Annotated in this window: 206 protein-coding genes, 1 tRNA gene, 6 rRNA genes and 1 riboswitch (1 of these 214 running past the window's edge); of the genes, 133 read left to right on the top strand and 80 right to left on the bottom strand. The window is 72.3% G+C overall.

All coding sequences use genetic code 11. From position 1 onward, the window contains the following. From OH807_RS19660 to OH807_RS19625, 8 genes are all read right to left on the bottom strand, one after another. Positions 1–431 carry the 5' portion of a type 1 glutamine amidotransferase domain-containing protein gene (locus tag OH807_RS19660; RefSeq protein ID WP_406200520.1) on the bottom strand. Its footprint begins 310 nt before the window's first position, so 431 of the gene's 741 nt are visible here — the first part of the coding sequence; its start codon is at positions 429–431; the stop codon falls past the left edge of the window. A gap of 86 nt (positions 432–517) precedes the next feature. Further along, the gene (gene zwf / locus OH807_RS19655) at positions 518–2,050 is read right to left on the bottom strand and encodes a glucose-6-phosphate dehydrogenase (protein ID WP_406200518.1); all 1,533 of its coding nucleotides are present in this window, start codon (positions 2,048–2,050) and stop codon (positions 518–520) included. Between the two features lie 23 nt (positions 2,051–2,073). Beyond that, positions 2,074–3,036 (bottom strand): hypothetical protein, encoded by a 963-nt coding sequence (locus OH807_RS19650; protein WP_406200516.1) that lies wholly within the window; start codon positions 3,034–3,036, stop codon positions 2,074–2,076. Between the two features lie 141 nt (positions 3,037–3,177). Next, on the bottom strand, positions 3,178–4,398 hold the full coding sequence (locus OH807_RS19645; RefSeq protein WP_406200513.1) for an MFS transporter: 1,221 nt from the start codon (positions 4,396–4,398) through the stop codon (positions 3,178–3,180). Between the two features lie 218 nt (positions 4,399–4,616). After that, positions 4,617–5,366 (bottom strand): HAD family hydrolase, encoded by a 750-nt coding sequence (locus OH807_RS19640; protein ID WP_406200511.1) that lies wholly within the window; start codon positions 5,364–5,366, stop codon positions 4,617–4,619. Beyond that, positions 5,366–5,920 (bottom strand): DJ-1/PfpI family protein, encoded by a 555-nt coding sequence (locus OH807_RS19635; RefSeq protein WP_406200509.1) that lies wholly within the window; start codon positions 5,918–5,920, stop codon positions 5,366–5,368. Before OH807_RS19635 ends, OH807_RS19640 begins: the two co-directional genes overlap by 1 nt. A 52-nt stretch (positions 5,921–5,972) precedes the next feature. Beyond that, the gene (locus tag OH807_RS19630; RefSeq protein WP_406200507.1) at positions 5,973–6,767 is read right to left on the bottom strand and encodes a cupin domain-containing protein; all 795 of its coding nucleotides are present in this window, start codon (positions 6,765–6,767) and stop codon (positions 5,973–5,975) included. A gap of 372 nt (positions 6,768–7,139) precedes the next feature. Continuing rightward, complete coding sequence (locus OH807_RS19625) at positions 7,140–8,567, bottom strand: MFS transporter (RefSeq protein ID WP_406200505.1); 1,428 nt, start codon at positions 8,565–8,567, stop codon at positions 7,140–7,142. Positions 8,568–9,276: 709 nt separating this feature from the next. Here OH807_RS19625 and OH807_RS19620 point away from each other — a divergent pair. The 3 genes from OH807_RS19620 to OH807_RS19610 all read left to right on the top strand — a co-directional run bounded on the left by OH807_RS19620 (position 9,277) and on the right by OH807_RS19610 (position 13,059). Then, on the top strand, positions 9,277–11,439 hold the full coding sequence (locus OH807_RS19620; protein ID WP_406200503.1) for an asparagine synthase-related protein: 2,163 nt from the start codon (positions 9,277–9,279) through the stop codon (positions 11,437–11,439). Positions 11,440–11,734: 295 nt separating this feature from the next. After that, the gene (locus OH807_RS19615) at positions 11,735–12,256 is read left to right on the top strand and encodes a universal stress protein (protein ID WP_406200501.1); all 522 of its coding nucleotides are present in this window, start codon (positions 11,735–11,737) and stop codon (positions 12,254–12,256) included. 98 nt (positions 12,257–12,354) lie between these two features. After that, positions 12,355–13,059, top strand: coding sequence for a DsbA family oxidoreductase (locus OH807_RS19610; protein WP_406200500.1), 705 nt, complete (start codon positions 12,355–12,357; stop codon positions 13,057–13,059). Between the two features lie 103 nt (positions 13,060–13,162). Here OH807_RS19610 and OH807_RS19605 read toward each other — a convergent pair whose 3' ends face one another. Both OH807_RS19605 and OH807_RS19600 read right to left on the bottom strand, forming a co-directional pair. Then, positions 13,163–15,526, bottom strand: coding sequence for a sigma-70 family RNA polymerase sigma factor (locus OH807_RS19605; RefSeq protein WP_406200498.1), 2,364 nt, complete (start codon positions 15,524–15,526; stop codon positions 13,163–13,165). 337 nt (positions 15,527–15,863) lie between these two features. Next, positions 15,864–16,793, bottom strand: coding sequence for a helix-turn-helix domain-containing protein (locus OH807_RS19600; protein ID WP_406200496.1), 930 nt, complete (start codon positions 16,791–16,793; stop codon positions 15,864–15,866). A 593-nt stretch (positions 16,794–17,386) separates the two neighbouring features. Between OH807_RS19600 and OH807_RS19595 the strand changes: the two genes are divergently transcribed. The 5 genes from OH807_RS19595 (at position 17,387) to rrf (OH807_RS19575) (ending at position 26,133) form a co-directional block, all read left to right on the top strand. Then, positions 17,387–18,784: an NAD(P)/FAD-dependent oxidoreductase gene (locus tag OH807_RS19595; RefSeq protein WP_406200494.1), complete on the top strand. Its 1,398-nt coding sequence runs from the start codon at positions 17,387–17,389 to the stop codon at positions 18,782–18,784. Between the two features lie 174 nt (positions 18,785–18,958). Next, complete coding sequence (locus OH807_RS19590) at positions 18,959–20,434, top strand: PP2C family protein-serine/threonine phosphatase (RefSeq protein WP_406200492.1); 1,476 nt, start codon at positions 18,959–18,961, stop codon at positions 20,432–20,434. Positions 20,435–21,004: 570 nt separating this feature from the next. Continuing rightward, positions 21,005–22,528, top strand: a 16S ribosomal RNA gene (locus tag OH807_RS19585). A 281-nt stretch (positions 22,529–22,809) separates the two neighbouring features. Further along, positions 22,810–25,931 (top strand): 23S ribosomal RNA (locus OH807_RS19580). Positions 25,932–26,016: 85 nt separating this feature from the next. Then, positions 26,017–26,133, top strand: a 5S ribosomal RNA gene (rrf, locus tag OH807_RS19575). The 16S, 23S and 5S rRNA genes sit together here, the layout of an rRNA operon. 117 nt (positions 26,134–26,250) lie before the next feature. On the opposite strand, the gene OH807_RS19570 is transcribed toward rrf (OH807_RS19575), so the two are convergent. After that, positions 26,251–26,718, bottom strand: coding sequence for a hypothetical protein (locus OH807_RS19570; protein ID WP_406200490.1), 468 nt, complete (start codon positions 26,716–26,718; stop codon positions 26,251–26,253). Between the two features lie 268 nt (positions 26,719–26,986). Here OH807_RS19570 and OH807_RS19565 point away from each other — a divergent pair, with 268 nt between their 5' ends. The 12 genes from OH807_RS19565 (at position 26,987) to pstB (ending at position 45,869) form a co-directional block, all read left to right on the top strand. Further along, positions 26,987–30,106, top strand: coding sequence for an AAA domain-containing protein (locus OH807_RS19565; RefSeq protein WP_406200489.1), 3,120 nt, complete (start codon positions 26,987–26,989; stop codon positions 30,104–30,106). Between the two features lie 750 nt (positions 30,107–30,856). Beyond that, a 16S ribosomal RNA gene (locus OH807_RS19560) occupies positions 30,857–32,379 on the top strand. Positions 32,380–32,660: 281 nt separating this feature from the next. Next, positions 32,661–35,783: ribosomal RNA gene (locus OH807_RS19555) — 23S ribosomal RNA — on the top strand. Positions 35,784–35,868: 85 nt separating this feature from the next. Beyond that, a 5S ribosomal RNA gene (rrf, locus tag OH807_RS19550) occupies positions 35,869–35,985 on the top strand. Between the two features lie 85 nt (positions 35,986–36,070). Then, on the top strand, positions 36,071–37,114 hold the full coding sequence (mshD, locus tag OH807_RS19545) for a mycothiol synthase (RefSeq protein ID WP_406200487.1): 1,044 nt from the start codon (positions 36,071–36,073) through the stop codon (positions 37,112–37,114). Between the two features lie 296 nt (positions 37,115–37,410). Then, on the top strand, positions 37,411–39,588 hold the full coding sequence (locus OH807_RS19540) for an RNA degradosome polyphosphate kinase (protein ID WP_406211083.1): 2,178 nt from the start codon (positions 37,411–37,413) through the stop codon (positions 39,586–39,588). A gap of 207 nt (positions 39,589–39,795) precedes the next feature. After that, complete coding sequence (locus OH807_RS19535) at positions 39,796–40,908, top strand: CHAD domain-containing protein (protein ID WP_406200484.1); 1,113 nt, start codon at positions 39,796–39,798, stop codon at positions 40,906–40,908. 82 nt (positions 40,909–40,990) lie between these two features. Next, entirely contained in the window at positions 40,991–41,410 is a 420-nt protein-coding gene (locus tag OH807_RS19530; RefSeq protein ID WP_406211081.1) for an NUDIX hydrolase, read from the top strand. 274 nt (positions 41,411–41,684) lie between these two features. Next, a complete protein-coding gene (gene pstS / locus OH807_RS19525; RefSeq protein WP_406200482.1) occupies positions 41,685–42,818 on the top strand; it encodes a phosphate ABC transporter substrate-binding protein PstS in 1,134 nt (377 codons plus the stop codon). A 150-nt stretch (positions 42,819–42,968) separates the two neighbouring features. Next, positions 42,969–43,949 (top strand): phosphate ABC transporter permease subunit PstC, encoded by a 981-nt coding sequence (pstC, locus tag OH807_RS19520; protein WP_406200479.1) that lies wholly within the window; start codon positions 42,969–42,971, stop codon positions 43,947–43,949. Next, positions 43,946–45,022 carry a phosphate ABC transporter permease PstA gene (gene pstA / locus OH807_RS19515; protein ID WP_406200477.1) on the top strand — a complete coding sequence of 359 codons (1,077 nt, stop codon included), beginning with the start codon at positions 43,946–43,948 and terminating at the stop codon, positions 45,020–45,022. Before pstC ends, pstA begins: the two co-directional genes overlap by 4 nt. A 70-nt stretch (positions 45,023–45,092) precedes the next feature. Then, complete coding sequence (pstB, locus tag OH807_RS19510; RefSeq protein ID WP_406200475.1) at positions 45,093–45,869, top strand: phosphate ABC transporter ATP-binding protein PstB; 777 nt, start codon at positions 45,093–45,095, stop codon at positions 45,867–45,869. A gap of 243 nt (positions 45,870–46,112) precedes the next feature. On the opposite strand, the gene OH807_RS19505 is transcribed toward pstB, so the two are convergent. Both OH807_RS19505 and OH807_RS19500 read right to left on the bottom strand, forming a co-directional pair. Beyond that, complete coding sequence (locus OH807_RS19505; RefSeq protein ID WP_406200473.1) at positions 46,113–47,108, bottom strand: anion permease; 996 nt, start codon at positions 47,106–47,108, stop codon at positions 46,113–46,115. Between the two features lie 5 nt (positions 47,109–47,113). Then, positions 47,114–47,734 carry a DUF47 domain-containing protein gene (locus tag OH807_RS19500; RefSeq protein ID WP_063348282.1) on the bottom strand — a complete coding sequence of 207 codons (621 nt, stop codon included), beginning with the start codon at positions 47,732–47,734 and terminating at the stop codon, positions 47,114–47,116. Positions 47,735–48,150: 416 nt separating this feature from the next. On the opposite strand from OH807_RS19500, the gene OH807_RS19495 reads away from it, so the two are divergent. Continuing rightward, entirely contained in the window at positions 48,151–48,543 is a 393-nt protein-coding gene (locus tag OH807_RS19495) for a metal-sensitive transcriptional regulator (protein ID WP_406200471.1), read from the top strand. 144 nt (positions 48,544–48,687) lie between these two features. Here the strand turns inward: OH807_RS19495 and OH807_RS19490 are convergent, their stop codons facing one another. Together OH807_RS19490 and OH807_RS19485 are read right to left on the bottom strand one after the other, a co-directional pair. Further along, positions 48,688–48,891 (bottom strand): hypothetical protein, encoded by a 204-nt coding sequence (locus tag OH807_RS19490; protein ID WP_406200468.1) that lies wholly within the window; start codon positions 48,889–48,891, stop codon positions 48,688–48,690. Between the two features lie 171 nt (positions 48,892–49,062). Further along, the gene (locus OH807_RS19485) at positions 49,063–49,968 is read right to left on the bottom strand and encodes a hypothetical protein (protein WP_406200466.1); all 906 of its coding nucleotides are present in this window, start codon (positions 49,966–49,968) and stop codon (positions 49,063–49,065) included. 167 nt (positions 49,969–50,135) lie between these two features. Here OH807_RS19485 and OH807_RS19480 point away from each other — a divergent pair, with 167 nt between their 5' ends. Then, positions 50,136–50,324, top strand: coding sequence for a hypothetical protein (locus tag OH807_RS19480; RefSeq protein WP_406200464.1), 189 nt, complete (start codon positions 50,136–50,138; stop codon positions 50,322–50,324). A gap of 106 nt (positions 50,325–50,430) precedes the next feature. Here OH807_RS19480 and OH807_RS19475 read toward each other — a convergent pair whose 3' ends face one another. Both OH807_RS19475 and OH807_RS19470 read right to left on the bottom strand, forming a co-directional pair. After that, on the bottom strand, positions 50,431–51,138 hold the full coding sequence (locus tag OH807_RS19475) for a phosphatase PAP2 family protein (protein WP_406200461.1): 708 nt from the start codon (positions 51,136–51,138) through the stop codon (positions 50,431–50,433). 266 nt (positions 51,139–51,404) lie between these two features. After that, on the bottom strand, positions 51,405–52,586 hold the full coding sequence (locus tag OH807_RS19470) for an NlpC/P60 family protein (RefSeq protein WP_406211080.1): 1,182 nt from the start codon (positions 52,584–52,586) through the stop codon (positions 51,405–51,407). Positions 52,587–52,834: 248 nt separating this feature from the next. Between OH807_RS19470 and OH807_RS19465 the strand changes: the two genes are divergently transcribed. The 6 genes from OH807_RS19465 to OH807_RS19440 all read left to right on the top strand — a co-directional run bounded on the left by OH807_RS19465 (position 52,835) and on the right by OH807_RS19440 (position 60,471). After that, a complete protein-coding gene (locus OH807_RS19465; protein ID WP_363612876.1) occupies positions 52,835–53,185 on the top strand; it encodes a hypothetical protein in 351 nt (116 codons plus the stop codon). A 171-nt stretch (positions 53,186–53,356) separates the two neighbouring features. Continuing rightward, complete coding sequence (locus OH807_RS19460) at positions 53,357–54,175, top strand: hypothetical protein (protein WP_406200458.1); 819 nt, start codon at positions 53,357–53,359, stop codon at positions 54,173–54,175. Positions 54,176–54,254: 79 nt separating this feature from the next. Then, positions 54,255–55,484, top strand: a complete 1,230-nt coding sequence (locus tag OH807_RS19455; protein WP_406200455.1) for a hypothetical protein — start codon at positions 54,255–54,257, stop codon at positions 55,482–55,484. A gap of 7 nt (positions 55,485–55,491) precedes the next feature. Further along, entirely contained in the window at positions 55,492–57,066 is a 1,575-nt protein-coding gene (locus OH807_RS19450) for an SCO6880 family protein (RefSeq protein WP_406200453.1), read from the top strand. Between the two features lie 18 nt (positions 57,067–57,084). Next, entirely contained in the window at positions 57,085–58,434 is a 1,350-nt protein-coding gene (locus OH807_RS19445; RefSeq protein ID WP_406200450.1) for an ATP-binding protein, read from the top strand. A 243-nt stretch (positions 58,435–58,677) separates the two neighbouring features. Then, positions 58,678–60,471 carry a bifunctional metallophosphatase/5'-nucleotidase gene (locus tag OH807_RS19440; RefSeq protein WP_406200448.1) on the top strand — a complete coding sequence of 598 codons (1,794 nt, stop codon included), beginning with the start codon at positions 58,678–58,680 and terminating at the stop codon, positions 60,469–60,471. Positions 60,472–60,561: 90 nt separating this feature from the next. Here OH807_RS19440 and OH807_RS19435 read toward each other — a convergent pair whose 3' ends face one another. From OH807_RS19435 to OH807_RS19415, 5 genes are all read right to left on the bottom strand, one after another. After that, positions 60,562–62,079, bottom strand: a complete 1,518-nt coding sequence (locus OH807_RS19435; protein WP_406200446.1) for a sensor histidine kinase — start codon at positions 62,077–62,079, stop codon at positions 60,562–60,564. Next, on the bottom strand, positions 62,076–62,849 hold the full coding sequence (locus tag OH807_RS19430) for a response regulator transcription factor (protein WP_406200443.1): 774 nt from the start codon (positions 62,847–62,849) through the stop codon (positions 62,076–62,078). The genes OH807_RS19435 and OH807_RS19430 overlap by 4 nt, the downstream gene beginning before the upstream one ends. 53 nt (positions 62,850–62,902) lie before the next feature. Further along, complete coding sequence (locus tag OH807_RS19425; protein ID WP_406200441.1) at positions 62,903–64,177, bottom strand: S1C family serine protease; 1,275 nt, start codon at positions 64,175–64,177, stop codon at positions 62,903–62,905. A gap of 89 nt (positions 64,178–64,266) precedes the next feature. After that, the gene (locus OH807_RS19420; RefSeq protein WP_406200439.1) at positions 64,267–65,319 is read right to left on the bottom strand and encodes a LacI family DNA-binding transcriptional regulator; all 1,053 of its coding nucleotides are present in this window, start codon (positions 65,317–65,319) and stop codon (positions 64,267–64,269) included. A 123-nt stretch (positions 65,320–65,442) separates the two neighbouring features. Next, positions 65,443–66,174: a response regulator transcription factor gene (locus OH807_RS19415; RefSeq protein ID WP_406200436.1), complete on the bottom strand. Its 732-nt coding sequence runs from the start codon at positions 66,172–66,174 to the stop codon at positions 65,443–65,445. 678 nt (positions 66,175–66,852) lie between these two features. Between OH807_RS19415 and OH807_RS19410 the strand changes: the two genes are divergently transcribed. The 7 genes from OH807_RS19410 (at position 66,853) to OH807_RS19380 (ending at position 71,650) form a co-directional block, all read left to right on the top strand. Further along, positions 66,853–67,146, top strand: a complete 294-nt coding sequence (locus OH807_RS19410) for a MoaD/ThiS family protein (protein ID WP_406200433.1) — start codon at positions 66,853–66,855, stop codon at positions 67,144–67,146. A gap of 5 nt (positions 67,147–67,151) precedes the next feature. Next, the gene (locus tag OH807_RS19405) at positions 67,152–68,519 is read left to right on the top strand and encodes a hypothetical protein (RefSeq protein ID WP_406200431.1); all 1,368 of its coding nucleotides are present in this window, start codon (positions 67,152–67,154) and stop codon (positions 68,517–68,519) included. Positions 68,520–68,726: 207 nt separating this feature from the next. After that, positions 68,727–69,443 carry a DUF2993 domain-containing protein gene (locus tag OH807_RS19400; RefSeq protein WP_406200429.1) on the top strand — a complete coding sequence of 239 codons (717 nt, stop codon included), beginning with the start codon at positions 68,727–68,729 and terminating at the stop codon, positions 69,441–69,443. Positions 69,444–69,741: 298 nt separating this feature from the next. Next, positions 69,742–69,822 (top strand): Ms5788A family Cys-rich leader peptide, encoded by an 81-nt coding sequence (locus OH807_RS19395; RefSeq protein WP_350517234.1) that lies wholly within the window; start codon positions 69,742–69,744, stop codon positions 69,820–69,822. A gap of 234 nt (positions 69,823–70,056) precedes the next feature. Then, a complete protein-coding gene (locus OH807_RS19390) occupies positions 70,057–70,890 on the top strand; it encodes a sulfurtransferase (protein ID WP_406200427.1) in 834 nt (277 codons plus the stop codon). Positions 70,891–70,928: 38 nt separating this feature from the next. Then, positions 70,929–71,219 carry a DUF1416 domain-containing protein gene (locus OH807_RS19385; protein WP_093861460.1) on the top strand — a complete coding sequence of 97 codons (291 nt, stop codon included), beginning with the start codon at positions 70,929–70,931 and terminating at the stop codon, positions 71,217–71,219. 170 nt (positions 71,220–71,389) lie between these two features. Continuing rightward, on the top strand, positions 71,390–71,650 hold the full coding sequence (locus OH807_RS19380; protein WP_406211078.1) for a hypothetical protein: 261 nt from the start codon (positions 71,390–71,392) through the stop codon (positions 71,648–71,650). Here OH807_RS19380 and OH807_RS19375 read toward each other — a convergent pair. Next, positions 71,644–72,009 (bottom strand): DsrE family protein, encoded by a 366-nt coding sequence (locus OH807_RS19375; RefSeq protein ID WP_406200425.1) that lies wholly within the window; start codon positions 72,007–72,009, stop codon positions 71,644–71,646. The genes OH807_RS19380 and OH807_RS19375 overlap by 7 nt on opposite strands. Before the next feature lie 283 nt (positions 72,010–72,292). On the opposite strand from OH807_RS19375, the gene OH807_RS19370 reads away from it, so the two are divergent. The 3 genes from OH807_RS19370 (at position 72,293) to OH807_RS19360 (ending at position 74,418) form a co-directional block, all read left to right on the top strand. Then, positions 72,293–72,895, top strand: coding sequence for an FABP family protein (locus OH807_RS19370; RefSeq protein ID WP_406200423.1), 603 nt, complete (start codon positions 72,293–72,295; stop codon positions 72,893–72,895). A gap of 85 nt (positions 72,896–72,980) precedes the next feature. Next, complete coding sequence (locus tag OH807_RS19365; protein WP_406200420.1) at positions 72,981–73,445, top strand: Fur family transcriptional regulator; 465 nt, start codon at positions 72,981–72,983, stop codon at positions 73,443–73,445. Between the two features lie 10 nt (positions 73,446–73,455). Further along, positions 73,456–74,418 carry a YgfZ/GcvT domain-containing protein gene (locus OH807_RS19360; protein ID WP_406200417.1) on the top strand — a complete coding sequence of 321 codons (963 nt, stop codon included), beginning with the start codon at positions 73,456–73,458 and terminating at the stop codon, positions 74,416–74,418. A gap of 78 nt (positions 74,419–74,496) precedes the next feature. Here the strand turns inward: OH807_RS19360 and dtd are convergent, their stop codons facing one another. Continuing rightward, positions 74,497–74,937, bottom strand: a complete 441-nt coding sequence (dtd, locus tag OH807_RS19355) for a D-aminoacyl-tRNA deacylase (protein ID WP_406200415.1) — start codon at positions 74,935–74,937, stop codon at positions 74,497–74,499. A 567-nt stretch (positions 74,938–75,504) separates the two neighbouring features. Between dtd and OH807_RS19350 the strand changes: the two genes are divergently transcribed. The 3 genes from OH807_RS19350 (at position 75,505) to OH807_RS19340 (ending at position 77,578) form a co-directional block, all read left to right on the top strand. Then, positions 75,505–76,158, top strand: coding sequence for an ABC transporter substrate-binding protein (locus OH807_RS19350; protein WP_406200413.1), 654 nt, complete (start codon positions 75,505–75,507; stop codon positions 76,156–76,158). Between the two features lie 75 nt (positions 76,159–76,233). Continuing rightward, complete coding sequence (locus tag OH807_RS19345; RefSeq protein WP_406200411.1) at positions 76,234–77,193, top strand: asparaginase; 960 nt, start codon at positions 76,234–76,236, stop codon at positions 77,191–77,193. A gap of 169 nt (positions 77,194–77,362) precedes the next feature. After that, positions 77,363–77,578: a dodecin gene (locus tag OH807_RS19340; RefSeq protein ID WP_406200409.1), complete on the top strand. Its 216-nt coding sequence runs from the start codon at positions 77,363–77,365 to the stop codon at positions 77,576–77,578. 22 nt (positions 77,579–77,600) lie between these two features. Here the strand turns inward: OH807_RS19340 and OH807_RS19335 are convergent, their stop codons facing one another. The 3 genes from OH807_RS19335 to OH807_RS19325 are packed head-to-tail and all read right to left on the bottom strand — an operon-like array spanning position 77,601 to position 80,532. Further along, entirely contained in the window at positions 77,601–78,443 is an 843-nt protein-coding gene (locus OH807_RS19335; RefSeq protein WP_406200406.1) for a heme ABC transporter ATP-binding protein, read from the bottom strand. Beyond that, on the bottom strand, positions 78,440–79,474 hold the full coding sequence (locus OH807_RS19330) for a FecCD family ABC transporter permease (RefSeq protein WP_406211077.1): 1,035 nt from the start codon (positions 79,472–79,474) through the stop codon (positions 78,440–78,442). The genes OH807_RS19335 and OH807_RS19330 overlap by 4 nt, the downstream gene beginning before the upstream one ends. Before the next feature lie 29 nt (positions 79,475–79,503). Then, on the bottom strand, positions 79,504–80,532 hold the full coding sequence (locus OH807_RS19325) for a hemin ABC transporter substrate-binding protein (RefSeq protein ID WP_406200403.1): 1,029 nt from the start codon (positions 80,530–80,532) through the stop codon (positions 79,504–79,506). A gap of 173 nt (positions 80,533–80,705) precedes the next feature. Here OH807_RS19325 and OH807_RS19320 point away from each other — a divergent pair, with 173 nt between their 5' ends. Then, positions 80,706–82,265, top strand: a complete 1,560-nt coding sequence (locus OH807_RS19320) for an HtaA domain-containing protein (protein WP_406200400.1) — start codon at positions 80,706–80,708, stop codon at positions 82,263–82,265. A 38-nt stretch (positions 82,266–82,303) separates the two neighbouring features. Beyond that, positions 82,304–83,926, top strand: a complete 1,623-nt coding sequence (locus OH807_RS19315) for an HtaA domain-containing protein (protein WP_406200398.1) — start codon at positions 82,304–82,306, stop codon at positions 83,924–83,926. Between the two features lie 203 nt (positions 83,927–84,129). On the opposite strand, the gene OH807_RS19310 is transcribed toward OH807_RS19315, so the two are convergent. Together OH807_RS19310 and OH807_RS19305 are read right to left on the bottom strand one after the other, a co-directional pair. After that, entirely contained in the window at positions 84,130–84,801 is a 672-nt protein-coding gene (locus OH807_RS19310) for a heme oxygenase (biliverdin-producing) (protein WP_406200396.1), read from the bottom strand. 197 nt (positions 84,802–84,998) lie between these two features. Beyond that, complete coding sequence (locus OH807_RS19305; protein ID WP_406200394.1) at positions 84,999–85,490, bottom strand: inorganic diphosphatase; 492 nt, start codon at positions 85,488–85,490, stop codon at positions 84,999–85,001. 76 nt (positions 85,491–85,566) lie between these two features. On the opposite strand from OH807_RS19305, the gene dacB reads away from it, so the two are divergent. From dacB to folE, 6 genes are all read left to right on the top strand, one after another. Continuing rightward, entirely contained in the window at positions 85,567–87,267 is a 1,701-nt protein-coding gene (gene dacB, locus OH807_RS19300) for a D-alanyl-D-alanine carboxypeptidase/D-alanyl-D-alanine-endopeptidase (RefSeq protein WP_406200392.1), read from the top strand. A 142-nt stretch (positions 87,268–87,409) separates the two neighbouring features. Then, entirely contained in the window at positions 87,410–88,591 is a 1,182-nt protein-coding gene (locus tag OH807_RS19295) for a zinc-dependent metalloprotease (protein WP_406200390.1), read from the top strand. Positions 88,592–88,830: 239 nt separating this feature from the next. Continuing rightward, positions 88,831–89,958: a tRNA lysidine(34) synthetase TilS gene (gene tilS / locus OH807_RS19290; RefSeq protein WP_406200387.1), complete on the top strand. Its 1,128-nt coding sequence runs from the start codon at positions 88,831–88,833 to the stop codon at positions 89,956–89,958. A gap of 70 nt (positions 89,959–90,028) precedes the next feature. Continuing rightward, positions 90,029–90,583, top strand: coding sequence for a hypoxanthine phosphoribosyltransferase (gene hpt / locus OH807_RS19285; RefSeq protein WP_030059589.1), 555 nt, complete (start codon positions 90,029–90,031; stop codon positions 90,581–90,583). A 233-nt stretch (positions 90,584–90,816) separates the two neighbouring features. Then, positions 90,817–92,868, top strand: a complete 2,052-nt coding sequence (gene ftsH, locus OH807_RS19280) for an ATP-dependent zinc metalloprotease FtsH (protein ID WP_406200383.1) — start codon at positions 90,817–90,819, stop codon at positions 92,866–92,868. A gap of 109 nt (positions 92,869–92,977) precedes the next feature. Further along, the gene (gene folE, locus OH807_RS19275; RefSeq protein WP_406200380.1) at positions 92,978–93,583 is read left to right on the top strand and encodes a GTP cyclohydrolase I FolE; all 606 of its coding nucleotides are present in this window, start codon (positions 92,978–92,980) and stop codon (positions 93,581–93,583) included. A 36-nt stretch (positions 93,584–93,619) separates the two neighbouring features. On the opposite strand, the gene OH807_RS19270 is transcribed toward folE, so the two are convergent. Together OH807_RS19270 and OH807_RS19265 are read right to left on the bottom strand one after the other, a co-directional pair. Beyond that, positions 93,620–94,408: a ferritin-like domain-containing protein gene (locus tag OH807_RS19270; protein ID WP_406200377.1), complete on the bottom strand. Its 789-nt coding sequence runs from the start codon at positions 94,406–94,408 to the stop codon at positions 93,620–93,622. 137 nt (positions 94,409–94,545) lie between these two features. Then, a complete protein-coding gene (locus OH807_RS19265) occupies positions 94,546–95,703 on the bottom strand; it encodes an alpha/beta hydrolase (RefSeq protein WP_406200375.1) in 1,158 nt (385 codons plus the stop codon). A gap of 377 nt (positions 95,704–96,080) precedes the next feature. On the opposite strand from OH807_RS19265, the gene OH807_RS19260 reads away from it, so the two are divergent. The 7 genes from OH807_RS19260 (at position 96,081) to OH807_RS19230 (ending at position 102,802) form a co-directional block, all read left to right on the top strand. Further along, a complete protein-coding gene (locus tag OH807_RS19260; RefSeq protein ID WP_406200373.1) occupies positions 96,081–97,916 on the top strand; it encodes a phosphatidylglycerol lysyltransferase domain-containing protein in 1,836 nt (611 codons plus the stop codon). A gap of 97 nt (positions 97,917–98,013) precedes the next feature. Further along, positions 98,014–98,919, top strand: coding sequence for a dihydropteroate synthase (gene folP, locus OH807_RS19255; protein ID WP_406200371.1), 906 nt, complete (start codon positions 98,014–98,016; stop codon positions 98,917–98,919). 31 nt (positions 98,920–98,950) lie between these two features. Continuing rightward, positions 98,951–99,433, top strand: a complete 483-nt coding sequence (locus OH807_RS19250) for a nuclear transport factor 2 family protein (RefSeq protein ID WP_406200368.1) — start codon at positions 98,951–98,953, stop codon at positions 99,431–99,433. A gap of 245 nt (positions 99,434–99,678) precedes the next feature. Further along, positions 99,679–100,038 carry a dihydroneopterin aldolase gene (folB, locus tag OH807_RS19245; RefSeq protein WP_406211075.1) on the top strand — a complete coding sequence of 120 codons (360 nt, stop codon included), beginning with the start codon at positions 99,679–99,681 and terminating at the stop codon, positions 100,036–100,038. Between the two features lie 107 nt (positions 100,039–100,145). Then, complete coding sequence (gene folK, locus OH807_RS19240) at positions 100,146–100,745, top strand: 2-amino-4-hydroxy-6-hydroxymethyldihydropteridine diphosphokinase (protein ID WP_406200366.1); 600 nt, start codon at positions 100,146–100,148, stop codon at positions 100,743–100,745. Between the two features lie 195 nt (positions 100,746–100,940). Beyond that, the gene (locus tag OH807_RS19235) at positions 100,941–101,429 is read left to right on the top strand and encodes a DUF3180 domain-containing protein (protein WP_406200363.1); all 489 of its coding nucleotides are present in this window, start codon (positions 100,941–100,943) and stop codon (positions 101,427–101,429) included. Positions 101,430–101,647: 218 nt separating this feature from the next. Beyond that, a complete protein-coding gene (locus OH807_RS19230; protein WP_406200360.1) occupies positions 101,648–102,802 on the top strand; it encodes a hypothetical protein in 1,155 nt (384 codons plus the stop codon). Positions 102,803–102,967: 165 nt separating this feature from the next. Here the strand turns inward: OH807_RS19230 and OH807_RS19225 are convergent, their stop codons facing one another. Together OH807_RS19225 and OH807_RS19220 are read right to left on the bottom strand one after the other, a co-directional pair. Next, entirely contained in the window at positions 102,968–103,543 is a 576-nt protein-coding gene (locus tag OH807_RS19225; protein ID WP_329489133.1) for a TerD family protein, read from the bottom strand. A gap of 126 nt (positions 103,544–103,669) precedes the next feature. Next, entirely contained in the window at positions 103,670–104,167 is a 498-nt protein-coding gene (locus tag OH807_RS19220; protein ID WP_406200356.1) for a hypothetical protein, read from the bottom strand. Positions 104,168–104,220: 53 nt separating this feature from the next. On the opposite strand from OH807_RS19220, the gene arfB reads away from it, so the two are divergent. Continuing rightward, complete coding sequence (gene arfB, locus OH807_RS19215; protein ID WP_406200353.1) at positions 104,221–104,652, top strand: alternative ribosome rescue aminoacyl-tRNA hydrolase ArfB; 432 nt, start codon at positions 104,221–104,223, stop codon at positions 104,650–104,652. A 10-nt stretch (positions 104,653–104,662) separates the two neighbouring features. Here arfB and OH807_RS19210 read toward each other — a convergent pair whose 3' ends face one another. Beyond that, complete coding sequence (locus OH807_RS19210) at positions 104,663–105,199, bottom strand: flavin reductase family protein (protein ID WP_406200351.1); 537 nt, start codon at positions 105,197–105,199, stop codon at positions 104,663–104,665. A gap of 359 nt (positions 105,200–105,558) precedes the next feature. Here OH807_RS19210 and OH807_RS19205 point away from each other — a divergent pair, with 359 nt between their 5' ends. Together OH807_RS19205 and OH807_RS19200 are read left to right on the top strand one after the other, a co-directional pair. Further along, positions 105,559–107,376 carry a diguanylate cyclase domain-containing protein gene (locus tag OH807_RS19205; protein WP_406200348.1) on the top strand — a complete coding sequence of 606 codons (1,818 nt, stop codon included), beginning with the start codon at positions 105,559–105,561 and terminating at the stop codon, positions 107,374–107,376. A gap of 143 nt (positions 107,377–107,519) precedes the next feature. Then, positions 107,520–108,503, top strand: a complete 984-nt coding sequence (locus OH807_RS19200) for a hypothetical protein (RefSeq protein WP_406200346.1) — start codon at positions 107,520–107,522, stop codon at positions 108,501–108,503. A gap of 78 nt (positions 108,504–108,581) precedes the next feature. On the opposite strand, the gene nagA is transcribed toward OH807_RS19200, so the two are convergent. Together nagA and OH807_RS19190 are read right to left on the bottom strand one after the other, a co-directional pair. Further along, the gene (gene nagA, locus OH807_RS19195; protein ID WP_406200344.1) at positions 108,582–109,862 is read right to left on the bottom strand and encodes an N-acetylglucosamine-6-phosphate deacetylase; all 1,281 of its coding nucleotides are present in this window, start codon (positions 109,860–109,862) and stop codon (positions 108,582–108,584) included. Beyond that, positions 109,859–110,806, bottom strand: coding sequence for an ROK family protein (locus OH807_RS19190; RefSeq protein ID WP_406200342.1), 948 nt, complete (start codon positions 110,804–110,806; stop codon positions 109,859–109,861). The genes nagA and OH807_RS19190 overlap by 4 nt, the downstream gene beginning before the upstream one ends. A 353-nt stretch (positions 110,807–111,159) precedes the next feature. Between OH807_RS19190 and OH807_RS19185 the strand changes: the two genes are divergently transcribed. After that, positions 111,160–112,431: an extracellular solute-binding protein gene (locus tag OH807_RS19185; protein ID WP_406200339.1), complete on the top strand. Its 1,272-nt coding sequence runs from the start codon at positions 111,160–111,162 to the stop codon at positions 112,429–112,431. Positions 112,432–112,455: 24 nt separating this feature from the next. On the opposite strand, the gene OH807_RS19180 is transcribed toward OH807_RS19185, so the two are convergent. After that, a complete protein-coding gene (locus OH807_RS19180) occupies positions 112,456–112,800 on the bottom strand; it encodes a cupin domain-containing protein (RefSeq protein WP_406200336.1) in 345 nt (114 codons plus the stop codon). A gap of 107 nt (positions 112,801–112,907) precedes the next feature. Between OH807_RS19180 and OH807_RS19175 the strand changes: the two genes are divergently transcribed. After that, entirely contained in the window at positions 112,908–113,135 is a 228-nt protein-coding gene (locus tag OH807_RS19175) for a DUF3263 domain-containing protein (RefSeq protein ID WP_406200334.1), read from the top strand. Positions 113,136–113,231: 96 nt separating this feature from the next. Next, positions 113,232–114,074, top strand: coding sequence for a trehalose-phosphatase (gene otsB, locus OH807_RS19170; protein WP_406200331.1), 843 nt, complete (start codon positions 113,232–113,234; stop codon positions 114,072–114,074). Here otsB and OH807_RS19165 read toward each other — a convergent pair. Together OH807_RS19165 and OH807_RS19160 are read right to left on the bottom strand one after the other, a co-directional pair. Continuing rightward, a complete protein-coding gene (locus OH807_RS19165; protein ID WP_406200329.1) occupies positions 114,058–115,527 on the bottom strand; it encodes a trehalose-6-phosphate synthase in 1,470 nt (489 codons plus the stop codon). The two genes, otsB and OH807_RS19165, sit on opposite strands and share 17 nt — an antisense overlap. Before the next feature lie 38 nt (positions 115,528–115,565). Then, a complete protein-coding gene (locus OH807_RS19160; RefSeq protein ID WP_406200326.1) occupies positions 115,566–116,603 on the bottom strand; it encodes a glucosyl-3-phosphoglycerate synthase in 1,038 nt (345 codons plus the stop codon). 148 nt (positions 116,604–116,751) lie between these two features. Continuing rightward, positions 116,752–116,887: riboswitch (SAM riboswitch) on the top strand. 17 nt (positions 116,888–116,904) lie between these two features. On the opposite strand from OH807_RS19160, the gene thrC reads away from it, so the two are divergent. From thrC to OH807_RS19130, 6 genes are all read left to right on the top strand, one after another. Next, on the top strand, positions 116,905–118,185 hold the full coding sequence (gene thrC / locus OH807_RS19155) for a threonine synthase (protein ID WP_406200324.1): 1,281 nt from the start codon (positions 116,905–116,907) through the stop codon (positions 118,183–118,185). Positions 118,186–118,238: 53 nt separating this feature from the next. Next, positions 118,239–118,517 carry a ubiquitin-like small modifier protein 1 gene (locus OH807_RS19150; protein ID WP_406200321.1) on the top strand — a complete coding sequence of 93 codons (279 nt, stop codon included), beginning with the start codon at positions 118,239–118,241 and terminating at the stop codon, positions 118,515–118,517. 581 nt (positions 118,518–119,098) lie between these two features. Then, the gene (locus OH807_RS19145) at positions 119,099–119,302 is read left to right on the top strand and encodes a cold-shock protein (protein WP_030289665.1); all 204 of its coding nucleotides are present in this window, start codon (positions 119,099–119,101) and stop codon (positions 119,300–119,302) included. Positions 119,303–119,615: 313 nt separating this feature from the next. Further along, positions 119,616–121,238 carry a chaperonin GroEL gene (gene groL, locus OH807_RS19140; protein WP_406200319.1) on the top strand — a complete coding sequence of 541 codons (1,623 nt, stop codon included), beginning with the start codon at positions 119,616–119,618 and terminating at the stop codon, positions 121,236–121,238. A gap of 96 nt (positions 121,239–121,334) precedes the next feature. Next, positions 121,335–121,694 carry a hypothetical protein gene (locus OH807_RS19135; RefSeq protein ID WP_406200317.1) on the top strand — a complete coding sequence of 120 codons (360 nt, stop codon included), beginning with the start codon at positions 121,335–121,337 and terminating at the stop codon, positions 121,692–121,694. Further along, a complete protein-coding gene (locus OH807_RS19130; RefSeq protein ID WP_406200315.1) occupies positions 121,691–121,960 on the top strand; it encodes a DUF4031 domain-containing protein in 270 nt (89 codons plus the stop codon). The genes OH807_RS19135 and OH807_RS19130 overlap by 4 nt, the downstream gene beginning before the upstream one ends. Here OH807_RS19130 and OH807_RS19125 read toward each other — a convergent pair. After that, positions 121,941–122,609 (bottom strand): hypothetical protein, encoded by a 669-nt coding sequence (locus OH807_RS19125; RefSeq protein WP_406200312.1) that lies wholly within the window; start codon positions 122,607–122,609, stop codon positions 121,941–121,943. The genes OH807_RS19130 and OH807_RS19125 overlap by 20 nt on opposite strands. Before the next feature lie 81 nt (positions 122,610–122,690). Here OH807_RS19125 and OH807_RS19120 point away from each other — a divergent pair, with 81 nt between their 5' ends. The 3 genes from OH807_RS19120 to OH807_RS19110 are packed head-to-tail and all read left to right on the top strand — an operon-like array spanning position 122,691 to position 124,787. After that, positions 122,691–123,071, top strand: a complete 381-nt coding sequence (locus OH807_RS19120; protein WP_406200309.1) for a PadR family transcriptional regulator — start codon at positions 122,691–122,693, stop codon at positions 123,069–123,071. Beyond that, a complete protein-coding gene (locus OH807_RS19115; RefSeq protein ID WP_406200306.1) occupies positions 123,068–124,045 on the top strand; it encodes a hypothetical protein in 978 nt (325 codons plus the stop codon). Before OH807_RS19120 ends, OH807_RS19115 begins: the two co-directional genes overlap by 4 nt. Before the next feature lie 55 nt (positions 124,046–124,100). Then, positions 124,101–124,787, top strand: a complete 687-nt coding sequence (locus OH807_RS19110; RefSeq protein WP_406200303.1) for a copper homeostasis protein CutC — start codon at positions 124,101–124,103, stop codon at positions 124,785–124,787. Between the two features lie 93 nt (positions 124,788–124,880). Here OH807_RS19110 and OH807_RS19105 read toward each other — a convergent pair whose 3' ends face one another. After that, positions 124,881–126,932 carry a HelD family protein gene (locus tag OH807_RS19105; protein WP_406200301.1) on the bottom strand — a complete coding sequence of 684 codons (2,052 nt, stop codon included), beginning with the start codon at positions 126,930–126,932 and terminating at the stop codon, positions 124,881–124,883. Positions 126,933–127,231: 299 nt separating this feature from the next. On the opposite strand from OH807_RS19105, the gene OH807_RS19100 reads away from it, so the two are divergent. Continuing rightward, on the top strand, positions 127,232–127,447 hold the full coding sequence (locus tag OH807_RS19100) for a hypothetical protein (protein WP_406200298.1): 216 nt from the start codon (positions 127,232–127,234) through the stop codon (positions 127,445–127,447). A gap of 35 nt (positions 127,448–127,482) precedes the next feature. Here OH807_RS19100 and OH807_RS19095 read toward each other — a convergent pair whose 3' ends face one another. Both OH807_RS19095 and OH807_RS19090 read right to left on the bottom strand, forming a co-directional pair. Then, positions 127,483–129,120, bottom strand: coding sequence for a DNA repair helicase XPB (locus OH807_RS19095; RefSeq protein ID WP_406200296.1), 1,638 nt, complete (start codon positions 129,118–129,120; stop codon positions 127,483–127,485). 94 nt (positions 129,121–129,214) lie between these two features. Continuing rightward, positions 129,215–129,625: a hypothetical protein gene (locus OH807_RS19090; protein WP_406200293.1), complete on the bottom strand. Its 411-nt coding sequence runs from the start codon at positions 129,623–129,625 to the stop codon at positions 129,215–129,217. Between the two features lie 112 nt (positions 129,626–129,737). Between OH807_RS19090 and OH807_RS19085 the strand changes: the two genes are divergently transcribed. Continuing rightward, complete coding sequence (locus OH807_RS19085) at positions 129,738–129,989, top strand: hypothetical protein (protein ID WP_406200291.1); 252 nt, start codon at positions 129,738–129,740, stop codon at positions 129,987–129,989. Between the two features lie 46 nt (positions 129,990–130,035). Here OH807_RS19085 and OH807_RS19080 read toward each other — a convergent pair whose 3' ends face one another. Next, the gene (locus tag OH807_RS19080) at positions 130,036–132,552 is read right to left on the bottom strand and encodes a helicase-associated domain-containing protein (protein ID WP_406200290.1); all 2,517 of its coding nucleotides are present in this window, start codon (positions 132,550–132,552) and stop codon (positions 130,036–130,038) included. 114 nt (positions 132,553–132,666) lie between these two features. Here OH807_RS19080 and OH807_RS19075 point away from each other — a divergent pair, with 114 nt between their 5' ends. Next, positions 132,667–133,668, top strand: coding sequence for a hypothetical protein (locus OH807_RS19075; RefSeq protein WP_406200288.1), 1,002 nt, complete (start codon positions 132,667–132,669; stop codon positions 133,666–133,668). Between the two features lie 79 nt (positions 133,669–133,747). On the opposite strand, the gene OH807_RS19070 is transcribed toward OH807_RS19075, so the two are convergent. Continuing rightward, the gene (locus OH807_RS19070) at positions 133,748–134,434 is read right to left on the bottom strand and encodes an NAD(P)-dependent oxidoreductase (RefSeq protein WP_406200285.1); all 687 of its coding nucleotides are present in this window, start codon (positions 134,432–134,434) and stop codon (positions 133,748–133,750) included. Positions 134,435–134,497: 63 nt separating this feature from the next. On the opposite strand from OH807_RS19070, the gene OH807_RS19065 reads away from it, so the two are divergent. From OH807_RS19065 to OH807_RS19045, 5 genes are all read left to right on the top strand, one after another. Next, complete coding sequence (locus OH807_RS19065; RefSeq protein ID WP_406200282.1) at positions 134,498–135,262, top strand: SDR family NAD(P)-dependent oxidoreductase; 765 nt, start codon at positions 134,498–134,500, stop codon at positions 135,260–135,262. A 155-nt stretch (positions 135,263–135,417) separates the two neighbouring features. Further along, a complete protein-coding gene (locus OH807_RS19060) occupies positions 135,418–136,020 on the top strand; it encodes a TetR/AcrR family transcriptional regulator (RefSeq protein WP_406200279.1) in 603 nt (200 codons plus the stop codon). 191 nt (positions 136,021–136,211) lie between these two features. Then, positions 136,212–136,856: an RNA polymerase sigma factor gene (locus OH807_RS19055; protein WP_406200278.1), complete on the top strand. Its 645-nt coding sequence runs from the start codon at positions 136,212–136,214 to the stop codon at positions 136,854–136,856. Beyond that, complete coding sequence (locus OH807_RS19050; protein WP_406200275.1) at positions 136,853–137,665, top strand: hypothetical protein; 813 nt, start codon at positions 136,853–136,855, stop codon at positions 137,663–137,665. Before OH807_RS19055 ends, OH807_RS19050 begins: the two co-directional genes overlap by 4 nt. Positions 137,666–137,906: 241 nt before the next feature. After that, positions 137,907–138,320: a VOC family protein gene (locus OH807_RS19045; protein ID WP_406200273.1), complete on the top strand. Its 414-nt coding sequence runs from the start codon at positions 137,907–137,909 to the stop codon at positions 138,318–138,320. A 166-nt stretch (positions 138,321–138,486) separates the two neighbouring features. Here the strand turns inward: OH807_RS19045 and OH807_RS19040 are convergent, their stop codons facing one another. Next, positions 138,487–138,840, bottom strand: a complete 354-nt coding sequence (locus OH807_RS19040; protein WP_406200270.1) for a hypothetical protein — start codon at positions 138,838–138,840, stop codon at positions 138,487–138,489. Positions 138,841–139,033: 193 nt separating this feature from the next. Here OH807_RS19040 and OH807_RS19035 point away from each other — a divergent pair, with 193 nt between their 5' ends. Next, entirely contained in the window at positions 139,034–139,336 is a 303-nt protein-coding gene (locus tag OH807_RS19035) for a GntR family transcriptional regulator (RefSeq protein WP_406200268.1), read from the top strand. A 5-nt stretch (positions 139,337–139,341) separates the two neighbouring features. On the opposite strand, the gene OH807_RS19030 is transcribed toward OH807_RS19035, so the two are convergent. The 3 genes from OH807_RS19030 to OH807_RS19020 all read right to left on the bottom strand — a co-directional run bounded on the left by OH807_RS19030 (position 139,342) and on the right by OH807_RS19020 (position 140,610). Beyond that, positions 139,342–139,584, bottom strand: coding sequence for a hypothetical protein (locus tag OH807_RS19030; protein ID WP_406200266.1), 243 nt, complete (start codon positions 139,582–139,584; stop codon positions 139,342–139,344). A gap of 327 nt (positions 139,585–139,911) precedes the next feature. Continuing rightward, the gene (locus tag OH807_RS19025; RefSeq protein ID WP_406200264.1) at positions 139,912–140,334 is read right to left on the bottom strand and encodes a hypothetical protein; all 423 of its coding nucleotides are present in this window, start codon (positions 140,332–140,334) and stop codon (positions 139,912–139,914) included. Between the two features lie 54 nt (positions 140,335–140,388). Then, positions 140,389–140,610, bottom strand: a complete 222-nt coding sequence (locus OH807_RS19020) for a hypothetical protein (protein WP_406200262.1) — start codon at positions 140,608–140,610, stop codon at positions 140,389–140,391. Between the two features lie 127 nt (positions 140,611–140,737). Here OH807_RS19020 and OH807_RS19015 point away from each other — a divergent pair, with 127 nt between their 5' ends. Further along, on the top strand, positions 140,738–141,826 hold the full coding sequence (locus OH807_RS19015; protein WP_406200260.1) for a Scr1 family TA system antitoxin-like transcriptional regulator: 1,089 nt from the start codon (positions 140,738–140,740) through the stop codon (positions 141,824–141,826). Between the two features lie 718 nt (positions 141,827–142,544). Here OH807_RS19015 and OH807_RS19010 read toward each other — a convergent pair. The 5 genes from OH807_RS19010 to tatA all read right to left on the bottom strand — a co-directional run bounded on the left by OH807_RS19010 (position 142,545) and on the right by tatA (position 149,375). Continuing rightward, positions 142,545–144,185: an HK97 family phage prohead protease gene (locus OH807_RS19010; protein ID WP_406200258.1), complete on the bottom strand. Its 1,641-nt coding sequence runs from the start codon at positions 144,183–144,185 to the stop codon at positions 142,545–142,547. A gap of 764 nt (positions 144,186–144,949) precedes the next feature. Beyond that, positions 144,950–146,671, bottom strand: a complete 1,722-nt coding sequence (locus OH807_RS19005) for a recombinase family protein (protein ID WP_406113269.1) — start codon at positions 146,669–146,671, stop codon at positions 144,950–144,952. Positions 146,672–146,887: 216 nt separating this feature from the next. Continuing rightward, the gene (locus tag OH807_RS19000) at positions 146,888–147,424 is read right to left on the bottom strand and encodes a potassium channel family protein (protein WP_406200256.1); all 537 of its coding nucleotides are present in this window, start codon (positions 147,422–147,424) and stop codon (positions 146,888–146,890) included. 102 nt (positions 147,425–147,526) lie between these two features. Continuing rightward, positions 147,527–148,945 carry a hypothetical protein gene (locus OH807_RS18995; protein WP_406200255.1) on the bottom strand — a complete coding sequence of 473 codons (1,419 nt, stop codon included), beginning with the start codon at positions 148,943–148,945 and terminating at the stop codon, positions 147,527–147,529. Between the two features lie 130 nt (positions 148,946–149,075). Then, on the bottom strand, positions 149,076–149,375 hold the full coding sequence (gene tatA, locus OH807_RS18990) for a Sec-independent protein translocase subunit TatA (RefSeq protein ID WP_406200253.1): 300 nt from the start codon (positions 149,373–149,375) through the stop codon (positions 149,076–149,078). A gap of 179 nt (positions 149,376–149,554) precedes the next feature. Here tatA and OH807_RS18985 point away from each other — a divergent pair, with 179 nt between their 5' ends. Continuing rightward, the gene (locus OH807_RS18985; RefSeq protein ID WP_406200251.1) at positions 149,555–150,394 is read left to right on the top strand and encodes a DUF3626 domain-containing protein; all 840 of its coding nucleotides are present in this window, start codon (positions 149,555–149,557) and stop codon (positions 150,392–150,394) included. Here the strand turns inward: OH807_RS18985 and OH807_RS18980 are convergent. Further along, on the bottom strand, positions 150,348–151,052 hold the full coding sequence (locus OH807_RS18980) for a class I SAM-dependent methyltransferase (RefSeq protein ID WP_406200249.1): 705 nt from the start codon (positions 151,050–151,052) through the stop codon (positions 150,348–150,350). The two genes, OH807_RS18985 and OH807_RS18980, sit on opposite strands and share 47 nt — an antisense overlap. Positions 151,053–151,266: 214 nt before the next feature. Then, the gene (locus OH807_RS18975; RefSeq protein ID WP_406200247.1) at positions 151,267–152,823 is read right to left on the bottom strand and encodes an MFS transporter; all 1,557 of its coding nucleotides are present in this window, start codon (positions 152,821–152,823) and stop codon (positions 151,267–151,269) included. A gap of 110 nt (positions 152,824–152,933) precedes the next feature. On the opposite strand from OH807_RS18975, the gene OH807_RS18970 reads away from it, so the two are divergent. Continuing rightward, positions 152,934–153,524 carry a TetR/AcrR family transcriptional regulator gene (locus tag OH807_RS18970; RefSeq protein ID WP_406200245.1) on the top strand — a complete coding sequence of 197 codons (591 nt, stop codon included), beginning with the start codon at positions 152,934–152,936 and terminating at the stop codon, positions 153,522–153,524. A 51-nt stretch (positions 153,525–153,575) separates the two neighbouring features. Here the strand turns inward: OH807_RS18970 and OH807_RS18965 are convergent, their stop codons facing one another. Next, on the bottom strand, positions 153,576–153,893 hold the full coding sequence (locus OH807_RS18965) for a cupin (RefSeq protein ID WP_406200243.1): 318 nt from the start codon (positions 153,891–153,893) through the stop codon (positions 153,576–153,578). A gap of 181 nt (positions 153,894–154,074) precedes the next feature. On the opposite strand from OH807_RS18965, the gene OH807_RS18960 reads away from it, so the two are divergent. After that, complete coding sequence (locus OH807_RS18960; protein ID WP_406200240.1) at positions 154,075–154,341, top strand: hypothetical protein; 267 nt, start codon at positions 154,075–154,077, stop codon at positions 154,339–154,341. Positions 154,342–154,488: 147 nt separating this feature from the next. Here the strand turns inward: OH807_RS18960 and OH807_RS18955 are convergent, their stop codons facing one another. Next, complete coding sequence (locus OH807_RS18955; RefSeq protein ID WP_406200238.1) at positions 154,489–155,646, bottom strand: acyl-CoA dehydrogenase family protein; 1,158 nt, start codon at positions 155,644–155,646, stop codon at positions 154,489–154,491. Between the two features lie 193 nt (positions 155,647–155,839). Between OH807_RS18955 and OH807_RS18950 the strand changes: the two genes are divergently transcribed. Then, positions 155,840–157,003, top strand: coding sequence for a TetR/AcrR family transcriptional regulator (locus tag OH807_RS18950; RefSeq protein ID WP_406200235.1), 1,164 nt, complete (start codon positions 155,840–155,842; stop codon positions 157,001–157,003). A 153-nt stretch (positions 157,004–157,156) separates the two neighbouring features. On the opposite strand, the gene OH807_RS18945 is transcribed toward OH807_RS18950, so the two are convergent. After that, a complete protein-coding gene (locus OH807_RS18945) occupies positions 157,157–157,480 on the bottom strand; it encodes a hypothetical protein (RefSeq protein ID WP_406200232.1) in 324 nt (107 codons plus the stop codon). A gap of 356 nt (positions 157,481–157,836) precedes the next feature. Here OH807_RS18945 and OH807_RS18940 point away from each other — a divergent pair, with 356 nt between their 5' ends. From OH807_RS18940 to OH807_RS18910, 7 genes are all read left to right on the top strand, one after another. Beyond that, positions 157,837–159,786 carry an ATP-binding protein gene (locus OH807_RS18940; RefSeq protein ID WP_406200230.1) on the top strand — a complete coding sequence of 650 codons (1,950 nt, stop codon included), beginning with the start codon at positions 157,837–157,839 and terminating at the stop codon, positions 159,784–159,786. 99 nt (positions 159,787–159,885) lie between these two features. Next, a complete protein-coding gene (locus OH807_RS18935; RefSeq protein ID WP_406200228.1) occupies positions 159,886–162,243 on the top strand; it encodes a hypothetical protein in 2,358 nt (785 codons plus the stop codon). Positions 162,244–162,371: 128 nt separating this feature from the next. Further along, positions 162,372–163,016, top strand: a complete 645-nt coding sequence (locus OH807_RS18930; protein ID WP_406200227.1) for a DedA family protein — start codon at positions 162,372–162,374, stop codon at positions 163,014–163,016. 171 nt (positions 163,017–163,187) lie between these two features. Then, on the top strand, positions 163,188–165,005 hold the full coding sequence (locus OH807_RS18925; RefSeq protein ID WP_406200224.1) for a threonine/serine exporter family protein: 1,818 nt from the start codon (positions 163,188–163,190) through the stop codon (positions 165,003–165,005). A 190-nt stretch (positions 165,006–165,195) separates the two neighbouring features. Next, on the top strand, positions 165,196–166,251 hold the full coding sequence (locus OH807_RS18920; RefSeq protein ID WP_406200222.1) for a hypothetical protein: 1,056 nt from the start codon (positions 165,196–165,198) through the stop codon (positions 166,249–166,251). 269 nt (positions 166,252–166,520) lie between these two features. Then, positions 166,521–167,864 carry a C40 family peptidase gene (locus OH807_RS18915; protein ID WP_406200219.1) on the top strand — a complete coding sequence of 448 codons (1,344 nt, stop codon included), beginning with the start codon at positions 166,521–166,523 and terminating at the stop codon, positions 167,862–167,864. A 154-nt stretch (positions 167,865–168,018) separates the two neighbouring features. Beyond that, positions 168,019–169,323, top strand: coding sequence for a GNAT family N-acetyltransferase (locus OH807_RS18910; RefSeq protein WP_406200217.1), 1,305 nt, complete (start codon positions 168,019–168,021; stop codon positions 169,321–169,323). Between the two features lie 56 nt (positions 169,324–169,379). On the opposite strand, the gene OH807_RS18905 is transcribed toward OH807_RS18910, so the two are convergent. Then, positions 169,380–170,198, bottom strand: a complete 819-nt coding sequence (locus tag OH807_RS18905; RefSeq protein ID WP_406200215.1) for a TetR family transcriptional regulator — start codon at positions 170,196–170,198, stop codon at positions 169,380–169,382. 241 nt (positions 170,199–170,439) lie between these two features. Here OH807_RS18905 and OH807_RS18900 point away from each other — a divergent pair, with 241 nt between their 5' ends. Further along, complete coding sequence (locus OH807_RS18900; RefSeq protein ID WP_406200213.1) at positions 170,440–170,985, top strand: GNAT family N-acetyltransferase; 546 nt, start codon at positions 170,440–170,442, stop codon at positions 170,983–170,985. Here OH807_RS18900 and OH807_RS18895 read toward each other — a convergent pair. Both OH807_RS18895 and OH807_RS18890 read right to left on the bottom strand, forming a co-directional pair. After that, a complete protein-coding gene (locus OH807_RS18895) occupies positions 170,970–171,449 on the bottom strand; it encodes a macro domain-containing protein (RefSeq protein WP_406200211.1) in 480 nt (159 codons plus the stop codon). The genes OH807_RS18900 and OH807_RS18895 overlap by 16 nt on opposite strands. Before the next feature lie 9 nt (positions 171,450–171,458). Next, positions 171,459–172,778, bottom strand: coding sequence for an MFS transporter (locus OH807_RS18890; protein ID WP_406200209.1), 1,320 nt, complete (start codon positions 172,776–172,778; stop codon positions 171,459–171,461). A gap of 120 nt (positions 172,779–172,898) precedes the next feature. On the opposite strand from OH807_RS18890, the gene OH807_RS18885 reads away from it, so the two are divergent. After that, the gene (locus OH807_RS18885; RefSeq protein ID WP_406200206.1) at positions 172,899–173,864 is read left to right on the top strand and encodes a LysR family transcriptional regulator; all 966 of its coding nucleotides are present in this window, start codon (positions 172,899–172,901) and stop codon (positions 173,862–173,864) included. Positions 173,865–174,049: 185 nt separating this feature from the next. Here OH807_RS18885 and OH807_RS18880 read toward each other — a convergent pair whose 3' ends face one another. After that, positions 174,050–174,691 (bottom strand): YceI family protein, encoded by a 642-nt coding sequence (locus tag OH807_RS18880; protein ID WP_406200204.1) that lies wholly within the window; start codon positions 174,689–174,691, stop codon positions 174,050–174,052. Between the two features lie 210 nt (positions 174,692–174,901). Between OH807_RS18880 and OH807_RS18875 the strand changes: the two genes are divergently transcribed. Both OH807_RS18875 and OH807_RS18870 read left to right on the top strand, forming a co-directional pair. Next, positions 174,902–176,017 (top strand): MerR family transcriptional regulator, encoded by a 1,116-nt coding sequence (locus OH807_RS18875; RefSeq protein WP_406200202.1) that lies wholly within the window; start codon positions 174,902–174,904, stop codon positions 176,015–176,017. A 137-nt stretch (positions 176,018–176,154) separates the two neighbouring features. Beyond that, on the top strand, positions 176,155–176,565 hold the full coding sequence (locus OH807_RS18870; RefSeq protein WP_406200200.1) for a deaminase: 411 nt from the start codon (positions 176,155–176,157) through the stop codon (positions 176,563–176,565). On the opposite strand, the gene OH807_RS18865 is transcribed toward OH807_RS18870, so the two are convergent. Continuing rightward, a complete protein-coding gene (locus OH807_RS18865; protein WP_406200198.1) occupies positions 176,519–176,887 on the bottom strand; it encodes a hypothetical protein in 369 nt (122 codons plus the stop codon). The genes OH807_RS18870 and OH807_RS18865 overlap by 47 nt on opposite strands. Positions 176,888–177,087: 200 nt before the next feature. Here OH807_RS18865 and OH807_RS18860 point away from each other — a divergent pair, with 200 nt between their 5' ends. The 3 genes from OH807_RS18860 (at position 177,088) to OH807_RS18850 (ending at position 178,634) form a co-directional block, all read left to right on the top strand. After that, positions 177,088–177,504: a helix-turn-helix domain-containing protein gene (locus OH807_RS18860; RefSeq protein WP_406200196.1), complete on the top strand. Its 417-nt coding sequence runs from the start codon at positions 177,088–177,090 to the stop codon at positions 177,502–177,504. Between the two features lie 18 nt (positions 177,505–177,522). Continuing rightward, positions 177,523–178,089 (top strand): hypothetical protein, encoded by a 567-nt coding sequence (locus OH807_RS18855; RefSeq protein WP_406200194.1) that lies wholly within the window; start codon positions 177,523–177,525, stop codon positions 178,087–178,089. Between the two features lie 203 nt (positions 178,090–178,292). After that, positions 178,293–178,634: a DUF2516 family protein gene (locus tag OH807_RS18850; RefSeq protein ID WP_406200192.1), complete on the top strand. Its 342-nt coding sequence runs from the start codon at positions 178,293–178,295 to the stop codon at positions 178,632–178,634. A 136-nt stretch (positions 178,635–178,770) separates the two neighbouring features. Here OH807_RS18850 and OH807_RS18845 read toward each other — a convergent pair whose 3' ends face one another. Continuing rightward, entirely contained in the window at positions 178,771–180,252 is a 1,482-nt protein-coding gene (locus OH807_RS18845; RefSeq protein ID WP_406200190.1) for a PP2C family protein-serine/threonine phosphatase, read from the bottom strand. A gap of 238 nt (positions 180,253–180,490) precedes the next feature. On the opposite strand from OH807_RS18845, the gene OH807_RS18840 reads away from it, so the two are divergent. Further along, positions 180,491–181,042: an O-acetyl-ADP-ribose deacetylase gene (locus OH807_RS18840; RefSeq protein ID WP_406200188.1), complete on the top strand. Its 552-nt coding sequence runs from the start codon at positions 180,491–180,493 to the stop codon at positions 181,040–181,042. Here the strand turns inward: OH807_RS18840 and OH807_RS18835 are convergent. Continuing rightward, positions 180,985–181,179 (bottom strand): hypothetical protein, encoded by a 195-nt coding sequence (locus OH807_RS18835; RefSeq protein WP_406200185.1) that lies wholly within the window; start codon positions 181,177–181,179, stop codon positions 180,985–180,987. The two genes, OH807_RS18840 and OH807_RS18835, sit on opposite strands and share 58 nt — an antisense overlap. A gap of 155 nt (positions 181,180–181,334) precedes the next feature. Continuing rightward, positions 181,335–182,183 (bottom strand): class I SAM-dependent methyltransferase, encoded by an 849-nt coding sequence (locus OH807_RS18830; protein WP_406200182.1) that lies wholly within the window; start codon positions 182,181–182,183, stop codon positions 181,335–181,337. Positions 182,184–182,504: 321 nt separating this feature from the next. Between OH807_RS18830 and mshA the strand changes: the two genes are divergently transcribed. Together mshA and OH807_RS18820 are read left to right on the top strand one after the other, a co-directional pair. Next, complete coding sequence (gene mshA, locus OH807_RS18825) at positions 182,505–183,878, top strand: D-inositol-3-phosphate glycosyltransferase (RefSeq protein ID WP_406211074.1); 1,374 nt, start codon at positions 182,505–182,507, stop codon at positions 183,876–183,878. A gap of 139 nt (positions 183,879–184,017) precedes the next feature. Continuing rightward, on the top strand, positions 184,018–184,590 hold the full coding sequence (locus tag OH807_RS18820) for a YbjN domain-containing protein (RefSeq protein WP_406200178.1): 573 nt from the start codon (positions 184,018–184,020) through the stop codon (positions 184,588–184,590). Positions 184,591–184,609: 19 nt separating this feature from the next. Here the strand turns inward: OH807_RS18820 and OH807_RS18815 are convergent, their stop codons facing one another. After that, entirely contained in the window at positions 184,610–185,971 is a 1,362-nt protein-coding gene (locus OH807_RS18815; RefSeq protein WP_406200175.1) for an MDR family MFS transporter, read from the bottom strand. Between the two features lie 149 nt (positions 185,972–186,120). Between OH807_RS18815 and OH807_RS18810 the strand changes: the two genes are divergently transcribed. Together OH807_RS18810 and OH807_RS18805 are read left to right on the top strand one after the other, a co-directional pair. Further along, positions 186,121–186,879: a phosphoglyceromutase gene (locus tag OH807_RS18810; protein ID WP_406200173.1), complete on the top strand. Its 759-nt coding sequence runs from the start codon at positions 186,121–186,123 to the stop codon at positions 186,877–186,879. A gap of 267 nt (positions 186,880–187,146) precedes the next feature. Further along, positions 187,147–187,734, top strand: a complete 588-nt coding sequence (locus OH807_RS18805) for a lytic polysaccharide monooxygenase (RefSeq protein WP_406200170.1) — start codon at positions 187,147–187,149, stop codon at positions 187,732–187,734. 544 nt (positions 187,735–188,278) lie between these two features. On the opposite strand, the gene phoU is transcribed toward OH807_RS18805, so the two are convergent. Beyond that, positions 188,279–188,965 carry a phosphate signaling complex protein PhoU gene (gene phoU / locus OH807_RS18800; protein WP_406200167.1) on the bottom strand — a complete coding sequence of 229 codons (687 nt, stop codon included), beginning with the start codon at positions 188,963–188,965 and terminating at the stop codon, positions 188,279–188,281. Positions 188,966–189,271: 306 nt separating this feature from the next. On the opposite strand from phoU, the gene OH807_RS18795 reads away from it, so the two are divergent. After that, a complete protein-coding gene (locus tag OH807_RS18795; protein WP_406200165.1) occupies positions 189,272–190,558 on the top strand; it encodes a sensor histidine kinase in 1,287 nt (428 codons plus the stop codon). Between the two features lie 2 nt (positions 190,559–190,560). Continuing rightward, entirely contained in the window at positions 190,561–191,253 is a 693-nt protein-coding gene (locus OH807_RS18790; protein ID WP_395295605.1) for a response regulator, read from the top strand. 156 nt (positions 191,254–191,409) lie between these two features. Here the strand turns inward: OH807_RS18790 and OH807_RS18785 are convergent, their stop codons facing one another. Next, positions 191,410–192,111, bottom strand: a complete 702-nt coding sequence (locus OH807_RS18785; protein WP_406200163.1) for a DUF461 domain-containing protein — start codon at positions 192,109–192,111, stop codon at positions 191,410–191,412. Positions 192,112–192,526: 415 nt separating this feature from the next. Here OH807_RS18785 and OH807_RS18780 point away from each other — a divergent pair, with 415 nt between their 5' ends. The 7 genes from OH807_RS18780 to OH807_RS18750 all read left to right on the top strand — a co-directional run bounded on the left by OH807_RS18780 (position 192,527) and on the right by OH807_RS18750 (position 200,159). After that, positions 192,527–193,009, top strand: coding sequence for a CarD family transcriptional regulator (locus OH807_RS18780; RefSeq protein ID WP_030244332.1), 483 nt, complete (start codon positions 192,527–192,529; stop codon positions 193,007–193,009). 367 nt (positions 193,010–193,376) lie between these two features. After that, positions 193,377–194,126 (top strand): 2-C-methyl-D-erythritol 4-phosphate cytidylyltransferase, encoded by a 750-nt coding sequence (gene ispD, locus OH807_RS18775; protein WP_406211073.1) that lies wholly within the window; start codon positions 193,377–193,379, stop codon positions 194,124–194,126. A 115-nt stretch (positions 194,127–194,241) separates the two neighbouring features. Continuing rightward, positions 194,242–194,718: a 2-C-methyl-D-erythritol 2,4-cyclodiphosphate synthase gene (gene ispF / locus OH807_RS18770; protein WP_406211071.1), complete on the top strand. Its 477-nt coding sequence runs from the start codon at positions 194,242–194,244 to the stop codon at positions 194,716–194,718. A 422-nt stretch (positions 194,719–195,140) separates the two neighbouring features. Next, a complete protein-coding gene (locus tag OH807_RS18765; protein ID WP_406200160.1) occupies positions 195,141–195,536 on the top strand; it encodes a PPOX class F420-dependent oxidoreductase in 396 nt (131 codons plus the stop codon). 129 nt (positions 195,537–195,665) lie between these two features. Further along, on the top strand, positions 195,666–197,060 hold the full coding sequence (gene cysS / locus OH807_RS18760) for a cysteine--tRNA ligase (RefSeq protein ID WP_406200158.1): 1,395 nt from the start codon (positions 195,666–195,668) through the stop codon (positions 197,058–197,060). Between the two features lie 136 nt (positions 197,061–197,196). Next, positions 197,197–198,192 carry a 23S rRNA (guanosine(2251)-2'-O)-methyltransferase RlmB gene (gene rlmB / locus OH807_RS18755; RefSeq protein ID WP_406200156.1) on the top strand — a complete coding sequence of 332 codons (996 nt, stop codon included), beginning with the start codon at positions 197,197–197,199 and terminating at the stop codon, positions 198,190–198,192. 341 nt (positions 198,193–198,533) lie between these two features. Then, on the top strand, positions 198,534–200,159 hold the full coding sequence (locus OH807_RS18750) for a DoxX family membrane protein (RefSeq protein WP_406200154.1): 1,626 nt from the start codon (positions 198,534–198,536) through the stop codon (positions 200,157–200,159). 220 nt (positions 200,160–200,379) lie between these two features. On the opposite strand, the gene OH807_RS18745 is transcribed toward OH807_RS18750, so the two are convergent. The 3 genes from OH807_RS18745 to OH807_RS18735 form a co-directional block, all read right to left on the bottom strand. Beyond that, complete coding sequence (locus tag OH807_RS18745) at positions 200,380–201,153, bottom strand: NDP-sugar synthase (RefSeq protein WP_406200151.1); 774 nt, start codon at positions 201,151–201,153, stop codon at positions 200,380–200,382. A 121-nt stretch (positions 201,154–201,274) separates the two neighbouring features. Then, positions 201,275–201,715, bottom strand: coding sequence for a hypothetical protein (locus OH807_RS18740; protein WP_406200149.1), 441 nt, complete (start codon positions 201,713–201,715; stop codon positions 201,275–201,277). A gap of 239 nt (positions 201,716–201,954) precedes the next feature. Beyond that, positions 201,955–203,046: an ABC transporter ATP-binding protein gene (locus OH807_RS18735; protein ID WP_406200147.1), complete on the bottom strand. Its 1,092-nt coding sequence runs from the start codon at positions 203,044–203,046 to the stop codon at positions 201,955–201,957. 293 nt (positions 203,047–203,339) lie between these two features. Here OH807_RS18735 and OH807_RS18730 point away from each other — a divergent pair. Next, positions 203,340–203,413, top strand: a tRNA-Thr gene (locus tag OH807_RS18730). Between the two features lie 117 nt (positions 203,414–203,530). On the opposite strand, the gene OH807_RS18725 is transcribed toward OH807_RS18730, so the two are convergent. Then, positions 203,531–205,261, bottom strand: coding sequence for a tyrosine-type recombinase/integrase (locus OH807_RS18725; protein ID WP_406200145.1), 1,731 nt, complete (start codon positions 205,259–205,261; stop codon positions 203,531–203,533). Between the two features lie 163 nt (positions 205,262–205,424). Here OH807_RS18725 and OH807_RS18720 point away from each other — a divergent pair, with 163 nt between their 5' ends. Both OH807_RS18720 and OH807_RS18715 read left to right on the top strand, forming a co-directional pair. Next, positions 205,425–205,700 carry a helix-turn-helix domain-containing protein gene (locus OH807_RS18720; protein WP_406200142.1) on the top strand — a complete coding sequence of 92 codons (276 nt, stop codon included), beginning with the start codon at positions 205,425–205,427 and terminating at the stop codon, positions 205,698–205,700. Positions 205,701–205,810: 110 nt separating this feature from the next. Further along, the gene (locus OH807_RS18715; RefSeq protein WP_406200139.1) at positions 205,811–206,839 is read left to right on the top strand and encodes a hypothetical protein; all 1,029 of its coding nucleotides are present in this window, start codon (positions 205,811–205,813) and stop codon (positions 206,837–206,839) included. Positions 206,840–206,860: 21 nt separating this feature from the next. Here the strand turns inward: OH807_RS18715 and OH807_RS18710 are convergent, their stop codons facing one another. Together OH807_RS18710 and OH807_RS18705 are read right to left on the bottom strand one after the other, a co-directional pair. Beyond that, positions 206,861–207,616 carry a hypothetical protein gene (locus OH807_RS18710; protein WP_406200136.1) on the bottom strand — a complete coding sequence of 252 codons (756 nt, stop codon included), beginning with the start codon at positions 207,614–207,616 and terminating at the stop codon, positions 206,861–206,863. Between the two features lie 4 nt (positions 207,617–207,620). Next, positions 207,621–208,157 carry a hypothetical protein gene (locus OH807_RS18705; protein WP_406200133.1) on the bottom strand — a complete coding sequence of 179 codons (537 nt, stop codon included), beginning with the start codon at positions 208,155–208,157 and terminating at the stop codon, positions 207,621–207,623. A 1,140-nt stretch (positions 208,158–209,297) separates the two neighbouring features. Here OH807_RS18705 and OH807_RS18700 point away from each other — a divergent pair. The 7 genes from OH807_RS18700 (at position 209,298) to OH807_RS18670 (ending at position 215,715) form a co-directional block, all read left to right on the top strand. Further along, positions 209,298–210,335: a ParB/RepB/Spo0J family partition protein gene (locus OH807_RS18700; RefSeq protein ID WP_406200130.1), complete on the top strand. Its 1,038-nt coding sequence runs from the start codon at positions 209,298–209,300 to the stop codon at positions 210,333–210,335. Between the two features lie 155 nt (positions 210,336–210,490). Then, positions 210,491–210,916 (top strand): hypothetical protein, encoded by a 426-nt coding sequence (locus OH807_RS18695; RefSeq protein ID WP_406200128.1) that lies wholly within the window; start codon positions 210,491–210,493, stop codon positions 210,914–210,916. A gap of 256 nt (positions 210,917–211,172) precedes the next feature. Further along, positions 211,173–212,513 (top strand): hypothetical protein, encoded by a 1,341-nt coding sequence (locus OH807_RS18690; RefSeq protein ID WP_406200127.1) that lies wholly within the window; start codon positions 211,173–211,175, stop codon positions 212,511–212,513. Then, a complete protein-coding gene (locus tag OH807_RS18685) occupies positions 212,510–212,734 on the top strand; it encodes a hypothetical protein (RefSeq protein WP_406200126.1) in 225 nt (74 codons plus the stop codon). Before OH807_RS18690 ends, OH807_RS18685 begins: the two co-directional genes overlap by 4 nt. Further along, on the top strand, positions 212,731–213,639 hold the full coding sequence (locus OH807_RS18680) for a hypothetical protein (RefSeq protein WP_406200123.1): 909 nt from the start codon (positions 212,731–212,733) through the stop codon (positions 213,637–213,639). The genes OH807_RS18685 and OH807_RS18680 overlap by 4 nt, the downstream gene beginning before the upstream one ends. 142 nt (positions 213,640–213,781) lie before the next feature. Then, positions 213,782–214,198, top strand: a complete 417-nt coding sequence (locus tag OH807_RS18675; RefSeq protein WP_406200121.1) for a hypothetical protein — start codon at positions 213,782–213,784, stop codon at positions 214,196–214,198. Then, positions 214,195–215,715, top strand: a complete 1,521-nt coding sequence (locus tag OH807_RS18670; protein ID WP_406200118.1) for a terminase large subunit domain-containing protein — start codon at positions 214,195–214,197, stop codon at positions 215,713–215,715. The genes OH807_RS18675 and OH807_RS18670 overlap by 4 nt, the downstream gene beginning before the upstream one ends. 18 nt (positions 215,716–215,733) lie before the next feature. On the opposite strand, the gene OH807_RS18665 is transcribed toward OH807_RS18670, so the two are convergent. Both OH807_RS18665 and OH807_RS18660 read right to left on the bottom strand, forming a co-directional pair. Continuing rightward, a complete protein-coding gene (locus OH807_RS18665) occupies positions 215,734–216,189 on the bottom strand; it encodes a hypothetical protein (protein WP_406200115.1) in 456 nt (151 codons plus the stop codon). A gap of 284 nt (positions 216,190–216,473) precedes the next feature. Further along, positions 216,474–216,626 (bottom strand): hypothetical protein, encoded by a 153-nt coding sequence (locus tag OH807_RS18660; RefSeq protein WP_406200112.1) that lies wholly within the window; start codon positions 216,624–216,626, stop codon positions 216,474–216,476. Between the two features lie 215 nt (positions 216,627–216,841). On the opposite strand from OH807_RS18660, the gene OH807_RS18655 reads away from it, so the two are divergent. From OH807_RS18655 to OH807_RS18615, 9 genes are all read left to right on the top strand, one after another. Further along, on the top strand, positions 216,842–217,159 hold the full coding sequence (locus OH807_RS18655; RefSeq protein WP_406200110.1) for a hypothetical protein: 318 nt from the start codon (positions 216,842–216,844) through the stop codon (positions 217,157–217,159). Between the two features lie 63 nt (positions 217,160–217,222). After that, entirely contained in the window at positions 217,223–218,986 is a 1,764-nt protein-coding gene (locus OH807_RS18650; RefSeq protein ID WP_406200108.1) for a hypothetical protein, read from the top strand. A gap of 77 nt (positions 218,987–219,063) precedes the next feature. Continuing rightward, a complete protein-coding gene (locus OH807_RS18645; RefSeq protein ID WP_406200105.1) occupies positions 219,064–219,876 on the top strand; it encodes a hypothetical protein in 813 nt (270 codons plus the stop codon). An 80-nt stretch (positions 219,877–219,956) separates the two neighbouring features. Further along, positions 219,957–220,577, top strand: coding sequence for a hypothetical protein (locus OH807_RS18640; RefSeq protein ID WP_406200103.1), 621 nt, complete (start codon positions 219,957–219,959; stop codon positions 220,575–220,577). Positions 220,578–220,692: 115 nt separating this feature from the next. Beyond that, positions 220,693–221,112 carry a head decoration protein gene (locus tag OH807_RS18635; protein WP_406200101.1) on the top strand — a complete coding sequence of 140 codons (420 nt, stop codon included), beginning with the start codon at positions 220,693–220,695 and terminating at the stop codon, positions 221,110–221,112. 12 nt (positions 221,113–221,124) lie between these two features. Further along, positions 221,125–222,171 (top strand): major capsid protein, encoded by a 1,047-nt coding sequence (locus OH807_RS18630; protein ID WP_406200099.1) that lies wholly within the window; start codon positions 221,125–221,127, stop codon positions 222,169–222,171. After that, positions 222,171–222,461, top strand: coding sequence for a hypothetical protein (locus tag OH807_RS18625; protein ID WP_406200097.1), 291 nt, complete (start codon positions 222,171–222,173; stop codon positions 222,459–222,461). The genes OH807_RS18630 and OH807_RS18625 overlap by 1 nt, the downstream gene beginning before the upstream one ends. 161 nt (positions 222,462–222,622) lie before the next feature. After that, positions 222,623–222,838: a hypothetical protein gene (locus OH807_RS18620; protein WP_406200095.1), complete on the top strand. Its 216-nt coding sequence runs from the start codon at positions 222,623–222,625 to the stop codon at positions 222,836–222,838. A 4-nt stretch (positions 222,839–222,842) separates the two neighbouring features. Next, positions 222,843–223,655, top strand: coding sequence for a hypothetical protein (locus OH807_RS18615; protein ID WP_406200093.1), 813 nt, complete (start codon positions 222,843–222,845; stop codon positions 223,653–223,655). A 163-nt stretch (positions 223,656–223,818) separates the two neighbouring features. Here OH807_RS18615 and OH807_RS18610 read toward each other — a convergent pair whose 3' ends face one another. Further along, positions 223,819–224,052: a DUF397 domain-containing protein gene (locus OH807_RS18610; RefSeq protein WP_406200091.1), complete on the bottom strand. Its 234-nt coding sequence runs from the start codon at positions 224,050–224,052 to the stop codon at positions 223,819–223,821. Further along, complete coding sequence (locus OH807_RS18605; RefSeq protein WP_406200088.1) at positions 224,049–224,939, bottom strand: helix-turn-helix domain-containing protein; 891 nt, start codon at positions 224,937–224,939, stop codon at positions 224,049–224,051. The genes OH807_RS18610 and OH807_RS18605 overlap by 4 nt, the downstream gene beginning before the upstream one ends. A 315-nt stretch (positions 224,940–225,254) precedes the next feature. Here OH807_RS18605 and OH807_RS18600 point away from each other — a divergent pair, with 315 nt between their 5' ends. Then, the gene (locus OH807_RS18600) at positions 225,255–225,845 is read left to right on the top strand and encodes an ATP-binding protein (RefSeq protein ID WP_406200086.1); all 591 of its coding nucleotides are present in this window, start codon (positions 225,255–225,257) and stop codon (positions 225,843–225,845) included. The last annotated feature ends 179 nt before the right edge of the window (positions 225,846–226,024 follow it).

The following is a 226,024-nucleotide window of genomic DNA, read 5'->3' as shown; positions in this document are numbered from 1 at the left end:
TCGTACACCGTCCGGGCGATCGACCCGATGGCCGGGTGGTCCCGGAAGTCCCACATGGTGCCGTGCCCGCCGACGAAGTAGACGGCGTCGTAGGCCTTCGCGTCCACGTCCTCGGGGCGGCCGGCGCCGGCGATCAGCGCGCCGCCGTCCGCGGCGGCCAGGAAGTCGCGGTGCGTGGCGTCCGCCGGGTCGTGGCCGATCATCGGCGGCATGCCGCCGCGGACCGAGACGAAGTCGACGGTGTGACCGGCCTCGCGCAGGATCTGCCAGGGCTCGACCGTCTCGCCGAGGTGGAAGCCGGTCGGCTCGCCGGAGTCGCCGAGCTCGCCGTGGCTGGTCAGGACGAACAGGACCTTCTTGCCGCTCGGCGGGGTCGTCGAGGCCGTCGGGGCGGGCGGGGTCGACGGCTTCAGCGGGGTCGGCGGGTTCATACGGGCTCCAGGGTCGTGGATGGTCCGGGGATCGGGGGCGGGGCGGGCGGCGCGGGCCGCGTCGGTGGTGCCGGCCGGGCCCGGTCTCACGGCCGCCGCCAGCTCCGGCCGTCCCGGGCGAGCAGCTCGTCCGCCTCGGCCGGGCCCCAGCTGCCGGCCGGGTACCGGGCGGGCCGGCCGTGGTTCTCCCAGTACGCCTCGACCGGGTCGAGGATCTGCCAGGAGAGCTCGACCTCCTCGTGGCGCGGGAACAGGTTGGCGTCGCCGAGCAGGACGTCGAGGATCAGCCGCTCGTACGCCTCCGGGCTGGACTCGGTGAAGGACGCGCCGTACGCGAAGTCCATCGTGACGTCCCGGACCTCGAAGGAGCTGCCGGGCACCTTGGAGCCGAACCGCAGGGTCGCGCCCTCGTCCGGCTGGACGCGGACGACCAGGGCGTTCTGCCCGAGCTCGGTGGTCGCCCCGGCGTCGAAGGGCAGGTACGGGGCACGCTGGAAGACCACCGCGATCTCGGTGACCCGGCGGGCCAGCCGCTTGCCGGCGCGCAGGTAGAACGGCACGCCCGCCCAGCGGCGGTTGTCGATGCCCAGCTTGAGCGCGGCATAGGTGTCGGTCCTGGAGCCGGGGGCGATGCCGTCCTCGTCCAGGTAGCCGACGGCCGGTGCGTCGCCCTGCCGGCCGGCCGTGTACTGGCCGCGGACGGTGTCCCGGCCGAAGTCCTCGGGCAGCCGGACGGAGGCCAGCACCTTGGCCTTCTCGGCGGCGAGCGCCTCGGCGTCGAAGGAGGCGGGCTCCTCCATGGCGGTGAGCGCCAGCAGTTGGAGCAGGTGGTTCTGGACGACGTCGCGGGCGGCGCCGATGCCGTCGTAGTAGCCGGCCCGGTTGCCGATGCCGATGTCCTCGGCCATGGTGATCTGCACATGGTCGACGTAGGTGCGGTTCCAGAGCGGCTCGAACAGCGTGTTGGCGAAGCGCAGCGCCAGGATGTTCTGGACGGTCTCCTTGCCGAGGTAGTGGTCGATCCGGAAGACCTCCCCGGGCGGGAAGACCTCCTGCAGGATCCGGTTCAGCTCGCGGGCGGAGGAGAGGTCGCGGCCGAAGGGCTTCTCGACCACCGCCCGCCGCCAGGAGCCGGGCGCCGGCGTGGCCAGGCCGTGCTGGCCGAGCTGGAGGACCACCTTGGGGAAGTACCTGGGCGGTACGGAGAGGTAGAAGGCGAAGTTGCCCCCGGTGCCCCGGGTGCTCGCCGCCGCGACCTCCTCGGCCAGCCGCCGGTAGGAGTTCTCGTCCTCGAAGTCCCCCTCCACGAACCGTATGCACCCGGCCAGTTGCTGCCAGACGTGCTCGCGGAAGGGAGTGCGGGCGTTGGCGCGGACGGCGTCGCGCACCTGCTGGGCGAAGTCGTCGCCGGGCGACTGGCGGTGGGCGAACCCGATCAGGGCGAAGCCCGGCGGGAGCAGGCCTCGGTTGGCGAGGTCGTAGACGGCCGGAAGCAGCTTCCGGCGGGACAGGTCCCCGGTGATGCCGAAGATGACCAGGCCCGACGGCCCCGCGATGCGCGGGAGCCGCCGGTCCTCGAAGCCGTGCACCGGCCCTGCCCAGACTGCCGTGGGTGACATCGTGTACGGCTCCTGCCATGTGGTCAGCGGGCGAGTTTGAGACTGATGACGTTCGGGTCGGACTGCGTGAAGTAGGCGGCGCTGGTGACCGTCACCCGGTCGTCCTGGACGGCGACGGCGGTGGGGTTGGAGAGCCCGTTCGCGGCGCTGAGCACCGTCGAGACGGCGTTGCCCGAGCGGCCCGGGCGGACCTTCAGGAGGCGGTTGCCCTTGATGTCGGTGACCAGCAGCTCGTCGCCGCGGCCGGTGAACGCGAAGTCGTCGACCGCGCCCAGCCCGGTGGCGACCGTCTCGGCCCGGCCCGCGGCACCGCGCCGGCCCACCGGGATCCGCAGCAGGGAGCCGGTGTCCAGGTTGGAGACCCAGACGTCGCCGTCGTGCAGGCGCAGGCCGTTCGCCCCCAGGAAGCCGGCCGACGGTGCGAGGGCGTCCGAGCGGTACCACGCCGTCGCCTCGCCGCCCTTGAGCGGGGCGCGCCAGACGGTGGAGCCCACGGAGTCGGCCACGTAGAGCCAGCCGCCCCGCTCGTCCACGGCGAGGCCGTTGAGCAGCGCGGTGGCCGGCAGCGCGACGATGCGCTGCGGCTTGCGGCCGGGCGCGATCCGCCAGATGCCGGTGGCGTCGGCGGTGCCGGTGCTGAGCGCGACGTACAGCGAGCCGTCGCGGGTCCGGTCGATGCCGGCCGCGAACGCCTTGCTGTGCAGCACGGGGGTGTCGCCGTTGGCCGGCGTCGGCAGCTGGGCGATCACCCGCACCTCGCCGCGACGGGTGAGCTCGGCGACCTGGCCGGTCAGCGCGAAGGTGAGCACCGGCGTGCCGTCGGGGCGCAGCACGAAGTTCTCCGGCTGCTGGCCGGCGGCGAGGCCGAGGTGGGTCACCGAGGTCCGGGCCGGCTGCGGGGAGTTGGCCAGCGCCTGGGGCGCGAGGGCGGCGCTGACGGCCAGTGCGGCGGTGAGCGAGAGGGCGAGCCGATGACGGGTGAGCATGGTAGTCAACCTCTTCTGTGGCAAGGGGAGTCGGCGAACGGGGGCGGTACGGGGAGTCGGTGGTGCGGGGAGTCGGCGGGCGGGGGCTGCCGAACGAGCGGCCGCACGGCGCGGGGCGAGGGGGGAGGCGCCCGGAGCGGGTCAGCCGGCGTTGGTCCGGCGCCCGGTGGAGTACACCGAGGCGGCCGCCAGCAGCAGGGCGGCGCAGAGCACGGTCAGCATCGTCCGGTAGCCGGTGTGCGCGGCGGCGATCTCGCCCACCGACGCGCCGACGAACAGGACGAAGGTGTTGAAGGAGACCGCGGCCCCGCCGGACTGCGGCGCGATCCGGTGCAGCAGCCCGACCAGGGCGGGGACGACCAGGCTGATCCCCGCGACGTACACCACCGTGCCGAGGACGAGCAGCGGCAGCGGTTCGGCCTGCGCGAGGGCGAGCCCGGTGGCGGCGGTCAGGAAGCCGGCCACGCCCAGGCGGCTCGGCCCCTGGCCACCGGCCAGCCGGTTGACCAGGGGGGAGGCGGCCAGGCCGATCGCGCCGAGGGCCTGGACGGCGAGGATCCCGGAGGTGCCGAAGCCGCGGTCGTCCGTCAGGTGCTGGTTGAGCACCGCGTACAGGGCGACGAAGCTGCCGAACACGGTGAGCGCCGCGGCGAACACCGCGAGGGCGGCCGGGTCGCGCAGCAGTCGCCCGGCCGCGCGGAGCACGCCGGGCAGGGTGGCGGCCGGGTTGGGCCGCGGTGGTGCGAGCAGGCGCCACAGGCCGAGCGCACCCAGGGCGTAGACGATCGCGGCCGGCCAGAACGCGGCGCGCCAGGAGGCGTGGTCCACGACGGCCTGGCCGAAGACCTGCCCGACGAGGCCGGAGCCGAGCAGCCCGGTCGTCACGAAGGACAGCATCACGGGCCGGCGGGCCGCCGGGGCGTTCTCCGCGACGTAGGCGAGGGCCACCGGTGCGAAGGTGGACGCGGCCAGCCCCTGGAGCACCCGGAGGGCGAGCAGCCAGCCGAAGTCCGGTGCCAGCGAGACGGCGGCGGTGGTGGCGGCCGTCGCGAGCGCGCCGAGCACCAGCACGGGCCGGCGTCCGAACCGGTCGGAGAGCGGGCCGAACAGCAGGAAGCCCACCGCGTAGGCGAAGGAGAAGGCGCTGCCGGTCCAGGCGGCGGCCGCGGTGCCGGTGCCGAAGTCCTGCCGGACGGACTCGGCGACCGGGATGGCGAGGTAGAGCTGGGCCGGGACGGTCGCGGCCAGGAGCACCAGCAGCGCCAGCTGGCGGGGCAACGGGGTGGACGGCCGCGCTGCCCGGGGCCGGCGGGGGTTCTCCGCGCCGTCGGCCTGGGCCGGCAGCTGCTCTGCCGTGGTCATGGGGTCGCCCTCCGGATCTCTGGGACCGGTGGATCTCCGGGGCCGGGGATCTCCGGGTTCGGTGATGACGTGTCGGTGGTGACGTGTCGGTGCCGAGCGGGTCGGCCGGCCGGCCGCGGGGCGCGGCCGGCCGACGGGGAACCTGCGTGGTGGGGCGGTCCGGGGCCGTCGGGGGCGCCGGTCCCGGACCGCCCCACCACGCGTCCTGGGGTGGCGGGTCAGACCGCCACAGGGGCGAGCTGCGCCAGGTCCGCGATCTGCAGCGGTACCAGGGCGAGGCGTTCGGCCTCGGCCCGGTGCTCGGGCGTCTGGTAGCCCCACTGGGCCCAGCGCGACCGGGCTCCGGTCTCGGCGACCCGCAGCGCGTTGGTCAGGTTGTCGTCGACGAAGGTGACGTCCGTCAGCGGGACGCCCCAGCGTGCGGAGACCTCCTGGACCACCTCGGCCTTGCGGCCGCACTCGCCGAACACCTCGGCCACCGTGTCGTCCAGGCCGTGCCGGCCCAGGATGGCGTGCACGGAGTCGGCGTCCTTCGCGGTGACGATGACGACGGATCCGCTGTAGCGGCGGAGGAGCTCGGGGATGCCCGGGTACAGGGTGTGCAGGTCCAGCCAGAACTCGCCCTCCTGCGTGCGCAGCCAGTCCCGGGCGGCCGTGGCCGCTTCGGTGAACCGGCGCACGTAGTCGGGGGAGAGCGCCTCGAAGAGCCGGTCGTAGTCGGCCTGCGAGGCGATGTTGGCGGCCTCCGGCAGGTGGGCCACCACGAAGTGGTCCAGCAGCCGGGAGTAGTCGCGCACCTTGCGGAACCGCTCGACGAAGTCCGCCGGGAGGCGGCGCAGCTGCTCCGGACCGGTGACGGTGCGGTCGTGGTGGTTGACGCCGAGCCAGGTGACCAGGGCGCACTCCTCCAGGGCGTCGCAGATCACCCCGTCGAAGTCGAGCGCCAGCAGTTCGGCGGGGCGGCCCATCAGACGGCCTGCTTCTCGGCGGCGAGCTTCTCGGCGGTCTCGAAGACGGCCCGCATGAAGGTGCCCATGTAGCCGTAGTAGGAGCAGGTGATGATGTTGCCGTCGACGATGACGTCGCTGTCCACCACGTCGGCGCCGGCGTTGATGACGTCGTCGCGCAGACCGATGTAGGCACAGGCCTTGCGGCCGCGCAGGACGCCCGCGCTGACCATGATCCAGGGGCCGTGGCAGAGGCCGGCGACGACCTTGCCGGCCTTGTCCATGCCGGCGACGAAGTCCAGGACGTTGCGGTCCTGGCGGACCCGGTCCGGCGCCTCGTGGCCGCCGGTGAGGATCACGACGTCGTACTGGTCGACGGAGAGGTCCTCGAAGGAGATGAGCGGGCGGGCGGTCTTGTCCATGGGCAGCGGAATGCCGTACTTGCCGGTGACCGCGGCGGCGTTCTTCGTCGCCACGTCGACGTTCCAGCCCTCCTCCATGAGGCGGTAGTACGTGAAGACGACGTCGTGGTCCTGGAAGCCGGGGCCGGTGATGATGACAGCGTTGCGGGACATTTCTTTTTCTCCTGTTTCGATGTGGACGGCCGGGTGGATTCCTGCTGCCAGGTCAGAAATTCTTGCTGATGGAGAGGTACTGCTGGTCGGTCTTCGGCCGGCGGTTGTCCTCGGGGTGCCCGGTGAGGATTTCGACGTCACTGGTGACGACGCCCGCGATGTGCAGCGGAATGTAGAAGATGTCCTCGGCGCGGGGGCGGTAGAAGATGTCCATACCGGTGCGGAGCTCGAAGCGGAAACGCCGGTCCGGGGTCTGCGCGCGCATCCGGGTGTTCGGGTAAGCGGGGACCTTCCGCATCGGGTGCTGGGGCTCCTCCAGCGAGCTGGTCTCGTACGCGGTGCCGGCGCGGTTGTAGTCGTCCTGCAGGCGGACCAGGTCGAACTTGTTGCGCGGCACCTCGACCTCGATGAGTTCGAGCGGCTCGTCGCCGGTGCTGCGGGTGCCGTGGAACGCGCCCGGGGCGATGCGCAGGATCGTTCCCTCGCTGACCGGGACGTCCTCGCGGTTCAGGCCGGTGGTGACGCCGGTGCCGCCGAGGCAGAGCAGGTAGGTCAGCTTCCGGGGGTGTACGTGCACGGAGGTGCTGTGCCGGCCGTCGATGTGGAGCGACCAGAGGTCGAAGTAGTCGTCGACGAAGGCGCGGTACTCGTAGCCCCAGGGCTTCGGGATGACCTCGTCGAGGTGGGCGTCGTCGTCGAAGTCCTCGTTGAAGGCGCGGGCGCCCTCCCGGATGAGCTTTTCCAGCTTCACGATGTCCGCGCGGCCGGCCTCCAGCCGGATCGGCTCGAATACGGCCGGTGCGGCGAGGCCCGAATCCGGGCGCGCGAATTCCTGGACAGTTGTCATAATTCCCCCCCTGTGGAATACAACTGGTCTGTGGCAGCCTCGGGCGGTCACTCGGACCGCGGCGCCGGGCAACACTTAACCAGCCGCACAAACCCGGTCTCAAATAAGAAGACCTTGCGGGGGCATAAGAACTTGAGCCGGGAATCGCGGGGCCGGGATGTTTGGGGCGCCGCGGAACGGGTTCGGGGGATTTGTCGCGCTGGGGCGCACTGGGGCGCACTTGAGGGGCAACGCACCATGCTATGGCATGGACATGATTGTGTCAGCACCGCGATGACGTGGGCGTCTCCGGGCCCGCATCCGCGCGGGTGCGCACACGCCGACGGCCGGGCCCGCCGGGCCCGGCCGTCCGCGGGGTGCCCGGGGGCGGAGCTACGCCGGGGCGACCAGGATCGAGCGGGCCCGCTCGGTCAGTTCCCGGACCCGGCGCTCGCCCTGGAAGGGCTCCAGGCGGCGGAGCATCTCCACCACGTACTCGCGGCTGCGCTGGGAGGAGATCCGCCCGGCCACCTCGACCGCCCGCTCGCCGGCCGCGACCGCCGCGTCCAGGTTGCCCGCCTCGGCCTCGGCCATGGCGGAGACCACCAGGCGCAGCCCGTGCGAGCGGACGAAGCCCTCGGTCGGCCGGGCCAGCGCCTCCCGGGTGAACTGCCGGACCTTGGAGGGCACTCCGAGGTCGCGGAAGCACTCGGCGGCGTCGGCGGCCAGCCGGTCGTAGGCGTAGAAGTCGATCCAGGCCGGGTCGGGATCCCCGGCGCGCGCCCGTTCGAGCGCGTTCTCGGCGGCGCCGAGCGCCGTTGCGCACGCCGCCGCGTTGCGCGCCTTGGCCTGGGCCCGCGCCTCGACCAGGTGGAAGAAGCTCATGGTGCGGGCGGTGGCCAGCCCGCGGTTGCGCTCCAGCGCGGCCTGGGCGAGGTCGACCGCCTCCTCCGCGAAGCCCCGGTAGCCGGCCTGCAGGCTCATCGAGGCCAGCACGTAGCCGCCGAGCGGCACGTCGGCGGCGGCCCGGGCGAGCCGCAGGGCCTGGATGTAGTAGCGCTGGGCGGCCTCGTGCTGGCCGGTGTCGAAGGCCATCCACCCGGCCAGCCTGGTGAGTTCGGCCGTCGCCCCGAACAGCGCCCGGCCGACCGCGTCGCTGTACGAGGCGAGCAGCAGCGGCGCCGCCTCGACCCGCAGGCACTCCGGCACCATCGAGGAACGCCAGTCCCCGCCACCGTACTTGGAGTCCCACCGGCGGGCCTCCTGGGCCGCCTCGCGGAGCTTGGCGGCGTCCGAGTGGCCCACCCGGTACGAGCCCGGCTCGGCAGGCGTCCGGGCCACCTCGCGGGCCACCGAGCCGTCCGCCGGGGTGATCAGCCAGCGGGAGACCGGAGTCGCGTAGGCGGCGACCGAGAAGGTGCCGGCCAGGCTGTCGCTCCAGCGGCCGCCGCCGGGGCCGCGGCGCAGGTCGAGGTCGACCCGCCACAGGTCGGTGGCCGAGCGGACCGCCTCGGACACCTCGCGCGGGAAGGCCAGGCCGAGTTCGGGCGCCGGGTCGGTGTCGCCGAGGCCGATCTCCTCCAGCGGCACCGGCCGTCCGAGCTTGCCGCCGATCGCGGTGGCGATCAGGTGCGGGACGGGGCCCTGCGGGACCATGCCCTTGCTGACCCAGCGGGCCACCGAGGTCTTGTCGTAGCGCAGCGTCAGCCCGCGCTGGGCGCCGAGGTCGTTGACCCTGCGGGCCAGGCCGGCGTTGCTGATCTGGGCGAGGGTCAGGAGCGTGCCGAGCCGTTCGTTCGGTCCGCGTGGGCTGACGGTCATGGTGGCGGCGGCACCTCCTGCGGCCTTGTGCGCGGGGCCCGGGCGGCACCGGGCCGTAGCTGCTGTACCTAGAGTAGTCGGACGCGTTCCGAGGGTTAAGAGGCCGCATTCCGGATGGCGGGATCGCGCACCCGGTGCGGGCGGGCCGGTCACCCGGCGGGCGGTCCGGCGGAGTTGGCCGGACCGCCCGGAACCGGCCGCGCGGGGGCGGTCCGGCCGCGCGCCGGAGCGTTGTGCTCCGGTCCTGTGTCGATGTGCGCCCGGCCGTGCCCCCTGGCCCGACCGGCCGGTCGGCGATTCGCTGGTGGTCGTGGGTCGGCCTGCCGTCGAGGACCCGGCGGGCCGGGGGATGCCGCCGTCTCAATCCCCGCGGACGGTGGCGGAGTCCGGGAGGGCATGCGGATGCCCTCCCGGGCCGAACGACGCCTTTCGGCCATGTAGCGATGGCCATGACAAGGCGGACGTCCGGGCGGTCCGGGCCGGGGAGGGGAAGGCCCGGCCCGCCCGGCCGCGGAGCCGCCGGGAGCCGCCCCCGAACGGACCGGAAACACCAACTCCGGTCACGGGAGCGCCGACCGGTGGCACGATGTCTCCTGACGGCGCGCCGGAATCGAGGTGGGCGGCCGCCGCGGCGCGCCACGGGCCGGCCGGGGCTGCCCCGGTGACGGACGCGCCGTACGGCGGCAGGTCCTCGTCCGGTGGAGGCGCGATGCGGTGGCTGACGGGCTGGAGCACGGGCACACCCCGGGCGGGCGCCCCGGCGCACGAAGCGCCCGGCGTGGTGGTGCCGATCGCCGCGCGCCCCCTCTGGCAGGGGCCCAACCCGCTCTGGGCGGTCGGCGACTGGCGCCCCGAGGAGATCCGGCTCGCCGTCCTGCGCCCCGGCACCCCCGCCACGGTCACCACCGGCCCCGCGGAGCCCGACCCCGTCGAGGACACCCCCGCCACCACCCGGCTCGCCGTGCTCGGCCACTGCGGCGCCTCCGACGCCGAGCTGGCCGCCGGCCTGGCCGCCGCCCGCGGCGGCGCCGTCCGCCACCTGACCGCCTGGCCCGGCAGCTACACCGTCGTCCTGCGCACCGGCACCCGGTCCACCGTGCTGCTCACCGACCTGGCCGGCGCCCGGCCCGTCTTCCACACCCCCTGGGCCGGCGGCACCGCGTACGCCACCGCCGCCCTCCCGCTCGCCGACCTGGTCGGCGCCCCCCTCGACACCGGCCACCTGGCCGCCCGGCTCGCCTGCCCGGAATCCCCCGAGGCGCTCGGCACCGGCACCCCGTACCTCGGGGTGCAGCAGGTGCCGCCCGGCCACGCGCTGGCCATCCGCGGCGGCCGCCCGTACCTCTCGGCGTACGACGAACCCGCCACCGCGGCGCAGCAGCGCGGCGAGGCGCCGGCCGTCCGCGAACTCACCCGAGCCCTGCTGGAGTCGGTCCGCTCCCGGGTCCGCACCCCCGGGCCCGGCACCGGGGGCGGCGGCGAGCGGCCCCGGCTGGGCGTCGACCTCTCGTACGGGACGGCCTCCGCCACCGTCGCCCTGCTCGCCGCCGCGGTGCCGCTCGGCCCGGCGCCGGGCCCGGGCGGCACCGCCCGGGCGACCCCGGAGGCCGCGGGAGCGGCGGCCAGGACCGGTGCGGTGAAGGGCTCCTGGGCCCGGCCGGCGGGCCGCGCCCGCCCCGCCCCCGAACAACTGGCCGCCGTCACCCTCGACGAGACCGGGACGCCGGCCGCCACCGTGCTCGCCCCCGACCTCCCCCGGCTGCGGCACACCGTGCTCGCCCCCGGCCCCGACACCCTCCCGTACGCGGACCTGCGGGCCGATCCGCAGGCCGGCCGGCTCACCGACGAGCCGGGCCCCGAACTCGTCGCCGCCGCCCGCGCCGAGGCCCGCTTCGACGCCGGCGGCACCGACCACCTCACCGGTTACGGCGCCCGCCAGGTGCTGGACGGGCACCCCGCCCGGCTGGCCGACCTGGTCCGGGCCGGCCGCCCGCGCGAACTGCTCTCCCCGGTCGCGGCCCTGGCCGGTGCCGACCGGGCCACCGCCGGCGTGCTGGCCGGCGCGCTGCGCACCCCGCTCACGGTGATCCGGGCCGCCCACCGGTTCTCCCGGATCCGCTACGCCGACGCGCTCGACGACGCCGCCGTGCGACTGACGCTGCGGCACGGGCCGGACGGCGGCGGTACGGCCGGGGCGCGGTCGGCGGACGACCTGGCCTGGTGCGTGCCCGGTCCGGCGGCGCGCTGGCTCTCCGACGAGGCGCTCTCCGCGGTCGCCCTGCGGTTGCGGCTGGCGGCGCGCGAGCCGGCGCCCGCGGAACCACCGGGCGCGCGCCGGGCCCGCTACGCCCTCCACCGGCACGCGCGCGGGTTCCGCACCCTGGTGCACGCCGCCGAACAGCCGGGGCAGCGGCTGCACGCGCCGTTCCTGGACAACCAGGTGGTCCGTGCCGCCCGCCTGCTCCCGGACGACGTCCGGCTCCAGCCCGGGGCCCGGCCCGCCCTGCTGCACGCCGTCCTGACCGGCGCCGGCCGCACCGACCTGCCGCCCGACTGGGGCCGCGGCCCGCGCCCCGATCGCACGGCCCCCGCCCGGGCCGGCCTGCGGCGCGCCGCCGACGGGCTCGCCGAACTGTTCGACGCCCCGCTGCTGGCCGAGGCGGGCCTGATCGACCTCGCCGCCGTCCGGGCCGGGCTGGCCCGCTCCGCCGATCCGGGCGCCGACCTGCCGCCCGGTGACCTCGCGGGCCTCGCCGAACTCGTCTCCGCCGAGCTCTGGCTCCGCCGCGTCCGGGCCCGCCGGCACGGCGCCTGCTGGACCGGCCTGCCCGTCGCCGAACGCCCCGCGCTGGCCCCGGCCCGCTTCGCCTGAGCACGGCGCGCCCCGGCCGGAGGGCGCCGCGGGTGGCGCGTGGGGCGGTGGCGGACGCGCCGTGCGGCGCGGCTGGCCCGCCCGGACGGGCCGGGCGGGCGATTATGGCCCGAGCCTTCGTCCGCCCCGTCCCGGACGCCCGAGTCCCGGATGCGCCGTCCGTTCCTGCCTGCCCCTGCCTGTTCCTGTGCCTGCCTGTCCCTGCCCCTGCCCCTGCCTGTGCCAGCCCGTGCCCGTGCCCGTCCTGCCCGTGCCCGTCCGTCCCCCTACCCGTCCGCTTCCCGTGGAGGCCGTGGTGACCAGCGCCAGTCCGGATCCGTCCGTCCCCGTCGTCCTGTCGGTGCTCGGCCGGCCGCCGACGGGCCGTGCGCCCGGGGTGTTGGCGGCCTGCGACGGTTCGGACGGCTCGCTCTGGGCGCTGGACCGGGCGATGACCGAGGCGGAGCGGTTCGGCCTGCCGCTGTACGTGCTCGCGGTGGTGAACCCGGCGCCGGCCGGCTACCCGCCGGGGATGGCCGAGCTGGTGCAGGAGAGCGTCGAGACGCTGGTCGAGAGCATGGCCGACGGCCTGCGCCGGGCGGTGGAGGCGGTGCAGCAGGCCCGGCCCCGGACGTACCGGGGGGAGCTGTCGCTGCACGTGGTGCTCGGGAACGTGATCGAGGTGCTGCTGGCGGCCTCGACCCGGCAGCACACCCTGGTGCTGGGCACCCGGGGCAACGGCGGGTTCGCCCGGCTGCTGCTGGGCTCGGTGAGCTCGGCCGCCGTCCACCACGCGGCCTGCCCGGTGCTGGTCGTCCCCGCGCCCGCGGGCCCCTGACCCCGGGGCGGGGCCGCCGGCGCCGGGAATGTCCCGAGATGGTTCACCGTTCATCCATCTCGGAAGACATCCTCCCCACCCCCTGGAGAACCCGCGTCATGAAGGTCGAGATCTACTCCGACATCGCCTGCCCCTGGTGCTACATCGGCAAGCGCCGCTTCGAGGAGGCGCTCGACGGCTTCGCGGGCAAGGAGGACGTCGAGGTGGTCTACCGGCCGTACCAGCTGGTGCCGGACGCGCCGGCCACGGCGAGCCCGCACCGCGCCTGGCTGGCCGAGCGCTACGGCCCGCAGTCCGTCGCGATGGACGCCCGGGTGGCCGAGCTGGGCCGCGCCGAGGGCATCACGTACGACTTCGACGCGGCGCTGCACGCCAACACCTTCCTCGGCCACCGGCTGCTCCACCTCGCCGAGGCCGAGTACGGCGCCGCCGTCCAGGGCCGGCTGAAGGAGGCGCTGCTCAAGGCGCACTTCACCGACGGTGTGGACGTCGGCGACCGCGCCGCGCTGACCGGGGTGGCCGTCGCGGCCGGCCTGGACGGCGACCGGGTGGCGGCCTACCTGGCCGGGGACGAGGGGGTGGCCGAGGTCCGCGCCCAGCTGGCCGAGGCGCGTGAGCTGGGCATCACCGCCGTGCCGACCTTCGTCTTCGAGGGCAAGTGGGCCGTCCAGGGCGGCCAGGAGGCCGAGACCTTCCGCAAGGTGCTGGAGCAGGTCGCCGAGGAGACCGGCGGGCGCCGCCCGGCGCCGGTGCAGGTCGCCCCGGCCGGCGAGGCCTGCGCGGACGGCTCCTGCGCGGTCTGAGTCGCCGGCCGGACCACGTCCGGCCCACCTGACGCGCCGTGACGGCCGGCCCGCGGGCCGGCCGTCGTGCGGCCCGCTCCACCGCGTCGGGCGCCGGGCCGCGTCAGTCGCAGCGGAAGCGGGCCGCGGCCCAGTCGGCGGCGTTCAGCGCCGACCAGACGCCGTGCGCGGGCGTGACCACCAGCCGGATCGCCTTCTGCCCCTTGAGCGGGACGTGCACCGGCACCGCGTCGTCCCCGGTGGCCAGCACCGGTGACCTCCACAGGGTGGTGCCGTCGCCGCCCTGGACGGAGAAGACCACCCCGCCCGGCGAGGCGGTGATGTCGTCCACCCCGGCCAGTCCGTCGAAGGACGTGCAGCTGCGGTTGAGGTCGATCACGGTGGCCGCGGGCGCGTGCACGGTGATGCCGTGCGCGTGCCGGGTACCGCCGATCGAGACGCCGGCGCGCTGCCAGAACCAGTCGCTGCCCTTCTGCCGGATGCTCGGCCCGGGCGGCGGCACCCGGTTGTTGCCCGGCTTCACCACCGGGAGGTCGTCGGCCCAGAAGTCGGTCGGGGCCGGTGGGGTGGGCGTCGGCACCGGTACCGGCGGGCGCGTCGGGGTGGGCACCACGGGCACCTCGGGCACCTCCGGCACGGGCACCGGCGGCACGGTCGGCGTCGGCACCACCGGGACGGGGGGCAGCGGCTTCGGCATGACGACCGGCGTCGGGGTGGGCGTCGGCGTGGGCCTGGGGGCCGGCGGACGGCTGGTCGGCGCGGGCGGCGGTACGGCCTTGGGCGCCGGGCTCGGCGGCGGGGCGGAGGGGCTCGGCCGGGGTGGCGGCGGCGCGGCCGACGGCGTCGGCGCGGGGCTGCTCGGGGCCGGGCTCGGCGGGGCCGGTGCGACGGGCGGCGGCGCGGGCAGGGCGGGCGCGGAGACCGGGGGAGCGGCCTGCGGGGGCGCCGGCTCGGGCCCGCCGGTCAGCGCGTACGCGGCAACGGCGGCCGCGGCCACGGCGACGGCGGCGGCGATCCCGGCCTTGGCCGCGGCGCCCAGGCCCTCACCGGCCAGTGCACCGGCGCTACCGCCCCCGGACCCGGCCGCGCCACCGGCGGCTCCGGCGGCCGTCCCGGCGGCGGCGCCGCCCGAGGTGGCCGCGGAGGTGGCCGCCACCGTTCCCGCGGCCGCACCTCCGACCGCCGCCGCCCCGCCCACGGCGGCCGCGGCGGCGCTGAAGCCGCCGACCCCGACCCAGATCAGCACGCCACCGGGCAGCAGCGCCCGCAGGCCGTGGTTGATCTCGGACAGCTCAAGGCAGGCGGCCGTGCACCGGTCGCACTCCTTCAGGTGCCGACCGACCTCCGCCGAAGCCCGCTTGCGCAGCGAGCCGCGCGCGTACGCACCGAGCCGGTTGGCGTACGCCTCGCAGTCCCGGTCCTGGCTGCCCGACACGTGGGCCTGCAGGAAGCCGGCCGCCAGCCGGTCGCGTGCCCGGTGGGCCTGGACGGCAGTGGCGTTGGCGGTCTTGCCGAGCATCACCGCGACGGTCTTGGGGGACTCCCGTTCGACCTCGGTGTGCCAGAGCACCACCCGGTCGTCCTCGGGCAGTTCGGCGTAGGCCTGCATCACCATGCGCTGGTCGGCGAGTGCCATCGCCCAGGCGTCGGCTCCCGGATCGGCCAGGTCGAGGTCGACGGTGGCGGCCGAGGTCTGCGCGAACACGCTGAAGTCGTCGACGAGTTGTTCGCGCCGCTCGCTGCGGGTCCAGGCGGCGGCGACGTTGCGCACCGCGGTCAGCAGGTAGGCGCGGACGGCGAACTCCGGGCCCTTGCCGGCCCGCAGCGCCTGCAGCGTGCGGGCGAACACCTCGCCGGCCAGGTCCTCGGCGGTGAAGCTGTCCCGGCAGCAGGTGCGCGCGTAGCGGCGCACCGAGTCGGCGTGCCGGCGGTAGATCTCCTCGTACGCGGAGTCGTCCCCGGCCCGCACCCGGGCGGTCAACTCGGCGTCGGAGGGCGGGCGCTCGCCGTCCACCGGGTCGGCGGGGGCGGGCACGGTCGGCCGGGCGGGGATGCCGTCGCCGACGAAGGCCTCGGGTGCCACCCCGCCCCGGCCGGCCGTGGCCTGGCCGGGGACGCGGGTGGAGGGGAGCGCGGCGGCGGAGGCGGAGAGCGATTCGCGGCTGGGCATGCCCGCCTGGTCCGGGACCTGGCCCGAGTGGCCGGGGCGCCCGTCCGGTCCGGAGCGGGCCTGCGGACCGGGGTGTCCGTCCGGTCCGGAACGCCCGTGCGGACCGGCGTGTCCCACCGGCCCGCCCTGCCCGGACCCGGCACCGGCCGGGTACCCCGGCGTGCGGCCGGCCGGGCCGGCACCCGGCTCCTCAGCCGCGCGCTCCGGGCCGGCGTCCGGCCCGCGCTCGGGCCCGCCCGTGCCGGAGCGGCCGAAGCCGAGGCCGTAGCCGTAGTCGTTCTGTTCCTCGGCGCTCACAACGGACCCCAGATTCCACGACAGCTCCCGCAGTGTGGCAGGGCGTGCGGGAGTGCGTGGGCGCACGGGTCTCCGCTGTACGGCGCCGAGTACGCGCGAACGGCGCGCATCGGGACATTGGCTCCAACCACGGGCAAAGGATGGCATAGCGCAGAGTTGGGCGGTAGCCGGACCGCCGGGGCCCACTCTTCCGTGGGGCCGTCGCGGATGTGTTCGGCCCGGGCCCGCCGCCGGACGCGGGCGGGCCCGTACAGGGCGCATGCCCGGGTCGCGCACGCCGGGGCGAACCCCAACTCATGCGCCCGGGGCGGACGGAGAGCGCCCGGCCCGTCCGGGATCAGCGCGCCCGCAGCCCGTCCAGCAGGATCTGCAGCAGGCGGTCGCCCGGTCCCGCGGGCTGCTGACCGTCCGTCGGCCCACCGTCCCCGCCGGGGAACTGACCCACGGCCGCGGCGGCCGCCGACGCGTGCACCGGTTCGACAACCGCACCGCGTGCGGCGTGCACCGGCACCGAGGCGGTCAGCACCAGCACCACGTCCGCCACCGTCACCCCTGGCCGCAGCTCGCCGGCCGCACCCGCGCGCGCCACCAGCGCGGCCAGCAGCTGCAACAGCAGCCGCGGGTCCGCGTCGGCCGCCACGGGCTCGTCGCCGGCCTGCGGCGCCCCGCCGGCACGCACCCCGGCGACCCGTGGCTCGAACCGGCCCCCGGGGAACGTGCCCGCACCGGCCGGATCGCCGGCCCGCTGCCCGGGCACCCGGCCCAGCTCCTCCGCGTACCGGAACGCCTCCGGCGGCAGCAGCCGCCCGGCCCCGGTGGACACCGCCCGCGCCAGGTACCCGGCCAGCGACTCCCAGGCGCCGTCGCCGCCGTACAGCGACTCCCGCGCCTGTGTGGTCAGCCAGGCCACCTCCTCGGCGGCGATCCGCTGGACCAGCACCTCCTTGCTCGGGAAGCGCCGGTACACGGTGCCGACCCCGACCCCGGCCCGGCGCGCGACCTCCTCCATCGGCGCGCCGTAGCCGAACTCGCCGAACACCTCACGGGCCGCCCGCAGCACGCTCTCCAGATTGCGCCGGGCGTCCACCCGCAGCCGCGCCCCGGGCGCCGGACCGCCACCGCCCTGCGGCGGCTCGGCCCGGTAGGGGACTCCTGCGTACGCCACTCCGGCCTGCGCCGGCTGGTCCGCGGGGCCGCGTTGCTCCGGCACCACACCCTGGACGGTCCGCGGTGCGTTCCGCCCCAACAGTCGCTCCTGCTCCATCATCCCAACTCTCCCCCGCAGGCGTCCGCTCCCGGACCCTGTCGTCGCCCGCCCCTGCACCCCCCGGTGCAGCCACGTCTGCCGGAAATGATCCGATGACCCATCGCCTGTGCCGGTTGTGCCGCTGGTTGTGCCGCTGGTCCTGCCCGGGTGATGCCCGGCCTCGGACGCCGGACCGCACAGGCAGGACCGCACACGCAGGAAGCCCACGCGCCAGGGCCCCCGTCCGGGACTACCCTTCCCCGGATCACGGTGCCCCAGTCGGGCTCTCCCGCCAACGCTGGAACTGGCCGTAATGGCAGCTCCACGGTGCGTCGCCGCCGATTGACATGGCGATGGCGCTCCGCCGCACAATCCGACCATAGTTCACCGTCGTTCGAAGCCGAAAGTGCGTCAGAAACTCACCCCGGCAGCACATCCCGTCCCGGAAGTCCACTCCCGTCCCGTCCACCTCGGCACGGACTGTGGACAAGAGGCCCTCCGGCGGTCCTTCATTGAGGCGTGGTGGGGGGTACCCCGGCCGACGGCCGGTGGAAGGTCACTTCGGCAGGAGGTGCGCTATCAGGATCCTGATCGTCGGGGGCGGCTGCGCCGGGATGTCCGCCGCGCTGCATCTCCAGCGCGGACTGCGCGAGCGGCTGCGCCGCGGCGACGCGGAGATCACGGTGGTCGAACCGCAGTCCTACTTGACGTACCACCCGCTGCTCGCCGAGGTCGCGGCCGGCTCGATCGACCCCCGCCACGTGGTCGTCCCGCTGCGCCGCGCGCTGCCGGACTGCCGGGTGCTCACCGCGCGGGTCACCCGGATCGAGCACGCGGGCCGCCGGGTCTGGGCCGACGCCGCCGGGCACGGCGAACCGCCTGCCCCCGTCGAGCTCGACTACGACGTCCTGGTGGTGGCCCCGGGCTCGGTGTCCCGGACGGCGGCCGTTCCCGGCCTGGCCGAACACGGCCTCGGCTTCTCCACCGTCGGCGAGGCGGTGAGCCTGCGCAACCACGTCCTGGAACAGCTCGACCTGGCCTCCGCCACCCGGGACCCGGCCCTGCGTCAGGCCGCGCTCACCTTCGTCTTCGTCGGGGCGGGGTACGCCGGCGTCGGCGCGCTGGCCGAGCTGGAGGACATGGCCCGCTCCGCGGTCCGCGGCTACCACAACATCAGCCCCGAGGACCTGCGCTGGGTGCTGGTCGAGGCCACCGGGCGGATCCTCGCCGAGGAGTCCCCCGACCTGGCCGCGCACACCCTGGCCCAGCTCCGCGAGCGCAGCGTCGACGTCCGGCTGGACACCACGCTGGAGTCGGCCGTCGGGCGGGTCGTGGCCCTCTCCGACGGCAGCCGTTTCGCCGCCCGCACCCTGGTCTGGACGGCCGGCGTCCGCCCGTCCCCGCTGCTGCGCGACACCGACCTGCCGCTGGACACCGCGGGCCGGATCCGCTGTCTGGCCACCCTGCAGGTGCTCGGCCCGGACGGCCGCGCGCTGCCCGGGGTCTGGGCCGCGGGGGACGGCGCCGCCGTGCCCGACCCGCACGCCGACGGGGCGCCCTGCGCGCCCAACGCCCAGCACGCCTTCGCCCAGGCCGAACTGCTCGCCGCCAACGTCGTGGTCGCCCTGGACGGCGGCCCCAGGGCGGCGGGCATCGCGGAGTACCGGCCGGAGCCGGCGGCCTGCTCCACCTCGCTCGGCCCGGGCCGAGCCGTCGCGCACACCCGCCGGGGCGGGCGGCTGACCGGCCGGCGCGCCTGGTGGCTGCACCGGGCCCGGCACCTGCGCCGGCTGCCGAGCGGCGACCGCCGGGTGCGGGTGCTGGTGGACTGGCTGCTGGGCGGGGTGTTCTCCCGGGAGGAGGTCTCGCTGGGGGCGGTGGAGCACCCGCGTTCGGAGTTCGAGGCCGGGTTCGGCCCGGCCCCGGGCCCGCACCCGGACCCCGGCCCGGCGTCGGGCGGGCCGTTCGGCACGGGCTCCGGCCGGGGCATCGCCGACGACCGGCCGACCTGACGGACGGAGCCGCCGGCGCCCCGCGGTGACTGACACGACGGCCGCGCCTGAGCGCGCGACTTCCGGAATCGGGCCTTCGCCTGACAGGATCTGCCCAACCAAGTCATTACCCCATGTGTCAGTGCGCACACAAAAAGTGATGATATGCCTGGAAACCGAGGAAGCGGCCGTCGTTTGAACCTCATGCGCTGGAGCGCCCGGCTCACCGGAGTCCCTTGGCGTGCCGCCCCGCCGAACGGCGTCGGCACCGACCAGGGCGCGCCGTCCGGCGACGTCGTGGTCCCCAGCCCACGCGACCCCACCAGCCTCGTCAGCCCGACCGAAGTGCTCGACCCGCAGCGGCCCCAGGACCTGCGCGAGGTGCTCAACCGCATCCCCGCCCCGGTCGCCGTCACCTACGGCCCGCTGCACCAGCTCGGCTACGCCAACCGCGCCTACCGCGAACTCTTCGGCGACCGCCCGGCCGGCCTGCCCGCCTGCGACGCCCTGCCGGAGCTCGGCACCATGGGCGTCCTGCCCCTGATGGACCAGGTGATCCGCGGCGGCCGCCCCCGCAGCGTCAAGGCCCGCTGCATCCTCGGCCTCACCGGCAACCGCTACTACAACGTCTCCTGCGTCCCGCTCAGCCGCCACGAGCACCGCACCGAACCGGGCGACACCGAGGAACCCAAGGAGGGCCCACCGGCCGGCGTGCTCATCTACGCCGCCGAGGTCACCGACCAGGTCCTCGCCGCAGCCCGCCTCCGCGAGTCCGAACGCCGCCAGCGCGAAGCGGCCGTCACCCTCCAGCGCAGCCTGCTGCCGCAGAAACTCGACCAGCCCGCCGACCTCCGGGTCGCCGCCACCTACCAGCCCGGCGGCGCGGAGGCCGCGGTCGGCGGCGACTGGTACGACGTGATCGCCATCGACGGCGGCCGCACCGCCCTCGTCATCGGTGACGTCATGGGCCGTGGCCTGCGCGCCGCCGCCGTCATGGGACAGCTGCGCACCGCCGTCCGCGCCTACGCCCGCCTCGACCTGCCCCCGCACGAGGTGATGCGCCTGCTCGACGGCCTCGCCATGGAGATCGACGCCAACCAGATCGCCACCTGCACCTACGCCGTCTGGGACCCGCAGCGCCGCACCCTCACCTACGCCTCCGCCGGCCACCTCCCGATCCTGCTGCGCTGCCCCGACGGCACCGTCCTGCGGAGCGAGGAACAGAACGGCCCTCCCCTGGGCACCGGCGGGGGCGTCCACCTCTCGCATACCCTGCGGCTGCTCCCCGGCACCACCGGCGTCCTCTATACCGACGGCCTGGTCGAGCGCCGGGACGAGGACATCGACCAGGGGCTCGACCTGCTGGCCCGCACCCTCGCCGGCGCGGTCGGCGCGCCCGAGGTCATCTGCGCACGACTGCTGCGGGCGATGGGTGTGACCGCCGAGCACGACGACGACGTCGCCGTGCTCGCCTTCCAGCTGCCGGCCGAGGAGGCCCGCCCGGAACCGGAACCACCTGCGGAATCAGGCGCGGAATCGGGCGCCGACCCGGAGCAGGGGGCGGGCCCGGCGGCCGGTGCGGACGCGTTGCCGGGCGCAGAGCCTGGGCCGGTTGAGGAGTCCGGATCCGAGGCGAACCCAGGGGTTGACTCGACCTCGCCAGAGGTCTAGTGTTCTCCGAGTTGCCTGACAGGGAGCACCGGACACGCATCGGCGCGGACGGTCCCGGGGCGGCCAATCCCTAGAAACACCACTTCCCGGTTCGGGCTGGGTCGCGTTCTGCCTTTTCGGCGTCGCGGCTCGGGCCTTGTTCGGTATGCGTGCTTTTAAATGGGTTGCGGTCGGATTCGCCTTGCGGGGCGGGGATCGGCTAGAGTTTGAAACGTCGGACGGGGCGTCAAGCCGCAGAAGACAGTAGCGAGTTGGATGAACGAAGCGCCGGAAACGGCACGGAAAACATCTGATAAGCTGGAAACACGAAAGAACGAAGCGCCCAGAGGGCCGGTGTGAAAGCCGCCTGAAGGAAGTGTCCGTTCCTTGAGAACTCAACAGCGTGCCAAAAGTCAACGCCAGATATGTTGACATCCCCGGCCTCGATCGTTTGATCGGGGTTGGAGATTCCTTTTGAAGTAAAACACTAGCGAGGACGCAGTGCGCGGGGCCGCCCTATTCCGGTGGTTGCCGTGCCGCTCGACGCGAGTGCAGCTCGACTGCTTTTCATTAAGCACTGTCGAGAAGACATTCACGGAGAGTTTGATCCTGGCTCAGGACGAACGCTGGCGGCGTGCTTAACACATGCAAGTCGAACGGTGAAGCCCTTCGGGGTGGATCAGTGGCGAACGGGTGAGTAACACGTGGGCAATCTGCCCTGCACTCTGGGACAAGCCCTGGAAACGGGGTCTAATACCGGATATGACCACGGTCCGCATGGACTGTGGTGTAAAGCTCCGGCGGTGCAGGATGAGCCCGCGGCCTATCAGCTTGTTGGTGGGGTAATGGCCTACCAAGGCGACGACGGGTAGCCGGCCTGAGAGGGCGACCGGCCACACTGGGACTGAGACACGGCCCAGACTCCTACGGGAGGCAGCAGTGGGGAATATTGCACAATGGGCGAAAGCCTGATGCAGCGACGCCGCGTGAGGGATGACGGCCTTCGGGTTGTAAACCTCTTTCAGCAGGGAAGAAGCGCAAGTGACGGTACCTGCAGAAGAAGCACCGGCTAACTACGTGCCAGCAGCCGCGGTAATACGTAGGGTGCGAGCGTTGTCCGGAATTATTGGGCGTAAAGAGCTCGTAGGCGGCCTGTCGCGTCGGATGTGAAAGCCCGGGGCTTAACCCCGGGTCTGCATTCGATACGGGCAGGCTAGAGTGTGGTAGGGGAGATCGGAATTCCTGGTGTAGCGGTGAAATGCGCAGATATCAGGAGGAACACCGGTGGCGAAGGCGGATCTCTGGGCCATTACTGACGCTGAGGAGCGAAAGCGTGGGGAGCGAACAGGATTAGATACCCTGGTAGTCCACGCCGTAAACGTTGGGAACTAGGTGTTGGCGACATTCCACGTCGTCGGTGCCGCAGCTAACGCATTAAGTTCCCCGCCTGGGGAGTACGGCCGCAAGGCTAAAACTCAAAGGAATTGACGGGGGCCCGCACAAGCAGCGGAGCATGTGGCTTAATTCGACGCAACGCGAAGAACCTTACCAAGGCTTGACATATGCCGGAAACGGCCAGAGATGGTCGCCCCCTTGTGGTCGGTATACAGGTGGTGCATGGTTGTCGTCAGCTCGTGTCGTGAGATGTTGGGTTAAGTCCCGCAACGAGCGCAACCCTTGTTCTGTGTTGCCAGCATGCCTTTCGGGGTGATGGGGACTCACAGGAGACTGCCGGGGTCAACTCGGAGGAAGGTGGGGACGACGTCAAATCATCATGCCCCTTATGTCTTGGGCTGCACACGTGCTACAATGGTCGGTACAAAGGGCTGCGATGCCGCGAGGCGGAGCGAATCCCAAAAAGCCGGCCTCAGTTCGGATTGGGGTCTGCAACTCGACCCCATGAAGTTGGAGTTGCTAGTAATCGCAGATCAGCATGCTGCGGTGAATACGTTCCCGGGCCTTGTACACACCGCCCGTCACGTCACGAAAGTCGGTAACACCCGAAGCCGGTGGCCTAACCCGTAAGGGGAGGAGCCGTCGAAGGTGGGACCAGCGATTGGGACGAAGTCGTAACAAGGTAGCCGTACCGGAAGGTGCGGCTGGATCACCTCCTTTCTAAGGAGCACATGGCCGCTTGCAGGCGAATGTTCTGCACGGTCGCTCATGGGTGGAACGTTGACTATTCGGCACAGGAAGAGATCGGTTCACAAGTACTGCCTTCGGGCGTGGAACGTGGGTTCGGGATTGACTGTGTCGGGCACGTTGTTGGGTCCTGAGGGAACGGCCGTATGGTCGTTGCTTCAGAGATGCCGGTCTCATGCGAGGCGGTCTTCGGATCGTTGAGTGTGGGTGACTGGTCGTTGTTTGAGAACTGCACAGTGGACGCGAGCATCTGTGGCCAAGTTTTTAAGGGCGCACGGTGGATGCCTTGGCACCAGGAACCGATGAAGGACGTGGGAGGCCACGATAGTCCCCGGGGAGCCGTCAACCAGGCTTTGATCCGGGGGTTTCCGAATGGGGAAACCCGGCAGTCGTCATGGGCTGTCACCCATACCTGAACACATAGGGTATGTGGAGGGAACGCGGGGAAGTGAAACATCTCAGTACCCGCAGGAAGAGAAAACAACCGTGATTCCGGGAGTAGTGGCGAGCGAAACCGGATGAGGCTAAACCATCAGCGTGTGAGACCCGGCAGGGGTTGCGCTGGTGGGGTCGTGGGATTTTTCTTGATCGGTCTGCCGGCCGGTCGACGAGTCAGAAACCGTATGGGTAGTCGAAGGACATGCGAAAGGTCCGGCGTAGAGGGTAAGACCCCCGTAGACGAAATCTGTACGGCTCGTTTGAGAAACTCCCAAGTAGCACGGGGCCCGAGAAATCCCGTGTGAATCTGGCGGGACCACCCGCTAAGCCTAAATATTCCCTGGTGACCGATAGCGGATAGTACCGTGAGGGAATGGTGAAAAGTACCGCGGGAGCGGAGTGAAATAGTACCTGAAACCGTGTGCCTACAAGCCGTGGGAGCGTCGGACATGCAGCTTGCTGTGTGTCTCGTGACTGCGTGCCTTTTGAAGAATGAGCCTGCGAGTTTGCGGTGTGTAGCGAGGTTAACCCGTGTGGGGTAGCCGTAGCGAAAGCGAGTCCGAATAGGGCGTTTCAGTTGCATGCCCAAGACCCGAAGCGGAGTGATCTAGCCATGGGCAGGTTGAAGCGGAGGTAAGACTTCGTGGAGGACCGAACCCACCAGGGTTGAAAACCTGGGGGATGACCTGTGGTTAGGGGTGAAAGGCCAATCAAACTCCGTGATAGCTGGTTCTCCCCGAAATGCATTTAGGTGCAGCGTCACGTGTTTCTTGCCGGAGGTAGAGCACTGGATAGGCGATGGGCCTCACCGGGTTACTGACCTTAGCCAAACTCCGAATGCCGGTAAGTGAGAGCGTGGCAGTGAGACTGTGGGGGATAAGCTCCATGGTCGAGAGGGAAACAGCCCAGAACACCGACTAAGGTCCCTAAGCGTGTGCTAAGTGGGAAAGGATGTGGAGTCGCAGAGACAACCAGGAGGTTGGCTTAGAAGCAGCCACCCTTGAAAGAGTGCGTAATAGCTCACTGGTCAAGTGATTCCGCGCCGACAATGTAGCGGGGCTCAAGCACATCACCGAAGTCGTGTCATTGCAGCATATAGGGCCAACGCCTGCTGTGATGGGTAGGGGAGCGTCGTGTGCCGGGTGAAGCGGCGGTGGAAACCAGTCGTGGACGGTACACGAGTGAGAATGCAGGCATGAGTAGCGATACAAGAGTGAGAAACTCTTGCGCCGATTGACCAAGGGTTCCTGGGTCAAGCTGATCTGCCCAGGGTAAGTCGGGACCTAAGGCGAGGCCGACAGGCGTAGTCGATGGACAACGGGTTGATATTCCCGTACCCGCTTTGAAGCGCCAACGCTGAACCAGGTGATGCTAAGGCCGTGAAGCCGGCCCGGAGTCTTCGGACAAAGGGACGTGGTGGAGCCGCCGGACCAAGTCTGTATTAGGTGAGCGATGGGGTGACGCAGGAAGGTAGTCCAGCCCGGGCGGTGGTTGTCCCGGGGTAAGGGTGTAGGGCGTTGTGTAGGCAAATCCGCACAACAATAGCCTGAGACCTGATGCCGAGCCGATTGTGGTGAAGTGGATGATCCTATGCTGTCGAGAAAAGCCTCTAGCGAGTTTCATGGCGGCCCGTACCCCAAACCGACTCAGGTGGTCAGGTAGAGAATACCGAGGCGTTCGGGTGAACTATGGTTAAGGAACTCGGCAAAATGCCCCCGTAACTTCGGGAGAAGGGGGGCCATTCCTGGTGACGAGTCTTGCACTCCGAGCTGGGGGTGGCCGCAGAGACCAGCGAGAAGCGACTGTTTACTAAAAACACAGGTCCGTGCGAAGCCGTAAGGCGATGTATACGGACTGACGCCTGCCCGGTGCTGGAACGTTAAGGGGACCGGTTAGCTCTGATTCGTCGGGGCGAAGCTGAGAACTTAAGCGCCAGTAAACGGCGGTGGTAACTATAACCATCCTAAGGTAGCGAAATTCCTTGTCGGGTAAGTTCCGACCTGCACGAATGGCGTAACGACTTCTCGACTGTCTCAACCATAGGCCCGGTGAAATTGCATTACGAGTAAAGATGCTCGTTTCGCGCAGCAGGACGGAAAGACCCCGGGACCTTTACTATAGCTTGATATTGGTGTTCGGTTCGGCTTGTGTAGGATAGGTGGGAGACTTTGAAGCAGCAACGCCAGTTGTTGTGGAGTCGTCGTTGAAATACCACTCTGGTCGTGCTGGATGTCTAACCTGGGTCCGTGATCCGGATCAGGGACAGTGTCTGGTGGGTAGTTTAACTGGGGCGGTTGCCTCCTAAAGAGTAACGGAGGCGCCCAAAGGTTCCCTCAGCCTGGTTGGCAATCAGGTGTTGAGTGTAAGTGCACAAGGGAGCTTGACTGTGAGACTGACGGGTCGAGCAGGGACGAAAGTCGGGACTAGTGATCCGGCGGTGGCTTGTGGAAGCGCCGTCGCTCAACGGATAAAAGGTACCCCGGGGATAACAGGCTGATCTTCCCCAAGAGTCCATATCGACGGGATGGTTTGGCACCTCGATGTCGGCTCGTCGCATCCTGGGGCTGGAGTAGGTCCCAAGGGTTGGGCTGTTCGCCCATTAAAGCGGTACGCGAGCTGGGTTTAGAACGTCGTGAGACAGTTCGGTCCCTATCCGCTGTGCGCGTAGGAGTGTTGAGAAGGGCTGTCCCTAGTACGAGAGGACCGGGACGGACGAACCTCTGGTGTGCCAGTTGTCCTGCCAAGGGCATGGCTGGTTGGCTACGTTCGGGAGGGATAACCGCTGAAAGCATCTAAGCGGGAAGCCTGCTTCGAGATGAGCACTCCCACCTCCTTGAGAGGGTAAGGCTCCCAGTAGACGACTGGGTTGATAGGCCGGATATGGAAGCCCTGTAAGGGGTGGAGTTGACCGGTACTAATAGGCCGAGGGCTTGTCCTCAGTTGCTCGCGTCCACTGTGTTGTTCTGAAACAACGACCCCCATGCCAGGTCACGGTATGGGTGCGGTTGACAGTTTCATAGTGTTTCGGTGGTCATAGCGTGAGGGAAACGCCCGGTTACATTCCGAACCCGGAAGCTAAGCCTCACAGCGCCGATGGTACTGCAGGGGGGACCCTGTGGGAGAGTAGGACGCCGCCGAACAATCATTCCAGAAAGACCCCCTCCGGATTCCGGAGGGGGTCTTTCTGCGTTTACGGGGCTATTCGCCTCCGCTGCACGCCGTCGATGTGGGAGGACGGGCGCGCAGCGCACGCACTGTCAGCTTTTCCCGGCCTCCGTAGCGAGGAAGTCCCGTACCGCGGACTCGATCCGCTCGCGCAGGTGCTGGTCCGGAGGCTGCTCGTCCAGCAGGACGATCTCCTGCGCGAGATCGGCGAGGGGTTGCAGCGCGTCGGGGTAGCCGAGTTCGGCGGCAGCCGCCTCATGGATGAGCGTGGCTCCCTCCACGGGATCGAGGCGGCGCGCCACGATCAGGCCGGCCCACCATCGCGCCGCGGTCCAGCGTGCCTCGGCAAGATCCTCCGCGGTCAGGGGCAGCAGACCCAGCTCGTCCAGCACGAGGGCGAACAGCTCGCGGGCCTGGGAGTACTCACCGCGCGCCAGCCCGGCGAGCAGGGCCAGCGAGGGCGCCTCGACATCGGCCATCAGGGCGTCGAGGCCCAACTGGACCAGCTCGGCGTCCGACGGGCGTTGCCAGGGCGCCATGGTCAGACTTACGGCATCCATGCGGATCAGGCTGATCGCCACTACTGCGTCCATGTGTTGCCCCACCCCTCGGTTGACTTGCCGTCAGGCAATTCCTACCACCGTGCGCCGGCAGCCGATCGGCGGGCGGCCGGGCGCGCCTGCGCAGCAGTGATTCCGAGCGCCGGCCCGTGCCGGCCCGTGCCGGCCCGCGAGCTCCCGGCGGCTTGCCGGAAGCCGCTCCCGGTGTCGGCCGTGCTCCGTACAGTGGACGGAGCATTCTGCAGACGTCACGGGGGAGCGCAGACGTATGACGCAGACCGAGCAGCCCTATCCGGTCTCGGAACTCCTGGCCGCCGTTCGGGCGGAGATCCGCGCGGAGCGGCGCAATGACGCCAAGGACGCGGAGAAGGCGGAGCTTACGGAGGGGCGGACCGTCTCGGCTGCGGAGGGAAGGTACGAGTACCTCTTCGGGTGCCGCCGGTGGCCGGGCGCGTTCGACGGCAGCCCCGTCCTGGTGCGGGCCTCCCACACGCGCGGTCCGTGGATCCCGGGTGAGGCCTCCCCGCTCCCGGACGGGAAGGTGCGGCTCGTCGTTGCCGAGAGCCTCGGCAACGGGGCGCGCAACGTCCAGGCCCGCAAGGACGATTCGGCCGGGTTGGCGGTTCTGGCCGAGCGCCTGGAGGCGGCGGGCTCGACGGAGGGGAACGTCCGGGTCGAGAGCGCCGGGTGGATCGTTGGGCAGGGAACGCCGGAGGTCGGGCACGCACCGGATCCGGAGCGGTGGGTGGCCGGTTGGCACGGGCTGAAGCTCAATCCGCGCCAACGGACCGCGGTCGTCCAGGCGTTGGCGAGCGAGGCGACGTTCCTCTGGGGCCCGCCCGGGACGGGGAAGACCGATGTCGTCGGCCACATCGTCGAGGGCAACTTCCGCCAGGGCCACAACGTCCTGTTCCTCGCGCCGACCAAGGTCGCCGTCGACCAGGCGCTGGAGCGGATCTGCGATCTGCTGAACGCCGAACCGGCCTTCGGGGAGGGCATCGTCCAGCGGGCCGGTGACATCGAACTGCCGTCACTGCGCGAGCGCTACGGCGAGTACGTCGACACCGGCCGGATCGCGGCGCGGGTCTCGGCGCAGCTGGCCGAGGCGGCGCGGGTGGCGCGGGAGGGACTGGAACGGGCCCGCGCCGGCGTCGCCCTGCACGACGAGGCCCTGGAGCTGCAGGAGCGGCTCACCGCCGACCGGGAGGCCCACAAGGAGGCCGGTACCACGGCCGCGGCCGCGGAGCGGGACGCACTGCGGGCGGAGGCGGGGGCCGCCCGCCTGCGGCTGGACATCGGTGAGGCGGCGGAGCCCAAGGGCTTCCGTGCCGCACGGAAGGAGAGCCGGCTCGCGGCGATGCGGGAGGAGCTCGCCCTGGCCACCGCGGCGGCGGAGTCCGCGCGGTACGTCGAGGCGGCGGCCCGGACGCAGGCCGAGCACCTGGCGGCCCGGATCAGCGGGACGAGCGGGCGCCTCGCGGGTGTCCGGCCCCGGCTGGTGGGCCTGCCGGAGCGGGCGGGCCTGGCCCGCGAGGCGGAGTCCCTGCTCCGGCAGGTCCAGGACGTGGACCGGCAGTTGAGCCGGATCCAGCAGACCGTGCGCTCCCGGTGTCGGGTGATGGGGGCCACCGTCGCCAAGGCCGTGCAGTCGCGGAAGCTGCTCGACCGGGTGGACGTGGTCGTCATCGACGAGGCCGGCATGGTGGACCTGCCGTCGGCCTGGCTGGCCGCCGGCCTGGCGGGCAAGCGGATCGTCGTGGCGGGCGACTTCCGGCAACTGCCGGCGGTCACCAAGGGCGACGGCGACCGCCGGGCCTCGGAGGAGGAGCGCGTCCACTCCCGGTACTGGGCGGCCCGGGACGCCTTCCACGCGGCCGGGCTGGTCACCGAAGCCGGCTCCGTCCGCCAGGACGCGCGCCTCGTGGCGCTGGACACCCAGTACCGCATGCGTGCGCCGATCTGCGGTCTCGTCAACGCGGTGGCCTACCCCGATGCCCCGCTCGCGACGGGCCGTGCGGACGGCAGCCGGATCCCGCCCAACCCGCTGGTCGACGTCCCGGTGATCCTGATCGACACCTCGAAGCAGCGGATACCCGGGCCCGACTACCGGGCCAACACCGTGAACGAGGCGGTCGTGCACGAACTCGTGCGCGGTCTGCAGTACGAAGGGGTGCTTCCCGGCCGCAGATGGGGGAGCGGCGAGCTCGGGGCCGGCGGCCGCGCGACGGACCGGCTGGCCGTCATCGCGCCCTACCGCGCGCAGGTCAAGGCCCTGAAGGGGAGTCTGACGTACCGGTTCGGGGAGGAGTACGAGGGCCTGGTCGACACCATCCACCGGTTCCAGGGCAGCCAGCGCCCGATCGTCGTCTTCGACACCGCCGTCGGCGCGGGCAAGGACCCGGGCATCTTCTACGCCGGGACCGGGCTGTCCTCGCAGACCTGCCGGCTGCTGAACGTCGCCCTCAGCAGGGCGCAGGACCATCTGATCGTCGTCGCCGACGTCGAGCACCTGCGCCGGCACCTCGCCCCCCACAGCGAGGCGCGGGTCATGCTCGACCACCTGGAGCGCCACGCCCAGGTGATCTCGGCGGACCAGCTGATCCCGACGCGCGAGGCGGCGCAGCTGTCCGTCCTCTCCGAGGAGGAACTGGCCCGGCCGGCTTTCTTCCCCGCCGACGAGGTCCAGAAGGCCGTGGAGTGGGACATCGCGCGGGCCCGGACGAGCATCGAGGTCCACTGCGCGTTCCTCGACCCGCAGCCGGTCCAGCGGTGGTCGGACCTGCTCGGGGCACGTGTGGCGGACGGCGTACGGGTCGTCGTTCACACCCGGGCCCCCGGGGAGCAGCGGGAGGCGGCCGGGGCTGCCCGGCACCAGAAGCAGATCGACGTGCTCAGGGCGGCCGGCTGCGAGGTGGTGTTCCGCGACCGGATGCACGAGAAGGTGCTGATCCTCGACAGTGCCGTGCTCTGGCACGGCTCCCTCAACCTGCTGGCGAGCACCGGACCGACCGATCTGATGATGCGCTTCACCGACCCCGCGTCCTGCGAACGGGTCAGCAGGGTCATCCAGCGGGCCCGGAAGGAGCGCGCGGCCTGGAACCCGAGGACCGCCGGCGCGGCCGGCCCCGCCGCTGTCACGGCGGCACCCGGCACCCCGTCCCCGACCGGGTCCACGCCCGCGACCTCGCCTGCGACCCCTGACGCGGGCGGAAGCCGGAAGCCCCGCCCCGGCGAGGTCGTCGACGGGCGGCTCTACCTGGACGTGCCGTTCGGGGAGAAGGACGAGGCGAAGGCAGAGCTCAAGGCCCGCTGGGACGGTCGGAACCGCCTCTGGTACGTCGACGCCGGCCGTGTCACGAGGGAGGCCGCCGCCCGGTGGCTGCCGTGACAGCCGCCGGGCGAACCCGTGAAGCCGGCCGCGCGACAGGTACGCCTGATACCGGTGGAGGCCGGCGCCGGTTGCGCCGGCACGGGGTGAGGGGAGCCGACGCCGGCTGCCGGTCCGCTCGGCCGGAGGCGGTGGAGCTCGGTCCGGTGGTCGATTTTGCTTCCTGCCCGGATGGGCGTAGTGTTGACTGGTCGCTCGGCAGGGAGCACCGGACACGCATCGGCGCGGACGGTCCCGGGGCGGCCAATCTCTGGAAACACCACTTCCCGGTTCGGGCTGGGTCGCGTTCTGCCTTTTCGGCGTCGCGGCTCGGGCCTTGTTCGGTATGCGTGCGTTTAAATGGGTTGCGGTCGGATTCGCCTTTCGGGGCGGGGATCGGCTAGAGTTTGAAACGTCGGACGGGGCGTCAAGCCGCAGAAGACAGCAGCGAGTTGGATGAAGGAAGCGCCGGAAACGGCACGGAAAACGTCTGATAAGCTGGAAACACGAAAGAACGAAGCGCCCGGAGGGCCGGTGTGAAAGCCGCCTGAAGGAAGTGTCCGTTCCTTGAGAACTCAACAGCGTGCCAAAAGTCAACGCCAGATATGTTGACATCCCCGGCCTCGATCGTTTGATCGGGGTTGGAGATTCCTTTTGAAGTAAAACACTAGCGAGGACGCAGTGCGCGGGGCCGCCCTATTCCGGTGGTTGCCGTGCCGCTCGACGCGAGTGCAGCTCGACCGCTTTTCATTAAGCACTGTCGAGAAGACATTCACGGAGAGTTTGATCCTGGCTCAGGACGAACGCTGGCGGCGTGCTTAACACATGCAAGTCGAACGGTGAAGCCCTTCGGGGTGGATCAGTGGCGAACGGGTGAGTAACACGTGGGCAATCTGCCCTGCACTCTGGGACAAGCCCTGGAAACGGGGTCTAATACCGGATATGACCACGGTCCGCATGGACTGTGGTGTAAAGCTCCGGCGGTGCAGGATGAGCCCGCGGCCTATCAGCTTGTTGGTGGGGTAATGGCCTACCAAGGCGACGACGGGTAGCCGGCCTGAGAGGGCGACCGGCCACACTGGGACTGAGACACGGCCCAGACTCCTACGGGAGGCAGCAGTGGGGAATATTGCACAATGGGCGAAAGCCTGATGCAGCGACGCCGCGTGAGGGATGACGGCCTTCGGGTTGTAAACCTCTTTCAGCAGGGAAGAAGCGCAAGTGACGGTACCTGCAGAAGAAGCACCGGCTAACTACGTGCCAGCAGCCGCGGTAATACGTAGGGTGCGAGCGTTGTCCGGAATTATTGGGCGTAAAGAGCTCGTAGGCGGCCTGTCGCGTCGGATGTGAAAGCCCGGGGCTTAACCCCGGGTCTGCATTCGATACGGGCAGGCTAGAGTGTGGTAGGGGAGATCGGAATTCCTGGTGTAGCGGTGAAATGCGCAGATATCAGGAGGAACACCGGTGGCGAAGGCGGATCTCTGGGCCATTACTGACGCTGAGGAGCGAAAGCGTGGGGAGCGAACAGGATTAGATACCCTGGTAGTCCACGCCGTAAACGTTGGGAACTAGGTGTTGGCGACATTCCACGTCGTCGGTGCCGCAGCTAACGCATTAAGTTCCCCGCCTGGGGAGTACGGCCGCAAGGCTAAAACTCAAAGGAATTGACGGGGGCCCGCACAAGCAGCGGAGCATGTGGCTTAATTCGACGCAACGCGAAGAACCTTACCAAGGCTTGACATATGCCGGAAACGGCCAGAGATGGTCGCCCCCTTGTGGTCGGTATACAGGTGGTGCATGGTTGTCGTCAGCTCGTGTCGTGAGATGTTGGGTTAAGTCCCGCAACGAGCGCAACCCTTGTTCTGTGTTGCCAGCATGCCTTTCGGGGTGATGGGGACTCACAGGAGACTGCCGGGGTCAACTCGGAGGAAGGTGGGGACGACGTCAAATCATCATGCCCCTTATGTCTTGGGCTGCACACGTGCTACAATGGTCGGTACAAAGGGCTGCGATGCCGCGAGGCGGAGCGAATCCCAAAAGCCGGCCTCAGTTCGGATTGGGGTCTGCAACTCGACCCCATGAAGTTGGAGTTGCTAGTAATCGCAGATCAGCATGCTGCGGTGAATACGTTCCCGGGCCTTGTACACACCGCCCGTCACGTCACGAAAGTCGGTAACACCCGAAGCCGGTGGCCTAACCCGTAAGGGGAGGAGCCGTCGAAGGTGGGACCAGCGATTGGGACGAAGTCGTAACAAGGTAGCCGTACCGGAAGGTGCGGCTGGATCACCTCCTTTCTAAGGAGCACATGGCCGCTTGCAGGCGAATGTTCTGCACGGTCGCTCATGGGTGGAACGTTGACTATTCGGCACACTGGGTTGGCATCCGTTAGTACTGCTTCGGCGTGGAAGACGGATTGTTGATCGGGTGTGTCGGGCACGTTGTTGGGTCCTGAGGGAACGGCCGTATGGTCGTTGCTTCAGTGATGCCGGTCTCACTTGAGGCAGCCCGTTCGGGGTTGTTGATGGTGGGTGACTGGTCGTTGTTTGAGAACTGCACAGTGGACGCGAGCATCTGTGGCCAAGTTTTTAAGGGCGCACGGTGGATGCCTTGGCACCAGGAACCGATGAAGGACGTGGGAGGCCACGATAGTCCCCGGGGAGCCGTCAACCAGGCTTTGATCCGGGGGTTTCCGAATGGGGAAACCCGGCAGTCGTCATGGGCTGTCACCCATACCTGAACACATAGGGTATGTGGAGGGAACGCGGGGAAGTGAAACATCTCAGTACCCGCAGGAAGAGAAAACAACCGTGATTCCGGGAGTAGTGGCGAGCGAAACCGGATGAGGCTAAACCATCAGCGTGTGAGACCCGGCAGGGGTTGCGCTGGTGGGGTCGTGGGATTTTTCTTGATCGGTCTGCCGGCCGGTCGACGAGTCAGAAACCGTATGGGTAGTCGAAGGACATGCGAAAGGTCCGGCGTAGAGGGTAAGACCCCCGTAGACGAAATCTGTACGGCTCGTTTGAAGAACTCCCAAGTAGCACGGGGCCCGAGAAATCCCGTGTGAATCTGGCGGGACCACCCGCTAAGCCTAAATATTCCCTGGTGACCGATAGCGGATAGTACCGTGAGGGAATGGTGAAAAGTACCGCGGGAGCGGAGTGAAATAGTACCTGAAACCGTGTGCCTACAAGCCGTGGGAGCGTCGGACATGCAGCTTGCTGTGTGTCTCGTGACTGCGTGCCTTTTGAAGAATGAGCCTGCGAGTTTGCGGTGTGTAGCGAGGTTAACCCGTGTGGGGTAGCCGTAGCGAAAGCGAGTCCGAATAGGGCGTTTCAGTTGCATGCCCAAGACCCGAAGCGGAGTGATCTAGCCATGGGCAGGTTGAAGCGGAGGTAAGACTTCGTGGAGGACCGAACCCACCAGGGTTGAAAACCTGGGGGATGACCTGTGGTTAGGGGTGAAAGGCCAATCAAACTCCGTGATAGCTGGTTCTCCCCGAAATGCATTTAGGTGCAGCGTCACGTGTTTCTTGCCGGAGGTAGAGCACTGGATAGGCGATGGGCCTCACCGGGTTACTGACCTTAGCCAAACTCCGAATGCCGGTAAGTGAGAGCGTGGCAGTGAGACTGTGGGGGATAAGCTCCATGGTCGAGAGGGAAACAGCCCAGAACACCGACTAAGGTCCCTAAGCGTGTGCTAAGTGGGAAAGGATGTGGAGTCGCAGAGACAACCAGGAGGTTGGCTTAGAAGCAGCCACCCTTGAAAGAGTGCGTAATAGCTCACTGGTCAAGTGATTCCGCGCCGACAATGTAGCGGGGCTCAAGCACATCACCGAAGTCGTGTCATTGCAGCATATAGGGCCAACGCCTGCTGTGATGGGTAGGGGAGCGTCGTGTGCCGGGTGAAGCGGCGGTGGAAACCAGTCGTGGACGGTACACGAGTGAGAATGCAGGCATGAGTAGCGATACAAGAGTGAGAAACTCTTGCGCCGATTGACCAAGGGTTCCTGGGTCAAGCTGATCTGCCCAGGGTAAGTCGGGACCTAAGGCGAGGCCGACAGGCGTAGTCGATGGACAACGGGTTGATATTCCCGTACCCGCTTTGAAGCGCCAACGCTGAACCAGGTGATGCTAAGGCCGTGAAGCCGGCCCGGAGTCTTCGGACAAAGGGACGTGGTGGAGCCGCCGGACCAAGTCTGTATTAGGTGAGCGATGGGGTGACGCAGGAAGGTAGTCCAGCCCGGGCGGTGGTTGTCCCGGGGTAAGGGTGTAGGCCGAGTGATAGGCAAATCCGTCACTCATTGAGGCTGAGACCTGATGCCGAGCCGATTGTGGTGAAGTGGATGATCCTATGCTGTCGAGAAAAGCCTCTAGCGAGTTTCATGGCGGCCCGTACCCCAAACCGACTCAGGTGGTCAGGTAGAGAATACCGAGGCGTTCGGGTGAACTATGGTTAAGGAACTCGGCAAAATGCCCCCGTAACTTCGGGAGAAGGGGGGCCATTCCTGGTGACGAGTCTTGCACTCCGAGCTGGGGGTGGCCGCAGAGACCAGCGAGAAGCGACTGTTTACTAAAAACACAGGTCCGTGCGAAGCCGTAAGGCGATGTATACGGACTGACGCCTGCCCGGTGCTGGAACGTTAAGGGGACCGGTTAGCTCTGATTCGTCGGGGCGAAGCTGAGAACTTAAGCGCCAGTAAACGGCGGTGGTAACTATAACCATCCTAAGGTAGCGAAATTCCTTGTCGGGTAAGTTCCGACCTGCACGAATGGCGTAACGACTTCTCGACTGTCTCAACCATAGGCCCGGTGAAATTGCATTACGAGTAAAGATGCTCGTTTCGCGCAGCAGGACGGAAAGACCCCGGGACCTTTACTATAGCTTGATATTGGTGTTCGGTTCGGCTTGTGTAGGATAGGTGGGAGACTTTGAAGCAGCAACGCCAGTTGTTGTGGAGTCGTCGTTGAAATACCACTCTGGTCGTGCTGGATGTCTAACCTGGGTCCGTGATCCGGATCAGGGACAGTGTCTGGTGGGTAGTTTAACTGGGGCGGTTGCCTCCTAAAGAGTAACGGAGGCGCCCAAAGGTTCCCTCAGCCTGGTTGGCAATCAGGTGTTGAGTGTAAGTGCACAAGGGAGCTTGACTGTGAGACTGACGGGTCGAGCAGGGACGAAAGTCGGGACTAGTGATCCGGCGGTGGCTTGTGGAAGCGCCGTCGCTCAACGGATAAAAGGTACCCCGGGGATAACAGGCTGATCTTCCCCAAGAGTCCATATCGACGGGATGGTTTGGCACCTCGATGTCGGCTCGTCGCATCCTGGGGCTGGAGTAGGTCCCAAGGGTTGGGCTGTTCGCCCATTAAAGCGGTACGCGAGCTGGGTTTAGAACGTCGTGAGACAGTTCGGTCCCTATCCGCTGTGCGCGTAGGAGTGTTGAGAAGGGCTGTCCCTAGTACGAGAGGACCGGGACGGACGAACCTCTGGTGTGCCAGTTGTCCTGCCAAGGGCATGGCTGGTTGGCTACGTTCGGGAGGGATAACCGCTGAAAGCATCTAAGCGGGAAGCCTGCTTCGAGATGAGCACTCCCACCTCCTTGAGAGGGTAAGGCTCCCAGTAGACGACTGGGTTGATAGGCCGGATATGGAAGCCCTGTAAGGGGTGGAGTTGACCGGTACTAATAGGCCGAGGGCTTGTCCTCAGTTGCTCGCGTCCACTGTGTTGTTCTGAAACAACGACCCCCATGACATGGCCTGTCGTGGGTGCGGTGACAAGTTTCATAGTGTTTCGGTGGTCATAGCGTGAGGGAAACGCCCGGTTACATTCCGAACCCGGAAGCTAAGCCTCACAGCGCCGATGGTACTGCAGGGGGGACCCTGTGGGAGAGTAGGACGCCGCCGAACAATCATTCACAAAGAACCCCTGATCCCTAGCGGATCAGGGGTTCTTTGCGTTTCCCTGCGTTTCCGGTTGACGTATCGTCAGTGCATGGACGATCACCAGGAGCGGTTCTACAAGGGCACGCCGGCGGCCGGCGACGGAGCGGTTCTCGCCCACGAGGTGCTGCGGCCGGAGCAGCGTGACGGCGCGCTGCGGGTCCTCGCCGAGGCGCAGGACGCCGACGGCCGGGCAGCCGTGTCCGAGCAGGGGCGGATCCGTCTGCGGTCCGCCGGGACCGCCCGCCCGGGCGTCGTCCACCTCGTCCAGAGCCAGGACCAGGGGCAGAACCCGGAGCGGCACCAGGACCAGGCCCAGGACACGATTGTCGGGTACGGCCAGCTGGAGGTGCCGGAGGCCGGCACCGCGAACCCGTCCGCCGAGCTGGTGGTCGCCCCGTCCGCCCGCGGGCGTGGCCACGGCCGGCCGCTGGTGGACGCCGTGCTCGCCGAGGCACACCGCGCCGGCCGGGACCACGTCGACTTCTGGGTGCACGGCGGTCACCCGGCCGCCCGCCATCTGGCGGACGCGTACGGTGCCGAGCTCGTCCGCGAGCTGCGGCAGATGCGCCGGAGCGGGCCGCAGACCGAGGAGGCCGCCCTGCCGGACGGCGTCGAGCTGAGGACCTTCCGCCCGGGCGAGGACGACGCCGCGTGGCTGCGGCTGAACGCGCTCGCCTTCGCCCACCACCCGGAGCAGGGTGCCTGGACGGAGCAGGACCTCGCCGACCGGATGGCCGAGCCGTGGTTCGACCCGGCGGGGTTCTTCCTCGCCACCCGTGCGGGCGAGGTGGTGGGCTTCCACTGGACCAAGGTGCACCCGGCGACGGCCACCGAGCCGGCGCTCGGCGAGGTGTACGTGGTCGGGGTGGACCCTGCGGAGCAGGGCAACGGTCTGGGCCGGGCACTCACCGCGGCCGGCCTGCGGCACCTGACCGGTGGTGGCCCGGGCGAGCGCGGGCTGGACACCGTTTTGCTGTACGTCGATGCCGACAATCCGGCCGCTGTGCGGGTATATGAACGATTGGGGTTCACCGTCCACGAGGTGGACCTGATGTACCGCGCCGGGTACCGCGGTGGCCGGGACGTCCGGTGAGACCGGACAGGGCATAGCGGAGAGCGGGCTGCGGGGCAACGGCCGGGGCGTTCCCGGCCCGGCCCCGACCGACTCAGCTTTCCTCCTGGCCATGCGGTGTTTACCGTGGATTCAATTGCTGCCGCGAAGATCACAGGATGAAGTCCGTAGTGTCTCGCTCGTGCAGCGTCGGCCGACACCCGACGGCCGGTGCTGTACAGACCGTGCCGGGCGGGTGGGCGCTGGTGCTGGGCGAGGACGACGGCCCGCAGAGCCTGTCGCGTCCGGACGCCGTCCTGCTGGAGGAGCTGGAGCCCATGAGCATCCCCCGCCCCGTCTCTGCCCCGCTGTCCCCGCCGGCCCGGATGTCCAGTGCGCTGGGGATACCGCCGGAGTTGCCGGCCGCGGACGAGCAGGAGCTCGACGAGCTGCCGCAGGGCCGCTTCCTGGACCGCGAACGCAGTTGGCTCGCGTTCAACGAGCGCGTCCTCGAACTGGCCGAGGACCCGGCGATCCCGCTGCTGGAGCGGACCAAGTTCCTGGCGATCTTCGCGAGCAACCTGGACGAGTTCTTCATGGTCCGGGTGGCGGGCCTGAAGCGCCGGATCGCCACCGGAGTGGCCCAGCGCAGCGCGAGCGGCCTGCAGCCGCGCGAGGTGCTGGACCTGATCTGGACCCGCTCGCGCGAGCTGATGGCGCGGCACGCCGCCGCCTGCCAGCAGGAGGTCCTGCCGGATCTCGCCGCCGAGGGGATCGAGCTGGTCCGCTGGCCGGAGCTGGCCGAGAAGGAGCAGGCCCGGCTGCACACGCTCTTCCGGCAGAAGATCTTCCCCGTCCTGACGCCGCTGGCGGTGGACCCGGCGCACCCGTTCCCGTACATATCGGGGCTCTCCCTCAACCTCGCCGTCGTCGTGCGCAACCCCGTGTCGGGGCACAAGCACTTCGCCCGGGTGAAGGTGCCGCAGTCCCTCGCCCGCTTCCTGGAGGCGTCGCCGCAGCGGTACGTGCCGCTGGAGGACGTGATGGGGGCGCACCTGGAGGAGCTCTTCCCGGGGATGGAGGTGCTGGCGCACCACGCCTTCCGGGTGACCCGGAACGAGGACCTCGAGGTCGAGGAGGACGACACCGAGAACATCCTCAAGGCCCTGGAGAAGGAGCTGATGCGGCGGCGCTTCGGCCCGCCGGTGCGGCTGGAGGTCGAGGAGTCGATCGACCCGTACATCCTGGACCTGCTGGTGCGGGAGCTGAACATCACCGAGGCGGAGGTCTTCCCGCTGCCCGGTCCGCTCGACCTCACCGGTCTGTTCGGCATCGCCGACCTGGACCGGCCGGAGCTGAAGTACCCGAAGTTCGTGGCGGGCACCGCCCGCGGGCTGACCGACGTCGAGTCGGCCTCGCAGCCGGACATCTTCGCCGCGATGCGCGAGCGGGACGTGCTGCTGCACCACCCGTACGACAGCTTCTCCACCTCGGTGCAGGCCTTCCTGGAGCAGGCCGGCGGCGACCCGGACGTGCTGGCGATCAAGCAGACGCTGTACCGCACCTCCGGCGACTCGCCGATCGTGGACGCGCTGATCGACGCGGCGGAGTCCGGCAAGCAGGTGCTCGTCCTGGTCGAGATCAAGGCGCGCTTCGACGAGCAGGCCAACATCAAGTGGGCCCGCAAGCTGGAGGAGGCCGGCTGCCACGTCGTCTACGGCCTGGTCGGGCTGAAGACGCACTGCAAGCTGTCGCTGGTGGTCCGCCAGGAGGGCGACACCCTGCGCCGCTACTCGCACGTGGGCACCGGCAACTACCACCCGAAGACGGCCCGGCTGTACGAGGACATCGGTCTGCTGACCTCCGACCCGCAGGTCGGGGCGGACCTCTCGGACCTCTTCAACCGGCTCTCCGGCTACTCGCGCCGTGAGTCCTACCGCCGCCTGCTGACCGCGCCGCGCGGCCTGCGGGACGGGCTGATCTCGCGGATCCACAACGAGATCGCCCACCACCGCGCGGGCCGTCCGGCGTACGTGAAGATCAAGGTCAACTCGATCGTCGACGAGGCCGTGATCGACGCGCTGTACCGGGCGTCCCAGGCCGGGGTGCCGGTGGACGTCTGGGTGCGCGGGATCTGCGCGATCCGGCCGGGGGTGCCGGGGCTGAGCGAGAACATCCGGGTGCGGAGCATCCTCGGGCGCTTCCTGGAGCACTCGCGGATCTTCGTGTTCGGCAACAACGGCGATCCGGAGGTGTGGATCGGCAGCGCCGACATGATGCACCGCAACCTGGACCGCCGGATCGAGGCGCTGCTGCGGATCACCGACCCGGCCCACCGCGCGGAGCTGTCCGGGCTGATCGACCTCGGCGTGTCCGACGAGACCGAGTCCTGGCACCTCGGGGCGGACGGGGCGTGGGCCCGGCACGCGCAGGACTCCGAAGGCAAGCCGCTGCGGCACGTCCAGGACCTGCTGATCGACTCGCGCCAGCGCCGCCGGGCCGCCGCCGCCCGCTGACCGCGTGCCGCCGCCACGGCGCACGGTCCCGATCGACCGACCTGAACCACCGGGGAGACCCCGGCGTGAGCCGCCGAGGCTGACGCCGGGCCCCGGGCGGTCCACGGTCGCGAGCCACTGATGCAGCCGCTGAGCGGTCGGGGACCCGCAGCGGTCGGCCACCAGCCCCGGGGGACGGCCCCGGGGGAAACGGGGATCTACCAAGTCATGACCGATGCGCCGATGACGGCCCAGGCGGCCTCCACCACGACCGCCGGGGACATCCTCTCCAGCCATCTCACCGCCCAGGCCGGCGCGTTCCTGCGCGCGCTGCCGTTGGCGGTGGGCGAGGTCGGCGCCAGACCGGGGGCGGTCGCGGTCCCGTCCGCCGGGACGGCCGACCTGCTGCGGGCGGTGCGGCGGGTCGGCGGACTGCTGCACACCTTCGGCGCGACGTTCGAACAGGGCTGGGCGCAGGAGTCGCGCACCGAGCTGCGCTGGCTGCTCAACCTGCTGGCGCTGGAGCCCGGGTACGTCCGCCGGTCGGCCCGGCTGCTGGGTGCGCTGGACTCGCTGAGCGGCAGCGAGCCGAACGGCCCGGGGATGCTGGCCGGTCACGCCGGGGCGCCGAAGGCGCGGGCGCTGCTCGACCGCCAGCTGACCCTGGCCCGGACCAGGGCGCACACGACGGTGCTGCAGGAGCTGCGCTCGGCCCGGCTGCACGCGCTGGCGGACCGGATGACCCTGCTGGTCGGCGAGGCCCCGCTGCTGGACACGGCGCAGGGCCGGGCGGCCACGGTGCTGCTGCCGCAGGCCGCGGCGGCATTCACCGCGCTGGCCGCGGGCGCCCAGCAGCTGCCCCTGCACCGGGCCGCCACCCCCTACGGCGGCGACGGCCTGCGCAGGCTCGGCGCGGTGCCCGCGCCCGCCGTCGGCCAGGACGTGCCGCCGGCCCGGGGCGCGGTGGACGCGGACGCGGCGCTGGCGGCGGACGACGCCCCGTGGCACCGGGTGCGGATCCTGGTGAAGCGGGCCCGGTACGCGCTGGAGGTGTGCGGCGGGCCGGCCGCCGAGCTGGACGAACTGGACGGCGTGCTGGGCCGGCACCAGGAGGCGGCGGACGCGGCCGTCACCGCGGCGACCGCGGCGCGGACGCCGAGGATCACACCCGCGACGGCGTACGTGCTCGGCGTGGTGCATGCTGATCAGCGACTGGAGGTGGAGGCGGCGAGGTACGCCTTCGGCCGCCGGTGGCCCGAACTCCCGCCGGGCCTGGACACCTGGCTGGAGATCCCCCCGGCGGAGGGCTGGGGGCAGACCCCCGCACCCCGGACGGCATGAGTTGCGCAACCGCCTGAGCACCGAGCAGGCCAACGGTCCCGTCACGAGCGGTGGCGGTGGTGCCGCGCGCTCCGCGGTCGTCCTGGCGGCGGGCGCGGTGCTCTGGCTGCCGGGCCGGCCGAAGAAGAGCGGCCGGCTGGGGCGGCCGCGGCTCGCGGTGATCCACCGGCCCAAGTACGACGACTGGAGCCTGCCGAAGGGCAAGCTCGACCCGGGCGAGGGCGTGGTCGAGGCGGCGCTGCGCGAGGTGCGGGAGGAGACGGGGTACGCCTGCGTGTTCGGGGCGGAGCTGCCGGCCCAGCACTACCTGGCGCAGGGGCGGCCGAAGGAGGTCCGGTACTGGGCGGCGGTGCCGTCGGCCGGGGCGTTCCGGCCGAGCCGTGAGGTGGACCGGCTGGAGTGGCTGCCGGCCGGCAAGGCCCGGGCCCGGCTGACCCACCAGCGCGACCGGCTGCTGGTGGACGCGCTGCTGGAGCTCCTGGGAGCCCGGCCGGTCCGGTAGCGCGTGCGTTCCGCGTGGCTCGCCCGCGTGGAGGAACGGTGGAAGTGATCTCCCCGCGCCCTTGCCGTGACGCAACCGTTACTACCTGGCGTAGTTTCCTGCCATCCGTTCGAGGTTCACTCTCCGTTCACTTCCGACCGGCTGACGTGTCACTTACCCGGCCTAACTTCGGGGTTACCGGAGGGCCGAACGGGCCCCGGACCACAGCAAAACCCGCGCTCCGCCGTCCCGTACGGCCCGCGCGCCGGGCAATGCCACAGAAAGGGACACCCCTGTGAAGCTCCAGCGGAACGGCCGCTCCAAGGCCCTCGCCATCGGTGCCATGGCGCTCGTCAGCTCGCTGTCGCTCGCCGCCTGCGGTTCGGACGAGAACAACAACACCACTGCGGGCAGCTCCTCCAGCGGCTCCGCCGCGGCTGCGATCAACTGTGGCAGCAAGCCCGCCGCCCTGCTGTCCGCGGGCTCCACCGCGCAGGGCACCGCGATCGACGTCCTGAAGACCAACTTCGGCGCGGCCTGCAAGGACTCCTCCGTCAACTACGGCGGCGGCGGTTCGGGCGCGGGTGTCCAGCAGTTCAACCAGGGCAAGATCCAGTTCGCGGGCTCCGACTCGGCGCTCAAGCCGGCCGAGGTCGAGGACAGCAAGAAGGTCTGCACCGGCGGCCAGGGCATCAACCTGCCGCTCGTCGCGGGCCTGGTCTCGATCGTCTACAACGTGGACGGCGTCGACAACCTCGTCCTGGACGGCCCGACCATCGCGAAGATCTTCGACTCGCAGATCCTCAAGTGGAACGACCCGGCGATCGCCGCCCTGAACCCGGGCGCCAAGCTGCCGGACGCCGACATCCAGGCCGTCCACCGCACGGACGACTCGGGCACCACCGAGAACCTGACCAAGTACTTCGCCAAGGTCTCGGGCGGCGCCTGGACCTACGCGCCGGCCAAGGCGTGGGCGGGCAAGGGCGGCCAGGGCGCCAACGGCTCCGCCGGTGTCGCGGCCCAGGTGAAGCAGGTCAAGAACTCGATCAGCTACGCCGAGCTGTCGTACGCCCAGACCAACAACCTGAAGAGCGCCGCGATCAGCACCGGCGCCTCCAAGCCGGTCGAGGCCACCGCCGCCAACGCCGCCACCACCTTCGCCAAGGCGAAGATCGCCGGCACCGGCAGCGACCTGGCGCTGACCCTCGACTACGCGACCAAGGACGAGGGCTCCTACCCGCTCGTCCTGGTCACCTACGAGATCGTCTGCGACAAGGGCAACAAGGCCGAGACCCTCGACTCCCTGAAGGCCTTCCTCTCGTACGGCATCAGCGACGCCGGCCAGAAGGCGATCGGCGAGAAGGGCTACGTGCCGCTCCCCAAGGAGCTGACCGACAAGGTCAACGCCGTCATCCCGACGCTGGCCTGATCCCGTAGCACCCCCGGTAGGGGGCGGCCCCGTGAACGAGGGGGGCCGGGGCCGCCCCCTACCGGGAAGCACGTCCGAAGAAGCACGTCCGGGGCACCGCCGCCAGGGTGCCGCCCCCTCGGGGCAGCACCACCAGACCGGAGTAGACCAATGACTTCATCCTCCCCTGCCGCCCCGCGAGGCAGGGAACGCCGCAAGCGTGACAGCCGGCTCGGCGACAAGATCTTCATGAATGCCGCCCGCGGCTCGGGCATCCTGCTGCTGGTGGTCATGGCCGCCATCGCAGGGTTCCTGACCTGGCGGTCCGGCATCGCCCTCGGCAAGAACGAGGGCAACTTCCTCACCACCTTCGAGTGGACGCCGGACGCCCCGAAGCCGGTCTTCGGCATCGCCGTCCTCGCGTTCGGCACCATCGTCAGCGCGATCATCGCGATGGCGATCGCCGTACCGGTGGCCATCGGGATCGCGCTGTTCATCTCGCACTACGCGCCGCGCCGGATCGCCCAGCCGTTCGCCTACCTGGTGGACCTGCTGGCGGCCGTGCCCAGCATCATCTACGGCCTCTGGGGCGCGCTCTTCCTGGTGCCCCACCTGTACGGGCTGACCAGCTGGATGGACGAGTACCTCGGCTGGACGTACGTCTTCGACCAGTCCCGGACCGGCACCGTGCCGCGCACGCTGTTCACCGTCGGCATCCTGCTGGCCATCATGATCCTGCCGATCATCACGGCGGTCAGCCGTGAGGTCTTCCGGCAGGCCCCGCGGATGCACGAGGAGGCGGCGCTCGCGCTCGGCGCGACCCGCTGGGAGATGATCCGCACCGCGGTGCTGCCGTTCGGCCGCCCGGGCATCATCTCGGCCTCGATGCTCGGCCTCGGCCGCGCACTCGGTGAGACCATCGCGGTCGCGGTGGTGCTCTCCTCGAACAACGTCCTCTCGCTGCACCTGCTGGACCCGGGCGGCGGCACCTTCGCGCAGAACATCGCGCTGAAGTTCAACGAGGCCCAGCCCTTCGGCCGGGACGCGCTGATGGCCTCCGGCCTCGTCCTGTTCGTGATCACCCTGCTGGTGAACGGTGCCGCGCGGCTGATCGTCGCCCGCCGCAAGGAGTACTCGGGGGCCAACGCATGAGCGCCGCTACGACAACGGTTCCCGCGGACGCCCGTCCGACCGGCCGCCCGCTGACCGCGAACCGGCTGCCCAAGTGGGCCCCGGCCGCCATCGCCGCCGGCTCGATCGCCCTCGGCTGCGCGATCGGCGCGCTCGGCGGCCTGGAGAGCCACCTGCAGTGGGGCCTGATCTCCGCGCTGCTGTTCCTGGTGATCAGCTACGGGCTCGCGGCCCGGGTCGAGGGCCGCCGCCAGGCCAAGGACCGGTTCGCCACCTCGGTGGTCTGGGTCGCCTTCATCCTGGCCGTGATCCCGCTCGTCGCGCTGACGGTCTACACCGTCCAGCAGGGCGCGGGCGTGGTGGACGGCTACTTCCTCTCGCACTCGATGAAGGGCGTCCTCCAGGCGGGCCCCGGCGGTGGTATCTACCACGCGCTGATCGGCACCCTGGAGCAGGTCCTGCTGGCCACCGCGATCGCCGCGCCGATCGGTCTGCTGACCGCCGTCTACCTGGTCGAGTACGGCCGCGGCCGGCTCGCCAAGGCGGTCACCTTCTTTGTCGACGTCATGACGGGCGTCCCGTCGATCGTCGCCGGCCTGTTCATCCTCTCCCTGTGGAACATCGCCCTCGGCTTCAACTACTCCGGCTTCTCGGGCGCCCTCGCACTGGCGATCCTGATGATGCCGGTCGTGGTCCGCTCGACCGAGGAGATGCTGAAGCTGGTCCCGAACGAGCTGCGCGAGGCCTCGTACGCGCTCGGTGTGCCGAAGTGGAAGACCATCCTGCGGATCGTCCTCCCCACCGCGATCGGCGGCATCACCACCGGTCTGATGCTGGCGGTCGCCCGCATCACGGGTGAGACCGCCCCGGTGCTGATGCTGGTGTTCGGTGCCGATTACATCAACAGCAACCCGTTCGACGGGCCGCAGCAGTCGCTGCCGATGTACATCTGGCAGCAGTACGCCGTGGTGAACAACGACTACGGCTACGCCCGTGCCTGGGGTGCCGCGCTGGTGCTGATCGCCTTCGTGATGGGGCTCAACCTCATCGCCCGGGGCATCGCACGCTGGCGCTCGCCCAAGGGCGGACACTGAGCCTCCGACTGACGTACGACACAGCATTCATCAGCGGCCCCCGGCCGCGGGCGAGAGAAGACGAAAGATCATGGCCAAGCGCATCGACGTCAGCGGACTGTCCGCCTTCTACGGCACCACCAAGGCCATCGAGGACATCTCGATGAGCATCGAGCCCCGCTCGGTGACGGCCTTCATCGGCCCCTCCGGGTGCGGCAAGTCCACCTTCCTGCGCACCCTCAACCGGATGCACGAAGTGATCCCCGGCGCCCGCGTCGAGGGCAAGGTGCTCCTGGACGACGAGAACCTCTACGGCTCCTCGGTCGACCCGGTGGCCGTCCGCCGCTCGGTCGGCATGGTCTTCCAGCGCCCGAACCCGTTCCCGACCATGTCGATCTACGACAACGTGGTCGCCGGGCTGAAGCTCGCGGGTGTCCGCAAGAAGTCCGTCCTGGACGGCGTGGTGGAGAAGTCCCTCAAGGGCGCCAACCTCTGGAAGGAGGTCAAGGACCGGCTGAACAAGCCCGGTGCCGGCCTCTCCGGTGGCCAGCAGCAGCGCCTCTGCATCGCCCGCGCCATCGCGGTCGAGCCGCAGGTCCTGCTGATGGACGAGCCCTGCTCGGCCCTGGACCCGATCTCCACCCTGGCCATCGAGGACCTGATCGGCGAGCTGAAGTCCCAGTTCACCATCGTCATCGTGACCCACAACATGCAGCAGGCGGCCCGCGTCAGCGACCGCACCGCCTTCTTCAACCTGGCCGGGGTCGGCCAGCCGGGCAAGCTGGTCGAGCTGGACGACACCCAGCGGATCTTCTCCAACCCGTCCGTACAGGCGACCGAGGACTACATCTCCGGCCGCTTCGGCTGAGGAGTTACCCCGTCACCCGGTCGAGAGGCGCGTCGGCACCGGTCCGGCGGCGCCCGGCGTCGGGTGACGGGGCCACCGACTGCTTCGCGGTGCTGCATGGCGGTGCCGCCGCGGAGTATGAAAAAGGGCCCGCCCCCGAGATGTGGGGGCGGGCCCTGTTCTGTTCTGTTCGGTTCGGCCGGTCCGGCCGGTTCTGTTCGCTTCGGCCGGACCCGAGCAGGTCCGGCCGGGGCCGTGCGGGCCTCAGCCCCAGAACAGGTGGACCACCCAGTACACCAGCGCCGCGACGAGGGCCGCGGCCGGCATCGTGATGAACCAGCCGAGCACGATGTTCTTCGCGACGCCCCAGCGGACGGCGCGGATCCGCTTGGTGGCGCCCACGCCCATGATCGCCGAGGTGATCACGTGGGTGGTGGAGATCGGCGCCTTGAAGACGAACGACGTGATGTACATGACGGTCGAGGCGGTGGCCTCGGCCGCGAAGCCCTGCGGCGGGTCCAGCTCGATGATCTTGCGGCCGAGGGTCCGCATGATCCGCCAGCCACCCGCGTAGGTGCCCAGCGAGAGCATCGTGGCGCAGGAGATCTTCACCCAGACCGGGATGGCGTCGCCGCTCTGGTGGCCGGAGATGGTGAGGGCCATCACCACGATGCCCATGGTCTTCTGGGCGTCCTGCAGGCCGTGCGCGAGGGCCATGGCGGCGGCCGAGGCGGTCTGGGCGACCCGGAAGTTGCGCTTGGCGCGGTGCGGGTTGGCCCGTCGGAAGATCCAGAGGATCGCCAGCATCACGAGGAAGCCGCCGACCAGGCCGACGATCGGCGAGACGATCATCGGAATGACGATCTTGTCCAGGACGCCGCTCCAGATCACCTCGGTGCCACCGGCCAGCGCCGCGCCCACCATGCCGCCGAACAGCGCGTGCGAGGAGGAGGACGGCAGGCCGAAGTACCAGGTGACCAGGTTCCAGGTGATCGCTCCGACCAGTGCGGCGAACAGGATCACCATGCCCTGGCTGCCGGTCGGGGTCGCGATGATGCCGCTGGACACGGTGTGCGCCACGCCGCTGCCGAGGAAGGCGCCGGCCAGGTTCATCACGGCGGCCATCGCGAGCGCGGCCCGCGGCGTCAGCGCCCGGGTGGAGACCGAGGTGGCGATGGCGTTCGCCGAGTCGTGGAAGCCGTTGGTGTACGTGAAGAAGAACGCCACCCCGAGGACGGCGATGAGTGCAGCCATGTCCACGAGGGTCAGGACTCCTTGACGGCGATGGTCTCCACCGTGTTGGCGACGTGCTCGAACGCGTCGGCCGCCTCCTCAAGGACGTCCACGACCTGCTTCAGCTTGAGCACCTCGATGGCGTCGTACTGGCCGGAGAAGAGGTGGGCGAGCAGCTTGCGGTGGATCTGGTCGGCCTGGTTCTCCAGCCGGTTGACCTCGATCCAGTACTCGGTGAGGTTGGACATGCTGCGCAGGTTCGGCATCGCCTCGGCGGTGAGCTCGGCGGCGCGCGCCAGCACCTCGATCTGCTGCTCGATCCCCTTGGGCAGGGTCTGGATGTCGTAGAGGACGACCAGGTCGACGGCCTCCTCCATGAAGTCCATGATGTCGTCCAGCGACGACGCGAGGTTGTAGATGTCCTCGCGGTCGAAGGGCGTGATGAAGGAGGAGTTCAGCTGGTGGAACACCGCATGGGTGGTGTCGTCACCCGCGTGTTCGGCGGCGCGCATGCGCTCGACGATCTCCGCGCGGGCCGACACGTCTGAACCCAGCAGTTCCAGCAGGAGCTTCGATCCGACGACCAGGTTCTCCGCGGCGGCGGAGAACATGTCGTAGAAGCTCGTCTCCTTCGGGGTCAGGCTAAAACGCACGGAAATCTCCGATGTGCGGGGTAGGGACTGAACGATGCTAGGTGCAACCAAGCGCAATTGCGCAAACGGGGTGCCGCGGGAGGAACGGGAACCTCCCCTTCCGATTGGCTGCTGCAGCAGTGGACCCGGCCCGCACACCCATGTGCGGACGTGAGCCCCCAGTCTGACGGAACCTCGCTCGGATTGCCCCCGTCGTGCGCGCGGGAGACCACGGTGTCTGCCTGGACGGGGTACTTCTCCGGGGCCCGCGGCGGCGCCGTCCGGCAACCGGCCCGCACCGGACGCGGGACCTCGCCGGGCCGGTGCGGGGCGGGGCACGGGGCCGGGAAGTGCGGCGGAGGAACACCACGACCGGCCCCGGTGTTGGACACTGGAGGCCGACGCAGCCACCCAGGCACCCAGACGAAGGCGGGCCGATGACCACGACGGAAGCGCGCACCGAGCCGGACGACGCACCCGGGACCGGGCCCGACGGCGCCCAGGCAGTGCCGGCCGCCGCCGGCCATCACGACCACGCCGCGCACGGGCCGCACGGGTACAGCGCGCAGAAGGACGCCCACCTCAAGCGGCTCCGCCGGATCGAGGGCCAGATCCGCGGCCTCCAGCGGATGGTCGACGAGGACGTCTACTGCATCGACGTGCTGACCCAGGTCTCGGCCGGCACCAAGGCCCTGCAGTCCTTCGCGCTGTCGCTGCTGGAGGAGCACCTGCGGCACTGCGTCGCCGCGGCCGCCGAGGAGGGCGGCACCGAGCTGGACGCCAAGGTCGCGGAGGCCACCGCCGCGATCGGGCGGCTGCTCCGCAGCTGACGCCCCCCGGCCGTGCGGCCGGTTCGGTCCGAGGGGGCCGGGCCTCGGCATCGCAGGGGTGGACGGCGGGCTTCGCGGGCCCGGGCGGTCGGGCCGGTCGCCCGGCACTGTCGGACACTCCGGTCCGTCGGACACCCCGGTCCGTCAGACGCGCCCCGGTCCGCCCGCCGTCCCGTCGGCGGGCGCACCGCCGTCGGGCCGGTCCAGCAGCACCTCGTCGATCCGCTCGGTCGGCAACCGGTCGCCGGTAGTGGCCGTGGCGGCGATCATCAGCTCACCGGCCAGGTCGATCTCGTCGAGGGCCGCGTCGTCGTGGCCGCCGCTGCGGTCGCCCGTGGACGACACCACCTGCACCACCCCTTCAGTGCCTCGCCAGCCCGGGCGGCAGCCACCCGACGTCCAGCCTAGGCACTTCGGGGCCCGTCCACATGGCACGGACGGGCCATCTCGAAGCCGCCGAAACGGGTGGGCCCGGTCGCCCGGGTGGTCCACCGGTGCCGGCGGCGCCCCTCCGACCGGTTACTTCGGGCTCTCCGTGGGCTTCATCGCGTAGATGTCGGCAGCGGCCGGTTCGACCGCCTCGACCGGCTTGCCGAAGTCGGCCAGCGCCGTGGTCGAGGTCACCTTCACCTGGTCCTTCGCCTCCTTGGAGCCGGCCACCCCGGCGAAGGTGAACACCTCGACCACCTTGTGCAGCCGGCCCTGCTCGTCCAGCCAGGCGTCGTACGGGACGTCCTTGACCGTGAAGGTCTGCGCGGCCATCCGCAGACCGTCCCCGCCCCGGCCGCCGGTGGCCTCGGCGGCCTTGGTCAGGTCGAGGGTCCCGCGGTAGTGCTTCAGCGGCACCCCGCCGACCGTCTCGGTGCCGACCAGCTCCGCCTTCTGGGCCCCGCGCAGCGCTCCGGTGGCGGAAGCCGGGTCGGTGGCGCCGCTGCTGACCAGGTTGCCGTCCGGGAGCTGGCGCACGTCCAGCTTGACCCACTTGCCCTCGGGGACCTTCGCGCCGCTGTTCTGCAGGTAGACGGTGCCCGGCAGGACCACCTCGACGATCTTCCCGGTGGTCGCCGCGCCCGGCGGCACCGTGACCTCCAGCCGCCCGATCCGCTTCACGTAGTCGTAGCCGCCGGTGCCGGTGAAGACGGCCTTCTTGTCGGCGGACTCGGTGACCAGCTCGGTGGTGGTGTGCGCGGAGCCCGTCCGGCCCGTGATGTCCGCGGAGTTGCGGACCGCCGTCACCGGGTCCGCGGCGAGCTGGTCGGGTGCACCCGACCTCCCGTCCGCCGCATCGGCGCCCGCGCCCGCGGCACCGCCCGAGCAGCCGGTCAGCCCGGCCAGGGCGGCGGCGAGGGCGACGGCCCCGGCCGCGGAACGCAGCTGTGGCAGCGCGCGGCGGGACCGCCGGCCGCTGCGCTGCTCGTCGGTCATCTTCATCCTCGCGACAACCCCCTCGGGCCCGACTGCCCCACCGACCACCACGCACCGGGTGGGCAGAGCTCTTGCCGGGCAAACGAGTTGGGAATCGAGGGGTTACGCGGCACCCGGCGCGCACCGGGCGTCGCGCGCCGGGTGCCCGGCGCGTTACGGTGAAGCCCGTGCACAGTGAGCTGCCGGCTGCCCCCGGCACCACCCCGATGCCCGAGCACCGCGTCGAGATCAGCGAGCGCGGTTCCTTCTGCTTCGCGATCTGCAGCTGCGGTTGGTTCTCACCGGCCCGACGCTCCCGCGACCTGACCAGACGCGAGGCCGCCGACCACCTGGCCGCGACCGACGACCGGACCTAGTGCGACGGGACCCAGCGCGACAGGACCTAGCGCTAGGGGCCCCAGCGCGAGGGAGCGACACCCGGGACGGGCGGGACGGACGGCGGGCGTGCGGCCCGGTCGGCGCTCAGGCCGCGAGATCGGACTCCGGCGGCTGTTCGTCCGCCCGGACGGCGCCGCGGCCCCCACCACGCCGCCGGCCCCCGCGTGGGCCGCTCTGCGGTGCCCGGATCAGCGGGGCGACGGCCGTGCGGCTCAGCGCGTGGCAGAGCGGGACGAGCACGGCCATCGCGATCGGTGCCAGCAGCAGGACGACCGCGGTGGCGAGCGCGAAGCCGCCGATCACGTCCGTGGGGTAGTGGACGCCCATGTACATCCGGCAGAAGCCCTGCAGCAGGGCGAGCCCGCCGGCGATCCAGCCGAGCCGCCGGTTCACCAGGAACAGCGCCACCGCGATGCCCATCGACATGGTCGAGTGGTCGCTGACGAAGGAGTGCGTGCCGGCCTTGCCCTCGACCAGCACGTCCAGCCCGGGGTGGTCGACGAACGGGCGGGGGCGGTTCACGATGGCGGCGATCGGCAGGTTGGCCAGTTCGGCGACGGCGACCGAGAGCGGTGCCCAGAGCAGGCCGGCGACGGCGACCGGGGCGTCCGGACGGCGTCTCGCCTGCAGCCAGCCGGCCAGGCCCAGCAGGGCCAGGCCGATCAGGATGCCGTACTCGCCGATCCAGGACACCAGGTGGTCCAGCCACTCCGGGGAACGCTTGGCCAGGCCGTTGACGGCGTAGAGCAGGCCGAGATCGGGGTTGGTCGTGTCGGCAAGCGGCGTCGACACGCCGCACCTCCTTCTGGTCTGGAGCACCTGTTCGTGCCGCCCTGGTGCCCGCCCGGCCCCTCCCGCCCGGACCGGTCCGGAGGGATGACGCGCCACCATCGGACACAACGTCATAACCGAGGCACAGCGTTCCACGGAAACACGCGGTTATGGAAACTTGACTCAGCGTCCACACCGCACTCACACCTGGCGGCGCGGGGCGGCCGGGCGGGACGGGCCGGCGTCGGGACGGCGTCGTGGTCGTCGGGTCGGGTGCGGCAGGTGGGTCAGGTCCGGCGAGTGGGCCCCGGGCCGGTCGGGGCGGGGCCGGCCGCGACGGCGGCCCGGGACGCCGGGGCGGCGGGCGCAGCGGCGGCGGGGGCGGGGCCGGCCGGTGCGGCGGGGGCGGGTGATTCGGGCGCGGGCTCGCCCGGGCGGCTCGGCGCGGTGATGCTGCCGTCCGCGTTGCGCCCCGGCAGCGCCTGGGCGCCGTCCGAGGTGACCCGGGTGGCGCCGATGTACTCCTTGGTGTCGATCTTGTCGTAGCGGATCACCGCGCCCGTGTGCGGCGCGTCGATCATGTAGCCGCCGCCGACGTAGATGCCGACGTGGTGAATGCTGCGCGGGTCCGTCAGGTCGGTCGCCCAGAACACCAGGTCCCCCGGCCGCAGCTGGTCCCGCGAGGGGTGCGGTCCGGCGTACCACTGGTCGTTGGCCACCCGGGGGAGCGTGATGCCCACGCTCTCGTACGCGGCCCGGGTGAGCCCGGAACAGTCGAACCGCCCGTTCTGCGAGGGCAGGCCCTCGCCGCCCCACAGGTACGCGGTGCCGAGCTTGGTCTGCGCGTAGTAGATCGCGCCGGACGACTGCTGGGAGACCTCAACCGGCGCCGTCGGCGCGGTGAAGCTGCGCGCCATCGCCTGGATGTTCTTCACGTAGCCCTGGGTCTCCTTGTACGGAGGCACCCCGTTGTACTTGGTCACCGCGTACGGGCCGGCGTTGTAGGCGGCCAGCAGGTTGGCCTGGCGGTCGCCCGGCACCTTCGCGACGTCCTGGGCGAGCGCACAGTCGAACGTGGCCGCGGAGGCGATCGCGTCCAGAGGGTCCCAGACGTCCTTCTTGCCGTCATTGTTGCCGTCCGTGCCGTATGTTCCCCACGTCGCCGGCATGAACTGCGCCATTCCCTGCGCACCCACGCCGGACTTGGCCCGCGGGTCGAAACCGCTTTCCTGGTACAGCTGCGCCGCGAGCATCGGCGGGGAGATCTCCGGGCAGAGTGCGCCCCACTGCTGGATCGGCCCCTGGTACGCCGCCGGAACAGTGCCCGGGGAGAGCGTGAGAGAGGCCCGATTGGCCGACTGCTGCGGCGTACCGCTCGCCGCATACGTCGCCACCGTGACCAGACAGACGAAGCCCACCGCCACAACTCCCGCAGAGGCGGCGGCCGTACCGGCCTTCCGGAGTACCATCAGCACCATCCCGACGAATCGTCAGTCGAAGTGTCCCGGAAGGCGTTGCTCACCGCAATCATCAGAGATACAAAGAGTGAGCGCTATCCTTCGTACGGTGGACATCCTCGCGTACGTGTCCCATGCCTCACGACCAATCCGCGAGAAGCAGCCAAGTCGACATCAGATCTGGCCAAGAATAGGTACCGGCCCTTCGCGCGGACGGGGTCGGGGCTCTTGAATTTGCCTGATCGGGCGGTGAGATGGAAATGAACCTGAGCAGCGTGGACAGCATCGCGATCGGCCACCTGGCCGAAGACCCTCCTAAGAAGCCGAATATCGACACCATCATCGGTGGGATCGCCCCCGACTGGGGGCCGTTCGCGAGCCTCGGGTCGGAGGCCCGGGTGATGGTGGAGGTCGTCATGGCCGTGGCGATCCTGGCCTGCCTCGGCCTCGCCGTCTGGGGCGCGGCCAAGCAGCGCATCGGTGCGACCGCGATGCGCGACAGCTTCGGCGCCGAACAGGGCAAGGGGCTGATCATCGCCGGTCTGACCGGCGTGTTCATCATTGGATCACTCGGCACTCTGTTCACCATTGTGTACGGCATGGCCATCTGACGATCGGACAGTCCGGACGAGCACGGGCGGTCCGACCGTCCGACGGTCCGGCCGTCGGGATCCACCGGAGTCCCCGCCGGGAGCCAGTCCACCCATCACCCCGCCCTCCAGACCCGCCACGGGCGGAGGGGCCCCGGAGCCGCCCCGGCTCCCCGCACCAGGAGGGCCGCCGTGCCGTTGTCCGACGACCAGCCGCACACTCGTACGCGGCTGCCGGTCGGCGAACAGCCCTCCTCCCAGCCGAGCGTCCGTCAGTCCCGGCCGATGCGAACGCTGCTGACCGTCCTGGCGGTCGTCACCCTGCTCGTCGTCGCGATCTCGATCGCCAACCGCGGCAAGGCCGACCCCGGCAGCAGCACCGGCCGCTCCGCCGACGCCGCCGCGTCCACCGCGGCCTCCGGCGCCGGGCCGGCCCCCAGCGGCGACCAGCCCGTCGGTACCACCAGCAACGGCATCGCGAGCGGCTACCCGCACACCGACCAGGGCGCACAGTCGGCCGCCGCCAACTACGCCGTGGCGATCGGCTCCGCGGACATGTTCCGCACCGACAGCCGCCACACCATCGTCGCCACCATCACCGACCCGTCCGCCACCGCCGCCCTCCAGACCCGGCTGGACCAGGGCTTCGGCGGCGACACCGCGGCCCGCTACGGTCTCGACGCCCAGGGCCGCGCGCCCAAGGGCCTCACCTTCGTCAGCCGGACCGTCCCGGTCGGCACCAAGTCGACGGGCTACAGCGACAGCGACGCCAGGGTGGAGGTCTGGTGCACCGGCCTCACCGGCCTCGCCGGGGAACGCTCCGTCCAGCCCGTCACCGAGAACTGGTACACCCTCACCCTGACCCTCCGCTGGACCGGCGCCGACTGGAAGCTCGCCGACTACGCAAGCCGGCAGGGCCCGGCCCCCATGCCGGGTGACCAACAGGCCGCCACCGCCGAGGAGATCACCGGCGCCGTCCAGCAATTCGGGGGTTTCCGTTATGCGCGTTGAGCACACACAGCGATCGCGCGGAGCAGCTGTCCGTGCCGTGCACCCTGCCGTTCGCCGTGTCGGCACCCTGGCGGGTGCGATGACGGCGGTGCAGCTGGCTGCGCTGCTGACGGCACAGCGGGTCTTCGCGGAGCCGTCACCGACTCCGTCCGCGAGTCCGACCTGTCAGAAGGTCGACCTCCCCATTCCCGGTAGTGACGCCGCTTGTGCCCCCGGCGGCGCAGTTGTCATCCCCGGCACCGGGGCGGTCGGCAGTGTCACCGACCCGCTCGGGTCGCTCGCCAAGGGGTGTGCGCAGGCGGCGGCGTGGGTGGTGCGGAGTCTGTCGGGGGCGATCGACGGGACGACGCAGGTGGACTTCACCAACGCGTCGTTCCTGCAGCAGTACGCGGTGGTGTTCGCCGCGTCGACGATCATCACGCTGGTGCTGTGGCTGCTGGCGGTGACGAAGCGGGCGGTGCGCGGGGCGACGCTGACGACGGCGATCTCGGAGGCGATCGGCTTCCTCTGGCTGACCGTGGTGGCGTCGGCGTTCACGCCGTTGATCCTGTACACCGTGGTGAGCGCGACGGACGGGCTGACCAAGGCGATCGCGGTGGGGACGAAGTCGGACACCGGGACGTACCTGGGCGGGTTCGCGGACACGTTGGAGAAGGGCAACATGGGCGGCGGCCCGCTGATCCTGATCATCGTGTCGCTGGTGGCCGTGCTGGCGGCGGCGGTGCTCTGGGTGGAGCTGCTGATCCGGGCGGCGATGCTGTACGTGGGAGCGCTGCTGGGGACGGCGGTGTACGCGGGGCTGGTGGACAAGCAGCTGTGGAAGCACGTGCGCCGCTGGGCGGGGGTGATGCTGGCGGTGGACCTGGCGAAGCCGATCATCGTGATCATCCTCGGGCTGGCCGGTGCGGTGGCGACCGGTGCCGGGGCCGGTGAGGACTTCGCCCGGGTGCTGTCGGGGCTGGCGATCCTGTTCCTGTCGATCTTCGCGAGTGCGTCCGTCTACCGCTTCGTGCCGGGCTTCGGCGACGAGATCATGAGCATGCGCAATGCCCGGGCGAACGCGGTGTCGGCCGGGTCGGCGATGATCAACGGGACGGCGAACCTGGTGAAGCAGGGCATCAGCACCCACGGTGACCGCGGCGGGCAGGGGGCCGGCGGCGGCGGGGGTGCGGGTGGCGGTTCGGTCGCACCGGGCATCGCCGCCCACGCCGCGCGCACGCCGGCGCCGCCGCAGCAGGCCTCGGCGCCGCCCTCGGGGCCGATGCGTGACGTTCCGATCCGCGACAGCAATCCAGCGAAGGGAGGGTGACGGGTAAGTGAGCAGCGAACCGCTCGGCCAGTACGGTGCCCAGTACGCCCAGCCGTACGTGCACCAGCGCCGCACCTACCTGATCGGCAAGGCCCGCCCGAACGCGCCGATCGGCCGCAACCGGGAGTCCGGCGAGATCGTCCTGATCATCTTCGGGGCGTTCCTCGGCATGCTCTGGGGCCTGATGATGCCGATCCTGCCGCTGCGCATCGCGGGCCTGGTGGGCCTGCCGTTGCTGGCCATCGCGGCGGTCTACGTGCCCTACCGGCGTCGCACGTTCTACAAGTGGGTGGAGATCAACCGCACCTACCGCCGGACGGTCCGCAGTGGCCGGGCGGTGTGGAAGTCGGACGCGATGGACGCGGGGACCAGGCTGGACGGCCGGGAGGTCGAGGTCGGTCCGCCGCCCGGTGTCGGGCGGCTGCGCTGGCTGGCGGCGCCGTTCGGGCCGGACGAGGTCGGGGTGCTGATGCACCTGGAGCGGCGTACGGTGACGGCGGCGATCGAGATCGAGGGCCCGGGCGTCGGGCTGCGCGACTCGGAGGACCAGGAGGCGCTTGTCGACCGGTTCGGCACGCTGCTGAAGCACGTCGCCAACGGCGACGGCTTCGTGACCCGGCTGCAGATCCTGGCCCGGACGCTGCCGGCCGACCCGGACGCGCACGCCAAGGACGTGGAGCGGCGCGGCGACCACGACGCGCCGCGCTGGCTGCAGGAGTCGTACGACCAGCTGCAGTCGATGGTGTCGACCTCCTCCGAGCAGCACCGGGCGTACCTGGTGGCCTGCATGCACTACACCCGTGACCTGGCTGCCGAGGCGCACGCGATGGGCCGGACGGCGACCGGACGGCGGGCCCGGGACGACGAGGGCCTGGCGGCGGTGATGGCCCGTGAGCTGACGGACATCTGCGCGCGGCTGGCGGAGGCGGACATCCGGGTGCGCCAGCCGCTCGGGCAGGCCCGGCTCTCCTCGCTGCTGCACTCGATGTACGACCCGGACCACCCGATCGACCACATCCAGGCGATGTCCCGGCGCAACGCCTGGCCGGCCGAGCTGGACGCGACCAACCCGCAGTACCTGGAGGCGAAGACCCGCGAGTCGGCGACCCGCGCGCCGTGGTGCCACGCCACCGCCTGGATCAAGGAGTGGCCGCTGACCCCGGTGGGCGTCAACTTCCTGGCTCCGCTGCTGGTGCACACCCCGGACGTGATCCGGACGGTCGCGGTGACGATGGACCTGGAGCCCACCGACGTCGCGATCGAGCGGATGCTCACCGAGAAGACCAACGACGAGGCGGAGGCCAGCCGGGCCGCCAAGATGAACCGCACCGTCGACCCGCGCGACCTGGCCCACACCGGCCGGGTCGACCAGCGCGGTGACGACCTGGCCTCCGGCGCGGCCGGGGTGAACCTGGTCGGTTACATCACCGTCTCCTCGCGCAACCCGGAGGCGCTGGCCCGGGACAAGCGGACCATCCGCGCCTCGGCCGGCAAGAGCTACCTCAAGCTGGAGTGGTGCGACCGCGAGCACCACCGGGCGTTCGTCAACACCCTGCCGTTCGCCACCGGCATCCGCCGCTGATCCACCTGGAGGCCCTGCATGGCGATCGGCAACCTCTCCGACGCGTTCACCAGCCTGATGTTCGGCAAGGTGGAGACCACCCGACTGCCGGTGCGCACCTCCACTGGTCAGGCGCAGGCGGTCTACCTGCCGACCGCGGCCCCGGGGCTGGGCGACTCCGGCGTGATCATCGGCCGCGAGGTGTACAGCGGCAAGGGGTACGTCTACGACCCCTTCCAGCTGTACGGGCAGCAGCTGCCGGCCCCGCACTGGCTGGTGCTGGGCGAGTCCGGCAACGGCAAGTCGGCGCTGGAGAAGACGTACGTGCTGCGCCAGTTGCGGTTCCGGGACCGCCAGGTGGTGGTGCTGGACGCGCAGGGCGAGGACGGCGTCGGCGAGTGGAACCTGATCGCCAACGCGCTCGGCATAAAGTCGATCCGGCTCGACCCGATGGCGGCCCGGGACGGCGGGGTGAAGCTCAACCCGCTGGATCCGGCGATCACCCAGACCGGCCAGCTGTCGCTGCTGCGCACCATCGTCGAGGTGGCGATGGGGCGCGGCCTGGAGGAGCGGGCCGGGTTCGCGCTGAAGGCGGCGCACGCCCACGTCGTCGCCTCGGTGACCGACCGGCAGCCGGTGCTGGACGACATCATCGACACCCTGCGCAGCCCCGAGCTGGCCTCGGTGGAGTCGCTGGGCGTGGCGGTGGACGAGGTGCAGTCCTGGGGTCTGGACGTGGCGCTGGTGCTGGACCGGCTGGTCGACGGTGACCTGCGGGGCATGTTCGACGGTCCGACCAGTGACGGCATCGACCTGGACGCGCCGCTGATCGTCTTCGACCTGTCGCACATCGACCGCAACTCGATCGCGATGCCGATCCTGATGGCGATCGTCGGTGTCTGGCTGGAGCACACCTGGATCAGGCCGGACCGGAAGAAGCGGATCTTCCTGGTCGAGGAGGCCTGGCACATCATCAACAGCCCGTTCGTGGCGCAGCTGTTCCAGCGGCTGCTGAAGTTCGGGCGCCGGCTCGGGCTCTCCTTCGTGGCGGTCGTCCACCACCTCTCGGACGTGATGGACGGCGCGGCGGCCAAGGAGGCGTCGGCGATCCTGAAGATGGCCTCCACCCGGACGATCTACATGCAGAAGGCCGAGGAGGCCAGGTCGACCGGCCGGGTGCTGGGCCTGCCGCGCTGGGCGGTGGAGATCATCCCCACACTTTCGCCGGGCATCGCGGTCTGGGACGTCAACGGCAACGTCCAGGTGGTGAAGCACATCATCACCGAGGCCGAGCGGCCACTGGTCTACACCGACCGCGCGATGACCGAGGACGCCGTGGCCGAGCGGGTGCGCGCGGAGCGGCAGTTGGCGTCCGAGCCGGGCGTCTGACCGGTCGGCCCGGGGCGCCGGGAGGCCCTCGGCGGCGGGCTCCGGGCCTGGTGGTCCGGGGTGTCGGCATGGGCGCGCGGGGCCTGATGTGCGGCGACGATTCGTCAGTAGGTAACCCTGTCGTTACGTTCAGGGTCCTGACAGCTACGCGCGTTGACTCTAGGCTGCACTCGCGCAGAACATCGTCGCCCGCCCGGAACTGACCACAGCTGGGCGCTCTCTCAAAGGTGCAGGGGACCCCTCATGCTCACTGCCAGATCCCGACGTACGGTGCTGGCCGCCGTCGCCGCGGCCGGCCTGATCGGCACGGTGGCCATGCCGACGGCCGCCCAGGCCGCGGACGCCAAGCGTCAGAAGACCGTCAACCTCCAGCTGCTGGCGATCAATGATCTGCACGGCAACCTGGAGCCCCCGGCCGGTTCCTCCGGCACCATCCGCGAGGTCGACCCGGCGACCGGCCAGGTGGTCTCCACCCCGGCGGGCGGCATCGAGTACCTGGCCACCGCGCTGCGGCAGGCCCGGATCCCGGCCGACGACTCGATCACCGTCGCCGCCGGTGACATCGTCGGCGCCTCCCCGCTGACCTCGGCGCTCTTCCACGACGAGCCGACCATCGAGGCGATGGACAAGCTCGGCCTGGACGTCACGGCGGTCGGCAACCACGAGTTCGACGAGGGTGCCAAGGAGCTCGTCCGCCTCCAGGAGGGCGGCTGCCACCCGGTGGACGGCTGCTACGAGGAGGGGCGCACGTTCAAGGGCGCCAACTTCAACTACCTGGCCGCCAACGTCACCAACGAGAAGACCGGCAAGCCGATCCTGGCCCCGTACTGGGTGACCAAGTCGCAGGGCGTGAAGGTCGGCTTCATCGGCGTCACCCTGGAGGGCACGCCGAACATCGTGACCGCCGAGGGCGTCAAGGGCCTGAAGTTCGGCAACGAGGTCACCACGATCAACAAGTACGCCGCCGAGCTGAAGAAGCAGGGCGTCAACTCGATCGTCGCGCTGATCCACGAGGGCGGCTTCCCGGCGAGCAGCACCTACAACTACGACTGCGGCGCCGCCGGCCAGGGCATCTCGGGCCCGATCGTCGACATCGCCAAGAAGCTGGACCCGGCGATCGGCGCCATCGTCACCGGCCACACCCACAACGCGTACGCCTGCACCATCCCCGACCCGCAGGGCGTGCCGCGCTCGGTGACCAGCGCCGCCTCCTTCGGCCGGCTCTACACCGAGATCGACCTGCAGCTCGACAAGAGCACGGGCAGCATCGTCCGCCCGACGGTCAAGGCCGAGAACCACGTCGTGCGCCGGACGGTCGCGAAGGCCCCGGACATGACGGCGCTGATCGACCGCTACTCCAAGCTGGCCGCGCCGATCGCCAACCGTCCGCTGGGCTACATCGCCTCGGACATCAACGGCCGTGGCAACAACGACCTGGAGAAGCCGCTCGGTGACGTGATCGCCGACGCGCAGCTGGAGGGCCTGGCCCCCGCCGACAAGGGCGGCGCGCAGATCGCGTTCATGAACCCCGGCGGCATCCGCTCCGACCTGGTCTACAAGGCGAGCGGCGCCGAGGGCGACGGCGTGGTGACCTACGGCGAGGCGTTCACCGTCCAGCCGTTCACCAACATGATGCAGGTCAAGACGCTGACCGGTGCGCAGCTGGTCCAGCTGCTCCAGCAGCAGGTCGGCGGTGTCAACGCGGCCGCGCCGAAGGTCCTCCAGTCGTCCAAGGGCCTGACCTACACCCTGGACATGCGCAAGGCCGGTGCCGACCGGCTGCTGGCGGACTCCGTCCGCCTCAACGGTGCGCCGATCGATCCGGCCGGCAAGTACCGGGTCGCGGCCAACGAGTTCCTGGCCGGTGGCGGCGACGGCTTCCCGGCCTTCGCGGCCGGCACCGACAAGCTGGTCGGCGCCTCGGACCTGGACGTCTTCGCGGCCTACCTCGGCGCCCACAGCACGGCGGCCGCGCCGTTGCAGGCCCCGGCGCAGGACCGCATCAAGGTCCTCGGCCCGGGCAGCGACATCGACTGACCGTGTGCCGGACATGAGACGGGCGGGGCGCTGTCGGGGCGCCCCGCCCGTTCGGCTTTCCCGGGCTCTCCCGGCCCGGCCGGCCAGGGGCTACGCGGACGCGGTGGGTGGACCGCCCGGCAGCCGGACGGTGGCCAGCGTGCCCGGCCCGCCGTCCGGGGCGGGGCCGAGCGCCACCTCGCCGCCGGCATCCCGGACGCTCTGCGCCACGATCGACAACCCGAGCCCCGAGCCGGGGAGCTGGCGCGAGGACGGCGAGCGCCAGAACCGGTCGAAGACGTACGGCAGCTCGTCGGCCGGGATGCCCGGCCCGTGGTCGCGGACGGTCAGCACGCCCTCCTGGAGCCGGACCTCGACCGTCCCGCCGGGTGGGCTGTACTTCACCGCGTTGTCCAGCAGGTTGATCACCGCCCGCTCCAGGGAGGCGGCGTCGCCCTGGACGGACCACGGTTCGACCGCCGTTTCGAAGACCAGCCCCGGCCCGCGCAACTTCGCCCGCTCGACAGCACGTTCGGCGATCTCGTGCAGGGCGACGACGGCCGTGCTGCGGACCTGCTTGGGCGAGTCCGGGCGGGAGAGCTGGAGCAGGTCGCCGATCAGGAGGGTGAGTTCCTGCATCTGCGCCTTCATGTTGCCCAGCAGCTTGGTCCTGGTCGCGGGTGGCAGCGGGCGCCCGGTGTCGTCACTGCGGATCATCAGGTCGACGTTGGTGCGCAGTGAGGTCAGCGGCGTCCGGAGCTCGTGCCCGGCGTCGGCGATCAGACGGGTCTGGCGGTCGCGCGAGTTGGCGAGCGCGGTGGACATGGAGTTGAACGAGGCGGAGAGCCGGGCGATCTCGTCGCTGCCGTGCACCGGGATGGTGCTGCCGACCTCCTCGGTCCGGGCGATGTGCTCGACCACGTCGGTGAGTTGGTCGACGGGCTTGAGCGCGGAGCGGGCGACGAGCCGGCCGGCTATCCCGGCGAGGATGATGCCGCCGAGGGCGACGCCGCCGAGGATGAACGCGAGCTTCTGCAGGGACTCCTCGACCGGCTGGGTCGGGGTGGCCACCATGACCAGTACCGGCGGCAGATTGGGGACGCTGTTGGGGTACCAGGCCACCCGGACCATTGCGGGCGTGCCGTCCGTGTAGTGCCCGCTCCGGATGATCGGCTGCCTGGGGTTCAGGTTGAACACCTGGACATCACCGGGCTGGATCGAGATCGCACGCTTCGCGCCGGGCGGCAGGCAGACGACGGACAGGTCGGCCGACACGTTCTGGGTGTCCCGCAACGGCGAGGTGAATTCGTCCCCGGCGTGACTGGCCCGCTGGCCTGCCTGGGCCACGGCGAGAGCCGCCTGCGGGGTGGCCGCGCAAGGAGAGTTGGCCCCTCTCGGCGATGGCTGCGGCTCGGCGCTGCGCAGGTCGTTGCGCACCTGGCCGTACAACTGCTTCTCCACGACGAACCAGCACGCCAGCGCCGAGAGCGCGATGGCCACCGCGACCGCCGCCGCCGTCAGGAAGGTGAGCCGGCTGCGCAGCGAGCGGGCGCGGTACCAGCCGAGGAGCCGGTTGCGGCGCGGGACGTGCGGCGGTACCAGCGGCGGCGGCGGGAAGGTGTGGGTCACGCCGGGGTGCCGACGGCCGGGCGGAGGGCGTAGCCGACGCCGCGTACGGTCTGGATGAGCCGGGGCATGCCGCCCTGCTCGGTCTTGCGGCGCAGGTACATCACGTAGACGTCCAGGGAGTTGGAGGAGGGCTCGAAGTCGAAGCCCCAGACCGCCTTGAGGATCTGCTCGCGGGTGAGGACCTGCCGGGGGTGCGAGAGGAACATCTCCAGCAGCATGAACTCGGTGCGGGTCAGTTCGACCGGCTTGGCGGCGCGGGTGACCTCGCGGGTGGCGGTGTTCATCCGCAGGTCGGCGAAGGCGAGCACCTCGGTGTCGTCCTCGACGGCCGCGGCGCGGGCGGCGGCCTCGCCGGCGAGGGCGTTGCGCCGGAGCAGGGCGCGGACCCGGGCGAGGAGTTCGTCGAGTTCGAAGGGCTTGGCGAGGTAGTCGTCGGCGCCGACGTCGAGGCCGGTGACGCGGTCGCCGACGGCGTCGCGGGCGGTGAGCATCAGGACCGGGACGGTGTCGCCGCGGGAGCGCATCCGCCGGACGGCGGTGAGGCCGTCCATCCGGGGCATCATGATGTCGAGCAGGACGAGGTCGGGCTTGTCGCGTTCGACGGACTCCAGCGCCTCGTAGCCGTCGGTGGCGGTGGTGACCTCGTAGCCCTCGAAGGCGAGGCTGCTCTCCAGGGCGTCCCGGAGGGCGGGTTCGTCGTCGACCACGAGGAGCCGGGCGGACGGCTGTCCGGGGTCGGCGGAGGTGCGGTCGTCGGCGGACGCGGTCATGGGCGGTTGCCCTTTCTCGGTGGTCGGAGGGCCTGCTCGGAGTAATTGTCCGGCTAGATGCTCTGGCCGGCCTGCAGCTTCGGCAGCACCTGCTTGATGTCGTTGATCGGGATGGCGAAGCCGAGGCCGACGCTGCCGGCGCTGCTGCTGTCGGCGGTGGAGTTGGAGCCGCTCGCCGAGTACATGGCCGAGTTGATGCCGATGACCTGCCCGTTGGCGTTGATCAGCGGGCCGCCGGAGTTGCCGGGGTTGAGTGCGGCGTCGGTCTGGAAGGCCTTGTAGGTCGTGGTCTCGCCGCTGTTCTGCGGGGTGTTGCCGCGCAGGCCGGGGAGGTTGGGGAAGCCGAAGCCGCCGTTGCCGCTGGTGGCGCCCTCGTCGACCTGGACGCTGACCTCGCGGTTCTCGGCGCTGATGATGCCGGAGGTGACGGTGCCGGTGAGGCCCTCCGGGTTGCCGATGGCGACGACCGGGTCGCCGACCCCGACGCCGGCGGAGTCGCCGAGGGTGGCGGGGGTGAGGTCCTTGCCGCCGGTCGCGGTGATCACGGCGACGTCCAGGGCCTTGTCGGTGCCGGTGACGGTGGCCTTGGCGGTGGAGCCGTCCTTGAAGGTGACGGTGACCTGGCCGCCGGCGGCCGCGCCGGAGACGACGTGGTAGTTGGTGAGGATCTGGCCCTCCTTGGTGAGGACCACACCGGTGCCGGTGGAGGTGCCGTTGGCGGCCTTCACGGTGATCTGGACGACGCTCGGCGAGACGGCGGAGGCGATGGCGGCCACGTCGGCGCTGCCGTCGGAGCGGGCGGAGACGGGGCTGGCGATCGTCGTGGTGCGGCTGCCGGAGCCGTGCTGCTCGGCGGCGACCACGCCGCCGGTCACGCCGCCGAGTACGGCGGCGACCGCGGCGACGGCGGTGACCAGGGCGATCCGGCCGCGGAGGAAGCCGCGCCGGGCGGGGCCGCCGTGGGGGGCCGGGCCGTCGGCCCCGGGAGATGCGGGCGGCGCCGGCGGCATCGGGGGCGCGGCCGGCGGCGGGGGCGGGGTGCCGACGGGGGGTGTCCCGGCGGCCGCGTGGCCGGGGTGTCCGGTGGTGCTGCTGCTGAGGACGGTGCCGGGGACGACCTGGCCGTCGCCGGCGTGCGGGTACGCCTGGGGGTACCCGCCGCCGGTGCTCTCCGGGGCGCCGTGGCTGCTCTGCGCGCCGTACGCGTACGGGTCCGGCGTGCTGGACGGGTACCGGCCGTCGTACTGCCCGTACTGCCCGTACTGCCCGCTCTGCCCGTACTGTCCGCTCTGGCCGAGGTGCTCGCTGCCGTGCTGCTGATCGCTCATGCCGACCAACGTCCGCCCGCCGGATGAGAATCCGGTGAGAGTGGGATCAGAAGGCTCCGAGAAGCCCGTTGACTTCTCATAAAGCCTGGTCAGGCCGGGGACGGCGCCTCGGTCGGCCGGCAGCCGCAGGAACGGCGGATGACCAGGCGCGACGGGAATTTCCGGACGCGTTCGGTGTCCGATCCGGGCACCATCAGCGAGTCGTCGAGCACCAGGTCGACGGCGGCCCGGGCCATCGCGTCGCGGTCGGAGGCGACGGTGGTCAGCGGCGGGTCGGCGAGGGCGGCCTCGGGCACGTCGTCGAAGCCGGCCACGGCGAGGTCCTCCGGCACCCGGAGGCCGACCTCCCGGGCGGCCCGCAGCACGCCGATCGCCTGGTCGTCGGTGGAGCAGAAGATCGCCGGGGGCCGCTGCTCCGAGCGCAGCACGCCGAGCGCCACCTCGTAGGCCCCGTAGCGGTGGAAGGGCGCGTCGATCAGGTGGGGTTCGGTGGGCAGGCCGTGCGCGTCCATCGCGCGCTGCCAGCCCTCGACGTGGTCGATGACGGGGTCGCCGGGGGCGGGGGACTCGACGGGGCCGCCGAAGCAGGCCACGTACGGGTGCCCGTGCTCCTCCAGCAGGTGGCGGACGACGGCCTCGGCGCCGCCCACGTCGTCGGTGACCACCGCGACGTCGTCGATCGCCTCGGGGCGGCGGTGCAGCAGCACCACCTTGGCGCCCTCCATCGCGGCGAACTCCTCGGCGGCGCGCTGCGAGGGGCCCTGGCTGACCAGGATCAGACCGGAGACCCGCATGCCGAGGAACGCGCGGACGTAGTGCACCTCGCGGTCGTCCACGTAGTCGGAGTTGCCGATCAGCACCAGCTTGCCGCGCTCGGAGGCGGCGCGTTCCACGGCGTGCGCCATCTCCGCGAAGAACGGCTGGCGGGCGTCGGGGACGACCATGCCGATCAGGTTGGTGCGGCGGGAGGCCATCGCCTGCGCGACGCTGTTCGGCCGGTAGCCGAGCTGCTCGATCGCCGCGAGCACCTTCTCCTTGGTGGCGGGCGCGACCGGGCGCGGCCCGTTGTTGATGACGTAGCTGACGACCGCGGTCGAGGTCCCAGCCAGTCGGGCTACATCGTCGCGCGTCACTTTGGCCACGGGGGGAGTCTACGCGGGTGGCGTCCGCCGGGGCAGTGCCAGCTCGACGGGTGGGCGGAATCCCCTGGACAGCCCCGGGCGAATGCGGACAGGCCGGGCGGGTGGTGCCCGCCCGGCCGGCGGTCAGGCCTCCAGCGGGGCCGAGGTGCGCTGGGCGAGGTCCGGCCGTTCGCCCTTGTCCGGCTTCTCCGGGACGACGAAGCGGTAGCCGACGTTGCGGACGGTGCCGATCAGCTGCTCGTTCTCGACCCCGAGCTTGGCGCGCAGCCGGCGGACGTGGACGTCGACCGTCCGGGTGCCGCCGAAGTAGTCGTAGCCCCAGACCTCCTGCAGCAGCTGCGCCCGGGTGAAGACCCGGCCGGGGTGCTGGGCGAGGTACTTGAGCAGCTCGAACTCCTTGAAGGTGAGGTCGAGCACCCGGCCCTTGAGCTTGGCGGAGTAGGTGGCCTCGTCGACCGAGAGGTCGCCGTTGCGGATCTCCATCGGGCTGTCGTCGGGGGTCGCCTGGAGCCGGCCGAGCGCGAGCCGCAGCCGGGCCTCGACCTCGGCGGGGCCGGAGGTGTCCAGCAGGACGTCGTCGATGCCCCACTCGGCGGTGACGGCGGCGAGGCCGCCCTCGGTGACCACCAGGATCAGCGGGCAGCCGATGCCGGTGGAGCGGAGCAGCTGGCAGAGGCTGCGGATCTGCGGCAGGTCGCGCCTGCCGTCGACCAGGATGACGTCGGCGCTGGGGGTGTCGACCAGGGCGGAGCCCTCGGCCGGAGCCACCCGGACGTTGTGCAGCAGCAGGCCGAGGGCGGGCAGCACCTCCGCTGAGGGCTGCAGTGCGTTGGTGAGGAGGAGCAGAGAACTCATACCCGGTTAGTCCCCTTTCCGGGTCGTCGCGGTCGCGTTACGGCTGCCGCCACAGCCGGATGGCGCTCGTGCTGAGGTGGGGGTGAGGCCGGACGCCGGGTGCCGACCGGAGGACTCGCCGGCGTGCACGGCGCAACGGTTCGCGCGCCGGAGGTCCCGCAACCCCTGAAGCACCGTTTCTGCCCTGCTCATCCCGCGAACCTTCCGGTCTGTCCCGTGCCGGGCGGCGGCCCGGCGCCGGGTCTCCGAACACCCCGACCGGGCCCGGGCACGTCGTTGTGCCGCGAATGGCGGGGCGGCCCCTGCGGCGCGCCGGGGGTGGACCGACGAATCGCAAGGACGTCCGTATTGGCGTCCTGAAAGCACAAAAGGACCCGGGGGCGACTCTGCCCGGATCCCTCAGGGGTCGAGAATAGCCGACCGGCTCCCGTACCGGGAGGGCTCGAAAGCGGCGGTTCGGCCATTTCGGGTGCACCGGGGGTGAGACCGGCCACAGCTTCGCCGTGCCGCCGGCACCCTCCGGGCCAGGGCGATTGCCGGTCGCGGCGGCGGACACGCCATCATGGAGCGCACATCGGCGGTGCTGTGCGCGTACACCTTTCGGGTGAAGCGTGGGCGCCCCGGAGGCGACCCGACCGGGGTACCGGGCCCGGGCGAGGACGACGAGAAGGGGTTGCCATGGGTGCGACCACGGAGCCGGCGGGCGCCGCTCGGGTGAGCGGGACGATCCGCTACTGGGCGGCGGCGAAGTCGGAGGCCGGGCTGGCCGAGGAGCCGTACGAGGCGGCGACCCTGGCGGAGGCACTGGCCGCGGCCAGGCAGCGGCACGCCGACCGGCCCAAGCTCGTCCGGCTGCTCGGGCACTGCTCCTACCTGGTGGACGGCTCGCCGGTCGGCGGGCGTGACCACGCGACCGTGGCGCTCACCGAGGGCGGCTCGGTCGAGGTGCTCCCGCCGTTCGCGGGAGGGTGAGCGGCGTGACGGATCCGAACCACGTGAACGCCGGCCCGGACGGCCGGCCGCAGCACCCGTACCCGCACCCGCAGGCACAGCCCGGGCACCCACAGGCCGCGCCGGGCCCGTACGGGCCGTCCGGGTCGGGGCCGTACGGCCCCGGCGCCCAGCAGGGGCCCCCGGCGCAGCCCTACGAGCAGCGGCAGCCCTACGGACAGCAGCCGCAGCACGGGCAACAGCCCTACGAACAGCAGCCGCTGTACGGGCAGCAGCCGCAGCCCGGACAGCCGCCGTACGGGCAGCAGCCCGGGTACGGCCGGCAGGCCCCGTACGGGCAGCCGTCCTACCCGCAGCCGCCCGTGGACGACGCCGCCACGGCACTGCTGCCGCCCGTCCCGCCGATGGACGACGCGGCCACCGCGTTGCTCCCGCCGGTGGTCGTGTCGGGCGCGATGCCCACCGCGGCCCCCGTGCCCGGCCCGGCACCCGCCGGCCCTGCCGGACCCGCCGGACCCGCCGCACCTCCCGCGCCGGCCCGGCACGCGGGCCGTCCCGCGGCGCAGGCACCCGTCCAGGACTTCGACCCGCCGACCATGACGCTCAAGCGCCCCGTCCCGCCCCGGCCCGGCGTTCCCGCGCAGTCCGCACCGTCGGCCGCCTCCGCGGCCCCGGCCGCGCCGCGGACCGGCTCGCCGATCATCGACCCGGGCCTGCAGCCCGCCCTGATCACCGCCGGTGCCGCGGCCCTGCTGGCCGGCGGCGCGGCGCTCGGGCAGGTCGCGCTGGCCCTGGTCGTCGTGCTGCTCCAGGGGCTGACGGCGGCCGGCTGGTTCCGCCTCAACGGCATGTGGCCGGCCCGCCAGGGCATCGCGCTGGCCGCGCTGGCCGGGTTCACCGCCGACGCGGCGGTGCTGCTGGCCGACTCGGACGGTGGCGCGGCGGCCGTGGTGGGCACGCTCGGCGGCTTCTTCCTGCTGGTCCTGGTGCTCCAGACGTTCCGGCCCTCGGACCCGAAGGAGCGGTTCTACGCGCTGACGGTGCTCGGCTCGGCGACGGTGGTGACGGTGCTCTGCACCGCGCTGCTGCTGGCCGACTGGGTGCCGGCGGCGGTCGGCGCGGTCGCGCTGGCCACCGTGCTGGCCGCCGCGCCGCTGCCCGGCCCCAAGCTGCTGGGCCCGGTGCTCGGCCTGGCCGCGGCTGTGGTGTTCGGCCTGGTGGTGGGTGCGCCGCTCGCGCTGGGCGCACTTGCTGGCCTCGGTGCGCTGGTCGGCCGGCGGGTCGCCGGGTACGACTTCCCGTCCCGCTTCGTGCACATGACGGCAGGCGTGGCGCTGCCGCTGGCCGTGGCCTCGCCGCTGATCTGGATCGCCACCCGCCTGCTGGCGGGCTGACCTCCGGCGCACCCCTGCGACGCCCCGTCCCGGAACCAAGCTCCGGGGCGGGGCGTCGTACCGTCGTGCGGGTGGCCGCCCCGCGACGGGGACGGGCGACCGCCACGACGAGTGACGAGCGACGGGCAGTACGGTCGGCAGTGAGCCAGTGCGAAGAGCAGCCGGTACGAAGAGCAGGACGACAGCGGACGACGACGGGGGAGAGCGATGCGGGGTTGGCTGAAGGCGACCATCGGGCTGACGGTGCTCGGGGGTCTGCTGCTGGGCGCCGACCGCATCGCCGTCGGGGTGGCCGAGGACGAGGCGGCCGACCAGATGGTCAAGTCCGGCCGGATGAGCCAGCGGCCCGACGTGACCATCGAGGGCTTCCCGTTCCTCACCCAGGTGCTGTCGATGAAGCTGGACGACGTCCGGATCACGGCGGACGGGCTGACCGTCGGCGACGGGACGCACCAGGTGGCGCTGCACTCCTTCAAGGCCAGGCTGGCCGGCGTCGCGGTGAGCGACAGCATGACCAGCGCCACCGTGGACAGCGGCACCGGCACCGGCCTGATCTCCTACGCGGACCTCGCCCAGCTGCTGCCGCCGGCCTCGCAGATGGTGCCCGCCGCGGCCAAGCTCCCGGTGGGTTCCGGCACCAGGCTGAGCCTCTCCTACGGGGGCCCGGGCAAGATCAAGGCCGCACTGGGCCAGGTCCCGATCGGTGAGGGCACGGTGCACAGCCAGGGCAACACCGTCACCGCGGACGGCTTCAAGCTCAACGGCATGGCCGCGATGCTGGCGGGGCTGACCAACCAGCAGGTCGAGCCGGTGAGCTTCACCCTCTCGGCGCTGCCGGCCGGGCTCAAGCTGGCCTCGGTGTCCCCGCAGGAGGAGGGCCTCCAGCTGACCTTCGACGGCAACCACGTCAAGGTCATCGGCTGACCGCAGGGCCCGGCCGCGCCGCCCGCAGGCCCCGACCCGCGCACGCGCACCCTCCGGCCCCCGCGCCTCCGCGCCCTTCTGCCCCACCGTTCCGCCCCGTTCCGTTCCGCTCCGCGAGACGCGCTGTCCAGCGCCGACCGCGGAGCGGTGTCGTTCCCCCGTCCGCACGGGGTGCCGCACGGGCCGTGGCCGGTTCCCACCGCCCATGAAATGGTCAAATCTCATCATGCGAATCATTTGGTCTCACCATTCGATACGCTGATGACAGCGGGCGGCCGATGTCCCTAGCATCGACCGCATGAAGCGACAGACGGACCTCACGAAGCGGCGGGCGGTAGACCTGTGCCGCGTGGCCGCCTGTCTGTGTCGAATGCGCTAAATCGGCGCCTTGGCAGGGCAGTTGCAGCCCGCCGCCGATTCTCCCGGTGACCTGGCCCGGCTTTTCGGGCCGACTGTCCCCGCTGCCCCTCGCAGACCACCGCCCGATCGTGCCGCACACCTCTCCTCGTCCCATTATTCGGACAGGAATTCGGACCGGCCGTCGCCGGGCGACCCGCAGAACCCCGTAGCAGCAGCACCTTCCGCAAACCGCCCCCGGATGGAGAACATCACCATGAGCCGCAGCGACGTCCTGGTCGACGCCGACTGGGTCCAGGCCCGACTGGACGACCCGAAGGTCGTCATCGTCGAGGTCGACGAGGACACCACCGCGTACGAGAAGAACCACATCCGCAACGCCGTCCGGATCGACTGGAAGACGGACCTCCAGGACCCGGTCCGCCGCGACTTCATCGACCAGGCCGGCTTCGAGGCGCTGCTCAGCGCCAAGGGCATCGCCAACGACGACACCGTCGTTCTCTACGGTGGCAACAACAACTGGTTCGCCTCGTACGCCTACTGGTACTTCAAGCTGTACGGCCACGGCGACGTCCGGCTGCTCGACGGCGGCCGCAAGAAGTGGGAGCTCGACTCCCGTGACCTCGTCGCCGAGGTGCCGGCCCGCGCCGCGACCGAGTACAAGGCGCAGGCCGCCGACTCCTCGATCCGCGCCTTCCGCGACGACGTGGTCGCCGCCATCGGCAACCTGAACCTGGTCGACGTGCGGTCGCCCGACGAGTTCTCCGGCAAGCTGCTCGCCCCGGCCCACCTCCCGCAGGAGCAGTCGCAGCGTCCCGGCCACGTGCCGAGCGCCCGCAACATTCCGTGGGCCAAGAACGCCAACGACGACGGCACCTTCAAGAGCGACGACGCGCTGAAGGCCCTGTACGAGGCCGAGGGCATCGACCTGGCGAAGGACACCATCGCCTACTGCCGCATCGGCGAGCGCTCCGCGCTCACCTGGTTCGTGCTGCACGAGCTGCTCGGCCAGGAGAACGTCAAGAACTACGACGGCTCGTGGACCGAGTACGGCAGCCTCGTCGGCGTGCCGATCGAGCTCGGCAACTGAGCCACCGGCTCGACCCGTAAGGCAGAAGGAGACAAGACATGTGCGGTGCGAAGGCCGGCGGCCCGGACCTGGCAGGAGTTGACGTGGCTAACGAGACGATCATCCAGGGTTCCGTGACCCGAGACGGCGAGCCGGTCAACGGCTACGTCCGGCTGCTCGACGAGGGCGGCGAGTTCACGGCCGAGGTGCCCACCTCGGCGACCGGCCAGTTCCGGTTCTTCGCCCGCCCGGGCAAGTGGACCCTGCGGGCGCTCGTCCCGGGCCAGACCGTGGACCGCCAGGTGGTCGCCTCCCAGGGCAACCTGACCGAGGTCGCGATCGCGGTCTGACCGACCCGACCCCTGGGACCGACCCCGAGGACCGGCCCCGGAGAGTGATCTCCGGAGTGCCGTCCCCGGGGACCACCCGGTCCCCCACCCGAGGGCCCCTGCCGCGCAGGGGCCCTCGGGCATACCGTGGAACGGTGCAGTCGAGCCGGCGCCGCCGCTACTACTTCGTCATGATGGCCGTCTGCCTCGGGCTGTTCGTGCTGGCCTGGGGCGTGGTCCGGTTCTGGTCGGTCCCGGCCGCGATCGGCATGTGCCTGTTCGCGATGGTCATCCCCCCGGCCGCCGCGGTCTTCGCCAACAAGCGGGACCCGGAGGACGACTGGTGGAACGACCCGCGCTGGGACGACCCGAAGTGGGACGACCCCCGCCACGACCGGGACCGCCCCGACCGGGAGGGCCGCCGCCCGGGGGACCGTCCGGGGGATCAGTAGACGAGTGCCTGCACGCCGTCGGCCATGATCTCGCTGACGAAGACCTGCGCACCCGCGATCCGGACGCCCTCGACGGTGTCCTTCTGCTCGATCCCGCGCCGCGCCGCGCACTGGGTGCAGAGCGTGACGGTGCCGGCCGCCAGGATCGACTCCAGCAGGTCCGGCAGCGGCGCCGCGTGCGGCAGCTCGAACTCCGCCGCGCGGCCCGGGAGGGCGAACCAGGACGACTCCCCGGTGAGCCAGAGCGAGACCTCGACCCCGCTGGCGACGGCGACCGCCGCCACGGTGAAGGCCTGCGAGCAGCGCTCCGGCGCGTCGGCGCCGGCGGTGACCTTGATGACGAGCTTCTTCGACGACATGACGTCACCCTAGATCCCGGCGAAATCCCGACGTGGTGGGGCTCACCGAGACCCGTCGGCACCCGGCGGATAGAGTGACCGCAGCAAAATCCACCACACTGTCGCCGCCCTGGGAGCCCCCCGTGTCCGGTCTGGAAATCTTCTTCGACGGTCTGCTGGCCCTCATGGCCGTGCTGATCACCTGGTTCGCCATCTTCTCGGTGATGAAGCTGTACCAGGGCCAGCGCTGACCCGGCTGCCGTACGGTTGAAGCAGCCCCACACCGACGACAGCGACCAGGAACATGATCGAGATCCCTTCTGACCTCCACAGGGACGTCGTCCCGCTGGCCTTCCTCCTCGGCACCTGGGAGGGCGCGGGCGTCTACGCCCCGCTGCCCCACGAGGAGGGCCCCGGCACGGAGAAGTGCAACTTCGGCCAGGAGATCGTGATCCGGCACGACGGCCGGCCCTTCCTGGAGTTCCGCTCCCGTACCTGGGTGCTGGACAACGAGGGCGAGAAGGTGCGCCCGCTGGAGAACGAGCACGCGTTCTGGCGCATCACCAGCAACCACGACGGCACCAGCGGTGCCCGCGGGATCGAGATCTCCTCCCTCCGTGACGACGGCACCGTGGAGATCTGGTACGGCGAGCTGGCCGACGGCAAGCCGCAGATCGACGTCGCCACCGACGCGGTGGCCCGGATCGAGGGCTCGGCGCCCTACTCCGGCGGCAAGCGGCTGTACGGCTTCGTCAACGACGAGCTGCTCTGGGTGGGCGAGAAGTCCGCGCCGGAGGTGCCGCTGCGCCCGTACATGTCGGCGCAGCTGAAGAAGGTCCTCAGCCCGGCCCAGCTGATCAAGGACATCAACGACCTGCCGGACGACGGCATCGCCTTCTTCCGCTGAGCACGTTCCTGCACGAGGTGGGGACCGGCCACGGGCCGGTCCCTACACTTGTCCCAGGACCCCGACCTTGGTAGGGACAGAACTCGTGGCGGACACCGGTACCACCGACTGGCAGCTCTCCGGCGACTGGAAGGCCGACCTGCGCGAGCGCGGGTACCGGCTGACGCCGCAGCGCCAACTCGTCTTGGAGGCGGTCGACGTGCTCGGTCACGCGACCCCGGACGACATCCTCGGGCACGTGCGGCAGACTGCCAGCGGCGTCAACATCTCCACCGTCTACCGGACCCTGGAGCTGCTGGAGGAGCTCGGCCTGGTGTCCCACGCGCACCTCGGACACGGCGCCCCGACGTACCACCTGGCCGGCCGCCATCACCACCTGCACCTGGTCTGCCGGGACTGCGAGAAGGTCACCGAGACGGGTACCGAGATCGCCCGGCCGCTGATCGAGAGCCTGCGCGAGCAGCACGGCTTCGACACCGACCTCAAGCATTTCGCCATCTTCGGCCGCTGCGCCGACTGCACCGCCAAGCGCGCGGAGGGGCAGTCGTAAGCTGGCCGGTATGAAGAGCCCGCTGCTTGCGCTGCCCGGTGCCGTCCCCGCCGAGGGAACCGACGAGGGCGTGGCCGCCCACTACGGCGACATCTTCCGCGAGCAGCGGAACCTCGCCCGGGGCACGGGCTTCGTGGACCTCTCGCACCGCGGCGTGGTGACCGTCACCGGCGACGACCGGCTGGCCTGGCTGCACCTGCTGCTCACGCAGCACGTCAGCGGGCTGCCGGCGCAGCAGGCCACCGAGGCGCTGGTGCTCTCCCCGAACGGGCACGTCGAGCACGCGCTCTACCTGGTCGACGACGGCAGCACCACCTGGGCGCACGTCGAGCCGGGCACCCAGCAGGCGCTGATCGGCTACCTGGAGAGCATGAAGTTCTTCTACCGGGTGGAGGTCACCGACGCGACCGCCGACTACGCGGTGGTGCACCTGCCGGCCGGCTCCACCGCCTCCGCGGACGGTGCGGCGGCGCTGCGCGAGCTGTCCCACGGGCGGGACCTCTTCCTGCCGCGGGCCGAGCTGGCGACGCTGACCGCGGGGTACGGCCCGGCGGCCGGGATCTGGGCGTACGAGGCGCTGCGGATCGAGGGGCACCGGCCGCGGCTCGGCTTCGAGACCGACCACCGGACCATCCCGCACGAGGTGGACTGGCTGGAGAGCGCCGTCCACCTGCAGAAGGGCTGCTACCGCGGGCAGGAGACGGTTGCCCGGGTGCACAACCTGGGCCGCCCGCCGCGCCGCCTGGTCTTCCTGCACCTGGACGGCACGGAGGAGACGCTGCCCCCGCACGGGACGGAGGTGCGGCTCGCCTCGGACCCGGGCGGCCGGGCGCTGGGCACCGTCACGTCCTCGGCCCGCCACCACGAGCTGGGGCCGATCGCGCTCGCCGTGGTCAAGCGGAACGTCCCGGTGGACGCGGTGCTGCTGGCCGGCACGGTGCCGGGGACGCAGGACGTAATCGTCCCCCAGTAGGCGTCCCCCATTGGGCGTCTGCCGGCGGGCCCGCGCCGCAGGCCCGCGCCGGAGGGGCCGGGCGTGCCCGGCCCCGGCTCAGATCTCCACGAGCACGGTGAACGGGCCGTCGTTCACCAGGGCCACCTGCATGTCCGCGCCGAACCGGCCGGTCTCGACCTTGGCGCCGAGCGCGCGCAGCTGGGCGACCACCTCGTCGACCAGCGGCTCGGCGACCGGGCCGGGCGCGGCGGCGTTCCAGGTGGGGCGGCGGCCCTTGCGGGCGTCGCCGTAGAGGGTGAACTGGCTGATCACCAGCAGCGGTGCGGCCAGGTCGGAGCAGGACTGCTCGATGCCGTCCTCGTCGGCCGGCAGCAGCCGCAGCGTCCAGAGCTTGCGGGCCAGTTGGGCGGCCTTGGCGGGGGTGTCCTCGTGCGTGACGCCGACCAGGACGCAGAGCCCGGGCCCCTCGATCGCGCCGACGGTCTCGCCGGCCACCGTCACCCGGGCCTCGGTCACTCGCTGCACCACTGCTCGCATGCGGCCATTGTGCCGGAGCGGCCTGCCGCGCCCGCGCGCACCCTGCGCCGGCCGGCCTGCCCGTCCACGAGCACTGCCCGTCCACGAGCACTGCCCGTCCACGAGCACTGCCCGTCCGCGAGCGCTGCCAGGGCGCGCACGGGCCTGGCGCAAGCCGGGTAGCGTGCGCCTGCGCTCCGGCGGGCGCCGCTCCTGCTGCGGAAAGCCCTGGTCATATCAGCCACCCCCGTTCGCCAGGGGGCCGTTCGAGTGCACGGGCGGTGTACCGGCAGTGGGCGGGGTGGCACGCTGGGGAACCGTACGAGGGGTCCGGGGCGCCAGAGGTCCGCCGCGCCGGGCCCGGTTCGGTCGGGTGGACGAGCCGATGGAACAGGCGTTCTGGTGGTGTCGCCCCGGAGGGTGGCGCTGCCCGGGGGCGGGAACCTTCGGGGGGTGCCCGGGCGTGCCCCGGACGGGTAGGCGCGGCTGGTGCGGCGCGACGGCCCGCCCGCGGGGACGGGCCGGACCGGCGGCAGGCGACGGGGTGCCGCGAGCGGGCGGGATCGGACGACGGCAGGTGGTTGGTTGATGGACGCGAGCAGCGCGGCACAGGACCGGTCCGGGTGGGTGCCCGAGGGGACGGAGCCGGTGGTGGACCTCTCGCCCCCGGGCCTGCGGCCGGGTGGTGCCCCCGGTCCGCCGGCGGGGGAGGAGGCGGAGCCCGTTCTGGAGCGGCTGGGGCTGGATCAGCTGCGGGCGCTGCGCCGGGAGACCCTGGAGCAGGAGGCCGACCTCTCGTACCTGCGGCGGCTGCTGCAGGGGCGGATGGACATCCTCCGGGCCGAACTGGACCGCCGGCCGGGCACCGCGCTCCGGACCGCGGCGGGGGGTGACGGGCCGCCGGGCGGCGCCCTGCTGGACCGGCTGCCGGCCATCCTGACCGACGCGCCGTCCACCGTGCGGCGCTCCGCCCGGCACATGACGCTGGGGCCGCCGCGCGGCCTCCAGTCGCAGCTGGAGGCGGACGCGCTGATGGGCGACGTCCAGCTGGCGGACCTCGCCGCGCACCCGGAGAAGGAGCTGCTGGCGGCCGTCGACCGGCTCCGGGCGCACGAGCGCGAGGTCTCCGGCCGGCGGCAGCGGCTGCTGCGGACGGCGGACGGCTGCAGCGCCGAGATCACCCGCAGGTACCGTGATGGGGAAGCGCGGGTCGAGGACCTGCTCGCGGGCGGCCCGCTCTGACCGGGTGAGGCGTCCGGGGGCGGGTGCACGGCCCGGCTCGCCCCCGGCCCACCCTCGCCCCGGAAGGCTTCCGCCATGTCCGAATCCGCCGTCCTGCCCGTCCTCGCCGAGGTCATACGCTCGGGCTTCACCGAGGGCCGGCACCACGGGTCGCTGGTCCTGCTCGCCGCCGACGGCTCGGTGGAGTTCGCGCTGGGTGCCCCCGACGCGCCGGTCTTCCCGCGGTCCTGCGCCAAGCCGTTCCAGGCGGTGGCCACGCTGCGGGCGGGCCTGGCGATCGAGGGTGAGCTGCTGGCGCTGGCGGCTTCCAGTCACTCCGCAGAATCGTTTCACCTCGACGGCGTGCGGCGGATCCTGGCCGGCGCCGGGCTGGACGAGTCCGCCCTGCGGACCCCGGCCGACCTCCCGCTGGACGAGACCGAGGCCGAGCTGGTCCTGGCCTCCGGCGGCGGGCGCGCGCCGATCCTGATGGACTGCTCCGGCAAGCACGCCGGGTGGCTGGCCGCCTGCGTGGCGAACGGCTGGCCGGTCGAGAGCTACCTCGACCCGGCGCACCCCGTCCAGCTGCTGGCCCGCGAGGCCCTGGAGGAGGCCACCGGCGAGCCGGCGGCGCACGCCGGGGTGGACGGCTGCGGCGCACCGCTGCTGGCCGTCGGCCTGACCGGCCTGGCCCGCGGCTACCGCGCCCTGCTGCTGGCCGGGGAGGGCACCCCGCAGCGCCGGGTGGCCGACGCGATGCGCGCCCACCCCGAGTACGTGGCCGGTACCCGCCGGGCCGACACCTGGCTGATGCGGGCGGTGCCGGGCGCGCTGTCCAAGATGGGGGCCGAGGCGGTGCAGGTGGTCGCGCTGCCGGACGGCCGGGCGCTCGCCTTCAAGATCGACGACGGCGCCGAGCGGGCCCGTGGGCCGGTCCTCGCGGCGGCGCTGCGCCGGCTCGGGGTGGAGCCGGCCGACGGCACCATCGAGCGGATCGGCGCCGCGCCGCTGCTCGGCGGGGGCGTGCCGGTGGGCGAGGTCCGGGCGGCCTTCTGAGGGCCTCCCGGCGGCCCCGCGAGGGCTCTTCGGCGGCCCCGCGGCGGCCCGGTGACGGTTCTTCCGCGGGCTCCCGGCAGGTCCTCCCGCCGGCCGCCGCCGGAGTGCGGAGCGCCCGGCCCCGGTGCACGGTGGACCGGGGGCCGTCGCACAGCTGAGGGAGTCCGCCATGAGTGAGCACGTCTACCGGGTGACCGAGATCGTCGGGTCCTCGACCGAGTCCGTCGACGCGGCCGTCCGCAACGGGGTGGAGCGGGCGTCCCGGACGCTGCGCAACCTCGACTGGTTCGAGGTGACGCAGGTCCGGGGCCACCTCGCGGACGGCCGGATCCAGCACTACCAGGTGGGTCTGAAGGTCGGTTTCCGGCTCGACGACGAGGGCTGACCGCCCGGCCCGCGCCGCCCGCCTAGCGGCCCGGCGGACCGGGCCGGCGGGCGCGCTCCGGCAGCACCAGCGGGACGCCGGTGCGCGGGTGCGTGAGGACTTCGACCGGGTGGCCGTAGACCTCGCTGAGCAGGGGCGCGCGCAGCACCTCGGACACCGTCCCCTCCTCGACGGTGGCGCCGCCGGCGAGCAGCACCACCCGGTCCGCGTAGGCCGCCGCCAGCGAGAGGTCGTGCAGGACCACGACCACGGCGTCCCCGGCGGCGGCCCGCGCCCGGGCCACCCGCAGCACCAGCTCCTGGTGGCGCAGGTCGAGGGCGGCGGTCGGCTCGTCCAGGAGCAGCAGCGGGGCCCGCTGGGCGAGCACCCGGGCCAGGGCCACCCGGGCCCGCTCGCCGCCGGACAGCGCCGTGAACGGGCGGTCCGCGAAGGCGGCGGACTCGGTGGCGGCCATCGCCTCGGCGACCACCGCCTCGTCCTCGGCGGCGGCCGTGGTGCCGGCCCAGGGGGCGCGGCCCATCCGGACCACCTCGCCGGCCGGGAACGGGAACGACAGCGCGGCGGACTGCGGCAGGAGCGCCCGGTGCCGGGCGAGTTCGGCGGTGCTGTGGTCGGCCGGTGGCCGGCCGTGCAGCCGGACGTCCCCGGCGGTCGGCCGGAGGTCGCCGGCCAGCACGGAGAGCAGGGTGGACTTCCCCGCGCCGTTCGGGCCGAGCAGCGCGACGACCTCGCCCGCCGTCACCCGGACGGCCGCACCGGTCAGCAGTTCGCGCCCGCCGATCGTCAGCCGCACGCCCTCGGCGGTCAGCACCTCGGTACCGGGCCGGGGCCGCTCGGGCACGGTCCGAGTGGCGCGGAGCCTCATGCCCAGCCTCCCTGCTTGGTCCTGGTCCGGTGCAGCAGCCAGAAGAAGAACGGGCTGCCGATCAGCGCGGTGAGCACACCGAGCGGCAGTTCGGCGGGCGCGGCCAGGGTGCGGGCGGCGAGGTCGCCGGCGACCAGGACGAGCGCGCCGCCGAGGGCGGAGGCCGGCAGCAGGAAGCGGTGGCCCGGGCCGGCGGCCATCCGCAGCAGGTGCGGGACGATCAGGCCGACGAACCCGATGATGCCGCTGACCGCGACGGCGGCCGCGGTCAGCAGCGCGACGACGGTGATCAGCACCAGCCGCATCCGCTCGACGTCCACCCCGAGGTGGCGGGCCGGGCGTTCGCCGAGCGCCAGGAGGTCCAGCTTGCGCGCGTACAGCGGGGCGACGGCGAGCCCCACGGCGGCGAACGGCAGCACCGCGAGCACCTTGCCCCAGGTGGCCTGGGAGAGCGAGCCGAGCTGCCAGAACGTGACCTGGCTGATCGCGGCCGAGTCGGCGGTGAACAGGAAGATGCCGATCACCGCGCCGCAGAAGGCGTTCACCGCGACGCCGGTGAGGATCAGCGTGACCACCTCGGTGCGGCCGCCGGAGCGGGACATCGCGTACACCCCGAAGACCGTCAGCAGCCCGGTGACGAAGGCGAAGACGGTCACCGTCCAGCTGCCGAGCGCGTCCAGGCCGAGCACGATGCAGCCGACCGCGCCGACGGCGCCGCCCGAGGAGACGCCGATCACGGCGGGCTCGGCCAGCGGGTTGCCGAACACGCCCTGCATCAGGGCGCCCGCGCAGCCGAGCGAGCCGCCGACCAGCAGGGCCAGCACCACCCGGGGGAGGCGGACGTTCCAGAGCACCGACTCGGGGACGCGGTCCAGGGCGTGCCCGCCGAGGCCGAGCCGGTGCCCGAGCGAGGCGAGGGTGTCGCCGAGCGGGATGCGGTAGGCGCCGATGCCGGCCGCGAGCAGGGTGCAGAGCAGCAGGCCGGCGACGAGCCCGGCCACGATCACGGCGGTGCGCCGCGGGCCCGGCAGCGGGACGGTCCTCTTCCGTACGGCGGTGCTCACTCGGCGCCCGCCGGGTAGAGCTGGCCGGCGATCTCGCGGAGCACCTGCGGGGTGCGCGGGCCGTAGCCGAGCAACTGCCCGTCCTCGATCGAGACGATCCGGCGGTCCAGGCCGGCCGGGGTCTGGGCGACGCCGGGCAGCTTGAGCAGGCCGTCGACGCCGCCGACCGACTCCAGGCCCTTGCTCATCACCAGGATGGCGTCGGGGGCCGCCTTGACCAGGGCCTCGCTGGTGAGCGGGGTGAAGTCGCCGGTGAGCCCGGCGGACTTGCCGGCGTCCTCGCCGCCGACGGCCTCGATCAGCGAGGTGGCGCCGGAGGCCGGGCCGCCGAGCAGGAAGACGGAGGCGCCGCCGCGCAGGTAGAGGAAGGCGACCTTGGGGTGGCGCTCGGAGGTGGGCAGTGCGGCCCTCGCCTCGGTGATCCGCTGCTCGGTGCGCGCCTTCAGCTGCCGTCCGGCGTCCGGGACGCCCAGGGCGGCGGCGACGGTGTCGATCCGGGGACCGACGTCGGCGAGCTGCTTGGCGTCGTCCAGGACGATCAGCGGGACGCCGGCCGCGCGGATCTGGCTGATCGCCTCGGCCGGGCCGGTCGAGCGGTCGGCGAGGACGACGGTCGGGTGCAGCGAGAGCACGCCCTCGGCGGAGACGTCGTGGGCCTGGGTGATCACCGGCAGGGCGGCGGCCTGCTGGAAGGTCGTGGAGACGTCGCGGGCGACCACCGCGGGGCCGAGGCCGAGGCTGAACACGATCTCGGCGAGGCTGCCGTTGAGCGGGACGATCCGGTCGGCGCTGGTGACCGTCACCTGGCGGCCGTCGGCGGAGGCGGCGGTGGCCGGGAGCTGCGGGGCGGGCTTGCCGGGCAGCGGTTCGACCGTGTCCGGGGCCTTGGCGGAGGCGGCGCCGGCGGCTGTGCCGGTGGCGGCCGAGCCCGGTCCGCAGGCGGTCGCCGCGAGCAGCAGGCCGAGGGCGAGCAGCAACTGGAGGGGCCCGCGGGCCGCCCGGGTTCGGATCGTGCTGCTGCTCAACGTGCGCCCCTTCAGTGGGAGTTGTCCCGGCCGACGCCCGTTGGGCCGGGGTGGTCGGCGGGACTCTTGACTCATATATTAGGTTAGCCTTACCTGAATTTCGCAAGGGGGTCGGCGCTGCGCCGTGCCCTCGTCCCGCCGTGTCCCCCTGCCGTGCCGAGGAGTGATCCGCCGTGCCCCTGCCCAGACGGCTCCGCCGCCTGGCCGCCACCCTGGTGGCCGCCCTTGCCGCCCTCCTGACGGTGGCGCTGCTGCCCGTCCAGGCGGCGGCGGTGGAGGGCAGGGTCTCCGGCGGGCGGCTGGACTGGGGGATCAAGCAGTCCTTCCTGACGTACGTCACCGGCCCGATCGCCAAGGGCAGTTGGGGGCTGACCGGCGGCGCCGCCACGGTCGCCGGGAGCACCTTCCGGTTCCACTCGGCGAACGGCACGTACGACCCGGCGACGGGTGCGCTGAGCGCGGCCTTCTCCGGCGGCCTCCGGTTCACCGGGCACCAGGAGAACGGCGTCAACGCCCTCGACCTGAGCATCGGCCGGCTCACCTTCCGGGCCTCCGCGGGCGGTGGCGCCGGGCTCTACGCGGACGTCAGCAGCAAGTCCAGGGAGACCGGCCAGGTCAGCAGCGTGAGCCAGGCCAAGCTCGCCGACCTCTCGCTGGCCGGGGTCGACCTGCGCGGCGCCGCCGGCACCCTGGCCCTCAGTACGGTGCCCGCGACGCTGACGGACGCGGGTGCGAAGGCCTTCGGCAACTTCTACACCGCCGGGACGGCACTGGACCCGGTCAGCCTCTCGGTCAACCTGCCGGCCGCGCCGCCGGCCTCCGCGACCCCGTCGGCGACGGCCGCCGCGCCGTCGGCCGTGCCGGCCGCGGAGCCCACCGAACGGCCCGCCGCGACACCGGAGCAGCCCTCGGCCACCACGCCGCCGGCCGCACCCCCGGCCCCGGCCCGGACCGAGTTCGCCAACGGCGCGCTCGACTGGGGCGTCCGGCGGACCTTCCGCGACTACGTCACCGGCGCCATCGCCAAGGGGCGTTGGGAGCTCGGCGGCGGTGCGGCGGACGGCGGCGCGTTCTTCCGCTGGACCCCGGCCAAGGGCGGGTACGACCCGGCGGTCGGTGACCTCACCGCCTCCTTCGCCGGCAGCGTCCGCTTCACCGGGATGCCGGGCGGTGACGGCTTCGGGCTCGACCTCACCCTCGCCAACCCCGCCGTCACGGTGGCCGGCGGCCGGGGCCGGCTGGTCGCGGACGTCTCCGGCCGCACGCCGGACGGCGGTTCGCAGCAGGCGGCCGGCGTCGAGCTGGCCGCCTTCGAAGCGGCCGGCCTGAAGCCCGAGGGCGGCCTGCTGAAGGCCACCGAGCTCCCGCTCACGCTCACCGAGGCGGGCGCCAAGGCCTTCGGCAACCTCTACCCGGCGGGCACCGTGATGGACCCGCTGAGCTTCGCCGTCGCCCTCGACCCGGCCGCCGTGCTGCCCCCGCTGCCCGACATCGGCAGCGCCCCGCCGGCCACACCGGGCCCGGGCGGCGGTGCGATGCCCTCCGCCGCACCCGTTGCCGCGTCCCCCGCGGACGGCTTCCCGACCGCGGCGGTGGCCGGCGCCCTGCTGGTGGCCGCCCTCGCGGTGGCCGGCGGCCTGTTCGCCCGGCACCGGCGCCGCTCCGCCCCCGCGGACCGGGCCGCCGTCCCACCCGATGCGTCCGCCGGGGACACCCCCGCCGACCCGGCCTGACGCCCTCCCTTCTCCCGCTCACCGATCGGAGTTCCACCATGTCCCGCAGCACCGTCGTGCCCGCACGCCGCCGCAACCGCACCAGGCTGGCCGCCCTCGCCGCCGCCACCACGGGCCTCGGTCTGACCGCCCTCGGCGCCCCCGCGCTCGCCTTCGGCGCAGGCGGCCCCGGCAGCGTCACGTACGACACCGGCGCGCTGGACTGGGGGGTCAAGGCCAGCTTCCGCAGCTACGTCACCGGCCCGATCGGCCAGGGCGGTGTGGAGCCGAGCGGCGGCGCCACCACCAACGCGGACGGCAGCTTCCACTTCGGTCTGGCGAGCGCCACGTACGACCTCACCACGCACTCGCTCACCTCGGCCTTCACCGGTGGCGTCCGCTTCACCGCCCACCACGGCGCGCTGGACGTCGGGCTGAGCGACCTGAAGATCTCCACCTCCGGGACGACCGGCACGCTGACCGCCGACACCGCCTCCAAGGAGTCGGTGGGCGCGGCCGAGGTCACCCGCCGGGACGACGTGCCGCTGGTGACGTTCACCGTCGCGCGGGACACCACCAACGGCGTCCCGGCGGCGGCCAAGCTCACCGAGCAGGGCGCCAAGGCGTTCGCGGGCTTCTACCAGGCGGGCGCCGACATGGACCCGCTGGCGCTGCTGCTGAAGCAGAGCCCGGCCACGCCGTCGCCGACCGCCACCGCCTCCCCGTCGGCGACGCAGTCCCCGACCGCCACCGCCTCCCCGTCCGCTTCGTCCTCGCCCTCGGCGACCGGCTCGCCGTCCGCGACGCAGTCGCCGACCGGCACCGGCTCCCCGTCGGCCTCGTCCTCGCCCTCGGCGACGGGGACCCCCTCGGCGACCGGTACCCCGTCCGCCACCGCCGCGCCGAGCGGCAACGGCGAACTCGCCGTCGTGAACGCCACCCTGGACTGGTCGGTCAAGGAGAGCTTCCGCAGGTACCTGGCGAGCCCGACGGCCAACGGCAAGGTGGAGTTCGGCGGCGGCGCCGCGGGCTACCGCTTCGGCGGCGGCAGTGGCAGCTACAACACCACGACGCACGCCGTGTCGGCCGGCTTCAACGGCTCGGTGCGCTTCCTCGGCCACCCGAAGGACGGCGGCTACGAGCTGGACACCACGCTCGCCAAGTTCGGCCTGAAGATCGACAAGGACGGCGCGTACCTGACCGCCGACGTCAACGCGAAGGCCCGGGACGGGAAGGGCGACACCGCGCTCTCCGGCGTCCGGATCGCCAAGCTGGACCTCTCCCGGGCGAGCTTCGCCCCGGTCGACGGCGTGGTGACGCTCTCCGGCGTCCCGGCCACCCTGACCACCGAGGGCGTGCCCGCGTTCGGCAGCTACCCGGCGGGCGAGGCGCTCGACCCGGTCTCCGTCTCGCTGGCCTTCGACAAGGGCGCCCAGCTGCCGTCCGGCCCGGCGGGCGGCACCGGTACCGGCACCGGTACCAACATCAACACCGGCGCGGGCTCCGGCTCCGGCGCCGCGCGCACGGGTGGCGGCGCCTCGCTGACCACCGGCGGCGGCGCGACGCTGGCCTCCACCGGCGCGGACACCCCGGTGGTGCCGCTGCTGGCCACTGCCGCCGGCCTGCTGCTGCTCGGCGGCAGCGCGACGGTGCTGGTCCGCCGGCGGAGCGCGCAGGCCTGACCCGGCGCCACGACGCACACCGGGCCCCGGCGGGCAGCCACCCGCCGGGGCCCGGTGTTCCGGCCTGCCCGGCCGCGAAAGAGCACCCCGCCGCGCACGAACATCCCCACGCACGAACGCCCCGCCGCGTACGACGGCACCCACGCACGAACGCCCCGGGCAGGAACGTTCCTGCCCGGGGTGTGCGGCGTCGCGGCCGGGGCCTAGGCGCTGAGCGGGTACCGCGCGTCCAGGTCGTGGAAGATCGCGCCGTTGAGCACGAAGGCCCGCTTGCACTCCTCGACGACCCGGCGGCGCTCGATGTCGTCCAGTGCGAGCCCGGCGGCGTCCAGCTTGGCCCGGTAGTCACGCTTGAAGGCGGCCGGGTTGTCGACCTCCTCGAACACGTAGAACCGCACGCCGTCGCCCTTGCGCTCGAAGCCCCAGGTCTTCTCGGCGATGCCGCGGATGATCTGACCGCCCGACAGGTCGCCGAGGTAGCGGGTGTAGTGGTGCGCGACGTACCCGGCCGGCCACTCGGCCGCCAGCTCCTCCACTCGTGCCACGTACGCGGCGGTGGCGGGCAGCGGCGCCAGGCCCTCGCGCCAGCCGGGCCCGCGCAGGTGCTCCAGGTCGCGCTCGATGGCGGCGGTGCGCAGCAGGGCCCGGTCGATGAACGGCCCGGCCACCGGGTGCTCCGCCAGCGCGGCGGCCCGGCCCTCCAGGGCGCGGTAGACGTACCAGAGCTGGCCCGTGAGGTCGGCGTAGGCGTCGATCCCGAGCCGCCCTCCCAGCAGGTGGCTCATGAACGACGACTGCTCCGCCGCCTCGTGTTCCTCGCTGCTGGCGGTGCGGAGCACGGTGGAGAAGGGGACGGACTGCTCGGGCGTGGGCATGCGGCCTCCAGTGATCGGCATCGGCCCCGACTATTGTGGTTAGCCTAACCTAAGTAGTCGTCATGCCGACAGGGTGTCGGTAAAACGGCCCCCGGGAACGCCGAAGGCCGGGGTCGCGGACAACTCCGCGAACCCCGGCCTCCGACTGCCTCGACCTACCTCGAACTGCCCTGGGAGAACGAGATCGGTACGAGGACTCAGTGACCGCCCTGGTCCGCCAGTCGCTTGATCGACGCGGTGACCTCGGCCTCGGCCTCGGCGCGGCCGACCCAGTTGGCGCCCTCGACGGACTTGCCGGGCTCCAGGTCCTTGTAGACCTCGAAGAAGTGCTGGATCTCCAGACGGTCGAACTCCGACACGTGGTGGATGTCCTGCAGGTGCTCCCAGCGCGGGTCCGTCGCCGGGACGCAGAGCAGCTTGTCGTCGCCGCCGGCCTCGTCCGTCATCTTGAACATGCCGATGACGCGGCACTTGATCAGGCAACCGGGGAAGGTCGGCTCCTCCAGGATGACCAGCGCGTCCAGCGGGTCACCGTCGTCCGCGAGGGTGCCCTCGACGTAGCCGTAGTCGGCCGGGTAACGGGTCGAGGTGAACAGCATCCGGTCAAGGCGAAGCCGGCCGGTCTCGTGGTCGACCTCGTACTTGTTGCGCGAGCCCTTCGGGATCTCGATAAGGACGTCGAACTCCAACGGTTCCTCCAAGGTAGGGACTGACAGAATCCAAGTGTCTCCTACGGGAGTGAGTGCTCAGGAAAGGGGCCGGTCGGTGGGCGCAGGGGTCGGGGCGGGGCACCGCCGCAGGGGGACGACGGCGGGACTGTTCGGGGCGGCACTACTGGTCGCCGGCACCGTCCTGGCCTCGGGCGCCGGGGCGCACGCACAGCCCTCGCCCCCGCCCGGGGGGCACAGCTCCAGCGGCCACGGCGAGGACGACGACCGGGACGGCAGACGCGGCGGCAACGGCAACGGTGGTCACGGCAACGACAACGGCGGCGCCGGCGGCAACGGCCGGGGCAAGGGCCGCACCGGTGCCACCGGGACGCCCCGCCCGGCCGGCACCGGGCCGGTCGCGGCCGCCGCCACCACCGGTGCCACCGCCCCCGGCAGCACCGGCACCACCGCCTCCGGCACCCCGGCCGGCCCCGCCACGGGCACCCCGGCCCCGCCGGCCGGGGCCCGCCCGGCCCCCGCCGCCGGGGCGGTGCTCGCCGCCGCCGAAGCGGGCCCGAGCGCCGGTCTGCCCACCACCCAGGGCCTCCAGCAGGCGCTGGCCGCCGCGCTCGGCGACCGGAACCTGGGCACCGTCAGCTTCGCCGTCGCGGACGCCGCCGGTGGCCAACTCCTCTACGGTTCCGGGGAGAACACCCCGGCCACGCCCGCCTCCACCACCAAGCTGGCGACCTCGGTCGCGGCGCTCTCGCTGATCCCCGGCGACGCCCGGCTGACCACCCGGGTCGTCAAGGGTGCGAACCCGGGTGAGATCACCCTCGTGGGTGGCGGTGACCCGACCCTCACCGCGCTGCCCGCCGACCAGGTGCAGATCGCCGGCCTGCCCGCCGACGCCGACACCGCCCCCGCCTCGCTGGACGCGCTGGCCCGGCAGACCGCCACCGCGCTGAAGGCTGCCGGCACCACCACGGTGAAGCTCGACTACGACCTCTCGCTGTACTCCGGCAACCCGCAGCACAAGAACCACGACGCGGCCAACATCGCGCTGGTCACCCCGCTGATGGTGGACGAGGGCAAGGTCGACCCGAAGAGCCGCGAGGACGCGCCGCCCCGGGTCGCCGACCCGGCGGGAGCGGCCGCCGACGCCTTCGCGGCCCTGCTGAAGACCCAGGGCGTCACCGTCGACGGCCGCGCCCGGCCGTCCGCCGCGCCGGCCGCCGTCGGCGCCGCGGTGCTCGGCCGGGTGGACTCGCCCACCGTCGCCCGGCTGGTCGAACGGCTTCTGACCACCTCCGACAACACCCTCGCCGAGGCGATGGCCCGTCAGGTCGCCGTCGCCGCGCACCAGCCGGCCGGCTTCGAGGGCGCCGCGGCCGCCGTCGTCCAGGAACTGGCCCGGCTCGGCGTGCCGATGACCGGGGTGGTGCTCAATGACGGCAGCGGACTCCACCCGGGCAACGCGATCCCGCCGGCCGTCCTGGTCCGGCTGCTCGCGCTGGCCGCCTCGGAGCAGCACCCGACGCTGCGTCCGGTGCTCACCGGCCTCCCGGTCGCCGGTTTCAGCGGCACCCTCGGCAAGCGCTTCGGCAGCGGCTCCGGCGCGGACGGCGCGGCGGGGCTGGTGCGCGCCAAGACCGGCACCATCTCCGGCGTCAACACCCTGGCCGGCACGGTGGTGGACGCCGAGGGCCGGCTGCTGGTCTTCGCCGTGATGACCAGGACGCCCGCTCCCGCCGACACCGCCCGGGCGGCGATGGACCGCATCGTCGCCCGTCTCGCCGCCTGCGGCTGCCACTGACGGCGCCTCCGCCGCCCCCGGGCTCGCGGCCCGCCGGATCGGCCCGGGGCGGTGCCGCCACGGGGCCGCCCGGCCCGTCCGGGACGCAGGCGGTCGGTACGGGTGGCTCCCCCCGGTGGGCCGGAGCACGTACGGTGAGGGCATGACGAGCGCGAGCGGCGGTGCTGACATGGTCGACTGGAATCTCGCGGTCGCAACCGCGACCAGGCTGGTGCGGCCGGGGCCGGAAGTGAGCCGGGCCGAGGCGGCCGCCGTGGTGGCCGAACTGCGCAGGCACGCGCTGGAGGCCGAGGAGCACGTCCGGGCGTTCACCGGCATGCGCTCCAGCAGTCTCGCCGACGCCGTCGCGACCCCGGTGCTGGTCGTGGACCGCCCCGGCTGGGTGCGGGCCAACGTGGCGGGCTTCCGCACGATCGTCCAGCCGCTGGTGGAGAAGCTCCAGGCCCGGCGGTCGACCGGGCCGGCCGCCGGCGTGTTCGGCACGGTGGGGGAGAAGGCGACCGGGATCGAGGTCGGTGCCCTGCTGGCCTTCCTCTCCACCAAGGTGCTCGGGCAGTACGAGACCTTCGCCCCGGCCGAGCCCTCGCTGGAGGCGCCGGACAGCCCGGCCGCCCTGTTCGACAAGCCCCGGCTGGGCCCGGACGGCCCCGGCCCGGGCCGGCTGCTGCTGGTGGCGCCGAACATCGTCCACGTCGAGCGGGAGCTGGACGTCGACCCGGCCGACTTCCGGCTCTGGGTCTGCCTGCACGAGGAGACCCACCGCACCCAGTTCACCGCGGTGCCCTGGCTGCGCGACCACATCCAGTCCGAGGTGCAGTCCTTCCTCACCGAGACGGACGTCGACCCGGGCGCGCTGCTGGACCGGCTGCGGGACGCGGCGGGCACGCTCGGCGGCGGCCTGCCGGGCCTGGGCGGCCGCGGCGAGGCGGGCCAGGGGTCCACCGGCCTGATGGAGATCGTCCAGTCGCCCGCCCAGCGCGAGATCCTGGGCCGGCTGACGGCCGTGATGTCGCTGCTGGAGGGCCACGCGGACGTGGTGATGGACGGCGTCGGCCCGGCGGTGGTGCCGAGCGTGGCGGAGATCCGGGAGAAGTTCCAGCAGCGCCGGGACCGCGGCGCCAACCGGCTGGACCTCGTGCTGCGCCGGCTGCTCGGCATGGACGCCAAGCTCCGCCAGTACCAGGACGGCGCGGTCTTCGTGCGCGGTGTGGTGGAGCAGGTCGGCATGGAGGGGTTCAACCGGGTCTGGACGTCGCCGAACACCCTGCCGACCAAGGAGGAGATCCACGACCCGGCCGCCTGGGTCGCCCGGGTCGCGCGCTGAGCGGTCGCGGCCGGTCAAACCCGTTCGTACGAGTGGTCCAGTCGTGCAGATGGCGGGTGAAGATACGTTTCTCCATTCACCCGAACGTGGGACGGTGGTCGTACCGGTGGCGCGGGTGGCGTAGCGGGTGCCTCCTTTCTGCCACCATCTGTGAGCGCCCGGTAACACGGTGCTCACCATCGCGCGGTCCCCGCCGCGCCCTCCGCCGCCCTGTCCCCTCCGCCAAGGAGCCGTCCGCCGTGGGCCCACACCCCGCTGTCGCCGCGATACGCCTGGCCGTACGCCGCACGCTCACCGACCTCGCCGCCGAGGCCGGCACCACCTTCACCGCGCCCGTGCGCGAGCCCCGCGAGCGCCCGAGCGGGGCACCGCTGGTCGGCGCCGCCGTCGGGACGACCCTGATCGGCAACGCCCACCGCCACCCCTCCGGGCTGCCCCGCACCCCCGCCGCGCCCGGCTCGCCGCTGGTCCTGGTCGCCGTCAGCGGTGGCGCGGACTCCATGGCGCTGGCCATCGCGGCCGCCTTCGAGGCCCCCAAGATCGGCCTGCGGGTCGGCGCGGTCACGGTCGACCACGGCCTCCAGGACGGTTCCGCGGCCCGGGCCGCCCAGGTCGCCGAGCGGCTCGGCTCGCTCGGCCTCGACCCGGTCGAGGCCGTCCCCGTCCGGGTGGGCCGCGCGGGCGGCCCCGAGGCCGCCGCCCGGGACGCCCGCTACGCCGCCCTGGACGAGGCCGCCGAGCGCCTCGGTGCCGTCGCCGTCCTGCTCGGCCACACCCGCGACGACCAGGCCGAGACGGTGCTGCTGGGCCTGGCCCGCGGCTCCGGCGCCCGCTCGCTGGCCGGGATGCCGGCCCAGAAGGGCCGCTACCGCCGCCCGCTGCTGGAGCTGGACCGGGCCGCCACCCGGCAGGCCTGCTCCGCCCAGGCGATCCCGGTCTGGGACGACCCGCACAACTGCGATCCCGCCTTCACCCGCTCCCGGGTCCGCCACGAGGTGCTGCCGGTGCTGGAGAAGCACCTCGGCGGCGGCGTGGTCGAGGCGCTGGCCCGCACCGCCCGGCTCTTCCGGGACGACGCCGACGCCCTGGACCAGTGGGCCGCGCTGGCCGAGCGGGACCTCCGCACGGGCGAGGGCGCCCTGGACGTCGCGAAACTGGCCGAGCTGCCGCCCGCGGTGCGCCGCCGGGTGCTGCGCCGGGCCGCGCTGCGGGCGGGCTGCCCGGCCGGCGACCTCTTCGCGCGCCATCTCGAAACGATCGACCTGCTGGTCACCGGATGGCGCGGTCAGGGGCCGCTGCACCTACCCGGGGGCGTCGAAGCCACCCGCAGGTGTGGCACGCTGGTCTTTCGGCGGCAGGGCGACTGACGGGCAGGCATGACCCGGGGTGCCAGGGCGCCGGCCATCCATACCCCGAACGTTTGAGGACGTATCCCCGGTGGACCAGAACGACATGGGCGCTGACCTCGCGAAGGTGCTCATCAGCAAGGACGAGATCGACGCCAAGCTCCTGGAGCTGGCCGAGCGCATCGACCGGGACTACGCAGGCAAGGACCTGCTGATCGTCGGCGTCCTCAAGGGGGCCGTGATGGTCATGGCGGACCTCGCCCGGGCCCTGCACTCGCAGGTGACCATGGACTGGATGGCCGTCTCGTCCTACGGGATGGGCACCAAGTCCTCCGGCGTCGTCCGGATCCTCAAGGACCTCGACACCGACATCGCCGGCCGGGACGTCCTGATCGTCGAGGACATCATCGACTCCGGCCTGACGCTGTCCTGGCTGCTGGGCAACCTGGGCTCGCGCGGTCCGGCCTCGCTGGAGGTCTGCACCCTGCTGCGCAAGCCGGACGCGGCCAAGGTCGAGATCGACGTCAAGTACGTCGGTTTCGACATTCCCAACGAGTTCGTGGTCGGCTATGGCCTCGACTACGCGGAGAAGCTGCGTAATCTCCCCTTCATCGGCACTCTCGCGCCGCACGTCTACGGCGGCTGAGAGACACCGGGCCCCGTTCGGGCTACGGGCGGGAACAGTACGCCGTTCCCGCCCGTTGGAGCGGGGGAAATAACACGTCGTGTCGCCAGCGCTCCCGCCACCGGTGGGTGCGACTGCGGTACGGTCCAATAAAACCGCTCTTCACATGAGCACAGACCCGGATGCGCCGGCGGCCGAACGGCCCGCGGCGCCGTTGAGTGGCAGGAGGGACGGGGCGGCAACGCCCCGCATGGATGGACGTCAAGCGATACTTCCGTGCGCCGATCATGTGGATCGTGCTGGCCGTCCTCGCCGTCATCGTGCTGATGCAGGTCGTTTCTGACTCGAACGGCTACAAGACGGTGGACACCGGGCAGGTCGTCGCAGCGATCGATGCCAAGCAGGTCAAGTCGGCGCAGATCACCACCGGTGACTCGAACACGATCAAGATCCAGCTGAAGGACGGCGCCAAGCTGTCCGACGCCGGCACGGGCAAGCCCCCGTCCGGCAGCAAGTTCCAGGCCTCGTACATCGGCGACCAGGGTGTCGCGCTCGCCGACAAGCTGCAGGCGCAGATCAACGACAACGACCAGAGCACGCTCTCCGACGGCTACACCGTCAGCCCGGAGAAGCAGAGCACCTTCGTCAGCCTCCTGCTGTCGATGCTGCCCATCGTGATCATCGTGCTGGTCTTCCTCTTCCTGATGAACCAGATGCAGGGCGGCGGCTCGCGCGTCATGCAGTTCGGCAAGTCGAAGGCCAAGCTGCTCACCAAGGACACCCCGAAGACGACCTTCTCGGACGTCGCCGGGGCGGACGAGGCGGTCGAGGAGCTCCACGAGATCAAGGAGTTCCTGCAGGAGCCGGCCAAGTTCCAGGCCGTCGGCGCCAAGATCCCCAAGGGCGTGCTGCTGTACGGCCCGCCCGGGACCGGCAAGACCCTGCTGGCGCGTGCCGTCGCGGGCGAGGCCGGGGTGCCGTTCTACTCGATCTCCGGCTCGGACTTCGTCGAGATGTTCGTGGGTGTCGGCGCCAGCCGCGTCCGCGACCTCTTCGAGCAGGCCAAGGCGAACGCCCCGGCGATCGTCTTCGTCGACGAGATCGACGCCGTCGGCCGGCACCGCGGTGCGGGCCTCGGCGGCGGCCACGACGAGCGCGAGCAGACTCTCAACCAGCTGCTGGTCGAGATGGACGGCTTCGACGTCAAGGGCGGCGTGATCCTGATCGCCGCGACCAACCGCCCCGACATCCTGGACCCGGCGCTGCTGCGCCCGGGCCGCTTCGACCGGCAGATCGCGGTCGAGCGTCCCGACCTCCAGGGCCGTCTGGACATCCTCAAGGTGCACCAGAAGGGCAAGCCGGTCGCGCCGGACGTCGACCTCTCGGCCGTCGCCAAGCGCACCCCCGGCTTCACCGGTGCGGACCTGGCGAACGTCCTCAACGAGGCCGCTCTGCTGACCGCCCGCTCGGACAAGAAGCTGGTCGACAACGTCACGCTGGACGAGGCGATCGACCGCGTCGTGGCCGGACCGCAGAAGCGGACCCGGATCATGTCCGAGAAGGAGAAGAAGATCACCGCGTACCACGAGGGCGGCCACGCCCTGGTGGCGGCGGCGTGCCCCAACAGCGATCCGGTGCACAAGATCACGATCCTGTCCCGCGGGCGGGCGCTCGGCTACACCATGGTGCTGCCGGAGGAGGACAAGTACTCCACCACCCGCAACGAGATGCTCGACCAGCTGGCCTACATGCTGGGCGGGCGCGCGGCGGAGGAGCTGGTCTTCCACGACCCGACCACCGGCGCCTCGAACGACATCGAGAAGGCCACCGCCACCGCGCGGGCCATGGTCACCCAGTACGGCATGACCGAGCGCCTCGGCGCGATCAAGTTCGGCTCGGACAACGCGGAGCCGTTCCTCGGTCGTGAGATGGGCCACCAGCGCGACTACTCGGAAGAGGTCGCCGGGCTGGTCGACGAAGAGGTCAAGAAGCTCATCGAGAACGCGCACAACGAGGCCTGGGAGATCCTGGTCGAGAACCGCGACGTGCTCGACAACCTGGTCCTGGAGCTCCTGGAGAAGGAGACCCTCAACAAGGAGCAGATCGCCGAGATCTTCTCGACCATCGTCAAGCGCCCGGCCCGGCCGGCCTGGACGGGCTCGTCCCGCCGGACGCCGTCCACCCGCCCGCCGGTCCAGTCGCCCAAGGAGCTGGCGCTCACCAACGGCGCCGCCGCCACCGAGGCCGCCCCGGTCGACGTGGTGAAGCTCCCGCCGCTGCCGGTGGAGCCCCCCGCGGAGGGCTGATCCGGCTCCCGCACAGGACGGAATGGATGCCGCGTCACCAGGGTTTGTACCCTGGAGGCGCGGCATCCGTGCTGTTCAGCCAAGTCGTCCCCTAGTAAGCGAGGCCCGCATGATCGACCCGGTGACGCTCGACGGTCCGTCCACCGTCGGGACCTTCGACCAGAAGCGGGCCGAGAACGCCATCCGCGAGCTGCTGCTCGCCGTCGGCGAGGACCCGGACCGCGAGGGGCTGCTGGAGACGCCGGCCCGTGTGGCCCGGGCGTACAAGGAGATATTCGCGGGCCTGTGGCAGGAGCCCGAGGAGGTCCTCACCACCACCTTCGACCTCGGCCACGACGAGATGGTGCTGGTCAAGGACATCGAGCTGACCTCGGTCTGCGAGCACCACCTGGTGCCGTTCCGGGGCGTCGCGCACGTCGGGTACATCCCGTCGCCCAGCGGCAAGATCACCGGCCTGTCCAAGCTGGCCCGGCTGGTCGACGTCTACGCCCGCCGCCCGCAGGTGCAGGAGCGGCTCACCAGCCAGGTCGCGGACGCGCTGATGCGGATCCTCGAACCCCGCGGGGCGATCGTGGTCGTCGAGTGCGAGCACATGTGCATGTCGATGCGCGGCATCCGCAAGCCCGGTGCCAAGACCATCACCTCGTGCGTGCGCGGCCAGCTCCGGGACCCGGCCACCCGGGCCGAGGCGATGAGCCTCATCATCGGGCGGTAGGGCCTCCGGGCGGCTGCGGCCGGGCCCCGGCGGGCGTCAGAACACCTCACGTTCGGCGTGCGGCGGGGCCGGGGTGCCCAGCGCGTTGCGGCGCTCGGGCATCCGCAGCCGCACCATCCGCCGCCAGCCGAACGCTAGGTCGTACAGGTAGAGCGCGTGGACGCCCGCGGTGACCACGGCCAGCTGCCAGCGCGGCCACCGGAGGATCCGCGCCATCCGCGCGGTCACGGCGAGCCCGACGTCCCGATGGGTGCGGATCTCGCCGCGGGCGCTGGTCTCCAGGGTGTGCCGGATGAACGGCCCGTGGCCCTCGGCGGCGAGCCGGAGCAGCTCCTCGTGGCAGTAGGCGAGGTGGTTGTCCTCGTCGGCGGAGATCATCCGCATCGCCCGGCCCAGGTCGGGGTTGTCGCCGTAGACCTTGACCAGCTGGCGCATCTGCTCGGCCGCGCGCTGCTCGGTGACCCGGCTGTGCACCAGGTAGGTGATGATCTCGCGCTCGGCCAGCGGGACGTCGCTGTTCAGCCGCTCGTGCGAGAGCCCGACTCCCTGGCGCTCCAGCAGCATGCAGTAGTCGGCCTCGGCGGGGACGGCCACCTTGGGCAGGCCGCGCTTGTTGAGCAGCTGGGTGAAGATCCGGCCGTGCTTGCGTTCGTCGGCACCGTGCCGGGCGATCTTCGGGGCGAGGACGGGGTCCCGGGTGAGCGTGGTGATCCGCTCGTTCTCCCAGCCGCCCTGGTCCTCGCCGCCGGCGGCGATGCTGCAGAACAGCTGGTACGCCTCGTCGTTGCGGTAGATCTCGTCGAAGAGCGATCGGGTACTGAGCATGGGGCCTCCTGCCCGGAACCGGGACACCACCGGCCGATCGGCCGGGCGGTCGCGATACGTTCCCCCCGGGCGCCCGCCCGACCGCCCGACCGGCCGGTAGTCACCCGCCCGGCGGTGCCACCGGCCCGGCCGGGCGGTCAGGTCCAGGCGAGCCGGGCGCTCATCCACTCCAGGGCGGCCGGCAGCTCGCGCACCCAGCTGTCGAAGTTGTGGCCGCCGTCGTCCAGGTACAGCGACTCGACCTTGAACTGCGGGTTGGCCGCCGCGACCTGCTGGGCCAGCTCGACGAACTTCACCGTCTCCGGGTAGTCGGTCTCCTTGCGGGTGCTGATGACCAGCAGCGAGAGGTTCGGCGCCGGGAGGTTCTGCAGCCGCCAGGCGAGGTCGCTCTGGTCGGCCAGCGCCTTGTCGCCGCCGAAGAGGCTGCCGCCGGTGAACTGGTCCTCGGCCACCTTGAAGTCGCCGTGCATGCCCGTGCCGCTGCCGAAGACCTCGGGGAAGCGCATCGCCAGCCGCATCGCGCAGCTGCCGCCGGTGGAGAAGCCGAGCACGCCCCAGGAGGACGCCGAGCGGCTGACCCGGTACGTCTCGCGCAGCGCCTCGGGCACGTCCTTGGCGAACCAGGACTCGGTCCGCGGGCCGCCGGGGACGTCCACGCACTCGGTGTCGCGCGGCGGGGCGACGGTCGGCCGGGCCATCACGATGATCGCGGGCGCCATCTTCCCGGCCTTGCGCAGCTCCCACGCGGCCTGCGGGACGGGCAGGTCCTTCACCAGGTGCAGGGTGGTGCCGGGGAACCCGGAGATGGTGAGCAGCACCGGGAAGCGCACCGTGGCGAGCTTCGGGTCGAAGTACTCCGGCGGCAGGTAGACGAACAGCTGGTCGGAGAGGCCGGTCTCCCTGCCGGTGATCCGGACCGACTCCACCTTCCCGACCTCCTCCGGCGGACCCTTCGGCAGGTCCGTGACGCCCTCCAGGCCGCCCTCGTCGGTGGGCTGGACGAGCGCGTCGGAGACCGGGGTGCCGTGGTGGTTCTCGCTGCCGGCGAGCGCCAGCCGGGCGCCGCCCGGTTCGAGCAGGTCGTCCCAAGAGGTGTAGAAGCCGAAGGAGTTGTTGACGGAGAGGGCGAGCACCGCCAGCACCGAGATCTGGGTGACCGTCAGCAGGGCGACCCTGCCCAGGACCGGCAGCGGGCGCTGGCGGGCCAGCCGGGGCCAGAGCCAGAGCGTGGCGAGCAGCGCCGCCGCGCCGAGTGCGAGGAGTGAGTTCACCAGCGCGTCGCTGGTCAGTTCCATGCCGTCGGCCTTCCGCTGGGACGCTGTCGGAGCAGGCTTCATCGTCGGGCGGTCCGTCAGCCCGGGCCATCGCGGCTAGGCTGTCCGGGCACCGGGGGCGGGCCGCGCGGCCGGGGGTGAACCGACGCAACCGGCGCCCTAGAATGCGGCGTCCAACGTACGTACCGCGTATGCGGGGGTTCGTCGCGCCACGCGGCGCGGAGCCCCGGCTCCCACCCCTCGGCTCAACCGCAGCGCACGCCGACCACCCGGTTTACCTTCCGTTTCCGGATGTTTGGTATGCGCATTGCCTGATGAAGGAAAAGGCATGAAGGTCCATCACAAGTCCTCCCCCGGAGTGACAGGACTGCGCTCCGCAGCCTCTACGCTGAGCTTCCATGAGCGTTCCCGTGTCCGTTGAGCCGAGCCCCGAGCAGCCGCCCCGCCGCCGCGGCCTGCAGACGCTTCGTACCCAAGCGGCCGCTGTCCCGAGGGCCTGGCTCCCCGGCGCGGTCGGCTACGCCTGTCTGCTGATCGGCCTGGTCGACATCGCCAGCGCGGTGTTCCCCAAGCTCCGGCACACCAAGGTGCACGACCTCACCGGGCAGCTGCCCGGCGGCACCACCACGCTGGCCGCGGCCGGCACCCTGATGGTCGGCCTGCTGCTGGTGCTGCTCGCCCACGCCCTGCGGCGGCGCAAGCGGCGCGCCTGGCGGGCGGTCTGCGTCCTGCTGCCGGTCGGCGCGGCGCTGCACATCCTGCGCTGGCACCAGATCGGCCCGGCGGTCGTCTCGCTGGTCCTGTTCGCGGTGATGCTGGTGCACCGGCGCGAGTTCTACGCCAAGGCCGACCCGCGCACCCGCTGGCGTGCGGTGGTCAACCTGGTCGTGATGGGCACCATCAGCACGCTGCTCGGTCTGCTGATCGTCTCCGCCCGGGCCAAGTACGAGATCGGCGAGCCCGGCCTGATCCACCGGATCGAGCACGTCGGCTACGGCCTGTTCGGCTTCGAGGGCCCGGTCGGCTACACCTCGGACCGGGTCTCCGACCTCGTCGCCTACCTGCTCGGCGCGATGGGCCTGATCACCGCCTTCACCACCGCGTACCTGGCGCTGCGCCCGGAGAAGCCCAAGCCCGAGCTGACCGCCGAGGACGAGGAGAAGGTCCGCCTGCTGCTCGACCGGCACGGCGAGCGCGACTCTCTGGGCTACTTCGCGCTGCGCCGGGACAAGAGCGTGCTGTTCTCGCCCTCCGGCAAGGCGGCGATCTCCTACCGGGTGGTCTCCGGCGTGATGCTCGCCTCCGGCGACCCGGTCGGCGACGTCGAGGCCTGGCCGGGCGCGATCAAGGTCTTCATGGCCGAGGCGCGCGAGCATGCCTGGGTGCCGGCGGTGATGGGCTGCAGCGAGGTCGGCGGTGAGGTCTGGACCCGCGAGGCGGGGCTGGACGCGCTGGAGCTGGGCGACGAGGCGATCGTCGACACGAGCACCTTCTCGCTCTCCGGCCGCGCGATGCGCAACGTCCGGCAGATGGTCAAGCGGATCGAGCGCAACGGCTACTCCTGCCAGGTGCGCAAGGTCGCGGACCTCGACCCGGAGGAGAAGTACCGGATCGCCGACGCCGCCGCCCGCTGGCGCGGCACCGACACCGAGCGCGGCTTCTCGATGGCGCTGGGCCGCTTCGGCGACCCGGGTGACGACGCCTGTGTCGTGGTCACCGCCCACAAGGACCCGGAGGAGGGCGAGGAGGGCGACGACCTGAAGGCCGTGCTGCACTTCGTCCCGTGGGGGCCGGACGGCATCTCGCTGGAGCTGATGCGCCGCGACCGCGCCGCCGACCCGGGCCTGAACGAGCTGCTGATCGTGGCCGCGCTGCAGGCCGTGCCGGCGATGGGCATCCGCCGGGTCTCGCTCAACTTCGCGATGTTCCGCTCGGCGCTGGCGCGCGGTGAGCGGATCGGCGCCGGCCCGGTGCTCCGCGCCTGGCGCGGGCTGCTGGTCTTCCTCTCGCGGTGGTTCCAGATCGAGTCGCTGTACAAGTTCAACGCGAAGTTCCAGCCGGAGTGGGAGCCCCGGTTCCTGGTCTTCCCGAACACCCGCGACCTGCCCCGGATCGGCTTCGCCGCGATGCAGGCGGAGGCCTTCATCACGCTCGGGATGCCGCGCTTCGGCCGTAAGCCGCAGCGTGCCGGACTGATGCCGGCCCCGCGCCCGGAGGTCACCGAGGCCGCCTGAGCCTCGCCGCCCACCGGGGCCCCCTTCCACCCGTCGACGGGCGGAAGGGGGCCCCGCCGCGTACGCCGGGAGGGGGTCCGGTTCGATAATGGGGCTTATGAGCGATTCGCTGTCCTTCTCGCTGCCGGCCGGACTGCCGCGGCTCGACCGCTGCGCCGTGATGGGCGTGGTCAACGTGACCCCCGACTCCTTCTCGGACGGCGGGATGTGGCACGACCCCGCCCGTGCCATCGCGCACGGCCTCGCCCTCCGGGCCCGGGGCGCGGACCTCGTCGACGTCGGTGGCGAGTCCACCCGGCCCGGTTCGGCGCGGGTCCCCGAGGAGGAGGAGCTCGGCCGGGTCCTCCCGGTGGTCCGCGAGCTGGCCGACGCCGGCCTGGTGGTCTCCGTCGACACCATGCGGGCCGGCGTCGCCGAGCAGGCGGTGGCGGCCGGCGCCCGGATGATCAACGACGTCTCGGGCGGCCTGGCCGACCCGGCGATGGCCCGGGTGGTGGCCGAGACCGGCGCCCCGTTCGTGGTGATGCACTGGCGCGGCCAGTCCGTGGACATGGACCGGCTGGCGGTCTACCGCGACGTGGTCACCGACGTGGTCGGCGAGCTGACCGCCCGGGTGGACGCGCTGCTGGCGGCCGGGGTCAAGGAGGAGCAACTGATCCTGGACCCGGGGCTCGGCTTCGCCAAGACCCCCGAGCACAACTGGGCGCTGCTCGGCCGGCTCGACGCGCTCACCGCGCTGGGCCGTCCCGTCCTGGTGGCCGCATCGCGCAAGCGGTTCCTGGGTACGCTGCTCGCCGACCCGGAAACCGGGGAACTGCGCCCGGCCAGGGAACGCGACGACGCGACCGCCGCGGTGTCGGTCCTGTCGGCCCGGGCCGGTGCCTGGGCGGTGCGGGTGCACGACGTGGCCGGCACGGCGGATGCCGTCCGGGTGGTCGCGGCCTGGCAGCGCGCGGCCCGGTTGGGCCCCTCCTGCCCGACGGCGGGCAAGGAGGGCAGGTGAAACGGGAGGGTCTGTGGCAGGTGACGGCAGGGTGAGTGGCGAGACCGCGGGTCAGCGGGCCGGGGAGTCGGACCGGGAGGCCGTGCTGGAGGCCAACCGCGCGTTCTACGAGGCGCTGGAGAACGGCGATCTGGAAGCGGTCGAGGAGGCCTGGCTCGGGGCGGCGGAGGCCGATGACAAGGGCGGCGTGGTGTGTGTCCACCCCGGCTGGCCGGTGCTGCGCGGGCGGGCCCAGGTCACGCGCTCGTACATGTTGATCATGGCGAACACGGAGTACATCCAGTTCATCCTGACCGACGTCGAGGCCGAGGTGCACGGCGATGTGGCTCTTGTCACGTGCACCGAGAACATCCTTTCCGGCGGCGAGGCCGAGGAGGAGGGGGAGCTCGGACCACTGGTCGGCGGAAAGGTCGTCTCCAGCAATCTCTTCCGGCGTACCCCGGCCGGGTGGAAGCTCTGGTCGCACCACGGGTCACCCGTGCTGACCAGCGGTGACGACGAGGACGAGGACTGATCCCGGGACCGTCGGGAAATCCGTGCCCGACGGTCGCCCGGGAATTTCCGGCCGGTCACCGAACGTTCACGTCAATCGCCATTCCGGCGCGCGTGGCGACCGTTCGTGCCGGGTAGGACGGTCAGGCGTTGTCCGCGCTCGCAGGTAGATTCGAAGCGGAGTGGCGGGCGCGACGCCCGCCTCCGCCCTGCCCGCCCACCCCCGTCCGGGGCAGGGCCCGTCCGACTGGAGCAGTGATTCGTTTGCTGGACCGCGTCACCCTGCGGGGCCTGCGTGCCCGGGGCCACCACGGCGTCTTCGAGCGCGAGCGCGTCGAGGGCCAGACCTTCGTGGTGGACCTCGTGCTCTACCTGGACACCCGCCCCGCCGCGTCCGGCGACGACCTGACCCGTACGGCGCACTACGGCATCGTGGCCGAGGAGGTCACCGCGATCATCGCCGGGGAGCCCGTCGACCTGATCGAGACCCTCGCCCAGCGGATCGCCGACCAGTGCCTGAAGCACGACGCGGTGCAGGAGGTCGAGGTCACCGTGCACAAGCCGGACGCCCCGATCACCGTGCCGTTCGACGACGTGACCGTGACCATCCACCGGGGCCGCGCGTGACCTGCGCCGCGCGCCCCGTTCCAGCCGCCGAGCCTTTTCAGCCGTAGAGGAAATCCGATGAGCGAGCACCGCGAGCGAATCCCCGCCGGGCGGAACGAGGTGGGCGCATGAGCACCACCGACCCGACCGCCGCGCCGACCACGTTCGACCTGGAGGAGCGGGTGGACTCGGCCGACTCCACGCTGCACAGCCAGCGCTGCGCCGTGATCGCCCTCGGCTCCAACCTGGGCAACCGCCTGGACACCCTCCAGGGGGCCGTCGACGCCCTCGCCGACACCCCCGGGCTCCGGATCAAGGCCGTCTCCGCCGTCTACGAGACGGAGGCCGTCGGCGGCCCCGAGGAGCAGCCGAACTACTACAACGCCGTGGTCGTCCTGCGCACCTCGCTGCCCCCGCGCGACCTGCTGGAGCGCGGCAACGCGATCGAGGACGCCTTCGGCCGGGCCCGCACCGTCCGCTGGGGCCCGCGCACCCTGGACGTCGACATCCTCGCCTACGAGGGCGTCACCAGCGACGACCCGCAGCTGCTGCTGCCGCACCCGCGCTCCCACGAGCGGGCCTTCGTGCTCGCCCCCTGGCTGGACGCCCAGCCGGAGGCCGAGGTGCCCGGCCACGGCCGGGTCGCCACGCTGCTGCAGGACCTCGGCGGAGCGGACGCGCAGGGCGTCCGGCGCCGCGAGGACATCCGGCTGACGCTCCCGGAGTAGCCGGGCGGCCGGGCCGGGTGGCCGACGCGCCGCCGCGGCCGGGGAACTCGGGCGCGGGCCCGGCCGTACGAGTAGATGTCCGCCCCACGTGCACCGGTGCCCTCCGGGCCGGGCCCGGTACGGTGGCCGAGCGCCGCCGTCCCCCGAGCCCGGGGCGGCCGCCCGACTCTGGTACCCCGGAAGGACCATGTCCGAGTGAAGCTGCTCCGCCTCCGCCTGCTGGTCGGCATCATCGCCGTGACGACGGCGCTGTCCTGGGCCGGTGCCAAGCTCTGGGCCTCCCTGGACACCCTGCCGGCGGTGCCCGGCGCGGCGCCGGTGGTGCTGGCCGCGGTGGCGGTGATCCTGCTCGCCACGGCGATCTCGCTGCGCTCCCGGCTGAAGGCGGCGCGCGAGCGGCAGCCCGGGGCCAAGGGGGTCGACCCGCTCGGCGCGGCCCGCGCGGTGGTGCTGGGGCAGGCCAGCGCGCTGGTCGCGGCGGTGGTCACCGGCATCTACGCGGGCGCGGGGATCTACCTGCTGGGCGAGCTGGACGTGTCGGCCCGCCAGGACCAGGCCGTCACGGCCGGCTTCGCCGTCCTGGCCGGGGCCGCGGTGATCGCGGCGGCGCTCTGGCTGCAGCACGTCTGCAAGCTCCCGGAGGACCACGACGACCCGAGCGGGCCCGCCCCCACCCACCGCTGAGCAGGCGGGCCGGTGCGCGGCCGCCGGTGATCTTGGGTGAACGACCGGGTACGTGCGGTAAAGGTTGTGCAGTGTCAAGGGCCAAAGCCGACCCTGGGCTGACAGGGCCCCAATTCGCACGCTAGTTTCTTGGCATGTCTCGCGGACGCCATCGCCATTCCTCCGTCCTCGGCCGGGTCTTTCCCCCCACTGCCGCCGGTGTGCTCATCGTCGCCGCGGTGGCTGCGCTGCTCTTCAGTCAGGACACCATCCTGGTGCGCTCGGTGGGCGTGGCCGCGGTGCTCGCGGCGCTCGGCGTCGCGGTGCTGCTGCGCCAGCGCGACCGCGCCGCCCGGGCCGCGGCCGAGGTCTCCGTCGCCCAGCGGCTGCGGGCCGAGGAGCGCTTCGAGGAGCAGCTCGCCGAGGCCGAGTACGCCGCCGAGGTCGCCGAGGAGCGGGCCACCCGGTTCGGGCGGCGGCTGACGGCGGAGAAGTCGCGGCTGGCGAAGGCCGAGACGGAGATCGCCCGGCTGCTGCGCGAGCGGGCCGTCTCGGTCGCCGAGCAGGCGCTCAAGGAGGCCGAGGCCACGCAGCGCGCGCTGGCCGCGAGCCGCCCCAGGTACCCGGCCAGCCCGGCGGCGTTCGTCCGCGCCGCGGCCGTGCTGCGGCAGCTGGAGCGGCGGGCGGCCGTGCAGCAGGAGCAGCGGGAGCGGGCGGCCGCCGGTGCGGAGGTGGCGCTGCGGGCCCGTACGGTGCCGGCGGCGGTCCCCTCGCCCGCGCCGGTGCGCTCCGCCCCGAAGGTGTCCGGTGTGCCGGCCCCGGTGGCCCCCTCCGTTCCGGCTCCGGCGGTCTCCACGCCTGCTGCCCCGGCCCCTGCTGCCTCCGGCCCGGTGACCTCCGCCGCCGTGCCCGCCACCCCGGCGGTCCCCGGCCCTGCGGCGGCTCCGGCCGGCCCGGCGGCGCCCGCGGCTCCGGTGCGGCCGGTGCTGACCGCGACGGTGGGGCAGCTCGGCGGTGCCCAGGCGGCTCCGGTGCGGCCGGCCGAGCGTCAGCGGCCCCGCCCGGTGCAGGCCGGATCGGCGCGTGGGCAGGGCTTCAGCTTCTTCGGCCGCGGTACCGGTGCGGCCGCCCGCCCCGCGGCTCCGGCGCCGGCCGTGGGCAGCGTCGCGGAGCTGGGCGAGCGCACGGACCTCGCCGACGTGGTGGGGGACGAGGCGGTGGCCGCGCAGGCCGAGGCCGAGGCCCGGACCGAGGGCCGCCCGGCGGGCGAGCCGTCGGCCGTGACCGGGTCGGAGCCGGCCGCGGCGGTCCAGGCGCCGCCGAAGGTCGTCGACCTGACGCCGGACGACGAGACCGAACTGCTCCAGCTCCCGGAGCTGCGCGCCACGCGCTGAATCCGCGACGCGGCCCTCATCGGCGCGGGAAGTCGGCCCGGCCGACTTCCCGCGCCGAGCCGTTTTCCGCGGGGTTGCCACGGCCACGGCCCGGGGGTGCCGGCGGCGCCGGGAACGGCGCGGCGCCCGGCCCCCGCCGAGCGGGGACCGGGCGCCGCGGTGGCGTCAGAGCTGGACGCCGAAGTCCTGGGCGATGCCCGCGAGGCCGGAGGCGTAGCCCTGGCCGACGGCGCGGAACTTCCACTCGGCACCGTTGCGGTAGAGCTCGCCGAAGATCATGGCGGTCTCGGTGGCCGCGTCCTCGGAGAGGTCGTAGCGGGCGATCTCGGCGCCGCCGGCCGCGTTGATGACGCGGATGTAGGCGTTGCGGACCTGGCCGAAGTTCTGCGACCGGGCCACGGCGTCGTAGATCGAGACCGGGAAGGTGATCTTGACGGCCTCGGCCGGCAGGCCGGCCAGGTTGACGTTGATCGCCTCGTCGTCGCCGGCGCCCTCGCCGGTGCGGTTGTCACCGGTGTGGACGACGGTGCTGTCCGGGGTGCTGGTGTTGTTGAAGAAGACGAAGTGGCTGTTGGACAGCACCTTGCCGTCCGCGTTCAGCACGATCGCGCTGGCGTCGAGGTCGAACTCGGCGCCGGTCGTGGTGCGGACGTCCCAGCCGAGACCGACGGTGACCGCGGACAGACCGGGGGCCTCCTTGGTCAGCGAGACGTTGCCACCCTTGGAGAGGCTCACTGGCATGGTGTTTGCTGTCCCTTCGTTGCTTTTGCCCGGGATAACGCGAGAGCACCCGGGCTTGGTTCCGAGCTCCGCCGCCCATTCTTTTGGCTGCCGCCGTGTTCGGGCAACGGCCGGACCGGAGCCCGGTCAGATTCTCCGGAACCGGCCCTGGAGCGACCAGACGGTCGGATTGTCGGCGAGATCGGGGTGCATGTCGAAGAGGTCGGCCAGAGTGTCCTGGAGAAAGTCCCGGGCCTCGCGCCGCAGGTCGCTGTGGCGGACCACGGCGGGCTCCTCGTCGGGCAGCCAGGTGGCGCCGATCTCGACCCAGTTGAACCGGCGGGCGAACCGCAGCAGCTCGGTGTTCTGGGTGAAGTCGAGGTCCGCGGTCTGCACCCGGGCGGCGCGGCTGCCGTCGGGGTCGCGGTCCAGCTGCTCGGCGATGTCGCAGAGCGCCCAGGCGAAGTCGAGCACCGGCACCCATCCCCAGGCTGTGGACAGTTCCGCGCCGTCGCTGTCGAGGAAGACGTCGCCGCAGAAGAGGTCGTACCGCAGCGCGTGCACGGAGGCGGTGCGGTAGTCGGTCTGCGGGGGGTCGGGGAAACGGTTGGACAGGGAGTAGCCGAGCTCGATCACGTAGGCCATTGTCCTGGTAAAACCGGGTGACCGGGACGGGCCGGAGGCGGGATGATGGAGGTATGCCCGAGCCCATCCGCGTACGGGGATCGGTGGTCGTCCCCGACGCCGAGCTCGTCTGGCGCTTCTCGCGTTCCTCCGGCCCCGGTGGCCAGCACGTCAACACCTCCGACACCCAGGTCGAGCTGCGCTTCGACCTGGCCGCCTCCGCGGCGCTGCCCGAGGTGTGGAAGGAGCGCGCCCTGGAGCGGCTGGCCGGCCGCCTGGTGGACGGGCGGATCCTGGTGGTACGGGCCTCGGAGCACCGCTCGCAGTGGCGCAACCGCGAGGTCGCGGCGGCCCGGCTGGCGTCGTTGCTGGGGGAGGCCACCGCGCCGCCGCCGAAGGCCCGGCGGGCCACCAGGCCGAGCCGGGGCATGGTCGAGCGCCGGCTGACGAACAAGCGGCACCGTGCCGAGCTGAAGCAGGGCCGGCGCGCGCCGAAGGGCGAGTGACCGGCCGGGCTCAGCCGAGCTGCCGGTAGCCGCCGCGGAAGTAGAGCAGCGGCCGGCCGCCCGGGTGGGGCACCTTGGCCTCCAGTACGCGGCCGAGCAGCAGGGTGTGGTCGCCGGCGGCTATCCGCTGCTCGGTGCGGCACTCGACGGTGGCGAGCGCGCCGTCGACGAGCGGCGCGTCGCTGAACGGGCCGCGGTGGTGCGGCGCCTCGGCGAAGAGCAGCCGGTCGCTGAGCCGGCCCTTCATGGCGAACCGCGAGCCGAGCGCCTTCTGCTCCTCGGAGAGCAGCGCGACCGCCCAGGTCTGCGCGCGGGTGAGCACCTCGTCCATCCGGGAGTCCGCGCGGACGGAGACCAGCACCAGGGGCGGCTCCAGCGAGACGGAGAGGAAGGACGTGGCGGTCATGCCGACGTCCTCGCCGTCGTCCGGGTCGCGGACGGTCACCAGACTCACTCCGGAGGCGAGCTGGGAGAGTGCCGCCCGGAACTCGTCGGGCGTTGCTTGGGAGGCAGCCTCGGGCTGCGGGGGCGAGTACACGTACCGCACGGTAGTCGGCGTCGGCGCGCATGGGCATCGGGCCGTGGTCTTAGGACCAACGCCGCAGAGGTTACGGCGGGCGGCCCCGCTCACCCCCAGGAGTGAAGGCAGGGGGCCTGCCGGCCGCTCGGTCGCTTCAGTGCGCGGGCATTGCGGCCGACCACCAGAAATGTTCCGATAAAGCCTTGTGTCCAGTTATGGGACGGATGAGCTGATTAAGGGCGCATAAGTGTCGTGTGATTTAAGTCACAAGTGGTGGCCTATTGCTGACCGAGCGTGCCGAACGCTGTGCTCCCTGTGATTCAGTTCTTCTGGCAATCGGACGATAACCATTCAAGAACTATCCGAAGCAGCCGGGGAGCCCCCGCATGGAAGCCGAGTCGGAGCCGTACGTCCGTCTCGCGACCCTCCGCACCTTGCACCGGGTCGTGGCGGACCTCAACGCTGCCCGCAGCCTGGCAGGCACGCTCCAGGCCGTGGTCGAGGGTGCGGTGCACGGGCTCGGCTTCGACGCCGCCGCGGTCAGCCTGGTCCGGCCGGACGGGGACCTCGTGGTGGCGGCCGTCTGGGAGCTGGAGGAGAGCGCCATGGGCGGCCCCTCCGTGCTGCTCGGCCAGGTCGGGTCGAGGGAGTCATGGGACCGGCTGCTCGGCGTCAGCGACCACTGGGGCACCCTGCGCTTCCTCCCCTACGACCGCGGCTGGGCCGTGGGCAGTGACATCCCGCGCTGGATCGGCGACGGCGCGATGCCCGTCTACGCCAACGACTGGCACCCGGCCGACGGCCTGCTCGCCCCGATGTACAGCGCCGGCGGCGACCTGCTCGGCGTCCTGTCGGTGGACCGGCCGCGCAGCGGCAAGCGGCCCGGCGCCTGGACCAGGGAGGCGCTGGAGATGTTCTCGCTGCAGGCCTCCATCGCGATCGGCAACGCCCGGCTGCGGGCCGAGATGCAACGCGCGCTGGCCCGCCTGGAGAAGGAACAGCAGGCGCTGCGGGCCAGCGAGGAGAGCTTCCGCCAGGCCTTCGAGTACGCGCCCAGCGGGATGGCCATCACCGAACTGCACGGCGCCGGGCGCGGCCAGCTGACCAGAGTCAACGACGCGCTCTGTCGCCTGCTCGGCCGCCCCCGCGCGGTGCTGCGCCAGCAGAGCTTCGCCGACCTCGTCCACCCCGACGACCGGGCCCTGCTGGAGCGCACCAGCGCCGAGAGCGGCCGGGCCGAACTACGGCTGTCCCGGCGGGACGGCGGCTACCAGTGGGTCTGCCTGCGCAACTCGATCGTCGCCGACGCCGCCGAGGGCCCGAGCTTCCTGCTCACCCACGTCGAGGACATCGAGGACCGGAAGCGGCACGAGCTCCAGCTCGCCCACCGGGCCAGCCACGACGCGCTCACCGGCCTGCCGAACAGCGCCGAGCTGAAGGCCCGGCTGGGGCGGCGGCTCTGCAGCGAACCGCAGACCGTCGGCGCCGTCGGAGCCGCTGCCGGGCTCGGCGAGGGCGCCCACCAGCAGGCGTACGCGGGTTACCCGGCCGACTCCTACAGCGCGCACGCCGCCTACGAGGGCCTGGACGGGACGGACCCGCTCTCCGGCCCGGTGCACCACTACGGCGCGGCCGAGGGCTACGCGCTGCCGACCGCGGCCCCGGGCGGGCCGGTCGGCTTCGGCGAGCACGTGCACGCGGTCGTCCCGGCCGACCTCGGTGGGGCCGGTGACGCCTGGGCCGGACCGTTCCGCTCGGGGGGCGGCCCGACCGGATCGGAGAAGGGCCTCGCGGTGATCTTCTGCGACCTCGACGGCTTCAAGTCGATCAACGACCGGTTCGGCCACAACGCGGGCGACGCCGTCCTGGTCGAGGTGGCCCGCCGGCTCAGCCAGGCCGTCCGGGACGGCGACACGGTGGCCCGGCTCGGCGGTGACGAGTTCGTGGTGCTGGCCGACGGCATCGGCCGCGAGGAGGCCAAGGACCTCGCCCACCGGCTGCGCAACGCGATCATCCCGCCGATGCGGATCGACGGCCGCGCGATGCGGGTCGGGGTCAGCCTGGGCGTCGGGTGGGCGGGCTGCGGGATGAGCATCGAGGAGGTGCTGCACACCGCGGACGAGCGGATGTACGACGAGAAGCGGGCCCGGGGCGGTTCGGTGCGCGGTGCGCGGGGCGAGCGGTCGCACCGTCGGGCGGGCTGACGTCCGCATTCCGGACCGAAGCTACCGGTGGGTTGTCAAGGGGTCTTTCCGTGCCGTCGGGAACGACAGGTAGGGTTCCGGGGTACGAGCGACCACTGGCGCCGGCGGCAGGGCAGCCCGGCGACGCGAACGCGATGGGGGAGTTGACCACCGTGACGACCGCCGGCAGCAACGGAGTGCCCGAGAGCCCGGAGGGCGGTGCCCCGCAGGACGACGACCCCTTCGGTTACCTCTACCGCCCGGCAGAGGGCAGCGCCGCGCAGTCGGCCGAGCCGCAGCAGGGCGTGCCCCGTACGTCGTACAACCGCCCGATGGAGGTCGGCCGCGCCCAGTACGGGCAGCAGTCGTACCCGCCCCGCCAGCAGCAGCCCCACCCGGCCCAGCAGCCGGGTTACCCGCAGCCGGGCCAGCCCGCGCAGCCGTACGGGCAGCAGCCCGAGTACGGCGGCGCGCCCACCCAGCAGACCCGGTACGCGGAGCACTCCCGGCCGCAGCCGGGGGAGGAGCGGTCCGGCAGCGGGCGGAGCAAGGGTGCGGTGATCGGTGCCGTGGCGGTGGTCGCGGCCATCGCGATCGGCGCCGGGATAGCGCTTTCCACCGGGGACCCGGGCGACGGCAAGGACGCCAAGGGCGGTGGCCGGACGGCCGCCCCGCCCGTTCCGGGCACCGGCACCGGCAGTGCGTCGGCCACGGGTGCGGCCTCGCCGTCGGCGAGCGCCTCCGGCGCCGGTGCGCTCGGCCCGGTCGACGCCGGGCAGCTGCAGGCGCAGAACGCGCCGTCCGGGAACACCGTCAAGGGGGCCAAGTCCGCGGACGGAAGCTACCTGACGCTCCAGGCGGGCGGCTCGGTCAGCTGGACCGGCGACGTGGCCGCGGCCGGCACGTACAAGTTCACCGTGCACTTCAACAACGCGGCGGGCGACGTGAAGGCGGCGGCGACCGTGAACGGCAAGGACTGGCCGAGCGGGCTGGCCTTCAAGAACTACTCGCCGGGCAAGGACCCGGCGGCCTCCTGGTACACCACCTACATCACCCCGACCCTGCAGGCGGGGTCGAACACGATCATGATCGCGGGCCCGGCCGGTGGGTCCGTCCTGATCGACCAGGTGGTCGTGGAGGCCGCCTGAGCCGCGCCCGACGCACAGCGGCCGCCCGTTCCCCGTGGGGAGCGGGCGGCCGCTCGTCGTTCCTGGCCGGGCGGTCCGTCAGGGCGCCGGGACGGTGGCGAAGCGCTCGCCGCCGGTGATCCACTCGCCGCGGCGCATCACGGCCACCAGGTCGTGGGTCGCGGAGTCGACGACGACGAGGTCGGCGAGCTTTCCGGCCTCCAGCGAGCCGACCGTGCCGTCGAGGCCGAGCAGCCGGGCCGGCACCGCGCAGAGCGACTCGACGGCCTGCGTCAGGGACAGGCCGTTGACGGTGACCGAGCGCTTGAACGCCACGTCCAGGGTGAGCGTGGAGCCGGCGATCGCACCGCCCTCGACCAGACGGGCCACGCCGTTCTCGACCTCGACCTGGAGCGGGCCGAGCGGGTAGAGGCCGTCGCCCATGCCGGCCGCGCCCATCGCGTCGGTGATCAGGGCGACCCGCGAGGCGCCCGCGGTGCCGTAGGCGAGGTCCAGCACCGAGGGGTGCAGGTGCACGCCGTCGTTGATCAGCTCGACGGTGACCCGCTCGTCCTCCAGCAGCGCCACGATCGGGCCCGGCGCGCGGTGGGCGATGCCGGGCATCGCGTTGAACAGGTGGGTCGCGACGCTCGCCCCCGCCTCGATCGCCTCCAGCGTCTTCGCGTAGTCGGAGTCGGTGTGGCCGACCGCGGCGATCACCCCGAGCTCGGCGAGCATCCGCACCGACTCCAGGCCGCCGGGCAGCTCCGGCGCGAGGGTGACCATCTTCGCGTGGCCGCGCGCCGCGTCGACCAGCTTGCGCACCAGCGCCGGGTCCGGGTCGCGCAGCAGGTCCGGCCGGTGCGCGCCGCACCGGTTGTGGGAGATGAACGGGCCCTCGAAGTGGATGCCGGCCAGCACGCCGTCCTCGACCAGCTCGGACAGCACGTGGGCCTGCCGGGCCACCTCGTCGATCTCACCGGTCACCGTCGAGGCGACGGTGGTGGTGGTGCCGTGCTCCAGGTGGGTCCGGGCGGCGCGCAGCGCCTCCTCGGCGATCCCGGACGCGTACGAGGCACCGCCGCCGCCGTGCACGTGCAGGTCCACGAAACCGGGCAGCACGGTGTACCCGGCCAGGTCGAGATCACCCGCACCGGCCGCACCACCACCATCCGCACCATCCGCACCGGCCGCACCATCCGCACCGGCCGCACCGGCCTTACCGGCCGCGGCGTCGGTGACGCCCGTGACGGCGGCGATCCGGGTGCCGTCGACCACCAGCCGGCCGTTCTCCACCACCCCGCCCGGCAGCACGAGCCGGGCCCCGGCCAGGACAGTGCCCCGCGGCAGCGCCGCTGATTCGATACGCGCGGCAGTCACGCGGTCACCTCCATGGAGAGCAGATCCCAGGCGAGCAGGCCTGCGCCCAGGGATGCGGCGGTGTCTTTGAGCATGGCGGGTACGACCTCGGGGGGCATCTGGAAGGTCAACCGCTCGCTCACGGCCGCGCGCAGGGGAGTGAAGAGGGTGTCGCCGGCCTCGGCCAGGCCGCCGCCGACGATCACCGTGGACGGGTCGAGCAGGCTCTGGGCGAGCACGATCCCGTCGGCCAGGGCGTCCACCGCGTGCTGCCAGACCGCGACCGCGCGGGGGTCCCCGGCGTCCACCGCGACGGCGCAGGATGCCGCGTCGGCGTCGGGGTCCCCGCTGGCCGCGGCCCAGGCCCGGGAGACGGCGGAGGCGGAGGCGAGGGTCTCCAGGCAGCCCCGGGCGCCGCAGCCGCACTGCGGGCCGCCCGGCCGGACCACGACGTGGCCGATCTCGCCGCCGTAGCCGTGGGCGCCGGCCTCGATCCGGCCGCCGATGCCGATGGCACCGGCGATGCCGGTGCCCAGCGCGACGAACAGGAAGCGGTCGACACCGCGGCCCGCGCCGAGGCGGCCCTCGGCGAGGCCGCCCGAGCGCACGTCGTGGCCGAGGGCCACCGGCATCGCGGCGCCGCCCGGGCCGGCCAGGCGTTCGCCCAGCAGCTCGCGCATCGGCAGGTCCCGCCAGCCGAGGTTGGCGGAGAAGACCGCGATGCCGTTCTTCTCGTCGATCGTCCCCGGGACGGCGACGCCCGCCGCCAGCGGGGCGACGCCGAAGCGGCTGCGGCCCTCGTCCGCCAGATCGGCGGCGAAGTCGAGGATGGCGGCGACGACGGCGTCCGTGCCGTGCTCCCGCCCGGTCGGTCGGCGTGCTTCGAACAGCACGGAGCCGTCCTGGGCGAGCAGCGCGGCCTTCATGCCGGTGCCGCCTACATCGAGTGCGATGACGTGCTTCACGGAGGACAGTTTCCCTTGGCTGGGTCGGAGAGGTCTAGTCCAGTTGTCGGATTGGTCTGGTCCAAAGTAAGTGAGCTTTGTCGCAGAACCAGGGGCTCTGCGGCGCTTTGCGCTCGCCGCGGCGGGCTTCGGTCGGCGCGGTTCCCGGGCCGGACCGGCCGGGGTGCGGGCCGGCCGCGCCCCGATCCATTGCGCATCGTGCAACGACCTCCGCACTTCGATAACTACCCGCCGGGTACGGCCCGGAGGTCTGGACCACTGTGCAGGCAGTTTGGCAGTGTGGCGCTCCCCCTGCCGGATTCCACCCGGTCCGGTCCTCTTTCTCCCCCACCCTCGTGAAGGCGGTACCCGCGTTGAACAGGCGCGCCCAGGCCCCCACCCGGCTGCTCGGCACCGCGCTGGCCGGAGCACTCCTGCTCACCGGCTGCGGCGGCCAGGGCGACGGCACGGTCACCCTCAAGCTGGTCGCGGCCGACTACGGCGAGGACGCGGCGACCAGCTCGAAGCTGTACTGGGACGACGTCGCCCACCGGTTCGAGGCCGACAACCCGGGCGTCAGGGTCGACGTCGAGGTGGTGAGCTGGACCGACATCGGCAAGCGGGTGAGCGACCTCGTCGGCAGCGGCAAGTCGCCCGACCTGGTGCAGACCGGCGGGTTCGCCGACCAGGTGGCCGCCGACCGGCTCTACCCCGCCGCGGACGTGCTCTCGCTGGACACCCAGGCCAACATGATGGAGTCGTTCTCGCACGCCGGCCAGGTGCTCGGCACCCAGTACGGGATCCCGTTCGTCTCCTCGTCGCGGGTGCTCTTCTACAACAAGGCGATCTTCCAGAAGGCCGGGATCGACAAGCCGCCGGCCACCTGGAACGAGCTGAAGGCGGCCGCCGAGAAGATCAAGGCCAAGGTGCCCGGGGTGATCCCGTACGGGCTTCCGCTCGGGCCCGAGGAGGCGCCGGCCGAGTCCATGCTCTGGACGCTCAGCGGCGGCGGCAGCCTCTCCGACGACGTCGGCAACTACACCATCGACAGCGCGCAGAACCAGGCGACCTTCGGCTGGCTGCGGACCAACCTGGTGGACACCAAGCTGACGTACCCGGAGCCGGGGAAGATGAACCGGACGCCGGTGTACACCGACTTCGCCGCGGGCAACGTCGCGATGCTGAACGGGCACCCGACGCTGCTGCGGATGGCCACCAAGGCGAAGGTCGAGTTCGGGACGGCGCCGATCCCCAGGAAGGACGGCCTGGCGAAGACCGGCAGCCTCGGGGTGGCCGACTGGATGATGGCCTTCAAGGCCAACGGGCACCGCAACGAGATCCGCAAGTTCCTGAGCTTCGCGTACGCGAAGGACAACCAGCTCAAGTTCGACGAGACGTACAACCTGCTGCCGGTCACCCAGGACGCCTTCAACGAGGTGGCCAAGGACGGGAAGCACGAGGACCTGAAGCAGTTCACCGCCGGGCTGACCAACGCCAGCTTCTACCCGTTCGGGGATCCGGCCTGGGTTGAGGTCAGCAACCAGATCAAGGCCGGGATCGGCGGCGCGGCGACCGGGGACGCCAAGCAGGTGCTGGAGGGGCTCCAGGAGAAGGCGGTGAAGGAGGCGGCCCGGGTCCGGAAGTGAACCCGGGCCCGCCCCCGGGACGGGTCAGAGGCTGATCGCGTAGGCCTTGCGCAGGGTCTCGTGGACGGTCCAGGTGGTGCGGTCCCCGGCGCGCAGGACGGCGCAGTCGCCCGGGCCGACGTGCAGGGTCGGGCCGCCCTCGATCTCGATGGTGGCCCGGCCGCTCAGCACCACGAACAGCTCGTCGGCCTCGACGTCGGTGACCACGCCCGGGGTGATCTGCCAGATGCCGCGCAGCTGGCGGCCGTCGGGGGACTCCGAGAGCACCCGCCCGGAGACCTCGGGGGTGCCGGAGACGATCTGGGCCGGGTCGAGCGGGTCGGGTTCGAGCTCGGCGGTCGGGATGTGCAGGACGAAGCTTTCGGTCATGCCACCGACGCTAGCCAGCCGGGCCGCGGTTTGCCGGGCGCACAGTGTGTCGGGTGCACGGGGGAGAATGACACTCCGTAGTGGTGCCGGGCGGAGGCGAGTGGCGCGTGGGTGAGCTCAGTGAGCGGGACGTGGCGGTGCTGGAGCTCGAAGGGCGGCAGTGGCGGACGGCCGGCGCCAAGGAGCGGGCCGTCCGGGAGGAGCTCGGGCTCTCCGGCACCCGGTACTACCAGCTGCTGAACGCGCTGCTGGACCGGCCGGAGGCGCTGGCCCACGCCCCGGTGCTGGTGAACCGCCTGCGGCGGGTGCGCGCCGCCCGGCGCGCGGCCCGGTAGGCGGCGGCGCGGTAGGTGGCGGTGCTCCGGGTGGCGGCGTGCTGGGCGGCGGCGCGGTACGGGCTTCCGCCGGACGCGGCTGGGTAGGTTCGGGGCATGGGTCTTCAGGGGATTGCGACACCGACGACGGACGCCGGCCGCGCGGGGCTGGAGGCGGTCCTCGCCTCGCCGCGGGACGCGGTGGTGGCGCTGGATTTCGACGGCACGCTGGCGCCGATCGTGGCCGATCCGAGCCGGGCCCGGGCGCACCCCGGCGTGGTCGGGGCGTTGCGGCGGCTGGCGCCCCGGGTGGGCGCGATCGTGGTCGTGACGGGCCGGCCGGCCGGGCTGGCGGTCGAGTACGGCGGGTTCGCCGGGGTCGACGGGCTGGTGGTGCTGGGCCACTACGGCGCGGAGCGCTGGGAGTCGGGTGCGGTCACGGCGCCGCCGGTGCACCCGGGGGTCGCCGGGGCGCGGGCCGGGGTGGACGCGGTGCTGGCGGCCGCCGGAGCCCCGGAGGGCACCTGGGTCGAGGACAAGGGGCGGTCGCTGGCGGTGCACACCCGCCGGGCCGGGCGGCCGGAGGAGGCCTTCGAGTTGCTGCGGGCGCCGGTGGAGGCGCTGGCCGCCGGGCACGGGCTGGTGGTGGAGCCGGGCCGGCTGGTGCTGGAGCTGCGGCCGCCGGGCGTGGACAAGGGCGCGGCGCTGACCGGGTTCCTGCGGGAGCGGGGCGCCCGGTCGGTGCTGTACGCCGGGGACGACCTGGGGGACGTCGCGGCCTTCGCGGCCGTGGAGCGGCTGCGGGGGGAGGGCGTGGCCGGGCTGCTGGTCTGCAGCGGTGCGGTGGGCGACGCGCCGGTGAAGGAGCTCGCCGACCGGGCCGACCTGGTGGTCGAGGGCCCGGCCGGCGTGGTGGGGCTGCTGGACGCGCTGGGCGCGGAGCTCAGCCGAGCGCGTTGAGCTGGTCGAGGAACCACTGCTGGGGCGGCAGCGCGGTGGCCGCGGCGGCGAGCCGCTTCGTCCGGTCGGCGCGCTCGTCGGCGGGCATGGTGAGCGCGGCGTGCAGGGCGTCGGCGGTGGCGATCACGTCGTAGGGGTTGACCGTGAGCGCGTCGTCGGCGAGCTCGGCGAACGCGCCGGCCTCGCGGGACAGGACGAGGGCGCAGCCGTGGTCGGAGACCACCGGCACCTCCTTGGCGACCAGGTTCATGCCGTCCCGGATCGGGTTGACCAGGGCGACGTCGGCCAGCCGGTAGGCGGCGAGCGAGCGCGGGAAGTCGTCGTCGACGTGCAGGATCAGCGGCTGCCAGCCGGGGGTGGCGAACTCCTCGTTGATCTCGGCGGCGAGCCGCTCGACCTGCTCGGTGTAGGCGCGGTACTCGGCGAGGTCGGTCCGGGACGGGTACGCGAAGGCGATGTGGACGACGCGGTCCCGCCATTCGGGGCGGGTGCGCAGCAGGTGCCGGTAGGCCTGGAAGCCGCGGACGATGTTCTTGCTCAGCTCGGTGCGGTCGACCCGGACGACGGTGCGCCGGCCGCCGACGGCCTCGCGGAGCGTGGCGAGGCGCTCGTCGACGTCCGGCCGGTGGGCGCGCTCGCGCAGGAAGTCGGCGTCGGCGCCGAGCGCGTGCACGCCGAGGCGGGTGGTCCGGCCGGCCAGGGTGACGGTGAGCGCGGTGCGGTCGACGGTGGCGCCGAGCAGCTGCTCGCAGCAGTCGGCGAAGGACAGCGCCCAGCGACGGGTGAGGAAGCCGGCCCGGTCGGCGCCGAGGATGCCGGTGAGGACGGCCTCGGCGACGTCGTCGGGCAGCAGCCGGAAGTACTCGGGCGGGGCCCAGGGGGTGTGCGAGAAGTGGCCGATCCGCAGGTCGGGCCGGGCCGCGCGGAGCAGCGCCGGGGTCAGCGACAGGTGGTAGTCCTGGACCAGCACGGCCGCGCCGGGGGCGGCCTCGGCGGCGAGCGCGTCGGCGAAGGCGGCGTTGTACTCCGTGTAGGCCTGCCACTCGGTGCGGAAGCCGGCGTCGAAGGCGGGCGCGGTGGGGGTGGCGTAGAGCAGGTGGTGGACGAACCAGAGGGTGGAGTTGGCCACGCCGTTGTACGCGCGGGCGAAGGTCTCCGGGTCGATGTCCAGCATCCGGACGGCCTGTCCGCCGACGTCGTGGCCGGCCCGGTCGAGGCGCCCGTCCGGCGCCTCCCGGGCGGCCCGGCGGTCGGCGTCGCCGAGGGCCGCGCAGACCCACACGGCGTCGGGGTCGTCGATGGCGGAGAGCCCGGAGACCAGGCCTCCGCCGCCGCGGCGGAGGGTCAGTGTGCCGTCGTCCGCCGCGCTGAACGACACCGGTCCGCGGTTGGAGGCCACCAGGACGGTGGCGGCGCCGGTCTGACTCGAACGCTCGGTCGTGTGATCGCCCATGGTTGGTACGTTGCCGTGGGTCCGGGGTCGCAAACCCGTCACCGGGGGAGGTGACGGGTCACATACTCGGGAACGGTGTGCATCGGCGGCCGTTCCAGCGCGCCGACCGGGTGGGTGTGGGCGGTGAATGCCCCGGTCTCCGGGTCGCGGGTGTACTGGGTGAGCAGCGGGTGCACCAGATCGGCGGAGGCCTTGAGCCGGTGGGAGCGGTCGAGCCGTTCGAGTGCCGTGCGGTAGATGGTGGCGGCCATCCGGCCGAGGGCCTGGCCGTCCTGGTGGCGGTGGTGCCGGACCCCGACGTCGACCTGGGCGAGGGCGTCCAGCCCGGCCGTCTCCAGGGCGTCGACCAGCAGCCCGAGCTCGACGCCGTAGCCGGTCGGGAACGGGAGCCGTTCGAGCAGGGAGCGGCGGGCCGCGTACTCACCGCCGAGCGGCTGGACGAAACCGGCGAGTTCCGGCCAGTGCAGGTTGAGCAGCGGGCGGGCGACCAGCTCGGTGACCCGGCCGCCGCCGGACGGGACGACGGTGCCGTCCCCCGCCGGGCCGCCCGTGGACACCTCCAGCGGCCGGTCGTACATGGCCTTGACCAGCTGGATGTCCGGTTCGGTGAGCAGCGGGCCGATGATGCCGGACACGAAGGCGGGGTCGAACTCGCGCAGGTCGGCATCGACGAAGCAGACGATCTCGCCGCGGGTGACGAGCAACGAGCGCCAGAGCACCTCGCCCTTGCCGGGGGCCGCGGGCAGCCGGGGCAGGATCTCGTCGCGGCGCACCACCCGGGCGCCGGCCGCGGCGGCCGCGGCGGCGGTGCCGTCGCTGGAGCCGGAGTCGACCACGACCAGTTCGTCGACCAGCGGCAGGCGCTCCATCAGCTCCCGGCGGACGGTGCGGACGATGTCGCCGACGGTGGCCTCCTCGTCCAGGGCGGGCAGCACGACGCTGACGGTGCCGGCCCGGCCGGCGGCCCGCTTGGCGTCCAGGAGGGTGCGCACCGGACGGTCGGCCGCGCTCCACGAACGGCGGCGCAGCCAGGACGCCACCGGTGGGAGGAGCTCGGGGGTCGGGTCGGCGGGCACGGGTCTCTCCTCGGCGGATCGGGTGGGACGGACCATCTCGCGTGGCGGACGGTCCCGTTCAGGGTTGACGCCTTCGGATACAGTCTTCGTACAGCGGCCGGACCTTCGCACGCCGGGGTCACCGCTGAGCAGGACCACAACTTCACAGAGCTCATCCAGAGGGACTGAGGGAACGGCCCGTTGACGTCCCGGCAACCTTCTCGCACGGCAGGCGTTCTCATGCCCCGGCGGGACAGGTGCCAATTCCGGCCTGTGGCGCGCCCGCGTCACGGGGAAGATGAGGAGAGAGGCCTCCGCCATCATGGCTATCGACACCGTTGCACCCGCATCCGTTGACCTCGGCCCCGCCGCCGCGCTGTCCTGTCGCGAGTGCGGCACCCGGTTCCCGCTCGGCCCCAGCTTCGCCTGCGTGGAGTGCTTCGGGCCGCTGGAGATCTCCTACGAGTTCGGCAGCGAGTCCGCCGAGGAGCTGCGCAAGCGGATCGAGGCCGGTCCCGCCTCCATCTGGCGCTACGCGCCGCTGCTGCCGGTGCCGGCCGACGTCGCCTCGAAGCCCAACCTGAACCCCGGCTGGACCCCGCTGGTCAAGGCGGACAACCTGGGCCGCGAACTCGGCTTCACCGCCCAGCTGCACATCAAGGACGACTCGGGCAACCCGACGCACTCGTTCAAGGACCGCGTGGTGGCCTGTGCCATCGAGGCCGCGCGGGCGTTCGGCTTCACCACGCTGTCCTGCTCGTCGACCGGCAACCTGGCCGGCGCGGTGGGGGCGGCGGCGGCCCGGGCCGGCTTCAAGTCCTGCGTCTTCATCCCGCACGACCTGGAGCAGGGCAAGGTCGTGATGGCCGGCGTCTACGGCGGCGAGCTGGTCGGCATCGAGGGCAACTACGACGACGTGAACCGCTTCTGCTCGGAGCTCATCGGCGACCCGGCCGGCGAGGGCTGGGGCTTCGTCAACGTCAACCTGCGCCCCTACTACGGCGAGGGCTCCAAGACGCTGGCGTACGAGATCTGCGAGCAGCTGGGCTGGCGCCTGCCGGAGCAGATCGTGATCCCGATCGCCTCGGGCTCGCAGCTGACGAAGATCGACAAGGGGCTGCAGGAGCTGATCCGGCTCGGTCTGGTCGAGGACCGCCCGTACAGGATCTTCGGCGCCCAGGCCGAGGGCTGCTCGCCGGTGTCGGCGGCGTTCAAGGCCGGCCGCGACGTCATCCGGCCGGTCAAGCCGGACACCATCGCCAAGTCGCTGGCGATCGGCAACCCGGCCGACGGCCCGTACGTGCTGGACATCGCCCGCCGCACCGGTGGCGCCGTCGAGGACGTGACGGACGCCGAGGTGGTGGACGCGATCAAGCTGCTGGCCCGGACGGAGGGCATCTTCGCCGAGACCGCGGGCGGGGTCACCGTCGGGGTGCTCAGGAAGCTGGTCGAGACCGGTCAGCTGGACCCGTCCAAGGAGACCGTCGCGATCAACACCGGCGACGGCCTGAAGACGCTGGACGCCGTCTCCGACGCCGGGATGACCGCCGTCATCCGCCCGACGCTGGCCTCGTTCCGCGACGCGGGCCTCGCGTCCGACTGAGCACCGCCGCCACCCCCGCACCGCCGCCACCCCCGCCGCAAGGAGAAGCCCCCATGAGCGCCAACGTCCGCATCCCGACCATCCTGCGCACCTACACCGGCGGCGCCGCCGAGGTGGCCGCCGAGGGCGCCACCCTGGGCGACGTCATCGCCGACCTGGAGAAGAACCACGCCGGGATCGCCGCCCGGATCCTGGACGACGCCGGCAAGCTGCGCCGTTTCGTCAACGTCTACGTGAACGACGACGACGTGCGTTTCGCGGAGGGCCTGGCGACCGAGATCAAGGACGGCGCGAGCGTTTCGATCATTCCGGCGGTGGCCGGCGGCTGCTGAGCCGCCCGGGAGAACTCCCGCCCGCCGCACCGGCCGCCCGCGGGCACGGAAATTCGATTTCCGTGCCCGCGGGCGGCCGCTCGCATTCCGGCGGGAATATTCACCGGTCCGGGCGGAGTAGAGTGGGGTCCGGCCGGGAATAGGCTCCCCCCTTCTCTCGCCCCGGCACTCGGATCCTTCTGCGCCCCGTACGGCCGGTGTCTGTCCGGCCGATGAGACCGGCGCCCGGTCCGCCGACGTGAAACATGTCAGGCAGATGTCAGAATTCTCGCGGGGATTTGGGTAATTCGTCCGCTATGTCCGGCGGGAATTGCGGAGTTCCTCACCATTTCACCCGTGCTGTCCCTCGGTGCCCCGGGGGAATTCCCGGTGGAGGACCCTGTTGCAGAGGGCGTCGGTCCGGATACATTCAGCCGCGGTCGACGCAATCGCCCCCTCATCGGACGACTCCGGTGCTCTCGGCGGGGATTGTGGCGTGCACGGCTGCGCCCAGGGGGGGTTCCCCGGGCCGGCCTCAACCAGACCCGGGCCCGCGACCTGCGGGCGCGTGAAGGGCCAGCACAGCACTAGGGGAGTTCGGAATGGCTCAGGGCACCGTCAAGTGGTTCAACGCGGAGAAGGGCTACGGCTTCATCGCGGTCGACGGTGGTGCGGACGTCTTCGTCCACTACAGCGCGATCCAGATGGACGGCTACCGCACCCTTGAGGAGGGCCAGCGGGTCGAGTTCGAGATCTCTCAGGGGCAGAAGGGCCCGCAGGCGGACATGGTCCGCGCGGCGGTCTGACCTTTCCGGCACCCAGGAGTTCGGCTCGGCCCATCGGCTGGTGCACCTCTTGCTTGGCGAGGGGCCCGTGCGACACGCGTCGTGCGGGCCCCTCGTCGTGTCCGCGGCGGCTCGCGGGTCGCCCCTCGGGCTTGCACTCGCCCACCGAGAGTGCTAATCATTGGCGTTAGCACTCACAGCGTGAGAGTGACAGCGGACCGGGTCGGTGAGGCCCCCGGGAGCGGTAGGGGAAAGGACCCCCGCACACCAGGGCCGTCCGTCGCGGGCACCCCTTGGTCCGAGCAGTCGACCGTGTCCCGGAGGACCACTTCTGATGGCCAAGATCATCGCCTTTGATGAGGAAGCTCGCCGCGGCCTTGAGCGTGGCATGAACCAGCTCGCCGACGCGGTGAAGGTCACGCTCGGCCCCAAGGGCCGCAACGTCGTGCTGGAGAAGAAGTGGGGCGCCCCCACGATCACCAACGACGGTGTCTCCATCGCCAAGGAGATCGAGCTCGAGGACCCGTACGAGAAGATCGGTGCGGAGCTCGTCAAGGAGGTCGCCAAGAAGACGGACGACGTCGCGGGTGACGGCACCACCACCGCCACCGTGCTCGCCCAGGCTCTCGTCCGCGAGGGTCTGCGCAACGTCGCCGCCGGCGCCAACCCGATGGCCCTGAAGCGCGGTATCGAGAAGGCCGTCAAGGCCGTCTCGGACGAGCTGCTGGCCCAGGCCAAGGACGTGGAGACCAAGGAGCAGATCGCCTCCACCGCCTCCATCTCGGCCGCCGACACCCAGATCGGCGAGCTCATCGCCGAGGCCATGGACAAGGTCGGCAAGGAAGGCGTCATCACCGTCGAGGAGAGCAACACCTTCGGTCTGGAGCTTGAGCTCACCGAGGGCATGCGCTTCGACAAGGGCTACATCTCCGCCTACTTCGCCACCGACCTGGAGCGGATGGAGGCGACGTTCGAGGACCCGTACATCCTCATCGCCAACTCCAAGATCGGCTCGGTCAAGGACCTGCTCCCGCTGCTGGAGAAGGTCATGCAGAGCGGCAAGCCGCTCGTCATCATCGCCGAGGACGTCGAGGGCGAGGCCCTGTCGACCCTGGTCGTGAACAAGATCCGCGGCACCTTCAAGTCCGTCGCCGTCAAGGCCCCGGGCTTCGGCGACCGCCGCAAGGCCATGCTCGGCGACATCGCCATCCTCACCGGTGGCACCGTGATCTCCGAGGAGGTCGGCCTCAAGCTGGAGAACGCCGGCATCGACCTGCTGGGCACCGCCCGCAAGGTGGTCATCACCAAGGACGAGACCACCATCGTCGACGGTGGCGGCGACAGCGACCAGGTCGCCGGCCGGGTCAACCAGATCCGTGCCGAGATCGAGAACAGCGACTCGGACTACGACCGCGAGAAGCTCCAGGAGCGCCTCGCCAAGCTGGCCGGCGGCGTGGCCGTCATCAAGGCCGGCGCGGCCACCGAGGTGGAGCTCAAGGAGCGCAAGCACCGCATCGAGGACGCCGTCCGCAACGCCAAGGCCGCTGTCGAGGAGGGCATCGTCGCCGGTGGCGGCGTCGCCCTGCTGCAGGCCTCGGTCGCGTTCGACAAGCTGGAGCTCGAGGGCGACGAGGCCACCGGCGCCAACATCGTCAAGGTCGCGCTGGAGGCCCCGATCAAGCAGATCGCGACCAACGCCGGCCTGGAGGGTGGCGTCGTGGTGGAGAAGGTGCGCAACCTCCCCGCCGGTCACGGCCTGAACGCCGCCACCAACGAGTACGTCGACCTGGTCGCCGCGGGCATCATCGACCCGGCCAAGGTCACCCGCTCCGCGCTGCAGAACGCCGCCTCCATCGCGGCGCTCTTCCTCACCACCGAGGCCGTCATCGCCGACAAGCCGGAGAAGGCCGCCGCGGCCGCCGGCGGCGGCATGCCGGGCGGTGACATGGACTTCTGATCCTGACGGATCGGGCAGTCTTCGTCCGCACGGGCGGTTCCCCTCGGGGAGCCGCCCGTGCGGCGTTGTCCGGGCGGGATTGGGGAGAATGGACGGATGGCTTCCGCTGATGACATCGAAACCGCCCTGCACAACGCCCGGGCACTGATCCTGGCCGACCTGACCGCGAAGGACGTCGCGGACGCCGCCGTGGTGTCGCTGGTCGAGGCGGCCGTGACGCACCGCCGCTGGTGGCTGGAGCAGTGGCCGGACGGCACCGAGTACGTGCTCGGGCTGGTCGCCCAGGACGTCCAGGACGCGCTGCTGGAGGAGTACGGCCGCTGGCCGCTCTGCACCTCCTGCGCGGCGGACGGCGATCCGCACGCGCTCGGCGTCGAGCCCGAGCTCGGACCGGACCCGCACTGGGTCTGCGGCAAGGAGGGCGCGGTCGTCGCTCCGGTCGGCCGGCTCGCGTGATCCTGGTCGACCCGCCGGACTGGCCCGGCCACGGCCGCTTCTGGTCGCACCTGGTCAGCGACGTCTCCTACGAGGAGCTGCACGCGTTCGCCGAACGGCTGGGCGTGCCCGCCCGGGCCTTCGAGCGCGACCACTACGACCTGCCCGCCCACCGGTACGCCGACGCCGTGGCGCTGGGCGCCCGGCCGGTGAGCAGCCGGGACGTGGTGGCCCGGCTGACCGCGGCCGGGCTCCGGCGGCGGAAGGTCAGCCTTCGAGTGCCGTGAGTTCGGCGGCCAGGTTGGCCCGGGCGGGGGCGTCGAAGCGCTCGCGGGCCGCCGGGGTGCGGTAGAGCGCGGGGAGGGCGAGCAGCTGCCGCAGGATCGCGGCGCGTCCGGACCGGAAGTCCGGCTCGGGGACGAAGGCGTACTCCTCCCGCACGGCGGCCGCGTACGCGGCGTACGCCCGGGGGTCGCCACCGAGCACGGCCAGGTCGGCGTCGCAGAGCACGGCGCCGTCGCGGTCGCCGGGCTCGGGGTGGTGGGTGACGGTGAGCCGGACGAGCCGGGCGACCTCGGCGGTCCGCGGGCCGGGCAGGCCGGCCTCGGTGAGCGCCCGGACGGCGAGGGCGGCGCTGCGTTCCTCGTTCTCGGAGCGGTCCGGCCGGTAGACGGCGTCGTGGAACCAGGCGGCCAGCCGGACGGTGTCCGGCGCGTCCGCGTGCCCGTCGAGCGCGTCCAGGTGGCCGAGTACCGCCCGCAGGTGGTCGGTGGTGTGGTAGCGGCGCTGCGGCTCGGCCCAGCGGCGCAGCAGGTCGCGTCCGTAGGGCTCGGGGTCGGCGGTCGCGCCGCACCGGCGGAGCAGGGCGGTCCAGTCGGCGAGCAGGTCGGCGTGCGGATCGGCGGGGGCGTCGGGATCGGCGGGCGTGTTCGGCATGGGCTCATTCTGGCCGTTGCGGTCCACCGGTCGGCGGGTTCCACTGGACCGCATATGCAGATTGACGATATATGTAGTCCCATGACAGAACGTGCCATGCAGGAGCCGACCCTGCTTCTGCTCACTGCACTGGCCGACGCGCCCAGACACGGCTACGCGCTGATCCAGGAGATCGACGCGATCTCCGACGGCCGGGTCCGGATGCGCACCGGCACGCTGTACGGCGCTCTCGACCGGCTGCTCCAGCAGGGCCTGATCGAGGTCGCCGCCGAGGAGATCGTCGACGGCCGGGCCCGGCGCAGCTACGCGCTGACCGATGCCGGGCGCGATGCACTGACCACCGAGGCGGAGCGCCTGCGCGCCGTGGCCTCCGAGGCCGAGCGCCGGCTCTCCAAGGTGCGCTCGGTGCTGCGGGGGCGGTCGACGACGGACGGAAGGACGACGGGGGGAGATTTCGCATGACCACACCGCTGATGACCCGACCGACGACGGTCGCACCGACGGTCGCCCTGCGGGCGGCGCTGCAGTTCTACCCGGCCCGCTACCGCCGGGAGCGCGGCGAGGAGCTGGCCGCGGTGTTCGCCGACACCACGGCCGAGGCCGGCCGGCCGGCCGTTGCCCGGGAGGCCGTCGACCTCGCGCTCTACGGCCTGCGGGTGCGGCTCGGCCTGACCTCGGCCTCGGTCGGCGGGCAGGTGCTGGCGCTGGCCGCGCCGATGATCGCCGGGGCCGTGGTGGGCGCCGCCCTGATGCCCTGGGTGACCGACGCCGACGCCGTCACCTGGCGGCTGACCTGGGACCGGTCGGTCGTGGCGTACGCGGGGCTCTTCGTCCTGCCGGTGGCGGCGCTGCTGCTCGTGGTGGCGGCCCTGCTGGGGCGCTGGAGGGCCGCGCGGGTCACCGCGCTGCTGGCGGCGCTGCCCGGGCTGACCGGGCTGGCGCAGGCCGTCCGGCCCGGGGGCGTCGACTGGTGGTGGGCGGGGTACGTGGGTGCGTCCGCCATGCCGTTCGCGCTGGCCGCGCTGCTGCTGGCCGCCGCACCGGGGGAGCTGCTGCCCCGGCCGACCTGGCGGACCGCCGGTCTGGTGCTGGCCTCGGTGGCGGGGGGCGGACTGCTGGCGGCGGTCCAGCGCTGGGACGACACGCTCTTCCCGGTGGATGTCCAGTGGTTCGTGCTGCTGCTGCTCGCCCCGCTGCTGCTGACCTTCACCGCCCTGCGCGGACGGGTGGCACCGGCCGCGGTGGGGGTGGCGGTGCTGACGCTGACGGCGGCGGCCGGCCTGTTCAACATCTGGCGCGAAGCGGGCGGGGTCTCGCGGCTGCTGCCGGTGACGGCGCCGGTGGTGCTGGTGCTGCTGCTGGCCGCGGCGGTGCTGCGCCGGTCCGGTGCCGGCAGGGGTTCCGAGGTGCGCGGCAGCGCGGCCCGCAACGGCTGACCGGAACGGCCGCCGGGGCTCGCCGGGGACTTCCGGATGTGGCAGGCTGTCTCATATGTCTAGACCAATTTTCGAAGTCATCGCGCTGACGCCCCAGGACGCCCAGGCCGCCGAGTCGGGCGGCGCCGACCGGCTCGAACTGGTCACGGACATGGCCGCCGACGGGCTCACCCCGTCGGTCGCGGACTTCGCCCGCATCCGCGCCGCGGTGAGCCTCCCGCTGCGCGTCATGCTGCGCCTCCGGGACGGCTTCGCGCCCGGCGACCTGGACGAACTGCAGGCCCGCGCCGCCGAGTTGCGGGCCGAGGGGGCCGACGAGTTCGTCTTCGGCTTCCTGGACGCCGAGGGCGGCGTGGACCTCGCCGCCACCGTGGCCGTCGCCGGGGCGGTGGCGGGCAGCCGCTGGACCTTCCACCGGGCGATCGACCACAGCGCCGACCGGGCCGCCGTGCGCGCGGCCGTCGGGGCGCTGCCCGGCCTGGACACCTTCCTCACCTCCGGCGCGGCCGGCGGCGTGGACGCCGGCCGGGACGTGCTCTCGGCCGAGCTGGCCAGGGCCGGGGAGCCCGGCTACGGCCAGCGGATCCTGATCGGCGGCGGCCTGCGGGCCGAGCACCTGCCGGGGCTGCGGGCGGCCGGCTTCGACGCCTTCCACGTGGGCGGCGCCGTGCGGGCCGACGGCTGGCAGTCGCCGGTGGACGCGGCCAAGGTCGCCGAGTGGCGGGCCCTGATCGACGGTTGAGCGTGGAAGCGCCGACAGCCGGGCGGTCGGGAACGGCCGCCCGGCTGCGCGAGGGGACCGGCACGCGCCGGTCCCCTCGCGCGTGCGCGGGCGTCAGGCCAACTGCTCCGGCAGCGGCTCCGCGTGCAGCACGGCCAGCCCGGACACCGCACGGGTGAGCGCCACGTACAGCCGGCGCAGGCCGGTCCGCCCGTCCGGCTCCCCGGCGACCACCGCGGCCGGCTCGTCCAGCACCACGTAGTCGTACTCCAGGCCCTTGGCCAGCGAGGCCGGCACCAGGGTCAGCCGGGCCTCGGCGCTGGTCTCGGCCCCGGGGGAGAGGTACGGCAGCCCGGCCGCGGTCAGCGCCGAGGCGAGCAGCGGGATCCGGGCGTCGGCGGCGATCAGGCCGGTCGATCCCTCGTGCCCCAGCGCCCGGTGACAGGCCTCGACCACGGCCTTGTCGCGCTCCTCGGCGCCCACCCGGGTGATCGTCAGCGAGCCGGGCGCCGCACGGACGGATGTCGCCGGGGCGAGCCCGGGCGCGATCGAGGGCAGCAGCCGGGAGGCGTAGGCGATCACCTCCTCGGGGACGCGGAAGCCCTTCGTCAGCTCCTCGACGTGGGCGGTCGGCTTGCCCAGGTGGTGCAGGGCGTCCGGCCAGCTCGCGGTGGCCCACGGGGTGGTGCCCTGGGCGAGGTCGCCGAGGACGGTCGCCGAGCCGGTGGTGCAGCGGCGGCCGACCGCCCGGTACTGCATCGGCGAGAGGTCCTGTGCCTCGTCCAGCACCACGTGGCCGAGCGAGGCCGTGCGCTGCACGAGGTCGGTCGTCTCGTCGACCAGGACGGCGTCGGCCGGCGTCCAGCGGGCGGTCTTCACCGAGCGGCCGGGCTTGGGCAGGAGCACCGCCCGCTGCTCCTCCGGGGTGAGGACGCCGTCCGCGCAGGCGGCCAGGAACTCCGGCTCGGAGAGCAGCCGCAGCACCAGCTTGGCCGGGTCGACCGCCGGCCAGCACGCCTTGACCGTCGCCTTGACCGCGGGGTTGCGGGCCACCGCGTCCTGCACCCGGTCGTCCGGCGCCTCGCCGCCCTGCTCCATCTTCAGCAGCACGGCGTGTGCGATCCGCTGCGGCAGGGCGTCCCGGGCCGCGCCGTAGCGGATGTCGCGGCTCTTCAGCTCCTCGATGATCTCCGTCAGCTCGTTCACGGGGACGCGCCAGCGCCGGGAGCCGCGGACCACCACGCAGGGCTCGGCGGGCAGCGCGATGCCGGCCCGGACGGCCCGGCGCAGCACCTCGGCCATCCGGGCGTCGCCCTTGAGCCGGGCCGCCTCCGCGGTGTCCTCGGCGCGGACCTCGACGTGCGCGACCAGCTGCTGCACGGTGGCCTGCGCGACCTCCAGCTCGCCCAGGGCGGGCAGCACCTGCTCGATGTAGGAGAGGAAGGCGTTGTTCGGGCCGATCACCAGCGTGCCGGTGCGGGCCAGCCGCTCGCGGTGCGCGTACAGCAGGTACGCGACGCGGTGCAGGCCGACCGCGGTCTTCCCGGTGCCGGGGGCGCCCTGGACGCAGACCGTGCCGGTGATGTCGGCGCGGACGATCTCGTCCTGCTCGGGCTGGATGGTGGCGACGATGTCGCGCATCGGGCCGACGCGGGGCTTCTCGATCTCGGCCGCGAGCAGCGCGGAGGTGGTCTCCGACTCGGCCGCGTCGGTCAGGTGCTCGTCCTCGTAGGCGGTCAGCTCGCCGCCGGTGTAGCCGAAGCGGCGGCGGCGTTCGACGTCCATCGGCGCCGTCCGGCTGGCGCGGTAGAACGGCTGGGAGACCGGCGCGCGCCAGTCGATCACCATCGGGTCGCCGTCGGCGTCGTGGACGTGCCGGCGGCCGATGTAGAAGTTCTCCCCGCCGGAGCCCTCGGAGAGCTCCTCGCTGATCGCGTGCAGGTAGTCCAGCCGGCCGAAGAAGAGCGGGGTGTGCGAGAGGTCGGCCAGGGCGGCGATCCGGGCCTCGATCTGGTTCCGCAGGATGACGGCGGTCACCCAGCTGCCGGTGACGTCGCGGATGTCCAGCGACTGGACGTCCTCGCGCATGGCGCGCAGCGCGGTGCGGGAGGCGGCCAGGTGGTCGCGTTCGCGCTGGAGGGGGTCGGTGGTGGGGGTGGCGGGCACAGCGAACCTTCCCGGCTGCCCCGGATGCGGGCGCAGCGGATCGTTGGAGCTCACGGTGGGTACAGCCGACCGGTTGCCGAACGGCCGGCACCTCCCCCGGCTGCCCGCGCGACTTCAGCGGGTACCACGGTGCGGGAGGGGACAGACGGACGATCCTAGACCCCGCGGCCTCAGGGTTCCACCCCCGTGACCCGGAGGGCACCCGGGGCCTTCGTACACCTGGAGGACGACCTCCGTCCCGTCGGGTACGGCCTTTGGGGTGATGGTGTCCGGGGCGTGCGGAACCTACCGTGGAAGACATGAGCACCGTACCCGTCACGGCGCCCCGGGCAGCGGCCACGGCCCCCCGGGTGCCGAACCAGAAGTCCACCCCCGCCGGCCCGGCCGGCGCCACCGCGGCGACCGGCCCGGACCGCCGCCGCAGCCCCCTCAAATCCGCCGTCCGCAACGTCGGCATCGCCCTGGACACCGCCGCGCGCGTGGTCTTCCTCGGGCGCGACGGCGTCAGGTACTGACCGCTACAGCTACTGACCGCTGCGGCTGCCGGCCGCTACAGCACGTCGTCCGCGTCGATGATGCGGTAGGCGTAGCCCTGCTCGGCCAGGAAGCGCTGCCGGTGGGCGGCGAAGTCCTGGTCCACGGTGTCGCGGGCCACCACCGAGTAGAAGTGGGCCGAGTGGCCGTCCGCCTTCGGGCGCAGGACGCGGCCGAGGCGCTGGGCCTCCTCCTGGCGGGAGCCGAACGTCCCGGAGACCTGGATGGCGACGGTCGCCTCCGGCAGGTCGATGGAGAAGTTGGCGACCTTGGAGACCACCAGGACGCTGATCTCCTTGGTGCGGAAGGCCTCGAAGAGCTTCTCGCGCTGGGCGTTGCTGGTCTCGCCCTTGATCACCGGCGCGTTCAGCACCTCGCCGAGCTCGTCGAGCTGGTCGATGTACTGGCCGATGATCAGGGTCTGGTCCTTCTCGTGCTTCCTGACCAGTGCCTCCACCACCCGCCGCTTGGTCGCGGTGGTGGCGCAGAAGCGGTACCGCTCCTCCGGCTCGGCGGTCGCGTAGGCGAGCCGCTCGGAGTCGGTGAGGGTCACCCGGACCTCGCAGCAGTCGGCGGGCGCGATGTAGCCCTGCGCCTCGATCTCCTTCCACGGGGCGTCGAAGCGCTTGGGCCCGATCAGTGAGAAGACGTCGCCCTCGCGGCCGTCCTCGCGGACCAGGGTCGCGGTCAGGCCCAGCCGGCGGCGGGCCTGGAGGTCGGCGGTGAACTTGAAGACCGGCGCGGGCAGCAGGTGCACCTCGTCGTAGACCACCAGGCCCCAGTTCCGGGCGTCGAACAGCTCCAGGTGGGCGTAGACGCCCTTCCGCTTGGTCGTCATCACCTGGTACGTGGCGATGGTGACCGGGCGGATCTCCTTCCTCGTCCCGCTGTACTCGCCGATCTCGTCCTCGGTCAGCGTGGTCCGCTTGACCAGCTCGTGCTTCCACTGCCGGGCCGAGACGGTGTTGGTGACCAGGATCAGCGTGGTCGACTTGGCCTCCGCCATGGCGGCGGCGCCGACCAGCGTCTTGCCGGCGCCGCAGGGCAGCACGACGACGCCGGAGCCGCCGTGCCAGAAGCCCTCGACGGCCTGCGCCTGGTAGGGGCGCAGCTGCCAGCCGTTCTGGTCCAGCTCGATCGGGTGCGCCTCGCCGTCCACGTAGCCGGCGAAGTCCTCGGCCGGCCAGCCGAGCTTGAGCAGCACCTGCTTGATCTGGCCGCGCTCGGAGGGGTGCACGACGACGCTGTCCGGGTCCACCCGGGCCCCGACCAGCGGGGCGACCTTCTTGGAGCGCAGCACCTCCTCCAGCACCGGGCGGTCGGTGGTGCTGAGCACCAGGCCGTGGGTGGGGTGCTTGGTGAGCCGCAGCCGCCCGTAGCGCGCCATGGTGTCGGCCACGTCGACCAGCAGGGCGTGCGGGACGGGGTAGCGCGAGTACGTCACCAGGGCGTCGACGACCTGCTCGGCGTCGTGCCCGGCGGCGCGCGCGTTCCACAGGCCGAGCGGGGTCACCCGGTAGGTGTGCACGTGCTCGGGCGCGCGCTCCAGTTCGGCGAACGGGGCGATGGCGCGGCGGCACTCGCCGGCCCTGGGGTGGTCGATCTCCAGGAGAAGAGTTTTGTCGCTCTGGACGATGAGCGGTCCGTCGTTCACGCGGGGAAGCCCTCCACTGGCTGACAGGTCTGTCGGGTCGCAGACCCTCCAGTGTCGCGCATTCCGCGGCGGGGCCGGGAGGCCGGACGGGGGGCTACTTCCACTCGTGGACGGTGACCGTGCCGGAGCCGCTGCCGTCGGTGTCGAACTCGAAGAGGCCGACCACGTCGTTGAGCCCGGCGAAGGACTCGGACTGGCTCTCGAAGTAGATCGCCCCGCGCCAGGCCATCGCGCCGCCCGGGCCGGTGAAACGGCCGATCCCGCTGCCGTGCCAGCTGTAGCTCTCGCCGCGTTCGCTCATCCCGATGCCCTGGCCCTCGCCGAACATCGTGCCGTCGGCGCGCATCTGGGACTCGTAGCTGGCGAACTCCCGGACGCCCACACCGAGCACCTCGCCGGTTGCCTCGAACGAGACCTCGACCACGGGGTGCACACCGTCCGTGGTGGCCAGCACCCGCCGGCCGGTGTCCTTGGTGGTCTGGGTCGCTATCCGGTTACCGAGCATGACGTCTCCTTGCCGCGTTCCTGCCGGATCCCCTCTTCCGGACTACGCCGGTCCCCGGGGCCCGTCAACCGGGGGCCGGTGACCGCCGCGGCCGCTGCTCGTTGAGCACGGCATGAACAAGTCGAAGCGCGTCCTCACCGCTCTCGCCCTCGTCGGTACGGCGTTCGCCGCGACCGCCTCCTCCGCCGGTTCCGCCCAGGCCCTCGCGGGAGTCGGCGAGGGTCCGGGCGGGCTGCTGGCCTCCCCCGCCTTCCTGCTCGCCGACGTCACCGGCGCGGGCAACCTGCCGGTCGGCCAGGGCCAGATCGGCACGCTGGCGGACCAGGCCGTGAAGGAGAAGATGAAGGAGTCCCAGGGCCGCTGAGGCCCGGGACGCTCGCTGCCGCGGCCGCCCGGCGGCCGGCGGCGGGCTACTCGTCCAGTTCGGCCACACCGGTGATCCGGTGCAGGGCGAAGGTGCGGAGCTCGTCCGCGTGGTGGTCGAAGGCGGTGACGAAGCCGCCCTCGACCTTGACCGGGTCGATGATCCGCTGGCTGGCGAGCCCCTCGGCGTTGAGGTAGCCGATCCACATCCGCTCGCCGAGCAGGACGGCGGTCTGCAGCGCGGCCAGCGTCTCGGCCGCCGGGGTGCGCGGCAGGTGGCGCGGGTCCGGGGTGGGCTCGCGGCGGACGGCGGTGGCCGCGCGGTCGCCGGCCCGGATGGCCTTGATGGCGGCGGCGAGCAGGGTGTCGTCGGGCGTGGGCGGGCCGTCGGGGACGGGGACGGGCGCCGCGCGCGGCGGGGTGCGGTGGCTGTCCGGCCGGGTGATCAGGACGTCGCCCTCGGCGGACTCGGCCGCCGGCGCGTAGCCCATGGTGCGCAGCGCGGCGAGCAGGACGTCGGGCGCGGCCTGGGCGGCGAGGACGGTCGGGGCGAGCAGCCGCAGCCGCAGGTCGGCGGAGCGGCGGTCCGCCAGCACCTCGCCGAGCAGCGCCGGGTCGTCGCAGCGCAGGTACGAGGAGGCACCGCCGACCCGCAGGATCCCGTGCCGGCGGGCGACGTCGTCGATCAGGTAGGCGAGCGGCTGCGGGACGGGGGTGCGCGAGTGCTGTTCGAGGAAGGACTGCAGGTCGGCGGCGGTCCGGCCGGCATCCAGGGCGCGGCGGACCGACTCGGGGGTGAACCGGTAGACGGTGGCGCCGCCCTTGGACTCGATGTCGGCGCAGAGCGCGAGCGCCTGGGCCAGCGGAGTCAGCAGCGGGCCGGGCGCGACCGCGGTGAGGTCCGGCTGCAGGATGACGTGGTCGAGCGGCTGCGGCAGCAGTGGGGCCAGCACCTCGGCCGGGTCGGCCTCGGCGGTGAGCAGCGCCCGGGCGGGGGCGGCGAGCGCGCCGCGGCCGGTGATCCCGAGGAGCTCGGCCTCGGCGAGGGCCCAGGTGACGAGGTCGTCCCGGAGGTCGCGGCTCTGCCCGGCCCGGTCCTGACCGGTGACCGGTCCGCCGCGCAGCGGGCGCTGCCAGCGCAGGGCGGGGAGCAGTTCGTCGGCGGTGGCGGCGCTGCCGGGCGGCAGTTCGGCGAGCAGCGCCAGGGCGGCGCGGCGGACGGACGGGGCGAGCGTGCGGTCCAGCTCGGGGCCGAGGGCGGCGCGTGCCTTGCCCTTGCCGTCCGGGCTGCCGGCGAGGGCGGGGACGCGGGTGGCGGCGAGCCAGCTCTCGGCCAGCACCGCCCAGCGGTCGGCGGTGTCCTGCTGGAGCCAGCCGTCGTACGCCGGGGTGGGAGCCCAGCGTTCGTCGGCCTCGCCGTCGGGGGCGAGCAGGCCTGCGGTGTGGGCGAGTTCGAGCCAGAAGGCGGTCTGCTGCTCGGTGACTTCCAGGGCCTGCGCGGTGCGTTTGAGGTCGCGGACGCCGAGGCCGCCGGCGCGCAGGGTGGGCGGCGGGTTGAGGCCCCAGAGGTCGAGCACCTCCTCGACGGTCCGGACGGCGGTGTGGGCCTGCCCGGCGGCGGCCCGGTCCGCCACCTGGGGGTCGCGCGGGGCGGTGGCCGGGGCGGGTTCGGGCTGGACGGGTTCGACCTCGCGGTGGCTGCGGCCGCCGCGCAGGTGCAGGGCGAGTTCGCGGGGCAGGACGACGCTGCCGGGGCTGCTGGGCAGCAGCAGGCCGCGGGCGAGCAGCCACTCGACCGGGCTCTGCGCGTCCTCGGCGGTGACCGGGCGGGTGGCGTCCGGGACGGTGCCGGTGGGCGGCCCCCAGACCAGCCGGTCCAGCAGACGCAGCGCCGGCTCGGGGGCGGTGGCCAGCAGGGCGTCGCAGCGGGCCCGGTCGGTGAGCAGCGCGGTGAGCGCGGCGACGGCGGTGACCGGGTCCGGGGTGGCGGGCTGCCCGGCGGAGGTGAGCAGTTGCTGGAGGCGGGCCGGGGACATGCCGGCGGTGGCGTCGGAGAGCGTCGGGCCGAGGCCGGTCCGGCCGGGGTTGGCGGCGGTCGGCGCGAGCGCCTCGCGGGCGGCGATGACCAGGCGCAGCGCGTTGTCCGGCCCCCAGAGCAGCGCGCGGTCCCGCAGGGTGGCGAGCGCGCGGGGGAGGGCGGCGGTGACGGCGGCCCGGTCGGCGGTGCTCAGCGGGGTGGCGCCGGGGTGCGGCTTGACCTTGGCCGGGCCGGTGAGGAGCGTCCGCACGGCGGCCGGGGTGGCCCCGTCCGGGGCGGCCGCCAGCGCCTCGGCGACCTGCAGGGTGAAGCGGTCCAGCCGCTCCAGGGCGCGCAGCGCGGAGGCGCGGGAGGAGAGCCGGGCGGAGAGCTGGGTGAGGTCGCCGGGGACGGGGTTGAGCAGGTCGGGCCGGGACCGCAGCAGGGTGGCGAGGTCGTCGTCCGCACGGCCGCGGAGCTCCTCGGCGAGGGTGCGCGGGCCGGCGGACGCCTTGCCGGAGCGTTGGGGGCCCTGCTGTGTGGTCATTCGACCTAGGTTAGTCGGGAGCAACGGCGGTGGGGACCGGTCGGCGTGGCCCCGGTTCCGGTGGGTACCGTCTGACCGGCGGGGACGGGTACGGGCGAGGCGGGGTGGCGGGCGATGGCGGACGGCGAGTGGTGGCGCAGGCGGGGGCCGTGGAGCGGGACGCCGGAGGGCGCGGACGCCCCGGGGCCCGCCGGTGGCGCGGCGCCGGGAGGGGGCGCCGGGCCGGCGGACGAGGACAGCGTCTATGCGGCGGGTGCGCCCGCGGTGCCGCCGCGGCCCCGGCGGCCGCCCGCCGAGCCGCCGGCCGCCGGCCCGCCGTCGAGGTCGCGGCGCCTGCCGGCGGCCGGGGACGACGCCGGCTCGCCCTGGGTGTCGCAGCCGATCGCGGACGCGGATGCCGATCCGGACGCCGTCCCGCCACCGTTCATGGCCGTCAACGCCGGTGACTGGTCCCTGGTGTCGCTCGACTTCTCGGACGGGCCGGGCCCGGCGGCCGGTCCGGTCCCCGGGCAGCGGGCGGCCGCGGAGGGTGCCCCGGGGCAGGCCCGGCCCGCCGCGGGGGACGGCGCCGGGGACGCGTCCGGGGGCGCGCCGAAGGACGGCGCGAAGGACGGCGCGAAGGGCGACGCGAAGAGTGCTTCGAAGGGCGGCGCGAAGGGCCGGTCGAAGCGGCGCGGACGGGGGAGGTCCGCGCCCCCGCCGGAGGCGGCCGGGGCCGACCCTGCCGCCGGGGCCGCCGCGAAGCCGTCCCTGGCGGCCGGCCGCCGCCCGTCCCCGCTGTTGCTGCTGGCCGCGGTCACGTTGGTCGGCGGCGCCGCCACCAGCCAGGTCGTGGTGATGCTGGTGGGCTGGGCGCTCGGTTACATGTCCCGCCAACTGACCGATCTCACCAGGAAGTTCGCCATCCTCGGGATTCCGCTGATGACGATCAGCGGGACGAGCCTCTGGTTCTGGGGCCGGGCCCAGGGCCGGTGGGGCGGGGGCCTCCAGCCCGGTCAGCCGGCCGGACAGATCGCCTGGTCGGCCGCCCCCGGCGTGCTGCGGCTGGCCGCCCTGCTGTCGGCGCTGTTCCTGCTGGCCGTGGCGCTGAAGCGGCGCTCCCGGCCCGAGGGCTGAGCGGCGCGGCCGCCCGCTCACCGGGGCCGGCCGGTGTTGGCGCCGGTGACGGTGGTGCGGTGCGCCCGCCCGCCGCCGGTCAGTTGTCGGTGAGGGCGACCCGGCGGCGGAAGGTCTCGGGGGCGCCGAGGTGCCGGACGATCCAGGCCGCGACGGTGGCCCTGGTCGCGGTGCCGGCGCCGGGCAGCGGGCGGTCGTAGGACACGCGGGGGTCGGGGGAGGGCGGGCCGTCCCGCAGCATCGGCGCCCGGACGACCGTCCAGATGGTGTCCGATTCGGTCAGCACCTCCTCCATCCGCGCCAGGTCGTGGTGGATCTCCCGGTAGAGCCGGTCCACCACCAGCCGGGTCACCACCCGTTGGGCGAACGGGAGGTGGCCGCTCTCCAGGCCCGCGGAGGACATCGCCACCAGGTGCGGCGACCCGCCCGAGCCGGTGGCGGCGGACACCAGCTCCCGTGCGCCGTCCGAGAAGACGGTGGTGGCCGACCGCCCGGTCGTGCCGAGCGTCGAGACGACGGCGTCCTGGCCGGTCAGCGGTTCGCGCAGGGAGCCGGGCCGGTGGACGTCGGCCTGTGCGGTGAGCGGGGTGCCGTGGGTGAACTCCGGCAGCCGGGCGGGTGTGCGGGCGACCGCGGTGACGGTGTGACCGGCGGCCAGGGCGAGATCGACGACCAGGCGGCCGGTGCGGCCGGCGGCGCCGACGACGGCGAGCTTCATCAGGTCCTCCTTGCGGGTGGGCGTCCGTGCGGGCGCTTGCCGATTCATTCAGACAGGCTGTATGACTGAATCTAGTGAACCACACAGCCAAGCTCAAGGGAGTGTTCAGTCATGGGAGTTCGTTACTCCGATCTGGCCGGCAAGGTCGTCGTGATCACCGGGGGCAGCCGCGGCATCGGTGCGGAGACCGCCCGGTCGTTCGCCCGGCAGGGGGCGTCGGTCGCCGTCCTCGGCCGGGACGCCGCGGCCCTCGACGCCGTCGCGGGTGAGCTGCGGGCCGACGGCGCGAAGGCACTCGGCACCGTCGCCGACTGCACCGATGCGGCGGCGCTGGCCCGGGCCGCCGCCCTGATCGGCGAGGAGCTCGGCCCGGTCGACGTGCTCGCGGCGTTCGCCGGCGGGGACGGCTACCCCGTGCCGACCGTCCGTGAGACCGAGGAGCACTGGCGTTCCGTGCTGGATGCCAACCTCACGGCCACCTTCCTCACCGTCGGGGCCTTCCTGCCGGGCCTGGTCGAGCGCGGCACCGGCTCCGTGATCACCATGGCGTCCACCGCCGGCCGGCTGCCGAGCGGCTCCTCCGCCGCCTACGCCGCCGCCAAGGCGGGCGTGCTGATGTACTCCCGCCACCTCGCGCTGGAGCTGGCCGGCCAGGGAGTGCGGGTCAACGCGATCGCGCCGGGCGCCGTCCGGACCGAGCGGACGGCGGCGGTCATGCCGGCCGCGGTGCAGGCGTCCGTCGCCGCGGCCCACCCGCTCGGCCGGCTCGGCGAACCGGCGGACATCGCGGCGGCCACGCTCTTCCTGGCCTCCGTCGAGTCGTCCTGGATCACCGGGCAGACCCTGGACGTCAGCGGTGGGCGGGTCATCGTCTGATCCGCCGGGGGAGGCGGGCCGGGGCCGGTGCGGCGGCCGGGCGGCGGGGGCCGGGCGCGGCCTGTGGGGGCGGGCGGGGATCGGCGATACTGCCTGTTCACGGAAGTCCCGCCCGCCCGCCCCGGCGGCGGGCCGAGCGAGTGGAGGCGAGCGCGATGACCCCCCGGGCCTACCGGATGGGACAGCGGCAGGCGGACGTGGACGGGACGCGTGCGCGGATCGTCGACGCCGCGCGGGCGCAGCTGACGGGGACGGGCGCGCTGTCGCTGGACGCGGTGGCCAAGCGGGCGGACGTCGCCCGGGCCACCGTGTACTACCAGTTCGGCTCGAAGACGGGCCTGCTGGAGGCGGTCTGCGACGCGCTCGCCGACCAGGGCGGGATGGCCCGGCTCGCCGAGGCCTTCGCCCTCCCCGAGCCCTGGGCGGCGGTGGACCGCTTCGTCGAGGTGATCGGCGGGTTCTGGGCGGTGGACCGCGTCTGCACCCGCCGGCTGCGCGCGCTGGCGGCCCTGGACGAGGAGGTCGGCCGGGTGATCGGTGAGCGCGACGCCCGGCGGCGCGCGGGCGCCGAGGTCCTGGCGGGCCGGCTCGACGGGGCGCCGCCGGACGCGGCGGCCCTGCTGTTCGTCCTCACCGGCTTCGAGACCTTCGACGCGCTGGCGGGAGAGACGGCCGGCGGGCCGGACGGGGACCTCCGGGTGGCGCTCCCGGTGGTGACCCGGCTGGTGCGGGGCGCCCTCGGCGGGCCCGCGGTCTGAGCCGTACCCCGGGCGGCGGCCGACGCGGTGGCTGCCGCGGCCGTCGCCCGGGCCCTGGCAGCCGGCCGGGCGGGACCGTGGTCACCGCCGCACGCCGCCCGCCCGATCGGGGGTCTGCCGCCGGGGCGCCCGGTGCGGCCGTGTGGCGTGGATCACGGCAACGCCGCGGTGCGGCCGGACAGGCAGGGGATGTGGAGAATTCGATACGCGCCCGGGTACGCGCCGGGGACGCGGTGGCTTTCGGGCAGATCTTCGAGGACCACGCCGGCGCGGTCCACCGGCACGCCCTCCGGATGACCGCGGAGTGGGCCGTCGCCGAGGACGTGGTCTCGCTGACCTTCCTGGAGGCCTGGCGGCTGCGCGCCCGCGTGGAGCCCGAAGGGGAGAGCCTGCGGCCGTGGCTGCTGGGCATCGCCACCAACGTCATCCGGAACACCCGCCGGGCCGCCCGCCGCCACCAGAAGGTGCTCGCCGGGCTGCCGCCGCACGAGGCGGTGCCCGACTTCGCCGCCGAGCTGGCCGGCCGCCTCGCCGACGCCGAGCAGCTCGCCGCCGCGAAGGCCGCGCTGGAGCGGCTGCGCCCGGCCGACCGGGAGGTGTTCGCGCTGTGCGTCTGGGAGGGCCTGGACCACGCGGCCGTCGCCGAGGCGCTGGGCAAGCCGGTCGGGACGATCCGCTCCCGGCTCTCGCGCGCCCGCAGCCGGCTGCGCGAGCTCACCGCGAAGGAGCTCGCGGCCAAGCGGTCCGTGGCTCAGGTGCAACGGGGGGTCGCGGTCGGACAGGTAACAGGTGGCCGCGTACCGGCGGCCCGGTCGACCAAGGAGACGATCCGATGAACGCCACTCCCGGGCCCCGGTCCCAGCAGACCGAGCGGGAGGAACTGGCCCGGCTGTTGCCGGCCGCGGCCGATCGGGAGCTCTCCCCGCACCGCCACCTCCTGCTGAAGGAACTCCTGATGGACACCGTGACCGAGAAGTCCCGGCACACTGCCAAGCGCCGCAACCTGGCCCTGCGCGTGGCGCTCCCGGTGGGACTGGCCGCCGCCCTGGTGGGCGTCGTCCTCGCCGGCGGCGGCTCCGACCGCCCCGTCCCGGGCGCCGCCGCCGTGCCCGGCGGCACCACCCCGGCCAGCCCGGACGCGGCCGTGAGCCCGGCCCCGGGCGCCGTCGCCAACGTGGCCTACACCCTGGAGAGCGGCGGCGACGACGTCGTCACGCTCACCATCCTCGACCGGGACAAGCCCGTCGATGTGCCCCGGCTCCAGGCCGACCTGGACCGGCTCGGCGTCCGCAGCCGCGTCTACGCCGGCGAGCCCGGCTGCACGGCCCCGGATCCGAGCACGCCCGCCTACCCGGAGGCGGAGATGATCAAGGCGAACAACGGGAGCGGAGCGGACCGCCTGGCGTTCTTCGGCTGGGACATCGACAACGGCCTCCAGAAGTCCGTCCTCACCGTCCGGCCGCACAGCATCCCGGCCGACCGGACGCTCTTCATCCACCTTCCGCTCGCCAAGGTCGCCCCGGCCAGCGGCTTCCGCTCGCTCTCCGCGGGCCTGATGGTCGGCAAGGCCCCCGCCTGCATGCCCGCCGAGGACCCGTCCAACCCGCTCGCGAGCCTCCTGCCGACCCAGCCCCCCGGTCACTGACCCGCCGTCACCGTCGCCCGGCCCGGCCGGCGGCCACCGATCGGTGGCCGCCGGTGCCCGATCCCCGGAACCCGTTCCTCCGCCCCGGGGACAGGGCCCGGGCCCATGGCTAGGCTGGGGTGATGAGCCAGCCGCCCACCACCCCGGGAGTCCGGGGCCCGCACACCGGGGCCCGCCCGTCGGCCGTCGTCCCCGGGCGCCGGCCCGCCGCCCCCGGCCGCCCGCCCGCCGGGCCGGCCGCATGCTGAGCATCGGGTCCGTCGTCCTCGGCGTCGAGGACGTCCGGCGCGCGGTCGCGTTCTGGACGGCGGCGCTCGGCTACGTCCCGCGCGACGCGGTCGACGACCGCTGGACGGTCCTGGTGCCGGCCGCCGGCCCGGGCGTGCAGCTCGCGCTCGGCCGCAGCCGGATCCCCGTCCAGGAGCAGCCGCGCGTCCACCTCGACCTCTACGCGGCCGACGCCGCCGAGCAGGCCGCCGAGATCACCCGGCTGCTCGCCCTCGGCGCCCGGCACGTCGACTGGGACAGCTACCCCGTGGACCCGGACTTCGTCGTCCTCGCCGACCCCAACACCTCTAACTCCTACTTCTGCGCCCGCGCAGAAGACCTGAAAGAGCCCCGCCCGGAATGGTCCGGACGGGGCTTCGACATCTAGCCGATCAGTGCGCGCAGGTAGGGCTCACAGGGGTTGCAACCCCATACGGTCCATCCGGGCCCCGTGGCGTGCTCCACGTAGCCGACGGGGGACACAGGGCCGGTCTTGGTGCACCGGGGGCAGACACCGATCTTCTCTCGCTTCTCTGTCTGGTCAGTCTCGGCCATCACACACCCGCCCCGGTGAGCACGTGCCCCGCGTCGGTGGCGTCGTCCAACCAGTGAACCGGGTTCGGCAGCCCCAGGCGGGCCGCGAAGACGAAGATCTCTTCTTCCCCGCAGTACGGGCGGACAAGCCGGTTCGCCTCTCCTTCGAGGGGCAGGCGCCAGTCAACGAGGTGCTTGGGGAGCGTCCAAAACCGTGACTCGCCCGGCAACGGCGCGGGGGTCTGTACGGCAGGTTCAGCAGGGGGCTTGGGCTGGAACGCGGGGCCCGCGCTGACGGGCAGGTGCAGCGCTATCAAGCCAGCCAGCAGGATGCCGGCCCAGGCGAAGAACACCCAAGGGATAAAGTTGGTCATGTCGGAGCCCTTTCGCGGCTTCGTCCATCCCCCGGGACGGTTGCAGCCGTCGCCGGGGCTTTCTGTTGTTGAGTCTCTGACGATATCTCAACTCCTCTAAGTCTCCTACCCTCCTACCCTCCTACCCTCCTACCCTCCTACCCTCCTACTGTCCTAAGTGGAGCGAATTGCGGCAGCTCTCTACGCTGCTGGCATGCCCGACTCTGCCCAGCGCCCGAAGCGCGTACCGCCGTACCGGCTCGTTGCCGTCGAACTTGCGGCTGAGATTCGCGCGGGCGGGTATGACGACGGGACGCCCTTCCCGTCCGAGTCCGCGCTGAGCCGCCGCTTCGATGTGGCGCCCATGACCGTTCGACGGGCGCTCGAAGTCCTTCGCGAGGAAGACGGGCTGATCACCACGCGGTGGGGCAAGGGGTCCGCCGTTGTCCCTCCTGACCAACGACCGGCCCCAGGGACAGCAGGGCCCCGCCCAGGCGAACCCGGACGGGGCCTGTAACTGGGCTAGGTCTTGCCCGCCGGGTCGTCGCTCGCCGGGTTCTCCAAGATCTCTGCGATCGTGACGGGCGGGAACACGCAGAGGTCGATTGCCCGAACAAGGTCCGCCTGGAGGGCCGTCGCCGGGGCCACCATCGCCAAGGGGCACGTCCACATGGCGTCATCACGTTCGGGCTCCCGCAGGAACACGTGTTGCCACCGGCTGCCATTCACGATTGCAAGCCGCCCGTCACCTCTGGTGTCGATCACTACCGACCCCGGGGCGGGGCCCACATGGTTCGTGTTGGGTCGGTTACGCATCCCTTTCACTTCCGCCTTGACCTTCCGGCGGGCGGCCCCCCGAACCTGACTTACCAACGCGCAAGCTCCCCTCCTGGTGGTGTGGTGGGTGGCTCCGTCCGTCCCGCCGGGGGTGTCGCACGACGGACGGAGCCCTTCCCCTGCCGGTCACTCCAGCCCCGGACCGGCAAGGGGGTCATCCGGCGGACACTGTCACGTGACGTGCCGGACGTTGGTACCCGTCCCGAACGCGTTCCCCATGACTGCTTCGCGCCCGGGACGGGGGTCTTGTGGGTGTTACTCAGGCGGTGCAGCAGCCTGTTCGATCCGCCGAAGCTCCTCGAACTCGTCCGTGACGAGCAGCACGAGCGGTACATCGTCGGCGATGAACAGGTTCCGGCGGACCGCGTCGGCAACGGCGGTTTCGAAGTGCTCTTCTACGTCGGCCGCCGACACGAACGGGATGTGCAACGCCCCCTCGATCTCCAGCTCGTAGCCGACGGCGGGGACGACTTCCACGCGGACCTCACGCGGACGTGGCTTGGGCTTCCGTCCGCAGACCTGAACGGACGTCTCCTCGGGGTGCCGCGTGGCGTAGTCCGGCGGCAGCAGGAAGCCGAACCGGCCACAGCAGCAGCGCCATTCGGGGATGTCGTCCGTCTCTGCTCCGGTCAGTTCGACCGGGTTGCCGCACGGGCAGGTGGGGGAACCGCCGATCACGTCCGCGCCTTTCTGAGGGGTGCCGTTGCGCCTTCCATGAGTGCTGGCCGCGCATCACAGCGCCGGTCGCGGGGGCGCCCCGTTCGGGTCCGCCGGCTCAAGGTCGACACCCCGCTTCAGGGGCTCGATCCGGTCCGGGGCGGTGGTCCACTCGCACCCACCGCCGGGCGGCCGCAGGTGGACCAGTCCGCCGTACGTACCCATGTACTCGCCGATGCGGTCGGCTCGTTGGTCGCGCACGTGTTCGTTCTGCTTCGGGGTGTAGATGGTGCCCACCGCCGCCGCCTTCCGTCGTCGCTGTGCGGTATCCAGCCAACGACACCGGGTAGGCAGAGGGGTATACCTGACGGCACGACAGATCTACTGTCCTGAATGGGATGCGAGACAGGGTTCCCTGTCCTGAATGGCGGGCGGCATGGCGGGACGACCGGCGGCAAGACGAACACTCACCCCCGAGGCATGGGCATGGCTGCTTCAGAACCTGCGGCTCCGTGCCGGTTACAGTTCTGGCGCCGCGCTGTCACGAGCGCTCAACCTCGACGACAGCTACGTCCGGAAGTTCGAGTCCCTGGAGAGACAGCCGCCGAGGGACTTCGCCGAACGTTGCGACGTCCTACTTGATACTGGCGGGCAGCTCGTTGCCGCCTGGGATGACGTCGATTGGACAACCGCGCCCGACCACCCGGACTGGTTCAAGTTCTTTGCCGGACTTGAAGCACGGGCAACCCAGGTGCGCGAGTACAGCACCGACCGAGTGTCCGGCCTTCTTCAGACACCGGCCTACACCCGAGCGCTGTTCAGGTTCGCCAAGCCGCTCGACAGCGAAGAAGCTATTGACCGTGGGGTGGCTGCACGAATCCGCCGTCAAGCCCGCTTCCTCACCCCCACTGGCCCCTTCCTGGTGGTCGTCTTGGACGAAGCTGTGATTCGCCAACGCGTGGGCGGTCGGATCGTCATGCACGAGCAGCTGCGCCACCTGATCAACGTCCCCCGGTGCTACCCCAACGTGGTCATCCAAGTAGCACCGTTCGAGTTGGGAGAGAAGACCGGAGCGACCGGCGGCTTCACACTGCTTGAGCTGCCAGAGAGCGAGCGATGGGCGTACTCGGAGAGCATGAGCCGGGGCCATGCCGTCAACGATCCGCCCACCATAGAGCGGCACATCCGGGCCTATGATCGGCTTCGGGCAGAGGCCCTGTCCGCCCAGGACTCCGTCCGGTTCATTACGAGCGCCATGAGGGAGCTAGTCAACGTGACACCAATAAGCCCCATCGCCGTCAACTGGCGTCCCCCGCGCGAGTGGAAGACGGCTTCGTACTCCCAGGGCGACGGAGGGCAGTGCATTGAAGTCGCCACCAACGTCGGTCAGGCCGAACAGGTCGTCCCCGTGCGGGACAGCAAGGACCGGGGCGGGCCGGAGCTGGGTTTCTCCCCCGCCGCATGGTCCGCGTTCCTTCAGGGCGTCGCCGCTGGGGAGTTCGGCACCGTCTGAACTGCCCCCCGAACGCAAAAAGGACCCCAGGGGATGGCCCTGGGGTCCTTCGCTTTGTTGCTCGCTGGCACCGGCGTTCGAGGGGCTTCGTCGCTCCTGCTGTCACCTTGACCACCTGCTAGCGGGTGCTTCGACCCCCTTGAAGGGTGCCTTTCTCCGGGCCTCTCAGCACGGCTTCGCCTACGCGGCAACGCAGTTGATCGCTGGGGGCGCACGGGTTCGGACCCACACCCAGGGCGCGTGTTTCGAGCTGCAACCGGGATCGCTGAGCGGCAAGCCTGCGAACTTTTGAAGCACCCCGCCCGCCGCCTCACCGAAGCTCCCGCCTCAGAGGCAGATGATCACTGTGTCCGACTTCGGAGTCCGACCCCGGTGAATCCTCGCGCCTTCCAGGACGGGCAAGCCGTCGGTCCGGCCCGTGTCACGCCAACACCCTCGGCACGACGCGTGGACGTTGCGGTGCTCTCGCCTGCCGCCGCTGCGGATCGGCGTCGTCCACGCCAGTACGAGACCAGCCACCGGGCCTGTGTGGTCGCACCGCTCACAGCGCATCGGCACCTGCCTGAGCCCAATCTCGGCCAGGCGAGAGGCTATCTCCGTCAGCAGTGGCTCACGATGTGGTGGCCGGCCACGCCACCGGTACAGGTTGGCGAGACAGGACGCCCCCTTCCTCAGCACCCCCATGTCCAGGACACCTCCCTACCCCTGCTCGCCGTCATCACTGCTGTGCCCGCGCCCGTGCCTGCTGCTGGCGGTCGCGGAGCCGCTGGGCTTGATCGTCTGAGAGCTGTTGTGCTGCCACCGTGACGCGCTTGCTCGGCTCGGCTCGAAGGCGGGCAAGCTCCTCCGCGTGCTGCTGCTCCTGGGCGGCAAGCATCTCGGGAGAGTTCAGGTACGGCTCCGACTGGTCAGCGAGCACCCGAAGGTCCGGGACCTTGCTCGGAAGCGTGGCGCTCACGATCTGCACCGACGTGGCTTCCTGCACCCATACGCCAGCCACGCGGGCCAGTGCGCGGAACAGCGCGTGGTCCTGGGTGAATGCCTCCGGCGCGGTTCGTGACACCGTGATGGAGATATCGCTGTGCAGTCCGACGAAGATCCGCGAACTGTCCGCAACAACAGCCGTGTTGGCGGGTAGGTACTGCGAGACGACCGGGGTCAGCCCGTAGATTCCCTCCGTCCACTGGGCGGCAGGGATCTCCGCCCGAAGCGCCTCGGCGGCCACCGGATCAACCCACAGAACGGTGCCCTCGGCGCCGGAGCCTTCCATGCGCTTGAGAGCGGCGTTGATCTCGGCAACGGACGGAGCAGTGTTCTTGGTAACTCCCTGAGCCAGAAGGCCAGTTACCCGCCTTGGGTCGTTCGGGTCGGCCGGTGCGGCGCCGTTGAACAGCCCCTTGTCGAGCCCACGCGCCATGGCGAGCGCAAGAGACTGGTTGATACCTGCGACGAGATCCGGACGGGCATCCTGAAGGACTTCGGACGAAGCCTTCTCCAGCGCGCCGAACTTGGTCGCCCAGCACGTCCGGGAGGGCAGATCGGTACTCGTCTCCGGGATCGGGGTGTTGGCATCCACATACCCGCCGTCAACGGTCTTGATCGCCGGGAGCATCATCGAAGGCTCGTGCATGGTCAGCTTGTTCGACGCCGGGATGTTCGCCAGGAACCGAGACTTCGGCCCGATCATGTTGACCCACAGCGCTGCCGGTTCCGTGGCGGTCCACTGAGACCCGTTCGGGATGGTGCGCCGGTTCACTGGGAGAAAGCCGTCTGCGGTTCGGATAGGTGCGTCGGTCATACGGAACTCGCTCTCCAGCGGATAGGCGGCACCCAGAGAACGGGCGCTCGTGGTCGTCGTCGGGTAGGCCGGACTGGTAACCGGGCCAAGCTCATAGACGGTCATCGACGTGATCACCCGGACCGGAAGACCGGTCTCGGGGTCGTCATCGCTGGCACGTTCCTGTCCACCCGGATTGACTCGGAAAGTGAACGAGCTGCCGATCACGTCGCCCCGCCGGATCAATTCGGCGACGTCCTGGCCGGCCTGCGTGTTCGGGATATCAATCTCGTAGCGAACCCCCGACGGATCTGTTGTAAGACGGAGTGTCCCTGAGCTACGCCTGCCAAGGACGTGGTCCACGTTGTGGTTGAACGTGGCGAGGACATCGCTCCGGTCCGTTGCCGGATTCCACGCGGTCGATGAGATCCGCTCCCGAAACCCTCCGAGGTCGTGGCTCAACTCGTCGAACCGAATGGCATACCCGCTGATTGTGTTGACGCCCCCGGAGCTTCGGAGCGAGACGCCGAACGGTACTGCCCTCTTCTGGACGCCCGTATCGGGTGTCAGCGCAGGTGACATGGGAACCCCCTTCCAGTGCTGGCGTTTGTACGTGACCTAGAGCGCAAGGACTTCCCGCCACCTACTACCGTCAGTAGGTGATCGCGAATGAGGGCTTTGTCGTTAGCTCCCCACCTTCCGGCGCAGTCGATATGCCTTCTGCTTGTGGGCAGTTGAGCAGTAGCGCCGGGGCCGGCCGTCCCCCATCCATCCGGCGTTGTCCTCGCATCCGTCGAGCCCACAGACGGCTTCCCAGCGGGCTTCATCAGCGGCTTCACGCTCTGCCCTGGCGCAGTCGCTGCACATCTTCTGATGCTGGTTCACCGGATTGAACGCGTCTCCGCAGCGCGGGCAGTCGAGCCCGTAAAGATGTTCCCTCGTGCGCTTGGCTGCCCGCTTGAGCGCCTGGCGGCAGGCAGGCGAGCAGACCCTCTCTTGCCGTCCGGTCAGCGAGCGCCCGCAGTGCTCACAGTCGCTGCGACGATGCCCGCTCTCCCACGTGTAGTACCCCATGGGCCCCGCTCCCTTCGGTCGTTACGGAATTGCCGATGGCGTGTCCCAAGATCTCTGTTTTTCTATAGGTTTTCTTATGTCATTTGGGGAAATAGGGACACAGCACTAGAGATAAGTAACAACTGTCTCGGAACCCTTGAGAGCGCAGAGACTTCCCAGCGCTGGCGAGGCAGACTTGCCTTCGCGTACCACGCTGGAAGGCCCTAGGCAGCCATCTGAGGGCATAGGAAAGCCCCGGCAGGCTCAGGGCCATGCCGGGGCTGAATGGGGCGTCAGGCGGCCATGAGGGCCACCGGTCGGATCTTGCTGCGGGGCGCCGGGAGGTCCCCACGGACGTCGGACTCCAACTGTCGCGAGATCGCGTCAAGCTCTTCCACGATCGGGTCCAGCTCATCGGACATGCTGAAGTCGACGCGTCGGACATCCAGCCTTCGCCACCCGCCCCGAGTGCCCCGGCGAACGTTCAGCCGGACTTCGGCGGCCACCAGCATTGCGCGGCGCTCGGCCGTGTCGGCGGAACCCCATTCATCCGCGTAGGTGCGCCCTGTCTCCGTGACGATCGTCTGCGGCTCGGTCTTCTCTCGGGACTCCAACTCGACTATGCGGGTGTCGAGTGCGTCATGCCGCTTCTTCCACTCCTCGGCGGCGTGCTTGGACTTCTGTTGCCCTTGGAGCTTGAGGTGAGCGGCGAACTCGGCTGCGGTCGCCTTCAGTTCGGGCTCGGGGTCGTAGCCGGGAATCGTGACCGTGGTCCTGGTCTGGATTGCGCCGGTGAGGCGCAGGAATTCGGAGGCGACGAACTCGTCCACCCAGTCGGCCCGGATGTATGAGGGCGCGGCGCACTTGACTCCCCGGGCGTGGTGCCCGCAGCCGTAGCTGGGGTGATTCCTGGTCGTGTTCTGTGGATTCAGGTACATCCGGCCGCTGCACCCGATGCAGTGGACTATGCCGAGGAGAAGCGCGTTGGTGTCCGTGCGCTGCACACACCATCCCTTGACCCGCCCGTCCAGGACGGCGCCGATCTGGTCGAATTCCTCGCGGGTGAGAATCGGCGTCTCGGTCTGCATGACCGGGTTTCCCCGATCGTCGCGAACCGGGTTGCCCTTGTGCATCTTCCAGCCGAGCAGCGCCTCATTGCGCAGCATCCGGGTGAGGACCGCAGGCGTCCACTTGAACGTTTCCTGGACGACATGGGCTCCCTTGGCGCCGCCGGTCTTCCCGCCCCTCTCCCGACCCATCTTGGCTGCCCAGTAGTCGCGCGGACTCAGGATCCCATCAGCGTTGAGTCCGGCCGCAATTGCGGACAGGGACTTGCCTTCCAGCAGCTCACGAACGATGCGCTCGATGACCGCCACGGCGTCCGGGTCGGGCACCAAGGTCCAGCCCTTGCCCCCGAACTCCTCGGGCATGGGAGCGGGCATGTAGCCGTACGTGGGACGCCCGCCACCGCGCCAGCGAAGGGGCATGGCGCGCAGTGCGGCTTGGGCGCCGCTCACGCGGTCGCTGATGCTCTGCGCTTCGAACTGTGCGGCGAACGCCAACATGAAGAGCTGGAGTTCGGACATGGGGTCCATGGCGTTGCGGAAGTCGAAGACCTGCCGACCCCCGCCGAGCCCCTCGGCGAAGATGAGTACCTTCCGGTGCTCGCGTGCCCAGTTGGCGAGCGCGTACATGTCCTGCATGGACCGAATCGCGCGGTCGAACCGCCACCAGACAAGGGCGTCGTACGTGCTGGGATCGTTCAGCCAGCCGGCCAGTTGCGGGCGCTCCCACGGCGACGTCTTCGACGCGCTGACGTCAAGGTCGACCGCCTCTCGAAGGGCGTCGGCCTGGCCGAAGTCGACGTGCAGTTCACCGGCTACGTGGTCGCACGCGTCGCGTTGCCGTTCCGGGCTGGTGGTCTCGTCAGTCAGTACCGAGAGCCGGACGCACCGGACACCCCGAAGGGTCTCGGTGAACACCGTCCCGGCCAGAAGGTTGGTGTCATGGTTCATGCTCTCCGTGGAGCGCACCGACTTCCCACGACCCGCAGACGTGCTCCTGACCAGCGTTGCCGTACCCATGCCGCTGCTACTCCAGAACTACTAGTCCAGAGTGCTGGGAGATCCCGACGGCAACCGCTTCTGCGTCATCGACACCACCCACGGCCGGGCCGCGTGAGCTGCGGCCGGGCCCGCCGACCCGCCGGTGGGGTGCCGTCGGCCGCGCCGTCAGTCGCGTTGCCGGACACGGCTCTCGACGCCGCTGCGGACCTGCCGGCTGAGCACGCCGGCCGCGGCGGCCAGGAAGACGAAGTTGTAGACGATCTGCAGGATCACCACCAGCCGGGGGGCCTGGCCGGAGGCGGTGATGTCGCCGTAGCCGACGGTCGCCATGGTGACGATGGTGAAGTAGAGCGAATCCAGCCGGGTGTTCAGGCCGATGAACTCGTCGGGCTGGGCGCCGAGGACGTAGTAGGTCGCGGCGAAGACGGTCAGTGCGAGGCAGATCAGGAAGACCAGCCAGACCCCCGGGTGGTGGCCGGTGCCGCGCAGGATGTCGATGATCCGGGCCAGCAGCAGCGCGCTGAGGCCGGTCAGCGCGGCCGCGAAGACCAGCCAGCTGACCACCGGCCGGTGCTCGCCGAAGTAGCGCAGCGGCAGGGTGAAGTACGCGACCATCAGCAGCGTGAACGAGGCCAGCAGGGAGAGCCAGGCTCGTGCGTCGACCTGGGGCCGCGGTGCCGGCTGCGTCGGTTCGCTGCACATGGCGCCCAGCTTCCAGGAGCGGGCGGCCCGCCGCCCGTCGGGTGCGCCGACCGGGGGACGCCGGCCCGCCGCCGGCCGGCGCACCCGGCGGCGGGCTCCCGCTCAGGCCGGTGAGCCGCTCCCGTGCCCGGCCGCCGCACCCGGCCCGCCCGGCTCGTCCAGTAGCTCCAGGACCGCCAGGACCGCCAGCAGCACCAGTGCCATGCAGAGCGTGACCAGCACCGTCGGGTAGCTCCAGAGCACGAACGCCAGCACCGCGCCCACCACTGCCGCCCAGGCGAGCCAGCCCTTCCAGCGGTGCACGAAGCGGCCGACGGCGCCGAGCCGCAGGCCCGCCCCCTCGGCACTGTTCCGCACCGCGCCGAGCCCGGCCCGCCAGGTGCCCCGGACGGCGCCGGCCCGCCGCCCGCTGCCGCTGATCCAGGCGCCCAGCGCGACCAGCAGGCCGAGCGCGATCACCACCCGGACGGCCGACCGGAGGTACCGGATCAGGGTGTCGTACACCGCCTGGGCGGCCGCCTGGTCCACCCCGGCCGGGAGCTTGTCCAGGTAGATCGCCCGGAAGGCGGAGAGTCCGATGCCCAGCAGCAGTGCGCCGCCGGCCATGCCCAGGGCGACGGTGACGGCGGCCCGGCGCCGTCGGACGGCCAGCAGGACGCCGGCGACGGCGCAGGCCACGGTCAGCACGGGCAGCCAGAAGCCGACCAGTTGGAGCAGCCGGAAGCCGGTGCGGACCTTGGGGACGGCGTCGGACTGGACGAGCGTGTACTCGGTGTGGATCTCGGGGATCTTCGAGGCGATCGAGAGCCCGTTGTCCACCAGACGGGTCTTCACCCGGTCGATCAGCGGCGCGAGGTCGAGCACCACGGTGTCGTTCTTGATCTCCAGGGCGCCGCCGCCGCTCCCGGTCAGCATCTTGTCGATGGCCGCGTGGGCGTTCCGGTTGACCTCCGTCCAGATGGTGGCGAAGGTGTCGCTGTCCACCACCCGTTCGACCTGCCCGTGCACGAAGCCGGTGAGCCCGCTGGTCAGGGCCTGGCTGATGGGGCCGATCAGGGTGTTCAGCCGGGGCCGGTCGTCGGGTGCGACGGAGTCCAGCAGCGACTCGACCGGGATCTGCTTCATGATCTCGTCGGTCACCCGGTTGGTGACGGCGGCCCGGACGGCCGGGTCCCGGGCGAGCGGCGCCATCGTGGCGACGTACCGGTCGGTGTCGGTGATCTGCGACTTGGTCCAGACGGCGACCACGCTCAGCGGCGTCAGCACGCAGGCCACCAGCACCAGCAGGACGGCGAAGGCCGAGCGGACGCGGTGGCGCTGCGCGGGGCGTTCCCTCAGCTGGGCCGCCAGCCGCGCCTCGTGGGCCTCGACGGCGGCGAGGCGGGCATGCAGCTCGGCGAGCTGGTCCGTGGGCCGGTCCGCGTCCGCCGGCCGGTCCGCGGGCCGGCCGGCCGGCGGCTTCGGGGGCTCGCCGGCGTCGTCGTCGTCGGGCGGCTCGCCGGGCTGATCATGGGTCGGCATGCCTCAACTCCGTTTCCTCCGGTCGGTGCAAACCAGGAGACAACGGATCAAAGGGGACGGCCAGTCGGGCGCCGTACGCGACGAAGCCCCCGCCGGTACCGGCGGGGGCTTCGTCAAAAGCGTGCGGGACTCAGGCCGAGGTGGTCGGCCGGGGAGCCTCGGTGGCCTTGGTCACATGGGTCGGCGTGACCGCCGGGCGCGCCTGCTCGGCGGCCGGCTGCTCCGGGGCCGCGGTGCTCTGCGCGGTGCCCTGGGCGGCCGCGTCGGCCGGGGCGTCGTCCTCGCGCAGCGCCTTCGTCTCCGCCTTCAGGATGCGCATCGACTTGCCGAGGCCACGGGCCATCTCCGGCAGCTTCTTGGATCCGAACAGCAGGACAACGACAGCCAGCACCACCAGGAGGTGCCATGGCTCAAGACCGTTCCGCAGCATCCCTGGCCACCGGTCCCTTCTCTTCTAGAGTCACAGGAGGGCAAAGCGCCCGACCTGGCCAGTATGCCTGGCCGCGAAGGCGAACGTATACACCGGCCGGGAAACGCTGGTCAAAAAGCAGATGTTGCCCGGCACCAATTCGGGTGCGCCGCCCGGTGGTCGTCCGGGAGACTGCCGCGATGAGCACCGCCACATCCCGGACCTCGCAGGAGCGCGCGCTGCGGCACGTCGCGGACCGGTCCGCCGGGCCGCCGCTCGACCCGGCCCTGCGCGTCACCCTCAACTTCCACCCCGACCGGTCCGCCGGCGGCCGGCCGATCCTGGTGGCGCTCGCCGAGGACGGCGTCTACCGCTCCCAGTTCGTCACGGGGACGAGCAACGGCGGCCTCACCGCCCACCCCGGCGGCGACCGGTGGCGCTGGGAGAGCCGCATCTTCGGCGGCGCGTACGACGCGGCCCCGGCCGCGGAACGCCCGGTCTACGGTGCGCTCGACTTCCGCCGCAGGCCGCTCGGTGCGGCGCCGCGGTTCGGCTCCGCGCACTTCCGGCTGACCGGGCAGACCCTCGCCCGGGCCTCCTTCTGCTACCCCGACAGCTTCCTGGAGCCCGCGGACTTCGGCGTCGCCGACCGGATGGGCCTCGTCGCGCTCGCCGAGGCCGACTCCGCGGACCTGCTGGACGACTACATCGAGACCCAGGTGCACGGTGAGGTCCGGCTCGACCGGGACGTCGAGGCACTCGTCCTCGACCCGAGCCACCGCGGCACCGCCGTCGAGGAGCAGGCCCGGCGGCTGCCCTGCCCGGTCGAGTGGCACCCCGGGGTGCGGCTCTCCGCCGAGGAGCTCCGCCGTCACCCGGACTACCGCGGCCCGGAGTTCGTCGCCCTCGGTCTCGCCGTCGCCGAGGACGGCCACCTCGACCCGCGGATCATCGGTGACGCCGTCCGTTCCGGCCGGTACGACCCGCAGGACCTCAAGAAGGTCTGGCACTGCCTCGCCCGCTTCGGCTCGCCGGCGTGACGGCGGCCCGCCCGTCCGGCCCGTTCCGGCGGGCCAGCAGGTAGCCGCGGCGGGTCTCGGCCTCCTCGGGCAGCGGCGCCCGCTCCAGGCGGGCCCGCACGGTGAAGCCGGCGTCCGCCAGCAGGCCGGCGACGGCCTCGGGCTGCAGGAAGTGGAAGTCCACGTCCACCCGGTGGCCCCACCACTCGTCGAGCCGGCGGACCTCCGTGCCGAGGTGGAAGGAGACCAGCAGGGTGCCGGCGGGGCGCAGCACCCGGTGCAGCTCGGCGAAGGCGGGCGCCAGCTCGGCGGGGGCGAGGTGGATGACCGAGTAGAGCGCGACGGCGGCGGCGAACTCCCCGTCCGCCGCGGGCAGCGCCAGCAGGTCGCCCTCGCGGAACTCCGCGCCGGGGTGCTCCTGCCGGGCGATCGCCACCATGGCCGGGGAGAGGTCGATCCCGACCACCCTCGCCCCGCGCTCCGCCAGCCACCCCGCGATGTGGCCCGGCCCGCACCCGACGTCCGCCACCGGCCCGCCGGCGGCCGACTCCAGTACGGCCCCGAGCAGCGCCCGGTCCATCGCCTTGTGCGCCAGCTCACCCCCGATCCGGTCGCGGTACTCCGCCGCGACGCTGTCGTAACTCGTCCGGACCCGCTCGTGGTCGGCATGCTGCGCCATGCCCGCAGCCTGGCAGGCCGCCCGCTCCCGCGCAGCCGATCCGCGCGGCCGGGCGTCGAGGCGCTCCAGGGTCACGGGGCACGGTGGCGGTTGCGGGTGGGGAACCGCCGGGCCGTGGACCGCCGGGCCGTGGCTCCCGGAGACGGGCGAGAGTCCCCGACCCGGCCCGGGTCGGGGACTCCTGATGACGCGCAGTGCCGGATCGGGCGGGAGGTCAGGCCGCTGCTGCCTCGGCGACGGGCTCGGCGGGCTCGGCCGGGCGGGCCGGGAGGTGGGACATCAGGCGGTGGGCGAGCAGGGCCGCGCCGAGTGCGAGGACCAGGCCGACGACCGCGGCGACGTGCAGGCCGTCGGTGAAGGCGACGCGGGCGGTGTCGAGCAGTTCGCCGCCGGCCCGGCCGGGCATCCGGGCGGCGACGGTGATCGCGCCGGCGAGGGTGTCCTGGGCGGTGCGGGCGGCCTCGCCGTCCAGACCGGCCGGGAGCGCGCCGTCGAGGCGGGAGCGGTAGACCGCGGCGCCGGCCGCGCCGAGCAGGGCGATCCCGAGCGAGCTGCCGAGCTCGACGGCGGTCTCGGAGGTGGCCGAGGCGGCGCCGGCCCGCTCGACCGGGGCGGCCGAGACGACCATCTCGGCGGTGAGGGTCATGGTGCCGACGGTGCCGGCCGCCAGGACGCCGGCGGCGGTGAGGATGAGGGCGAGCGGGGAGTCCGCGCCGACCAGCGTCATCATCGCGAAGCCGGCCGCGCCGGTCAGGAAGCCGCCGGCCATCAGGGCCGCGGGCCGGACCTTGCCGGCGAGCGCCGAGCTCACGCCGACCGCGGCGCCCACGCCGACGCTGGGGACGAGCGACCAGAGCGAGGCGGTGAGCGGGCTCATGCCCTTGACCAGTTGCAGGTACTGCGAGGTGAAGAGGGTGAAGCCCATCATCGCGAACATCGCGACCGCGTTGACGGTGATGGCCCCGCTGAAGGCGCGGATCCGGAACAGGCCGAGGTCGAGCAGCGGGGCGGCGGCGGTGCGCTGGCGCAGGACGAAGCCGGCGGCGAACAGCAGGCCGACCGGGACGGCCAGCGCCGGGAGCAGGCTCCAGCCCTCGACGGCGAGCGTCTTCACGCCGTAGACCAGCGGCAGGACGGCGGCCAGCGAGAGGGCGGCGCCGGGCAGGTCGAAGCGGCCGCGCTGCGGGGAGCGGTACTCGGGCAGCAGGACGGGGGCGGCGATCAGCAGCAGGGCCATCACCGGAACGGCGATCAGGAAGGCCGAGCCCCACCAGAAGTGGTCGAGCAGCAGGCCGCCGGCGACCGGTCCGAGGGTGGCACCGGCGGTGAGGACGCCGCCCCAGGCGCTGAGGGCGATCTGGCGCTGCTTGGCGTCGTGGAACATGTTGCGGATCAGCGCGAGCGTGGAGGGCATCACGGTGGCCCCGGCGGCGCCGAGCACGGCGCGGGCGGCGATCAGCTGTCCGGCGCCGTCGGCGTAGGCGGCCAGCAGCGAGGCGCCGATGAAGCCGGCGGCGCCGATCATCAGCAGCCGGCGGCGGCCGATCCGGTCCCCGAGCGAGCCCATCGTGATCAGCAGCCCGGCCAGCAGGAACGAGTACATGTCCATGATCCACAGCTGCTCGGTGCCGCTCGGCGCCAGCGTGGTGGAGATGTACGGGACGGCGAAGAAGAGCACGCCCATGTCCATGGTGAGGACGAGGGTCGGAAGCAGGAGGACGGCGAGGCCGATCCATTCGCGACGGCCTGCGCGGCCGGTGGTTGCGGTCATGGGGATGACAGTACGACCGTGTCAGACGCTTGTCTAGTACTAGCGTCTAAATCATGTGTGCGAGACGTACGTGCAAGACATCTGTCCGGATGTTCCGTAGCATCGGAGCCATGGGAAACCGCGAAGACTTGATGGCGGGCGCCAAGCGCTGCCTGTACGAGAAGGGCTACGGGCGCACCACCGCCCGGGACATCGCCACCGCCTCCGGCGTCAGCCTGGCCGCCATCGGCTACCACTACGGCTCCAAGGACGCGCTGCTCAACGCGGCGCTGATCGAGGCCACCGCGGAGTGGGGTGCGGCGCTGGCCGCGGTGGTGACGGGCGCGAGTGCGCTGTCGGACGACCCGGAGGAGCGCTTCGTCGCGGTCTGGGACGGCGTGCGGGAGACCTTCGTCGAACACCGGGGGCTCTGGGCCGCCCAGTTCGAGGCGATCGTGCAGATCGAGCACGCGCCCGACCTGGAGCGGGCGCTCGCCGGCGTGCAGAAGGACGGCCGGCTCGGGCTCGCCGCGCTGTTCCAGGGCCTCCCCGAGGTGCCGGACACCGAGGAGGAGCTGGCCCGGGGGACGTTCTACCAGGCGATGCTGGCGGGAATGGCGCTCCAGTGGATGGCCGCCCCCGACCAGGCGCCGACCGGGCGGGACTTCCTGCACGGGCTGCGGCTGGTCAGCGGCGCGGTGCTGAAGCCGGCCGCGGCGTAGCGGCTCCGCCGGGCGGGTGACGGGCGGGTGACGGTGCGGGCCGTCCGGGCCTCACCCGGTGACCGCCGTCAGCAGGACCACCGAGTCCACGTGGGCCAGCAGCCCGTGCCGCTCCGGCGGGACGGGCTGCAGCTCGCCCGCCGACAGCTCCTGGAGCCGGCCCGCGACGGTCAGCGAGACCCGGCCGCGCAGCACCTGGAGCGAGGCGGCCGTCGGGGCGTTGTGCTCGTCCAGCGCGGTGCCCGCCGTCAGGGCGATCACGGTCTGCCGCAACAGGCCGTCGTGCAGGACGAGGTGGGCGCTGCGTCCGTGCGGGCTCTCGGCGGCCCTGGCCGCGTGCTCCACGGCGAGCTGTTCGAGATCGACCATCGCGCGTCCTCCTGAACCTGCCTGGTGCCTGCGGCTCGCCGCCCGGTCGGGCTGGGGCCGGGTGGCGGCCCCCGGGCCCAGCGTCGCGGACGCGGTCGGCTCCCGCACCCCGGGCCGCCACCGTCCCGCCCGCGGGTGCGCTCGGGGTGCGGGAGCCGCCGACTGCCCCGATGGTGGAGGCATGGCGACCAATCAGAGCTTTTTCAACGGGTTTCAGGTCAACCGCACGCTCCTGGCCGGCGGCGCGGTGTTCACGGGCGTCGGCGCGCTGCTCGGGGCGACCGGTGCGGTGATGGTGTGTGTGGCGCTGGCCACCGCGGGCCGGCAGTGGGTGCGGGGCATGGACACCCCGCCGACCGCCATGGCCCAGCGGGCCCTGAGCGGGGCGAAGGCGGCGTCGGCGGCGGGCTGGGACGCCTGGCGGGCCGAGCAGGTCTCGCCCAACTGACCGGACCGCCCGACGGACCGGGTGACAGCGGGCCGCCATGGGGGTGCGGCCCGCTGTCCGTCGCGTTCCCGCCGCCGTCCGCCGTCCGCCGTCCGGGGCCGCGAGCAGCGCCCTCGGCGGGCCGGTTCCGTGCGGGGGCGCGGTCCCCTACAGGCCCATCGACTTGGCGATGATGCTGCGCATGACCTCGCTGGTGCCGCCGTAGATCCGGAACACCCGGTTGTCGGTGTAGAGGCGGGCGATCGGGTACTCCAGGATGTAGCCGTAGCCGCCGTGCAGCTGCAGGCACTTGTCGATCACGCCGGAGGCCGACTCGGTGCAGAACAGCTTCGCCGCCGCCGCGTCCGCGACCGTCAGCCCGCCCTGCTGGTAGAGCTCCAGCGCGCGGTCGACCATCGACTGCTGCGCCACCACCTGGGCCTCGCAGTCGGCCAGGGTGAACTTGGTGTTCTGGAACTCCGCCACCGCCTTGCCGAAGACCTTCCGGTCCTTGACGTACTGCACGGCGAAGCGGACGGCCGCCGCCGAGGCCGCGTACGCGCCGACCGCGATGGCCAGCCGCTCCTGCACCAGGTTGTGGGTCAGGTAGGAGAAGGCCCGGCCCTCCTCGCCGAGCAGGTTCTCCACCGGCACCAGGACGTCGCTGAACGCCAGCTCCGCGGTGTCCGAGGTGCGCAGGCCGATCTTCTGCAGCTTGCGGCCGACGGTGTAGCCCTCGGAGGCGGTGTCCACGCAGAGGATGGAGAGGCCGGCCCGGCGGTTGTCCGGGTCGTACGGGGCGGTCCGGCAGATCACCAGGACGAGGTCGGCGAGCACGCCGCCGGTGATGAAGGTCTTGGCGCCGTTGAGGACGTAGTGGGTGCCGTCCTCGGAGAGCCGGGCGGTGGTCGTGATCCCGGCGAGGTCGGAACCGGCTCCGGGCTCGGTCATCGCGATCGCGGTCATGATGTCGCCGGAGACGAAGCCGGGCAGCCAGCGCTGCTTCTGCTCCTCGTCCGCGTACTCCAGCAGGTAGGGCAGCACCAGCCCGGTGTGGACGCCGGAGGAGCCGAAGCTGACGCCCGCGCGGGCGGTCTCCTCGGCGATGACCGCCTGGTACTTGAAGCCGCTCTCGCCGGCACCGCCGTACTCCTCCGGGACCTCGATGCCGTAGATGCCGAGTTCGCCGAGCTTGCGGTAGAAGTCGCGCGGCGGGTGGCCGTCGGCCTCCCAGCTCTCGTAGACGGGGACGACCTCGTTGGCGATGAAGTCCCGGATGGTCTCCCGGAAGGCCTCGTGGTCCTCGGTGAACACGGTGCGGCGCACGGTGGCGCTCCCTTCGGTGGGGCCGAGTGATCGCTCCACAAGTTAATCCCGGGTAGCTTCCACTGTCCAGGGTCGGCGGACCGGTGCCCGTGCCGTGGTCGGGCCCGGTACGCCCGGCTCCCGGGGCGGTCAAGTGAATCCTTGCTAGCCTACGGTCGGCATGGTCGGTGAGCCCGGGGCGAGGAGTGGCGGCATGGTGGTGCGGCGGCCGCCGGCGTCGTCCCGGCAGGCGCAGATCCTGGCGGTGGCGGCCGAGCGCTTCCATCGCAGCGGGTACCACCAGGTGTCGATGACCGAGGTCGCCGCCGGGGTCGGGATCACCGCGCCGGCCCTCTACCGGCACTTCCGGGGCAAGCCGGAACTGCTCGACCGGACCGTCCGGCCGGGGCTGGACGAGCTGGCGGACGGGCTGCGCGCGGCCGGCTCCACGGCGGCCGTCGGCAGCGTGCTGGCCGCCGTCGCGGTCGGGCACCGGCCGCTCGGCACGCTGGTGCAGCGCGATGCCCGGCTGCTGCCGCCGGCCCGGCGGGCCGCGCTCCGCCGCGAACTGCGGGCGGACGCCGCGCTGATGACCGCCCGGCTCCGCGCCGAGCGGCCCGGACTCGACCGGCGGGACGCCGAGTTGCTCTGCTGGTCGGCGCTCTCGGCCTGTGCGGGCCTGTCCTACCAGTCGGCCGCTCCGCAGCCGCGCCGGGCCGAACGGCTGCTGCGCGACCTGGTGGCGGCGGTGCTCGCGGTGTCGCTGGACGGCACCGCGGCCGACCCCCGGCCGGTGGTGCCGGCCGTCGTGCTGCCGCAGCCGCGGCGCGAGGAGCTGCTCGCGGCGGCCGTCCGGCTGTTCCACCGGCGCGGGTTCGACAACGTCAGTACCGACCAGCTCGGTGCGGCGGTCGGCATCTCGGGGCCGAGCGTGTACCGGCACTTCGACAGCAAGCAGCAGCTGCTGGCCGCCTCGCTGGTGCGCAGCCGGGAGCGGCTCTGGCACGAGGTGGCGGGAGCGATCGCGGGCGCGGTGGGGCCGGGCGCGGCGCTGGAGGCCGGACTGGCCGCGTACGTCGACTTCGCCCGGGGCAACGCGGACTACCTGGGCGCGATGCTGAGCGAGACGGAGCGGTTGGCCGCGCCGGACCGGCGGGCCGCCGTGGACTTCCGGCGGGACTTCCTGCGGACCTGGGTCGACCTGCTCCGCCGGGTGCGTCCGGAGTACGACGCGGCGGAGGCCCGGATCCGGGTACACGCGCTGTTCGCGCTGGTCAACGACGGGGTGCGGAACCGTCCGGCCGGCGACCGGGCCGACCTCGGCGACTGCCTGCGGCGGCTCGGCCGGGCCGTCCTCGGCGTGCCCGGGCGGCCGTGAGCCGGTAGGCCCGGGGCGCGGGTGGGCGGACGCGAGTGGGTGCCCGCCCCGGCGGTGGGGACGGGCACCCGTTCACGGACCCGGGCGCGAGGGGCAGTCGCGCCCCGGACGCTCCTGGCGGCGGCGCACCCGGCGGTGCGCCGGGCGGTGTGCCTAGTAGAGGACGTGCGGGTAGTACACCTGGGCGTCGAAGTTGCCGTTGCCCTGCAGCGCACCGATGTTGCCGCCGTTGCCGGTGACGGCGAGGCCGTTGTTCTGGTTGGCGGCACCGGAGCCGGTGGCCGTCTGCTGGGTGTTGACCACGTTGCCGACGACGTTGCCGATGACGTTGTTGGAGCCGGTGTTGCTCACGACGCTGCTGTTGGAGTGGTGGTCGGCACCGGCGCCGTTGTCGGCGTGCGCGGTGGCGGCACCGACACCGACGAGGAGGAAGGCCCCGAGGGCGGTGACGGCGGCGGCTGCGCGAATACGGGACACGCTGGTCTCCCTGAAGGGTGGAGTGCGAAAGTGGCGCCTTCCGGGGTGGCCGCCCCGGGAGCGCCGTTGCCTGACGTCGCACGACCAGCATTCACCAGCGTCGTGGACGAACTCCACCAAACGGGTGGCAATTCGCCCGATGGTGTCATCGGCGTTGTCCGGGGGGATCGCCGGCGGGCTCGCCGGGGGCGCGGATTCCGCGGTCAAAATCCTTCGGGAGCAGGTAAGTTGGCCCCTCCGAACAGGCCGTTCCGGGGCCGGTCGGGCAAAGCCGGGCGGTCAACACGGTGTTGACCGGACCCCTGCTGTCAGAAAGAAATGGTCGCCGGATAGTCGCACTGGCACACTGAGGACCCATGTCTGAAGGTCTCCCGCCCGACCCCGGGCCCGCCGAGGATCTGCGTACGACCGAGGTCGATCTCGGCGGACTGGTGAACGTCCTCGCCACCCACCTCTACTCGACCCCTCTGGTCGCCCTGCGCGAACTCGTCCAGAACGCCCACGACTCGCACACCAGGCGGCTGTTGGAGGATCCCGACGGTGACCACCGGCCGCTCGTCCGGGTCCGGGCCGACGCCGCGCGGCGCGGCATCGCCATCGAGGACACCGGCGCCGGCCTGACCGAGCCGGAGATCCACGCGTACCTCGCCACCGTCGGCACCGGCTACACCCGGATGCTGCGCGAACTGACCGGCAACCAGGAGTTGATCGGCGCCTTCGGCCTCGGCTTCCTGTCCGCCTTCTCGGTCGCCGACGAGGTCACCGTCACCACCACCTCGCACCGCGAACCGCTGCTCGGCCACCGCTACCGCAGCTTCGGCGGCGAGCAGTACAGCGTGGAGCCGGCCGCCCCGCGGCCCGGCGGCGGCACGGTCGTCGAGCTCTCGCTGAAGGCCGAACACGCCCACCTCGCCGACGAGTCGGCGCTGCGCGAGGTGCTCCGCCGGTACTGCGTGCTGCTGCCCGTCCCGGTCTTCGTCGGCGACGACGAGCAGCCCGTCAACGCCGTCACCGTCCCCTGGCGCGGTCCCGTCGACGGGGACCAGTACGCCGCCCGGATGCGGTTCGCCGGCGCCTTCGGCCGCCGCTTCGAGCCGCTCACCGCCTTCCCCCTCCACCCCGTCGACGGCGGCAGCGACGCGGCCGGCCTGCTCTGGGTGCAGGACGGCGGCAGCTACGGCAGCAGCGACAACCGCGACCTCGCCGTCTACCTGCGCGGCATGCTGCTCGCCGAGGACGCCCGCGACCTGCTGCCCAGCTGGGCCGGGTTCATCGGCGGGGTGGTCGAGTCCAGCCGGCTCACCCCCACCGCCAGCCGCGAGGACCTCCAGCGCGACGACCACTACCGCGCCCTCCATCAGGCGCTCACCGACGCCGTCGTGGACGGCCTCTACGAGACCGCCCGGCTCCGGCCGGCCGTCTGGCGCCGCATCCTGGCCCGGCACGGCCAGGAGCTGCTCGGCGCCGCGCTCTGCGACGACCGGCTGTTCACCCTGCTCGCCGACGACGTCCCGGTGCCCACCTCGCAGGGTGACCGGACCGCCGGCGCCCTGCGGGCGGCCGGCTCCGGCGCGGTGCACGTCGCGCTCGGCGCGGGCGGCGGCTTCGAGGAGATGCTCTACCGGGCGATGCAGGTGCCGATCGCGCGCGGCGACCGCTACGCCGTACTGCCGTTCCTGCGCCGCTACGCGCAGCTGCGCGGCTGCCGGATCGTCGAGCTGGGCAGCGAGAGCGGCAACCGTGAGCTGTTCCGCGACCCGGAGCGCCCGCTGCCCGCGGGCGAGGCCGCCTGGCTGGCGGCCGCCCTGACCGACCCGGGCGAGCAGCTCGTCCCGGCCCGGTTCGACCCGGCCGGCCTGCCGCTCGTCCTCGTCCCGGACCGGGAGGCCGAGCTCAAGGCCCGGATCGAGGACGACCAGGCGGACGCCCGGATCCCGTCCGCCGCACTGCGGCTGGCCCGGGCGTTCACCGCCCGCACCGGCGGCGAGGTGAAGGCCCGGCTCTACCTCAACCTGGCCTGTCCGGCCGTGCAGGACCTGCTCACCGCCTACCGCGCCGGGCACACCGGCAGCGCCACCGCCGCCGGGCTGCTCCGCTCGCTCAAGGTGATCATGGCGGCGGCCTCGGCCGACGCCTCCGGGGGCGACCTCACCGGCGCCCTGGCCGGCATCGGCACCGCGGTCTCCGCGCTGACCGCCGCCGTCCCGGTCGGCCTGCCCGCCGTCCCGGACAGCCCCGACGGGCTCGACGGCCCGGACGGCCCTGGCCCCGCCGGCGGCCCGGGCGGCGCCGGTGTCCGGGGCTGAGGCGATGACCCGGGCCGCCGCCCCGGACGGGCTGTCAGCGGCCCCGGCCACACTGTCGACCAGTACAGCGCACCACCCGCAGGGAGAGACGGAAGCGGTATGAGCACCGACATCTGGGCCTGGGTGCACGACACCCACCAGCAACTGGCCGAGGCCGGCCACCAGCGGTTGGCCGATGCCATCTACGAGCTGCCCGGCCACGCCAACGAGGGGCGCAACGCCCAGCTCGACGCCGTCTACCCGGAGGCGGTCGCCGCCGCCCGGGCACTCGGCCTGCCCTGGGTCGAGGTCTACCTGCGGCACTGGCGGATGCAGAACCTGCTGAACAAGCGCCACCAGGGCGAGCAGGCCCTCCCCGAGGCGGTCGACCTGCTGGAGTTCGCGCACCGCGAGGAGACCGCGGGCTGTCCGCAGTCGGTCTGTGTGGTGCAGGACTTCGCGATCTGCCACGCCCGCGTCGACGGCCCCGGCTACGTGCCCGAGCGGCTCGCCGTCCTGAGCGAGACGCTGGAGCGGATCGAGCCGGGCCGCGCCTGCTTCGACTGCCTCTCGCGCGAGTACTCCGACGCCCTGGAGGACGACGGCCGCCCGGCCGAGGCGCTCGGCCACCTGGACACCGCCGCCGCCCGGATCCAGGGCGCCGGCCAGCGGCTCTCGCTGCACTTCCACCACTCCCGGGCCGGCACCCTGCACCTGCTCGGCCGGCACGAGGAGGTGCTCACCCTGCTCGACACCGCCGAGCAGTCCGAGCGCACCCGGGGTCGCGAGATCGACGAGAGCGACGAGCGCTGGGGCGCTCTGCTGCGGGCCCGCGCGCTCGCCTCGCTCGGCCGTACCGACGAGGCGCTGGCCCTGCTGCCGGAGCGCGCGGACGCCGAGCTCCACGCCGACCTGCGGGCGGCCTGGACGGGCACCGTCGAGCTGCTCGTCGCCGCCGGCGCCCTGGAGAACGACGCCGAGCTGGGCGCCGCCGTGGCCGGCTGGGTCGGCTACCTCGACGGCACCGGTTCGCACCGCCCCTGCGTGGAGCTGCTGCTGATGGCCGGCCGGCTCGCGCTGGCCCGCGGCGCCCGGACGGTCGCCCTCGCCCTGGCCGCCACCGGTGAGCGCAAGCTCGCCCGGCTGCGCCGCACCGAGGGCGTCGCCGAGCGGGTGGCGGAGCTGCGCGCCGCCGCCGAGGCCCTGCCCGTCCCGGAGCTGCCCGTGCCGCCGGCCGCCCTGCTCGGGCACCTCGCCACGGCGGGCGTGCCCGCCGAGACCGGCGCCGACCTGCTCTCCGCCGCGCTGGAGCAGTACCGCGGCGAGCCGGCCGGCGCCACCGACCTGACCGTGCAGCTGGCCGCGGCGCTGGGCGGCCTCGGCCACGCCCGGGCCGCCGCCGACCTGCTCTGGCAGCGGCTGGACGCCGACCCGGTCAACGAGGACCTGATCGGCATGCTCGGCGTGGCCCTGGTCGAGTCGGGCGACGGCGACGGGGTGCGCCGGCTCGCCGACCGGCTGGCGGCGACCAGCCCGGCCGACGGCCACTGGGTCCGGGCCCGCTGGGCCGCCGCCGAGGGCCGCTGGGCCGAGGTGGTGGAGCACTGCGAGGCGATCCTGGCCGGGCACCCGGACCGGATCAACACCCGCCGGGTCGCCGCCGCCGCGGCCACCGAGCTGGGCGACCACGCCGCCGCGCAGCGGTACTTCCAGGACCTCCTGACGCACGCGCTGCCCGCCGAGGGCACGCCGGAGGAGGAGCTGCACCGCACCGTCCAGCAGCCCGACCTCTGGCACCTGGTCACCGCGGCCACCGCCAACCGGGACTGGGCGGTGGTCCGCTCCACCGGCGCGCTGATCGGCATCGAGTTCGACGAGCCCGAGGGGCCGGTCGACGAGGAGTGGCAGCTGGTCACCGTCCGGGCCACCCGGACCAACGGCGCCACCGCCGACCTCCCGGCCGTCCGGACCGGACCGGCCACCGCCCGCATCCTGCCGGTGCTCGGCGAGGACGTGACGCTCAACCACGGCGACGTGGTCGTCTTCGCCCCGGCCCTGCTGACCGAGCCGCCGGCCGAGGACGCCCCGGAGGAGGAGCGGCGGAGCTGGCGCCCGGTGTTCGAGCTGCTCACGCTGCTCGACCCGGCGGGCTACACCACCTACTGGATCGACGGCGGCTGGCCCGGCGACGAGGCCTGGGCCGCGCTGCGCGAGCGGCTGGGCGAGGCCGGTTACGCGGTCTGGGCCTACAGCGGGGACCAGTACGGCATCACCGACCCGGCCGACGAGGACGCCACGCTGCCCGGCATCTACGCCGCCCTGGGGGTGCCGCCGACGGCCCACGCGGCCGACGCCGACGCGCTGCTGCACCGGCTGACGGGCGGCTGGCCGCACCCGCTGGCCTGGCTCGACCTCGCCAGGGCGGCCGGCGCGGACACCGCCCGGCACGAGGGGGTCATCGAGCGGTACGGGCTGTAGCCCCGCTCGCCGCCCCGCCCCGCCCCGGAGCTTGGTTCCGGGCCGGGGCGGGGCTCCTTCTTTAGGTCTTCTTGGCACATGCTTTACTGTTTCATTGCCAAGAGTCGACCTCCAGGAGTGTCTGCCCCGTGACCAGCCTCGCCCTCGGCCCGTCCTGGCTCGATCCGACCCAGCTGATCTCCACGTTCGGGCCGATCGGCATCCTGGCCATCGTCTTCGCCGAGTCCGGCCTGCTGATCGGCTTCTTCCTCCCCGGGGACTCCCTGCTCTTCACCGCCGGCCTGCTGGTGGCCGACGGCACCTACCTGCACCTGCCGCTCTGGCTGCTCTGCGTGCTGATCGTGGTCGCCGCGGTGGCCGGGGACCAGGTCGGCTACCTCTTCGGCCGCAAGGTCGGACCGGGCCTGTTCCGCCGGCCCGACTCCCGGCTGTTCAAGCAGGAGAACGTGGAGAAGGCGGCCGCCTTCTTCGACCGGCACGGGCCCAAGGCGATCGTGCTGGCCCGCTTCGTGCCGGTCGTGCGGACCTTCACCCCGATCGTCGCCGGAGTCAGCGGGATGAACTACCGCACCTTCGTCGTCTTCAACGTCATCGGCGGGGTGCTCTGGGGTGCCGGCGTCACCGTGCTCGGCTACTTCCTCGGTCAGATCCCGTTCGTCCGGGAGAACATCGAGGCGATCCTGATCGGCATCGTGCTGCTCTCGGTCGTCCCGGTCGCGCTCGAACTGCTGCGCGCCCGCCGGACCGCCGCGGCGGCCCGGCGCGCCGGGTAGGCGCGGCCACCGGGTCGGCCGGGCGCGGCCACCGCGCCGGGTAGGCACCCGCGCGCCCCGCGGTCCGCCGCGACGTACATGTGCGTCCGGCAGTTCGATCAGGCAAGGTGTAACCGGAGATCGAACGGCGGCCCGGGTGCCCGGCGCCACCAGGGGCGGCAAGGAGTGGAAGTGCCTAAGCGGGGCCGACCGGGCGCAGGCAGGCGGGCCAGGGGCGGCAAGGGGGCCCGGCAGGCGCGGCCGGAGGCACGGCCGCAGCCGCTCCACCCCTCCGACGCGCCACCCACCGAGGGCCTGCTCGGCCACCCCGCCCCGGCCGTCGAGCCGGCCACGGTGATCCCGCTCGTCCCGCCGGTCCTGGAGACCAAGGGCCTGCTGGCCCCGGAGCCGGCCGAGCAGCCCGCCGAGGGGCCCGCCGACCGGGCGGCGGGCGAGCCGGCCGAGGAGCCCGCCCCCGTCCGCCGCCGGCGCCCGGGCCCCGAGGACACCCTCACCCCCGAGGAGTGGCAGGCGGCCGGCTACACCCCGCCGACCGGCATCGCCGTCCCCACCCTGCAGCCCGGCGCCCCCGGCGAGGCGCCCTGGCCGGACCGGATGCGCACCCTGCTGCGCACCCCGATGTCCGAGCGTCCCGCCTTCGAGCGGACCGCCCGCGAACTGCACCCCTCCGCCGCCCGCAACGTGCCGCGCATCCTCGACCTGACGCTCCGGATCGGCGAGCTGCTGCTGGCCAGCGGCGAGGCCGCCGAGGACGTCGAGGCGGCCATGCTCGGCATCGCGCACGCCTACCGGCTGGACCGCTGCGAGCCGCAGGTCACCTTCACCCTGATCGGCATCTCGCACCAGCCCTCGCTGGTCGAGCCGCCGGTCACCGCGGACCGGGTGGTGCGCCGCCGCACCTCCGACTACACCCGGCTGAACGCGGTGTACGAGCTGGTCGCCGACATCACCGCGGAGAGGGTCTCCGTCAACGACGCGTACCGCCGTCTCGCCCGGATCCGCCGCAACCGGCACCCGTACCCGGCCTGGGTGCTCGCGCTGAACACCGGGCTGCTGGCCGGGGCGGCGACCTTCCTGGTCGGCGGGCGGGCCGACGACAAGGCCTGGCTGGTCTTCGCCAGCGCCTTCGTCGCGGCCGTCCTCGGCGACCGGATGGCCTCGCTGATCGCCCGTCGCGGACTGCCGGAGTTCTACCAGTTCGTGCTGGCCGCGATGCCGGCGGCGGCCTCCGGCATCATCCTCTCCTTCAACGACTGGGGCCTGCGCGGTTCGGTGGTGATCACCGGTGGGCTCTTCGCGCTGCTGCCCGGGCGCGCCCTGGTCGCCGCCGTCCAGGACGGTCTGACCGGCTTCTACATCACCGCCGCCGCCCGGCTGCTCGAAGTGATCTACCTGGTGGCGGGCATCGTCATCGGCGTGATGCTGATCCTCTACCTCGGGGTCGGCTTCGAGGCGAAGCTCAGGCCGGACGAGAGCCTGGTCGGGGTGAACTACCCGCCGGTCCAGATGATCGCCGCGCTGGTCCTGACGCTGGCCTTCGCGATGCTGCTGCAGACCGACCGCCGCTCGCTCGCCCTGGTCACGCTGAACAGCGGCATCGGCTGGTCCGGCTACGGCGTGCTGGTCTACAACGCGGGGATCTCGCCGATCGTGGCCACCGGCGTCGCGGCCGGCCTGGTCGGCCTGTTCGGCCAGCTGATGGCGCGTTACCGGTCCGGCTCGGCACTGCCGTACGTGACCGCCGCGATCGGCCCGCTGATGCCCGGGTCGGCGCTCTACCTCGGGATGCTCTCCTTCGCCCAGGGCCACTCCGCGGGCGGTCTGGTGCAGATCACCCGGGCCGCCGCGATCGCGCTGGCGCTGGCGATCGGCGTGAACCTCGGCGGTGAGATCGCCCGGCTCTTCATGAAGCTGCCCGCCGGGGCCGAGCTGCTGTCGCCGCAGCCGGTGGTGCCGCGCCGGGCGGCCAAGCGCACCCGGGGCTTCTGACCGGCCGTCGGCCCGCAGGCCGGCCGCCCCGGACCGCCGTCGGGCGGCACGTCGGCCGTCCGGGGGGTGTCCGCGGGCCGGCCCCGGGCCGGCCGGGGCCGGAGGCCGCTCCGCAGTCGTTGGACCGCTGTTGGCCCCCGGGCCATGTCGCGGCAGGCAGTACGCAGGACCAGGAACGAAGGTAATACCTATGACCACACTGCTGGACGGCTACCGCGAGCACATCGTCGCGGCGCACAAGCAACCGCTGTTCCTGCTGCTGGTCGGCTTCATCACGTCCTTCGTCTTCATCCGGTTCAGCGTGCGGATGATCAGGGCCCAGGTGCGCTGGTGGCCCGGCAACGTCACCCCGGGCGGGCTGCACATCCACCACATGGTGTTCGGCCTGTTCTTCCTGCTGGTCGGCGGGATCGGGGTGTTCGCGACCTACGGCGGCCACCCCTGGATCGACGTCTTCGGGCTGGTCTTCGGCATCGGCTGCGGGCTGGTGCTGGACGAGTTCGCGCTGATCCTGCACCTGGACGACGTCTACTGGGGCGAGCAGGGCCGCAAGTCGGTGGACGCGGTGATCTTCGGCATCCTCTTCACCGGCCTGCTCCTGATCGGGTACGTGCCGCTCGGCGCGGAGCCCACCGGGGAGACCCGCTGGGGCCTGGTCACGATCATCTCGGCGAACGCGCTGGCCATGGTGGTCACCCTGCTCAAGGGCAAGATGTGGACCGGTCTGCTCGGGATCATGGTGCCGGGCATCTCCTGGGTCGGGGCGATCCGGCTGGCCCGGCCGAGCAGCCCGTGGGCGCGCTGGCGCTACGCGACACGCCCACGCCGCCGGGCGCGTGCGCTCCGGCGCGAGCGCCGGCTGCACCGGCGTGCGGACATCGCCCGTACCTGGCTTTTCGACCTGATCGCCGGCGCCCCGGACAAGGTGCCCGCCAACCACCCCGCCGCCCACCGGGTCGCCGAGCGGATGGCGGCCCGGGCCTCCGCCCACCTCGACGCGCACGCCGCCCGGGCGCTGGCCCGGCGGTCCGCCCGGCTCGCCGACCGCCGCTCGGCGACCGCGGTGGCGGGTGCCGCCGCCGGCGGCGCGGCCCACGAGCCCGGCACCCGGCACGGCGCCCAGCAGCGCCGGCGGTCCGTCCGGGCAGGCCGCAGCCGCACCTACGTGGTGCGTCCGACGGGCCTGGAGCGCCGGCCCGACCGCCACCCACGCCTGCGGCCGCACACCCGCAGGATCCACCGGTAGTTCGTATGCCCTGTCCACCTGACTGCAGGTGACGCCCGGTCGGATCATCCGACGGGTCACCCGGTCGGCGGTGCGGGCTTGGGGCGTGGAAGCCGCCCGGCTTGAGAACATGGCGATGCGTAAACGATCTGTCACGTGATGGTCCGTTCTGCCGGTCCTGCCCGATCCCGGTCGCCCCGGGCCGCCCCGGCCACCCCGGGGGGGCCAGGCACCCCGGCGGACCAGGCGGCACCGGCGGACCCGTCCGCGACCCTGAGAAGGGATGTCTCGTGGTGCGCAGGCTTCTGCCGACCCTCCTGTTGTCCCTCACCGCGCTGCTCGGGCTGCTGCCCGCCGCCGCGGCCGCCCCGATGGACCCCGACCCGGCCGCCGGCGCCGGGCAGGCCGACGAGGCCCACCCCTCCGCCGAGGACGTCGACCGGGCCCGGGCCGAGGCCGACCGCCGGGCCGCCTCGGTGAGCGCCATCGAGGCCGGACTGACCGCGGCCAGGGCCGAACTCGACCGGGCCGGCCGGGCCGCCGAGCAGGCCGTCGAGCTCTACAACGGAGCCCAGCTCGCGCTCACCCGGGCCCGCGCCGAGGAGTCCGCCGCGATCGGCCGGGCGGCCTCCGCCGAGACCGAGCGGGCCGCGGCCGCCGAGGACGCGGCCGCGCTGGCCGCCGAAACGTACCGCCAGGGCACCAGCGCCGAACTCTCCGCCATCAACGCCCTGCTCGGCGCCCGCGGGCCGCGCGAGGCCGGCGACCGGGCGGCGGTGGTCGGCGTGGCCAGCGACCGCACCCGGCAGATCCTCGACGCCGCCACCTCCACGGCCGCCGCCGCGACCCGCGCCTCGGCCGGCGCACGCGCCGCGACCGGGGCCGCCGAGAGGGCCGCCGCCGAGGTCGGCGCCGCCCGGGAGCGGGCCGAGCAGCGGGTGGCCGCCCAGCAGAACCAGGTGCTCGCCACCGGCCTGCGCCGCGAACAGCTCCTCACCGACCTCGCCGCCGCCCGCCGCACCACCGTCGAGCTGGAGCGGCAGCGCCGCGAGGCCCTGGAGGCGATCGCCGCCCGGGAGGCGGAGGAGGCAGCGCGGGCCGCCGCGGAGCAGGCCGAGGCGGAACGCGCGGCGGCGGAACGGGCCGCTGCCGAGGCCGCCGCCGAAGCGGCCCGGGCCGAGGCCGCGAACGCCGCGAATCCGGCAAAGGGCGCCGGTCCTGCCGTCGGCCCTGCGGCCGGCCCGCCTCCGGCCGCCCGGCCGTGGTCCGCGGAGGGCGCGGCCGCCGCCGTCGCCTACGCCCGCTCCAAGATCGGGCTGCCGTACGTCTGGGGCGGCGAGGGCCCCGGCGGCTACGACTGCTCGGGGCTGACCATGATGGCCTGGCGTCAGGGCGGCCGGCAGCTCAACCACTTCGCCGCCGACCAGTACGCCCTGAGCAGCCCGATCGGTTACCGCGACCTCCGCCCCGGGGACCTCGTCTTCTGGACGGACACCGGCCGTGCCGCCGACATCCACCACGTCGGCCTCTACATCGGCAACGACCAGATGATCGAGGCCCCCCGCGTCGGCATGCCGGTCAAGCAGGCCAGCCTCTGGATCATGGGCACCCCGGACTTCTACGCCCGCCCGTAGGCTGCGTGGTCGTGGTCGCCGTCGCGGCTGTGCCCGTGGCCGCGGCTGCTCCGGGCCGACTGCTCGCGCGGGCCCGCGCGGGCCCGCGCACCGGTGCCGACCGGCGGCGGATAAATGGGATGCCGTCACCGGAGGCCCGCCGTACCGTGGGCGGATGGGCAACGATGTGCGCGGCGGGACTCGTGATCCGGGGAGCGGCCGGCCGGACGAGGGCACCGGCGGGGTCGTGATCCGGGCAATCACCGAGGACGAGGTCGAGGGCTGGGACCGCGCCCTCGCCCTGGGATTCCTGCGCTCGCACGCGGAGAGCGCGGTCGACTTCCGTCGGCAGCAGTGGCAGCCCGGCCGGATGGTCGCGGCCCTGGACGCCGAGCGTTTCGTCGCCACCTTCCGCAGCTACGACGTCGAGCTGACCGTCCCGGGCGGGGCGGTGGTCCCCGCGGACGCGATCACCGCCGTCACGGTGTCGGCCACCCACCGCCGGCGCGGTCTGCTGACCCGGATGATGACGGCGGACCTCGCCGCCGCCCGGGAGCGCGGCTCCGCCGTGGCCGTCCTGATCGCTGCCGAGTACAACATCTACGGCCGGTTCGGCTTCGGCCCGGCCACCCGGTGCCACGGCTGGAACGTCGACCTGCTGCGCGCCCGCGGCCTGCGGCCGGGCCTGCCCACGGTGCCCGGCGGGCGGGTCGACTTCCTCACCATGGCGGAGCTGCGCAAGGTCGGGGCCGAGCTGCACGACCGCTGGCGGCTCACCCAGCCCGGTGCGCTGGCCCGCGACGAGATGTGGTGGAAGCGCCACACCGGCGAGGTGCAGGTGCCGGGCTTCGAGTGGAAGGAGCCGTTCGCGGCCGTCCACCGGGACGCCGGGGGCAACGCCACCGGCCTGGCCGTCTACCGGGTCGACGAGACCTGGGACGGCAGCTACCCCAACTGCAACCTGACCTTGGTCGACTTCCTGGCCCTGGACCGCGGCACCGCCGCCGAGTTGTGGCGGTTCCTGTTCAACGTCGACTGGGTGCGCAGGATCGTGATCGAGAACATCGGCCCGGACGACCCGCTGCCGATGCTGCTGAACGACCCGCGGGCCGCCACCCCGTACGTGGACAACGCCGACTTCATGTGGCTGCGGGTGCTCGACGTGGCGGCGGCGTTCGACGCGCGGACGTACGGCGCACCCGGCCGGACGGTGCTGGAGGTGACGGACCGCGACGGTCACGCGGCCGGGCGGTGGGCCGTCGAGGCCGCCGCGGACGGCACCGGTCGGTGCACCCGCACCGACGACGCGGCCGACCTCGCGCTGAACGCCTCGGCGCTCGGCTCGCTCTACCTCGGCGGCGAGACCGTCCCGCGGCTGGTGGCGGCCGGCCTGGTCACCGAGCTGCGCCCGGGGGCCGCGGCCGCCGCCGATCTGCTGCTGCGCACGCCGCTCACCTCCTGGAACCCGGACGGCTTCTGAGCCCCGGTCATGCCGTTCCGGCCCCCGGTGCGCCCGAGCGCGCCGGGGGCCGGGCGCTACTTCACCGCCGTCTTGCCGATGGTGGGCAGGATGAAGTCCTGGATGAGGCCCTTGGCGTCCCGGACGATGGGCCGGAAGACGCGGTAGCGGGAGAGGTTGATCACCCGCGCCGCCATCGGCGTGGAGCGCCGGACGAACTCCCTGGTCCGCTCCGTATCCGGGGTCCGGTCGAACACCCAGTAGAGCACCACGATCATGAGGTGCAGCCACAGCACGTCGGGCAGCAGCTCGACCAGCTCGGTGTCCAGCTTAGGCGCCAGGTCGGAGCCCTCCAGCACCTCGCGGAAGAGCTCGACGGCGGTGGCCCGGGCCGGGTGCGACTCGTTCGAGAACGGGCTCAGCGAGCTCGTCGGATCGGCGGCGGTCCGGAAGAACTGTGCCGCGAACTCGTGGTACGGCGCGGCGGTGTCGAGCCACGAGGTGAGGGCGATCTCCAGCCGCTCGGAGAACTCCCGGGTGTGGGCCATGCGGGCCCGGGCGTCCGCGGCGTGGTCGTACGTCATCCGGTCGTAGAACCCCTGGATCAGGAATTCCTTGGCCGAGAAGTAGTAGTAGGCGTTGCCGACCGAGACGCCCGCCTCGGTGGCGATGGCGCGCATGGTCGTCTTCTCGTAGCCGCGCTCCTGGAACAGGCGCATGGCCGTCTCCAGGATCAGCGCGCGGGTCTGCTCGCTCTTGTCCGTCTTCGGCTGGGCGCGGCCGCCGCGCACCTCCGCGGGGGGTGCCACCGGGGTCGACGGCGACCCGGTCGCACCCGTGGTGCTGTCCGTGCCGCTCGTGCCGTCGGGTCCGTTCGTCGCTGCCAGGTCGTCCACGCTCCCGAGCCTAGCCGGACCGGGGAGCCCGGCCGCTGCGGCCGACGCCGGGCGGACGGGGTGGGGCCGGCGGGACGGTTCAGCTCCAGCCGGTGTCGTCGCGTGCGGGACCGGATGCCCCCTCCGCATCCGGTACCGACGCGCCGCCCCTCTGCATTTCGAACGTGTTCAAAAGCATGGGCATGACTCTAGACGGTGGGGTTGAACATGTTCAACCCAATCTCTGTGGGAGGCTCGTCACATGAACGCCACCATTCGGCGCGGAAGCGCGCAGGACGCCGAGGCCGTTGCCGGCCTGCACAGCATCAGCTGGCGCACCGCCTACACCGGCATCGTCCCGGAGCAGGCGCTCGGTGACGGCCTGGAGGCCGAACGGCGCGAGCTCTGGACGCTGCGGCTGTCCGTCGACTACGGCGAGCCGGCCAACACCCCCGAGCTGCTGGTCGCCGAACAGGGCGGCAGCACCGTCGGGTTCGCCTACCTGGTGCCGCAGCAGGACGGCCGGGTGCTGCTCGACAACCTGCACGTCCGGCCCGGCCGGACCGGCGGCGGCATCGGCCGCGCCCTGCTCGACGCGGCCCGTGCGCACGTCACGCGGGCGCACCCGGGCGCCGACCTCTACCTGGAGGTGCTGCGCGACAACACCCGGGCGGTCGCCTTCTACGAGCGTGCGGGCGGCCGTCGGACGGCCGAGCAGGAGGGGGTCTTCCCCGGCGGGTACCTGCTGCCCGAGTACGAGTACACCTGGCCGGCCGCCCCGGCCGCCGGGCCTCAGTCGACGTCGTAGACCGTCACCGGCACTCTGCGGTCCGACAGCCGGGCCGTCACCAGCGGTTCGACCGCCGTCCAGCGCCCGCCGGCCAGCCCGCAGCCGATCCGCGGCATGTGGACGGAGGCACCGAGGTCGAGGGCGTGTCCCGCCAGCGTCGCCAGGGCGGTGTCGATCGCCGGGTACCGCACCGGCACGCCCGTCGAACGGCCCGTCCTCATGCCGCGCTGGCCGACCATGTTGGCCACCCAGACCTGCCGCTCCACCTGCACCAGCTGCACGGCGCCCAGGCCGAAGTCGTTCGTTGCGCGCTCCCGGTGCCAGCGCCGGTACGCCGCCTCCGGCTCCGGCCAGCGCCGTGACACGGCCAGGACGAAGCCCTTGCCCCAGCCCCCGAGGTCGTTGCAGACGTGGGCGATCACCTTCGGGCCCTTCGCCTGTGGTGCGGTGGCATCGCCACGGAGGTACTCGACCGTTGCCATGCCCGGAGGCTAGCGCCCGGCACCGACAGGCCGCTCGGATTTTCCGGCGGCCGAGGAGGAGGCCCCTGCCGCCGGGGTGCCTGGGGCGCCCGGGGTTTCCTCGACGCCCGGGGTTTCCTCGACGCCCGAGGTGCCGAGGAGTCGCAGGTGCCGGCGGCCGGTGAGGGCGGTCAGCAGGGCGACCCCGGCGGCGCCGGCCGGCAACCAGTAGCCGGTGCCGGGCGGGGCGTGCTCGGCGACCACGCCGGCCACCGAGGCGCCCGCCGAGATGCCGGTCACGATCCCGGACACCGCGAGCGCCATGCCCTCGTTCAACTGCCTGCGTGGCAGCAGCTCCTGGACCAGCATCATGCCGGTGACCATGGTCGGCGCGGTGCCCGTCCCGGCCGTGAACAGGGCGAGGCCGAGCAGCCAGAGCCCGGCCCCGCCGGTGCCGGCGGCCAGCGGCAGGAGCAGCAGGACGGTCATCGCCGTCACACCGAGCAGGAAGCGCACGCCCGGTGCCCGGCGCGGCCGGAGCAGCCCGAAGACGAGCCCCGCCGCACCGGAGCCGGCCGCGACCAGCGCCAGCAGCCCGCCCGCCGCCGGCCGCTGCCCGAGCGCGTCGGCGTACGCCACGGTGGTCAGCTCCGTCGAGCCGAAGACCACGCCGGTGGCGAGGAAGGTCAGCAGCAGGACCCGCAGGCCGGGCACCCGCAGCGGTGAGCCGTGCCGGTCCTCCGGCGCGCGCTCCGCCGGCGGAGGTTCGGTCCGCCGCTGGGCGGCGAAGAGCAGGGCGCCGGTGGTGCCGAGCGCCCCGGCGGCGACCATGCCGGCCTCCGGGGCGACGGTGGTGCAGAGCACCATCGCGAGCACCGGCCCGGCCATGAAGCAGAGCTCGTCCAGCGCCTGTTCGAAGGAGTTGGCGAGGTGCCGGGCGGCCGGGTCGTCCCGGTACAGGTGCGCCCAGCGGGACCGCGCCATGCCGCCGAGGTTCGGTATCGCCGCGCAGGCCGCCCAGCAGGCGTAGAGCGTCCAGTCGGGTGCGCCGTAGCGGACGCAGAGCAGCAGGCCGCCGAACGGGACGACGGTGTACAGCGTGGCCGGGACGGTGACCCGGGCCTGTCCGTACCGGTCCACCAGCCGGCCGATCAGCGGCATGCCGATCGCCCCGGCGACCAGGCCGGCTGCCGAGACGGTGCCGGCCAGCGCGTACGAGCCGCGTCGTTCGGCGATCAGCACCACCAGCGAGACGCCGGTCATCGACATGGTGAGGCGGCCGAGCAGCCCGGCGAGGGTGAAGGCGACGGTGCCGGGCCGGGCGAAGAGCCGCCGGTAGGGCGCGAGCATGGGACTCCGCGGAGGTGGGGGAGGGGTTCGGGGGGGACGCCCCAGCCTCACGCAGTCGTCCGGCGGCGGTCCAACACCTGTTTCGCCGTACTGACATCATTGTGTTGTTAATCTGCCGTCATGCCCTCCGACCTGCACCCCCGGCTGCTCCGTGGCTTCGTCGTGGTCGCCGATGCCCTGCACTTCGGCCGGGCCGCCGACCGCCTGCACGTCGCGCAGCAGGCCCTCAGCCGGGACGTCCGTTCCCTGGAGCGCCTGCTCGGCGACGCCCTCTTCACCCGGACCACCCGCAGCGTCGAACTCACCCCGGCGGGGCGGCGGTTGCTGCCGAAGGCGCGGCAACTGCTGGCCCTGCACGACGAGATCCTGACGGCCGCCGAGCAGCGGCCACTGCTGCTGGACGTCAACAGCAACGTCAGCGGCCCCGACCTGACCGCCGAGCGGCTGCTCGAACCGGCCCGCGCGGCCTGGCCGGAGGGCGAGATCCTGGCCCGCTTCCTCGGCGGTCTCGCCGCGGCGGCCGAGGAGTTGATCGCCCACCGGCTGGATGCCTCGCTCGGCCGCTTCGCCGGTCTGGACGGTCGCGTCAGGGCCCAACTCGCCCAGGTGCCGGTGCGGTTGGAGCGGGTGTCGGTGATGATGGCGGCCGCCCACCCGCTGGCCGGAAGGCCGGCGCTGCGGCTCGCCGAGCTGGCCGGGCACCCCGTCGACATCTGCGCCGGCAACCCCGCCACCACCGAGTGGGCCGACCTCGGCGCCCGGTTGCTGCGCGAGCACGGACTGACGCCGGCCGCGCCGTACGTCCCGCCGGTCGGGGTGGACGAGACCGCCCGCTACCTCACCCGGCACGGCGATCCGATGCTGACCACCACGAGCGGGCCGCTGATCCCCGGTGTGGTGAACGTGCCGCTGGTCGACCCGGTGCCGCTCAGTCTGGTCAGCCTGGTGCACCGGCCGGGGCTGCGGCACCCCGGGCTCACCGCACTGTTGGCGGCCTCCGCCGAACTCGGCGCGCGGGAGGGCTGGTTGAGGCGCCCGGCGGACAGCTGGCTGCCGGCGGGCGATGCGGCGCTGCTGGCGGCGTAACGGGGGCCGGGCGGTGGGCTGCCGGGCCGAGGTGGGCGCCGGTCCGGGTGCCGGCGGGGCGGGGGCGGGGGCGGGGACGACCTCGCCCCTGCCGTTCGGGGGTCGGCAGGGGCGGGGCGTGTGCGGGGCGGTCGCGGTGGCGACCGCCGTGACGGTGGTCGGTGCGGCAGCCGTGGCCGGCCGGTTCAGGCTGCCTTGACGGCGGAGATGTCGAAGCTGAGCTTGACCTTCTCGCCGATCAGCACGCCGCCGGTCTCCAGCGCCGCGTTGTAGGTGAGGCCCCAGTCGGTGCGGTCCAGCACGGCCGAGCCCTCGAAGCCGACCCGCTCGGCGCCGTACGCGTCGGTGGCGCTGCCGGTGTAGTCGAGGTCCAGCACGATCGGGCGGGTGGTGTCCTTGATGGTGAGCTCGCCGGTCATCCGGTAGGAGTCGCCGCGCAGGCGCTCGGCGGAGGTGCTGCGGAAGCGGATCTCCGGGTAGGTCTCGGCGGCGAAGAAGTCGCCGGTGCGCAGGTGCTCGTCGCGCTGGGCCTGGTTGGTGTCGATGCTCGCGACCTTGATCACCAGATCGGCGCGGGAGTTGCCCGGGGTGCCGCCGTCCAGGTGCAGCTTGCCGTCGTACTCGGTGAAGCGGCCCTTGACGTTGGTGACCATGGCGTGGCGCACCGAGAACCCGACCTCGCTGTGGGTGGTGTCGACGGCCCAGTCGCCGGTGAGGTGCTCCAGACCCGGACCGGCCGGGGCCTCGGCGACGGCGACGGCGGTGCCGGTGGCGCCGGCGGCAGTGGTGGCGGTGCTGGCGGTCTTGGTGCGGTTGAAAAGGCCCATGGCTCCTCCTCGGGTCCGAAGCCATTTGTTTAGGCTTCAACTTGTTGGCTCCACTGTAGGACGGTTTCGTTCAAAGTTCAACCACAATGGGGGGAGTGGTCCGCGAGGCCACCCGAACGGGGGAACGGACGTCCGCGCGGTAGCGTCGGCAGCGGTCCGGCCGTGCGGTGGCTTGACCCTCGACCCGGTCGAGGCCCCAGAGTCCCAGGCATGGAGAGCGACCTGCACAGCATCGGCGAACTGGCCCGCGACAGCGGCCTCGGCGTCAGTGCGCTGCGCTTCTACGACGGCGCCGACGTCCTCACCCCCGCCTGGGTCGACCCGCAGACCGGCTACCGCTGGTACGCGCCCGGCCAGCTCGCCGATGCCCGGCTGCTCTGCCGGCTGCGCCGGGTGGGCCTGCCGCTGGCCGGCATCCGGGCCGTGCTCGGCGCAGCCCCCGGCTCCGGCGCCGCCCACGGGGTGGTCGACGCGCACCTGCGGCGGCTGGAGGACGGCCTCGCCGATGCCCGCCGGGAGCTCTCCCTCATCCGCACGCTGATCGATCAGAGGGAGAACCCCGTGACCACAGCCCCCGCCACGCACGGCTTCACCGTCCCCGCCCGCGAGTTGGCCGCCGCGCTGGACGCGGTCCGCTTCGCGGTCGGCAGCGACCCCGAGGCGCCCGTGCTGTCCGGCGTGCTGTTCGACCTGGACGGCGGGGTGCTGCGACTGGTCGCCACCGACCGGTACCGGATGGCGCTGGCCGAACTGCCGGTGCCGTCGGCCGCCGGAGGCTCCGCGCCGTCGGTCGCGGTGATCGTCCCGACCGCGCTGGCCGACGGCGTCCGGGCGCTCCTCGGCGCGGGCGCCGAGGAGGCGGAACTGACGCTGGGCGCGGGCCGGTTCGGCGTCGCGACGGGTGGCCACCGGATCGCGGGGGCCACGCTCGACCACGACTACCCCGACTACCGCTCGCTGGTCCGGCTCGACCCGGTCCACCGGGTCGGACTGGCCGCGGCGGAGCTGCGCGGCGCGGTCGAGTCCGGGGCCACCCGCACCCTTCCGTCCGGCCCGCACGGCGCGGCCTGCGAGGTCACCGTGCTCGCACTGGACGGGGACGGGCGGCTCACCGTCGTCGCGGACGACGACGCCGCCGAGCCGGCCTCCGGGGGAGTCCGGGTGGCGGTCAACCGCGACTTCCTGCTGGACGCGCTGCCGGCCGGCGGGCCCGAGCAGCTCGTCCTCGAAGTCGGCGGCCCGATCGCGCCGCTGGCGATCCGGACTCCCGGGCGCGACGGCACCTTCTCGCTCCTGATGCCGATCCGCGTCCCCGAGCGCGGCTGAGCGGGCCACCGCGCCGCCCGGCGGGCCGTTCCGGTGGGGCCCGCCGGGAGGACCGGCTCGGGTCGGGCCTGCCGGGAAGGCCGGCTCGGGTGATTCGACAGTGCCGGTGAAGTCCGCCCGTCACTAGCCTCGGCCGGATGGGGACTGCCGAGACCTTCGAATCGGCCTGGGTGGCGCTCGCGCCCGCCGCCCGCCGTTGCCTGGAACTGGCCCACCGCTCCTGGTGCGACGGCGGCCTCCCGGTGGGCGCCGTGCTCACCGACGCCGGCGGCGCGATCGTGGCCGAGGGCCGCAATCGCGCCTACGATCCGCCGGGCGGGGCGGACCTCCTCCAGGGCACTCCGCTCGCCCATGCCGAGCTGAACGCGCTCGCCGCTGCCCGCACCGGGTGGGACCTCGCCGTCCACACCCTGTGGAGCAGCCACGAACCGTGCGGCATGTGCGCCGCCGCCGCCTCCGGATCGGCTTGGGGCCTGGACGGGCTGTGGGCTGTCGTCCCGGTCAATCCGACGGGTGAGTGCCTCTGGCGGCCTCGCGTTCACCGATGAAGTCGTCGAGAAGCTGGAACAGGACCTTGATCGCGTGTTTCTCGTCCTCGGACGGTAGGTCCGAGATGTCGTCCCAGCCGTCCGGGAGTGCGAGGTGCAGGACCTGGCCCGGCCAGGCGTGGTTGCAGTCGCGGCCCCGGCGGGCGACGAGCCACTCGTGCCGGCCGGTGAGAAGGCCGGGGCCGCCATGTCGGGTGGCGTGCTCCGAGTAGCCGGTCAGGAAGGCAGTCAGCTGGTGGAAGGAGCCGCAGCCGACGAACAGGGGGCGTCGGCCGATGCAGGCGAAGTACTCGCGCTCGTCCATCTCCGAGAGCTGCTTCATGTCCCCATGGTCCTCTGATGGGTGATCTTGATCGTTCGGCGGGCGAGCAGGGGGCTTCCCGGTCGCCGGCCGGCAACGCTGCACAGCCCGGCCGACCAGCCTGCGAAGTTGACCGTCCACCGTGCAAGGGCACACCCGCCGCGTTTGCTGCTGTTAGCACCTTGCTTGCTTTTGCAAGCGCGGTGATGCAGGGTGGCCGCATGGCCTCACTGAATGTCGGTTCGCTGGGCGAGTACATCCGCGAGCAACGGCGGAATGCGCAGTACTCGCTGCGGCAGCTGGCGGAGGCCGCCGGCGTGTCCAACCCCTACCTCAGCCAGATCGAGCGAGGGTTGCGCAAGCCGAGCGCGGAGATCCTCCAGCAGATCGCGAAGGCGCTGCGGATCTCGGCGGAGACGCTGTACGTCCAGGCCGGGATCCTGGAGGAGCGGCGGGGTGAGGGCCTGGAACTGAGGGCTTCGATCCTGGCCGATCCACTGATCAACGAGCAGCAGAAGCAGGCGCTGCTCGCGGTCTACGACGCCTTCCTCAAGGAGAACGCCACCCACGGGGACACGGACGTGGCGCCCGACGACTTCGCGGCCGGCGGTCCCAGCACCGCCGGCCCGGCAACCTAGACCACGGGAGGACCGGCCATGCCGATCACGGACGAGATCAAGAAGACCCTGAGCGACCCGACCCCGCTGTACGCCCTCGCCGGCGCGGGCGACCTCGCGTACGAGAAGCTGCGCGAGGTGCCCGGCAAGGTCGAGGCGCTGGCCGCGGACCGCAAGGGCGCGCAGGAGAAGGCCACCGCCACGCTCCAGGAGGCGCAGAGCCGGCTGGTGGACGCGCAGGCGAAGGTCGCGGGCACGGTGACCACCCTGCCCACCGACCTGAAGGTGCTCCAGGAGAAGGCACAGAGCTTCGCGCTCCAGCAGGTCGGCCGTGCGGTCGAGCTGGCGGTCAAGGCGAAGGAGGCCTACGACGAGCTGGCCGAGCGCGGCAAGGGCGTGGTCGACCGGGGCGGCCGTCCCGACGAGGCCGCTCCGGCCGCGGTGAAGCCGGCGGACGCCGGGTCGGCGGAGCCCGAGCCCGCCGTCGGTGCGGCCGAGGCCGAGCCGGTGGACGCCGAGCTGGTGGAGGACGACGCGTCCACGGCCGGGCCCACCGTGAAGAAGACGCCGCGGGCCCGGAAGAGCACCGGCCCGTCCGCCGAATAGCCCGACAGCCGGATGGCCGGACAGCCCGACAGCCGAACAGCCGGATGCCGGCCGGGCTGCCGGCCCGTGCCGCCGCCCGGTTGGCGCCGGGCCGTCCGGGGCACATCTGCTGACCACGGAACGTTGACAGTTCGGCGGGCGGACCACCGTGCCACGATGGGCGACGGCCGGGACGCCGGTGCAGAGACGCAGAGGAGACCGGAATGGGCCAGATCCTTGGCTTGCACTACCTGAACCCGTTCTGGTGGGCGGGAGTCGCCATCCTGGGCTTCAAGCTGTTCGCCCTGATCGACGCGGCCACCCGCCGGGAGGACGCGTACCGGGCGGCGGACAAGAAGACCAAGGGGTTCTGGCTGGCCGTCCTGGGGGTGGCCTTCGGGCTCGACCTGCTCTTCGGGGTGGACCCGCTGTACAGCTTCCTGACCCTGGCGGGCCTGGTCGCCGCGATCGTCTACATGGTCGACGTGCGTCCGGCGATCAAGGCGCTGACCAATCGGGGCGGCGGCGGCGACCGGCGCAACGCGGGCCCGTACGGCCCCTGGTAGACCGGGCCCGGCCGGAGCGGCAGCGACCCGGCACCGACGAAGCCCTGACGAAGCCTGACGAAGCAACTGGCGAAGCAGCTGACGACGTAGAGCCCCGGCGCGCGGGAGGACCAGCGCGCCGGGGCTCTACGTGTGCTCAGCCCAGGATCAGCTGCACCGGGTTGCGCTCCAGCAGCAGGACGGCGACGTCGTCGGTCAGCGCACCGCCGTTCAGCTCCTCGACCTCGGCGATCGCGCTGTCCACCAGGCGGCCCTTGGTCAGCCCGGCGGACTGGTGGTCACCGATGAGGTCCGCGAGCCCGTCCTGGCCGAGGCGGCGCGAGCCGGCCCCGACCCGGCCCTCGATCAGCCCGTCGGTGTAGAGCAGCAGCCGCCAGCCCGGCTGGAGTTCGAGCCGGTGCGGGGGCCAGACGGCCTGGCCGTCGTCGCAGGGCAGCAGGCCGAGTGCGGGGCCGGCGAGGTCGGCCGGAAGCATCGTCGGCTTCCGGCCGGCCCCGAGCAGCAGGGGCGCGGGGTGGCCTGCGAGGTAGAGCCGGGCCTGTTCGACGGGGGCGGGCGCCGTGCGCGCGGCGGGTGCGGCGGGTGCGTCGCCGGTGGCCGCGCCGGGCTCGATGACCAGCATGCAGAGCGTCGCGAAGATCTCGTCGCTGCGGCGTTCGTGCTCCAGGACGTGCTGGAGGGTGGTCAGCAGGGCCTCGCCGGTGAGGCCGGCGAAGACCAGGGTGCGCCACGCTATCCGGAGCGCCACGCCGAGGGCGGCCTCGTCCGGTCCGTGGCCGCAGACGTCGCCGATCACCACGTGGACGGTGCCGTCGTCGGTGCGGACGGCGTCGTAGAAGTCGCCGCCGAGCAGGGCGCGGCGGCGGCCGGGGCGGTACCGGCGGGTGAAGGAGAGCCCGGCGCCGTCCAGCAGCGGGGTGGGCAGCAGGTGACGCTGGAGCCGGGCGTTCTCCTGGCCGCGCAGCTCGGCCTCGACGAGCCGGCGCTGGGACTCGTCCGCCCGTTTTCGTTCGACCGCGTAGCGCAGGGCACGGGCGAGCAGCGGGCCGTCCGTCTCGTGCTTGATCAGGAAGTCCTGGGCGCCGGCGGCCACCGCGGCGGCGCCCAGCTCGGCGCCGGCGGCGTCGGTGAGCACCACGACGGCGGTGTGCGGGGCACGGCGGAGCAGCTCGTGCAGGCCCTCCAGGCCGTCCGAGGCGTCCGAGGGGTGGGGCAGGTCGGCGGGCGCGGCGAGGTCGAGCAGGACGCAGCTGAAGTCGTTGCCGCGCGGGCGGCCGCGCCGGGAGGAGGTCTGCGCCAGCAGTTCGGCGGCCTGCTCCAGCCCGCGGGCCCAGTGGATCTCGATCGGCGCGCCGCTGTCGGCCACCGCGTCCTTGAGCAACTGGGCGTCGGAGGCGTCGTCCTCGATCACCAGCAGTCTGAGCGCACCGGCCGGGGCTGCGGCCGCAGCGGTTCCGGCGGCGCCGGCCTTCGACCGGGGGTGGGGTATCGCGGGAGGCGCCGTGACGGGGCCGGACGCTCGGGCGGAGCGGTCGCGGGCACGGCCGGGACGGGCACCGTCGAGGGTGCCCGACAGGTCGGCGGCACCAGGTGCCCGCCCGTCTCCCGTTGCGGGCATCGGCTGATCCTTCCTCTCCCCGAGTGCGTAACGGTCGGCGTCCGCCCGCAGTGCCCGCCTGGCATCCTGCATCGGGGACGAACTTCTCGCGACCATAACGTGCTCTCCGGGGAACTCTCTGGCCGACCGGCGCGGTTGTGGTGGGTGCCACGCCGGTGGCGGTGCGGTGGAACGGGGACGGAGCCTGCGGCGGGCCCGTGCCGACGGGCGCCGGCGCGGGCCGGAAAGGACGGTCGTCATGACGACACGGATCACCCTGGTCGAGGGTGACATCACGGAACAGCAGGTGGACGCGGTGGTGAACGCCGCCAATTCTTCGCTGCTGGGTGGTGGCGGTGTGGACGGTGCGATCCACCGCAGGGGCGGGCCGCAGATTCTGGAGGAGTGCCGCAGGCTCAGGGCCTCGCACTTGGGCCGGGGTCTTTCCGTCGGGCGGGCGGTGGCGACCACGGCGGGTCGGCTGCCGGCCCGCTGGGTGGTGCACACGGTGGGGCCGGTCTACGTGGAGGAGCAGTACGAGGAGCGGGCGGAGCAGTTGGCCTCCTGCTACCGCGAGTCGCTCCGGCTGGCGGCGGAGCTGGGCGCGCGGACGGTGGCCTTTCCGGCGGTGTCGGCCGGAGTCTACGGGTGGCCGCTGGCGGACGCGGCCCGGATCGCGCTCGGCACCGTCGTGGCCGGGGCGACGGAGCCGGAGCTCGCAGAGGTGCGGTTCGTCCTGTTCGGCGCGGACGCCTACCGGACGTTCGAACAGGTGTGGCGGGCGATGGGGCCGGAGGGGTCGGAGGAGTAGGGGTGCCGGGGGTGGAGGAGCAGCAGGAGCAGCAGCAGCAGCAGGAGGAGCAGAAGGGGCAGCGGGAGCAGGAGGTGGGCGGGCGGGCAGGAGTGCCGTCCGGACGCCCCCATGGTGGCGCGCGGGGGCGTCAACACGCCAGAGATATTCGATAACTCGTTCGAGTGAATCCCCGGGCTCGTTCACCTGCCCAGCCACCGCTGCCCGGCGACCTCTGCTCACCGCGCCGCCCGGCGCCGGCCGGCGGCGCCGCGCCGGGGCACCCGCGCCGGGGATGTGCCGCCCGGCGCCGCTACCCCGCGGACGCCTGCGGGGCCAGCGCCGACCAGGGCACCGTGACCTCCCCCTGCCGCCACCGCCCCCGGGCGTCCACCAGCGGCCAGCTGCCCGCCAGTGCCGTGCAGGCGGCCACCCAGCGCTGCCGGGCGCCGAACGCCCCGTAGGGCGCCGCCGCCGCCCAGGCCCGGTCGAAGTCCGCCAGGAACGCGTGCACCGGCCGGCCCGGCACGTTGTGGTGGATCAGTGCCTTGGGCAGCCGCTCGGCCAGGTCGGACGGCTGTTCGAGCCCGCCGAGCCGGGCCGCGAAGGTCACCGTCCGCGGTCCCTCCGGTCCGAGCGCGACCCACACGTGCCGGCGCCCGATCTCGTCGCAGGTCCCCTCGACCAGCAGCCCGTCCGGAGCCAGCCGGGCGCAGAGCCGCTCCCAGACCCCGGCCACCGCCGCCTCGTCGTACTGCCGCAGCACGTTGGCGGCCCGGATCAGCTGGGCCGGCGCACCGCCGTCGAGCGGCACCTCGAAACCGCCGCGGCGGAAGGTGAGCACCGGCGGCACGGCGTACGGCAGCGCCGCCGCGACCCGCTCCGGCTCGATCTCGATCCCCACCACCCGGACGTCCGGCCGGACCGTCCGCAGCCGGCCGGACAGCTCGACCGCCGTCCACGGCGCCGCGCCGTACCCGAGGTCGACGGCCACCGGCGGCCGGTCGGCGGAGCGCAGCACCGGGCCGAGCGCGTGGGCGATCCAGCGGTCCATCCGCCGCAGCCGGTTGGTGTTCGTGGTGCCGCGCGTCACCGTTCCCACCGGCCGCGCGGCCCGCCCGCGGGCAGGCGTGGTCACGGGGTGGAAGGAGGAGGCGGCCATGCCCAGAAGCGTACGCGGCCGCCCCCGGGCGCCGGCCCGCCCGCCCGTCCGCCGTCGCGCGCTCCGCCCCGCTCCGGCGTGCCCGCCGAAGCGCGTCCCCGGCCGTCCGCCGTCGTGGGCCATCTCGTCGGCCCGGACGGGAATGCCGATCGGCGGCCGCGTGGTTGGCACACTGGTGGTGATGTGCGCCCGGACGGGGCAGCGGGTCGGCGCGCCGCGACGCGGTGCCGGAACGCGGCGTGGGCGGCGGTGCACACACCGGACAGCAGGCGGCAGGCAGGCTGCCGAGACGGGCAGTACAGAGGAGGCTTCAGCCAGGTGATCCAGCACCCCGTCCGTTCGGTACGCCGTGCCCAGCCGGCCGCGCCCACGCGCGGCAGGCTCCAGTCGCTGGTCACGGGAGGCCGGCGCCGCCCGCGCCGGATAGCCATGCTCAGCGTCCACACCTCCCCGCTGCACCAGCCCGGCACCGGTGACGCCGGCGGTATGAACGTGTACATCGTGGAGCTGGCCAAGCGGCTCGCCGCGCTGGACATCGAGGTCGAGGTCTTCACCCGGGCGATCTGCTCGGACGACGCGCCCACCGTCGAGCTGGCCCCGGGCGTCCTGGTGCGGCACGTCACCGCCGGCCCGTACGAGGGGCTGGTCAAGGAGGACCTGCCGGCCCAGCTCTGCGCGTTCACCCACGGGGTGCTGCGCACCGAGGCCGGCCACCGCCCCGGCCACTACGACCTCGTGCACTCGCACTACTGGCTCTCCGGGCAGGTCGGCTGGCTGGCCGCCCAGCGCTGGGGCGTGCCGCTGGTGCACACCATGCACACCATGGCGAAGGTCAAGAACGCCGCGCTGGCCGAGGGCGACACCCCCGAGCCGGCCGCCCGGGTGATCGGCGAGACGCAGGTGGTCGAGGCCGCCGACCGGCTGATCGCCAACACCACCGAGGAGGCGGCCGAGCTGGCCCTGCACTACGCGGCCCGCCCGGACCAGCTGGCCGTCGTCCACCCCGGCGTCAACCTGGAGGTGTTCCGCCCGGCCGGCCGGGACTCCCGCGCCGCCGCCCGGGCCCGGCTCGGCCTGCCGCAGGACGCCGCGGTGCTGCTGTTCGCCGGCCGGATACAGCCGCTGAAGGCGCCGGACGTGCTGCTCCGCGCCGTCGCCGCGCTGCTGGAGCGGCAGCCGCAGCTGCGCGAGCGGCTGGTGGTGCCGGTGGTCGGCGGTCCGTCCGGCACCGGGCTGGCCAGGCCGGAGAGCCTGCACAAGCTCGCCGCCCAGCTCGGCATCTCCGACGTGGTCCGGTTCCACCCGCCGGTCGGGCAGGCCCTGCTCGCCGACTGGTACCGCGCGGCGACGGCGCTGGTGATGCCGTCCTACAGCGAGTCCTTCGGGCTGGTCGCCCTGGAGGCGCAGGCCTGCGGCACGCCGGTGGTGGCGGCCGCGGTCGGCGGCCTGCCGGTCGCCGTCCGGGACGGCGAGACCGGCACCCTCGTGCGCGGTCACGACCCGCAGGCCTGGTCCTACGCGCTGGAGCCCTACGTCACCGATCCCGGGGTGCTCGCCCGGCAGGGGGTGGCGGCGGCCCGGCACGCCGCCGCGTTCGGCTGGGACACCGCGGCGGCGACCACGGCCGAGGTGTACGCCGGCAGCCTGGCCCGCCCGGCCGGCCGCCGCACCGGCTCGCGCCTCCGCCTGGCCTGACCACCGGGGCCGCGGGGTCCGGGCCGCGTCCCGTCGCTGTCTCCGGCCGTGCCGGGCGGCCCGCGGCGCCGGGCCGCTCCGGCCGGGCGCCGCGGGCCGTTGCAGCGTGGCGCCGGTACCGCCGAGTAACGTCACCCCCATGGCAATCCGCACCAAGGACGAGGCCCTGACCCTCCTTCGCGCCGCCCTGGACGACGCCGGGGTGGCCTGGGAGCCGGCCACCACCGACCCGTACACGCTGGTGGCGACCCTCCCGGGCACCCGCAAGCTGAGTACCACCTGCGCGCTCCGGGTCGGCGACCACACCCTGTCGGTGAACGCGTTCGTGATCCGCCGCCCGGACGAGAACCACGAGGGCGTCTACCGCTGGCTGCTGGAGCGCAACACCCGGCTGTACGGCGTCGCCTACGCGATCGACGCGCTCGGCGACGTCTACCTGGCCGGCCGGCTGCCACTGGCGGCGCTCACCCCGGACGCCGTCGACCGGCTGCTCGGGACGGTGCTGGACAACGCCGACGAGCCGTTCAACACCCTGCTGGAGCTGGGTTTCGCCTCCGCCATCCGGCGCGAGTGGGAGTGGCGGACCAAGCGCGGGGAGTCCACCCGGAACCTGGCCGCCTTCGCCCACCTCGCCGGCCCGGGCAGCACCGGCACGGGCCCCGGCACCGGACCGGCCGCCGGGGCGGCATCGGACGGGCCCACCGCCGGATAGCGGTCGGACGGCGGCCGGGTCAGGAGCCCGCGGGGGCGGGTTCGGCCCCGGCGTCCGCCCTTCCGTCGGCCGGCCGCGTGCCGCTGTTGCTGCCGGTCCCGACGCCGGTCCCGATGCCGACACCCGTCCCGACGCCGGCTCCGGTCCCGACGGTCTTGACGCCGGTGGCTGCCGTCCGCCGCCCGAGGACCACGTACCCGGCCGCCGCGATCGTGCCGCAGACGGCGCAGGCGCCCCACATCACCGCGCTGCCGGCCCGTTCCAGCAGCACACCGCCGGCCGCCGGCCCGAGGAACGCGGCGAGTGACCAGGAGAGCGAGTAGACGCCCTGGTAGCGGCCGCGGGCGTGGGTCGGCGACAGCTCGGCGACCAGGCCCATCATGGTCGGCGCGTTCAGGATCTCGCCGATCGTCCAGACCCCCACCGTGAAGGCGTAGAACCACGCGGACGACCCGGCGAGCGCGGTCAGCCCGTACCCCCAGCCGATGAACAGCGCGCTCGCGACCAGCAGGGCGGTCCGGTTGCGGCCCTCCATCCACCGGGTGAGCGGGATCTGCAGCAGCACGATCAGCAGCCCGTTGAGGCCGATCACCAGCCCGTACTGGGTGGAGGTGATCCCGGCCCGGCCCATGTCCACGGAGAGCGTCGTGCTGCCCTGCTGGGCGACCAGGGCGAGCAGCAGGTTGAGACCCACGACCGCCATGAAGCGGGCGTCCCGGAACACCGTGCCGAGGTTCGCCGCGGGCGCGCCGTCGGCCTGCGCGGCCGGGGCCTGCGGCCGGGTCTCGGGGATCCGGACGAAGATCACCAGCGCGCAGACCAGGGTGGAGAGGGCGTCCAGCAGGAAGAGCGTGAGGTAGCCCTGGGTGGCGATCAGGCCCGCCGCGGCCGCTGCGAGGCCGAAGCCGATGTTGATCGCCCAGTAGTTCAACGAGTAGGCCCGGACCCGGTCCTCGGCGGGCACGATGTCCGCGATGATCGCCGAGGTGGCCGGCCGCGTCGCGTTGTTGCAGAGGCCGACCAGGAAAGCGACCGCGGCGATCGCCACCTGTCCGTCGGTGAAGCCGAGCACGGCGGTGAACAGCGCGGTGCCGAGCTGCGCGGCGACCAGCGTGGGCCGCCGTCCGATCCGGTCGGCCAGCACGCCGCCCACCACGGCGGCGATCGCCGAACCGAGGCCGAACAGCGAGGCGACCAGGCCCGCGTACGAGGGGGAGTAGCCGCGGTCCGCGGTCAGGTAGAGCGCGAGGAAGGTGACGACGAAGCCGCCCAGCCGGTTGATCAGCGTCGATGTCCAGAGCCACCAGAACTGCCGCGGGAGGCCGCCGAGCGCCTCTCGCGCGGCCGTCCGGAATCGGTCTGAGGCGGGCAGATCGGGCATGTCGGGGCTCCCGGGCAGCAGGATTTCCGCTGAGCGGTGCGGGCCGGCCCGGACAGCGGTTCGGTAAGTGTCGTAAGCGCAGGGCGCACATTACACTTGGGGGAGAGGTCCCGGCCAGGGGTTTTCGGGGCTCCACTAAGCTGGGGGCCATGGCTGACACGACGTACCGACTCATCCTCCTCCGCCACGGCGAGAGCCAGTGGAACCAGAAGAACCTGTTCACCGGTTGGGTCGACGTCGACCTCAACGAGAAGGGCGAGAAGGAGGCCGCGCGCGGTGGCGAGCTCCTCGCCGCCGAGGGCTACTTCCCCGACGTGGTCCACACCTCGCTGCTGCGCCGCGCGATCCGCACCTCGCAGATCGCCCTGGACAAGGCCGACCGCCACTGGATCCCGGTCAGCCGCAGCTGGCGCCTGAACGAGCGCCACTACGGCGCCCTCCAGGGCAAGGACAAGGCCCAGACCCTGGCGGAGTTCGGCGAGGACCAGTTCCAGCTCTGGCGCCGCTCGTACGACACCCCGCCGCCGGTGCTGGCCGACGACGCCGAGTACTCGCAGGCCGGTGACGCCCGCTACGCGGACATCCCGAGCGAGCTGCGCCCGCGCACCGAGTGCCTGAAGGACGTCGTCGAGCGGATGCTCCCGTACTGGTACGACGCCATCGTCCCGGACCTCGCCGCCGGCAAGACCGTCCTGGTCACCGCGCACGGCAACAGCCTGCGCGCGCTGGTCAAGCACCTCGACGGCATCTCCGACGAGGCCATCGCCGGCCTCAACATCCCGACCGGCATCCCGCTGGTCTACGAGCTGGACGCCGACTTCAAGCCGGTCGCCAAGGGCGGCCGCTACCTCGACGCGGACGCCGCGGCAGCCGCCATCGAGGCGGTCAAGAACCAGGGCAAGAAGTAGCCCCGACGGCTTCCGGGTGCACCCGGGCCCCACTCCCCGTGCTGCGGGGGGTGGGGCCTTCGTCATTCAACTCCGTTGTGCGGCAGGGGGGTTCGGGGTCGCCAGGGTGGTTCAGACCATTGACGGCCGTGGTGGCGGCTCCTACCGTGTGAGCACCGACCTGGCGCAGACATGCCGGCGATCGTCGCGGATCGCCCGGCAGTCGCACCCCCATGCGCGCACGCCTGCGTCCGGCGCACTCTCCATCCACCCCCACGGAGGAGCACCATGCGCAAACGTCATCTCGCCGGAGCGGTGGTGGCCGCGCTCGCGGTACCGCTCACCCTCGTGCTGCCGGCGCAGTCGCACGGCTACATCTCGACCCCGCCCAGCCGGGCCGCGCTCTGCGCGGCCGGGGCGGTGACCGGCTGCGGTGCGATCCAGTGGGAGCCGCAGAGCGTCGAGGGCCCGAAGGGCTTCCCGGCCCGAGGGCCGGCCGACGGGGCCATCTGCGCCGGCGGTAACAGCCGGTTCGCCGAACTGGACGACCCGCGCGGCGGCGCCTGGCCCACCACCGCGGTGTCGGCTGGGCAGCGGCTCACCTTCACCTGGAAGTTCACCGCCCGGCACGCCACCACGAGCTTCAAGTACTACCTGACCAAGGCCGGCTACGACGCGATTCAGAAGGTCACCCGGGCCAACCTGGAGACGGCGCCCTTCCTGACCGTCCCGTACAACGGCACCCAGGTGCCGAGCACGCTCAGCCACACGGCGACGCTCCCGGGCGGCCGCACCGGCCATCAGGTGGTCGTCGCGGTCTGGGAGATCGCCGACACCGGCAACGCCTTCTACTCCTGCACCGACGTCCGCTTCTGACCGGTGCGCGGAATCGGCACGCGGAATCGGTACGTCCGGCCGTACCGGGGTGCACGACCGTCTCCCACGGCGGCCGTGCACCACGGAGTTCCGTCGGGCGCCGGGCGTCAGTGCCCGCAGCAGCCGCCCGTGGCGCCGCCGCACTGGCACGGGGCGCCGGACTGGCAGCCGCAGCCGCAGCCCGGGCCGCAGCCACAGCCGGCCGCAAGGACGGACAGCAGCTTCGGGGCGGGCGGCTCGACGGTGTCGCGTGCCGGTTCCGGTCGAGTCGGGGTTGCCTTCATCGCGCTGGACCCTCCTTGTGACGGGCACACTTCGGTGCCTACGGCATCGAGTGAAACCGCCGATCGGAGGGAGCGTCAACGGGCGCGCAGTGGTGGGGCGTCCGGTCGGCCGTGCGCCCGCACCACCCCGGCCCGAGGTTTACTCACCCCTGGGGGTGAGTACCCCCGCGCGGGGTGCAGGCAGGCGGGTCGGCACGCCCCGCCGACAGAACACGCCCCGCCGACAGGACGTGCCCCGCCGGCAGGGCGTGCCGGCCGAGTCACTCGCCCACGGCGCCCGCGGCCTCGCTGGCGGCCACGAACTCGTCCACGTGCTCACCCGTCACCAGGTAGACGACGCGCTTGGCCACCGAGACGGCGTGGTCGGCGAAGCGCTCGTAGTAGCGGCCGACCAGGGTGACGTCCACGGCGGTCTCGATGCCGTGGTGCCAGCGGTCGTCGATCAGGTGCGCGAACAGCTCGCGGTGCAGGGCGTCGATCGCGTCGTCGTCCTGCTCCAGTTCGAGCGCCTTGTCGACGTCCTTGGTGGCGATCACCAGGCCCGCCTTGGCCACCAGCCGCTGGGCGAGCTGGCCCAGCTCCAGGACGGTCGCGTGCAGGTCGCTCGGGACGGCGGACTCGGGGTAGCGCAGCCGCGCCACCTTGGCCACGTGCCGGGCGAGGTCGCCGCAGCGCTCCAGGTCGGCGCTCATCCGCAGCGAGGTGACGACGATCCGCAGGTCGGTGGCGACCGGCTGCTGGCGGGCGAGCAGGTCGATCGCCCGGTTCTCCAGGTCGTGGTGCAGGTCGTTGATCTTGCCGTCGGCGGCGATCACGCTCTCCGCCAGCGCCAGGTCCGCGTCGAGGAGCGCGGTGGTGGCCCGGCCCAGTGCCGAGCCGGCCAGCCGGGCCATCTCGACCAGGCTGTCGCCGATCGAGTCGAGTTCCTCGTGGTACGCGTCGCGCATGCTCTCTCCTCAGTAGCTGTGTCGGTGGCGGTGCCGACCGGTCGTCCCGTACGACCGCTGGTACGGCGTTCGGGTGACCGCTGCTGGTGGCGCGATCGTACGCGCGCACCGGGGACGGCGGACGGGTGTTCGATCCGCCACCCACTCCCACACGGGCTGCGTGGCCAACTTTCGGCCGTCCGGGCGACCACGCACGGCCGGTGCGGTGAACCGGCAGCCACGTGAAGGTGAATTCTCGGCAACGCGCGGCCGATCCCTTGATCCGACCCTGGAGGAGCGACCCCGCTGTGCGCTTAGGCTGGCGGCATGGACGTGAACGTGGCCGCCGCCGCTGCCTGCGCCATAGCCGGGCTCGGCGTCGGCCTCACGGCCTCCATCGCCTTCCGTTGGAGCGAGCGCGAACAGGCAAGGGGCAGGTACGGCGGCACCAACGGCAGGACCCGCCAGCAGGCGCTCGGCGCCCCCACCCAGGAACCCCCGCTGCCCCCGGGGGTCGACACCGTACTCTCCGTGCTCCGCTCCTGCGCGATCGTGCTGGGCGAGGGGGACGAGGTGGTCAAGGCCAGCTCCGCCGCCTACGCGATGGGCCTGGTGCGCGGCGGTGCGGTCGCCGTCGACCCGCTGCTCGCGCTGGCCCGCGGCACCCGCCGGGACGGCGAGATCCGCCAGGTCGAGCTGGAGCTGCCCCGCCCGGGTGCGGCGCGCGCCGCCGAGCCGCTCGCGGTCTCGGTGCGGGTCGCCCCGCTGGGCTCCCGGCTGGTCCTCGTCCTGGTCGAGGACCAGACCGAGCGACGCCGGGTCGAGGCCGTCCGCCGCGACTTCGTCGCGAACGTCAGCCACGAGCTCAAGACCCCGGTCGGCGCGCTCTCCCTGCTCTCGGAGGCGGTCGCCGACGCGTCCGACGACCCGGAGGCGGTGCAGCGCTTCGCCGGCCGGATGCAGATCGAGGCGACCAGGCTGGCCAGCCTGGTCCAGGAGATCATCGACCTCTCCCGGGTCCAGGACGACCGGCTGATGGTCGACCCGGAGCCGGTCGCGGTGGACGAGCTGATCGCCGAGGCGATCGACCGCTGCCGCCAGCAGGCCGCCGCCAAGCAGATCCTGATCGCGGCCGGTGGCATCGCCGGCCTCTACCTGCACGGCAACCGCGGCCAGCTGGCCGCCGCGCTGGGCAACCTGGTGGAGAACGCGGTCAACTACAGCCCGCCGCGGACGAGGGTCGCGATCGCCACCCGGCGGATCTCCAGTGCCGCGGCCCTCGGCGAGGCGGACGGCGAGCTGATCGAGATCTCCGTCACCGACCAGGGCATCGGTATTTCCGAGAAGGACCGCGAGCGGGTCTTCGAACGCTTCTACCGCGTCGACCCGGCCCGCTCCCGGCAGACCGGCGGCACCGGCCTCGGCCTCTCCATCGTCAAGCACGTGGCCGCCTCGCACGGCGGCACCGTCTCGGTGTGGAGCGTCGAGGGCCAGGGTTCCACCTTCACCGTGCGCCTGCCCGCCGGGCAGGCCCCCGAGGATCACACGCTCCCCGCCGGGGAGTTCGCACCACCCCTGTCAGACACAACCCCCCAGCTTGCCCCGGAGGCCTGATCGTGACCCGAGTACTGGTGGTCGAGGACGAGGAGTCGTTCAGCGACGCCCTGTCGTACATGCTCCGCAAGGAGGGCTTCGAGGTGGCCATCGCCGCCACCGGCCCCGACGCGCTGGAGCAGTTCGAGCGGAACGGCGCCGACCTCGTCCTGCTCGACCTGATGCTGCCGGGCCTGCCCGGTACCGAGGTCTGCCGCCAGCTGCGGGTGCGCTCCAACGTCCCGGTGATCATGGTCACGGCCAAGGACAGCGAGATCGACAAGGTCGTCGGTCTGGAAATAGGTGCGGACGACTACGTCACCAAGCCGTACTCCACCCGTGAGCTGGTGGCCCGGATCCGTGCGGTGCTGCGCCGCCGCGGCGAGGCCGAGGGCCCGGGCGAGGGCGGCGGTCCGGGCGCGCTGGAGGCGGGCCCGGTCCGGATGGACGTGGACCGGCACGTGGTGACGGTGGACGGCGCCAAGGTCGACCTGCCGCTGAAGGAGTTCGACCTGCTGGAGATGCTGCTCCGCAACGCGGGCCGGGTGCTCACCCGGATGCAGCTGATCGACCGGGTCTGGGGCGCGGACTACGTCGGCGACACCAAGACCCTGGACGTCCACGTCAAGCGTCTGCGGGCGAAGATCGAGCCGGACCCGGGCGCGCCGCGCTACCTGGTCACGGTCCGTGGCCTGGGCTACAAGTTCGAGCCGTAAACCCCGGCGGGCCCGGCGGCGGCTCCGCCGGGCCCCACCCGGTGCGGTGCGCCGAATCACCGCGGGCTCCGCGCAGCGCTGCGCGACGCCGCGCCGAAGGCCCCCTCCGACAGTCGGAGGGGGCCTTCGGCGTCGTGCTGCAGGCGCGGGCGCGGGTCAGTGCGTCCCGGCCGCCGGCGATGCGGTGCCGGCCGCGGTGGCCGCACCGGACGGCGTGGCTGCACCGCTGGTGGCGGCGGTGCCCGGGGTGGCCGCACCGGTGGTGGGCGCGCCGCTGGTGGGCGCGCCGGCCCCGGCGGTGGCGGACGCCGAGCCGGCGGCCTTGGACGGGACGGCGACCGGGCTGGCCGTCGGGCCCCAGCCCTTGTACAGGCCCTTGTTCGGGCTGACCGCGGCCTCGGTCGCGGCCTTCTCGCCGCTCCGGAAGGCGAACGCGGTGGGCACGTAACCGCCGACGTTGACGCTGGTGGAGGCGACCCGCGCGGACGGGTTGCCCTCGCCGCCGATCAGCACCGAGCCACCGGCCGGGATGACGATGACGCTCAGCGGGGCGCCCTTGTCGTCGGCGAAGGCCGCGGCGTCGGTGCCCACGTTGATGGACTGGAGCTCCGCCGGAACCGTCCCGGAGTTGCTGATGTTCACCGTCACGTTGGCCGGGCCGGTGTGCTCCCCGGAGGACTCGTCCCCGGTGACGACGACGATGTTGTTCAGCAGCAGGTCGGTGCCTGCGGTCGCCTGGGCGTTGTCGGGCCTGATCTCCAGGGTGTCCGGTGTGTTGCCGGCCGCGCAGGACGACAGCGAGGCAATGGCGAGGGCGGCGATGGCGGCGATGCTGCCGACTCGAATACTGCGGCTCACGGCGGCGGCTTCTCCTAGGTCACGTGGCGGTTGGTCAGGTCTCAGATTATCGACCTCGCTTATGCGCTCCTCACGGGGAGGTCCCCGTGTCGCCGCCGGATCGGTGAGGGGGCGCCCGTACGGCGGCACATCGCCGTGTTCAGATCAACTTTCGACCAAGATCGGATCACGATCGGGAAACGGCCCGATAAACGGTGAAAACCCAAGATCCAATCACGGTTTCGGGAGTGTTGCCGCAGGTTTCGGTAGGTGCCGGAACGGCCTCCGACCTGCGGGAAGCCCCCGCCGAACGCCGGTCGCAGCACGTCATAGGGGTGGTTGTCAAGCCCCGAGACCGGCCCTGACCTGCGAAAACGCCCTTCGGGTGCGCCGAAAAGCGTGTTATTCTGGAAAGCCACGGAAGGGGTCCTGTCACATGACGTTCAAGGTTGGCGACACGGTGGTCTACCCCCATCACGGGGCCGCGCTGATCGAGGCCATCGAAATTCGCCAGATCAAAGGTGTGGACAAGACCTACCTGGTGCTCAAGGTGCAGCAGGGAGACCTGACGCTCCGCGTGCCCGCCGAGAACGCGGAGTTCGTCGGCGTGCGCGATGTGGTCGGCCAGGAGGGTCTGGACCGGGTCTTCGAGGTGCTTCGCGCACCGTACACCGAAGAGCCCACCAACTGGTCCCGTCGCTACAAGGCGAACCTGGAGAAGCTCGCCTCGGGTGACGTTATCAAGGTCGCCGAGGTTGTGCGCGATCTCTGGCGTCGCGAGCGCGAGCGCGGCCTCTCGGCCGGCGAGAAGCGCATGCTCGCCAAGGCTCGCCAGATCCTCGTCAGCGAGCTCGCGCTGGCGGAGAACACCAACGAGGACAAGGCGGAGACGCTGCTCGACGAGGTGCTTGCCTCGTAGCGCGGCCGGGCTCGCGCCCATCGCTCACAGCGCCCGGTGCCGGTGCGCCGCTTCCTGGACGAACCGTCCGGGAGTGGGGCCGTGGCACTTCGGGCGCTGAGGCGTGTCCGGACGCCGCCTCCGCCCGGGTCGGGCGGTGCGCACGGCCGGTGCCGCATGACCGTTTCTGCGAATGCTGCCTGGCGAGTACTGCGGTGCTGCTTCCGCCCAGCGGGCGGGTCGTGCCGTTCCACGGGTGGTTCCGGTGCTGCGGTGCGTGCTGCGCGAGTGCGGGACCGTGGTGCTTTCGGAAGGGGTCCGTACGCTCGTCGTGCACGCGGCCGTCGCGCACGCCATGGCCATACCCACTTCGCCGAAGGAGTGAAACCTGAACGCCACAGCAGCAGTTGCAGCAGCAGTGGTGCCCGCCGCCGGACGCGGTGAGCGGCTGGGGCCCGGAGCCCCCAAGGCCCTGCGTGACCTGGGCGGAGTGCCGCTCCTGGTGCACGCCGTCCGGGCGCTCGCCCGCAGCCGGGCGGTCGGCCTGGTCGTGGTCGCGGCGCCCGCCGACGGCGTGGCCGAGGTGGTCGGCCTGCTCGACAGCCACGGCCTGGACGGCAAGGACGTCCGGGTGGTGGCCGGCGGGGCGACCCGCCAGGAGTCGGTCCGGCTCGGCCTCGCCGCCATCCCGGCGGAGGTCGAGGTCGTGCTGGTGCACGACGCCGCCCGGCCGCTCGTCCCGGTGGAGGTGGTGGACGCGGTCGCGGCCGCCGTCCGGGCCGGGGCCGAGGCCGTGGTGCCCGCCGTCCCGCTGGCCGACACCGTCAAGCGGGTCGAGCCGAACCCGGGCGGCCCCGAGCCGGTGCTCGACACGCCCGACCGGGCCACCCTGCGGGCGGTCCAGACGCCGCAGGGGTTCCGCCGCGACACGCTGGCCGCGGTGCACGCCAGGGCGCTGACCGAGGAGACCGGGGGCGCGCTGCCGCCGGTCACCGACGACGCCGGCCTGGTGGAGCGCTTCGGCGGCCGGGTGGTGGTGGTGCCCGGCCACGAGGAGGCGTTCAAGGTGACCCGTCCGCTGGACCTCGTGCTCGCCGAGGCCGTACTCGCCCGCCGGAGGGCCTCCGATGGCTTCTGACCCCGTGGACCTCACCGACGCCGAAGTCGACGCCGAAGCCGAAGCCGACGCCGAAGCCGACGCCGCTGCCGGCGTCACCGCTGCAGCCACCGACCCGCGTCCGCGCGACGTCCCCGTGCTGCCCCGGGTGGGGATCGGCACCGACGTGCACGCCTTCGAGGCGGGCCGCCCGCTCCGGGTGGCCGGCCTGGACTGGCCGGGTGCCGAGTACGGCCTGGCCGGGCACTCGGACGCCGACGTGGCCGCGCACGCCTCCTGCGACGCGCTGTTCTCGGCCGCCGGGATCGGTGACCTGGGCGCGCACTTCGGGACCGACCGGCCCGAGTGGGCCGGTGCGTCCGGGGTCACGCTGCTCAAGGAGGCGGCCCGGCTGGTGCGCGAGGCCGGTTTCGAGATCGGCAACGTCGCGGTCCAGGTGATCGGCGTCCGGCCGAAGATCGGCAAGCGCCGGGACGAGGCGCAGGCCGCACTCTCGGCCGCCGTCGGCGCGCCGGTCTCGGTCTCCGGCACCACCACCGACGGCCTCGGCCTGACGGGGCGGGCCGAGGGTCTGGCGGCGATCGCCACCGCGCTGGTGTACGAGCGGCGTTGACGCCCGGGCGGGGCTCGCCGGGCGTCCGGCCCGGGCCCCACGGCGCCGACGGGTGGCGGGCCGGTGGCTTCCGGGAGCGGGAGCGCCGGTCCGCCACGGGTCTTTCCGGCCTTTTCCGTTCCGGGGCCGGCCTTTTCCGTTCCGGGGCCGGCCTTTTCCGTTCCGGGGCCGGGCTTCTCCGTTCCGGGGCCGGGCTTCTCCGTTCCGGGGCCGGGCTTCTCCGATCCGGTGCCGGCCTCGTCCGCTCCGGCCCGGGCCGGACGCCCGGCGGGGTGGGCCAATCTCGGGAATACCGCTGCGGTGACGAGTGTTCAGGACGCCTGACGGGGGGTCGGGTCGATACCGTTCGTCGCGGGCCCGAGAGGCCCCGGCCCGGCTGCCGGGCCGGCTCACCGACGCTGCTCGACGAGAAGAGGTCCTCGATGGCCGTACAGCTCTCCGACCAGGCCCAGGCGCTGATCGACGGCAAGAGCTTCGCCGTGGTCTCCACCATCCAGCCCGACGGGAGCCCGCAGTCCTCCGTGGTCTGGGTGAAGCGGGACGGCGACGACATCCTGTTCTCCACCGTCGAGGGCCGCCGCAAGCACCTCAACCTGGCGAAGGACCCGAGGATCTCCCTGGTGGTCAATCCGCCGGAGAGCCCGTACTCCTACCTGGAGGTGCGCGGTGCGGTCACCCTCACCCGCGAGGGCGGGCGTGAGCTGATCGACGAGCTGGCGAAGAAGTACCGCGGCGAGGACGTCTACCGCTTCGACGGCCCGGACGACGTGCGCGTGGTCGTCCGGATCACCCCGCGCAAGGTGGTCGGCAACCTCTGAGCGGACCGCCCGGCGGGTCTCGACGGAGGGGGTGCCTCCGCTGAGTCACAGTGGAGAAACGGCGCAGCCGCGGTATTGACATTCGGGAATGTCGCGGGGCACCCCCTCATGCCCACTACGCTTGACGCTGTGAGCATTCGCCTGTACGACACCAGCACCCGCCAGGTACGCGACTTCGTCCCGCTTGTACCGGGTTGTGTCTCGATCTACCTGTGCGGCGCTACCGTCCAGTCGGCGCCACATATCGGGCACATCCGGTCCGGGCTCAACTTCGACATCATGCAGCGGTGGTTCGCCTACCGCGGCTACGAGGTGACCTTCGCCCGGAACGTCACCGACATCGACGACAAGGTCATCGCCAAGGAGCGTGAGTTCGGCACGCCGTGGTGGCAGATCGCCTACGCCAACGAGCGCGCCTTCAACGACGGCTACGCGGCGCTCGGCTGCCTCCCGCCGACCGTCGAGCCGCGGGCCACCGGGCACATCCCCGAGATGATCGAGATGATGCAGGCACTCATCGCCAAGGGGCACGCCTACGCGGTGGACGGGAACGTCTACTTCGACGTGAAGTCCTACCCCGGCTACCTGGAGCTCTCCAACCAGAAGCTGGAGAACCTCCGCCAGCCCGAGGGCGAGGGCGAGACCGGCAAGCGCGACCAGCGCGACTTCGCGATGTGGAAGTCGGTCAAGCCGGGCGAGCCGAGCTGGGAGACCCCCTGGGGGCCCGGCCGTCCGGGCTGGCACCTGGAGTGCTCCGCGATGGCGCACAAGTACCTCGGCCGGGCCTTCGACGTCCACGGCGGCGGGATCGACCTGATCTTCCCGCACCACGAGAACGAGATCGCCCAGTCCAAGGCGTACGGCGACGACTTCGCCAACTTCTGGGTGCACAACGCCTGGGTCACCATGAGCGGCGAGAAGATGAGCAAGTCGCTCGGCAACTCGGTGCTGGTCTCCGAGATGGTCGCGCGCTGGCGCCCGATCGTGCTCCGTTACTACCTGGGCGCCCCGCACTACCGCTCGACCATCGAGTACAGCGAGGAGTCGCTGCGCGAGGCCGAGGCCGGCTTCGGCCGGATCGAGGGCTTCGTCCAGCGCGTGGTCGAGCGCTGCGGCCCGGTCGAGGCGGCGCCCGAGGTGCCGCCGGCCTTCGCCGAGGCGATGGACGACGACCTGGGCGTGCCGCAGGCGCTGGCCATCGTGCACACCGCCGTCCGCCAGGGCAACAGTGCCCTGACCGCGGACGACAAGGAGAACGCGGTGGCGCGTCTGGCCGAGGTCCGTGCGATGCTCGGAGTGCTGGGCCTCGACCCGCTCGACCCGCACTGGGCCGGGGCGGAGCGCGGCGAGGACCTGCACGGCGTGGTCGACTCGCTGGTCCGGCTGGTCCTGGACCAGCGGCAGGCGGCCCGGGCCCGCAAGGACTTCGCCACCGCGGACGCCATCCGTGACCAGCTCGGCCTCGCCGGGCTGGCCATCGAGGACACCCCGTCCGGCCCGCGCTGGACGATCAACAACCAGTAACCCCATCCGACGATCGGGGTGAGGGTGGGCCGTACCGGACCGGTGCGGCCCTCCCGCATGACGTAGCGCATGCCGTCGGCCGCCACCGGGCACACCGGTGCGGCCGGGGCATGCCGGACAGACAGGAAGTACAGCCATGGCCGGCAACAGTGCACGCAGGAACCGTCGCAACCCCGGATCGAAGAAGGGCGCGTCTGTCGGTACCGGCGGCCACAGCCGGAAGGCGCTCCAGGGCAAGGGTCCGACCCCGCCCGGTGCGGAGCGCAAGGGGCACCCGAAGCAGCGCGCGGCCAACGCCGCCGTCAAGCGCGAGCGGGACGCCAAGGCCCGGGCCGGCATGCGCCGCGCCGGCGGCGGCGGGCGCGGCGGGCGCGGTGGCGCCGGCGCGGCCGAGCTGGTCTTCGGCCGCAACTCGGTCGTCGAGGCCCTGCAGGGCGGCGTGCCGGCCACCGCGCTGTACGTCATGCAGTTCATCGACACCGACGACCGGGTCCGCGACGCCTTCCAGGCCGCCAACGACCGGGGCCTGCCGCTGATGGAGGCCCCGCGCGCGCAGCTGGACCAGATGACCGGGAACATGAACCACCAGGGCCTGGTGCTCCAGGTGCCGCCGTACGAGTACGCGCACCCGGAGGACCTGCTGGCCGAGGCCGCGGACGCCGGCCAGGACGCGCTGATCATGGCGCTGGACGGCGTCACCGACTCGCGCAACCTGGGTGCCGTGGTCCGCTCCGCCGCCGCCTTCGGCGCGCACGGCGTGGTCATCCCCGAGCGCCGGGCGGCCGGCATGACCGCCGGTGCCTGGAAGACCTCCTCGGGTGCCGCGGCCCGGCTGCCCGTCGCCCGCGCCACCAACATGACCCGCGCGCTGGAGGCCTACCAGAAGGCCGGCCTGACGGTGGTCGGCCTGGCCGCCGACGGCGAGGCCGAGGTCGGTGACCTGGAGGCGCTGGCCGGCCCGGTGGTGATCGTCGCGGGCAGCGAGGGCAAGGGCCTGTCCCGGCTGGTCTCGGAGACCTGTGACATCCGGGTGCGGATCCCGATGCCGGGTGACACCGAGTCGCTGAACGCCGGCGTCGCCGCGGGCATCGTGATGTACGAGGCCGCCCGTCTGCGCGCCAAGGTCGGCTGACACCGGGGGCACCCTGTCGGCGGCCGGCCGGCAGCGGTCGGCCGGTGGTCGGCAGCGGTGGACCACCGATGGGCAGTAGGCACACCCGGGCGGCGCGGCGCAGGCGGAGTTCGGTTTTCTCCGCAGCCCGCCCGCAATCCGGGGGAAAGCGATCGGGCCCGACCGGGCCCGATCGCTTTTCTCATGATCACTTCAAGTCGGTGCCGGACATCCACCCGGGAGAGTGTCCTAACCGGGTGTCACCCGGTTAGACGGGTGTGGACACCAGAACACCTCGGCGCCCCCTCCTGGGCGGCGGCAGCACCGGGATAGACGCGGGCCCCGGCCTCAACACCGTCAAGGTGCCGTCCGACCCCGCGCGCCTCAGCAGCACCCAGGCGAGCTTCCGGCTCCGGCTCGGCACCCCGGTGGCGCCGCTGATCGAGGCTCCGGCCGGACTGCTGTCCACCGGCGCCGCGTTCGGCGACCCCTACGCCACCCAGGGCCTGATCCGTCGTCCGCTGGTCACCCCGCAGGTCGTCGTGCCCGTCTCCGCCGTGCCGGCCCTGGCCGGGGCCGGCGGCGCGGGAGCGCCGCGCCGCAAGGGCCGGGTCACCGCCGTCACCTGGACCGGCCAGGCACCCCCCGGGGACCTCGCGGCCACCCGGCTGCTGGAGGCCGTCCGGCTCACCGGCGTGCCCGCGCCGGCCGGGGTCGGCGGGCGCGGCCCCGGATCCGCGGCGGACGCGGACACCCAGGTCATCCCCTCCTACACGGGGGCCCGGACCGTCCCGCGCCAGCCGCGCGAGGGCGGCGGGACCGCCACCGAGGCCGGCCTCGGACCGGTCGGCGCGCCGCAGGGGTGGACACCCAGCGGCGAGCTGCCCGAGGTCTCCGCCACGACGGCCGAGGGCAAGCAGCCCTGGTACCCCGGCCGCCGGGTCGACCTCGGGCTGGTGCTGCTGCCGCTGCGGGCCGTCCTGGGCTCGCTCTCCGTCTACGCCGGGTTCAGCAAGCTCTGCGACCCGGTGTACTTCGACGGCGGTGAGCGCGGCTCGATGATGCGGTGGCTCTCCTCGCTGCACCCCTGGAAGGTCGCCGAACCGCTCCTCACCTTCGCCATGGCGCACCCGGTGGGCGCGGGTCTGGTGGTGTCGTTCACCGAGATCGTGGTCGGCGTGCTGACCGTCCTCGGCCTCTGGCAGCGGCTCGCGGCCGGGGCCGCGATGCTGCTCTCCGCCGCGCTGCTGTTCACCGTCAGCTGGCGGGCCGTACCGGTCTACGACACACCCGACCTGATCTTCCTGGCGGCCTGGAGCCCGTTGCTGATCGCCGGAGCACCGTTCGGCTCGCTGGACGGGCGGCTCAACCTGGAGGCCTGGCGCCGGTACGGCTCCGACGCGCCGGCGGCGCTCCGCCGCCGGGTGCTGCGCCGGGGTTCGGTCGTCACCGCGGTGGTGGTCGGCCTGACCCTGCTGCTCGGGTCGATGCTGGGCGCGGCGGTCCGCACCGGCGGCCGCCCGCACCCCGCGCCGTCCCGGCCGGCCACCGACTACGGCACGCCGGTCTGGCCGAGCGGCGGGCCCTCCGCGGCCCCCGGCGGGCAGGGCTCGTCCACCTCGCCCTCGCCCGCTCCGTCCCGTCCCGCCTCGCCGGCGGCGAGCTCCTCCGCCCCGCCGGCCGCACCCTCGGCCCCGGCCTCGCCGAAGGCCGCGACGGCCACTCCGAGCGGCAAGGCGCGGTCGACGAAGCCGGAGAGCGGCGCGAGCCCGGCACCGGCCGCACCCTCGGCCGCCGCGCCGCCGGCCGGATCGTCCCCCGCGCAGCGCAGTACGCCGGCGCCGGGCGGTTCGGGGACGGCGCCCCGGCCGAGCCAGAGCAGCTCCGGCTCGGGGCTGCTGGGCGGGGTGCTGGGCAGCGGGCCGCTGGCCGAGCTGTCCGGCGGCGGTGCGCGCAGCTCCCGTCCGGGGTCGCCGACGTCGACCTGACGGGCCGTCGGATCCCTCGGGGGAACGACATCGGCCGGGTGCTCCGTGGGGGAGCACCCGGCCGATGTCGTGTCCGGCCGTGCCCGGCGGTGTCCGGCCGCCGGCCGCGGGGAGCCCTGCGGGCCCTGGTCGGGTCCTGGGAGGGCCTGCGCGGGCCTGGGAGGGCCTGGGCGGGCCGCCCAGGGGCGTCCCGGGCTTCGGGGTGGGGCAAGGGGGGCCGCTACGGCGTGCGGCCGGCCCCGGCGGCGAGCTCCTTGGCAGCCTCGGTGAGGTCCTTGGCGGTGTCGATGGCCCGCCAGTAGACGCCCTGCGGCAGCTGGTAGCCGGCCAGCCGCTTGCCGCGCGCCAGCTGCGGGAAGGTGGTCCGCTCGTGGTCGCCGACGTCCGGCAGCAGCTCGGCGAAGTCCGGGCTGAACACGTACAGGCCGGCGTTGATGAGGAACGGCGAGGGCGGGGCCTCGATGAAGTCCAGCACGTTCCCGAACTGGTCGGTCTCCACCGCGCCCCACGGGATCCGCGGCCGGGCCAGCGCGAGCGTCGCGAGGGCGCCCCGCTCGTGGTGGAAGGCGGCCATGTCGCGCAGGCTGAACCTGGTCCAGATGTCGCCGTTGGTGGCGTACCAGGGTTCGTCGGGCCGGGGCAGCGCCTTGGCGGCGTACTTCAGCCCGCCGCCGCGCCCGAGCGGCTCGGCCTCGACCACGGTGCGGACCCGCAACGGCAGGTCGGCCCGGTCCAGCCACTCCTCCAGGACGTCGGCCAGGTGCCCGCAGGAGATCACCACGTCGGTGACCCCCTCGGCGGCGAGCCAGGCCAGCTGGTGCCCGAGGATCGGCGTGCCCGTTCCCGGGATCTCGACCAGCGGCTTCGGCCGGTCGTCCGTGTAGGGCCGCAGCCGGGAGCCCTGGCCGCCGGCCAGGATGACGGCCTGCGAGACGACGGTCTGCTGGGGCGCGGGGGGCTGCGGCGCCGGCGGGGGCGTGGGGTCAGCGGTCATGCCAGCACAATAGGCGCGCGCCCGGGCGGGGGCGGTGAGGCTGCCGCTGTTGTGCTGTCGGCCCGCTCGTGGGTGTCGGCCGGCCCGTGGGCGTCGGCCGGTTCCGCGCCGCGGCTGTCGGTCAGCCGGCGGTGCCCGAGGCGAACGAGCCGTCGCACACCGGGCGGGCGTAGGAGCGCGCCCGCTGGACGTCGCCCTGGTACTTGCGCACCGCCGCCTTGCCCAGCTCGGTGGCGAGCGAGGAGCAGTACGGCGTCAGCGCGGGCTGCTCGCGCATCGAGCGCTCCAGCAGGTCCAGCGCGGTGCCCGGGTTGTGGGCGCGCAGCTCGTCCAGCACGGCGACCCGCAGCGCGTCCTGCGGGGCGAGGCCGTCCGGCGCCTTGCCGACGGAGGCCCGTCCGATGCCGGCGCCGTCCCCGCTGGACGCCGCCACCACCTGCTGGTCCAGGCTGGTCGGGGGTGCCCACGGGACCCTCGTCACGGCGAGGGTGCCGGTGGTCACCAGGACCACGGGGAGGGTCAGGGCGATCGTCTGGCCGATGCGGCGAACAAGCTGCTTCACGCTCAGGAGAGTAGCGCTGGGTGCGGCCCGGATCGCCCTCCGTTACACCATCGAGTGACACCGTGTCCGGTTTCGTCCCTTCACGGTGTTGACAGCGGCACCGGCGGAGGGTGCGCGGGCCCGGTCCGCTGGCGGTCCGCAACGACGGAACCCCGCCGGACCGGGCGTGGTCCGACGGGGCTCCGTGCCGCACCGCTCCGGCCCGGGCGCTCGGCCCGGCCGGTGCGGTACCGCGGGGCTCAGCCGCTCAGGCGGGCGCCACTGCTGGTGGAGAACACGTGGGTCTCGTTGGCGATCGGCACGACGTGGATCGTCTCGCCGCGGGCCGGGATCTGACGGCCGTGCACCCGGACGACCAGGTCCTTGTCCTCGCCGCCGAGCTTGGTGGTGCCGTAGACGAAGCCGTCGGAGCCGAGCTCCTCGACCACGTTGACCGTCACGGCGACGCCCTCGATGCCGCCGCTCGGGACGATCTCGAAGTGCTCCGGACGGACGCCGACGGTCACCGACTTGTCGGTGCCGGCGCCGGACAGGTCCTCGCGGGAGATGTTGACGACCGAGCCGCCGAACTTCACGCCGCCGTCCACCAGCGGGACGTCGATCAGGTTCATCGCGGGCGAGCCGATGAAGCCGGCCACGAAGAGGTTGGCGGGCCGGTCGTACATGTTGCGCGGGGTGTCGACCTGCTGCAGCACGCCGCCCTTGAGCACCGCGACGCGGTCGCCCATGGTGAGCGCCTCGGTCTGGTCGTGGGTGACGTACACCGTGGTGATGCCGAGGCGGCGCTGCAGGCCGGCGATCTGGGTGCGGGTCGAGACGCGGAGCTTGGCGTCCAGGTTCGACAGCGGCTCGTCCATCAGGAAGACCTGCGGCTCGCGGACGATCGCGCGGCCCATCGCGACACGCTGGCGCTGACCGCCGGAGAGCGCCTTCGGCTTGCGGTCGAGGTACTCGGTGAGGTCGAGGATCTTCGCGGCCTCTTCGACCTTGGTGCGGATCTCGCTCTTGTTGACGCCCGCGATCTTGAGCGCGAAGCCCATGTTCTCGGCGACGGTCATGTGCGGGTACAGCGCGTAGTTCTGGAACACCATGGCGATGTCCCGGTCCTTCGGCGGCAGGTGCGTGACGTCACGGTCGCCGATGCGGATGGCACCGCCGTCGACGTCCTCCAGGCCGGCCAGCATGCGGAGGCTGGTCGACTTGCCACAACCCGAGGGGCCGACCAGGACGAGGAACTCACCGTCCGCGATCTCCAGGTCCAGGCCGTCGACCGAGGGCTTGTCGGCCCCGGGGTAGACACGGGTCGCCTTGTCGTACGTCACAGAAGCCATGGCTGTGCTCTCCTTCACCGGCAGGAACGTGCCGGACGATCCGAGTAAAGGTGGATGTCGTGCGCCGGCCCGCCGGTAGTGGTCTGAACCACCGGGCGAACCAACTCCAGGCGACGCTACCTGCGCCTACGCCGCTTGTCAGCCCCGGTCCACCTGAATTTCGGCATCGGTTCCATCACGCCCGCCCCCTCCGTCCCGCGCTCTCCCAACCCCCGGATATGCCACCACCGCCCCACCCCCGCCCGGTAGACTGCCCCCGGTGCCGCCGTGACCACGTCGCGGACGGTCACCATGCCTCCTTAGCTCAGTTGGCCAGAGCACCGCTCTTGTAAAGCGAAGGTCGTCGGTTCGAATCCGACAGGGGGCTCCGCTTCCGTCGCAGGTCAGGGGCCTGCGGATAGGTGAATTGGTCTAGACAAAACCCCCTCCAGGGTCTCCTGGAGGGGGTTTTGGCGTCCGGTGGGGACAAGGTGGGGACGCGCTGTCAGGCGGCCTCCTCCGTGGGGACAGACCGGGGGATGCGTCCGCTCGCGGAGCCCGTCGGCGGGGCAGCTTCGGCGGTGCCTGCTGGCCGCTCGTCGGCCGGAGCGGCGCCCCGCACGACCGCCACGATGGACGCGGCCACCTTCGGGATCAGCGTGCCGGCATTGGGCGCCAGGGTCCGCAGCATCTCCATCACGGAGTCGAGGACCTCGTCGCCAGATGCTTCGGGGAGACCTGTCGTGCTTGCGCGGGGAACGATGGAGAGGGGGGCCTCGGCGTTGGCGCGGTCGAACTGCGGCATGAGGGCGGTGTAGGTGTTGGCGGTGAGGTTGTACGAGGCGTGGCCCAGCAGGGCCTGGATCGCCTTCATGGCGAGCCCGGCCGCCAGCGACAGCGACGCCGCCAGCGCCCGCAGGTCCTTGAGGTTGATCGGCAGCAGGTCGTGCTTCTCGACGAGGCGGTCGAAGATCTGCGAGACGGTGTCCGGGTGGTAGGGCGTGCCGTCCTCCTGTGTGAAGACCTTCCCGGAGTTCGTCCACGCCTTCACGTCGTTCTTCTCCCATTCCTCCCGCTCCGCCTGCTGGCGTTGCCTCCAGGCGAGCAGCAGCCGCCATGTCTCGGAGTCGAGGGTGATGGTGCGGTCGCCGCTCTCGCTCTTGGGGGTGTCCTCCCAGACCTCGACCGAGTCCGTGACGAGTTGCTCGATGATGTTGACGGTGCCGTGCACGTCGAGGTCTGTTTCGGCCCAGCCGAGCCCGAGTGCTTCCCCGCGGCGGGGCCCCCGGAACGCCATGAGGTGGAAGAACGGGTAGAGGCGGTGTCCGGTGACCAGGTCGAGGAAGTGGCCGGCCTGCTCGGGCGTCCAGACCATGACCGGGCCGGGTATCTTGCCGGTCTCCCGGTACGCCTTCTCCCGGGCTGGGGTCCAGACGAGAGGCTTGGGCCGGACGTACTTCGGGAGGACGATGCCGACGGTGAGGTTCTCGGCGATCAGGCCCTCGACCATCGCCGCCTTGCACGCTCCGCTCAGGGTGTTTTTCAGCTTCAACTGCGTCCCTGGCCCAGTGATGTGACGTGGCTTCGCGCGGGCAGCCTTCAGCGCCGCCTGCGCGGCCTTCCAGCTGGCTCGCAGGGCAGGGTCCTTCCGGGGCCCGCCGACCTTCCACGCTGCGTGCGCCGCGCGCTCCGCCACCAGGGCGGCGTCTGCGTCGTCCTGGTTCTTCTGATGCACGACGTTCTGTTCGGCAATGCCGCGGAACATCGCCTTGATGTGGACGATGCTCAGGTCTCGCATCTTGACCTTGCCGAAGGCGGGAATGTAGACCCGCTCGATGTAGTCCCCGTAGTCGTTGTGGGTGGACCGTTTCAGGTCGGTGCGCTCGGCGTGGTAGCGACGCAGGAATTCCTCGGCGGTCTCGTCGGAGAGCACGTCCACGCCGTCGTGGGCGAGCAGCCACAGCTTGGTGGCCTCCTCCTCGGCCTTGGTCTTCGACTCGAAGCCGCCCTTGCGGGGGCGCCGGCGTTTCCCGTCGAGCCCCGGCGGCAGTTCGACGTAGTAGTACCAGGATCCGTGGTCCCGCTTCCGAAGTTCCGGGCAGTTGTCGCCGAGCGCGCGGAGCTTGGGCTGCCCGTCGGCGGCGAACTCCGGGTTGCCCGCGTCATCGATCACCGCGCCCTTGCAGCCGCACCGGCGATAGGTGGTGCCCTTGAAGACCGGCTTGCGCTTGGCCACTTGCTTCCCCTGCGCTGTTGATCGTGATGCTTCTGCCTGCCGGGATCACCGGTGAAGCGTGATCCCGTTTCTTGCTCACGGTTGATCACTAGGTTGCGCGGGTTGTAAGACAGCTCTGTATGCTGCAAGGACGCTGGCGTGGGGGAGACAACGGCGGATTGAGATGACCGAGAGCGGCGCGAAGCGTGTCCAGTCGAGGGACACCGCGCAGGGCATGAGCGAGGCCGAGCTGCTGGCGTTGCCGACAGCGGTAAGCGTTCAGGTCGCTGCGCGCGCGTTGAACATCGGGGTGAACAAGGCCTACGAGCTGATCAAGGCCGACGAGTTCCCCGTTCGGCTGCTGACCCTGGGGCAGACCATCAAGGTGCCGACGGCCGAGTTGCGCACCTACCTCGGAGTTGAGATGAGCGTGACAGTTGCGCGCGAAATCGCTTCCTGATGTGTCACGATCTGACTCGACAGGTAACGACTTGCCTTGCAGCCGTGTAACCTAATTTGGCTGGCAGGGTGCGCGCCGGGTTCGGCGATGGGCCTGAAAGGACAATCAACATGCCGAGGCTGTTTGGGTTCGCTGACGCGGCGCGAAAGCGGTTGAACGACGCCGAGGCGGCGGTGTTGGCGAACGCCGCCAGCCGCCGCCTCGCCGACCAACCATGGCCGCAGATCGCCGACTGGGTATTCGCCGAGGGCCACCGGTCCACGATGGGCGGCCGGATGCGACCCGCAACCCTGGCGGAGATCCTGGCGAACCCGGCGATCGCCGGCCTGGCCCGAGACGAGAACGGCGAGCTTGTCGACGTCGGCGAGCCGAGGGCGATCTCACGCGAGACCTTCGAACAGCTGGAGCAGCACAACCAGGCTAAGCGCCCGGCCAGCAGGACCGAAGACCGCGAGTACCTGCTGACCGGCGAGGACGCGGTCAAGTTCGTGTGCGGGCTGTGCGGGACGCCGATCAGCTCGGCCCCGTCCAACAGCGGCACGAGAGGCTACCGCTGCGCACCGAGCACACGGCAGCACCCGGGCGGCTGCGGCAAGGTCAGACTCTCCGCCGACCTGGGGGAGCCCTACATCGTCCAACACGTCCTCGCCGAGCTTGCGAAGCCCGAGGTCCAGGCGGTCATCGAGCAGGTCCGGGACACCCTGCTCGCCGAACGCCCGTCGATCGAGCAGCGCCTGGCCGAGAACCGGTCCGCTCGCCGAACCCTGGAATCCCGGTACGGCAAGTCCCCCGTCCTGCGCGAAGCCGCGGACGACACCGTGCCAGCGACCGTCGAAGCGGCCCGCCGCGAGCTCGTGAACCGCCTCCACGAGGCGCAGCGCGACCTCGACCGGCTGATCGAGGAGGACGCCGAGCGCCTGCGCTTCCTCAATCAGCTGGAGTTCCTGCCCAGAGCCGAGGTGCCTGACCTCATCCGATGGTGGCAGCACGCGCCCATGCGGTCCAGGCGCGCGATCATCGGGGCGATGCTCGCCCGTATCGCCATCTACCCCGCCGGCCGGGGCTCGCGCACCGTCGACGGTGACAGGGTCGCTCTCGACTGGCGTGTGTGGGACGAGCCCGCCGCCCCGCGCACCTAACCGCCCCGGAACGGCTTCGTACTACCGGTGGACCGCAGCTCGGCGACTGCCCGCCAGCGTGATGCACAGGCCGGCGGCGACGAGGAGGACGCCGATGCCAGCGAGCGGCGAGGAGATCGCCTGTTCCGTCTCCAGGTTCCATGGGTGGGACAGCTGGTAGGCGATCAGGTAGCCGCCCTTGCTGATGGTGTAGGCGACGCTGGCAGCGCCGCCGAGCCCGACCAGGGCCAGGCCCACGCCGGCCATCCGGCGGCCCCGCCACGAGTGCACGGCCATGCCGGCCGACAGCACGGCGATCTCCAGGCTGGCGACTGCGGTGAACGCCAGGTAGGTCAGCAGGTAGGCGGCGATGTGCGGCTCGCCCGCGTTGTCGGTCGTGAACTCCAGGCCCTGGTTGTTCGTCGCCAAGAACTGCAGGGTCAGGGCGGCGATCACGCAGGTCACGAGGGCGATCCGGGCCCAGACACCGCTGGAGATGTAGGGCCGCTCGTACATCCAGTCCACGATCATGATCTGGAGGCACGCGCAGAAGGTGATCGCGCAGAGGTGGGCAATGAGTTTCGCACCGGCCAGGACGCCGATGCTCTCGTTGATGATGTCCGCGACGGCGGGCACGGCGCTCAGCGAGCCGAGGGAGCAGACCCCCAGAGCAACAACGCGCGCCCACCGCGCCACCTGGTAGGTGGGTTCGCTGCGGCGCCTGTAGGCATACCGGATGCAGAGCGCGGCCCCGAGCGCGGTGGCCGTTGCACAGACACCGAAGATCAGCCCGTCCACGGAGTCATATTCCTTCCAAGTCGTCGGCGGCCCGCTGGGCAGCCTCGGCGAACGACAGTCGATGCCGGGGACGGCCCCAGCGTGGTTGATCGACTCCGGCAGGCGGCACCGGGACCTTGGGCACGGACGCCGGGAGCCCCCGCTCCTTGCGAATGTGCTTTACCGCCTCCACGATTCGAGCCATGTCCTCTACCCCGAGGCCGTCCATGTGCCTCACGGCTTCGCAGGCTGCCTCATGCTCGTGGAGGACGCGCAGAGCTGTCAGGTCGTTCCACCCGGGGAGGAGAAACGCTGCCGGCGCATCGAGCGCGCGCGCCAGTGCGGTGAGCGTAGCCGACGTCGGGTTCGCGTTCCGGCCGTTTATCAGGTCGTTTGTCTGGGTGTGCGAGATTGCCGGGCGCAGGTGGCCTGGCTCGGTCGACCAGTTCGAGACGTCGCGGGCGCTGGGGATGTGACCGTCAGGTGAACGGCGAAGGCGCAGCAGCAGTAACAGCTTGCCGGCCAGGGTCGGTTCGGCCGCGGCGTCCTGATCCAGCGCCATCGTCTTCCCCGTCCCCCCATCGTGCGTGCACGCGCCTGCTCCCCAGTGCCAGCCCCGCCTGCCGACGTGTGGTCACTTTATGCGATTAACTTGACACTTCTTTCACGTCCCCGCAAGATCCTCAAGGTGGGGAGGCGTGGCGCCGCTGGGTGGGTCGCTGCGCGCCGAGGGATGCCGGCGCCCAGCCACAGGCGGTCGGCTCGTTGGGGAGGGTGATCTCTGGTGGTGGAGCTGGACGCCGAGCGGATACGGGAACTTGCGAGGGAGCGGCCCAATGTGCTGACCGGCGGCGGTGGGGACGCGTGGTCGGCAGCGCGCAACGTCATTGATGCCCTGGTGGTGACGCCCCCGGGGTCTCAGCGTCAGGTGGGAGAACCGAACTAAGTCCACCTGTCGGTGAAGATAGGTGACACGACTGAATCGAGCGTGCTAGCTTCCAAGTGTCGACCCCGCCGCGTCTCGCAGGCGGGGGCGGCCGGCAGTGCCGCGCCATCAGCTCTCCTCGCAGGCGGTCGACCCCCCGCGCCCCGCCTGCGAGGAGCCCACCGCGCCAACGCGGGTCGGCTGATGGCGCGGCACCGTCGACCCCAGGCCCGCCCCCGGATCGATCGAGGGCGGGCCTTCTCATTCGTAGACGCATGAGGGGTCACATGGTTGCCCATTCAACTGACATTGACGACCCGGATTTCTACGCGCGCCTGCTGCGGGAGCGGTACGGCCCGCTCGCCCGACTCCTCGCCGAGGCGTACCCCGCAGCCCTGCGCCCCGCCCCGGCTCTGCGCCCCGGGCCAACGGCGGTCGAGGTGGACCCCGACGCGGAGGAGCACCGCGCGGTGCTGGAAGCGGCACTGCGAGCGCGATGCCGGGCCGCAGTCGCCGGACGTCGCCACCCGCCGGCCCCGAAGCCGCCGGAGGCCTGGAGTCGGGCGTGCCCTTCGTGCCGCCGGGTCGTCGTGGGCGGGGGCGCCGCCTACCGGTGCCACCGCGAGGGCGATGAATGCGAAATGAGCCCTGAATTCAAATAAGGTAATTCCCGAATTCCCTTTCCATTTCTTATTGCATTAGAGGTGAATGCGACTAAGATATAAGTATCAAGTTGAAAGCCACCGGCAATGCCGGGGCGGAGAGAGGGAGCAGGAAATGTTCAAGCAGATCGAAATCGACCAGATCATGGCGAACCCGGAGCAGCCCCGTAAGTTCTTCGACGAGGCGAAGCACGAGGAGCTGGTCGCATCGATCAAGCAGGTCGGCGTTCTCCAGCCGGTCGCCGTCCGTCCGGTCGAGGGCAAGGACGTTCCCTACCTGCTCATCATGGGCGAGCGGCGCTGGCGGGCTGCCAAGGACGCCGGCCTGGCCGACATCCCGGCCAGGGTCATCGAGGACATGAACGACATCGAGGCCTATATCCTCTCGATCACCGAAAATGTGGTCAGGGCCGACATGACGATCCTGGAGGAGGCCGGCGCCTACGCTGACCTCGCCGCGCTCGGTTGGGACGCCGCGAAGATCGGCGCGCAGTTCGGCAAGACCGAGACCCACATCAAGTGGCGGCTCGGCCTTCTCACCCTGCGCCCCGAGGTCGCCGCCATGGTCGAGAAGGGGGAGATCAAGCCGAACCTGGCCTGGCACATCGCCCAGCTGTCCCCGCAGCACCAGATCATTGCCGCCAACCGCTACGTCCGCGGCGACTTCGACAGCGAGATCGAGGCCGCGAACTTCGCCCAGGGCCTCAAGATGGCGGAGCAGCAGACCTCGCTGATCACCGAGGAGGGCCCCTCGCTTGACGAGCAGGACAAGCGGAAGAAGGAGAAGGCGAAGGCGGCCGACAAGCTCTCCAAGGTGGAGGCGATCATGCCGCTCCTGGACGAGCTGACCAAGCACAAGCCGGAGGAGCTGGCCAAGATCCTCGGCGGCGACCTCGCCCGGTACGTGCGCGAGATCGACAAGCTCGCCAACCGGGTGACCATGGCCCGCCGCGTCCTGCGGCAGGCCAACGGCATCCACGAGGCCGCGGTGACCGTCGCCCAGACCAACGCCGCGAAGAAGACGGCGGCCTCGGCGGCCAAGCCGGAGCCGGCGAAGGCGGAGCCCAAGCCCGCCGCCCCGCGCGCCCGCAAGGCGACTGCGGCGCCGAAGCCCAAGCCGGAAGCGAAGGCGGCCGAGCCGGCCAAGGCGTGACGGCCGGGGGGTGGGCGGCTCGCGGTCGCCCACCCCCCTGGCCCCCTTCGGGGAAGGCGGGAGAAGATCCTCCACCGAATCCCCGACGGATAGGAAATGGGAGTCCGTCGCCTCGGCGGCGGGCTCCCCGTCTCTGTCGAAAGGAAGTCCCCAGAATGAACCCGGCGATCACGCTGTTCACCTCCAGGTTCCAGCAGTTCCGGCCCGAACAGGGCGTGCCGGTGCGCATCACGCGCGGCGCCCCGCGGTTCCGGCTGCCCTACCAGCTCCTCCACACCGTGGCGGAGCTGGCGCCGGGCGCGGCCTACTTCACCAGGCCCCAGCCGGAGTTCACGGCCGCCTACCGGGCGGACCTGGCGGTGCTCGGCGCGCACCGCATCGCCGAGCGGCTGGGCGCCATCGCCGAACGGGAAGGGGAGCAGCGCCTGGTGCTCCTCTGCTTCGAAGACCTCGCCAAGCCGGACGAGTGGTGCCACCGGCGGATCTTCGCGGAATGGTGGCTGGAGGTCACCGGCGACCAGGTTCGCGAGCTCGGCCCGGTGGCCGGCCCCAGCCCGTACGAGCAGGGCACTTTCCTGTGAGCGGCCGGCCGAGTTGGCTGGACTTCGGGCCCGAGGACTACGGCTACGAGGTGCCGCCCGTGCAAGACGTCCTTCTGGCGGGTGAGGGCACCGATGCCGTCGGCACCGATCCTCTTTTCGGCGTCGACGGCGACAAAGAGATAGGTTGCACGATTCAAATCTAAAATGATCGAAGTGTGCTAGGTTCCAACACAGCGCCCGGCCCGGACCCCACCCCCGGACCGGGCGCTTCCACGTTCACCCCCGGGAGGACCGCATGTTCCAGGGCACGATCCCCGGCCCGATGCGCTCGATCGTGCGCGAGACCGCCCGGCAGTGGCCCGCCGGCCCGGTCTACGTCCCGTGCTGCGGGAACTTCACCATCGAACGGTCCATCGCCGACTTGGGCTTCGCCCTCCACTCCTCCGACGTCTCCATCTACACCACCGCCATCGGACGGTGGCTCACCAGCCAGCCCGTCGGCATCCGACTCCGCGACGAGTCCAGGGAACAACTCGGCTGGCTCGAAGAGTCGTTGGACGACGGCGTCGGCACAGTCGCCACCCTCATGCTCGGCACCCGCTTCCTCGCCTCCGTCGACCGGGACGGCCTGTGGCACCAGCGGGTCGTCCGCTCCTACCGGGAGCAGTGGCAGGCCATGCACACCGAGACCACCGAGAAGCTGGGCCGCACCGACCTCCAACTCTCCTCCTACCAGGCCGAAGACGTCCGGTCCTGGCTCCAGGCGGTCCCCAGCGACGCCCCGGTGTGCAGCTTCCCTCCCTTCTACGGCGGCGGCTACGAGAAGCTCTACGAGCCCCTGAACACCCACTTCGACTGGGACGCCCCCGAGTACGCGCCCCTCTCGGACGACGACGTGGTCAGCGTGCTCGGCGCGATCACCGACCGGCCCTACTGGCTCACCGCCTCCAACCATGACGTCGAAGAGCTGCGCCCCCACCTGCGCGGCGTCATCAAGGCCACCCCGAGGGCCGCGCCGTTCTACGTCTACGCCTCCAAGGCCCCGACCCGGATCGTCGCCCCCCGCCAGCCCATCGACCCGGTCACCGTGCCCCGGCTGCGCCGCGGTGAGGAGATCAACGGGCCGCTCACCCTCTCCCTCCTCAAGCCCGGCCAGTTCAACGCGCTGCGCTCCCGCTACCTCAACCCGAGGATCGCGCCCGGCGCCGCGAACCTCGCCGTCGCCGTGAAGGCGGCCGGCCGGATCATCGGCGTGTTCGCGATGTCCCCCAGCACCTACACCCCCGACGAGGTGTACCTGCTGTCCGACTTCGCCGTGGCGCCCACCGACTACCCCCGACTGTCCAAGCTGATCGTCCTCGCCGCGACCAGCGCCGAGGCGCAGCTCCTCTGCCAGCGGGCCTTCTCCCGCCGCGTCCGGGCCGTGAGCACCACCGCGTTCAGCAACAACCCGGTGTCCATGAAGTACCGCGGGCTGCTGCGCCTCACCAAGCGCAGCCCGGCGACCGACGACGCCTGGAAGTTCCAGCTCCAGTACCAGGGCGCGATGGGCGAACACGACCTCGCCACCGCGTACGCCACCTGGACCACGAGGTGGGGCACCCCCACCCCCAACACCCCGGAGAACACGCCATGACGATCCTGCCCGGCCAGACCTACGTCGCCTGCCACCCGCTCGACGAAGGCCGCCGCATCCGGATCGAGTCGCACATCCCCGGCCACGCCACCGCCCACATCGTGGACGCCGACACCGGCAAGCGGCCCCGCTGGATCCGAACCAGCGTCCTCCACCCCACCTCCACCACCCGGACCGGCCGCCCGCGCCGCACCGGCTACGCCCTGGAGAACCCCCAGTGACCGAGCAGCAGCTTGCCCGCCCCGTCTACGTCGAAGGCGACCCGAGGGACCTGACGCTCCTCGACGTCAACGCGCGGTTCATGCCCCACGAGCAGTTCCGGCAGCTGGTCGAGAACATCAAGCGGGACGGCTGCCTCACCTCCACCCCCCTCGTCTGGAACGACGCCGGCCACCGGATCGTCCTGTCCGGGAACCACCGCGTCGCGGCCAGCATCGAGGCGGACCTGCGGCGCATCGGCTGGCTGGAGATCACCGAGCCGCTGCCCCGGCAGCGGCAGATCGCCCTCCAGCTCTCCCACAACGCCATCGTCGGCCAGGACGACCCGGCGATCCTCAAGGAGCTGTACGACGAGCTCGAAGCCGTCGAGTGGCGGCAGTACAGCGGCCTCGACGACAAGGCGCTCGACCTGCTGGAGAAGGTCGACGTCACCGGTCTCGGCGAAGCGAACCTCGACTTCGCGTCCGTGCAGATCATGTTCCTGCCCGACGAGCTGGAGCGCGCCGAAGCAGCCTTCGACGCCGCCCGGTCCACGGCGAGCGCCGACCAGCGGTGGCTGGCCGGCCTCACCCAGTACGAGCCGACGCTGGACGCCCTGGAGACCGCCCGCGCCGCCTACAAGATCGGCAACTCCGCCACCGCGCTCGGCGTGATCCTCGCCGTGTTCGAACGCCACCTGGGGGAGCTGGCCGACGGCTGGTTCGACGCCGCCACCGGCGAGCCGACCCGAGGCGGTACGGCCCCCGTCGAAAGCGTCCTCGGCACCCGCGAGCTTCCGGTCGAGACGGCGGCCGCGCTGCGCCGCGCCATCGACCGCCTGATCGCGGACGGCAGCGTTCCCGAGGCCGAACCGTGGAGGGCCCTCGACGTCCTGGCCGCCGACCCGCGCCCGGCCGACACCCAGTAGACCGACCCGGAGGTGAGCGGTGGCCGCGATCACGGCTGAGCCCTGGGAGCGGCAAGACGAAGAGCCCGTCAAGGCCTACGAGGCGTTCAAGACCTACCGCGACCAGGGACCTTCGCGCAGTATCACGAAGGTTGCACAAGAGTTGGACAAGTCCAGGGTCCTGGTCGGCCGCTGGTCGGCTTCGTACGCCTGGGTCCTGCGGGCCTCCGCCTGGGACCGGGAGCAGGACCGGCTGTTCCTCGCGGAGCAGCGCCAGGCCCGCCGCGACCTCGCCCGCCGGCACGCCCGGCTCGCCCAGGCGTTCCTGTCCAAGGCCGTCGCCCGCCTCCAGACCCTCGACCCGCGTGAGCTGTCGCCCGGCGATCTGCTGCGCTACTTCCAGGTCGCCGCCGACATTGAGCGCCGCGCCATCGGCGAGGAACCCGCCGCTCTCCCGGAGCAGCCGGACACCGACGCACTGGATGCCGCAGAGCTCACCGACGAGGAACGCCGAGCCCGCATGGACCAGCTGCGCCGCGAGCTCGAACGACGCATCGCCGCCGAGGAGGACAGCTCGTGACCCGCCGCCGGAAGCCGGTCGCCCGCTCCAGCGGCTGGGCCCGTCGTCGCGGCGTGGAAGCCCTCACCAACCCGGCCGTGATGAGCCTCCGACAGCTCCAGGCGGAGGTCGCCGCCCTGGCCCGAGCCGATGACGAGTCCCGGCGCCGCTGGGCGTGCGGCCGGCCGGACTGCGACGGCCTCCCGCACCCGGGCTGGCTCCACAACCACGCCCGCGCGTCCCAGCATGTGCCGGCGTGGGCGTGGACGGTGTGGATGCTGCTCACCGGCCGAGGCTGGGGCAAGACCCGCACCGCGGCCGAGGCGGTCAGGGAGTGGGCGAAGACGCCCGGGTTGCAGATCGCGGTGATCGCCAAGAACGCCACGCTCGTCCGGGACATCTGCTTCGACTCCCCGAAGTCCGGGCTGCTGGCGATCATCCCGCCGGAGGACATCGCGAAGTACAACTCCAGCCTCGGCGAGACCACGATCCGGCTGCGCAACGGCACCGTGATCCGGGGCTTCGGCGCCGAGACGCCGGACAACCTGCGCGGCTGGGCGTTCGACAAAGTCTGGTGCGACGAGTACGCCGCCTGGTCGCGGAACACCGCGCAGGAGGTCTACGACATGGCGTGGTTCTGCCTGCGCGAGGCGGACTCCCCGCAGATGCTGATCTCCACCACGCCGAAGCCGCTGCCGCACGTCAAGCGGCTGGTTGAGCGAGGCCGCCGCCAGGAGCAGAAGCACCGCGAAGGCGGCGACCAGCCGCGCGTGGTCCTCACCCGGGGCCACATGAGCGAGAACGACGCCAACCTGTCGTCCGCCGCCCGGGAGGAACTGGAAGAGGAGTACGCGGGCACCCGGCAAGGCCGGCAGGAGCTGTCCGGCGAGCTGTTGGAAGACGTCGAAGGCGCCCTGTGGAAGGGTTGGATGTTCGAGGTCGAGGGCTTCCGCCTCCACGCCGAGAACCTGCCCGAGCTCGACCGGCTTGTCGTCTCGATCGACCCGGCGACGAAGAGCCACGAGAACGCGGACCAGACCGCGTTCACCGTCGCCGGCCGAGGCATCCCCAACGTCTCGACGTACGGCGACAGCCGACCGCACGCCTACCTGCTGCACGCCGAGCAGGGGCGCCACACCCCGACGGCGTCGATGCGACGAGCGGCCGAGCTGTACCACCAGCACAAGGCGGACTGCGTCGTCATCGAGGCGAACAACGGCGGCGACTACCTGCCGGCGCTGCTGATGGAGGTCGACTCGACCGTGAACTGGCGGATCGTGCACGCGACTCGCGGCAAGCGCGCCCGGTCGGCGCCGGTGGCCCAGGTGTACGAGCAGGCGCGGGCGCACCACGTCGGACCGGTCCGGCTCTTCGCGGAGCTGGAGGAGCAGCAGACCACCTTCGTGGGCCTCGGGGAGACGGAGGACTCGCCCGATCTGCTGGACTCGTCGGTCTGGGCCGTGTGGGACCTCCTCCTCGATCCGAGCATGCCGCCACCGCGGAAGGCCGACGACCAGCGGCTGTCCGGGCGCCGGTAGGTTGAGTGCTCAGTAGGACTACAGAGACGTCTTCCGAACCTCGACGGCCTCGCCGCGACGCAGGATGAAGGCCGGGTCGGTGTCAGCGGGGTAGCCCCCCAGCGGGCGAAGGCGGAGTCCAGTATCCGTGATCGTTTTGACTACCTGGATCGTGAGCGCGTCTCCGAGGCGGTTGCTTGCGTTCACGACTCCAGGGACGGCGACGGTTACGAACCGGCCTGCGTTCTCAACGTTGACGTATGTTGCCAGCTTGCCGAAGAAGGGGTCGGCCATGTTCAACGCCTCCGCGACTTCTTGGGTGGCCAGTTCGGCTTTGAGCATCTCCAGGACGATCGGTCGGCTGAATGCGCTCCGAGCCCGCCGCGCGATCTCGTTGGCGCTGGTGCCATTGAGGAAGTCCTTCGCCATGGCTCGGGCGACGTCCCGGTTGGCCTGCGCCAGCCTCCTCAGCGCGACGGTGGTCCTGTCTGGCACGTTGGGTCCTCCTTCAAGGCTCTCCAAAGGAGCTCGCTGATAAAGATTTTGATCGGTCGACTGATCAATGAGTTGACCAGCGGAGTGTCATTGACCTGGGAGAATGCTTTAGTGCATTAGGCGGCGCCATCGCCATCGTATGCACTAAGTTTGCAAGTTCCCCACGCATCTTCGGGCTTGTCGCTAACGTAGTGGGCGTATCCATCGCGGTCGTTTGATCGAGAGTGGATCGGGGCGACCCGCGAGGGGCCGCCCCGTGCCCGCTGGGTAGGCGGAGGCCGAGGTCACCAGTGGTAGTGGGCCGCGATGGTTGCCAGGGCAGCTGCGAACTGCGCCAGGCGGACCAGGTGCACGAACCCCTGGTTGCCTCGGTCGGACCACGGTGGCGTTCGCAACTTCCTGACCATGGCAGTCATGATCGCCTTGAACTTGGCCATGCTTATCACCCCCTCTCGTCCTCGTGAATGCGCCAACGGGAGAGTGAAGTGACAGGCCGTCACCGCAGTCGCGAGGCTAGGGAGATTTGCGGTCTCGCGTTGCGAGTTTGATGAATCCTGTGAATAACCGATATCCGCTGTGGGATCCTGCGCTGTCGCACGCCCCCGTCGGCCTTGCCCAGCGACCGGAAGCCGGCCGCTGGTAGCGTCCGGTCATGAAGCTGAGGGGGCGGTTCGTAGCCGCGGCGGTGGCAGGGGTGTTGGCTGTCGGCGGTGGCGCAGCGTGGCTGATCTGGCCGGAGAGTGAACCGGCGGCGGCCGTGCCGGAGCCAGGTACGCCGGAGTGGGACCGCTGGCAGCAGGAGTCCACGGCGGCTGGCCGCCTTGCTCAGCTGGCCATCGTTCAGCGGGGCGAGGTCCGGTCTCGGGAGCTGTGCGCAGCGGAGTGGGCGAAGTTGCGCCCGGACCAGCAGGGCGCGTTGGACCGGAACGCCTTCGAGGCGGGCTGCGTCTTCCAGGCGCTGCAGCCGTAGCCGTCGATCGGTCGGCGGCCGGTAGTCTGGCAGCGGCGTGGGGCCGACTGCCTGGAGTGCACTGTGGGCCTGCGCTCGATCTTGATCGACGGCTGGAGCTGGCTGAACTACAAGGCGCCGATGAACACCCGGCGCCCGGGAAGCGGGGTGTTCCCGGAGCTAGCCGCTACGTGGCTGCCCGAGGAAGACCTTCGGCGGTTGGCCGCGTACAAGCTGCTCGCCGCCTACGACTCGAACCAGGCCGGCCAGCTTGCGGCGGCCACAGGGGACGACGCCGCGCTGGAGCGCCGTGAACTCGGCGACGCGTCGAAGCTCGTGGAGGTCGCGCTCGGCTACCTCCTCGGCAGCGAGCAGCACGTCGTTGTGGTCGGTGCCGAGCATGCCGACGATGAGAATCCGCCCGAAGGCGCAGTCGAGGCGGCGGCTGCACAGGGCCGGCTCCGGCAGTGGGCCGAGGACGAACTGCTGCCTCTGCGGATGCAGCAGACGGAGCGCACCGCCGTCCTCAGTGGCGACGGCGTCTACGTGCTCGCCTGGGATGCGGCCAAGGCGCGTCCCACTGTGCGGAGTTACGACCCGGGCTTCTACTTCCCGGAATGGCCGGACGAGCCGGACACCGAGTTCCCGAACCGGGTCCACCTGGCGTGGGAGATCCCGGAGAACCCGGCGCGGGGAGTGAAGGCGAAGGTCCGCCGGATCACGTGGGAGATCGGGGGCATCGAGCCTGCCGGGGAGGAGGACGGTTCGGCGCTCCGGGCGGCGCTCGGCGACGAGCTCGACGCCGGACGCCCGGCCCGGCGGTACCCGTGGGAGCCGGAGCGGCTGTCCGAGGTGACGTGCTACCTGACCGATGCGGAGTGGCAACTCGACGACCTCCGCCGAGGCGAGACGGTCTACAACCTGCCGATCGGGAAGGCGCGCTACCGGACGAGGCCGGACGGCGTGGTGCTCGACCGGCTGGATCTGCGGATCGACTTCATCCCGGTGATCCACTTGAGCAACACGATCCCGCACTCAGGAGACCAGTGGGGACAGTCCATCCTCGCCAAGGTGCTCCAGGGGCTGGACGAGCTGGCGGCCACGGACTCCGACGGCTCGTCCGCGAGCGCGGTGACCGGCACGCCGATCATCGGCCTCGCTGGTGCGCAGTTGCCGCGCGACCGCGCCACTGGGCAGCCCATTCCGGTGGAGGTGCGCGCCGGCGCCGTGTGGCAGCTCGGCGAGAGCGGCCGAATGGACGCCCTCGACACTTCCCCGCAGCTGGCCGAGTTGCGGGCCCGCAGCGATCATCTGATGGACCGGATCGCCTCTGCGTCGCGGATCACGGCCGCCGGCCTCGGCACGCTCGACCCGTCGAGTGTCCCGTCGGGCTACACCCTTCAACTGGCGCTCGGCCCGCTCGATTCGCTCGTCTCCTCGATGCGTCTGGCCCGCGCGCACAAGTACCGGTTGTTGATGAAGATGACGCAGCGCCTCTTCCAGGCGGGCCAGGCCGACGGCTGGCCAGCGGGGGAGACGTTGTCGGCGCGGATCGTCTGGGGGCCCCACACGCCGACGGACCGGGCGGGCGTCCTCGACGAGGTGGTCAAGGGGTACACCAACGGGGTGCTCTCGCTGGAGACGGCCGTGCGGATGCTGATGGACGCCGGGTACCCCGTCGAGGACGCGTCGGAGGAGGTCGGGCGGATCCAGGCCCGGGCGTTCGAGGCGGCTGCCCGGCTCGCTGACGCCACCGGCGACAACACTGCGGTGCGTCACTTCCTCGGGCTCGGTGAGGTGTCGGTCGAGATCCCGAGGGTGCCGCGGCCGGGCGACTCGGGGAGGTGAACGTAGAAGGTCGGGCGGGGCGGCCAGTCGGGTGCCGACGGTAGCCTGATGAGAGGTCAGGGCAGTCAGGAGGAACTGTGGTGCGGCAGCGAGTTCGGACGGTTCAAATCCGGACCTTCCAGGATCCGTCGGACCCGGCGCAGTTGTTGGCCACGGCGGAGTGGTCGGACGGCGAGGCGCTGGGGGAGGTAGGGCGTATGCCGATGCCGACGGAGATGAGCTGGCCGGTCGTCTACGGGCTGCTCCGGCAGCTGATCGCTGAGGTTGAGCAGCAGTACCCCGGAGTCGAGGTCTTTGCACGGGTGCTCGGCCCCGACGCCGAGTGGCCGGCACTCCCGCCGTTCAGGGACGGGCACAAGACGGTCCCGCCGGAGATGCGCGCGGCGGTGCTCGCGGCCTGCGAGAACCGCTGCGTGATCACGGATTGCCTTGTGGACGACCCGGACATGCTCGACTACGGGCACATTGTCGATCAGGCACCAATCCGGGCTGCGGTTCCGCAGCAGTGGACGAAGCGGGCTGACTGGTCGGAGGCGGAGTTCAATAACCTGGGCAACGCTGTCGTGCTGTGCTGCAATCACAACCAGAAGCAGCGCCGCAAGCCGGGGAGCATCACGACGGAGCAGCTCTACGAAGCCCGGGACCGTGCATGGGCGCGCCCGGAGTCGAAGGGCATCCTGGTGGAGTACCTCCGGAAGGTACTTCGGGGCCTGCGGAGCGGCCGGAGCACGGACATGAACAGCGTGGGGTTCGCCGTCGCGATGCTCCAGCGGTACCACCCGGAGACGGAGCCCTTCACTGTGCCGCATCGGGAGTTGCCGATCGAAACCCACGTCGATCCTCGTTCCGGGTCCATCGACGAGGTGCCGGTCGGGCCCGCCAGCGACTGAGTCAGATGCTCATGGTTGCGGTTGACGAGGTGTGACTACACTGATCAACGGCGCGGGGGCGCTGCTCCGGAGGAATCCGTATGACTGCCCCCGCTCACCAGCCCGGCACCGAGCCGTCGACTCCTCCGCAGCCGCCGACCGTGGACCCCGGCAGCTCCGTCATCACGCAGGACACCCTGTCGCGTCTCCTGGCTAGGGAGAAGAGCCAGGGGGAACGGTCCGCCATCAAGAAGCTGGCCGGCGACCTCGGCTTCGCCGACGTGCCGGCGCTGACCGCATGGGTCGAGTCCCAGCGCACGGCGCAGCAGGCCGCGCTGTCCGAGGTCGAGCGTCGGGAGCAGGCGGCGGAGCAGCGGGAGCGGGCGGCGGAGCAGCGGGAGCAGGCGGCGTTCGAGCGGCTGCGCGCGGCCGAGCGGCACACCGCGCTGGCCCGGCTCGGCGCGGTCGGGGACAACCTCTCGGATGCTGCACGGCTTCTCGACGTCGCGGACGATGCGGACCAGCAGGCCGTTGCCGACGCCGCGGAGGCGCTGAAGGCGCGGCGCCCGGAGCTCTTCGGCCCCGCTGCTCCGGTCGCTCCTCCGCCGGCGCCGAGCGGTTCCCCGGCGGGCGGGCCGCCGCAGCGGGGCCAGGCCCCGGCGGGCGTGAACGCCGGACTGGCGATGGCCCGGCGACGCGGCCACGTCCAGCCGCCCGCCTGAGCCGCTGCCCCAGCAGCAAACCGGCTTCCGGGACCACGCCCCTCCTCGTGGACGGCGCCACCACTCGGTGAGTGCGAGACACCGCTCTCAAGCGTTCCCGAAGGAGGGGTCCCGCTTGACCATCCAGCCGATCACGTCGAGCACGACGCTGACCGCCGACAAGCCCTGGCTCGTCGGCCTGCACGGTACCGACTCGACCGAGACCGTGACGCTCGACATCACCAAGTTCACCGCCAACGTCCACTACCAGGCGTCAACGGACACCCGGCAGCCCTACAGCCGGGTCCTGTCCGGCGTGCCGGTCGGCCGGATCACCGCCAGCGGGCTGTACGGCGTCTTCGACCCGACGGCTGCCGATGGCCGCCAGGTCCTCGCCGGCGTCGTGAACGCCGAGGCGCTCTTCGCCCCGACCGCCACGCGAGTTCCGGTGTCTCTGCTGTGGCACGGCGTCGTGCGCGCCGCTCGGGTGCCTGGAGGCATCGACCCGACCAAGGTGACGCCGACCAGCACCGGCGCCCAGATCCGCTTCGTCTGAGAGGAGAGACCCATGACGATCCAGGACCTCGTGAAGGACATCACGGTCAACGACCTGACCACCTTCGCACGCGCGATCCAGACCCCCGAGGACTACTTCCTGACCAGGTCTGTCTTCGCCGAGACCCACGTCAACGAGGTGATGTGGCGGATCAAGTCCACGAGCCGCCGGCGGAACGCCGCGAAGTACCGGGCGTTCTCCGCGAGCGTGCCGTTCGCGACCCGCAAGGTCGCGCAGACCGTCACGCAGGGCATGTTCCCGCCCCTCGGGGAGAAGCTGCTCGTGGACGAGCAGGAGATCATCCTCCAGGAGCAGGCGCGCGGCGCCGACCAGGAACGGCTGATCGAGAACATGTACGACGACGTGGAGCAGCACGTCGGCTCGATCAAGGACCGGCTGGAGCTCGCGGCCGGCGATCTCCTGGTGGACGGCCGGTTCACCATCAACGAGAACGGGATGGTGACCGAGGCGGACTTCCAGGTGCCGGCCGCGAACCTGCCGGTGGCTCCCAAGCCCTGGTCCGATCCGACGTCGGACCCGCTGGCCGACGAGCGGCGCTGGATCGAGCTGCTGCGTTCCACCGGCAGGCCGCTCCCGGAGATGGTCCTCACGTCCTTCAAGGCGCAGTCCTACTTCGCGGCCAACGCTGCGTACCGAGCCGCGTACTACGGGTCGGTCGTGGGCTCCACCACGCCGACCGCTGAGCTGAGCCCGCCGGAGGTCGCGTCCGTGCGTGCCCGGTACGGCCTGCCGCCGATCGTCACCTACGACGTGCAGATCGACGTGGACGACGTCGCCACCCGGGTCCTGCCGGAGAACCGCTGGATTCTCCTGCCCCCGAACCGCGAGCGGTTCGGGCAGACCCAGTACGGCACGACCGCGCAGGCACTCGCGCTGTCCCGGGGCTCGAACCCGCAGATCGTTCGGGAGGACGCCCCGGGCATCGTGATCACCCGAGGCGCCCAGGACGATCCGGTCCAGATCTGGACCGCCGGCCACGCTGTTGCGATGCCGGTGTTCTACTCCCCGGACGCCTACGTGTGCGCGACGGTGCTGTGATGGGCGGCCGTCGCCTTGCCGCCGCGGTGCACATCGAGCACCCGGTGAGCCACGAACGCCTAGTTCTGGAACCGGGGACGGAACCGGAGGCGGAGGTGGCCGTGCTGATCACCAACCCCGCTGCGTGGGAGGGCGGGGAGCTGCCCACGTTCGAGGAGGAGAGCGGCATGGAGTCGGAAGGCCCGGAGGGGCCGGCCACCGTGCCGGTGCCCGAGCCCGAGCCCGAGCCCGAGCCCGAGCTGGAGCCCGAGGTGGCCGGCCGTTCTCGGAAGCGCAGTACCGCCGTCTGACCGCCGACCGGCGCCCGCCCCGCGGGCGCCGGTTCTTCTTCCTGGAGCTCAACGTGGACAGTAGCGCCCTGGCGTGGCTGCTTGCCCAACTCGGCCCGAGCACCGATCAGGCAGACCTGGCGGCCCGGTACGTCCGCCTCAGGTCCGCTCGCGCAGTCGCCTTGGAGGTTCTGGCAGAGCGCCGGGCCCAGCTGCTCGCCGACCCGCTGCGCCTCACCGTCGACGGCGTGGTCACCATGGACAACACGGGAAACCTCACGGGCCTGGAGCGCCACATCACCGCCGTCCAGCACGGCCAGGCCCCCGACGATGCTCCCGCCGACGCTGCCTCCTTCCTCGCCACCGCGCCGCTTCGGCCCGCGAACCGTAGGCGGTGACCTCGTGGCCTACCCGTGGCCCCCGCTCGTACCTGGGGACGCCGACGAGGTCGCCCGGCGCGTCGCGGCCGTCCTGGAGGAGACGTGGCAGCGGCTCGCCGACCGGCAAGCCGCAGTTCTCCAGGCTTTCGCCGAGAACTGGCGAGCCCCGTACGTGATCGCCACGCTGGCCGAGTTCCAGGCGGCGATCGCCGACTTCCACAGGTCTGTGGACAGCGAAGCGCAGGCGTTCGTCCAGCGGCAGCTGCCGTACCTGTACGAGCAGGGCGCAGCGGTGGCGGGAGGCCGGTTCACCTGGACGCTGCTCCATCGCGACGCGATCCAGTCCCTGGCGGCGGACAGCTACGGCGACTTCCTGAGGCGCTCGCAAGAAGCTGGCCGGATGGCCGAGCAGTTCTACCGTGCGGCCCGCGTTGCCGCTCGGCGCGAACTTCCACAGCTCGCGGCCGGCAACGTCACCGCCCGCCAGGCGGCACGCGCCTTGGCCGACCAGCTCACCGCCGACCACCAGCTCAGCTACGTGGTCTACCGCGACGGAGCGCGCGTGCCGGTGAGATCCTGGGCCGAAGCGGCGACGCTCGCGAAGTCCGGGGTCGCGTACAACGCCGGCACGCTGAACCGCGCCCGCGAAGTCGGGGTGCAGGTGGTCGAGGTTTTCGACGGAGCCGACTGCGGCTGGACGTCGCACCAGGACGTCGACAAGGCCGCCCGGACGCTCCGATCTGTGGACGAAGCGGCGGAGCACCCGATCTCACATCCGCGCTGCAGTCGTTCCTTCGGCCCGCGCCCCGATGTCCGCCCTGACGCGCTGGTGTAGGAGCCCGTCGTCCGCCGGGGGACCATGAGTCATTTGACGATTCGGGCGGTCTCGCCGAAATTGTTACTTGGGCCGCACGCGTTCAATGTCGTGTCCAGGTGGTATGCAAGAGGATGGGTGGACCCCGGCGGCTCTTTCGCCAGGGTCCACCCATCCGTCCGTCCTACGGCTGGACCGGGAACTCGCCAGCCTTGACGGCGTCGAGGAAGTCCTGGAAGGCCGAGGCCGTGAACTCCAGGACCGGGCCGCGCCGGTGCTGCTTGGTGTCGCGCACCGGGATGGTCCCGAGCGGGGTCACTCCGACCTCGACGCAGTTGCCGTTCTCGCTGCTGCTGTAGCTGGACTTGGCCCAGCCGTAGCCCCCCTGGTCGAGGGTCGTGCCGTCGTGCATGGTCATCCTCTCGGTTGTCCCCAACTCGCACCTTTGGTCAGGGTTTCCTGCAAGTATGACCGCGACGCTTGGGGGTCGAGGGCCTGGGACATCAGCAGCTCGAACTGGCGGCTGTGACGAGCCAGCTTCGCCGGTTGGTCCTTGAATGTCAGGTCCTGCTCGACGTAGGCCACGCCGTCGCCCGGCAGGTCGCTGAACTGGTAGACGGCGAACGGTCCGGTGGTTCCCACGTGGTAGCCGGAGCTGTCCGTGAGGACCTGGAGCGTGATGTTGTCCAGCGCGCACACCTCGATCAGGTGCTCGACCTGGGCGCGCATCAGGGCGGCGTCGCCGATGAGCATCCGCAGTGCGGCCTCGCCGAGAATGCACCACGCCTTCGGCGGGTTCTCTCCGAACAGGACCTGCTTGCGCAGTTCGGCACGCTCAAGAGCTATGTCGAGCGGAAGTGGAGTGTCCTCCTTCCACCGGAAACGGGCGCTGGCGATGACCGCCTCGGTGTAGGCCGCGGTCTGCAACAGGCCGGGGATGATGTTCGGCTCCCAGTTCTTGATGAGCCTGGAAAGCCTCTCGGCCTCGACGAGGGCGCCGAACGATGGGTGAACGTCGAGCGCCGACCACCAGCCGTGCTCCTTGCTCTCCCGGGCCATCGCCCTGAGCGAGTCGGCAGTGGCCTGGTCGAGGTTGAATTCCGCGACCCACGAATTGACGTCGTGGACCTTGATGATGTTCCGGCCGGTCTCCAGTCGACGGACGATCGCGGCCGACAGGCCAAGGGCATCCCCGAGCTGTTCACGGGAGAGCTTGTGCCGTTCGCGGATCCGGCGGAGTCGACCGCCGAGGAGGTGCCGGAGGAACGGCACGCCGGCGGGGCGTTCGTCCTGCTCTTCAGTCATGGCCTCTTCGTCCATGTCACACCCCTATCAGCTTTCACTGAGCCTCCGTCAAGTCTGGGGCCTCGGGCGGCGACCGTCAGCAGTCTATGACCGTCAATTGACGGTGGCGACACCTGTTGCATTTTTGTCCTGGGTGCGAGACTGTAGCAGCGCACTCACCGTTCGTGGCATGAGTCACACTCCCGGTGATGTGTTGCTCTTGCCGCGCCCTGCCCCACGCCGGGCGCTCTGTTAGCACCGCGCCAGCCCACCTGGGCCGCTGCCGGATTCCACCCCCCAGCCGAACCCCGCTCGTACGGCCTGTGAGGATCTGCCATGCACCGCGTCTTACAGATCAAGACCCCGCTGAGAACCGCTGCGGCGGGCGCCCTCCGTAACCTGATCCGCGATCGGGTGAGGGTGCTGGACGGCGTCGCCCTCGACGACGACCGGGCCTACGCGTTGCTCGTCGCCTCGTCGGAGGTCGTCACCAACGCACTGAAGTTCGGCCGTGAACACGCGGACGAAAAGACCGACTTGCTCGTCGACGGCGACATCGACACCCGGCGGCGCCGGCTGCGGATCACCGTCACGGACCCGCGCCGGACGGTGCCCGAGATGGGCAGTCGCGCCGAGGACCTGGACGCGACGGGCGGCCGCGGAATCACCGTCGTCGCAGGCTATGTGGATGACGTCGGGTGGTACCAGCGCCTTGACGCCGATGGCTGGCCTGTCGGCTGGTGCGTGTGGTTCGAACTCGATGTGGAACTGCTGGGGACCTTCGGCCGAGCCACCGCCGTGACGGCGGAAGTGCAGCCGGAGCCCTTCATGCCTCCCGTGAGGCACCCGAAGGTTGTTGCTCTCGCCCATCGGATGGCCAGGCTGCACGTCACGATCCGGCGGGGCCGGTCGCGCGCCGCCGCGTAGCTGGCGCCCGCGTCTGGCTCATGTGCTGGGTCTGTTGATCGACTCCCGCCTGGCCTCCGGCGCTGCCCGTCGGCAGGCCAGGCGGGTCCATGCCGTTCTGTCGGGGCAGTCACGGCCCGAATCCCCGCCGGTGGGCCGTGCAGCGGGGCCAGCCAGCGATGGTCGGCCCCGGCGCCCGC

This window comes from Kitasatospora sp. NBC_01560 (assembly GCF_045208415.1).
Classification (GTDB): domain Bacteria; phylum Actinomycetota; class Actinomycetes; order Streptomycetales; family Streptomycetaceae; genus Kitasatospora.
The sequence above is the reverse complement of the archived record's forward strand: the minus strand, read 5'-3'. Positions and strand labels throughout refer to the sequence as shown.

What these genes read in the sequence shown, in the direction of transcription:
- zwf (WP_406200518.1), bottom strand. Translation starts at nt 2,050, where the DNA reads ATGTCACCCACGGCAGTCTGGGCAGGGCCGGTGCACGGCTTCGAGGAC.
- OH807_RS19650 (WP_406200516.1), bottom strand. Translation starts at nt 3,036, where the DNA reads ATGCTCACCCGTCATCGGCTCGCCCTCTCGCTCACCGCCGCACTGGCC.
- OH807_RS19645 (WP_406200513.1), bottom strand. Translation starts at nt 4,398, where the DNA reads ATGACCACGGCAGAGCAGCTGCCGGCCCAGGCCGACGGCGCGGAGAAC.
- OH807_RS19640 (WP_406200511.1), bottom strand. Translation starts at nt 5,366, where the DNA reads ATGGGCCGCCCCGCCGAACTGCTGGCGCTCGACTTCGACGGGGTGATC.
- OH807_RS19635 (WP_406200509.1), bottom strand. Translation starts at nt 5,920, where the DNA reads ATGTCCCGCAACGCTGTCATCATCACCGGCCCCGGCTTCCAGGACCAC.
- OH807_RS19630 (WP_406200507.1), bottom strand. Translation starts at nt 6,767, where the DNA reads ATGACAACTGTCCAGGAATTCGCGCGCCCGGATTCGGGCCTCGCCGCA.
- OH807_RS19625 (WP_406200505.1), bottom strand. Translation starts at nt 8,567, where the DNA reads ATGACCGTCAGCCCACGCGGACCGAACGAACGGCTCGGCACGCTCCTG.
- OH807_RS19620 (WP_406200503.1), top strand. Translation starts at nt 9,277, where the DNA reads ATGCGGTGGCTGACGGGCTGGAGCACGGGCACACCCCGGGCGGGCGCC.
- OH807_RS19610 (WP_406200500.1), top strand. Translation starts at nt 12,355, where the DNA reads ATGAAGGTCGAGATCTACTCCGACATCGCCTGCCCCTGGTGCTACATC.
- OH807_RS19600 (WP_406200496.1), bottom strand. Translation starts at nt 16,793, where the DNA reads ATGATGGAGCAGGAGCGACTGTTGGGGCGGAACGCACCGCGGACCGTC.
- OH807_RS19595 (WP_406200494.1), top strand. Translation starts at nt 17,387, where the DNA reads ATGTCCGCCGCGCTGCATCTCCAGCGCGGACTGCGCGAGCGGCTGCGC.
- OH807_RS19570 (WP_406200490.1), bottom strand. Translation starts at nt 26,718, where the DNA reads ATGGATGCCGTAAGTCTGACCATGGCGCCCTGGCAACGCCCGTCGGAC.
- OH807_RS19565 (WP_406200489.1), top strand. Translation starts at nt 26,987, where the DNA reads ATGACGCAGACCGAGCAGCCCTATCCGGTCTCGGAACTCCTGGCCGCC.
- mshD (WP_406200487.1), top strand. Translation starts at nt 36,071, where the DNA reads ATGGACGATCACCAGGAGCGGTTCTACAAGGGCACGCCGGCGGCCGGC.
- OH807_RS19540 (WP_406211083.1), top strand. Translation starts at nt 37,411, where the DNA reads ATGAGCATCCCCCGCCCCGTCTCTGCCCCGCTGTCCCCGCCGGCCCGG.
- OH807_RS19535 (WP_406200484.1), top strand. Translation starts at nt 39,796, where the DNA reads ATGACCGATGCGCCGATGACGGCCCAGGCGGCCTCCACCACGACCGCC.
- pstC (WP_406200479.1), top strand. Translation starts at nt 42,969, where the DNA reads ATGACTTCATCCTCCCCTGCCGCCCCGCGAGGCAGGGAACGCCGCAAG.
- pstA (WP_406200477.1), top strand. Translation starts at nt 43,946, where the DNA reads ATGAGCGCCGCTACGACAACGGTTCCCGCGGACGCCCGTCCGACCGGC.
- pstB (WP_406200475.1), top strand. Translation starts at nt 45,093, where the DNA reads ATGGCCAAGCGCATCGACGTCAGCGGACTGTCCGCCTTCTACGGCACC.
- OH807_RS19495 (WP_406200471.1), top strand. Translation starts at nt 48,151, where the DNA reads ATGACCACGACGGAAGCGCGCACCGAGCCGGACGACGCACCCGGGACC.
- OH807_RS19485 (WP_406200466.1), bottom strand. Translation starts at nt 49,968, where the DNA reads ATGACCGACGAGCAGCGCAGCGGCCGGCGGTCCCGCCGCGCGCTGCCA.
- OH807_RS19470 (WP_406211080.1), bottom strand. Translation starts at nt 52,586, where the DNA reads ATGGTACTCCGGAAGGCCGGTACGGCCGCCGCCTCTGCGGGAGTTGTG.
- OH807_RS19465 (WP_363612876.1), top strand. Translation starts at nt 52,835, where the DNA reads ATGAACCTGAGCAGCGTGGACAGCATCGCGATCGGCCACCTGGCCGAA.
- OH807_RS19455 (WP_406200455.1), top strand. Translation starts at nt 54,255, where the DNA reads ATGACGGCGGTGCAGCTGGCTGCGCTGCTGACGGCACAGCGGGTCTTC.
- OH807_RS19445 (WP_406200450.1), top strand. Translation starts at nt 57,085, where the DNA reads ATGGCGATCGGCAACCTCTCCGACGCGTTCACCAGCCTGATGTTCGGC.
- OH807_RS19440 (WP_406200448.1), top strand. Translation starts at nt 58,678, where the DNA reads ATGCTCACTGCCAGATCCCGACGTACGGTGCTGGCCGCCGTCGCCGCG.
- OH807_RS19430 (WP_406200443.1), bottom strand. Translation starts at nt 62,849, where the DNA reads ATGACCGCGTCCGCCGACGACCGCACCTCCGCCGACCCCGGACAGCCG.
- OH807_RS19425 (WP_406200441.1), bottom strand. Translation starts at nt 64,177, where the DNA reads ATGAGCGATCAGCAGCACGGCAGCGAGCACCTCGGCCAGAGCGGACAG.
- OH807_RS19415 (WP_406200436.1), bottom strand. Translation starts at nt 66,174, where the DNA reads ATGAGTTCTCTGCTCCTCCTCACCAACGCACTGCAGCCCTCAGCGGAG.
- OH807_RS19410 (WP_406200433.1), top strand. Translation starts at nt 66,853, where the DNA reads ATGGGTGCGACCACGGAGCCGGCGGGCGCCGCTCGGGTGAGCGGGACG.
- OH807_RS19400 (WP_406200429.1), top strand. Translation starts at nt 68,727, where the DNA reads ATGCGGGGTTGGCTGAAGGCGACCATCGGGCTGACGGTGCTCGGGGGT.
- OH807_RS19395 (WP_350517234.1), top strand. Translation starts at nt 69,742, where the DNA reads ATGAAGCGACAGACGGACCTCACGAAGCGGCGGGCGGTAGACCTGTGC.
- OH807_RS19390 (WP_406200427.1), top strand. Translation starts at nt 70,057, where the DNA reads ATGAGCCGCAGCGACGTCCTGGTCGACGCCGACTGGGTCCAGGCCCGA.
- OH807_RS19385 (WP_093861460.1), top strand. Translation starts at nt 70,929, where the DNA reads ATGTGCGGTGCGAAGGCCGGCGGCCCGGACCTGGCAGGAGTTGACGTG.
- OH807_RS19380 (WP_406211078.1), top strand. Translation starts at nt 71,390, where the DNA reads ATGATGGCCGTCTGCCTCGGGCTGTTCGTGCTGGCCTGGGGCGTGGTC.
- OH807_RS19375 (WP_406200425.1), bottom strand. Translation starts at nt 72,009, where the DNA reads ATGTCGTCGAAGAAGCTCGTCATCAAGGTCACCGCCGGCGCCGACGCG.
- OH807_RS19370 (WP_406200423.1), top strand. Translation starts at nt 72,293, where the DNA reads ATGATCGAGATCCCTTCTGACCTCCACAGGGACGTCGTCCCGCTGGCC.
- OH807_RS19360 (WP_406200417.1), top strand. Translation starts at nt 73,456, where the DNA reads ATGAAGAGCCCGCTGCTTGCGCTGCCCGGTGCCGTCCCCGCCGAGGGA.
- dtd (WP_406200415.1), bottom strand. Translation starts at nt 74,937, where the DNA reads ATGCGAGCAGTGGTGCAGCGAGTGACCGAGGCCCGGGTGACGGTGGCC.
- OH807_RS19350 (WP_406200413.1), top strand. Translation starts at nt 75,505, where the DNA reads ATGGACGCGAGCAGCGCGGCACAGGACCGGTCCGGGTGGGTGCCCGAG.
- OH807_RS19345 (WP_406200411.1), top strand. Translation starts at nt 76,234, where the DNA reads ATGTCCGAATCCGCCGTCCTGCCCGTCCTCGCCGAGGTCATACGCTCG.
- OH807_RS19340 (WP_406200409.1), top strand. Translation starts at nt 77,363, where the DNA reads ATGAGTGAGCACGTCTACCGGGTGACCGAGATCGTCGGGTCCTCGACC.
- OH807_RS19335 (WP_406200406.1), bottom strand. Translation starts at nt 78,443, where the DNA reads ATGAGGCTCCGCGCCACTCGGACCGTGCCCGAGCGGCCCCGGCCCGGT.
- OH807_RS19315 (WP_406200398.1), top strand. Translation starts at nt 82,304, where the DNA reads ATGTCCCGCAGCACCGTCGTGCCCGCACGCCGCCGCAACCGCACCAGG.
- OH807_RS19310 (WP_406200396.1), bottom strand. Translation starts at nt 84,801, where the DNA reads ATGCCCACGCCCGAGCAGTCCGTCCCCTTCTCCACCGTGCTCCGCACC.
- OH807_RS19295 (WP_406200390.1), top strand. Translation starts at nt 87,410, where the DNA reads ATGACGAGCGCGAGCGGCGGTGCTGACATGGTCGACTGGAATCTCGCG.
- ftsH (WP_406200383.1), top strand. Translation starts at nt 90,817, where the DNA reads ATGGACGTCAAGCGATACTTCCGTGCGCCGATCATGTGGATCGTGCTG.
- folE (WP_406200380.1), top strand. Translation starts at nt 92,978, where the DNA reads ATGATCGACCCGGTGACGCTCGACGGTCCGTCCACCGTCGGGACCTTC.
- OH807_RS19270 (WP_406200377.1), bottom strand. Translation starts at nt 94,408, where the DNA reads ATGCTCAGTACCCGATCGCTCTTCGACGAGATCTACCGCAACGACGAG.
- OH807_RS19265 (WP_406200375.1), bottom strand. Translation starts at nt 95,703, where the DNA reads ATGGAACTGACCAGCGACGCGCTGGTGAACTCACTCCTCGCACTCGGC.
- OH807_RS19260 (WP_406200373.1), top strand. Translation starts at nt 96,081, where the DNA reads ATGAGCGTTCCCGTGTCCGTTGAGCCGAGCCCCGAGCAGCCGCCCCGC.
- folP (WP_406200371.1), top strand. Translation starts at nt 98,014, where the DNA reads ATGAGCGATTCGCTGTCCTTCTCGCTGCCGGCCGGACTGCCGCGGCTC.
- folK (WP_406200366.1), top strand. Translation starts at nt 100,146, where the DNA reads ATGAGCACCACCGACCCGACCGCCGCGCCGACCACGTTCGACCTGGAG.
- OH807_RS19225 (WP_329489133.1), bottom strand. Translation starts at nt 103,543, where the DNA reads ATGCCAGTGAGCCTCTCCAAGGGTGGCAACGTCTCGCTGACCAAGGAG.
- OH807_RS19220 (WP_406200356.1), bottom strand. Translation starts at nt 104,167, where the DNA reads ATGGCCTACGTGATCGAGCTCGGCTACTCCCTGTCCAACCGTTTCCCC.
- arfB (WP_406200353.1), top strand. Translation starts at nt 104,221, where the DNA reads ATGCCCGAGCCCATCCGCGTACGGGGATCGGTGGTCGTCCCCGACGCC.
- OH807_RS19205 (WP_406200348.1), top strand. Translation starts at nt 105,559, where the DNA reads ATGGAAGCCGAGTCGGAGCCGTACGTCCGTCTCGCGACCCTCCGCACC.
- OH807_RS19180 (WP_406200336.1), bottom strand. Translation starts at nt 112,800, where the DNA reads ATGACCGAAAGCTTCGTCCTGCACATCCCGACCGCCGAGCTCGAACCC.
- otsB (WP_406200331.1), top strand. Translation starts at nt 113,232, where the DNA reads ATGGGTCTTCAGGGGATTGCGACACCGACGACGGACGCCGGCCGCGCG.
- OH807_RS19165 (WP_406200329.1), bottom strand. Translation starts at nt 115,527, where the DNA reads ATGGGCGATCACACGACCGAGCGTTCGAGTCAGACCGGCGCCGCCACC.
- thrC (WP_406200324.1), top strand. Translation starts at nt 116,905, where the DNA reads ATGGCTATCGACACCGTTGCACCCGCATCCGTTGACCTCGGCCCCGCC.
- OH807_RS19150 (WP_406200321.1), top strand. Translation starts at nt 118,239, where the DNA reads ATGAGCGCCAACGTCCGCATCCCGACCATCCTGCGCACCTACACCGGC.
- OH807_RS19145 (WP_030289665.1), top strand. Translation starts at nt 119,099, where the DNA reads ATGGCTCAGGGCACCGTCAAGTGGTTCAACGCGGAGAAGGGCTACGGC.
- groL (WP_406200319.1), top strand. Translation starts at nt 119,616, where the DNA reads ATGGCCAAGATCATCGCCTTTGATGAGGAAGCTCGCCGCGGCCTTGAG.
- OH807_RS19135 (WP_406200317.1), top strand. Translation starts at nt 121,335, where the DNA reads ATGGCTTCCGCTGATGACATCGAAACCGCCCTGCACAACGCCCGGGCA.
- OH807_RS19125 (WP_406200312.1), bottom strand. Translation starts at nt 122,609, where the DNA reads ATGCCGAACACGCCCGCCGATCCCGACGCCCCCGCCGATCCGCACGCC.
- OH807_RS19120 (WP_406200309.1), top strand. Translation starts at nt 122,691, where the DNA reads ATGACAGAACGTGCCATGCAGGAGCCGACCCTGCTTCTGCTCACTGCA.
- OH807_RS19115 (WP_406200306.1), top strand. Translation starts at nt 123,068, where the DNA reads ATGACCACACCGCTGATGACCCGACCGACGACGGTCGCACCGACGGTC.
- OH807_RS19110 (WP_406200303.1), top strand. Translation starts at nt 124,101, where the DNA reads ATGTCTAGACCAATTTTCGAAGTCATCGCGCTGACGCCCCAGGACGCC.
- OH807_RS19100 (WP_406200298.1), top strand. Translation starts at nt 127,232, where the DNA reads ATGAGCACCGTACCCGTCACGGCGCCCCGGGCAGCGGCCACGGCCCCC.
- OH807_RS19090 (WP_406200293.1), bottom strand. Translation starts at nt 129,625, where the DNA reads ATGCTCGGTAACCGGATAGCGACCCAGACCACCAAGGACACCGGCCGG.
- OH807_RS19085 (WP_406200291.1), top strand. Translation starts at nt 129,738, where the DNA reads ATGAACAAGTCGAAGCGCGTCCTCACCGCTCTCGCCCTCGTCGGTACG.
- OH807_RS19080 (WP_406200290.1), bottom strand. Translation starts at nt 132,552, where the DNA reads ATGACCACACAGCAGGGCCCCCAACGCTCCGGCAAGGCGTCCGCCGGC.
- OH807_RS19075 (WP_406200288.1), top strand. Translation starts at nt 132,667, where the DNA reads ATGGCGGACGGCGAGTGGTGGCGCAGGCGGGGGCCGTGGAGCGGGACG.
- OH807_RS19070 (WP_406200285.1), bottom strand. Translation starts at nt 134,434, where the DNA reads ATGAATCGGCAAGCGCCCGCACGGACGCCCACCCGCAAGGAGGACCTG.
- OH807_RS19065 (WP_406200282.1), top strand. Translation starts at nt 134,498, where the DNA reads ATGGGAGTTCGTTACTCCGATCTGGCCGGCAAGGTCGTCGTGATCACC.
- OH807_RS19060 (WP_406200279.1), top strand. Translation starts at nt 135,418, where the DNA reads ATGACCCCCCGGGCCTACCGGATGGGACAGCGGCAGGCGGACGTGGAC.
- OH807_RS19050 (WP_406200275.1), top strand. Translation starts at nt 136,853, where the DNA reads ATGAACGCCACTCCCGGGCCCCGGTCCCAGCAGACCGAGCGGGAGGAA.
- OH807_RS19045 (WP_406200273.1), top strand. Translation starts at nt 137,907, where the DNA reads ATGCTGAGCATCGGGTCCGTCGTCCTCGGCGTCGAGGACGTCCGGCGC.
- OH807_RS19040 (WP_406200270.1), bottom strand. Translation starts at nt 138,840, where the DNA reads ATGACCAACTTTATCCCTTGGGTGTTCTTCGCCTGGGCCGGCATCCTG.
- OH807_RS19035 (WP_406200268.1), top strand. Translation starts at nt 139,034, where the DNA reads ATGCCCGACTCTGCCCAGCGCCCGAAGCGCGTACCGCCGTACCGGCTC.
- OH807_RS19015 (WP_406200260.1), top strand. Translation starts at nt 140,738, where the DNA reads ATGGCGGGCGGCATGGCGGGACGACCGGCGGCAAGACGAACACTCACC.
- OH807_RS19010 (WP_406200258.1), bottom strand. Translation starts at nt 144,185, where the DNA reads ATGTCACCTGCGCTGACACCCGATACGGGCGTCCAGAAGAGGGCAGTA.
- OH807_RS19005 (WP_406113269.1), bottom strand. Translation starts at nt 146,671, where the DNA reads ATGAACCATGACACCAACCTTCTGGCCGGGACGGTGTTCACCGAGACC.
- OH807_RS19000 (WP_406200256.1), bottom strand. Translation starts at nt 147,424, where the DNA reads ATGTGCAGCGAACCGACGCAGCCGGCACCGCGGCCCCAGGTCGACGCA.
- OH807_RS18995 (WP_406200255.1), bottom strand. Translation starts at nt 148,945, where the DNA reads ATGCCGACCCATGATCAGCCCGGCGAGCCGCCCGACGACGACGACGCC.
- tatA (WP_406200253.1), bottom strand. Translation starts at nt 149,375, where the DNA reads ATGCTGCGGAACGGTCTTGAGCCATGGCACCTCCTGGTGGTGCTGGCT.
- OH807_RS18985 (WP_406200251.1), top strand. Translation starts at nt 149,555, where the DNA reads ATGAGCACCGCCACATCCCGGACCTCGCAGGAGCGCGCGCTGCGGCAC.
- OH807_RS18980 (WP_406200249.1), bottom strand. Translation starts at nt 151,052, where the DNA reads ATGGCGCAGCATGCCGACCACGAGCGGGTCCGGACGAGTTACGACAGC.
- OH807_RS18975 (WP_406200247.1), bottom strand. Translation starts at nt 152,823, where the DNA reads ATGACCGCAACCACCGGCCGCGCAGGCCGTCGCGAATGGATCGGCCTC.
- OH807_RS18970 (WP_406200245.1), top strand. Translation starts at nt 152,934, where the DNA reads ATGGGAAACCGCGAAGACTTGATGGCGGGCGCCAAGCGCTGCCTGTAC.
- OH807_RS18965 (WP_406200243.1), bottom strand. Translation starts at nt 153,893, where the DNA reads ATGGTCGATCTCGAACAGCTCGCCGTGGAGCACGCGGCCAGGGCCGCC.
- OH807_RS18960 (WP_406200240.1), top strand. Translation starts at nt 154,075, where the DNA reads ATGGCGACCAATCAGAGCTTTTTCAACGGGTTTCAGGTCAACCGCACG.
- OH807_RS18950 (WP_406200235.1), top strand. Translation starts at nt 155,840, where the DNA reads ATGGTGGTGCGGCGGCCGCCGGCGTCGTCCCGGCAGGCGCAGATCCTG.
- OH807_RS18940 (WP_406200230.1), top strand. Translation starts at nt 157,837, where the DNA reads ATGTCTGAAGGTCTCCCGCCCGACCCCGGGCCCGCCGAGGATCTGCGT.
- OH807_RS18935 (WP_406200228.1), top strand. Translation starts at nt 159,886, where the DNA reads ATGAGCACCGACATCTGGGCCTGGGTGCACGACACCCACCAGCAACTG.
- OH807_RS18920 (WP_406200222.1), top strand. Translation starts at nt 165,196, where the DNA reads ATGACCACACTGCTGGACGGCTACCGCGAGCACATCGTCGCGGCGCAC.
- OH807_RS18910 (WP_406200217.1), top strand. Translation starts at nt 168,019, where the DNA reads ATGGGCAACGATGTGCGCGGCGGGACTCGTGATCCGGGGAGCGGCCGG.
- OH807_RS18900 (WP_406200213.1), top strand. Translation starts at nt 170,440, where the DNA reads ATGAACGCCACCATTCGGCGCGGAAGCGCGCAGGACGCCGAGGCCGTT.
- OH807_RS18895 (WP_406200211.1), bottom strand. Translation starts at nt 171,449, where the DNA reads ATGGCAACGGTCGAGTACCTCCGTGGCGATGCCACCGCACCACAGGCG.
- OH807_RS18890 (WP_406200209.1), bottom strand. Translation starts at nt 172,778, where the DNA reads ATGCTCGCGCCCTACCGGCGGCTCTTCGCCCGGCCCGGCACCGTCGCC.
- OH807_RS18885 (WP_406200206.1), top strand. Translation starts at nt 172,899, where the DNA reads ATGCCCTCCGACCTGCACCCCCGGCTGCTCCGTGGCTTCGTCGTGGTC.
- OH807_RS18880 (WP_406200204.1), bottom strand. Translation starts at nt 174,691, where the DNA reads ATGGGCCTTTTCAACCGCACCAAGACCGCCAGCACCGCCACCACTGCC.
- OH807_RS18875 (WP_406200202.1), top strand. Translation starts at nt 174,902, where the DNA reads ATGGAGAGCGACCTGCACAGCATCGGCGAACTGGCCCGCGACAGCGGC.
- OH807_RS18870 (WP_406200200.1), top strand. Translation starts at nt 176,155, where the DNA reads ATGGGGACTGCCGAGACCTTCGAATCGGCCTGGGTGGCGCTCGCGCCC.
- OH807_RS18865 (WP_406200198.1), bottom strand. Translation starts at nt 176,887, where the DNA reads ATGAAGCAGCTCTCGGAGATGGACGAGCGCGAGTACTTCGCCTGCATC.
- OH807_RS18860 (WP_406200196.1), top strand. Translation starts at nt 177,088, where the DNA reads ATGGCCTCACTGAATGTCGGTTCGCTGGGCGAGTACATCCGCGAGCAA.
- OH807_RS18855 (WP_406200194.1), top strand. Translation starts at nt 177,523, where the DNA reads ATGCCGATCACGGACGAGATCAAGAAGACCCTGAGCGACCCGACCCCG.
- OH807_RS18850 (WP_406200192.1), top strand. Translation starts at nt 178,293, where the DNA reads ATGGGCCAGATCCTTGGCTTGCACTACCTGAACCCGTTCTGGTGGGCG.
- OH807_RS18845 (WP_406200190.1), bottom strand. Translation starts at nt 180,252, where the DNA reads ATGCCCGCAACGGGAGACGGGCGGGCACCTGGTGCCGCCGACCTGTCG.
- OH807_RS18840 (WP_406200188.1), top strand. Translation starts at nt 180,491, where the DNA reads ATGACGACACGGATCACCCTGGTCGAGGGTGACATCACGGAACAGCAG.
- OH807_RS18830 (WP_406200182.1), bottom strand. Translation starts at nt 182,183, where the DNA reads ATGGCCGCCTCCTCCTTCCACCCCGTGACCACGCCTGCCCGCGGGCGG.
- OH807_RS18820 (WP_406200178.1), top strand. Translation starts at nt 184,018, where the DNA reads ATGGCAATCCGCACCAAGGACGAGGCCCTGACCCTCCTTCGCGCCGCC.
- OH807_RS18815 (WP_406200175.1), bottom strand. Translation starts at nt 185,971, where the DNA reads ATGCCCGATCTGCCCGCCTCAGACCGATTCCGGACGGCCGCGCGAGAG.
- OH807_RS18810 (WP_406200173.1), top strand. Translation starts at nt 186,121, where the DNA reads ATGGCTGACACGACGTACCGACTCATCCTCCTCCGCCACGGCGAGAGC.
- OH807_RS18805 (WP_406200170.1), top strand. Translation starts at nt 187,147, where the DNA reads ATGCGCAAACGTCATCTCGCCGGAGCGGTGGTGGCCGCGCTCGCGGTA.
- phoU (WP_406200167.1), bottom strand. Translation starts at nt 188,965, where the DNA reads ATGCGCGACGCGTACCACGAGGAACTCGACTCGATCGGCGACAGCCTG.
- OH807_RS18795 (WP_406200165.1), top strand. Translation starts at nt 189,272, where the DNA reads ATGGACGTGAACGTGGCCGCCGCCGCTGCCTGCGCCATAGCCGGGCTC.
- OH807_RS18780 (WP_030244332.1), top strand. Translation starts at nt 192,527, where the DNA reads ATGACGTTCAAGGTTGGCGACACGGTGGTCTACCCCCATCACGGGGCC.
- OH807_RS18765 (WP_406200160.1), top strand. Translation starts at nt 195,141, where the DNA reads ATGGCCGTACAGCTCTCCGACCAGGCCCAGGCGCTGATCGACGGCAAG.
- rlmB (WP_406200156.1), top strand. Translation starts at nt 197,197, where the DNA reads ATGGCCGGCAACAGTGCACGCAGGAACCGTCGCAACCCCGGATCGAAG.
- OH807_RS18745 (WP_406200151.1), bottom strand. Translation starts at nt 201,153, where the DNA reads ATGACCGCTGACCCCACGCCCCCGCCGGCGCCGCAGCCCCCCGCGCCC.
- OH807_RS18735 (WP_406200147.1), bottom strand. Translation starts at nt 203,046, where the DNA reads ATGGCTTCTGTGACGTACGACAAGGCGACCCGTGTCTACCCCGGGGCC.
- OH807_RS18720 (WP_406200142.1), top strand. Translation starts at nt 205,425, where the DNA reads ATGACCGAGAGCGGCGCGAAGCGTGTCCAGTCGAGGGACACCGCGCAG.
- OH807_RS18715 (WP_406200139.1), top strand. Translation starts at nt 205,811, where the DNA reads ATGCCGAGGCTGTTTGGGTTCGCTGACGCGGCGCGAAAGCGGTTGAAC.
- OH807_RS18705 (WP_406200133.1), bottom strand. Translation starts at nt 208,157, where the DNA reads ATGGCGCTGGATCAGGACGCCGCGGCCGAACCGACCCTGGCCGGCAAG.
- OH807_RS18700 (WP_406200130.1), top strand. Translation starts at nt 209,298, where the DNA reads ATGTTCAAGCAGATCGAAATCGACCAGATCATGGCGAACCCGGAGCAG.
- OH807_RS18695 (WP_406200128.1), top strand. Translation starts at nt 210,491, where the DNA reads ATGAACCCGGCGATCACGCTGTTCACCTCCAGGTTCCAGCAGTTCCGG.
- OH807_RS18690 (WP_406200127.1), top strand. Translation starts at nt 211,173, where the DNA reads ATGTTCCAGGGCACGATCCCCGGCCCGATGCGCTCGATCGTGCGCGAG.
- OH807_RS18685 (WP_406200126.1), top strand. Translation starts at nt 212,510, where the DNA reads ATGACGATCCTGCCCGGCCAGACCTACGTCGCCTGCCACCCGCTCGAC.
- OH807_RS18660 (WP_406200112.1), bottom strand. Translation starts at nt 216,626, where the DNA reads ATGGCCAAGTTCAAGGCGATCATGACTGCCATGGTCAGGAAGTTGCGA.
- OH807_RS18655 (WP_406200110.1), top strand. Translation starts at nt 216,842, where the DNA reads ATGAAGCTGAGGGGGCGGTTCGTAGCCGCGGCGGTGGCAGGGGTGTTG.
- OH807_RS18640 (WP_406200103.1), top strand. Translation starts at nt 219,957, where the DNA reads ATGACTGCCCCCGCTCACCAGCCCGGCACCGAGCCGTCGACTCCTCCG.
- OH807_RS18630 (WP_406200099.1), top strand. Translation starts at nt 221,125, where the DNA reads ATGACGATCCAGGACCTCGTGAAGGACATCACGGTCAACGACCTGACC.
- OH807_RS18625 (WP_406200097.1), top strand. Translation starts at nt 222,171, where the DNA reads ATGGGCGGCCGTCGCCTTGCCGCCGCGGTGCACATCGAGCACCCGGTG.
- OH807_RS18610 (WP_406200091.1), bottom strand. Translation starts at nt 224,052, where the DNA reads ATGACCATGCACGACGGCACGACCCTCGACCAGGGGGGCTACGGCTGG.
- OH807_RS18605 (WP_406200088.1), bottom strand. Translation starts at nt 224,939, where the DNA reads ATGACTGAAGAGCAGGACGAACGCCCCGCCGGCGTGCCGTTCCTCCGG.
- OH807_RS18600 (WP_406200086.1), top strand. Translation starts at nt 225,255, where the DNA reads ATGCACCGCGTCTTACAGATCAAGACCCCGCTGAGAACCGCTGCGGCG.